The organism is Ensifer sp. ENS09 (assembly GCF_014852425.1).
Taxonomy (GTDB): domain Bacteria; phylum Pseudomonadota; class Alphaproteobacteria; order Rhizobiales; family Rhizobiaceae; genus Ensifer.
In genome coordinates this window covers 785,105-1,001,361 of sequence record NZ_JACVBP010000001.1, presented here as the reverse complement: position 1 = coordinate 1,001,361, position 216,257 = coordinate 785,105, and the positions used below count along the sequence as shown (strand labels likewise).

The following is a 216,257-nucleotide window of genomic DNA, read 5'->3' as shown; positions in this document are numbered from 1 at the left end:
TGGAAGTGACCGATCCGAACGACGTGTACCTGGCCTTGACCTCCTTTCCCCCTGGAGACCAAGCCGCAGACGATCAACTTTCTACCTTCAAGGAAGCGATCCACTCTGCCTTCGCTGAAGGCGGCGGCGTATTGAAAGTGCAGAAGGAAAGCGGCCTGTTTCTTGCCGTCAAAGACTAGACCTGCATTTCGATGGTCGGGTGGTTGATGCGGTAGCGTCTTGTTTTCACGCGCTTCCTGGCGGGAAAGTGCTCAAAAACTTTGCGGAGAAATCTTGCGATGGCCGCACCCATCTTGCGGCAAGACTGCTATAGGTTGCGCCTCAGTTCTCCCAAATGTGCGGCCAATGACATCTCCCACCAGTTTTCGCGAGCGCATCGTTCTCTATGCGCTTTTGACATCGCTGACCTCGATCAGCATCGACGCGCTGTTGCCGGGACTGCGCCAGATCGGCGCCGATGTCGGCGTCGCGCCGCCGCTTTCCACCCAGCATGTGATTTCACTGTTCATCCTCGGCATGGCGTTCGGCGAGCTTTTGCTCGGGCCGCTTTCCGATGCAATGGGGCGGAAGAGGGCGCTGGTCCTGGGTCTTGGCGTCTATGCGCTCGGAACGGTCATCGCCATGGTGGCGGGCTCGCTCGAAATGGTCATCTTCGGCCGGTTTCTTCAGGGCGTCGGCGTCTCCGGGCCGAAGATCGCGACGAGGGCGATGATCCGCGACCAGTTCGAGGGTGACGCCATGGCCCGCGTCATGTCGTTCATGTTCACGCTGTTCATTCTCGTGCCGATGCTGGCGCCGACATTGGCGCAGGGGATCATCACTGTGGCCGGCTGGCGCAGCATCTTTGCCGTCTATCTCGCGGCGGCGGGCGTTCTCGGCCTCTGGCTGGTGATGCGGCAGCCGGAAACATTGCCGGCCGACAAACGCATTCCCTTTCGCCCGCGGCTTCTCGTGTCGAACGGGCGGCGCATCCTGTCGCATCGGCGGGTAGCCTTGCTGATCGTTGCGACCGGGCTCGTCTTCGGCGCGCAGCTTCTCTATCTGAGCACGGCGGCTGACCTCTTCTTCGACGCCTACGGGATCGGCGAGACCTTTCCGCTCTACTTTGCCATGTTGGCGACGGGCATCGGGCTGGCCTCGTTCCTTAATGCCAAGCTCGTGCAGCGCTTCGGCGCGGAGGCGATGGCGCGCCGGGGTTTTGTGGGCCTGGCCGCCGCCGGCCTGGCGATGCTCGTGGCCTCGCTCTACTGGGGCGGGCGGCCGCCGCTTGCGGTGCTGCTGATGCTCGGCTTTGCCGCCTTCTTTGCGGTCGGCGTGCTGTTCGGCAATCTCAACGCCATGGCCATGCGTTCCCTGGGGCAGGTGGCAGGTCTCGGCGCGTCGCTGATCGCCTCCGGCTCCAGCCTCGTGGCGACCGTGTTTTCGGTCGCGGTGGGGGCCTTCTACGATGGCACGACGCTCAACCTTTCGGCCGGCTTCTTTCTCGCCGGCATCGGCGCGCTCGTTCTGGCCGAGCTGGCGCTAAGGGCCGATGCTTCGCCGGTGGAGGCCATCCGCTAGGGAGCGGCAAACGCTGCCAAGCCCTCGTGGTGGCATCAACGTCCCATGCCGTTGTGCCCGGCGCTTCGGATGCCGGTTAAAGTATCCCGCCAAGGCAGCTAAGGGCTAACCGTTATAGACGACGGAGATCTTGTTTCCGGCGGGATCGCGCATGTAGGCGGCGTACCAGTGCGGCCCATAATGCGGCCGCGGATTGGGGGCGCCCTCATCCGTTCCGCCATTGGCCATGCCCGCCTGGTAGAAGGCATCGACGTCCTGACGGGACTGGACCATGAAGCCGACCATCGAGCCATTTCCAGCGCTTGCCGGCTCGTTGTTGAAGGGCTTGCAGACCCATAAGACGGGACCATTGCCGGTTCCGCCTTCGGAATAGGCACGCCAGTCCGGAAATTCCGTGTGCGTCTTCCAGCCGATCGTCGCCAAGGCGGCATCGTAGAAGGCATTGGATCTGGCGGAATCCAAAGCACCGACGGTCAGATAAACGCTCATGATGTCCCCTTTTTTGAAGCGGTGAAGCCTGGAGAATTCATAGAGCGAATACGTGAACAAATCAAGAACAAATAATGCGGGCGACCATGGCGAGGATTGTCTCGCCGCAGGACGGGCGCCTGGTGCCAGCCCGATGCCGACAGGATGGCAAATCGTTTCAAGAGCCCGGCGCAAACGGCCGGGCTCCCGCCGGTTGGCTTATCGCTTAGCCCGCAAGTCGCGCTTTGCTCGCTTCGAGGAAGGTGGCGAGCGTCACCGGCGTTGCGCCGGTCAGCGCTGTGACATCTCTCGTCACCATGTCGATGTGGCCCCCGCGGGTGTTGGCGTCGAAGGAGACGACGATCGGGATCAGGAAGTCCGGCAGCCCGGCGCTCTTCAGGCCACCTGCAAGCGCCTCGTCGGAGATGTGCACGACATTGAGCGGCTTGCCGGTCGCCTTGGCGACGAGGGCGGCAATCTCGTCCGTCGAGCGCAGTTCGCCGCCAGTCAGCGTGTAGGTTTGGCTCTCGCCGGTGGAGGAAGCAAGGGCTGCGGCTGCGGCCTTGGCGGCATCGGCGCGGGCGATGTGGGCGAGGCGGCCTTCGCCCGACGAGGAATACCATTGCCCGGTCTCAAGCGCATGCGGCAGCGCCATGAACAGGTTCTCCATGTACCAGCCGTTGCGCAGGATGGTGTAGGGAATGCCTGTCGCCTTGATGGCGTTTTCGGTGCCGAGATGATCGGGTGCGAAGGGAATGACCGAGGTCTCCGGGCTCGGCATCGAGGTGTAGACGATGTGCTTGGCGCCGGCCTTCTTCGCGGCGGCGACGGCAGCAAGATGCTGCTTCAGTCGCTTGCCCGGCTGATCTAGCGCGTCGGTCGAGATGATCAGGATGCGGTCGGCGCCGGCGAAGGCCTGGTCGAGCGAAGCGGGTTCGTCGAAATCGGCGACGCGGGCCTGGACGCCCCTGGCGATGTAATCGGCGAGCTTGGCCGTGTCGCGGCTGGTGGCGATGATCCGGCTCGGTGCGACGCCGGACGCAAGCAACTGGTCGAGCACGAGCTTGCCGAGTTGGCCGGTTGCGCCGGTGACGAGCAATGTATCGGACATGGTCTTTACCTTTTCCTGTTTGGGCCGAGACGGAAAACGCGGGCGGAACGCCGCGGCGCAGGTCTCGCCGGCTCTTCATGCCGTCGCCTGGGAGATGCGTCGGCACATGGTCTCTTTTTGAGACTTGCTCTTATCCCGTAATCGCAGTAGGGCTGTAAAGGAGGCAGTTTTTTCTGCTGTGGTTACAAGAAGGGTACCGTCGATGAACAAGCCGACCGGGGACATGAAGGGCAAGCGCGTGGCGATCGTCTGCGGCGTGCCGATGGATATGGAAAACTGCCCGGTCCGCGACGTCATGGACAATATCGGCGGCAAGTGGAATTCGCTGATGATCCTGTCGCTCGCCGACGGCCCCTTGCGCTTCTCACAACTCCGCCGGCTGATCCCCGACATTTCCCAGCGCATGCTGACCCAGACGCTGCGCGACCTGCAGCGCGACGGCTACATCCACCGCACCGTCTACCCGACGCAGCCGCCGAGCGTCGAATATGCGCTGACCGATCTCGGCCGCTCGCTGCTCGGCCTGCTCAAGCATTTCGTCGATTGGTCGGTGGAAAACCACGGCGCCATCCGGGCCGCGCGCGAGGTCTATGACGCGGAGGGGTAGGGGCGATCGCTCTACTGTGCCTCGCTGGCGTGGGCGCGTTCGCGTGCCTGTGTCGCGCGCCTTGCTTATGTGTTTCCGACGATCGCTTGCGGGCTTGCGTCTCTCCTCGGGTTTAACCCGAGCACTAACCCTCTCTCCGCAGGCGGTGAGAGGGGACTTGTCCGCTGGTCCTGTTGGCGAACGGAGCCGCCGCGCTGGGGACGTCGAGGGTGTCGCTCGCTCACTTGCTGGGAGAAGGCGACCGACAGGCCACATGAGCGGCGGCCGTTCCTTTGCGGCATGACGCAACGTCGAGCGTCACGCGCGACGTCGTGTCCCGCTACCGTGACCTTGCTCTAGCACTTTGATTTTCCCTATAGTTTCGTCGATCATCCGCGTCACCTCGGGGAACCATGAAGACACTTCATATCGGCATAGCGGGCGCCGGCCCGGCGGGGCTGGCAGCGGCACTGATGCTGTCGCGGCGCGGCCATCGGGTGGACATCCTCGAACGTTTCGACGTGGCGTCGCCTGTCGGCTCCGGGTTGATGCTGCAGCCGACGGGGCTCACGGTCCTGAACACGCTCGGCCTGCTCGATCCTATTCTTGCGCTCGGCAGCCGGATCGACCGGCTCTATGGCGCCGATGCCAGATCCGGGCGCACCGTGCTCGACGTGCGCTATGACGCGCTTGCCGGTGGGCGCTTCGGGCTGGCAGTGCAGCGCGCGGCCCTGTTCAATACGATTCACGACGCCGTGGCCGCGGCCGGGCTGCCGGTCAAGACGGGTGTCACGCTGACCGATGTTCGCATGGCGGGCGGGAAGGCCGTGCTGCTGGATGCGCAGGGGCATGAGGCGGGCGCCTATGATCTGGTGATCGATGCGAGCGGCGCGCGCTCGGCGCTCGCTGCCGGTTCGACCGCCGCGCCCAAGGTGCGCGAGCTTGCCTATGGCGCCTTCTGGGCGACGCTCGACAGCGACGGTCTGAAGCATGATCCACATGCACTGGTGCAGCGCTACGACCGGGCGAAAGTTATGATCGGCATCCTGCCGGCGGGCCGCGCGCGGATGGGCGAGCGAGAGCGCGTCGCCTTCTTCTGGAGCCTCAGGGTAGCGGACGCGGAGGCGATACGGCAGGCCGGGCTCGACCGCTGGAAGGCGCGCATTCTCGACTACTGGCCGGATTGCGCGCCGTTGCTGCATCAGATCAGGGACTGGGAGCAGCTGACGCTCGCGCGCTATGCGCACCGCACGATGCGCCCGCCGGTCTGCGGCCGCATCGCCTTTGTCGGCGACAGCGCCCATTCGACGAGCCCGCAGCTCGGGCAGGGGGCGAACATGGCGCTGCTCGATGTCGCAGCACTTTCGCATGCGCTGGAGACGGCTGGCGATCTCGATACCGCACTTGCCAGCTATGCCGCCGCACGCCGCAACCACGTCACGCTGTTCCAGCTGCTGTCGCTTCTCTTCACGCCCTTCTACCAGTCGGACTCGACGGCTCTCGCCTGGCTGCGCGACCGGCTGGTGGCCACAGTCGCGCGCACCCCGCCGATGCAGGCGCTGCTCGCCTCGATCGTTTCCGGCACGCTGGTCGATCCGTTCAGGCTGGCGGGACTGGCCGAATGCGACTGGCAGGCAGTGGGGGGCGGCGCGGACGAGCGCGGCCAAGCGGCCGCCCCGGCGATTTCCACCTGAGACGGCCGCGAATCCTGTATCAAGGCGATCCGGATGGCGGATGGAGGGTTTGATGACGGACGGCGTGGCGGCCATTCTCGTGCATGTGGCCGATACGCAGGCGGGTCTTGCCTGGTATCAGCGCGCATTTCCTGACGCTGAACGCCGGTTTCTTGCCGCCTTTGATTTTGCCTATCTGCGGATCGGCGCGACCGATCTCGAGATCGTCCAGGCCGACGAGAAGGTGGCGAGCGGGGCTGCCGGTTCCGTCGTCTACTGGGCGGTCGCGGATCTCGATCGGGCCCTTGCCCATTTCGCAGCGCTCGGCGCGTTGCTCTATCGCGGGCCGCTGGCGATCCAGGAGCGGCTGTGGATGTGCCAGGTGCGCGACCCCTGGGGCAATTGCATCGGCCTTCGCGGGCCGCGCCCGGGAGAGGGCGGCATCGACAACGACGCGGCGCCCTGAAATGGCGACGCGGGTGGAGATCGTTGCCTATGATCCCAGCTGGCCGCAGCGCTACTCGGAGATCGCGCAGGAACTGCGGCGTGTCCTGGGTGCGCTGGTGATTGCCGTCGACCACATCGGCAGCACAGCCGTTCCCGACATGCCGGCAAAGGCCGTCATCGATATCGATGTCACCTTGAGGGGCCTGTCCGACATTGTGGCTGCCAGTGCCTTGCTCGTTTCGGCCGGCTATCAGGCGCGCGGCAACCGCTACGACGACGATGTCTGGGCCTTCATGCTGCATGGGAGAGAGCCGAAGCAGCGGATCTATCTCTGCCCGCCCGACAACGAGACCCATCGACGCCGCCTGGTCTTCCGCGACCATCTGCGCGGGCATGCGGACACCGCCTTGGCCTATGCGGCGCTGAAGGCCAGCCTCGCCGAGACCTACCGGTATGACGGGGATCGCTACACCACCGAGAAGACGAGCTTCGTCAATGCGATCGTCGAGCGCGAAGACCGGATGACGGGAGATCAGTTCGCCATGTCACAGACATCCATCACCTGCGAGATCCGCTACCGGCTGAAGCCGGGCGGCCTGGCGGAGTTCGAGGCCTATGCGCAGACCTGGATGACGCTGATCGAGCGGCACGGCGGGACGCACCACGGCTATTTCCTGCCGCGCGAAAAACCCGTAGGCGTCGGCGCCAGCTTTCCAGGGGTGGGCGAAGACGGAACCGGCGACATCGCTGTCGCGCTTTTCAGCTTTCGGGACGAGGCGGCGTATCTGCGCTATCGCAGCGACGTTGCCGCCGATCCGGATGGCATCGCCGCCAATGCGCGATATGCCGACGACCCGCCGTTCGTGAGCTATGAGCGCATCTTCCTGCAGCCGCTTGCGCGCAACCCTTAAATCATCTCCGGGCTTGAGCCGAACGAGTCATCCTCGGGTATAGCCTCCAAGGCCTGAGCGCCGCGCTCAAGCCGCTCGCGCCAGGCAGATACCTTCTAGCGCGAACGCAACCGCGGCTTCGGCGTGGATGGCGGTGGAATCGAAGCCCGGCAGCGGCAGGGCCTTAGGGTCGAGGGTCAGGCAGATCTCGGTGCAGCCGAGGATGACGGCGTCGGCGCCTTGCGCTTCAGCCTTGTCGATCAGTTCGATCAATGCTCGGCGGGACGAGCGCAGCACCTTGCCGGCGCAGAGTTCGTCGAAGATGACGTTGTGCACGAGCGTGCGGCCGTCCGCATCCGGCACCAGGATGTCGATGCCGTGGCTTCTCATGCGTTCGGCGTAAAAGCCGTGTTCCATGGTGTAGCGCGTGGCCAGCAGCAGCGGGCGGCGGCTGCCAGCCGCCTTCAGGCGCATGGCCGTCTCGTCGATGATGTTGATGAGCGGAATGTAGATCGCCGCCTGAACGGCATCGGCGATCAGGTGCATGGTGTTGGTGCAGATCAGCACGCAGTCCGCACCGGCCGCTTGAAGGCCGCGGGCGACATCGGCAAGGCGCTTGGCGGCGTCTTCCCAGCGGCCGGCCTTCTGCAGGTCGACGATCGACTGGAAATCGACGGAATGCAGCAGCACCTCGGCCGAATGCAGCCCGCCCAGTTGTTCGCGAACAGCCTCGTTGACCATGCGGTAGTAGACTGCCGAGCTTTCGAAGCTCATGCCGCCGATAAGACCGATCTTGCGCATAACCATTCCTCTCTGTCCGCTGTTGTCGCCGTCCGTTGCGGCCGTCGTTTGATGGGAGGAACTATGCCGTAGGGTCGGCGGCAATGGTTCGCTTTGATCGGATCGAAAACGGTGTTTCGCGCGATCTGTTTTTGCATGGATCAGTAAATGTGCAAATATGAGGCGCATGAATTTCAGATCATGGGAGGGATCGGCGTGCTCGACGATAGAGACAGGAAGCTGCTCGCGCTGCTGCAGCAGGATGCAAGCGTGGCTGTCGGCGAATTGGCGGAGCGGGTGAACCTATCGCTTTCGGCCTGTTCGCGCCGCATCCAGCGGCTGGAGGAGGCGGGTTACATCGCCAGGCGCATCGTCGTGCTCGACCGCGAGCGCATGGGCGTGCCGACCACCGTCTTTGCGCTGATCAAGACGGCGCATCACTCGGACGAATGGATCGAGACCTTCCGCCGCGCGATCAGCGATATCCCCGAAATCGTCGAGGCCCATCGTTTGACGGGAAATCATGACTATATCGTCAAGGTCGTGCTGCCGCGGGTCGAGCATTACGACGTGGTCTACAAGCAGATCGTGCGCAAGGTCGAACTCTTCGACGTCTCCGCCTCGATCTCGATGGAAATCTTAAAGAGCGGCACGGCGGTGCCGGTCGATTATGCGGTGTGAGGCGAAATGACGAAGGATGCAGTGGGCCAGGCGGTCGGCGGCGAGGTTGCCGATGCGCTGGTGATTGTCGATGTGCAGAGGGCCTTTATTTCCGGGCCGGAAGCCGTGCCCGGCCATGTCGACCTGCAGCGGGCCGTTGGCCTGCTTTTGCAGAATGCGCGCGCGGCCGGCGTGCCGGTGATCTTCCTGCAGAACGACGGGCCCAAGGGCGCCGTCGACGAACCGGGGACCGATGGCTGGCAGCTGTTCTTTCCCGCGAAGGCCGGGGAGGTTGTCGTGCGCAAGCGGAACGACGACGGCTTCGACGGCACTGACCTCGAAGACCAATTGAGGACCCGCAAGATCGAGACGATCGCGATCTGCGGCATGCTTTCGGAGATGTGCCTGGCGGCGACGGCCCGCACGGCGATGGCGAAGGACTTCACCGTGATCCTCGCCAACGATGCGCATGCGACCTACGACGTGCCGCCCGGTCCCGGCCGCTCGCCGATGGTGCCGGCGCGACTGGCCGCGCGCGCGGCGGAGTGGTCGCTCGGCGACGAGATCGTGCTGGTGGACGCGGCAGGGGATATCGCCTTCGCGGCCACGTAGGTTTCCTCTCACCGATTCATGCTGTCGGCCAATTGCAGGTCCGACAACGCGCGTGGCGCTGTAGGGCCGAAGCGCGCCTGATAGTCCGAAGGCGCGATGCCCTTGCGGCGCTGAAAGGCGCGGCGCAGGCGCTCGGCGTTGCCGAAGCCGAAGAGAAACGGCGCCTGCGCGACGGACACATCCCCACGCTCTATCGCCTCGCAGGCCGCATCGACCCGAAGTTCCTCGACGAACTGCGCCGGGCTTGCTCCCATCTCCTGGGTGAACAGGCGGGAGAAATTGCGCTCGCTCATGCGCGCCATCTCCGCAAGCCGCGGCACGGAGAGGTCGGCTGCCAGGTCGGCGCGGATCTCGGCCACCAGCGTGTCGAAGCGGTCGCTTCGGCTCGTCATCTGCTGGTGCAGGGCGGCGCTGAACTGGCGCTGGCCGCCTGTGCGCCTGACGTAAAGCACCAGGGAGCGCGCGAGCCGCAAGGCCTCGCTGCGGCCGAGGTCCTCTTCGACCATCGCCAGCGCCATGTCGATGCCGGCGGTGACGCCGGCTGAGGTCCAGATGCCGCGATCTTCCTCAAAGATCGAATCCTCCCGCACGTCGATCTCTGGGAAATCCTGCTGCAGTTGCGCGCAATCCTCCCAATGGGTCGTTGCCCGCCGCCCATTAAGATGGCCGCCGCGCGCCAGAATGAAGGCGCCGAGGCAGATGGAGCCGAGGCGACGGCATTGACCGGCCATGGCGGAAAGGAACGCCTGCAGTCCTTCCGAATTCGCCGCCTCCAGCGCGCTCTGCCCACCCGAGACGAGCAGGGTGTCGGGCGGGGTGCAATCGGCAAAGGGGCTTGTGTCGAGCGCAACGCCCGTATCCGTTGCGACCGGCCCGCCGCACTCGGAGACCAGGGTGATGCAATAGGCCCGGGAACCCGACGCTGTGCGGGCGTCGTTGAAGACCTGCAGCGGGCCGGTCACGTCGATCAGCTTGGTGCGGTCGAAGAGCACGATCGCGACGGTTCGCGCGGCTTTCTCGGGTTTGGCGTAAAACGAGGGCATATTGTCATTTATGCCAAAGGCCTTTCATGGGAGCAAGCGGGACCATTATCCGTCACCCTTGGAGCCGACCATGCTGGAACTCAGACCAAACTGCGAACTGTGCGACCGCGACCTGCCGCCGGCGTCTCTGGACGCGCGCATCTGCAGCTACGAATGCACCTATTGCGCAAGCTGCGCGGAAACGGTGCTTCACAATGTCTGCCCGACCTGCGGCGGCGGATTTGCGCCGAGACCGATCCGGCCCCTCCGGTCCTTTCGCCCGGAAAAGCGCCTTGGCCTCGGCTTTGACCCCGCCAGCGACGTTCGCCGTCATTCGCCGTTCACGGCGGAGGATATTCAGGCGCATGTGGCGCGGATCCGGCATCTCGCGCCGAACGAGCGCTGACCGGAGCGGCGGCTTTCCGCGCCGTTCTTGACTTTTTGCAAGGGTGACATGAGAGGGTTGCGCTTGTCCTTGGGCGCCACAACCCCAATGTTGTGGCATGTCCAATAGAAGGCCGGCTGGGAGCCAGCTGGGAAGAACATGCAGGACAGGCATCACGTGGTCGTCGTCGGCGGCGGGTTCGGCGGATTGCAGCTCGTCAAGGGGCTCGCCGGCGCGCCGGTCAGGATCACGCTCATCGACCGCCGCAACCATCATCTTTTCCAGCCCTTGCTCTACCAGGTCGCAACGACGCTGATCGCGACCTCCGAGATCGCCTGGCCGATCCGCAGCCTCTGGCGCGACCGGCCGGAGGTGACGACGCTGCTTGGCGAGGTGAGCGATGTCGACGAGGCCGGAAAGGCCGTGGTGCTCCGGGACGGAAAGCGGATCGCCTATGACACGCTGGTGCTGGCGACCGGGGCGACGCATGCCTATTTCGGCCATGACGAATGGGAACCCTTCGCGCCCGGCCTGAAGACGTTGGAGGACGCGACGACGATCCGCCGCCGGGTGCTGCTCGCCTTCGAGCGTGCCGAGCTGGAAGAGGATCCCGATCTTCGTGCAGCCCTCCTGACCTTCACCGTCATCGGTGCCGGCCCGACCGGTGTCGAGCTTGCCGGCATCATCGCCGAGATGGCGCACCGGACGCTTCCCGACGAATTCCGCCGCATCAACACCCGGCAGGCCCGCGTGATCCTGGTCGAAGCAGGGCCGCGCATTCTCGCCGCCTTCAGCGAGGATCTGTCTGCCTATGCGGTCAAGGAACTGGAACGCCTCGGCGTCGAGGTGCGCACCGGCACGCCTGTGACCTCCTGCACGGAGGAGGGCGTTGTCATCGGCGACCAATTCGTCGGCAGCCGCACCCTCGTCTGGGCCGCCGGGGTGCAGGCATCGCCCGCCGCCCGCTGGCTGGATATCGCGGCCGACCGCGCCGGCCGGGCAATCGTCGGCGCCGACCTGACGGCGCCCGGCCACCCCGACGTCTTCGTCATCGGCGATACGGCTGCCGTCACCTATGACGGCGGCAAGCCGGTGCCGGGCATTGCGCCCGCCGCCAAACAGCAGGGCGCCTATGCGGCCGACGTCATCCGCGCGCGGCTTTCAGGCGCCAAGCCTCCGGCTGATTTCCGCTATCGCCACCAGGGCAGCCTCGCCACCATCGGCCGGCGCGCCGCGATCATCGATTTCGGCCGTTTTAAGCTCAAGGGCGCGCTTGCCTGGTGGATCTGGGGCATCGCCCACATCTACTTCCTGATCGGCACCCGCAGCCGCTTCGCCGTCGCCTGGAGCTGGTTCTGGACCTACTTGAGCGGCCAGCACAGCGCCCGGCTGATCACCCAGAAGGAGACGCTGAAAGAGAAGGGTTGAACAATCTTAAAGCGCACTTTCTAGGTCGTGCTATGATGTCTATCTTCCCCTCGAATTTGCTGCGATTCGGGGGGGCATGTGACGAAATATCAGGCTTCGGGCTTTGCCCTTGCCCTCATGCTTGCCTGCGGCGCGCCGGCTGTTGAGGCTGCCCAATCTTGCCCACAGGTCAGCTATTCGGCGGAGCGTGCGCGCCTGAACAAGCTTCTCGCGGCAAACGCGTTTTCACGCGACGAAAGCACCTTCCTTCTGAAGGGCGCCGAGCGGCGGCTGACGGAACTGCCACAGGATCGCTTGAACGCACAGGGCGCGGAGTGCGGCATTCAAGCCGTGCGTGCGTTTGTGCTTGGCTGTGTGAACGAAACCCTGCCCGACGCCCTGAAATCCGTGCGCACACCGCGCGCGAAATCCGGACAGGCCTATTGGGGCAAGGCGAATGTCAGCCGTCGCGAAGCAGGGGTGATCGGCATGGTTCATGCCTGCAGAGCCGCCGCGATGGAGGCCTTTCTATCGGGGCCATGACGCCAGGAGTAGATTGCGAAACTGCCTTACTTCTGAACCTTGACGATCAGGATCATCGGCCGGTCGACCTCTTCCGCAAGCGCCGGAATCTCTTCGATCTGTGTTTCCGTCGGCCGCCATTCTTCGACGTGGCGGATGGCAAAGCCTGCGCCCATCAGCGTGTTCAGCGTCGTGCCGATCGTGCGGTGGTGCTTGATCACGCCCTTCGCCAGCCAGTTCGTCGTGCGCGGACCTTCGGCCGAGTAGTGGTCGACCGGCCAGGTGCGCTCGCCGTCGGCGATGCGCCAGCCGGGATTGAGCGAGGCCATGTAGATCGGGTGCTCGATGGTGAACACGAAGTGGGCGCCGGGGACCAGCGCCCGATGGATGGTCGCGACCAGCCGGCCGAAATCCTCGACATAGTGGAAGGCGAGCGAGCTGTAGGCAAAGTCGAAGCCCGCTTGCGGCAGGTCGAGCTGGTCGAGATCGGCGATCTTGTAGTCTATCGCCGGATCCGACGTGTCGGCCTTGGCGCGGGCGATCATTTTTTCGGAGAGGTCGAGCCCGAGCACATGGGCGGCGCCGGCCTCGCGGGCATGGCGCGAGAACCAGCCATAGCCGCAGCCGAGATCGACGACGCGGCTGCCGGAAAGATCCGGCAACAACCTACGGATGGCCGGCCATTCGGCGGCCCCTGCGAGCCCGTGCACAGAGCGCCCGAGCTGGCTGTAGCCTTCGAAAAATTCCGGCTTATCGTATATGTTCTGGGCCATCTCGGTCTCCTTCGGGGCAGCGGGCAAGGGGCGCGCGTGCATGAGGCGCGCGATAGGACGGGCGGGCATCTGCCGCCGTTCCCTCGGGAACAGCACGCCGTCGAGGATCCTGCTCGAAAGCTGCGTCATTTCAAAGCGCTAGCGCATCGAACTGATAGGTCGCGCAGCAACCCGGCGTCAAGTCACGGTTGCGCGCAAGCTTTTGTTTTTGTTTTCTAGCGGTGTGCTAATGTACGATTCTCCTGGTCCAGTCCGATATGCGGAGGCGTAATGTCCGAAGCCATCCATCCTGCTGCCATTCACCATCTTCCGGGCTTTATAACGGCACCCGGCCAGTCCGACTGGCTGCTCACGGCGGTTGCCGTGTTCCTGATCGTTTCGGTCTTCGCGCTCGGCACGATCTATCTCCGGCTGCACTCCCTGCCGGAGCTCATGGCGCACAAGACCAACAAGATCCAGCTCGAGCTGGTGGCGGTCCTGGCGCTCCTGTCGCTGCTCACCCACAACAACATCCTTTGGGGTGCAGCGTTGCTCCTGGCGCTGATCGATTTGCCGGATTTCTCTTCTCCGCTTTCCTCGATCTCCCGCTCGCTGGAGCGGATTGCCGGAAAGGTGGACCAACCGACCGTGCCGGAGGCGAGGGACGTGGAGGCCGAGCCGCTGCCACTGCCGCGCGCCTTGCCCGGCCACCCGTCACCCGATCAGCCATCGACGGAAGGGAAGGCATAAGCCATGTTCGAGTTCATCCTTTGCTCGATGCTGACCATCCTGCCCGACTATCTCTTCCGCCGTTACGGCCAGGGAAAACGCATCGGGCGCGAAATCACCATCTATTCCGTCTGGTTCGAACTGCGCTGGGGCATCACCGCCTGCATCGTGCTGACGATCTCGCTGATCACCCTGATCTTCTACTTCCATCCGTCGACCAAGAACGTCACCGCGGCGTTCCGCACCGTGGCGGTGCTGCCTGAGACCAACGGGCGTGTGACGGAAATTTACGCCACCCGCTTTGAGAAGGTGAAGGCCGGCCAGCCGCTGTTCAAACTCGATAGCTCGGAGGAGGAGGCGAAGGCCGAGGTCGCACGGCGACAGATCGCCGAAGTCGACGCCGAGACCACCGTTGCCCGCACCGAGCTTGTCGCTGCCGACGGCGTGATCGTCCAGGCACAGGCCGCACTGCAGCAGGCGCAGGACGAATACGACACGCAGGTCGAGCTCAACAAGCTCAACCCCAATGTCGTTGCCCGGCGCGAGATCGAACGCCGTCAGGTGGCGCTCGAAGGACGCAAGGGTGCCGTGACGGCTGCTCTTTCCGGCAAGCAGACGCTGGAGACGAAGCTTTCCTCGCTGCTGCCCTCGCAGAAGGCGAGCGCCGAAGCGGCGCTGAAACAGGCGGAGGTCGACATTACCAAGACGACCGTGCGTGCCGGCGTATCGGGCACGCTGCAGCAGTTCACGCTTAGGGTCGGCGAAATCGTCAATCCGCTGCTGAGGCCCGCTGGCGTGCTCGTCCCGGAAGATGCCGGGCGAGCGCGACTGGTCGCCGGCTTCGGCCAGATCGAGGCGCAGGTGATGAAGGTGGGCATGATCGGGGAGGCGACCTGCGTCGGCAAGCCGTTCACGATCATCCCGCTCGTCGTCACCGAGGTGCAGGACGTGATCGCCGCCGGCCAGGTGCGCGCCAGCGACCAGTTGATCGACATCGCGCAGATCTCGCAGCCGGGCACGCTGACCGTGGTGATGGAGCCGCTTTACCCCGGTGTGCTCGACGACGTGCCGCCGGGCAGCAGCTGCATCGCCAACGCCTATACCAGCAACCACGAGGAACTGGACAAGCCCGGGATCAGCACGCTGCAATGGGTCTATCTTCACGGCGTCGATGCGGTCGGCCTCGTGCATGCGGCGATCCTGCGCATCCAGGCGCTGATGCTGCCGGTGCAGACGCTGGTGCTCGGCGGGCACTAAGCGACAAGCCAGGCCGGCCGGGGTTTTCGATCCCGGCCGGTGCCTATCGCACGCAGATCTTGCCCTTCATGTAAGCCACGGCTTCTTTCAGCCTTGCCCGGTCGGTCTGCAAATTCCCACTTTTGTTCTTCTCCATCGGGCCGATCCTCCAGCGCCAAAGCCCGCGCGGGGCATCCTCGCTGTTGAACCGGTCGCATGCGCCGTCGAATTGTGACGCGAGGCACCGCATCTTCGCCCCGGCAAAGATCGTCACGGCTGCATCGTCGGTCTTGCTGGTCTCGACGGTTTCAAGGGCGGTGAAATCGACAGAGAACGTTCCCGCCCGAAAGATCGCCAGCGCACCCGTGTCCGAAAGCTCCGCCTTGAAGCTGCAAGCGCCCATGCGTGCGACGGCAATTCGCCCGATTTCGGCGCGCTGGGAGCCTTCCACCATGGCGATCGCCACGGTCAAAGGCTTTGCGGACGCGGAGAAGGTCGAGAGCCCGGGCGGTGCCGGGGCATGCCGATCCAATCCGAACAGGAGATAGGTTGCGACCTCCTCCTCGGACATGGTCTCGAAGGAACCGGCTGCGCTCGGGGAGGCCAGGAGCATCAGGGCGAGGGCTGTGCAAAACGGCTGATTTTCAAGAATGGCCTGCGGCAATCGTGACGGGAGCGACCGGTTCGGGGCGCTATCTTCCGTTGCGTCTGCATCTTGCAACGATTTCTGGAAAGTCCCGACAATGCCAGTCGGTCACGGACCCAGAAGGGGTCTCCAAAAATGATTGAGCCCCCGTGGGGACGGAGGCTCAAGCGCGCAATTAAATTAATAAAGCAACTGCACTGCAATATAACCGCAAGCATGCATACTCTTCCGGGGATTGCATACTTCCGGGGCGCAATCGCAAGTACAGTGTGGCAAAACCGGCCGCTGAAAGCAATGGAATTTAAGGGGATTTTAATAGTCAATTTGGGTTACGGGAAAATCCCCAACTTATTCACCCGATAGGGCCAGGATTTTCCTGACAATAGCCCGCAGGGGCAAAGGCGGGATCCCGACACATTCTTTTAGGCGTCATCACTCCCGATCGAAAGCGCCCAGGGCTCCCAGATTGCGTCGAGCACGGCGCCCTCGCGCCGATAGAAGCGCTTCGCATCGTCGTTGCTCGCAAGCACCGACCACTCGATGCGCGGCGCGCCGATCGCCGCCGCGTGGCGTTTCAGCGCCGCGATCAACGCCGCGCCGGCGCCCAGGGAACGTGCTGTTTCATCGACGAAAAGCTCCTTCAGCACGAGCGTCGGCTTCAGGTCGTAGGTCCAGGGGATGACGTAGTGCACGGCGATGCCGACAACGCGGCCGTCAAGTTCGGCGACCAGCACGCCAAAGCGCGGGTTGTCGCCAAGCCCGTGCGCGATCAGATCGCCCTCGGTCACGCGGAAATCGTCGATGTAGCCTTCGAACACCGCAAGGTCGCGCATCAGCCGCAGCACGCAGGCGACGTCATCTCGTTCGAATGGGCGGACGATAAGGGGTGACGCGGTCATCGCGATACCTCGTGCAAAAGGGTTAGCGGGCCGGCGCGGGTTATGGAGGCCCGGTGAAGGGGCGATCCTACCGCATCATCGGCTGCAATCGCGATCGATTTCAGGCTGAAACCGACCGCGATCCAGAATGCTGCAGCGCCGTGCATCCGGCAAGGCGTGCGGCGCTGCAAAGGGCCTTCGGCGGCGCCGGCTCAAGCGGCGAGCAGCGCCTGCGCTTCGCCGGGGGCAGCGCCAGTCGCAAAGGCGAGACCTTCGTCCTCCCAGCCGGTGATGCCGCCGATCATGAGCTTCACCGGCCGACCGAGGCGGGCGAGCTTGAGTGCGGCCTGGTCGGCGCCGTTGCAATGGGGACCGGCGCAGTAGACGACGAACAGGGTGTCTTGCGCCCATTCGGCCAGACGCTCGGCCGAAATCTGGCGGTGGGGCAGGTGGATCGCGCCCGGCACATGGCGGCGGGCATAGGCCGCATCCGAGCCGACGACGTGCAGCAGCACGAAATCCTGATCGCCGCTCTTCAGCGCCTGGGCGACGTCGGAGCAATCGGTCTCGACGCTCAGGCGCCCGGCGAAATGGGCAATGGCGATTTCAGGCGATGCGGCGGCGACTTCGGTGACGGTGCTCATCGGGCTCTCCTTGGGGTGTGCGTGTTGACGAGGAGATGTGTAGCAGCGCTCGATCGGGGCTGGCAGTTGGCAACATTGCCATATATGCTCAAGATCATGCCAAAGTCGTTTTCCGCTGCTGTGCCACTCACAAACCCGCTCGTCGTGGCGCTCGCCTATGACGGGCTCTGCACCTTCGAGTTCGGCGTCGCCGTCGAAATGTTCGGCCTGCCGCGGCCTGAAATGGGCGAGGGCTGGTACCGCTTTGCCGTCGCCTCGGTCGATCCGGGCGAGCTTCGGGCAACCGGCGGCGTGCGCTTCGTCGCCGACGGCGGTATCGAGCTTTTGAGGCAGGCCGGTACGATCATCGTGCCGGGCTGGCGCGGCGCCGACCAGCCGGTGCCGGAAGCGGTGTGCGCGGCGCTGCGCGATGCCCACGCCCGCGGCGCGCGCGTGCTTTCCATCTGCTCCGGCGTCTTCGTGCTGGCAGCGGCTGGGCTGCTTTCGGGCCTCCGGGCGACGACCCATTGGCGCTATACCGACAAGCTGAAGGCGCTTTACCCTGATATCGAGGTGGTGCCGGATGTACTTTATGTCGATGGCGGCCAGGTCTTGACCTCGGCGGGCAGTGCGGCCGGCATCGATCTCTGCCTGCATCTGATCCGTCGCGATTTCGGCAGCGAGGCGGCCAACCGCGTGGCGCGCCGGCTCGTCGTGCCGCCGCATCGCGATGGCGGCCAGGCGCAGTTCATCGAGCGGGCGGTGCCGGATGTGCACGAGAGCGCCAGGCTCGGGCCGCTGCTTGACCGGATGCGCGCGCGGCTCGGCGAGGATTTTTCGATTGCGGCGCTTGCCAAGGCCGCCGGCATGAGCGAGCGCACCTTCCTGCGCCGCTTCGAGGCGGCGACCGGCACGACGCCGGCGCGCTGGCTCTTGTCCGAGCGGCTGTCGCGCGCCCGGCAATTGCTGGAGGAAACGGCACTCGGCATGGAGCAGGTGGCCGAGGCATCGGGTTTCGGCTCGACCCAGACGCTGCGCCACCACTTCCGCCAGCAGCTTTCGACCACACCCGCCGCCTATCGCGCCGCCTTCGGGCGGATGCCGGGTCCTGCACTGGCTGCAGAGGTCGCGGCGGAGTAGCGCCGCCGCGCCTCGATTGCAGGCTTCAAGCCTCAGACAGGGCGGGCTCGCCGCCGTCCTTGCGGAAGAACGATCGGAAAAATACGGCGTCCGGCGCCGAAGCGACCACCCGGGCGATGATCGCGGTGGCGAGGATGGCGAAAACCAGCCGGCCGAAGAAGACGCTGGCGAAATCCGCGCCCAGTGCCACGACCACCAGCGTGTCCTCGATCAGGCTATGGGTGAAGCCCATGAAGACGCAGGCGAGGAAGACCTGGCGCGGCTCGACGTTGGCCTCGCGCGCCTCGCGGATCAGAAGCGCGCCGCCATAGGAAATGCCGAGCAGCACGCCGACGGCGGTGAAGGGGACCGTTTGCGACCGGATGCCGGCCAGACGGAAGAGCGGCGCCATGCCCCGGTTCAGCCAGCCGAGAATGCCGACAAGCTTCAGGATCTCGATCAGCCAGCTCAGCGAGAGCAGCACGACGAGCATGGTGGCAAGGGTCTTCAGCGTGCTCCACGCAAAACCGGTCCAGGTGGCCGTTTCGTTCGCCGGTATCCAGCTCGGCGCCAGCGGCGTCGAAAGCCAGCCGGTCAGCGCGAAGACCTGGTGCAGCAGCGCTGCGAAGACCAGGCCGCCGCCGATGCGGATCAAGGCGGTGGCGAGAAAGCTCGGGCCGGCCTTCTGGATGATGCGCTGCTCGATCGGGATCGCGTGCGCTACCAGGATCAGCGCCGAAAACACCGTCATGTCGGCGGTCGTCAGCTCCGACACCGGCACCAGCGTGAAGACGACCACCACGGCGCCCCAGATGCCGACGAGCAGGCCCGTCAGCCAGGCAAAGGCAAACTCCGGCGGCAGGCCGACGATCGTCATCAGCGGCTCGAAAACCGGCGCGACGGCGCGGATGACGCCGAGTTCCTGCAGCACATGGGTGGCGATGGTGACGGGAACGATGATGCGCACCAGATCCCAGTAGACTTCGAGCGTGGCGAGTGTCTTGCGGTAAAAAATGATCAGAACGGGCATGGCGGTCTCTCCTTGAATTTGTTGTCCAAGGACTAACGCGAGGCGCTTCGCAGTTGTGGTCAAAATATGCACTTTCGTGCAATAAAATTGCATTAGGCCGAAACGGGGATGAACATGGACAAGATCGACAGCAAGCTCTTGAGGCTCCTGCAGCAGGATGCGTCGCGCACCAATGCCGATCTCGCGGCCGAGGTCGGCCTGTCGCCTTCGAGCTGCCTGCGCCGCATCCGGCGGCTTCATGAGGCGGGTGTCATCGACCGCATCGTCGCGGTGCTTAACCCCACAAAGGCCGGTCGCACCATGAAGGCGATCATCACCGTCGAACTCGAGCGCCACGGCGAACAATATATCCGCCGCTTCCTCGACATGGCGACCAGGGAGCCGGCGGTGGTCCAGGCCTATAGCGTCAGCGGCGAGACCGACGCCATTTTGATGTTGCGGCTGAAAGACATGGACGAGCTTGACGCGCTGACCGAGCGGCTGTTTCGCGAGGAAACCAATGTCGCGCGTTATTACACCGCGTTTGTGATCCGCACCGGCAAGGAGACGACGGAGATACCGGTGTGAGGGGCGCCGAAAGGCAGTAGCGGCGACTGTCGGCGATAGGCTTGCCTGGCATGCGGTCGCGCCGGGGGAACAGTTTCCCCGGCGCTTCGGCTGTCGTCACTTGACCGCTGCGTTGCCGCCATCGGCAAAGAGCGCGGCGCCCGATACGAAGCTTGCCATCGGGCCGGACAGGAAGAGGGCGGCCTGGGCGATTTCTTCCGGTTGGGCGATGCGCTTCATCGCATGCAGGCTGGCCGCCCATTCCTTGTTCTCCTTGCTGCCGGCCGCCGGCGTGTCGACGCCGCCGGGCAGGAGCGCGTTGGCGCGGATGCCCTTGGCGCCATAGTCGGCGGTGATGCCCTTGACGAGGCCCATCAGGCCGGCCTTTGCCGCGCCATAGGCGGCCATTCCGGGAATGCCGACGCTGGTGCCGACGAAGGTGGAGGTGAAGACCAGCGAGCCGCCGTCGCGCTCAAGCATCGCCGGGATCTGGTGGCGGGCGCCGAGGAAGGCGGAGGTGAGATTGGTGGCAAGCGATTGCTGCCATTCCTCAAGCGTGATCTCGGCGACCGGCTTCATGACGTTGACGGCGCCGGCATTGTTGACGGCGATGTCGAGGCCGCCGAAATGCTTGAGCGCCGCTTCCACCAGCCGGATATGGGTGTCTTCCGCGGTGACATCGCCGCCAACTGCGATCGCTTCGCCACCGTCCTCGCGGATCGCTTCGACGACGGCGTCGAGCTGCTCTTCACCGCGAGCGTTGGCGACGATCTTCGCGCCCTCGGCGGCAAAGAGTCTCGCGACCGAGCGGCCGATGCCGGAGGACGCACCGGTGACGATCACGATCTTGTCTTGCAGCATGGTCATGGACTTTTCCCTTCTCTTGATTGAGGCGCCCTGACTACTGCCGGCGGGCAACAGCGCCCACCCGATTTCCGATCGGTGATTGTGTCGGCGCAGATTTTCAATCGCTCCTGCGGCATAGCCCGGGTCGACAAGGAGGCAGGGAAGGATGCTGAAGACCGACAGCGGCAGCTGCCATTGCGGCGCAGTGCGGATCGAAGCGGATCTGGACATCGGCGACATGAGATCTGACGTGTGCGGCTCGCGCACCCAGGCCGTTCTGATCGCGGACCTCGATGAGAGCGAAAACGCGCCGGGCCTTAGAGAGGACGTCACCGCCTCACGCCCTTGCAGAATTGTGCCAAAAAATCAGGGCGGCCTAAGTCGCCCTTTCTAGTGTCACTGATTGCGGTAGCCCTTGGCCTACGGTGTGTTCCTGCTCTTTGCGCCAAGGCCTCGCGAAACCCCTTCGGCTACTTCAATCTGGCCGGCGATCTTGACGGTAGACTGCTTTACGGCTGGCGCCGACGGCACAGCAGCAAGGACGGAAGTCGCGAAAGCGAACGATGCCAGGGCGTCAATCGAAGTACGTCCTATGCAACACGAGCGCGATGAGCATCGTTACAATCGTGATAACCGTGCGTTCAGCCCAGCGCACAGCTGTCGATTTCGAGGGATTGCCCGACACCAAGTTGCCCAAGATGTCTCCAAGGAACTGAAGCAAACCTTCCATTTCTTGCCCCGATGTCTGAACTTGCGCCCTCAGGAGAGGAAAGAGGTCGGAACATCAAGTCGAGAGCCGCCCGCCGACGACATCGTCGTTTTTTTGACGTTGATCGTCTTGCCTTCGCCATCGCGGTCAGCGGATCGACTGGCCGCCCGGTGTTCGTCATCTGTGACATCACGTCGAGGCGTTCGCCGGAGTAGCCAGACGTTAGGGCGCAGATGCTGCCGGCGTCCGGGCCATGGTCGATGCAGCCAACCAGAAGCCCGAGATCGCCAGAGTGCAGAGCGCGCATGCATGCGGCGCCTGCCAGCTTCGACCTGCTTAGTCCTTGTCCGGCGCAGTCGACATATCGCGCAAGACGGCCTCGGCCGCGACTTCGGCATTGCGTCTCGAGCCCGAGATGGTTCCGGATTTGACGATCTGCTTGCCATCGAGCAGCAACTGCCAGTTCCATGTGTTCAGGCCGCGTCCCTGGATGCGGAGTTTCAATCTATCGGGATCGTACTTCGTCACTTCTTGCTCCTTTGACGGACTTTGACAGATCAATGGCCAAACCAAAACTAAACGATGAGGTCAAGTGCTACATCGTTCAGGCTCCGGCATGCTTCGACAGCCCGTCCGTCGTCGCTAGGCTTAAAAAGGGTTTAGGGCTTGATGTCAGCCTGTCCAAGCGTCGCCGTCGTCTTCAGGGCGGCGAGCGTTTCGCGCAGAGCCCGGTCGAGCCGCTTGTCGCTTCGAAGCACCAGGGCGAAGCGGCGGAAGAGCGTTGGGGTGACGGGGCGCACCACCAGGCGTTCCCGGTCGCCGGGGCGAAGGGCGATTTCCGGGACCAGGGCCGAGCCGAGCCCGACGGCGACCATCTCCTTGATCGCGTCGACGCTGCCGAGCGCCATCACCGGCTTGACGGCCGTGCCTGAGGTCGCCAGCCATTCGTCGGTGATCCTTCGCGTGTTGGCGCCGGGCTCGTAGAGGATCAGCGGCCGTTCAGCCAGGATCGCGGGTGTGACGGTATCGGGCAGGGCGGTCCCAAGCGGCGCAATCGCCACGAAGTGCTCGTCGAAGAGCGGGGTGATGTCGAAGATGCGGCCGGAGACGGGCAGGCTGACGAGGCCGATGTCGATGACGTTTTCGTCGACCGCACGGACGATGTCGGCGCTGTTGCCCGTCGTCACGGTGATGTCTAGATCGGGAAAGCGGCGCTTGAGGTCGGCCAGGAGCGGCGGCAGCAGGAAGGCGCAAGGGGTGGCGCCGGTGCCGAGCCGGACGCGGCCGAGCACGCCCTTGGCGTGGCGGGCGACGGCCTCGATCGCCCGGCTGGTGGCGGCCTCGATGCTGCCGGCATGATCAAGCAGTTCCTCGCCGGCCGCACTCGGCCGCGCCCTGCGGCCGACCCGTTCGACCAGGCACACGCCGAGCTGTCTTTCAAGCACCCGCACCTGCAGGCTGACCGCCGGCTGGGTCAGGCCCAAGCGCTCGGCCGCGGCCGAAAAGCTGCCGAGTTCGGCGACCAGCGCGAAGGTCTTGAGATAGTCGAGATCAAGCGCACTCATGCCCGGGTTTCTCTTGTTGTCAAAGTTTCTCTTATGCGTGGAATAGGAATGCTAAGCTTCTTTTAGGAGATGTCGAGGGGCAGACTGTGTCCATGGTTGGAAACGAAACATGGATGATCGACATGATCCGGGAACTCGGTCTTTATCTCGTTGCCTCGCCGCGCTCGCGGTACTGGCAATTGCAACACCTGCGCGACCTCGACGCGGAACAGCTTGCCGATATCGGCCTGACGGAGGCGGAGGCGAAGCTTGGACGGCGCAAGGCCGCGCCGCTGCCGGTGCGCGAAGGGTCGATTGCCGTCCGGCATGCGGAAGCTGCGCGGGCCGGTGCGATGTAGCGGTTTCAGCCCGCGCACCGCCGCAAGCGGCGCGAGCGGTCGTCGCAGGAGCGTCTCGCCTCAAGCCGGCTACAGGTCCTAGCTTTCGATCGCAAGGCCTGGCCAAAGGGCGCGCCACCGTTCAACTTTGCGCTCGTAGATGGCGCGGGTGATCTGGCTCCTGTTGGCGCGCACGATCGGTGTGAGCAGGTCTTCAAGGCCGAAAGGAGCGCAGATCTCCAGTCCGTCCCGGGACGGGCGAAGGCCGATAGCGGTTGCAGTCGTCGGAAATGTCGCGATCGCGTCGCGCGTCGATCGATAGGGCCTGATCGGCGCGCCGAACTTTCCTTCGTACCAGAGGTGGACGCGCGCTTCGTTCTTGACGTCGATCCGCACGGGCAGGTCCACAAACAGGCCGTCGATCCGCTTCGCATGCGCGGCCTCCGCCTCTTCCGAGAGGTCGTCACCGTCGAAATAGACGATGTCGATATCGCCGATGCCGTGCGTCGGCGGGAGGGCGAAGGCATGGTTCCAGACAGTCTGCGCAACCGCGCCGGCTGCCAGCCATGCGTCGGGCAGGACAACCCGGTCCCAGCGATCCAGGATCGGAACCAATAGCGGGCTCTTCAGGATGATCGTCTGCAGGTCCGTCATGGCATCTGTATCCGCATGAGGCCCTGGAGCAGGGGCTCCGTCGGCGGTCGCGCGGCGCCCTCTGCGATCCATAGAGGCCCCCCGAAGCACTCGATCCGCCCGTCCGACACGACGATGCCGTCGCCGTCGTTGCAGGCAAGGATCGGTCGCGGCGTCGACAGGCTGTAGCGCAAGAGCGCGGGCAGGTAGCTGTCGTCGTCGCCGAGATGCGGGAAGAACTCGAAGGGCGTGAGACCGAGTGCAGCGCCGTCCTCGATGTCCTCGGGCCGTTCACCGATGAAGAGCGCGTCGGTCGCGATCGTCGGGGCCATGAGAATGGCGCCGGCGCTGACCCCGATGAGGATGCCGCCGGACCGTGCCCAGTCGCTGAGCTGCCCGAGCATGCCGCTCCGCTTCAGCCGTTGGAGAAAGCCGCCGGTGTGACCGCCTGCCAGGTGAATGGCGTCCGAGGCGAAGAGCGCCGCAATGTCGCCTGCCGAATGCGGTTCGCCCAGATCGAAGAACAGCGCGAGATCGAGACCCAGCCTGCCGTAATAGGCCTGCCCGGCGAGGAAGAAGTCGCGGTCCGGTTCCGGACCGGAGGCGACATAGGCGATGCGTTTTCCGGCGCCCTGTGCCGCCACCAACTCGACGAGCCTGAGATCGATCGCCGCGCAGGCGGGGACGATCTGGTCGCTGTAGAGGACGAGGTTGAGCATGTCTTTCCTGTCGCAACGAAGGGTACAGCCCGATTTTTCGGGCTAGCCCGCGATCGCCTTCACCCGGCGGCCGTAGCGCCAGATCCCGAGCCAGCTGAAATAGTTGACCAGAAGCGACAGGCACAGCCAGAGCAGAGGGGTGAGGTCGTCACCGCCTTCGAACTGGCCGGCAAATCGCACGACGCTGATCAGCGACAGCCCGCCGAGAAGGATGCTGAGCAGCCAGCTGTAGGGCCGCCAGAACCCGAAGGGGGGGACCTGCAGGTCAAAGGCGTAAGCGACAAGGCCGACCGCCGTTGCCAGCGCCATGACCAGGCTGATGCCGCCGAGGATCTTGATACCGTATGCCATCTCGTCCCACAGGCCCAGGAGCAGCGTCGCGCCTATGACCAGGCCGAAAGCAAGGCTGAGCACGTAGAAAATTGCAAATGCCTTCCACATCGCGAATCATCCTGTATCTGCGTTGGTGCCAGCTTCGGCGGTGATGGGCGCCTTGTCCATCGTTCGGCGGGTCAGGTCGTCGCAAGGCCAAGCGGCCTGCGTGTCGCCGCTAGGCCATGGCGGCCGGTTGCTGCGCTATGCTGCGGCCATAGCGCCAGACGCCCAGCCAGCCGAAATAGTTGAGAAGGAGCAGGAACAGCAAACCGAGGGAGGCCGACAGCAGGCCTTCGTCTCCGGGCTGGGGGCTGGTGACGAGATCCCAGGCCTTGGCCCCGGACGTGTAGAGGTACCAGCAGGCGAGAACCCAGCTGAATGGCCGCCAAAATGACAAGGGCGGGATCCTCAGGTCGAAGGCGTAGGCAAAGACGCTATCATGGCCGCAAATTCCACGGCCAGGCCCGCATAGAACAGGGCCCGGTCGGCGGACGACAGCTGCGAAGCGATTTCAGGGGGTAGCGTGACGAAAGCCAATGACAGCATGAAAACGAAAATCAGCCCGTAAAGAACGGCAAACGCCTTCCACCACGCGACACGTATCTCCCAACCAGAATGCTTCGTCCGTTCTCAGCAGGAACGGGGTTTTGCCGCAGGATCCACACCGGCCTGGAATAGATCCTGCAACGCTTGCCTCTAGCGCGCTTGCGCCGGCTGCTGCGCCATGCGCTGCCCATAGCGCCAGACGCCGAGCCAGCTGAAATAGTTGAGGGCGAGGATGAGGATCAGCCAGATCAGGTTCGTGACGCCAAGGTCGCTCCCAGCCGGGGCGGCGGAAAACATCTTTACAAACCGCAGGACGCTGAGCAGCGACACCAGCAACTGATAAACGCCGGCGAGCCAGCTCAATGGCCGCCAGAGCCCATAGGGTGGGACATTCAGCTTGAAGGCGTAGGCGACGAGCCCGACGGTGATCAGAAACACCATCACGAACATCACGCTGGCAAGGCCAAGACCGATGGTAGACGCCAGCATGGCCCGGGTCGCCACCAGATAGCCGCCGAACACCATGCCGAACGTCGCAAGCAGGCAGTAAACAACGGCAAAAGCCTTCCACATCGCGAATCATCCCCCCAAGCGTGTAGTGCCCGCCATCTTGGGTGGTGTTGCGGTCCTTGTCTACCGGTTGACGGGCAGGCCGTTGCTCTCGCCTAGTCCGCGCTCAGCGCCACCGCCGGCTGCAGCCGCGAGGCGTTGCGGGCAGGCAGGAAGCCGAAGACGAGGCCGGTCAGGAAGGCGCAGGCAAAGGCGAGCGCCACCGGGCCGAAGGTGAAGGAAACGGGCATGCCGAACTGGCCGGCGAGCGCGCCGGTGCCGAGCCCGAGCGCGACGCCGAGCGTGCCGCCGATCGCCGAGACGACCAGCGCCTCGATGATGAACTGCAGCAGGATATCGCGCTGGCGGGCGCCGGTCGCCATGCGCACGCCGATCTCGCGGGTGCGCTCGCTGACCGAGACGAGCATGATGTTCATGACGCCGATGCCGCCGACGAGCAACGAGATCGCGGCAACCGAGGCGAGGAACAGCTTCAGCGTGTTCGAGGTCTCGGTAAAGGCTTCGCGCACGGAGGACATGTTGGTGATCTGCGTGTCCTGACGCTTGTGGCGCTGGTCGAGCAGCGCCTGGATCGTCTGCTGGGTGATGTCGATCGCCGAGCCATCCTTCACCTGAACGGTGATGGTGCGGATGTTGCGTTGGCCGAAGAGGCGGATGCTGCCGGTCGAAAGCGGCACCAGCACCACGTCGTCCTGGTCGTTGCCGAAGGAGGTGGCGCCCATTTCCGCCATCACGCCGATCACCTGGAAGGGGATCTTGTTGACCAGCACATATTGGCCGACGGGGTTGTCGCCATCGGGGAAGAGCGTTTTCACCACCGTCTGGCCGAGCACAGCGACCGGCGCATAGGTCTCCATGTCGTTCTGGTTGATGAACTCGCCCTTGGCGATCTTCCAGGATTTGGCCGTCGTAAACTGCGGCACGGTGCCGTTGGCGGTCGTCTGATAGTCGACATTGCCGCGACGAAGGGTGACGGAACTCGTCATCTCCGGGACGGCGAAGGCGACGTTCGGCACTTCGAGGATCGCGTCCGCGTCAGCTGGTACCAGCGTCACGTTGCTTCCGCCGGCGCTGCCGCGGAAATTCGCCATGCTCGGGCGTACGACGAGCAGGTCCGAGCCCATTGACGAGATGCGGCTGAGGACGGAATCCTGCGCGCCGGTGCCGATGGCGAGCATCGCGACCACGGAGCCGACACCGATGACGATGCCGAGCAGGGTCAGGATGGTGCGGAAGAGATTGGCCCTCAACGCCCGGAACGCCATCTTGACCGCTTCGGTGACGTCGGCGATCGCGGCCGAGCCTTCGCTGACATGGCGGGCGAGGGCGGCAGCCCCCTCGGCGTTCACACGGGCCTTCTTGGCGCGGTCGGCGACGATGCGGCCGTCATGGATCTCGATCAGCCGGTCGGCCTGTTCGGCGACCTCGCGCGAGTGGGTGATGACGATGACCGTGTGGCCCTCACCGTTCATGTCGCGCAAGAGCGCCATCACGTCCGAGCCGCTCTGGCTGTCGAGCGCGCCGGTCGGCTCGTCGGCAAGGATCACCCGGCCGCCGTTCATCAGCGCGCGGGCGATGGAGACGCGCTGCTGCTGGCCGCCGGAAAGCTGGCTCGGCCGGTGGTCGAGGCGTTCGCCGAGCTTCAGCGCTTCCAAGAGCGCCTCGGCGCGGTCGTGCCGGTCGCGCGCCGACATGCCGGCATAGACGGCGGGCACCTCGACGTTTTCCTTGGCGCTTGCCGTCGGGATGAGGTTGTAGCTCTGGAAGACGAAGCCGAAGGTGCGGCGGCGAAGGGCGGCGAGCTCGTCGCTGTCGAGGGTCGCGACGCTCTCGCCGTCGATCAGGTAGTCGCCGCCGGTCGGCTGGTCGAGGCAGCCGAGAATGTTCATCAGCGTCGACTTGCCGGAGCCGGACTGGCCGACGATCGCCACGAACTCGCCGGCCTCGATATCGAGCGACAGGCCGTGCAGCACCTCGACGGCGAGGTCGCCGTTGAAATAGGTCTTGCTGACGTGCTTGAGCGAGATGAGCGGGGTCATGGCCAGTCTCTAAGCCCTGATCAGAACATCGGCGGCATGCGCATGCCGCGCTGGTTTCTGTTGTCGCGGGTGTTGCCGCTGCCGGTCGATCCGGTGCTGACGACGACTTTCTCGCCCTCTTCGAGGCCGCTCTTGATCTCGGCGCTAACGCGGTTGCGAATGCCGACTTCGACGTCGCGGGTTTCGAGCGCGCCCGAGGCGGTCACGACCGTCACCTGCGCCTTGCGCGGCTCGCTTCCGGTCCCGTTCCTTTGGCCGTCGCGCCGGCTGCCGCCCTGGCCGGTTGCATCTCCGGTACCCTTGGCCGGGTGGCTCAGGGCGCCGCTCGGAACGATCAGCACATCCTTGGCGGCGGCCTGCACGAAAAACACCTGGGCGCTCATCGACATCATCAGCTCACCCTCGGGATTGGGCACGTCGAAGAGTGCGTAATAGAGCACGACGTTGTTGGCAGTGTCGGGCATCGGCTGGATCTGGCGAAGCTTGCCGGCGAAGTGCTTGCCGGGCTGGCCGAGCAGGGTGAAATAGGCATCCATGCCGACCTTCAGTCGGGTAACATCGGCCTCCGATACCTGCGCCTTCACCGTCATGGTCGAAAGGTCGGCGATGGTGACGATGGTCGGCGTCGTCTGGTTGGCGTTCAGCGTCTGGCCGGCCTTGGCCGGGTTGGCGACAATGGTGCCCGAGATCGGGGCATAGATCTTGGTGTAACCGAGATCGACCTTGTCGCCGGCGAGCGTCGCCTGCTGCTTGCGGATCTGCGCCTCGATGGCGTTGACGTCGGCTTCGGCGGCGGCGAGATCGGCAATCGCCTGGTCGAGCGTGGACTGCGCCACGCTCCGGGTATCGACGAGGTTGCGCTGCCGCTCGATATTGGCCTGTTTCAAAACCAGCTGCGCCCTCTTGGAAATCAGCTGCGCCTGGAGGTTGGCTAGCTCCGCCTGGTCGATCTCGATGCGGTTTTCGATCGTGGCCGGATCGATCTCGGCGACGAGCTGATTTTGCGTGACCGTGTCGCCGATCGCCACATGCAGCGCCTTCAGCTGGCCGGAGACCTGAGCGCCGGCATCGACGGAATTGACCGCGTCCAGCGTGCCGACGGCGGTGACGCTGTTTTCGATGTCGGCGCGGGCCACCACCTCGGTCACCATTGCGGTCGAGGCCGGGTTTTCGCCGTAGCGCGTCCAGCCGTAATAGCCGGCGCCGGCGACGGCGAGGATGACCGGCAGCCACAGCCAGGACCGCGAGCGGCGCTTGCGCTTTACCGTCTTCACCGCACCCGGAATGAAGGTGACGTTGGGCGCCGCATCGTCGCGGGGCGTGGTATCGGCTCGCGCCGTCTTGACTGTCTTGTTCATCGCTTGCGCCTAACCGGCATCGCCGATGCCAAAAATGGACAGGTTCAAAATAGAAGCGAATGGACGCGGCGAAAAGCATTGAGATCATTATATTTTCGTAATCTTCGCCATCTGCAGGGCAGGACAAAGGCGCCCGCGGCTGCAGGCGCCCCCGTTTTCAAAGGGCAACGACGGGTCTATCAGCTCCGCGGCGCGGTGAGCGCGGCGACGTCGACGACTGCGCCGTGGTGGTCGGCAAGGCCGGCAAGTTCGGCCTCATGCAGGGCACGCGCTGAAATCGTGCCGCTTGCCGATGGCAGGTCGCGGGTGGTGCAGGCATCGGCGGCGATGGTGATGCCGTAGCCGAGATCCTTGGCGGCGCGGGCCGTCGAAGACACGCAATTGTGGGTCATGAAACCGGCGAAGATGACGGGTGTCCCGGCCGGGCCGATGATGTCGGCAAGGTTGGTGTCGGAGAAGCCATTGGGTCGGATCTTCTCGACGATGGCTTCGCCCGCGATTGGCGTCAGCGCATCGACGATGGCGCCGCGATGCGCCGTCCTGTCGAACATGCCTCCGGCGGCTCCCCTATGAGCGACATGGATGACCTTCGCGCCGGCGGCACGGGCGGCGACCAGCAGTTGGCGCGCCTTTTCGATCGCCGCTTCCGGCTCGACGAGGCGCACCGGGCCGGCCAGATATTCGTTCTGGTAGTCGATCAGGACCAGCGTCGCTTCGCCAAGCGGCGGCGGGGCGAGCGTGACGCCGGCAAGCGTGAAGAGGGTTGCAGCGGGGGCGGAATCGGACATCGGAAGGCTCCTTGTTTCAAGCGCGCGAGGGGCGAAATGGGTTCGTGAAGGCGGGTCGGTGGACGTCAGCCCTGGCCGGGCGTTGGCTCCGGGGCCATGGCCCCTGGGTTTGGTTCGTCGAAGCGGTCTGTCTATGGGCTTGATATTAGCGGCTGCGTCAGCGCAGAGTGATCCGAAGTTTTCGGAGGATGATCTGCATGAATGCAGGGGGATGGGCAGATCTCGAACTGCTCGATCATCTGGTGCGTGGCGCGACGCTCAGCCAGGCGGCGCGCTCGCTCGGCGTCGACCAGACGACGGTGTCGCGAAGGCTTGCGGCGCTGGAGCGCCGGATGGGGGCGGCACTGTTCGACCGCATCGATGGCCGGCTGACGCCGACGCCGGTGCTGGCCCCTGTTGTCGAGCGCCTCAGGACGATCTCTGAGGAGGCCTCGCTGTCGCTGGCGACCTTGTTGCGGACCACGGCGGAACTCAAAGGCCAGGTGCGGGTGACCAGTATCGGCTTCGTCCTCAGCGCCATCCTGGCGCCGGCGCTTGCCCGCCTCGAACAGCGCCATCCGGGCCTGACGCTCGATCTCGTTGCCGACAACCAGATGCTGAGCATCGAGCGGCGCGAGGCCGATATCGCCATCCGCATGGCGCGCACCGGCGAGGACAGCGTGCGGGTGAAAAGCCTCGGCACGCTGCGTTTCCGACTGTTCCGGCCCAAGGGCCAGGAGGCAGGGCCTTGCCCGGTCGTGCGCTACGGCTCGACACTGGCGCATGTGCCGGAAATGCAAGCGCTCGACCGGCTGCGCCCGGATGCCCGCGTGGCGCTGACGGCCGACAAGCTGGAGATCCTGATGGAGGCTGCCCTTTCGCTCGGCGCCGAACTGATGCTGCCGGACGTCTCGGGCTCACGCGACCCGCGCTTCGAGGCGGTGGACGAACCGGATGCCACCGCCGAGCGTCCGGTTTACCTGATGATGCACCCGGAGCGCGCACGGGTACCGAGCGTCGCGGCGGTTGCGGCTTTCATCGAGGAGACGATGCGGGGCTGGAAATGACGCATACGGCCAGGATTGCCAGCGGCGACCGCACGGTCTATTGAAGGCTTCACTCTAGAGGTCTACCATGAACATGGTTCTGAAAATTGCAGGACGGCGACGCTGAAGCTCTCAACGCTTCCGCGCACCCTTTCTCATGCAATTTCAGGAAATGACCCATGTCCGTCAAATCGGCAGCCCTTACCGCACTTGCCTCCGCCTATGAGCTGACTGGCATTGATGCCTCTCCCACCATCGTCCGTTCGACACGGCCCGAATTCGGCGATCTCCAATGCAACGACATGATGCGGCTGGCGAAATCCGCCGGGCGGAACCCGCGCTCGCTCGCGGCTGATGTCGCAAAGGCGGCCCGGAGCGCTGCTTTCGAGGACGTATCCGTCGCAGGCCCTGGCTTCATCAATTTTCGGCTGAGCGATGCGGCCGTCGCGGCGGAAGCGAGCGCGATGCTCGCCGATGCGACGCTTGCCGCCGAGAAGGCCGAGCCGCTGCGCACGGTCATCGACTTTGGCGGCCCCAATGTCGCCAAGGCGCTGCATGTCGGCCATCTCAGATCCTTCGTCATCGGGGAGAGCCTGCGGCGCATCCTCATGGAGGTCGGCCACGATGTCGTGTCCGACATCCATCTCGGCGACTGGGGCCTGCAGATGGGCAAGCTTCTGCTGGGTGCGGCTGAAGCCGCGGGATGGAAGGCCGGCGATCCCACGCCCTTCATCGATCCGCGCGCCTTCGATGCCATGACCGTCGATGCGCTCGGCAGTCTTTACAAGGCGGGCAATGCTGCCTGCGAGGACGAGACTGCGCTTGCGCATGCGCGGATGCTGACCACAAGATTGCAGGACGGCGATCCGCTTCTGACTGAGGCCTGGGCGCGGATGCGGGCGATTTCGCTCGCGTCGATTTCGGCTACCGCGGCGATGCTTGGCGCGCATTTCGACCTGATCAAGGGGGAGAGCGATGCGCATGCGGAAGTCGCCCCCATGCTCGACGATCTGACAGCCCGCGGGCTGGCGCGCGAGAGCGACGGTGCCCTCGTCATCGATGTCGCCGGTGACGGACTTACCGACAATGCGCCGCCCCTGCTTCTTCAAAAGAGCGACGGCGCGGCGCTTTACGGCACGACGGATCTGGCGACGCTGCGGCAGCGGGTGCGTGATATCGTTGCAAGGCAGATCGTCTATTGCACCGACGACCGGCAGGCGCTGCATATTGCCAGCGTGTTTGCGGCGGCGCGGGCGGCAGGCTATACCGATGGCGTCAGGTTGCGGCACGCGACCTTCGGCACCGTTCGCGGCCATGACGGCAAGCCCTTCAAGACCCGTGACGGCTCCGCGGCCTCGCTCGCCGACATGATCGATCTGGCGCTCGCCAAGTCGTCGGAAAAGGTTGCTGACAGTCAGGCGGCCGTGGGGCTCGGCGCGTTGAAGTTCGCCGACCTCTCGACGCCGCGAAACACGGGCTATGTTTTCGACATCGACCGGATGACCTCCTTTGAGGGGCGGACCGGGCCGTATCTTCAATACGCTTACGCGCGGATCGCATCGATCCTCGACAAGGCGGCGGAGGCGGGCATGGTTCCGGCCGAGCGGGTCTCGATCAGCCATCCCTCCGAGCGCGCCGTGCTGATCGAATGCCTCTGGTATCCGCATGCGCTTTCACAGGCGGCGCACCATCTCGAATCGTTCGAAATCGCCGATCGGGCCTACCAGGTGGCGGACGCCTTCAGCCGCTTCTACGCGGATTGCCCGGTGCTGAAGGCCGACGACCCGTCGGGACGGCTTGCCACCTGCAAGCTCGTCGCAAGGGTCATCGGCAAGTGTCTCGAGCTTCTCGGGATGGAGCCGGTGCGGCGCATGTAGGGTGTGGGTGGCCGACCTCGTCGGTCAGCCCGCCGAAAACTCCGCCAACAAAGCGTCGAGTGCCCCGGGTGCCGCGACATCCACACACCGGATGTTGGCGGTAAGGGCCGCCGCCAGCATCTCTCGGTTTTCCCGGAGCGAGCGCTCGATGAATGTCCCGATGATCGCGGCCTTCTCATAGAACGCTTCGTCACGGCGGGCTTCGTCCATCATCCGCCGGCGCAGGAAATCGTCGTCCGCATGGAGAAAAAGGGCGGTGACGCTGCCGGGTTCGAGTTCGGCCACATATTCCGGCCGCAGCGCCGCACCCTCCAGCACGAAGGGCTGCCCACGCTCCCGATGGCTGTCGACGATCTGGCGGATGCGCGGCCACATGTTTTCGTGGTGCACTTTCAGGAACCAGTGGATCGTCTCGTCGCTCAGGCTGGCATAGTACTCGGCGACTTCAGGGCGCAGTGAGGGCCAGGGCCGGCCGGGATGACGGCCGAGCGCGTCCGTCGAGATCAGCTCGCGGCCGAGCGAACGCGCCAGGGTTCCAGCGAATGTCGATTTTCCGACATGCGAGGTTCCGCCAATCAGGATACCGAGGGCTGGCTGCTGCATGCGTTGAACTCCGTAATAACTTGATTTGTCCGGCGCGTGGCACAGGCATTTGCAGCGGGCATGCTACGAGCTTTCCCGACCGTCATGAGGGGAGGCACAGGCTAAAGCAATTCGAAACAAGCCGCCGGTAAGCTGAACGAACTTTTCACTCGACGTGCCAGTGACTGAGTTTATCTACAGGATCCAAACGAGTTTGGCCCAATGAGAGACTATCTGTTTTGGGGGCTGCTTCTCCTCGGTACCTTCATCCAGATCAAGTGGAACCTCTGGGATACGAAAGCGCACCGTTGGGAGCTATCAGACGATAAAAACAGGGTTGGATTTGCATTGTTTTCGCTCGTTTTTATCGCTGCCGCGCTAGTCTTGGCTATATAGGGCGGCCTTTCCGTTCCGTCTCATGGTAGGAATCTCGGAAAGACCGAGACCCAGTTGGATTTTCCCGCATTCCCGCGAGGCGAGATGTTGCTGGCGATACGCGGCAGCGGCCGCGTTTTCATCCCCAAGCGGCGGCACCGTTGGCGTCTCTCCCTTGAGTCGTCCTGCCTATCGGCCCCGCCTTTCACCGTCACTGCCGAAATTTTGCCGCTTCTTGAGAATCGTCTTGACGCTTCTTTGAGGCTTCACTAGAAGAATGCGAACCGTACCGTACGGTACTGATTGGGGCGAGGCAGCGTGCAGATGACTGTAGCGATGAGGGAGGCGAATGCCGGGGAGGGGCTGACGGAACGTCAGGGCGCCGTTCTCGAGCAGGCATTGCGACTTCTCGTCGACGGCGGCGAAAAGGCGCTGACGACGGCCGGCATCGCGCGCGCGGCCAATTGCTCCAAGGAAAGCCTCTACAAGTGGTTCGGCGATCGCGACGGGCTGATCTCGGCGATGATCGGCTTTCAGGCGAGCAAGGTGCGCACGCAAGACGTTGCCGCCCGCGCGCTCGATGCCGAGAGCCTAAAGCGCCATCTGATCGTCTTTGCCAAGGATCTGCTGGAGGTTCTCGCCGGCGACGTGTCGCTGGCGCTCAATCGTCTCGCGATCGGTCAGGCGAGCCGCGACGGCTCCAAGCTCGGCCACATGCTGCAGGAGCGCGGACGCCGGCAGATCGGCCGCCGCGCGGCAGCACTGCTCGAAGCCGGCCGCAAGGCGGGGCTCTTGACGTTCGACGATGCCGAGGAGGCCTACGGCGCGCTCTATGGGCTGATCGTCTCCGACTGGCATCTGAAAATGCTGCTCGGCGAAGAAGCCGAGGAGATGAGACAAGGTTTTGGCCGCAAGGCGGAGCAGGCGGTTTCCGCCTTTCTCGCGCTTTACGGCACGAAAAGGTAACGGCGAGGGGAACCTCGCTTAAACGACTGACAAACAACGGGAAGGACCACAACAATGCGCGTCTATTACGATCGTGATGCCGATATCAACCTGATCAAGTCGAAGAAGGTCGCCATCGTCGGCTACGGCAGCCAGGGCCGCGCCCATGCGCTGAACCTGAAGGATTCCGGCGCCAAGGAAATCCGCATCGCGCTGAAGCCGGGCTCGGCAACGGCTGCCAAGGTCGAGGCCGACGGTCTCCAGGTTCTCTCGGTTGCGGAAGCCGCCAAGTGGGCCGACCTCATGATGATGGCGACGCCGGACGAACTGCAGGCCGAAATCTACAAGGCTGAAATCGCCGGCAACATCCGTGACGGCGCTGCGATCGCTTTCGCCCACGGCCTCAACGTTCACTTCGGCCTCATCGAGCCGAAGGCTTCGCTCGACGTCGTCATGATCGCGCCGAAGGGTCCGGGCCACACGGTTCGCGGCGAATACCAGAAGGGCGGCGGCGTTCCCTGCCTCGTTGCCGTTCACCAGGACGCTTCGGGCAACGCCCTTGACCTCGCGCTCTCCTACGCCTGCGGCGTCGGCGGCGGCCGTTCGGGCATCATCGAAACCAACTTCAAGGAAGAGTGCGAAACCGACCTCTTCGGCGAACAGGTCGTTCTGTGCGGCGGTCTCGTCGAGCTCATCCGCGCCGGCTTCGAAACGCTGGTCGAAGGCGGCTACGCTCCGGAAATGGCCTATTTCGAGTGCCTGCACGAAGTGAAGCTCATCGTCGACCTGATCTATGAAGGCGGCATCGCCAACATGAACTACTCGATCTCGAACACGGCCGAGTGGGGCGAATACGTCACGGGTCCGCGCATCATCACCGAAGAAACCAAGGCTGAGATGAAGCGCGTCCTCAAGGACATCCAGACCGGCAAGTTCACCTCCGAGTGGATGCAGGAATACAAGTCGGGTGCCGCCCGCTTCAAGGGCATCCGCCGCGTCAACGACAGCCACCAGATCGAGGAAGTCGGCGCCAAGCTGCGCGGCATGATGCCCTGGATCGGCAAGAACAAGCTGGTCGACAAGGCGAAGAACTAAGCCTTATCGAATGGTCGAATGAAGAGAGCCGGGGCAGTGCCCCGGCTCTTTTCGTTTGGCGACGGGCTCGGCGCGTGGACCTGCATGGCCACGGACGGGCTCGGCATAGATCAAAAGTTTAGTCTGTGCTAAACAACACTCGGCGTCGACGCCCATTGCGCGCGCAGTCTTTCGCATTCCCCATACGCTTCGTTCAAGCATGACCGGACCCGGAGGAAAGCCGATGAGTGACGATATCAAACTCACGCGTCGTGGCGTTTTGCTCGGCAGCACGGCGCTTGCCGCAACCGCAGGACTGAGCGCTTCGCCGGCATCGGCGGAGCTGAAGGAATACCCGCCGGGGCAGGCGTTCTCCGGCGTCATCGGGCGCACGTTCGACGTGTCGCAGCCGGCCTGGCCGGCACCCGTGCGGGCGCGGGAAGGGGCGGCGAACGTGCTTTTCATCGTCCTCGACGACACCGGCTTCGGCCAACTCGGCTGCTATGGCAGCCCGATCCGCACGCCCAACCTGGATGCGCTGGCCGCCGACGGCCTGCGCTACAGCAACATGCACACGACAGCGCTCTGCTCGCCGTCGCGCTCCTGCTTCCTCACCGGGCGAAACCACCATTCCAACGGCATGGCCTGCATCACCGAGGGATCGGAGGGCTTTCCGGGGGCGAACGGCCAGATCCCGTTCGAGAACGGCTTTCTCTCGGAAATCCTGCAGCAGAACGGTTACAATTGCTATGCTCTTGGAAAATGGCACCTGACGCCGGCCGAGCAGACCTCGGCTGCCGGGCCCTATGACCGCTGGCCGCTGGGGCGCGGCTTCGAGCGCTACTTCGGCTTCCTCGGCGGCGATACCCACCAGTATTATCCGGAGCTCGTGCGCGACAACAGCCAGACGGAACCGGACAAAACGCCGGAGGAGGGCTACCACCTGACGCCGGACCTGGTGGCGAGAGCCAAGGCGATGATCGCGGACTCGAAGCAGGTCGCGCCCAACAAGCCGTTCTTCATGTATTTCGCGCCGGGTGCCATGCACGCGCCGCATCACGTGCCGAAGGAATGGGCCGACAAGTACAAGGGCCAGTTCGACGACGGCTGGGATGCCTATCGCGAGAAGGTCTTCGCCAAACAGAAGGAGATCGGCATCATTCCGGCCAATACCGTGCTGTCGCGACACGATCCAGATGTGCAGGACTGGCAGAAGCTTTCGGCCGACGAGCGGCGGCTGTTTGCGCGGATGATGGAGGTGTTTGCCGGCTTTCTTGAGCATACCGACCATTACATCGGCGAACTGATCGCCTTCCTGAAGGACATGGGCGAATACGAGAACACGCTGATCATGGTGGTCTCGGACAATGGCGCCAGTGCCGAAGGCGGGCCGAACGGCTCGGTCAACGAGGGCAAGTTCTTCAACAACGTGCCCGACGACATCAAGCAGAACCTGGCCGCGATCGACGATCTCGGCGGGCCGAAATATTTCAACCACTACGCCTTCGGCTGGACACATGCCGGCAATACGCCTTTCCGGCGCTGGAAGCGCGAGACCTACCGCGGCGGGGTCTCCGATCCGTTCATGATCACCTGGCCGAAGGGCATCAAGGCAAAAGGCGAAATCCGCAGCCAGTACTGCCACGCGATCGACATGGTGCCGACCGTACTCGATGCGCTCGGCATCGATCCGCCGACGCAAATCCGCGGCGTCACCCAGTCGCCGATCCAGGGCTTCAGCCTCAAATCCTCGTTCGACGACGCCAATGCACCGTCGCTGCACATCACCCAGTATTTCGAAATGTTCGGCCACCGCTCGCTCTATCACGACGGATGGCGGGCAGTGTGCCCCTGGCCCGGAACATCTTTCACGGAATCGGGCCTGACATTCGGTGCCCCGATCTCCTACGACAAGCTGATCGAGCTCGATGCCAAGGGATGGGAACTTTACAACCTCAAGGAGGATTTTTCCGAGACGAAGAACCTCGCCGATACGGAGCGTGACCGGCTGATCGCGATGATCGGCATGTGGTATGTCGAGGCGGGTAAGTACAACGTGCTGCCGATCGACAGCCGTGGCACCGCGCGCTTCGCCGACGAGCGGCCGCAGATCTCCGCCCGCCGGAAAAAATACATCTACTACCCGGATACCCAGGTCGTGCCCGGCAGTGCGGCGCCCTATCTCGTCAATGTCGCCCATTCGATTTCGGTGGAGGCAAGCGTGCCGAAAGGCGGCGCCGAGGGCGTGCTTATCTCCATGGGCGGCGTCGATGGCGGCTTTTCGTTCTACGTGCAGGATGGCAAGCTGATCTATGGCTACAACTATGTCGCCGACCAGCGCTTCAAGGTGCAGTCGGATACGGCCATTCCCGAGGGCGACCACATCTTCAGCTTCGAATTCACGCCGACGGGCAAGGCCGACGTCGCCAAGGGCAAGGGCGTGCCGGCCAACATCAAGCTGTTCGTCGACGGCAAGCAGACGGGCACCGGTGACTTACCCGTGACGATCCCGATTTCGCTGGGGCTCGCTGCAGGCGTGTGCGTCGGCGCGGATTCCGGTTCGCCGACCATGGATACCGCCTACAGGGCGCCGTACCCGTTCACCGGCACTGTGAAGAAAGCACTGGTCGACGTCAGCGGCGAGGCGGTCGAGGATATGGCGGCGCGCATGAAGGTCTATCTGTCGCGGCAGTAAAGGTGTGAAGCTTGCTTCTGCCGGGATCTGCGGGTGCCGAAGTCGGGGTATCCGCCCCGGCTTCCGTCCTTTTCAGATCCCATCGATAGGGCCGCCCGATCAGAATTCCTGCCAGGCCTGCAGCCGCTCGACCGTTGTCGTCGCGCCGCCGCAGACGATCATGACGATGCGCTTGAAGCGTGCCAGCCGGTTGGCGTGGGCATAGGCGACGGCCAGGGCGGCGCCGCAGGCGGGCTCGACCAGCACGCGGTGGTCGTCGAGGAAGCGGATGCAGGCTTGGGCGGCCTCCGCGTCGCTGACGACGACGCTCTCGACAGGGCGCGTCTGGCTGAGTTCGAAGGCGTGCTGGCTCACCTGCCTTGCGCCGAGCGAAGTGGCGATGCCGCTGACGGCCTGAAGCGCCACCAGTTGCCGCGCCTCGATGGAAGCGGCGAGTGAGGCGGTTCCTTCGGTCTCGACGGCAAGGATCGGCACGTCGCCGAGCCCGTTGCGCTGAAGCCCCTCGGCAACGCCGGCAAAGAGCCCGCCGCCACCGACCGACAGCACCACCGCATCGAAGGCGAGGCCGGCTTTGACGGCCTCGTCGATCATGGTCGCATGACCGGTCCAAAGCAGCGGATCGTCGAAGGGATGGATGAAGGCGGAGTCCTCGTCGAGGGAGGCAAGGGCCTTGGCGTTGGCTTCATCCCAGGCGGCGCCATGCACGATGACGTCGGCGCCCTCCTGGCGGATCAGCGCCTTCGCCCTTTCCGTGGTCGTTTCCGGAACATAGACCGAAACCGGGATCGAAAGCTGGCGCCCGGCATAGGCGACCGCCATGCCGGCATTGCCGCCGGAGGAGGAGACGAAGCGCCGTTTGCCGGCGCGCGCGTGGTGTTCGCAGGCTGCACCGACGCCACGGATCTTGAACGAACCCGGCGGCTGCAGCGCCTCCATCTTCAGCCAGACGTCTCGCCCTGCGGCAAGGCCGAGCGGAAGGGATTGAATGAGCGGCGTTTCGATATGAAGTGGCATGGGGCGCCCCGTCCGTGCCTGTCTCCCTGGATCGTCCTCGATACAGGAGAAAGGCATGCAAAGAATCAAAGTGTTACAGCGATCTTTGCGTGACTGACAAGAGACGCGCGGCGCTGCGGGTGAGAGGTTGGCAGGCGGCCGGCGAAAAGCCGGAGCCCGCGAATCTGCCCGCAGTCTGCCTCCGGTCGCCGCGTCGACGCAACAATGGAAGCGTCCCGTGGCGGCGTGATGGCCGCGGCCGAAGACGGCGCAGCGCCGTCTACCAAAGAAGTCCGTTCAGGATCATCAGCACGACGAAGAGCAGGGAAAAGGCAAGCGATAGCCTGATGGCTACCGGCGCATAGTCATAGCGTCGGATCCTGCGTGCGAAGGTATGAAGCATGTGGTCGTCCGTCTTGATTGTTCGCATGAGCGACTGGCCGCGGCGGGCGGATCTCTTCCGTTTCGGAAGAACCGACCCTGGCGCCCTACGTTGCCGGGCGCTTGCGATTACACGCGTTGCGATTTTCGCGGCGGCTTGGATGGCGCCGCATCCACGGCCGGTTCGGCCGCGGCGCGCTCAAGGCGCTGTGCCTTGAGCTTTTCGGTCTTCCTGTCGCGCGCGAGTTTCTCGGCGGCGACGATCGCCCTTGCCGTGTGGTCGGTTGCTGCCGCCCTGTCACTTGCGGAGGTCTTGGCCGGCTTGGAATTGGCGCCCTGGTGTGGAGTCATGTTCTGTCTCCTTCAGGGGCCGGGTCTGCCGGCCCCGATCGTTAGCGTGTGCGCGCTGCTCGCTTGGGTGCGGGCAGCAGGCCTTCGCGCTGCAGCTTCTTGCGCGCCAGCTTGCGCTGGCGACGAATGGCTTCCGCCTTTTCGCGAGCGCGCTTTTCCGACGGCTTTTCGTAGCTCGTGCGCGCCTTGAATTCGCGGAACAGGCCTTCGCGCTGCATCTTCTTCTTCAGCACGCGCAATGCCTGGTCGACGTTATTGTCCCTGACGAGTACCTGCAAAACTTGTTCTCCTGTTGTTGGCCGACGCAAATTTGAGCGCCGACATGCCTATCTCCCGTATCGAGAAACGTGGGGTCCAAAGACGCAAAAAGGTCGGGGTGTTGTCCCGACCTCTTCCTGTCATTCAAGCGCCTTCCTGCCGGTATATCCGCGGTCAGAGAAGGGCGAATGACAAATTATGCCGACCTCAGATTGTCGGCCGAGCTCTTGCCCGTCTTGCGGTCGCTGACGACGTCGAAGGTAACCTTCTGACCTTCGGCGAGCGAGCGCATGCCGGCGCGTTCGACTGCGGAGATGTGAACGAACACATCAGTGCTGCCGTCATCCGGCTGAATGAAGCCGAAGCCCTTGGTGCCGTTGAACCATTTTACCGTGCCTGAAGCCATGGTGATTTCCTTTCAATCACTGCGTTTTCCAGGAAATATTTCTCTGGAATTGATCGATATTTGAGAGGAGATCTGGCCACGCGAAAGCGCGCTGTCAAAGGTCACAAGCAATATCCGACGAGCTGATATATAGACGATACGCCTCAAAACTCAATGAAGATATTGAATTATTCAGTTTGGGGCACCCGCGAAAACCTCGTCAAAGCCCTGAAACAGCGGGCTTTTCGTGCCTTCAATTTTCCCTCTATTCTATGTCATTGTCCCCGGAATAGCCGCAGAAATGCTGTCGATGCCGGCAGCGCGAAGCAGCGGCCACAGGTCGAAGATCGGGGCATCTTCATTGAGGAAAGTTGGCCTGGCCTTTGCGCCGTGTCACGCAATCGGGGCGGTTCGACGCGGCCAAAGATAAGGTGAGGCGGCGGTACGCATGTCTGTCGCGCACCGCCCCCGCTTTTCAGGTGAAGGTCTGCGGCGAGACCTGCAATGCGGCGGCGATGCGCTGCAGCTTGGCGGGATCGGTATCGGCGCCGAGCTCGATCTTGGATATTTCAATTTCCGTCAGGCCTGTGGTGACCGACAGATCGTCAACCGAATAACCGGCGGTTTCACGCGAAAGCTTGATAGCGGCTCCGATTTTGACGCGGGACAGAGATGCGCCTGGAGCCTTGGTTAGGTCTTTCTTAAAGGACATGAAGTGTCTCCTTCGTTGGTCCACCGGCAAAGAACGCTGCCGGTTGAAGGGGGCCCAAAACTGAAATGCGACTCGGGCAGATGAGTGCGAACCTAGGGCGTCGCTAATATAAGCGAGAAGTCCGCAGGCGCAAGTTTGCGCCCGAATTTTTGTAAAAACGCTATTTATATCAATATTTTACCCTGTGATTATCGGGTACCGGGCTGTCCGTTTCCGGGCAATCTGGCGTGCCGAGCTCGTGCGCCGATCGCCATCGAAACGGCCGCGAAAACTCACGCCAGGCGCGCCTCGATCAGGAACGGTCCGCGTCGCGACAGGGCTGCGGAAAAGAGCGCGGCGAAGGCTTCGCAGGAGGTGGCGACGGCGGCTTCGACGCCAAGGCCGCGGGCGAGCGACACCCAGTCGAGCGCGGGGTTGTCGAGGTTCAGCATCTGCCGCGCATTGGTGCCGATCTCCCCGACGCCGACATTGCGCATCTCGGCATGCAGGATGGCATAGGTGCGGTTGGAGAAGATGACGGTGACGATGTCGAGATTTTCGCGCGCCTGGGTCCACAAGCCTTGAATGTTGTACATGGCGCTGCCGTCGGCCTGCAGGCAGATCACTTTCCGATCGGGGCAGGCGATGGCCGCGCCGGTTGCAAGCGGAATGCCGTCGCCGATCGCGCCGCCGGTCTGCATGATGAGGTCGTGCGGTGCGGAGAAGGCGGACAGGGCAAAGAAGCGCCGCGCCGAGGTCACCCCTTCGTCGCAGACGATTGCGTCCTCCGGTACCTTGTGAGCGACGATGACGGCGATCGCGTCTTCGGTCAGCGTCCCCGAGGGCTCGCCGGTATCGGTGGGAGCGCCTGCCACCGGCAGCGGGGCGGTCGGGCTGACGCCGAGTTCGTCGCCAAGCGCCTCCAGCGTTGCCTTCAGGTCTTCGCCGTGGCGGGCAAGGGTCGCGACCGTGCAGCCGTCCGGCACCAGCCGGCCCGGCATGCCGGGATAGGCGAAGAAGGCGACCGGCTCCGGCGCGCCGACAAGGATGAGAACGCGGATGTCCTTGAGCGTGGCGAGCGCCATGTCGATCGGGTAGGGGATGCGCGCCGGCGCGACCCGTCCGCGGCCGCGCTGGGTGTGGGCGACCAGAACCTCGTTGAAAAGCTGGATGCCGCACGCAGTCGCGATCCGCCCGGCGACCGCAAGGCCATCGGCCTTCGCCGCATCGCCACTGACGACCATGGCGACCCCTTGAGGATTCGAACGTATCAGACGCGCCACTTCGCGCACGGTTTCGGCGCTGGCCGGGCGCGGGACTTCGATGATCGCCTTTTGTGGCGGGGTGGCAAGGACAAGCGTTCCCCAGGCGGCGTCAGCGGGCAGGATCATGGTGGCGACGCCCGGCGTCAGTGCGGCCTGAACGGCGGCGGCAACGGTGGGGCCGACATCGGCCGGATCCTTCACGCGCCGGACCCAGTTCGACATCGGCGCAGCCAAGCTTTCGATATCGGTCGTCAGCGGCGCATCGAGCGGAAGGTGATGGGAGGCGTGGTCGCCGACGATGTTGACGACAGGCGCCCTGGCGCGGCGAGCGTTGTGCAGGTTGGCAAGGCCGTTGGAAAGGCCAGGGCCGGTGTGCAGAAGGGTCGCCGCTGGGCGTCCGGTCATGCGCGCATAGCCGTCGGCAGCGCCGGTCACGAGGCCTTCGCTGAGGCCCAGGATGCAGCGCAGCTCCGGCTTGCGGTCGAGCGCCGCGACGAAGTGCATTTCCGAGGTGCCGGGATTGGCGAAGCAGACGTCGACGCCGTTTGCAAGCAGCGTATCGACAAGCACATCCGCGCCGGTGGTGCGAATTCCCTGGCCGCCTTCTCCCATGCGCGTGTCCCTCGATCACCCTCAAGGGCATGATAGCGGCAAGTTGCGCCGGTGCAACCGGGGCATGGCGAGCCGCCCGGCGCAGGACCAGTCGGCCAAACGTCGGCCGGCCAATGCAATTCGGTTAGCGCATGGCCGGTTTACCTGTCGGGTATCAGGTCCGCTGCCAGGCGAGGTGGGCGCCAAGCCCGATCAGCACCGTGCCACCGGCGCGCTGCATCAGGCGCTGCGCCCTGCCGGAGCGGCGCATCCGCGAGACGACGGCGCCGGCGAGGAACACGCAGACGATATCGGCCGAGGAAAACATCAGGTTGGCGAGGGCGCCGAGCAGCAGGAACTGCACCCAGATCGGGAAGGCGGCAGACGCATCGGTGAACTGCGGCAGGAAGGCGACGAAGAAGATCGCAGTCTTCGGGTTCAGCACTTCGACAGTGATGCTCTCGAAGAAGGCACGGCGCGCCGATTTCGCTTCAGTCAGGGGCAGGCGGCCGTCGCCCGTCGCCTTGGTGCGCATCAGCGTGAAGCCCAGCCAGACGAGATAGGCGGCCCCTGCAAGCTTTACCGCCAGATAGAGCGTCGGCACCGCATGAAACAGGATCGAAAGGCCGGCAGCGGCGGCAATGACGTGCACGTAGCAGCCGAGATGGATGCCGAGCGAAGCCATCAGCCCGGCGGAGCGGCCACGCGCCACGGTCTGCGCGGCGGCGTAGAGCATGGCCGGGCCCGGAATATAGGCGAAGATTGCCGTGGTGACGAAGAAGGTGAGGAGGATGTCGAGCGATGGCATGCGGTATACCTCGTCTGCTGCTGCGTGGCCCCTTGCGGGAGTCGTTGTAAGGGCTTGCGCGGGAAAGTTGAAGGAAAATCACATGTGCCTGGGCAGCCGGGTCGGACGCCGGCGGTCCGTCGTCAGACCGGTATCTCCTCCGCGACGAGGCGATCCTCGGGGCGGGCGCTGGCCGCAAGCCCGGCTGCGACGCCGGCGCGGTCCTCGGCACTCCGGTTCTGGCTCAGCTTGCGCTTGCCGTCGAGACGCTCGATCGGCAGCCTGAGGCCGATGATGCCGCGAAGCTGCGCCTTGACGAAAGCGGCGGGCGCGTCGCCGACCTGCCAGCGCTCGGCGCGTCCGGCCTCATGCCGGTTGGTCAGCCGCGTGACGATGTCGAGCAGCCGGTCCTCGTCGGTGAAGAACTCAGCCGCGCCATGGGCGTGCACCGCGACATAGTTCCAGGTGGGCACGACCTTGCCGTGTTCGCGCTTGGACGCGTACCAGGAGGGGGTGACATAGGCCTCCGGTCCCATGAAGGTCGCCATGGCCGCGCCGATCGCCGGCGTCGTTCCCTGCGGATTGGCGCGGGCGACGTGGCCGTAGAGCGTGCCGTTCGGCCCCTCGTCGCGGACAAGCAGCAGCGGCAGCGGGGTCGCAAGCAGCCCATCGGCCGTGGCGGTGACGAGGGTCGAGAGCGAAGCGGCCTCGATGATGTCGTGCAACACGCTCAGCGTTTCTTCCTTGAAGGCGGGCGGTGTGTACATGATCTCGCTCCTTGTGCTCGTCCCGTGATAGAGGCAAACTGGACGGACCAAAACATCCAGTTTCCGTATAAATGCGTGGGCCAGTTCGTGACGGTGAAGGACGAAGCGACGGTCGGGATCACCCGGCGGATCTATGAGGCGCTGAGGGCGCAGATCCTCGACGGCACCTATGGCGCCGGAGCGCTTTTGCCATCGACGCGGACGCTCGCCGCCGAGCTCGGCGTTTCGCGCACGACGGTGACGGCCGCCTACGAGCAGCTTCTGTCCGAGGGGTATCTGGAAAGCCGGCAGGGCGCGCGTTCGCGGGTTGCCTTGCTTGCGGCCCGGCAGGGGCCCGGCCCGGCGGGCACCCCCGGGCGGCTCCCAAGCCAGGGGTATCGTGAGCATCGGGCGGCGGTTGTTCGCCTGTCGCGACTGGGGGCAGCCCTTTGCGACGGGCCGACCTGGATGCCGCCGGCTTCTTCGAGGCTGATTGCCGATTTTCGCTATGGCGACCTGTCGGCCGCGGATTTTCCGCAGGAGGCGTGGCGGCAGGCGGTCAACGCCGCGCTCCGCCGGCGAAAGCCGCGACTTGCCTATGATCATCCCGCCGGCTCGTCTGCCCTGCGCACAGAGCTGCAGGCCTATCTCTGGCGGGCGCGCGGGCTCACTTGCGATCCGGATCAGATTATCGTCGTCAACGGCTCGCAGCAGGGGCTGGACCTTGCGGCGCGCGTGCTTGTCGATGCCGGCGACCGGGTGGCGATGGAGGATCCGGGCTATGTGATGGCGCGCCGGGTCTTTGCGGCTGCCGGCGCGCAGGTGGTTCCCGTCGCCGTCGACGCGGAGGGGCTGCGGACCGATATCCTCGAACAATCGGCGGATGTAAGGCTCGCCTATGTCACGCCCTCGCATCAGTTCCCGCTCGGCAGCGTGCTGTCGGCGCGGCGGCGGCAGGAGCTTCTGGCGTGGTCGAGGCGGACCGGAGCCTACGTGCTCGAAGACGATTATGATGGCGAGTATCGCTACGACATCCGGCCGATACCGCCGCTTCAGACCATGGCGCAGGCGGAAAACGTGCTTTATCTCGGCACGATTTCCAAGAGCCTGTCGCCGATGCTGCGGCTTGGCTATCTCGTCGTGCCGCCGGCGCTTGTCCCGGCCTTTGCCGCCGCCAAACAGCTGATAGACCGCCATTCGCCAAGCCTCGAGCAGGAGGCGCTGGCGGCGATGATTGCAGGCGGCGCCTATGAGCGCCACATCCGCCGGAGCCGGCGCAACAATGGCCGCCGGCGCGAGGCGCTGTTGGCGGCGCTCAAGGCGGAACTCGGCGACGCGGTGAGCATATCCGGTGCCGATGCCGGCCTGCATGTGGTCGTCTGGTTCGAGCAGCTGGAAAAGGCGCAGGAAGACGCGCTGATCGCGCGGGCACGGGCGGCTGGCGTCGGCCTTTATCCGGTTTCGCCGCTCTATGCGGCGGGTGAGGCCAGCCACCGGCCGGACCGGGCCGGCATCGTCATGGGCTATGCGAGCCTCGAGGCAGCGGAGATCGGCAAGGGGGTGGCGGCCGTTGCACAGGCGTTGCGGTCCTGGGACGACGGGAAGGCGGACGCGAAGCCGTCATAGGCTGGAGCGGGCGATGTGGAGCCCGTGAGGGTTGGCATCGCGGAGGTACGTTACGGTTAGCCGCTTGCGCCCGGCCAACGTCCCTTCATAGTGGCGGCCATTCCGCGTTGGCCCAGGCGATTTCCATGAAATCTCTTCGCATCCATCCCCACCTGCACGACGTTTTCGGTGAAGAGCAACCACTCGCCTATCTCGCCGCCATACTCCTGTTCGGAGCCGGCGTTGCCGCCGTCTTTACGCTGTCGGCGGGGTCGATGCTTGCCGATCTTGCCTGGTGGCGGGCGTCGCTGGCGCTTGTTCTCGTGCTCGACATCGCCGCCGGCTGCGTCGCCAATTTCACGCCGTCGACCAATGATTTCTACGCCGCCCGGCCGCGCAACCGCTGGGTCTTCATCGCCATCCATTTCCACATCGTTCTCGTCGCGCTGCTTCTTGGCAGCGGGATCGCGGCGGCGGCCATCGTCTGGGCCTATACGATCGCAGCGGCCGCGCTCGTCAACCGGCTGGCGGGGCGCAACGCGCAGACCTTCGTCGGCGGATTGCTGCTTGCGGTCGGCCTTACCGGCCTGCCGCTTCTGCCCGGTCTGACGCCGGCGATGACGGCGGTCTCGGGCCTCTTCATGCTCAAGGTGCTCTTCAGCTTCGCCGTTGACCACTACCGCACGGTCCCGGCCCACGATGGGCAGGTGTCCAAAAATGGGGGACGCGGCTGACGTCCTTGCCTTGCATGGCGGTCTTTACTAGCCTCCCGAAAGCAGGCTCAGGGGAGAGACTCGATGGCAGTTTCAGCGGCGGACGAGGCAGTGCGTATTCCGACATTCGACGACGTGCAGATGGCCCGAAACCGGATCGCCGGCGTCGCGCACCGCACGCCGGTCCTGACCTCGCGCACGGCGGACGCCGCCACCGGCGCCCGGCTGTTCTTCAAGGCGGAAAACTTCCAGCGCGGCGGCGCCTTCAAGTTCCGCGGCGCCTATAACGCCATTGCTGCACTCAGGGAAAAGGGATCGAGGCAGGGCGTCGTCGCCTTTTCCTCCGGCAACCATGCCCAGGCGATCGCCTATGCCGCGCGCCTGCAGGGTGTGGCAGCGACGATCGTCATGCCCGCCGATGCCCCCGACATGAAGGTGGCGGCCACGCGCGGTTATGGCGCCGACGTCGTCTTCTACGACCGCTACAAGGAAGACCGCTCGGCGATCAGCGCGAAGCTGGCGGCTGAGCGCGGCGCCGTGCTGATCCCACCCTTCGACCATCCCGATGTGATCGCGGGCCAGGGGACGGCAATTCTCGAACTGATCGAGGAGGTGGGCGAACTCGACCTGATCGTCACGCCGCTTGGCGGCGGCGGGCTGCTTGGCGGCACGGCACTCGCCGCCCGGGAGCGCTCGCCCGGCGCGACCATCGTCGGCGTCGAGCCCGAGGCCGGCAACGACGGCCAGCAGTCGCTGCGCCAGGGCCGGATCGTCGAAATCGCCATCCCGAAGTCGATCGCCGACGGCGCGCTGACCCCCAGCATCGGCGTCCAAAACTTTCCGATCATCCAGCGCGCGGTCGCCGACATCGTCACGGTGAGCGACGCACAGCTGGTCGAAACCATGCGTTTCTTCGGCGAGCGCATGAAGATCGTGGTCGAGCCGACCGGCTGCCTTGCGGCGGCCGCCGTGCTCGAAGGGGTGCTTGCCTGCGCCGGCAAGCGCGTCGGCATCGTCCTCAGCGGCGGCAATGTCGATCTGGCGACCTATGGGGCGCTGCTGCGGTAGATCCCCCGTGCATAGACGGCCGACGACCAACCAAGCGGTGTCATGGGCGGGGCGTTGCAATTGCCCGTCTTTCCGGTTGCCTTAAACGGCAAAAGTGGCAAACTGGGCGTCGCGCCAATTGCGACGGGCATCCGAACGGGCTTGCAACGGTTACTGTAACAATTTGATATTCCAATAAATATTTCCTCCTGCCATTTCAGGGCGGAGCGTGGAAATGGAAGAAACCGGAGACTTACAGCGGACCGGCCAACGCCCCGGCGGACGCGCCGCGTTGCCAAAAATCTAAGCGCTGCCACCGCTCCGGATGGGCGCGGTGCATACACAACTGGAGGGTATCGTGACGCTTGCAATCAATGACCTCGCACCGGACTTCGAGGTCGAGACGACCGACGGCACGATCCGGTTTCACGACTGGATCGGCGACTCCTGGGCGGTGCTGTTTTCGCACCCGAAGGACTTTACGCCCGTCTGCACCACGGAGCTCGGCTACATGGCGCGCATCAAGCCGGAATTCGACCGGCGCGGCGTCAAGATCATCGGCCTTTCGGTCGATCCGCTCGACCGCCATGCCGGCTGGGCAGCCGACATCGAGGAAACACAGGGCCACGCGCCGAACTTCCCGATGATCGCCGACGTCGACTACACCGTCTCGAAGCTCTATGGCATGCTGCCGGCGCCGGTTTCCGGCGATCCGACGAAGCGCACGCCCGCTGACAACCAGACGGTGCGCAACGTCTTCGTCGTCGGTCCGGACAAGAAGATCAAGCTGATCCTCATCTATCCGATGACGACGGGCCGCAACTTCGACGAGGTGCTGCGCGTCATCGACTCGCTGCAACTGACGGCCAAGCACAAGGTGGCGACGCCGGTGAACTGGCAGCAGGGCGACGACGTGATCATCGCAGGCTCGGTCAGCGACGAGGATGCCCGCAAGGTCTATCCCGAGGGCTGGAAGGCCCCGAAGCCCTATATCCGCATCGTGCCGCAGCCGAAGGGCTGAGGCGGGGATGAGGTTTCGCCAGGGCGCGGAAGCGCCTGCGCTGAAGGTTCGTCCTTCGTCGCTGGGGTGAGGGTTTCTTCGCACTCCGCGGTGAGGGGGCTATCATCTCGCGGCGAGGGGACTGTCCCTCATCCCGCGGTGAGGGGGACTACCCCTCATCCCGCGGTGAGGGGACTACCACTCATCCGCCTGCCGGCACCTTCTCCCCGCATGCGGGGAGAAGGGACGTTGCCGCGCCCTCCGGGTTTGCTTATCTTTGTCTGCGGGAAGCGGGTCGTTTGGATGGGGACCGTTCCCCCACCCACGGTGCTGTGGAGCCGTGAACCTCGCGCCGGAGGCCTGTTTCCTCTGCGACAGAATCCCTCCTTTATCTGAACACGCCCACGCCTATAGTGCCGCTGTTTGCGGTCGTAGCCGGAGCGCGCCGTACACTGACTGGATGACCCGCCCCATGACCGCAGCAAGCCGACCCGACCTGACAGACATTCACCGGGGTGACTGGGTGGATCGCCGGCTGCCGCGGGCGATGCGGCCATATACCCGTCTTGCGCGGCTCGACCGGCCGGTCGGTATCTGGCTGACGCTCTTTCCGTGCTGGGCGGCGCTTTTCCAGGCGGCGCACGGCCTTCCCGAAATCCGCGATATTCTGGTGTTCACGCTCGGCGCGCTTCTGATGCGCAGCGCCGGCTCCACCATCAATGACATGGCCGACCGCAATTTCGACGGGCATGTCGAGCGGACGCGGTTCCGTCCGCTTGCAAATGGCGAGATCGGCATGTCCCGCGCCGTTCTCTTCCTGATCGCCCAGCTTGCGCTCGCCGCCTCGCTGCTTGTGTTCCTGAGCCCCGCGACCCGCGTTCTTGCGGTGTGCGTCGTGCCGCTCGTGTTCCTCTACCCCTTCTGCAAGCGGTTCACCCACTGGCCGCAAGCGGTCCTGGGCGCTGCCTTCAACTGGGGCATGCTGATGGCCTGGTCGCAGGTTGCCGGACATGTTCCGGCGGGCGCCGTGCTGATGTGGGCCGGTGCCGTTGCGTGGCAGATCGGCTACGACACGGCCTACGCCTATGTCGATGTGCGCGACGACACGCGCCTCGGTCTCAAGTCCACGGCGATCCTGTTCGGGGCTCGCGGCAAGGCCTGTATCGCCCTGTTCTACGGCCTGACGCTCGCCGCCTGGTCTCTCGGCGGCTGGATGCTCGGCATGTCGAGCCTCTATGCCGTCGGCATGGTGGTGATCGCGGCCCATCTCGCGTGGCAGGCCTGGCGTTTCGACCTCGATCGCCCCGAGATCAGCTATCGCCTGTTCCTGGCGAATATCCTGACCGGCGTGCTTTTGGCTGCCGCCGCTTTCGCCGGAACGTTTTGACGGACGCCGAGCGTCCAGCTTGCCATAGGAAGTCGACGAGCGGGCCGGTGACGCATTGACGCCCGGCGCGCGCGCTCCATGTCATATCGAGACATCAAATCCAGGTGTTCAGCGCAGTCAAACGGGCAGGGGCAGGCCATGCAAAGGTTCTTCGTCAGCGTCGCCAAGGAATTCGAGGCCGATAGCGCCGAGGAGGCGGCCCTTCTGATGTACCAGTATCTGACCCGCGAGCCGGCGCCGCTTTCCTACGCCGTCACCGACGAGGCGAAGAACATCACCAGGCTCACGCTCGAGCGCGACAAGGCGGACGAATTCGCCAGCGTCGACCACACCGCCGATCCCGGCAACTGGTAACGTCTGCCGGCTGTAACGGCTGTGGGCGGAAGCCATCAAAGCGACATTTTCGGTTGCAAATCCTCCGGCGTTCGCGTCAACGCTGCGCCTGTTGGGCGCAGCTGTCGCCGCGCTTCGGGAGGAAGCCCACCTGTTCATTGCCCATCTGCCGGCCGGCTATCTGCTGAGCCGCCCCTTTACGCGTCGCAACCCGTTGCAGGCTCGCGCCATCTTCGGTGTCGGACTTCTCTGTTCCGTTCTGCCGGATTTCGATCTCGCCTATTTCTACCTGATCGACCAGCGCCGCACGCCGCATCACGACTACTGGTTGCACACGCCGATCTTCTGGCTGGCGCTGGCGGCGGCAATCGCGCTTCTTCTCATCGCCACCGGGCGGCGCAAGCAGCTCGTCCTTGTCAGGGTCGGGCTTTTGAACGTGCTCCTGCGTGATGGACTCGATCGCGGCCGATATTCGCTGGTTCTTTCCCTTCGCCGATCTCAGGGTGAACCTTGTGCATGTGCAGGCGGTCTACAAACCCTGGTACCAGAACTTCATCCTGCACTGGACCTTTGCGCTCGAAGTTTTGCTCTGGCTGCTTGCCGGCCATTTCGCTTTGCACGATTTGCGAGCGCGGCGCACGATCGGGGCCGAGGCCGCATGAGAGCAAAAGCAGGGCAATTCTAGGGGGCGCGAAAAGAATCGCTTAAGAAATTTATCATACGAATAGCTACAATTCGCATGTATCCCTTTTCGATTTGTTAGCTATAGGTCCCGCCCTCATGACTGGCCTGCCGTTTCTTTTTTCGTCCGATGCCAAAGCCATGCTCGATGCGATCAACCGGTCGCAGGCGATCATCGAATTCGATCTTTCCGGCACGATCCTGACCGCCAACGAGAATTTCTGCCGCGCGATGGGTTACGATCTCCACGAGATTGTCGGCCGGCATCACCGCATGTTCGTGCAGCCGCAGGAGGCGGCGTCCGCTGCCTATGCCGACTTTTGGGCACGCCTTGCCCGCGGCCAATACGACAGCCAGCAGTACCGGCGCATCGGCAAGGGCGGGCGGGAGATCTGGATCGAGGCCTCCTACAATCCGGTGTTCCGCGGCCGCAAGCCCTACAAGGTGGTGAAGTTCGCGACCGACATCACCGCGACGAAGGCAAAGAGCACCGACGACCAGGGCAAGATCGACGCCCTGTCGCGGGCCCAGGCGATCATCGAATTCACGCCTTCGGGCGAGATCATCACCGCCAACGAAAACTTCCTTTCGGCCATGGGCTACGCGCTTCCCGAGATCGTCGGCCGGCACCATTCGATGTTCTGCGAACCGGACGATGTCCATTCGCCCGCCTATGCCGGATTCTGGCGCGATCTTGCGGCCGGGCGCTTCGTCACCGACCAGTTCAAGCGCATCGGCAAGGGTGGCAAGACGGTCTTCATCCAGGCGTCCTACAACCCGATCCTCGACGATGCCGGCCGGGTGTCGAAGGTGGTGAAATTCGCCGTCGACGTTTCCGATCGCGTGCTTGCGGTCCAGGAGATCGGCGCCGGGCTCGGCCGCCTTGCCGAGTGCAACATCCGCATGACACTGGACGAGCCCTTCGTCGGCGAGCTCGAAATGCTCCGGCGCGACTTCAACACCTCGATCGGCATGTTCCAGGAGACGCTGTCGGCGGTGCTCAGCCAGACCCGCGACCTCAACAGCAACAGCCACGAGATGAAGGATGCGGCCGAGCATCTTTCCGACCGCACCCGCCAGCAGGCGGCAGCGCTGGAGCAGACCTCGGCGGCGCTGGAACAGGCGACGGCGACGGTGCGCACCTCGACCGAAAACACCCAGCAGACCCGCGAGTTGGTGCAGAATGCGCGGCAATCGGCGCACAGCTCTTCCGGCGTCGTGCGCGATGCGGTGACGGCGATGCAGCGCATCAAGGCGGCGTCCGAGGAGATCAGCCAGATCATCGGCGTGATCGACGAGATCGCTTTTCAGACCAACCTCTTGGCGCTCAATGCCGGGGTCGAGGCGGCGCGCGCCGGCGATGCCGGCAAGGGCTTCGCGGTCGTCGCCTCGGAGGTGCGCGAGCTTGCCCAGCGCTCGGCCAAGGCCGCCAAGGAGATCAAGGCGCTGATCCACAACTCGGTGGCCGAGGTCGCCGAAGGCGTGCGCCTCGTCGGCGATACCGGCAACGCTCTGAAGGAGATCGAGGACTTCGTCGCGGCGATCGACACGCGGATTGCGGCGATCGCGACGGCTGCGACCGAGCAGACGGCAGGCCTCGGCGAAATCAATGCCGCGGTCAACAACATCGACATCATGACGCAGAAGAATGCGGGCATGGTGGAGCGCACCGCCGACGTCAGCGTCCGGCTGGCCGAGGGCGCGCAGCGGCTGACGGAACTCGTCAACCGCTTCCAGCTCAACCGCCGTGCCGAGCGGCGCGAGGCGGGAACGGCAGCGGCTGCGGGCGGCATCGGCGATCGTCGCCGCGCGACCGACGCGCGCGCCGCCTGAGGCGACAAAGCGGGACGTGCGGGGCGATCACGCCCTGCCGTTCGCGGGCAGGCGGGCCGGGGGTGCGGCCCGCCTCATCCCTTTCACGGCAACCGTCCGTGCACGCGAGCTCGAACGCCACGATGAATTCCGACACTGTCGTCTCCAAAGTCGGGCGTGGCATTGCCGGGTGATTGACGATCGGCAGACGTGTCCGTGCAACGTGTGGTATCGCTGATACGTTGACGAAGCCCGCGGTTCTATGCATCCTGCCGGCCAACGAACGAAGATGCCGGATACGGCACGGGGAAGAGCAGGGCCAAAGGCCCAAGGCCCAAGGCATTGATAAGCTTCGCATTCGCCCACAGTGATCGCGCGTTTCGCAAGGTCGCCATGGCATTCTGAAGAACTACAGGGTCTCGTCATCAAGGGAAACCTGCAGAGTTGCGGCGCGCTTCGGCGTCACAAAAGCACGACATACGCATTCACGACGTCATTCGCATCGATTGCTCGAGGCCGGAGGGGATTGTGAAGGAAAAGTCGAGGTTTCTGCCAGCGGCGCTGGCTGCCATATTCGCCGCATCCGTGGCGCTGCCTGCCACTGCCGCCGATCTGGTGATCGCCATGCCCAACTGGCCGTCGGGCCAGGCGACGGCCAATATCCTGAAAGTGGGCATCGCCAAGAAGTTCGGGCTCGACGCCGAGGTCAAGGAACTCGGCACGCTCAATGCCTTCGTCGGTTTCGAAGCGGGCACCGTCGACATCCAGCCGGAAGTCTGGCGGCCGAACTTCGAAGACGTCGTGCGCAAATACGTGACTGACAAGAAGGTCGGCCAGCTGACCGAGCGCAGCGTGCCGGCCTGGCAGGGGCTTTGCGCCACGCCGGAAGCGGCAAAGACGATCAAGTCGGCCGCCGATCTCAGCGACCCGGAAAAGACGAAGATCCTCGACACCGACGGCGACGGCAAGGGCGAGATGTGGATCGGCGCCGCCACCTGGCTTTCGACCGGCATCGAGCGAGCGCGGGCGGCCGGCTACGGCTACGACAAGACGCTGACGCTGTTCGAGGCCGAAGAGGAGGTGGCGATGGCGGCCGTCGACGCGGCCGTCGCGACAGAGCGGCCGATGGTGTTCTACTGCTACGCGCCGCATCACGTCTTCGAACTGCACCAGATCGCACGGCTCGAAGAGCCGCCGCACGATGCCGCCAAGTGGAAGATCCTGCCGCCGAGCGATCCGCTCTGGGTGTCGAAATCCAGCGCTTCGACCGCCTGGCAGGCGGCGCGTTTCCAGATCGCCTATGCCACCGCCTTCGGCAAGAAGCACCCTGACGTGGCGAAGTTCCTGGAGAAGGTGGATTTCTCGCCGGAGGAAGTGACCAAGATGAGCTACGCGCTGGAGGTCGAGCGGCAGGCGCCGGCCGACTACGCCAAGAAATGGGCCGAAGACAACGCGGCGCGCATCGACGGGTGGGCCAAGCCATGAGCGGACGTTCTGACGACAATCGCCCTGCCGGTAAGGACCGGCCGATGTGGACGCGGCGCAGGTTCGGCATAGCGGTGCTTGCCGCTGCCCTGACGCTCGGGCCGCTTGCCGCCTGGGCGCAGACGCAGACGCAGATCTACGACGCCCGCACCAAGAAATGGGTCAACTACGACAAGAAGAAAGCGCGGCAGTATTTCGCTCGCAACAACCAGTTGCCGGAGGCCTTCCGCCGCCAGGTGGTGACCTTCCGCACGGCGGAACAGCCGGGCACGATCATCATCGACGGCAACCAGCATTTCCTCTATCTCGTCCAGCCCGGCGGGCAGGCGATCCGCTACGGCATCGGCGTCGGCCGCGAGGGCTTCGGCTGGGCCGGCATCGTGCGCGTCGGCCGCACGGCCGAATGGCCGACCTGGACGCCGCCAGCCGAAATGGTGGCGCGCGACCCGAATGCGGCGAAATGGGCGGCCGGCATGCCCGGCGGGCCGGACAATCCGCTCGGCGCCCGCGCGCTCTATCTCTACGAGGGCGACCAGGACACGATCTACCGCATCCACGGCACGGTCGAGCCCTGGACGATCGGGCTCGACGTTTCCTCCGGCTGTATCCGCATGAACAATGACGACGTCATCGACCTGCATTCGCGCATCGAGATCGGCGCCAAGGTGATCGTGCTCATGCAGGGGGCGGCGCTCTACAAGGGCGTTTGACCGCCGGGTCTCGCGCATCAGGGGCTGAGGTGGGCAGGCAGACGTTCAACGAAACAAGCGCCGAGCGCGTATCGACGGAATTTCGGGCGGCAGCGGGGGCAAAGCGGCGGCCGGTCGATTGCAGAACAGGAACAGGCTCGAGATCCGGCGGAAGATCCGGAAGGGGAGGACATGTGGTGAGCGAGGGGATATTGCGTTCGAAAGGCATTCTTCTGGCGGCTGCAGCGCTTGCCGTCATCAACGGCTGTCAGTCGCAACCGAAGCCCGAGGACATGGCGCGCACCAGCCTGCAGACGGCACCGGCCGACCTGCAGCTGCTCTGCGCCCATGCGGTTGCCGGCGCCGCCCAGGTCGATAGCAGCAAGGTCCTGCCGACCAGCTCACGGGCGCTGGATGCCGCCTCCTACAGCGTCGACCTCGACGCCGGCGGTCGCAAGTTCAACTGCGTCGTCGACACCGCCGGCAGCGTGAAATCGGTGACGCCGGTGTAGGTCCGCCATCCGGGACTTATTCACAGTTTAATTATTATATGCTAATATAAAGCCACGACGCGCGTCGTTCGTCACGGGAACCGTCTCCTTTGCATCGGTTCTGCTTTACGCGTTACCGAGAGTCCCTCCTGCGCATGCGGAGGTTGCTTTTGATGTCGGGATGAAGGGCAAGAACATGGAGGGGGCCATGGAACTCTCCGACGGCGACACGGCGCCGCCTGGCGCCGAAACAAAATCCGGTTCGCGGGCGCTCTTGGATCTATTGAAAGAATGGGGTGGGCTGGCAACGCTCGTCATCGCGCTTCTCTATACATTTCCATTCTCGCTCGTAGACAGATACTTCAATGCGCAGCGGGAAAGGGAACTTGGCGAGCACAATGCCGTCGCAGAGGTCAGGCGGGCAATGTCGGAAATGGCGGCGCTCCGCGCCGAGAAGGCCAGTCGGTTCGTACAATCCTCCGACCCCAGGTATCAAAATGAAATCAATTCGGCGTACGACATTCGGATCTACAATGTGATCTATACGCAAAAGGAGAATTTTAGGGCTTGGTCATCTAAGCTTCGTTCATCCGAATTATACTGGATTGGGAGCAGCCTTGCGCTTATCGGCGAGGTCGGTGAGGCGCAATATTATTATGACCTCGCAATATCTGCTGCGGAAAAAGAGAATATTCCGGGGACAATTCTGACTGTTCTGAGAGAAAAGGGAAACTCCCTGTTTCTCGATAGCCCCTATCAGGACGTGGAGAAGGCAAGGTCGGCTTACTTGGAAGCGATCAAGGTTGTAGCCGGGCAAACCTCCTATAACTCGAGATCTTTTTACGTCAGTCTTGTCTCCGAGCTTGTCAGCGGAGAACTCTTGTACGGCAGCTACGAGTGCGGTCGGTCCAATGTTGATACGACCAATTTCATGTTCGGGGCGTTGAATAGCGCCGGTGTTCCAGTCGGTGGTCTCTACAATCTGTTCAACCAGAACGTAGAGACCTCGAAACCAAGGGCGGCTCTTGCATCTGCCCCTTGCAACTATTCCATCCCCCGACACGCGTATTTTAAGTAGATAGCGGTGACTGCCGCTTTTCTGGGGACTCCCTAATCGCCTAGATTGAACAGCGTCGAGGGATCGGCAACGACGGGCGGCGCGTAGAACGTCAGGCGCGCCGCTTCCATCAGCAGCAGCGGCTGGTCCATCTCGACTGCAAGGCTGGTGATCCAGTCCTGGAAGTCGCGCACCCGATCGGCATAATCGGCCGAAAGGTCATGTGCCTCGGACGGGTCGGCGCCAAGGTCGAAGAGTTCGACCTTTTGCGGCAGCGTCGCCTTCCAGACGAGCTTCCAGTTGTCCCTTCGCACGGCGCCCCCCATGGGATCGACGTTGTAGACCACCTCGGTGCGCGGCGTCGGCTTGCCCTCGCTCAAGGAGGGCCACAGGTTGATGCCGTCGAGCGGCTGGTTCTTGTCGAGCGTCGCGCCGACGATCGCGGCCAGCGTCGGATACATGTCGACCACGTGGACCATGCCTGCGACCTTGCCGGGCTTGATCTTCTTCGGCCAGTTGGCAAGCGCCACCACGCGGGTGCCGCCCTCGTAGAGCGTGCCCTTGCCGTCGCGATAGTGGCCGTTGTCGGCCGGCAGTTCGCCGCTCACCTTGCTGTCGCCGGCAAAGAGCGAACTCGTCACGCCGCCATTGTCGCTGTGAAAGACGATCAGCGTGTTGTCGCGCATGCCGCGTTTTTCGAGCGACGCCAGCAGTTTGCCGATGCCGTCGTCGAGCACGGAGACCATCGCCGCATAGGCCCGGCGGTTCTTGTCCGCGATGTGCTTATAGCGGTCGAGTGCGTCGTCCGGCGCCTGGAAGGGCGTGTGCGGTGCGGTGAAGGCGAGATAGAGGAAGAGCGGGCTTGCGGGATCGTGGCTATCGACCACCCGGGCCGCCTCGTCGCCGATCAGCGTGTTGTCGAAGCCGGTCTCCTCGATCGGCCTGTTGCCCCTGTACCAGTCCTTCACCCCATGGGAAGAGTGCTTGAAGTGGTCGATCTCGCCGACCAGCGCACCGTAGAACGTGTCGAAGCCGCGTTGCTTCGGCCAATATTCCGGCTTGGCATGGCCGAGATGCCACTTGCCGACGAGCGCCGTCCGGTAGCCGGCGTCCTTCATCACCTGGGAAAGCAGATACTCGTCGAGCGCCAGTCCGTAGGAGCCGGGCGAGGGGATCACGCCCGTCTGCAGGCCATAGCGCAACGGGTAACGGCCGGTAAGGAAGGCGGCGCGCGTCGGCGTGCACATCGGCTGGGTGTAGAACTGGTCGAAGGTTACCCCGGTCGCCGCCAGCCGGTCGAGATTGGGCGTCCTGATGTCCGAACCGCGGAAGCCGACATCGCCCCAGCCGAGATCGTCGGCGATGATGTAGACGATGTTCGGCGCCGTCGTGCCGGCTGCTTGCGCCGCATCGGGGGCAAGAGCCACAAGGCCCGCCGGCATGCCGGCGGCAAGGGCAAGTGCCGCACCGCTCATGAGAACGTCGCGCCGGGTCGGGCCCGCTTCCGGATCCGCGCCAGCGCTCTTGCCGCCGCATGCGTTTGCACGGGCGTTATTCGCTTGCAGTTCAGACATGCGCACCCCCTGGAAATGCGACCCGGCCGGACGGCGGATCATTTTATTCGATATTGCTAATATCTGCATCTTCCGGTAGCGCCGTCAATTAACATTGTCGTGGTGGCGAAGGGGCGAAATGCCGCGTCTCGGACGGCCTATCGACGGCTGCATCAATGGGCTGTCGTGGCACTGAGGCCGATAATTTTCATGGGATTGAGCTTTGTGCAGTGCAAATAAATAATGCTGCGATGCAAATAGTATTTTGACCAATCGCATTGTTTGATCAGTATATTTTCCAAAAGTTCTTCCAAGTTTTGGAAATCTGTGCTCTCATAGGTTTAGTTGGAAGGAGGAAATGCTATGCCCTCGTTCTTCGAGCACTTTGCACTTTTCGACGCCGTGATCGGTGCGGCGATCTGCACGCTTCTGATCCTGAGTTACTTCAGCCGCGAGGCCTGAGGGGCGCGGTCGCGAAGGCGGGTTGATTGCCGACCCGGAGCGGTCGGAAAACGCCAGGCATGCGCGTCGCGCCAGCCGTCGTGGCGCCTCCGAACGGCGACAACTCCTGGCTCTTTTCATTTTCTATTTGCACAACTTTACGGCTGTGAAGGCGTTTGCTACCTGAGCCGCTCAGTCGAGGGGTAGCAGCATGGCAGTTTGGTACTATTTGACCGGACCGGATCAACTCGGTCCTGTCGATGACGACGATCTCCGAGCGCTTGTTCGGAATGGCAGGATCACGCAAGAAACCATTGTGTGGCGCGAAGGTCTGGAGGAACGGCAGGCGGCCGGATCCCATCCAGACCTTGTCGATGCCTTTGTGCCGCCACCCATCTCGGCGACCGCAGCCGAGGCGGATGCCGCCGAACCCATCGTCGAGGAACCAGCCGTTCAGCCCGGACTGATCCGCAATTCCCGGCCCTGGCCCCGGTTCTGGGCGCGCCTCATCGACAATTTTCTATTCACCCCGCTGCTCGGGTTCGGTATCGGGCTATGGGCCGTTTTGTACGCGCCGAGCATTTACCTGCAAATTGTCTCCATAAACGGCGTTCTTTTTGGCTTGATGTTGTTACCGCTGGTTGCCCTGATGCTGGCGCTCAGCATGATGATCACGGGGACGACGCCGGGCAAGGCGATCGCGGGTGTGCGCGTCCCGGTGCCTGCGGGTCGCAACCGTGCCCTGTTCTTCCTCGTAAGGGAGTTCAGGGTATGGGTTATCGGCCTCGGGCTGGGCATTCCGATCATCGCGCTCTTCACCCAGATCCGACAGCACCGCCGCGTCTCTCTTGGGCAACCCGCAAGCTACGACAGCGGGAACCCCGTCGTTGTCGCCGATCCCTCGCAGTTTCGGTTCGGGGTGACCCTGGTCGTGGCGGCCGCTCTCCTCATCGGTAGTTTCGCGCTGCAAGCGGAGGAGCGGGCCATGGAGAGCGATCTAAAGACCACTCAGAGCTGGTCCAACCCGATGACCCAGCGCGTGGCGACGATCGGGAGGTCCTGGAAGCCAGAGGAGCTTGAGACCAATAGCGGTCGGGTTTTCTACTTCGTTTCCGATGAGCTTCTCTCCGAGGCGCTTTTCGGGCACGAACAGTTGCCTTCGGATGGCATTGGAGCGGACCTCTATGCGGAGGCGCTCGAGAAAGTGCTCCGCGAGGAGGTCGATATCACCACCGGGTGGCAGCCCGTCACTATTTTTGACATGGCGGGCCTTCAGGCAGGCCTAAGGGCAACGGGTAAGGCAGTGAGCGCCGAGGACACGTCTGTTGAAGTGACGGTCGCCGTCAGCGGTCGCGATGCGTGGAGAACGCTGGTTTACACCCGCGGCAATTCCGCTGAGCAGGAGGCGGAGAAGAGACGGTTTGTCGACGCCATGTTTGCGACGACGAAGTAGCGGAGTTCGGCGACGAGGGCGGCTCTCTGAATGTGCTTCAGTCCGCGCGGTTCGCCGCGACATGCAGCCAGCGCGTCGGTTCGCCGTCATAGCCACCGCCATCGGCCTTGCTGATGGCAAACTCTGACCAGCCCGCTTGCTCGAAACAGGCGCGCAGCCACGGCTCCGACGGGTAGTTGAAGTAGCGGCCGAAGCGGTCGTGGCCTTCCTTGTCGCCGGCCTTGAAGCTCGCCTGCAGGAAGCCGCCTGGCTTCAGCGCCCGCAAGACGCGCGCCAGCACATCGCCAAGCTCTGCGCGCGGCACATGCAGGAGCGACGCTTCGGCCCAGATCCCATCGAAGCGGTCCTGCCAGTCGATCTCCTGAAACCTGACCACCTCGACTGTTCGACCAATCCGCGTTTGCGCCTCCGCCGCCAGTTCTGCCGAGCCGTCGCAAGCGGTGACATCGAAACCCTGTTCCAACAGCACAAGGCTGTCGTGCCCGCCACCGCAACCGAGATCGAGCACCGCAGCACCCGGAGGCAACCGGCCGATGAAGGTGGCGAGGCGTGCAGTCGGTGGCTGGCGCTCGCGCGCCGCATAGGCCGCGGCGTTGTGTCGATAGAAGGCGAGGGTGTCGTCTGGATCGCGATTTGCCATGGGGTTTCCTGCGTGGTCATCGGTGCGCGGCTACGGTTCGATGGTTTAGCGCAAAGGCGGGCAGCCGCCAGTGGTCTCGGGTATGCGCCTCGAAAAAAAAGCTTCGGCCACGATTGCGTCGGACCTGTGGGCACGGGAAGGGGATCTCTCGTGGAACCTACCAGACGCTCGACTCTTGGCGCATGGCGAGCGGCTGCAATGCCGGGCCTTCTGCATGCGGCAACGTCAGCGCTTTCAACGAGGACAATTGACGTGCGTCGGGGACGTGTCGGGCCCGGCAACCGCCATAGGTGTCGATCTGCCTTCGGGCAGGCCGGACTTTGCCTCACGGTCACGCGACAGGCAAAGCCCTCCCGCGGGTGCGCTGACCTGCGGAAGAGTCCGCCTGTAAGCGTGGTGGCCTATTGTTTCGTGTTCGACAGCTTGTCCATCACCTCGTCGAGGTTGAAGCTTGCCGGCTTCTGGCGGATCGGGAACTCCTTGAAGCTCTCCAGCCATTTCGCCACGATCGCCTGCGACGGCACCACGACGAAGGCCCGGTCGAAGAACCACTTCTCGTACTCGATCGATTCATCGCCACGTTCGAACGGATCGGCCCTGAGGTTGAACAGCTTGGGTGTACGCAAGGTGGTGAACTGATCCCTCCATACGCCGATGCCGGTGCTTTCTTGTGCCTTGAACACGACTTTCCAGTCCTGGAAGCGCACCGCGACCAGTTCGCCGTCGTCGTTCCAGTAGAGGAATTCGCGCCGTGGCCCGTCCTTCACCTCGCCGCGGAAGAAGGGCATGAGATTGTTGCCGTCGAGATGCACCTTGAAGGTCTTGCTGCCGGCCTGATAGCCGGTCTTGCATTTGTCGACGATATCGGGTTCGCCGGCGGCCGCGCAGAATGTCGGGATGAAATCGTAGTGCGAGAACATCTCGTTGTAGATGGTGTTCGGCTTGATCACACCCGGCCAGCGGATGCAGGTCGGCACGCGGTAGCCGCCTTCCCAGTTGGTGGCCTTCTCGCCGCGGAAGGGGGTGTTGCCGCCATCCGGCCAGGTCATCACCTCGGCCCCGTTGTCGGTGGTGTAGATGACAATGGTGTTTTCGACGAGACCGAGATCGTCGAGCTTCTTCAGCAGTTCTCCGACCATTCCGTCATGCTCGACCATGCCGTCCGCATAGATGCCCTTGCCGGTCTTGCCTTCGGACTCCGGTTTCAGGTGGGTGTTGACGTGCATGCGGGTGGAGTTGAAGTAGCAGAACCAGGGTTTCTGGGCGCCGTTCTGCCGGTCGATGAAATCGAGTGCGGCGGCCAGGAATTCGGCGTCCACCGTTTCCATGCGCTTCTTCGTCAGCGCGCCGGTGTCTTCGATCCGGCCATCGGCATAGGAATGGATGACGCCGCGCGGGCCGAAGCGCTTGGCGAATTCCGGGTTCTTCGGATAGTCGGGATTTTCCGGTTCTTCTTCGGCATTGAGGTGGTAGAGGTTGCCGAAGAACTCGTCGAAGCCGTGATTGGTCGGCAGGAACTCGTCCTTGTCGCCCAGATGATTCTTGCCGAACTGGCCGGTTGCGTAACCCTGCGCCTTCAGGAGTTCGGCGACGGTCGGATCCTCGGCCTGCAGGCCGAGATCGGCACCGGGCAGGCCGACTTTCGTCAGGCCGGTTCGGATCGGCGACTGGCCGGTGATGAAGGCCGCGCGGCCGGCCGTGCAGCTCTGCTCGCCATACCAGTCCGTAAAGAGCGCGCCCTCGTTGCCGATGCGGTCGATGTTGGGCGTGCGGTAGCCCATGAGGCCACGATGGTAGATGCTCGGATTGAACCAGCCGATATCGTCGCCCATGATCATCAGGATGTTGGGCTTGCCGCCGCCGCCCGTGGCCGGCGTGCTCGATTGCTGGGCGTGCACGGCGGGGGCCGAAACGGTGAGGGCGGCTGCGGCGAGCGCGCTGCCGCCGAGTAGGAGATCGCGCCGGCTGACGCTCAAGGATTGGTCGTTCTGGGGCAGGTCGGTCTTTCGGGAATGATCGGATACCGGATGCTTGCTCATGACATGTCGCTCCATATCGTCAGGGGTTCGAGACGCAACGAAACTCGGGCTATCGGGACTTGAGCTGATGAAAGACAATCGGTCGGCGCGACTCTGCGCCCGCTTCCGGCAAGCGGCAAGCATGTAACGGTTACGCTCTGATGGGCATCGCGCGGAGCCCGCTCGCGATTGCCGCGAACTGACGTAGCGTCAGCCATTCGACGTTAGGGTCAATGCGCTGAAAGGGGCGAAAATCGCACGAATTTAGGTCAATAATGTTGACATAAATATTCGGCCATGATCCTGTCGCTTCACCGTCTTCCGCAAGCAAGCGGGATCGCTTGAAGCGGAAAGGTGTTTTAGAACGAAAAGGCTAGAGCGTCCCTTGCGCGTTCGTGATAACGCATGGCGCTCTAAAACGCGTGGAGAAAGCGGAGAACCGCTTTCCGCAATAATCTTCTTGAGGAAACACCCCATGCTGGATTGGGAACATATCTTCGCGACGCGCTCTAGCCGTATGCGCGCTTCGGAAATCCGCGAACTGTTGAAGCTGCTCGATCGCCCCGACATCATCTCGTTTGCCGGTGGCATTCCCGATCCCGCGCTGTTTCCGGATGCGGAATTCAAGGACGCTTATGCGGAGATCTTTTCCGGTCCGGCCGTGAGTGCCGCGCTGCAGTATTCGGTCAGCGAAGGCTACAAGCCGCTGCGCGAATGGCTTGCCAAGCAGATGGCCGATCTCGGCATTCCCGCCGGCGCCGACAACATCTTCATCACGTCGGGCTCGCAGCAGGGCCTCGATTATCTCGGCAAGCTGTTCCTGTCGCCGAACGATACGGCGCTCGTCACCTGGCCGACCTATCTCGGCGCGCTGCAGGCGTTCAACGCCTACGAGCCGACCTACGACCAGCTGAACCCCAACGGCAACCGCACGCCGGAAGCCTACCGCCAGGCGGCAACCGATGCCGGCGGCCGTGTGAAGTTCGCCTATCTCTCGGCTGACTTCGCCAACCCGACCGGCGAGACCGTCGACCGCGCCGGGCGCGAGCGCGTGCTTCAGCTGGCCGAAGACCTCGATATCGCCGTCATCGAAGACGCTGCCTATCAGTCGCTGCGTTATGACGGCGAGCCGGTGCCGCCGATCCTCGCGCTCGAAATCGCCAAGAAGGGCGACATCAACAACACCCGCACGATCTATTGCGGCTCGTTCTCCAAGACGCTCGCTCCCGGCCTTCGCGTCGGCTGGGTCTGCGCGTCTGAGAAGGTCGTCCGCAAGCTGGTGCTCTTGAAGCAGGCCGCAGACCTTCATTCCTCGACCATCAACCAGATGGCGATCTGCACCGTTGCCGAGCGCGGCTTCGACCACCAGGTGGCCAAGATCCACCGGGTCTACAAGCAGCGCCGCAACGCTATGCTCGCAGCGCTTGAAAAGTACATGCCCGAGGGCGTGTCCTGGACGAAGCCGGAAGGCGGCATGTTCGTCTGGGTGACGCTGCCGAAGGGCATGGATGGCGCCGCACTGCTGGCAAAGTCGATCGAGACGGCCAAGGTCGCCTTCGTTCCCGGTCGTGCCTTCTTTGCCGATGGCTCGGGCGAGAACACGCTGCGCGTCTCCTTCTCCTGCGCCAACGACCAGATGATCGACGAGGGCATCCGCCGTCTCGGCGACCTTATCCGTGGCGAAGTCGCGGCGCTGGCCGCCTAAGGCTCTTCAGCTCTTCTTGATTTCGAGAAACGCGCTTGCTTCGCCGGCGCGTTTTTCTTTTGGCTGGTAAAACCTTCTTCTTTTAGTCAAGATGACGCATTGATCGAAGCGGGGCCTTCCGATAGACAGGACGGACATGACCGGGCACGCCCGGCCACGTAAGCGTTAACGTCACTCAACGCGTATGATCGAACGGCCAGAAGCGGCTTCGATCTGCGCGACTGTGTCCTGCGGATCGAGCTTTCAAGGCCCCCAAAGGATGCAAATGGACAATTTTCCCGCCTATTCCCATCTCCCGACGCCGCGTATCGAACGTGTTCGCCACGAGCTGAAGCGCCGATCGCTTGTCGTTTCCGCCATCGAGCGGGTCACGCCCGGCATGCTGCGGATCACGCTTTCCGGCGACGATCTCGGCGACTTCGTCAGTCTCGGGGCGGATGACCATATCAAGATCTTCGTGCCCGGCGCCGATGGCACGGTGGAGCACCGGGATTACACGCCGCGGCGCTACGACACCGACGCCTGCACGCTGGTGCTCGACTTCGCGCTGCACGAGGCGGGGCCGGTGACGGCCTGGGCGATGAATGCCGCGGTCGGCGATCATCTCGAAATCGGCGGGCCGCGGGGCTCGGCGGTCGTCTCGGGAGACTTCAAGCGCTGGCTGCTGATTGGCGACGAGACGGCGCTGCCGGCGATCGGCCGACGGATCGAGGAAATACCGGCGGGCCATCAGGTCACCAGCATCGCGGTCGTCACCGGGCCGCAGGAACGGCAGGATTTCCGCACCGAAGCGGCGCTTGAAACCCATTGGGCCTATCGCCCGCTCGACGCGGCACATGACCCGGCGGCGCTGCTTGCCGTGGTGCGCCAGGTTCCACTCGAGCCGGGCACCTTCGTCTGGATCGCGGCCGAAGCCGCGGTCACCCGGGCGATCCGCGCCCACTTCGTCGAGGAGCGCGGCCTGCCGCTCACCTGGCTGAAAGCCTCGGGCTACTGGGTGAAGGGCAAGGCCGACAGCACCGAGAAGTTCGAATAGACCATCCCGCGCTCCGGTGCCCTTGTCAGGGCATCGCGACGGGAACGCTCGGCCGGCGGATCGCAAGTTCCGCGCGCGTCTCCCGCGGTTGCCTCAGGCGCGCCTTTCCGAAGGGGCGCCTGCCGCACTGATGCCGATAGAGCAGGGCCGGCAGAACAAGGCCGGGAAAAACGCGCGGTTGCCCGGGTGCGCGGTTGCCTTGTCGCGGAGAGTCAGCTCATTTCGCTTGCTTGGGCGACGTCGATCCGATCCTGTGGAACGACGGCTGCCACCCGTGGTTCACTTCGAGGGCAGGGCAGGCTTGGACCTCATCGACGATCAAGCGCAATCCGATCAGCCGACGCCGCGCATGTATGCCTGGGCGCGCAATTCGGCTGCCTATCGGCTGGCGCGGCAGATGCTGACGGAAAAGCAACTCTTCGACGCCATCTCGCGCAAGGCGCGGGAGAAGTTCGAGGATATCAGCGTCAACCAGGTGGAGCTGCTGGCCGCTGCCGCCGTGACCTTTGCCTATGACAACGGCGCGCTCAACGACAAAGCTTACGCCGAGATCAAGACCCGCTCGGCCATGCGTGGCGGCAAGTCGAAGCGGGCGATCGCGCAGAAGCTGTCGGAAAAGGGCGTCGCGCGGGATGCCGTCGCTGCGGCGGTGGCGGAAGCCGACGATCTCTATGCGGCCGTCGTCTTGGCGCGAAAGCGCGCCTTCGGACCGTTCCGCAAGGCGGCGCTCGACGAAAAGCGCACGGCCAAGGAGCTTTCGGCCTTTGCTCGGGGCGGCTTCGGCTTCGAACTGGGCAAGCGGGTCTTTGCGATGTCGATCGACGAAGCCGAGGATATCCTGTTTTCGGGTCGCTCGCTCTGACCTTAAGGGTCAGTTCCTGCCGTCAGAGCCGCCAACGACCGCGCCCAAAAATAAACATATGAATGAGTCATTCATTTAATATGGCATCGACTCGTTTCGTCAATCTGGTCGCGGCACTCGGCACGGCTCTCGCCGATGCCCAGGTCAGCGCCTGCGAAAAGCTCGGCGTCGTTCCGAGCGACGCCGCTGCCCTGATCACGGTCGGTTATCACCAGGGAATGTCCGTCGGCGCGCTGGCGCCGATCATCGGCTTTACGCAATCGGCCGCCGTGCGCTCGGTCGATCGGCTGGTGGCCCAGGGGCTGATCGAGCGGGGGCGGGGCGAGGACAAGCGCCAAGTCGCGCTATCGCTCACGGCAGCCGGCATGGCCCTGCGCAGCGACATTCTTGATGCCCGCCGAAGGGCGGTCGAAAAGGCGGTCGCAGCACTCGATCCGTGGCAGCAGGTCGATCTAGAACCGATGGTGGAGAAAATGCTGGCGGCGCTAACCGCGGACCGCCACAGCGCCGACCATATCTGTCGGCTTTGCGACGAGACCGTCTGCACGCCGGAGACCTGTCCGGTCGAGCGCGTTGCGGTCGCCCGAGAGGCCGGGCCGTGACCGGGCACGGGCAGGAGGCGGTTGCCGGTAAGCTCGGGCTTGGGGCTGCGGTTGCCGCCATGGTGCTTTCCGCCGCCTGCTGGGGCTTTGCCACCGTCATGTCGAAGGGCGCGCTTTCGGCTTTTTCGCCGCCGTTGCTGGTCAGCCTGCAGCTCGGCGCCAGCGTCGCCTTTCTCTGGAGCGCCGTCGGCGTTTCCCGGCAAAGACTGCGCTTCGATCGCCATACGCGGCTGGCGGCGCTGAGCGGCGTGCTCGAACCGGGGCTCGCCTATGTCTTCGGCACCTTCGGCCTGCTTCTGACGACAGCCGGCAACGCCTCGCTGATCGCCACAACCGAACCGCTGCTGATCGCGCTGCTCGCCTGGCTCCTGTTTCGCGAGAAGGTCGGCCTGCCGACCCTGCTTGCGATCCTTGCGGCGATGGCCGGTGTTGCGATCGTCACGGGGGCGCACGGCGCCGAAAGCGGCTTCAGCCCGGCCGGCGATCTCCTCGTCATTCTCGGCACGGTGTTTGCGGCGCTCTACGTGGTGGTTAGCAGCCGGCTCGTCGCCAAGGTCGATCCGCTGGTGCTCGCGGCGCTGCAGCAGTCGGTCGGTCTCATCTTCGTGCTTGCCTTCCTGTTCGCCTGGGTCTCGCCTCAGGCGATCGGCAAGGACCTTGCTGCCGCGGAGGCGGGAATGCTGGCGCTGGCGCTAATATCCGGCATTGTCCAATACGCGCTTGCCTTCTGGCTTTACCTGATCGGTCTCAAGCGCCTGCCCGCGAGCACTGCCGCGCTGTTCCTGACCCTGACGCCGGTCTTCGGCATCGGCGGCGCGGCATTTTTCCTCGGCGAAGCGGTGACGCTGTGGCAGGCGATCGGCACGCTCGTCATCATCGCCTCGGTCGCCGTCGCATCGCAGGTCTCGCGCAGGTGACACCGATGCAAGCGCGGGGGTCACGGGGATCGACGGCGCAAGAGCGGCCGCGACTATCCGCGCTTCAGCGCCGGATCGTCCATCGCCGGATTGTAGAACAGCGACAGCGTCAGGCTGCGGGCGATGCGCTCGGCCGTGGCCATGAACCAGGCCTTGGCCTCGCCGTTCGGGGCGATGTCGTCGAGCGTCGTGGAAAAGAGATCCAGCCATTTCGGGAAGAGATCCGGCGTCATATTGGCGACGCCGACATGGGCCTGCACCGGCTTGCCGCCATAGGCGCCGTTGCGAAAGGCCACGGCCGACCAGAAGCTCTTCATCTTTTCCATATGCTCCGGCCAGCGGCCGGAAAGCCTGGCGTCGAAGACGGGGCCGAGCTCGGGATGGGCAAGCACCCGGGCATAGAAGGTCTCGACGAGACGGTCGATGAAGGCCGCATCGATGCCGATCGCCTTCATCTCGGCTTCCGCTCGCTCGCGGATCGCCGCGACATGGGCGGCGCGGCCCTGCAAGTCGTTGTCGTCCATCCCGATGTCCCTGTCTAAATAGCCGTGCGTCTGCGTGCTTGTATTTGGCGCCTTGCATATAGGCATGCGGGGGTGTCGCGCCAGAGGCGAAAGGGGCGGTTGCGGCAATCTGTCAGGGTGGCACCGGTCGAATTCTCCAAGGGCTGCTCGCCGGCTGCTCACCCCGGCCTTGCAACGGATTGCCTGCAGTGCGCGGCGCAGTAACGGTTGCGGAGCGGCACATCGTAACTGTTACGTACTTGGACACCCGCCCCCTCAAGCGCATCATTCGCCCGGTCCTCGACAGCAGTGCATTTCCGATCGCCTTAACAGGGAGAATACGATGAGCATGCGCGACGGTAACAAGGCCAATCCTGATATGGCCGAGAACGGGGTAACGGACGTCAGTCGCCGTGACCTGCTTTTGAGCGGAACGATCTTTGCGGCGGCATCGCTGGTTGCTTCCGGAGCTTCGGTGAGCCCGGCAAAGGCGCAGTCGTCCTCCACCGCCGCAAGCGGCAAGCCGCCGAACATCCTCGTCATCTTCGGCGACGATATCGGCATTCCGCAGATCAGCGCCTATACGATGGGCCTGATGGGCTATCGCACGCCCAATATCGACCGCATTGCCGCCGAGGGTGCAATCTTCACCGACAGCTACGGCCAGAACAGCTGCACGGCGGGACGCGCCTCGTTCATCCTCGGCCAGGAGCCGTTCCGCACCGGGCTCTTGACGATCGGCATGCCGGGCGACCCGCATGGCATCCAGGACTGGATGCCGACGATCGCCGATGTCCTGAAGACCAAGGGCTATTCGACCGGCCAGTTCGGCAAGAACCACCTCGGCGACCGTGACGAGCACCTGCCGACCGCCCACGGCTTCGACGAATTCTTCGGCAACCTCTACCACCTGAACGCCGAGGAGGAGCCGGAAGGCTACTTCTATCCGAAGGATCCGGAGTTCAAGAAGAAGTTCGGCCCGCGCGGCGTCATCAAGTCGAGCGCCGACGGCAAGATCGAGGACACCGGCGCGCTCAACACCAAGCGCATGGAAACGATCGACGAGGAGTTCCTGACAGCCGCCAAGGACTACATCGACCGGCAGGTCAAGGCCGACAAGCCGTTCTTCTGCTGGTTCAACTCGACCCGCATGCACGTCTTCACGCACCTGAAGCCGGACTCGATGGGCAAGACCGGCAAGGGCATCCATGCCGACGGCATGGTGGAACATGACGGTCATGTCGGCCAGCTCCTGAAGCAGCTCGACGATCTCGGCATCGCCGACAACACCATCGTGCTCTACACCACCGACAACGGTGCCGAACTGGCGCTGTGGCCGGATGGCGCGCAGACGATGTTCCACGGAGAAAAGGGCACGACCTGGGAAGGCGGCTTCCGCATTCCGATGATGGTGCGCTGGCCGGGTGTGGTGAAGCCGGGCACGCAGATCAACGACCCTGTGACGCTGATGGATTGGTTGCCGACATTCGCGACGGCTGCCGGCGTCGGCGACGTCAAGGAAGAGATGAAGAAAGGCTTCAAGGGCACCTCGAAGACCTTCAAGGTGCATCTCGACGGCTACGACTTGACCGATACCCTCAAAGGTGAGGCCAAGCAGCCGGCGCGCGAGACCGTCTACTACTTCGACCAGGGCGGCAACCTCAACGCGCTGCGCTGGAACGACTGGAAGCTGAGCTTTGCCCAGGCGAGCCACGGCAACATCGCCACCGCGCAGCGCGAGGTCACGAGCTGGGCGGTCATCGCCAACCTGCGCATGGATCCCTATGAACGCGGCATGGAGGACGGCGGCGGAGCGATCGAGTTCCTGGCCCGCAACATGTGGCTGCTGGTGCCGATACAGGCGAAGATCAAGGAGTTCTTCCAAGACTTCAACGATTATCCGTACCAGGCCGGAAGCACGCTGAACGCCAGCGGCATCAACTACGGCTGGCTGGCGCAGCAGGCCGCGATGAAGCGGCTCGGCGAGCTGGAAAGCCTTGCTCCACGCTGACGAGAAAAGCCCCGCCGCCGGCTTCAGCCGGCGGCGGGCCTCCTTGCGGATTGCTTGCGCCCGGCTTTCCAGCCAGGCGGAGCAATCTGGTCGCGCGGTCTTCCGGCCCGCGTTGGCCCAGTCTTTCCCAAGACAGTATTGCCGTCGGTGCGCCGTTTGACCCCATTCGTGCGCGCGGCTGAACCCGAGGGGTTTCATGGATTTTCTGGTATCGCTTGCTGAAATCAGTGTCATTGGTTTCGCCGCCGTTCTCCTTGTCGGCCAGCTCGCCGCCCATGAGATCGGCTATCGCTTAGGCGTGCGCAGCAAGGAGCGGGCCGGTGGCCAGATCGAGAATGTCGGCGTCGTCGTAGCCGGCATGCTGGGCCTGCTCGCCTTCGTGCTGGCGCTGACGCTTTCGTTCTCTACCACGCGCTTCACCGAGCGGCGGCAGGGCACGCTTGCCGAGGCCAATGCCATCGGTACCGCCTGGCTGCGCGCCAAGGCGATCGGCACGCCGGAGGCGCTCGATGTCGCCAAGATGCTTGAAGACTATACCAGGGCGCGCGAGGACTTCGTGCGCGCCGGGCGCAACGACGAAGCGCTCGCCAAGGCAAACGACGACACGTCGAAGCTGCAGCAGCAGATCTGGCGGCGGGTGACGACGATCATACAGCAGGATCCCGATCCGATCTCGGCATCGCTGATGGCGGCGGTCAACGACACCTTCGATGCAAGCACGGCGGAACGCTATGCGCTCGGCATCCGCCTGCCATCGCAGATCTTCTGGCTGCTGCTCGGCGTCATGATCCTGAGCATGGGCGCGCTCGGCTACCAGTTCGGCCTCAAGGGCCGGCCGGTGCGCATGCTGATCGTGCTTCTGACGCTCGTCTGGACGGCGATCATCGTCAACATCCTCGATCTCGCGTCGCCCCGTATCGGCAACTTTCGCACCGATATCTCGGTCTATCAGTGGACCCGGCAGGGCTTTTCAAGCGCACCGCAGTGAGAGTGCAAGCGCCCCAATCCGTTGCTTGCGCCGGCCGGCATCTCCCCCTAGTTTCCCGCGCAACCCTGGGGGAGTTGCACCATGCGAATTCGGTTGGCGGTCGGCCACGACCATCCGGCGCTCTGCGCGATCGACACGATCGCGGCGGAAGACCCGCAGCGACGCGCCGATATCGCCCGCTGGATCGAGACGGGCTGCTGCCATCTCATCGAGATCGATGGCGAGGTCGCCGCCTATGGCGTGCTGACCCGGCACTTCTTCGGCCACGCCTTTATCGAGATGCTGATGGTCGGCGCGTCCTGGCGCCGGCGTGGTCTGGGGGCCGCACTGATTGCGCATTTCCAGTCGATGTCGTCAGGCACGAAGCTCTTCAGTTCGACCAACATGTCGAACCACCCGATGCAGGACCTCTTGGTCAAGGCCGGGTTCCGGCCCAGCGGCTATATCGACAATCTCGACGAGAACGATCCGGAGATCGTGTTCTACAGCCCCTTAAGCCGGTCGTGATCTGAAATGGCCGGCAAGAGCCGACCGCCGAGCCTTCCCTACGCGACTTCCGTACAGACGCAATCGCTGAATTGGTCGACCGGATAGGCCATCGCCAGTGCCGCGTGGATCAGCGCCGCCTCGCCATCCGGCGCATCGATATTGGCGCAAATGTTGTTCGTGAAATTTTGTTGCCGGCCCGCAGCATCAGGCGGACCCAGGTGTTTTGGCGATCCCCCGTGCGCTTAGGTGGCAGGTTGGAGAACCTGGGTGTAGCGAACGGGAGATCGTGTCGGATTTTTACCGTAATTGCCTCAAGCGGCGGCGCCGAGTTCGGCGAGGTGGCCGGCGAGGTCGGTGCCGCGGCCGGCGGCATTGATCGTGTCGAAATATTCGTGCCAGCCGGACTGGGCGATGCCGACGACGAGGGCTTCGAGTGCGGTCGCATCCGGGCAGCGCCAGACGGCGAAGAAGGTCTGCGATGCCGCATGCAGCTTCGATTGGTCGACCTTGCCGAAGGTGATGAGCTCGACGCCGAGCGCCGACAGGCCCGGCATGGCGGAGCCGATCGCGGCCAGGAACTGCTGGCGCCCCTGGCGGGGAAGGGCGAGCCAAGCCGGCTTGGCGCTGTAAAGTTCGGTCAGGTAGTGAGGCATGGTCTGCTTTCTTGTTGTCAGTCTGAGGTTATGCAGTTCCGGGCGCTCTCAAGCGTTTCCGGAACTGGATTTCGTGGCGATGGACCGAAGCGCGCGGCGGCAGATGCGGGCTGTTGCAGGCCCCGCGCTTTCGGCGGGCCAGCGCGCGCAGAGCGCCTGGACCCACTCCGGCCGATCCTTGGCGGCATCATTCAGCCAGTTGCCGACTGAATCCTGCACATAAGGCGAGGGATCGGCACGCAACGGTTCGAGCACGGGCAGCGCACGTTCGGGCTCCTTCTTGAGCGCTTGGATATGGGCGCACCAGACGCCGCGCGGGCGGATGGATTCCGAGGCGAAACGGCGGACGCGTTCGGATGGATCCGGCGTCCATCCGGCCGCAAGCAGGGCGATCGCCTGATCCAGATTTGCGGTGAGATGCGGGCGAACCGAGATCCAGGCCCATTCGCGCACACCGAAATGGCTGTCGTCGGCGAGGGGCCGGATCGCGGCCAGCCGCTCGGCGAGGGACATGTCAGCCGCGGCCGCGACCATGAAACAGGCCCAGCCCCGCACCGTGTCCGAGGAATGATGCGCGAGCGTCTCGAAGGCGGAGGGACCGAGGCGATCCGCGATCAGCCTTGCCGCAAGCGGCATGCGCCGGGAGATGCCGGCCGGGGCGGCTGCTTTCATTTCGTCAAGGGCATCGCAGCCGATGCCGGGAATGATGCTCTCCATCAGCGCCGCAAAATCGACAGCCAGGCACTCGGTCAGGGTCGTCGCTTCCGCTCCGGCGTTCAGCTGCGCCAGGCGCTCGGCACCAATGGCGCTGACGCCGCGTTCGTTGGTCCTGCTCCCGCTCACGTCTTTATTTCCGGCGTGTTCCTGGGTTTGGCGCCGGCCTCGAGATTGCGCCAGATGCGCTGGAGCAGCGTGTGGAACGTCTGGTGTTCATCGGCGCTGAAGCCGGCAAAGAGCGAGGCGATCCAGCCGCTGTGTTCACCGAGCAGGTTGCCCGCAGTCTTGCGGCCGGTTTCGGTGAGCACGACCGCGATCTTCCTGCGGTCATTAAGGCCCGAGCGGCGCTCGACGAAGCCGTCGCGCTCCAGCCCGTCGATGAGCCCGGTGATGGTGGCGCGCGTCACGCCGGCGCGATCGGCAAGCTCGTGCGGCGACAGGCCCTCGGGTTGATCGTTGAGCAGGAAGAGAATAACGAACTTGCCTTCCGAAAGCCGGTGGGGTGCCAGTCTTGCGGCGCAGTCCCGGTCGATCGCGCCTGTGAGCGCCAGCAGTTCGAAGCAGGCGCGCATGTTGCCGGTTTCGGCGACTGCCCGACGCTCGGCTTCCTGCAGCAGGGCCCGGTGTTTTTGTTCCAGCATTGTCATAAGGCGACAGATAATAAGGTGCCTAACTGGAGTCAACGGCGTGTTGGCTATTGCCTGTGGATAGGCGGCAGACTTGCGCTAACGCCCGATCATCCGCTCCTGCATCTCCTCGCCGATGAAGCAATTGTAGCCCTCGCCGAACTGGATCGGGCGGACCGTTTCGGGTGACAGTCGGCTGACCTCCAGGCCGGAGATTTCTGTGACCAGCTTGCGCAGGATGGCGCGGGCGAACTCGCCGCTGTCCGTCACCTTGACGAGAAAGGCGCCGTCGCCGCCGATCACGCATTCGCGGTAGTAGGCGTCGAGGTCGGGGATTGCGGCAGAGTCCCGGGCGGCGTGGGTCTTCAGCATGATCGGCAGGCCGTCGATGGTGATGCCGCGGGCAACGGTGGAGTTGCGGGCGACGGGGGCGGGCACACCGGAATTGTTGGGACCGTCGCCGGAGATGTCGATGACGCGGCGGCTGCCCTCAAAGGGGCTGTAGTCGAACAGGCGGCGGGTGAAGGCCAGCGCGTTGGAGATCGAGGTGAAGGCGATGCGCCGGATCGGCTGGCGCCGCAGCAGCTCCGAATATTGCGCGGCGGTGCCGCGGCCGTCTATCAGCGTCCAGGGCGTGACCTGCGCCGCCGAGCCGCCCCATTCGACATAGGTGACGGCGATGCGGCCGAATGGGCCGGTCTCGATCGCCTCGATGAGGGCGGGCTCCAGAAAGGCGGCGACATAACCCTGCCGCTGCAGGCGCTGCTCGTCGAGCTCCATGGAATAGGAGACGTCGACGGCGAGCACCAGTTCGAGATCGACCCTCAGCGGCTCGGCGGAGGCGCTTCCGCAGACCAGGCAGGCGCAGACAAGAAGAACCGATCCGAGCTTCATGGCAGCCGATACCGAAGGCGAGCGTGATATCCATGCTACGCCCAAACCGGTTGCGTGCAATGCGGGGTAATGTCGATGGATCAACGCCGACCGGGCGCCCTGCGGTCAGGCAGCAGGCCGCCAATCTCTGGTCGGGTCAGCGGCGCAGCTTCTGCAAGAGCGGGTCCAGCGCTTCGATCAACGGTCCGGGTGACACCGGCTCGCCGCCGTCCTCCCAGACATCCTGAAACTCGGCGATTTCCAGCCCGACGACCTTGCTCTTGGCAAGAACCACGCAGGCCGCGTGCAGGTCATCGAGCGACAGGCCGTCCTCGTGCTGATAGTCGGTGGGCACCATGCCGGGGTTCAGCACGTCACAGTCGAGGTGGATGTAGACCGGCCGGCCGGCGACGGCCTCCGTCAGCCTTTGCGGCAGGTCGGCGCCGGGGCGGATATGCGGGATGCGCTTCGCCGCGATCAGTTCGGCTTCGAAAGGATCGAGGTCGCGCTGGCCGACGAGCACGATATTTTCGATTGCGAGCCCATCACCGAGGCCGGACTGCCAGAGGCCGCAGGGGCCTGAAAGCGCCAGCCCGCCGAGATAGCCGGTGCTGCTGGCCTCGGGCGTGTTCAGGTCGCCATGGGCATCGAACCAGACGATGACCGCATCGCCGTGGTGCCTGGCGACGGCGGGCAGCGTTGCCAGCGAGACGGCGCAACGGCTGGTCGCGGCCAGCGAGACCGATCCGTCGGCGTAGATCGTTTCGAACCGATCACGCATGCGCCGGAGCGTCGGCATCGCCGCTTCGAGCTCGACCGTCCAGTGGCCGTTCAGCGCCGGTTCCGGTTCACCGATCGTGACGGTTTCGAGGCCGAGCTTTCGGGCGAGATGGGCGGCAACGGACTTCGCGCCGGGAATGCCGAGGTCGTTGTGATCGCCGGCGCGACCCTGGAAGCAGGTGAGGGCAAGGGACATTGATGCGGGCTCCAACTCGCGTTTGCAGCGAACGAAGCACAGAGGCCGTCGATTTGGCAAGACGGGGAGCCGAACGGCGCAAAGCGGTTGCGTCCGTTCGGTTCCCGTCAGGCCACTGCGGGGCGCCGGCCAGTGCCGGTGGCTTAACCGAACACCAGCGAGCGGTGCAGTTGCGCGCCGGCCCAGGCGCCGTCGCCGACGGCGAGCGAGACGGAATGGGGAACGCGGCCGACGTCGCCGCAGGCATAGGCGCCGGAAATGGTGGTTTCCTTGGCGGCCGTGGCCCGGATCTGCAGGCCCATCGGGGTCTCCTCGATCTCGCAGCCGAAGCGTTCGGCGATGTCGCTTGCGGGCGTGGTGCGGGTGGCGACGAAGAGGCCTGCGAAGGGCAGGCGTCGGCCATCCGTCAGTATCACGTCGGCATGGCCTTCGAGCCGTGCGACCGTGGTTTCGTCGATGGTGACGCCGCGCCGGATGAGGTCGGCACGGCCTTCGGCATCGAGCGTGATCGCACCGTTGGTGAAGAAGGTGACCTTGCCCCATTCGGGCATGAGCTGGGCCTGGTGGATCGACATCGGGCTTGCGGCGATGACGGCGATCTCGCCCTGGTGCAACTCGTAGCCGTGGCAATAGGGGCAATGGAAGGCGCTCTTGCCCCAGCGTTCGGTCAGCCCCTCGATGTCAGGCAGACCGTCCTTGACGCCAGTGGCAAAGAGCAGGCGGCGGCCTTCGAAGGATGCGCCATCGGCTGTGGTGACAACGAAGGCATCCTGCTTGCCGCTCGCCGTCATGGCGCGGCCGTCGATCCAGGTGAGGGTGGGGTAGGCGAGCAATTGTTTGCGCGCGGTCGCGGCGATCTCGCCGGGGTCGATGCCGTCCTGGCCGAGGAAACCGTGGGAGTGGCTGGCGAAACGGTTGCGGCGAACGCCCTCGTCGATGATCGTCACGCGGCGGCGGGCGCGCAGAAGCTGAAGGGCGGCGGCCATGCCGGCATAGCTGCCGCCGATGATGATGACGTCCTGTTGCATGGGGATAGTCCTTTCGGTTGGGCGCAGGCGAGCCCACCGGTTCCTTCAACCAGTGTGTCGACCCGAGCTTTGGGCAATAGGGTTCCGGCCGGAAAACCGCTTACGCGGTTCCGGGGCGGTCGGATGTGTCGGGATCGATCACGTCAGGACGGATCGACCGGCTGCTTTCATTGTGATCGGAGCCGGTGCCGCCGCGCAAAGTCCTCTGCGAGGTCGGCAAGGGTTACGTGGGCGAAACGCTCGAGCAGCAGCGCTTCGGCCTCGGCAAAGGCGGTGTCGAGCGCAGCGTTGACCGCCTGCTCGACAAGGCATTCCGGCATTTCCTGCCGGTTGCCGATGGCAAAGATCGCGGGCTCGCCGAGCGTTTCGTGCAATTGCCGAAGCGTCACGGTCTTGAGATCGGCGGTGATCGCCCAGCCGCCGGCATGGCCGCGGGCGGAGGAAACGATGCCGGCATCGCGCAGGAAGCCCATGGTGCGGCGGACAACGACCGGATTGGTGCGCATGCACATGGCAAGCTCGTCCGAGGTCAAGGGTTCGCCGCGCTCGGCCATGTGCAGGAGCGCGTGCAGGACGGAGGAAAGGCGGCTGTCTTTTTTCATGTAACTTCAATTATTACGAATCGAGGTGTGACGCAAGGGGGCGTGGTGGGCGGTGGCTCGCTATTGCAAGTCACGGGGTGTGCGAGCCATCTCGCCTAGCGCGAGCGGCTTCTTCCCACAAGCCGGAAGGCGATACACCGGAACCGCGTATTGCGCCGCGCCGACGCAGCGCTGCTGGATCGCTGCGACACAGGGATGAGGCGATATCCACCGTCCTGACTAGGACGCCAGATGGATGGCACCGTAGGGATTGTATTTGAACTCGTCCTCGCCGTAGGCGTCGACGGGCAGCAATCTTGCGCCGCGGCGCTTGAGCACCTGATCGACGCCGTCGGTGACGACCTCGTCGGCAACGGTGTCGATCAACGCGCTCAGGGCCAGTTCGTCGTCGGAGAGGATCTTCGGCGCGTAGACTTCGGGTATGCCGACCAGGTGGAAGCCGACGCTGTAGAGATGTTCGTCCGTGCCGATCGGCCGCTTGGCAAAGGCGAGGCGGCAGGGGCGGGCAAGCGCAGCGCCCGTCTGGCCTTCCGCGTCCTGGGCCAGCGCTTTCCATCTCTCAACGCCGTGCGCGACGCCGGCGCTCTCGCCCTTGGCGGCGACGATGCCGTTATCGAGGGTGTGGGCGACCAGCCGAAGTGCGATGGCTGAATGTTTGACGGCATCCTCCGCCGTCATCGGCGGGCCGAGCACATAGATGACCGAGCGGTGGTCGCCGACGGCCTCTTCGTCCGCTTCGCTCCAGGCGGCCTTGTGGACGCGATCCCGGCAGACCTCGAAGGACATCGACATGCGATCGTCAGGCGCGTCCTCGGAAAAGGTGTCGTCGATCTCGAAGCCCGGCGCGAAACTCTCGATCGCCGACTGGATCACCTCGCGAAGTTCGGAGAAGGGGCGGTCTCCGCCGAGCAGGCAGAGCACGTGACGTGGCTTGACTTCGGAAAAACTCATGGCTGCTCCCCAGTTGTCTGGAGCGAAGCTGTCGCAGACACCACCGCAAGATGCAAGCGGTCAGTGGATAGCTTTCCTAAACGTGCGTTTGGCTCTGCCCCCGTGCGACGATGACGATGCCGGCGAGCGACACGACGAGGCCGGCGGCCATGGCCCAGGAGAGCGGCTCGCCGAACATGATAAAGGCCCAGATCATCGTCACGGGCGGGCTCAGATAAAGGATGGCGGTGACGCGGGCGGGCGAGGATTTTTTGAGCGCGAGATAATAGAGGCTCCAGGCGCCGAAAGTGGCGATGAAGACCAGCCAGAGAATGCCGCCGACGAAGCCCGGATCGAGAACCGGCAGCACGCTGCCCTCGTGCCAGGCAGGGAGCGCGAAGATGGCGGATGCCGAGAGGCACTGGATGCAGAGGCTCTGATGCACCGGTATGGCGCCCGCCGCACTACGCTTCTGCAGCAGTGTCGCCAGCGCCAGTGACAGGGTGCCGAGAACCGGCAGGCCATAGGCCCAGAGCGGCACGTTGCCGACATCGAGCGACCAGCCGGACGCGATCAGGACACCGGTGAGGCCGATGAAGGAGCCGAGCCACTGGCGGGCGGTCAAGGCCTGGCCGAGGACCGGCCAGGAGAGGATGGCGACGGCAAGCGGCAGCATGTCGGTGATCAGCGCCACCAGGCCGGTCGGCACGCCATGGGAGATCGCCAGCGCAAAGCCCGCGAGATAGCCGGACATGGCAAGCGCGCCGAAGAGCATCTGCGGTACGGCGTTCTTCATGCGGATCTTCGGCCCGATCGTCAGGGCGAAGGGCAGGAGGATGAGGCCGGAGACGAGGCTGCGCCAGAGAAGGATCAGGAAGAGCGGCGCATGATCGATGGCAAAGCGGATGCCGACGAAACCGGCGCTCCAGGAGATGACAAGTGCTGCCTCGAGCAGGATCAGGATCGAAACCGCCCACACCCGGTTTGGACGGCGGGAGGGCAGCGCGGCGACGTCGCTCATGGCAAGGGTCCGGCGTCAGCGGGTGGAAAGGGCCGCATCGACCGCGGCGGCGGATGACCTGGTTCGGCGGCGGCGGCCCGGTATCGGCAGGGTGAGAATGAAGAGCGAGCCGACGATGAGCCCGATGCCCGCCCAGCCCTCGGCCGGCAGGCGCTCGCCGACGATGACGACGGCAAGGACGGCGGCAATGACCGGCTCGAGCAGCGACAGGGTGGTCGCCATGGTGGCCGACACGCGGGCGAGGCCATAGGCAAAGAGCACGTAGGCCACCAGCACCGGCACCAGCGCCATGTAGATGCCGACGGCGATGTTGGTCGTGGAGGCAAGCAGCGGCGCGCCGGTGACGGCGAGAACCGGCAGCAGCAAGGTGCCGCCGACGCCGAAGATCGAGCCCATGGCGGCGCGCGGTGGAATGCCCGCCTGCATCAGCCGCCGTGCCACCCAGGAATAGAGGGCATAAAGCAGGCCGGAGACGAGGCCGAGCAGGATGCCGTAGAGCACAGCCGTCGGGTCGGCGGCACCGCGGCTGCCGTGGCTTTCCGAGAGGGTCAGAAGCACGGCGCCGGCAAGGCCGGCGGCAGCACCCAGCAGCCAGCGGGTGGTCAGCTTCTGACCGTCGAAGAAACGCTCGATCAGCGAGGCGGCGAGCGGCGCCGAGCCGATGGAAATGACGGTGCCGATGGCGACACCGGCCAGATGCATGGAGGAGTAGAAGGCGAGCGGATAGATCGCGACCGACAGCGAGCCGAGCAACAGCATCGGCCATTGCGCGGTGAGCTTTGCCCTGCTTTTCACGATCGAGCGCAGCGCCGTCAGCGCGAGCAGCAGGCCGCCAAGGCCCATGGCGACGGCGCCGATGCCGAGCGGGCTGACACCACTGGCAAAGGTGGCGGTGGTGCCGGTCGTGCCCCAGAGCGCGGAGGCGGTGAGTACGCAGGCAAAGCCGACGAGAGAAGCGGAATTTCGGGAGGTCATAGCTGGTCCATGATCGAGATGGCGATCCGGCGCGCGGTCTTCAGCCGGGCGTCATGACCGTCGAGCCCGGCGCGCGACATGGCGCCTTCGAGCAGGAAGGAGAGGTGCTCCGCCGTCTCGTCGATGGCGGCACCCGCGTCGGGCTTCATCTCGGCGAGATATTGTTTGAAGAGCGTTTCCACCTCGTCCTTCTGCGAGGCGACGATGTCGCGGGCGGGATCGCCGACCGAAAGCTCGGCTGCGGCATTCAGGAGCCCGCAGCCGCGGAAACCCCAGGAATAGGCCATTTCGGCGTGGTCGACATAGCTGTCGAAGATCGCCAATACAAGGTCTCTCGGCGTTGCCGCATGGGCCAGGCGCTCACGATAAAGGTCCTGCCATTCCCGGTGGCGCGCCTCGATATAGGCGTTCACCAGATCGGTCTTGGACGAGAAGTTGTTGTAAAGGCTCATCTTGGCGACGCCCGCATGGGCGGTGATCGCATCGATGCCGGTGGCACTGACTCCATCCCGATAGAAGAGTTCCGCTGCCGCCTTCAGCAGGCGCTCGCGCGCCGGTGCTTTCTCGCTCATGGCTTTCTCCACATTTCTAGGTAGACCGATCTACCTATTTGGGGGGATTGTCAAGTATCGCGCCAAGGGCGCGGGCGAGAGGGCGGGATAGTCGTTGCTGATCGCGCCTGCCGGATGGCCTGTTCCGGGCTCAGCGAAGGGGCGGAGGAGGAGGCCAAACCGGAGCGTTGATCCGGGGCCTTAAGTGGCTGCCGCTGCAACCGGCGCTCGCCACCCGACGTAACTGTTACGTACTTCCGGCACGGGGGCGCGAAGGGTCTACTCCGGCAAGGCTGGAACGATGCCGCCGGCAGGCCGAAACGCCGCGGAACGGGCCGATGCCAGAGGGTTTGGGGCGCTGTCCCAGCCCGATCCGATCCTGATCGTTGGAGACACAGATGACCCTTGCCTTGCGTGCCATCCTCCTCAGCAGCGCCGTTTTGCTGGCGGCTCCGGCTCTTGCCGACAGCTTCAAGATGACGACCGACATACCCGAGGAGATCCTGACACCGGGCAGCGTCGAGACGCGCATCGGCACGCTGACCTTCGACGACGGCGTGCCGACGGCGGAGACGGCGAGCAAGGTTTGGGACCAGCTCGATTTCAGCCGCGGCATCGAAGCGTTTCTCAATGGCATTCCCGGCGCCTCGATGGTGGCGATCCGCACCGGGCTTCGCGAAGTGGGGGCGGTCAACAGCACGATCGGCGTCTTCGAAACGCTGATGGATTCGAAATCGCTCTACCTGACGCCGAACACCGAGACGGTCTATTTCTGGAACTGGATGGACCTGAAGGACGGCCCCGTCGTCGTCGAAAGCCCGCCCGGCATTCTCGGCGTCGTCGACGATTTCTGGTTCCGCTACGTGACCGACCTCGGCAATGCCGGGCCCGACAAGGGCAAGGGCGGCAAATATCTCTTCGTGCCGCCGGGCTGGAAGGGCGAAAAGCCCGAGGGCTATTTCGTCTTCGAAAGCCCGACCTACGGCAACCTGCTCTTCGGCCGCGCCTTCATGAAGGACGGCGATCCGGCGCCGGGTGTCGCGAGCCTGAAGAAGAACCTGCGGGTCTATCCCTATGAGAAGAAGGATCAGCCGCCGGAGACCACCTTCATCAACCTCTCCGGCAAGGCGATGAACACGGTTCACGCCAACACCATGAAGTTCTTCGAGGAGGTCAACCAGATCATCCAGGAGGAACCGGCCGGCGCCTACGGGCCCGACATGACCGGCATTTATACGGCGATCGGCATGGAGAAGGGCAAGCCCTTCAAGCCCGATGGGCGCATGGAGAAGATCCTGACCGATGCGGTTGCCGTCGGCAACGCGACGGCGCGCGCCATCGATTTCCGCCCGCGCGATCCGGCTGTGCTGATCTATCCCGACCGCAAATGGACGACGCCCTTCATCGGCGGCAGCTACGAATGGCTGAAGGACGGCGGGCGCAATTTCGATGCGCGCACCCTGTTCTTCTATGCCGCGACGATCAACACGCCGGCGATGGCGGTCGCCATGCCCGGCATCGGCTCGCAATATGCGGCGACCAATTTCGACAGGTACGGCAAGCCCTTCGACGGCGCCAAGACCTACCGGCTGCACGTGCCCGCCAATGCGCCGGCCAAGGATTTCTGGTCGGTAGTGGTCTACGACACCCAGACACGCTCCATGCTGCAGACGGACCAGCAGTTTCCGAGCCTTTCCAGCGAAAAGAACCTGAAGCAGAATGCCGACGGCTCGACCGACATCATCTTCTCGCCGACGAAGCCGGCCGACAATCCGAACTGGATCCAGACGATCCCGGGCAAAAGCTGGTTCACCATCTTCCGGCTCTATGGCCCGCTGACGCCCTGGTTCGACCAGTCGTGGAAGCTCGAGGATTTCGTCGAGGTCAAGTGACCCGGCGCGCCAACCAGCAATAGGAGAAAACAGATGCTCCGCGTTTCGCTCACGGCCCTTGCGCTCGTTGCCGGAACCATCAGCCTTGCAGCCCAGGACCTTTCGCCCGAAAACCTCGAAAAGCGCGCGATCGAGCGTCGGGCGGTGGAGGCGGTCATCTGGGGGATGCCGGCGGTCAATGCCGACCTGATGCTGCAGGCGATGCTTTCGACGACGAAGGCCAAGGTCAACGAGATCGTCTACTGGTCGAAGCCGGTCAACTGGAAGAACCAGACGCTGACGCCCAACCCGGACTCGATCTACTTCATGTCGTTCTGGAACGTGAAGGACGGGCCCATCGTCATCGAGATCCCGCCGGCCGAAGGCGGGTCGATCGCCGGCAACATCGTCAACGCCTGGCAGATGCCGCTCGAAGATGCGGGGCCCGAAGGGGCGGACGAGGGCAAGGGCGGCAAGTACCTGATCCTGCCGCCTGATTATATGGGCGAGGTGCCGGAGGGCTACATTCCGCTGCGCTCCGATACCTTCACCGGTTTTGCGCTGCTGCGCTCCAACCTCAAGAGCCACGATGTGGCCGATGTCGAAAAGTCGGTCGCCTATGGCAAGAAGATCAAGATCTACCCGATGCCGGTGACCGACAACCCGCCGGCGACGGTTTTCACAGATGCCTATGACGTGCTCTTCGACAGCACCATCCGCTTCGACGCCAGCTTCTTCGACAATCTGAACCGGGTCGTCCAGACCGAGCCGTGGCTCGAGCGCGACCGGGTGATGATCGACCAGCTGAAGACGCTCGGCATCGAGAAGGGCAAGCCCTACCAGCCGAAGCCGGAGACCACGGCGATCTTCGACGCATCCGCCCGCGAGGCGCATGCGATCCTGTCGCAGCGCTACGACCAGGGCTTCCCGGTCATCAACGAGGGCATCCGCTGGTTCCCGGCGGCGATGGCCGACATGGTGAAGGCGGCGCAGGGCGGCTACGACGATCCTGATGCCTATCCGGTGGATGCCCGCGGCGTGACCTACACGCTCGGCTTTACCGGCATCAAGCGCATCGGCACGGCGCAGTTCTACCTGATGGCCAACAAGGACAAGGACGGCAATGCCTTTGACGGGGCGGCCAATTACAAGCTCGTCGTGCCGAAGGATGCGCCGGTCAAGCAATACTGGTCGGTGACGGTTTACGACCGCGAGACCCATGCGCTGGTGCGCAACCTGGACAAGGCCAGCGTCGCCTCGATCGGCAAGGGTGTCGCGAAAAACGCCGACGGCTCGGTGGATGTCTATTTCGGCGCCAAGGCGCCCGCTGGCAAGGAAGCCAATTGGGTTCCGGTCGATCCCAAGGGGAAATTCGAGCTGCTCTTCCGGCTCTACGGGCCGGAAAAGCCGCTGTTTGAGAAAAGCTGGAAGCTGCCCGACGTGGAGAAGATGCCGTAGCGCTTGCAAATGCCGTACTTGCAAAGTGACGGTGTTGACGCATTCCGGCGGAGCCATAGCTATGCATGCAGCCGCGGGCGGGAAGGAGCCACCATGTGCGGACGCGTCTATCTGAAGACCAATCTCGAGGGGCTGCTGCGCGCCTTTGGCTTTGCCGAGCGTGGCAGCATAGAGACGATCGCCAACCAGTTTCCGCGCTATAACGGTGCGCCGACGCTGATCTATCCGATCATCATCCGCGACGTGATCCGCGATCCCGATCTCTTCGGCCCGGTCTTCGTTTCGGCGCGCTGGGGGCTGATCCCGAGCTGGACGAAGGACCCGAAGGCGGGCAGGCCGCTGGTCAATGTGCGCTCCGACACGATCGCGACGAAATTCCGCTCGTCCTATCAGCGCCGCCGTTGCCTTGTGCCGATCGACGGCTTTTTCGAGTGGAAGGACATTCACGGCACCGGCAAGGACAAGCAGCCCTATGCGATCGCGATGAAGACGGGCGAACCCTTCTGCCTTGCCGGCATCTGGGAGAGCTGGCGCAACCCTGCAACCGACGAGGACATCCGCACCTTCGCTATCGTCACCACCGACGCCAACGCGCTGATGGCCGACATCCACGACCGCATGCCTGTCATCCTCCACCCCGACGATTACGAGCGCTGGCTCTCGCCTGAGCCGGAGGCGCCTGACCTGATGAAGCCGTTTCCGCCTGAAATGATGACCATGTGGAAGATCGGCAGCAAGGTCGGCTCGCCGAAGAACGATACGCCGGACATTCTGGATCCGGTGGATTGAGGGCGATACGGCGTCGCGAAGGGTGGCCTCAGCACTTTCATCGCCTTTCTCCTTTTTCCCGCTGGGGAAACGCGTTGACGCGATGATCGGAACGGGTGAGAAACGAGGGACCGAAACTTGAGGTAGCGTAATGTCGCGAAAGATTGCCGTCATCGTCTGCGTACTGATTGCCGGGATGTCTCTGGGAAGTTGCGCGCGGAACTCCTGCCGGGATTGGCCGGGAACCTGCATCATCCAGTGATGATGCGTGCCATCGCCGGAGCCGGAGTGGGAGGCATCTGTGAACGCCGGTTCGAACGACAGCGATCGGTAGCCACAAGTTTTGAAGGAAGGCCAGCTCTTGATCTATCTTCTGCGCCACGGCGAAACCGTCTGGAATACGCTCGGTCGCTTCCAGGGGCAGCTGGATTCGCCGCTGACGAGGCTTGGCGTCGCGCAGGCGGACGCCGTCGCCCACCTCTTGGGCGCCGAGATCGGTGAAGATGTGCAGTCGTTCGAGATGCATGTCAGCCCGCTCGGACGGACCCGCGAAACCGCTGAAAGGGTTCAGCGGGTGCTGCCGCTGGCGACCCGCGAGGATGCGCGGTTGATGGAGGTTTCGGTCGGCTGCTGGGATGGCATGACCAAGTTCGAGATCGACATGGAGTATCCGGGTCTGCTCGACGGCTCCGATGTCTTCGACTGGTATTTCCGCTCGCCGGACGGAGAGAGTTTTGATGCCGCCTGCGCACGGGCGAAAAGCTGGCTTGCGGATATCCGGCGGCCGACGGTCGCGATTTCCCATGGGCTGTTCGGCCGGCTGCTGCGCGGCGTCTATGCCGGCCTCTCCAGGCGGGAAATGCTGGAATTGCCGGTGCCGCAGGATGGGTTCTATCGTCTCAGTGATGGGGCGTTCAACCTCGTCACCGTATCGACCGGCCGGCAACTGGCGTCCGCCATCGGTTCCCGCAATAGCTGCGCCCCCCGGGGCGGCGATGCGTTGCCGGCCGTTCTCAGAGATCCCGCGCGAAAATCTGGCCGGTGAGATCCTTGCCGAAGCTGTGGTGTTGTTCTTCCTCGATCAGCGCGAAGCCGGCTTTTTCATAGATGTGGCGGGCGGCATCGAGGCCGGCATTGGTCCAGAGAACCATCCTGATGTAGCCGAGAAGACGGGCGTGGCGCATGCATTCCTCGACCAGCCGGCGGCCGATGCCGAGGCCTCGGGCGCTCGGCTCGACGTAGAGCAGGCGCAGCTTCGCCGTCGTCTCGTCATGGCGGACGAGAAACACCGAGCCGACGACCTTGCCGTCCTTTTCGGCGATCCAGCAGCGGTCCGACTTCGCATCGTAGTCGTGCATATATTTGACGACGATCTCGGCGACCAGCGCCTCGAACGCGGTGGTCCAGCCATATTCCTGCGAATAAAGCGCGCCCTGGCGGTGGATCACCCAGCCCATGTCGCCCGGCTGCGGATCGCGCAGGATGAAGCCCGGCGTGCGCTCGTCGGCAAGCAGGCTCTCGATCTCGCCCATGGCGCCCACCAGTTGCCGTTGTTCCGGCACCGAGAGTTTTTGCAGCATGGCGACCACTTCGCGCTGGGACGCATCCTCCAGCGGCTGGAAGATCGCGCGGCCCGCATCCGTCAGCGTGAGCTGCGTGACCCGGCCGTCGTCCGGCGAGCGGCTCTTTTCGATCAGCCCCTTCTTCTCGAAGCCGGCAATGACGCGGCTCAGATACCCCGCATCGAGGCCGAGTTCGCGGCAGAGGTCGCTCGCGGTCAGACCGGAGCGATGCGCCAGCTCATAGAGGATACGGACCTCCGTCAGCGAAAAGGCGCTGGCGAGAAGATGTTCGTGCAGCAGGCCCATCAGCCGGGTGTAAAAACGGTTGAAGCGCCGCACCGTCTGGGCGCGGTCGTCGATGTGCTGCGGAGACATGGGATGTCCTTATGAATTTGCTTTAATCAGGTAATTAGTTGCCTAAGGCAAGCATTGTCAAGCGGGATTGCACCAAAGCGTCCGAGCCCGGTGGCGCATATGGCGTTTGCCCGAGCGATTTCGGCTTCGTCGGGACCGCATTGACGTCTATGGTGTGACCATAAGGGCCGCGAAAGCCTTGCCTCGACACCTGGATCAAGTGATGACGAAAACCGTGATTTTGGGTCCGGAATACGACGAGCGCCTGCAGGCGACGGTCATGGACGTTATGCTGGCCCTTGGCGCTTCGATCGACGATCGAACTGGGGCGATCGCCGGTTCGCAGGAAATCGAGACTGTTCGAGCGCGGCTGGCAGGGCAGGAAGTAACCATCGAGGCCGAGACCTATGTCGGACTTTCGATCACGGGCGGCGAGAAGGCAGTCGATGACATAGCAGCGCGCGTGAGGTTAGCCGCGCGATCGGTGCCTACCTGATGCGGCTCGGAAGCGGCTCCAGTTACTGCGCGAGCAGCTTGCGCGCGTCCTCGACGGCCCGGTCGAGGCGCATGCGGCTCTTTCCTTGACCGATTTCGTGTCGATATCGGGCTAGCGGAGAAACGCGAAACGCAATGGCCGCCGAGATGCCGTCACGCGGGACTTCGAAACTTGCAACTAGCCGATCGTCGACAAGCAAAGTGTAGATGTCTTCGCCCTGTTCCGAGACGTGTTTGAGCACATGAACGACCGCGCCGCTTACGCCGTCCGCGGCCAAAAGCTCCACCAGATGGGCGTGCCGACTATTCTCGTCCGGCTGCAACAGAGGAGACTTATATCTGTCGCGAAGGGCGCGCGCGGGCACGGCTTTATTCCTTCAGCTCTGCTGGATCCGCTCCGTTCATGGAGGAAGAACAACCCATCAAATGGATACGCTCCACTCTTCGCTTGAGGGCGCCTGGTACGCGTCCCTGTGTTTCAGTCGCATCCCGTGATTGAGTTGCTGTTCTAGGCTGCAATCTTTCGGCGCACAACAGGCTGCCGCCCTTGGGCTTCGCGTTCCGCCTGTTGATTTGGGTAGGAGATCGTTTCGTGCTGCGATAATATCGGACCGGATATCTCCTTGGTCCGGAAGACCGGAACGGGCCGCTTTTCAACGTGTTGGCAAGCCCATGGAGCAGAGATTAGCTGCAGTGCTGGCGGCCGATATGGCCGGCTACTCCAGGCTGATGGAGGCCGATGAAGCAGGCACGCTTGCGCGGCTTCGCACCCATCGCATCGAGCTTATCGATCCCGCGATCGCCAAGAACAAGGGACGGCTGATCAAGACCACCGGCGACGGGCTGCTGGTGGAATTCCAGAGCGTGACCGATGCGGTCAAATGCGCGGTCGAGATCCAGCAGCGCATGAAGAGGCGGAACTCCGACGTGCCGGCGGACCGGCGGATCGAGTTTCGCATCGGGATCAATCTCGGCGACATCATCTTCGAGGACGACGATATCTTCGGCGACGGCGTCAACATCGCCGCGCGCGCCGAGCAACTGGCCGAAGTCGGCGGCATCTGCGTGACGGCGGCGGTGGCAACGCAGGTGGCCGACCGGCTGGAACTACCGATCGACGATCTCGGCGAGAAGACCTTGAAGAACATCAGCCGCCCGGTGCGCCTCTACCGCATCGGGCTCGAGAGCTTGGGGCTCACAGCTTCCATGGGGGACGGCGAGGCGAAGACGGGTGTTTGCAAACCGACGATCGTGGTGCTGCCCTTCGACAATATGAGCGGCGATCCGGACCAGGAGTTCTTCGCCGACGGGCTGACTGAGGATATCATCACCGAGCTTTCGCGACGGCACGAGCTCTTCGTGATCTCGCGCAACTCCTCCTTCGTTTACAAGAACCAGTCGGTGAACGTGCGCGAGGTGGCCGCCAGCCTCGGGGCGCAATATCTGGTGGAAGGCAGCGTGCGCAAGATCGGCGAGCGGGTGCGCGTCACCGTCCAGCTCATCGACGCGGTCAACGACGCGCACATCTGGGCCGACAAATACGACCGGCAGCTCGACGACATCTTCGCCATTCAGGACGAGGTGACGGCGGCGATCGCCGCGACCGTGCCCGGCCGGCTGGAGGCCGCCCAGCGCGACCAGCTTTCGCGCACCAAGCCGGCCAACATGGCGGCTTACGAATGTGCGCTCGCCGCCAAGGTGCTGCACCACCGCAGCAGCGCCGAGGACAACAGGCAGGCGCAGGCGCTGATCGACCGGGCCGTTTCGCTCGACCCCGGCTATGCCCATGCCCATGCCTGGCGCGCCTGCATCCTCGGGCAATCCTGGGTGTATGGCTGGTGTGCGGACAAGGAGGCGACCTGGGCCGAGGTCAATGCCGAGCTGGAACGGGCGCTTGCGCTCGACGACAACGACGCCGACGTGCATCGCATCCTTGCAGCCGTCAACGTCAACACCAACGCGCTGACGACGGCGCGCTATCACCAGGAGCGGGCGCTGTTCCTCAACCCCAATTACGACCTCGTCGTGGTGCAGCAGGGCGAACTCCTGACCTGGCTCGGCCGGCCGGAGGAGGGGGCGGAATGGATCCTGAAGGCGATGCGCCTCAACCCCCATCATCCCGAGCGCTTCTGGAGCCACCTCGGCAAGGCTCACTTTGCTGCGCGCCGATATGGCGAGGCGATCGAGGCCTTCATGCACCTGACCTCGATGGACGAAACCCAGCACGCCTTCGTCGCCGCCTGCCACGGCTGGCGCGGCGATGCGATCGCGGCGGGCGCGCATATCGCCAAGGTCAGGGCGCTGTGTCCATCGTTTGACGTCGAGGCGTTTCTGGCGACGATGCATTATGCGCAGGAGGCGGACACCGAGCACCTGCGCGAGGGGCTCAAGAAGGCGGGGGCGGGGTGACGGCCGGTCCGCGCGCGGTAAAACAAGGCAACAGGCAGCAGCGAGGACTTCGACACCTTCGGGAGAGGTGGTCATGGAAGCAGTTCGCGCAGAACGTCGGCTGGTCGCCATTCTTGCCGTCGACATCGTTGGCTATTCGCGATTGATCGAAGCCGACGAGGCGAGCACGCTGGCCGCCATCAAGACGTGGCGATCCGAAATATTCGATCCGCTTCTGAACGATTTTCACGGGCGCATCGTCAAGCTCATCGGCGACGGCGCGATCGTGGAATTCGGCTCCGTGGTCGACGCCGTCTCGTGTGCGGTCGCGTCGCAGAGCAAGCTCGCCGCCCGTCCGGTCGCTGCGGGGCAGCTTAGCCTCAACCGGATGTGGCTCAAGAGCGCCTCTGTCAAAAATCATGGCCATTGGCTGGGCGTTCGGCCGGGCGTTGGCTGCGCCGTCACATCATTCGCTGCCAAAGGTCATCAAGGCGGCCTGCATATGTCGTTGAACTTCGCCCTTACGTTGCGGGCGACGGCCGCTGGACAACCTGTCGTGCATACGCCAATGATTGCGGCATGGACGAGACGATCATTCGGGCGCACAAGCATAGCGCCAACCACCGCGCGGAACTCGAAGCAAGCCCATCCTGCGGCTGCTTCTATTGCTGCGAGATCTACCAGCCGGCCGAGATCACGGAATGGATCGACGACGACAGCACGGCGGTCTGCCCCCGCTGCGGCATCGATTCCGTCCTCGGCAGCGCCTCGGGCTTTCCCGTGACCGTCGAATTCCTGGCGCGGATGCGGCGCTATTGGTTTTAAGCGTCGGTCCATCTGCCCCGGGGCCGGGCCGGCCTCGTTCGAGGCGACGCTTGCCAGATACCCGCCGATCAAGGCCGGAACGCCGGATCCCTACAAACCCTAGGAATCTCGGCTAGCCTGGTCCGATCAGGATTCGGCCGCGTGGCAGACCGCCTCGATGTTGTGGCCGTCCGGATCGAAGACGAAGGCGGCGTAGTAGTTGGCGTGGTAGCGCGGGCGCAGGCCGGGGGCGCCGTTGTCCTTGCCGCCGGCCGCAAGGGCTGCGTGGTAGAAGGCGTCGACCTGCTGGCGGGTTTCGGCCACGAAGGCCAGGTGAAGGTGCGCCGGCGTTTCCTCGGTCTGGTAGAGGCAAAGCGACGACTTGTCGTCCGTGCTCATTTCGACACCATGGGCGCCGTGATCGACCACGGCGACGCCGAGCGGTTCGAGCGCCTTCAGGTAGAAGTCGAGGCTTGCCGGATAGTCGCGGACACCGAATTTGACGTGGTCGAACATCGCGTTCTCCTGTGCGGGTTTTGACGTGTGCTGGCGAGGCAGCGCTTCGCGGCCGGACTTGCGCTGATAGCGCGACGACCTGTTGTAGGCAACCGCGGCTGGCGGTCCCGACCCATCACAACGCATCGCCGATGTCGCTGCGCATCCGCTTGCGTGGCTGGCGTCTTTCGCGGCCTATGCGGTGCACACCTCCCGCACGCACGCCCTTAACCACCGGTGCGCCGGATCCGCATCCAGGCGGGGGTGCCAGAGCAGCGAGATGGTGATTTCGGGCAGGGCGACGGGCAGGGCAAAGGTGACGAGATCCTGGCGCAGCGTCCCCGTATAGCGTTCGGGCACGCTGGCGACGAGATCCGTGGCGCGGGCGAGCGCCAATGCCTCGGAGAAGCTGCCGACGGAGGCGGCGATCGGCCGGCTGAGGCCGGCCGCCTCAAGGGCGTCGTCGATCGGGCCGGTGTCGTTGCCGCGGCGCGAGACATGGATGTGGTGGGCTGCAGCGTAGCGGGCCGGCGTGATTTCGCCCGTGGTTAAGGGGTGCCCCGGGCGAACCACGCCGACGAAACGATCATGAAAGAGGGCTTGGGCGCGAAGCTCCGGGCCTGTGTTCTCACCGACAACGCCGGTTTCGAGGTCGATGCCGCCCTCGCGAAGCGGACTGCTTTCCCGGTCCAGTTTCTGCACGAAACGCAGGCGCACGCCGGGCGCCTCGCGTGCGACACGGGCAATCAGCGCTGCGCCGAAGTTTTCGACGAAACCCTCGCGGTTCCTGAGGGTGAAGGTGCGGGTAAGTGTCTTCAGGTCCAGGCTCTCGGCCGGGCGAAGGCAGGCTTCGGCCGCTTCGACGATGGGGCCGGTGAGCGCGCGCAGCTCCACCGCCCTCGGGGTCGGAACAAGGCCGCGGCCGGCGCGCACCAGCAGCGGGTCGCCGGTCGCCTCGCGCAGTCTTGCCAGCGCCCGGCTCATGGCTGAGGGGCTGAGCCGCAGGCGCCTTGCGGCGCGGGCGACGCTGCCTTCGGCAAGCAGCACATCGAGGGTCACGAGCAGGTTGAGATCCGGTCTGGTCATCACCCTTCATAGCACGAGTTCTTGTGAGGTGTGGCGTCAAACGCACGAATGAAGTGCAAATGCTGCGCCTTCCGCCATATGAGGCTGAGGTCTAATTTTTGGGAGAACCGAATTTGGAGGGTCTTCCGATGACGCCATGCCCGCCTTTGCCCGCTGCCCAATCCCTGATTTCCCGGTCTGACCGGAAGTCGTTGCCGCATATTTTGAATCATGAAAGCGCGCTACCGCCCTGTTTCCTTGCGATTTCCCGCGCTGCAAATGGACGACGCAAGGCTTCGCCCGTGGGAGGTGGCCGATGAGCGCTATCGGGCCTGCCAAGGCTTCCGGCGCGCCGGTTCGCTGGGTGATCGCCAGCCTGTCGCTGTCGATGCTGCTCTCCTCGCTTGGCACCAGCAGCGCCAATGTCGCGCTGCCGGCGCTGGCGGACGCCTTCGGTGTCTCGTTCCAGGCGGTGCAATGGGTGGTGCTTGCCTATCTGCTTGCCATCACCACGCTGATCGTCAGCGTCGGGCGGCTCGGCGATATCGTCGGCCGGCGGCGGCTGCTTGTTGCCGGCATCGCGCTCTTTACGACAGCCTCGGCTCTTTGCAGTCTGACGCCGGGCTTTGCGCTGCTGGTCGCCGCGCGGGCCGCGCAGGGCATCGGCGCTGCGATCATGATGGCGCTGACCATGGCCTTTGTCGGCGAGGCGGTGGCGAAGGAGAGGACCGGCAGCGCCATGGGTATGCTCGGCACCATGTCGGCCATCGGCACGGCGCTCGGGCCGTCGCTCGGCGGTGCGCTGCTCGCCGGCCTCGGCTGGCGGGCGATCTTCTTCGTCAATGTGCCGCTGGGGCTCGTGGCGCTCGTGCTTACCCATCGGTATCTGCCCGCAGACCGAAACCTCGATGGCGGGGAGCGCCCACGCTTCGATGTCGCCGGCACCTTGCTGCTCGCGCTTTCGCTCGGCGCCTATGCGCTGGCGATGACGGTGGGGCGGGGCAGCTTCGGGACGCTCAACGTCGCGCTGCTTTCTGTCGCTGCCGTGGGGCTTGCGCTGTTCCTGCTGGTCGAGACCAGGGTAGCCTCACCGCTGATCCGGCCGGCGATGTTGCGCGATCCGGTTTTGAGCCGAGGGCTCTCGACCAATGCGCTGGTCTCGACCGTGATGATGGCAACGCTTGTGGTCGGGCCGTTTTATCTGTCGCGCGGGCTCGGCCTCGATGCGGCGATGGTCGGGCTCGTGCTGTCGGTTGGGCCGGTCATCTCGGCCGTCGGGGGCGTTGTTGCCGGTCGCATCGTCGATCGCCTGGGCGCGGGCTCCGTGATTACGGTCGGGCTGGCGGCGATGGTTTCGGGCTGCGCCGCGCTCGTGCTGCTGCCGTGGCTCTTTGGCGTTGCCGGCTATGTTGCGGCGATCGCGGTTCTGACGCCCGGCTACCAGCTGTTCCAGGCGGCCAACAACACGGCGGTCATGGCGGATGTCAGCGCGGACCGGCGCGGCGTCGTTTCCGGCCTGCTCAACCTTTCGCGCAATCTCGGCCTCGTCACTGGCGCATCGGTCATGGGCGCGGTCTTCGCCGCAGCGGTTGCGGCAAGCGACATGGCCGGGGCCGCACCGGCGGCGGTCGCCCGGGGCATGCAGGTAACCTTTGCAGTCGCCGGGCTGTTGACCGTGGCTGCGCTGGCGATCGCCATTGCGGGCAGGGCGCTACGCGGAGTGCGCGCAGAACAGACCGCGGCCGCGGGGCCCGCGGGAGAGCGGTGATCCCGCCGGCTGGGCGAAATCGGCAACGGCGCCGCTCAGCGATCGAAACCCGGCAGATTGCGCCATTCGTCCGAGGTGAGGCTGTAGCTCTGGTGCAGGATCTCTTCGCCCCTTGAGCGGGAGGTCTTCCGCATGGCCTGCTGCGGGCGAAAGCCGAGCTTGAGCAGCACCTTGCCGGAGGCGGGATTGTCGGCCGCGTGGCCTGTTTTCAACCTCGCGAGCCCGAGTTTCTCGAAGGCGAAGGCCACCACCTTCTTTGCCGCCTCGAAGGCGTAGCCCTGGTCCCAGCTCGGCTTTTCCAGCCAATAGCCGAGTTCGCCTTGCTCACCGTCGATCCCGTCAAGATCGACCAGGCCGATCATGCGGGCATTGCGTTCGACGGCAAATCGAAAGGCCGTGCCGGCGATCCACTCCTGCGGGTGCACGGCGAACCAGCCGGTCATGTCTTCGAGATCGGGCGGGAACTGCGCCATGCGCAGCATGCGCGTGACATCCCAATCCGACTGGATCTCGAAGGCGCGCTCAGCGTCGGCCGGCGTTGTCGGGCGCAGGAGGAGGCGATCGGTCGCCAGCGTGACCGACGGGCGATTTCCGGTGTACGGTGGGCCTGGCGTCATCGTCGTTGGCCTCCCATCGATCTGGGCTGGTCGCCAGACCTTACCGCGTTCAGGCGGCCGGCAAGCGCTCGAGCCGGGCGCGAAGCGTTTCGAAATCCGGCACGAACCAGATGGATGTGCCCTTGTTCGCCTCGCGCACGAAATCGGTCAGCGCCTTGCTGGCTTCGAGCCGGGCGCTGATATCGCCGACAATGGCGAGCCGCATGCGGTAGTTGACGAATTTCTGGAACACTTCGCCGGCGACGCGGGTCGAGAGATCGAGAAAATCGGGGCCCAGCCGCTCCACCGGGACCGCCAGCAAGTCGGCCTCATGCGCCCAGCCGTCGCCGAGAAAATCATTGGCGTCGCCCGGGGCTGCAAGCAGGGGGCCATTGTCAGCGCAGTGCAGGACGCGCGCGGTTCCGATTTCGATCAGCTGTGTCATGCGCCAAGAAGTAGGCTGCAAAGCCCAGGGTTGCAAGGGCGGGCGTCTCTCGTCCTGCCGCCGGGGCTGGCTGCCTTTGCCGCGGGCAAGATAGCCGTTCAATTTGCAGGATCCGGTGGGCCTTGGTGATCGGGCGAGAAGCGATATTTTCCTATAAATATATCGGTCTGCATAAAAGCTGATTGGCGTCCGCAAGTTACGCCGAAGCGGCGCTTGAGAATTTGTGGCGAAGCCGGCGCCTGTTTCCTGTCAATTTGACACAGATCAAAGACCCCTTCTGTTTCGCATTTACTCTGAGGTCCGGTGAAAATCTGTCATCGGCCGGTCACGGGATTGATTTTTATTTCCGGTGGCGCATCTTACCTTGGATTGTGTTGGGGGACGCAGGAATGCCGGAAGTCGTTCAGGCACAGCCGGTCGAAAAGCCGCCGCGCTCGCGACGCGCGGAGCTGATCACCTTCTTCGTGCTCGCCTTCGGCATCTGGCCGATCGTCGCCGTCGGCATCGTCGGCGGCTATGGTTTCCTCGTCTGGATGCTGCAAATCATCTTCGGCCCACCGGGCCCGCCCGGGCATTGAGGCCGATCCATGAAGGTCGGACCTCTTTCACGCCGTGAACTTTTTACCGGCCGCGCTGCCGCAAAGCCGGTCCGTGTCCGTCCGCCGGGTGTTTCGGAGCTGAGCCTTGCCTCTTGCACCGGTTGCGGCGCCTGCGTGGAACGATGTCCCACCGCCATAATCCGTCTTTCGGACGGTCTTCCCTTCGTCGACTTTTCGGGTGGCGAATGCACCTTCTGTGGCGCCTGCGCGCAAGCCTGCCCGGAGCCTGTGTTCGAGGCGATGGACGTGCGGCGTTTTCCGCATGTCGCCGCTGTTACTGACAGCTGTCTCGCGCGCCGCCACGTTGCCTGCCAGTCCTGCGGCGAAAGCTGTCCGGAGCAGGCGATCCGTTTTCGCCCGCGCATCGGCGGGCCGTTCCTGCCTGAGATCAACGAGGCGAAATGCACCGGCTGCGGCGCCTGTATCAGCGGCTGCCCGGTGAGTGCGATTGCGGTGAAGGCATTGGAATTGGAGGTGGCTCATGTCTGAGGCCGCAACGGCAAAGGCGGGCACGCCCTATCACATCTCGAGCGCCGTGGTCGCCACGATGCCGCAGAGCACGGAAGCGATCCTGGCGACGCTCGCGGGAATGGAAAACGTCGAAATCCATGGCCATGGCGGCGGCAAGATCGTCGTCGTCATCGAAGGCAGAAGCACAGGTGCGCTCGGCGAACGGCTGACGCAGATCTCGCTGCTCGACGGGGTGATCTCGGCCAACATGGTTTTCGAGCATGTGGAAATGGAAGAGGAAGGGCAGGAGCCATGAGCGGAGAACTGACGCGGCGTGACATTCTGAAGGCCCATGCGGCCGGCATCGCCGCCGCCACGGCCGGCATTGCGCTGCCTGCCGCCGCACAGCCGGTGCCGGGCGGCGTCAACGCGCTGGAAATCAAATGGTCGAAGGCGCCCTGTCGCTTCTGCGGCACGGGCTGCGGCGTCATGGTCGGCGTGAAGGAAGGCCAGGTGGTCGCCACCCACGGCGACATGCAGGCGGAGGTCAACCGCGGCCTCAACTGCATCAAGGGCTACTTCCTCTCCAAGATCATGTACGGCAACGACCGGCTGACGACGCCGCTCCTGAGGAAGCGTGGCGGCGCCTACGCCAAGGACGGCGAGTTCGAGCCCGTCAGCTGGGACGAGGCCTTCAACGTCATGGCCGAGCAGGCAAAGAAGGTGCTGAAGGAGAAGGGGCCGACGGCGCTCGGCATGTTTGGCTCCGGCCAATGGACGATCTTCGAGGGCTATGCGGCGACCAAGCTGATGCGGGCGGGCTTCCGCTCCAACAACCTCGACCCCAACGCCCGCCACTGCATGGCGTCTGCCGCGGTCGCCTTCATGCGCACCTTCGGCATGGACGAGCCGATGGGCTGCTACGACGATTTCGAGAATGCCGATGCCTTCGTGCTCTGGGGCTCGAACATGGCGGAGATGCACCCGATCCTCTGGACCCGCGTCGCCGACCGGCGTCTCGGCCAGCCGCATGTGCGGGTGGCGGTGCTTTCGACCTTCACCCATCGCAGCATGGACCTGGCCGACATACCGATCGTTTTCAAGCCCGGTACCGACCTCGTCATTCTCAACTACATCGCCAACCACATCATCACGACCGGCAAGGTCAACGAGGACTTCGTCAACAAGCACACGAAGTTTGCGCGCGGGGTAACCGACATCGGCTATGGCCTGCGGCCCGACAATCCGGTCGAGGTCAATGCCGCCAACTCGAAGGACCCCGGCAAGACCGAGCCGATGGATTTCGAGGCGTTCAAGGAATTCGTTTCCGAATACACGCTGAAGAAGACCGCCGAGATGACCGGCGTCGATCCGGAGTTCCTGGAGCAGCTGGCCGAGCTTTATGCCGACCCGAGCCGCAAGGTGATGTCGCTCTGGACCATGGGCTTCAACCAGCATGTGCGTGGTGTGTGGGCCAACCAGATGGTCTACAATCTGCATCTTCTGACCGGAAAGATCTCCGAGCCCGGCAACAGCCCGTTCTCGCTGACCGGCCAGCCGTCCGCCTGCGGCACGGCGCGCGAGGTCGGTACCTTCGCCCATCGCCTGCCGGCCGACATGGTGGTGACCAATCCCGAGCACCGCAAGCATGCCGAAGAAATCTGGCGCATTCCGCACGGCATCATCCCGGAAAAGCCCGGCTATCACGCCGTGCAGCAGGACCGGATGCTGAAGGACGGCAAGCTCAATTTCTACTGGGTGCAGGTCAACAACAACGTCCAGGCAGGCCCGAACACCGCCAACGAGACCTGGCAGGGCTATCGCAACCCGGACAATTTCATCGTCGTGTCCGACGCCTATCCGACGATCACCGCGATGAGCGCCGACCTGATCCTGCCCGCCGCCATGTGGGTGGAGAAGGAAGGGGCCTACGGCAATGCCGAGCGGCGTACCCATGTCTGGCACCAGCTCGTGCAGGCGCGCGGCGACGCGCGCTCGGACCTCTGGCAGATGGTGGAGTTCTCCAAGCGCTTTACCACAGACGAGGTGTGGCCGAAGGAAATCCTCGACGCCAGCCCCGAATATCGCGGCAAGACGCTGTTCGAGGTTCTGTTCAAGAACGGCGAAGTCGATCGTTTCCCCATCACCGACGTCAGCGCCGAATACGACAACAACGAAGCCAAGGACTTCGGCTTCTACATTCAGAAGGGGCTGTTCGAGGAATATGCCACCTTCGGCCGCGGCCACGGCCACGACCTGGCGCCCTACGACACCTATCACGAGGTGCGCGGGCTGCGCTGGCCTGTCGTCAACGGCCAGGAGACGCGCTGGCGCTACCGCGAGGGCTTCGACCCCTATGTGAAGCCGGGCGAGGGCGTGAAGTTCTACGGCAACAAGGACGGCAAGGCGATCATCCTTGCGGTGCCCTACGAGCCGCCTGCCGAATCTCCTGACGACGAATACGATACCTGGCTGGTGACCGGTCGCGTGCTCGAACACTGGCACTCGGGCTCGATGACCATGCGGGTGCCGGAGCTCTACAAGGCGTTTCCGGGCGCGCGCGTCTTCATGAACGCGGAGGATGCCCGCAAGCGCGGCATCAACCAGGGCATGGAAGTGCGCATCGTCTCGCGGCGCGGCGAGATCCGCTCGCGCGTCGACATCCGCGGCCGCAACCGCATGCCGCCCGGCGTCGTCTTCGTACCCTGGTTCGACGCCAGCCAACTGATCAACAAGGTCACCCTCGACGCCACCGATCCCATCTCCAAACAGACGGATTTCAAAAAATGCGCGGTCAAGATTCTTCCCGTCACCCTCTAGGGTGGTCACGGCTGGTCCGGGCCGTGTCGCTTTTTCGTGCGGCAACTCCGGACGCAAAACCGCATCGCGCTCCTGCCGGATTTGACCGGCGCCGGCCCGCCTGGATGGCCCTTGCAGCCGGGCTGATGGTGTTCGTCACGACGGCGGCGGTCGCGCAGGTCGCGGAAAAGCTGGTGCCGCAGCTCGAAGGGCCGACGCCGCAGATGGCGACGGAGGCGGCGGCACCGCTGCCGAAATGGGTGGTCGACGACAAGCGCAAGATGCGCGCCTATCCCGACCAGCCGCCGGTGATTCCGCATTCGATCGAGGGCTATGAGCTTTCGGTCAATGCCAACCGGTGCCTGTCCTGTCACAAGCGCGAGTTCACCCAGGATTCGGGCGCGCCGATGATCAGCGTCACCCACTACATGACGCGCGACGGGCAGATGATCGCCGACGTTTCGCCGCGGCGCTACTTCTGCACCGCCTGCCACGTGCCGCAGGCCGACACCAGCCCGCTGGTGCCGAGCAATTTCAAGGACATGAGCGAACTGGGCTTCAAGCCGGCCGGAAGCGAGTGACGATATGATCGGTTGGATCAGGACAATCATCCTCTGGGCCTGGGGCATCATGAAGACGCCGGCGGGCACGCTGGGCCTCGGCTTCCTCACGCTCGGCGGCTTCGTCGGCGGCGTCATGTTCTGGGGCGCCTTCAACACGGCGCTGGAGCTCACCAACACCGAGAAGTTCTGCACCTCGTGTCACGAGATGCACGACAACGTCTACCAGGAACTGACGCGCACCATCCACTTCTCCAACCGCTCGGGCGTGCGCGCCACATGTCCGGACTGCCACGTGCCGCACCAGTGGACCGACAAGATCGCCCGCAAGATGCAGGCCTCGAAGGAGGTCTGGGGCAAGATCTTCGGCACGATCAACACCCGGTCGAAATTCCTCGAAAAGCGGCTGGAACTGGCGCAGCACGAATGGGCGCGCATGAAGGCCAACGACAGCCTGGAATGCCGCAACTGCCATTCCTCCGTCGCCATGGACCTGCAGAAGCAGACGCAGCGCGCGGCCGAGATCCATACCCGCTATCTGCTGTCGGGCAAGGCCACCTGTATCGACTGCCACAAGGGCATCGCCCACGAGCTGCCCAACATGGAAGGCATCGACCCCGGCTGGAAGATGCCGCCGGAACTGGAAGGCAAGAAGATGGCGGGCCAGACCCCGATCGACGATCTGCGGCAGGCGATGGCGGACCTGCATATGCAGGCGCAGTAGGCGAGCGGGGCCGAGGTTTTCGGCAAGACACCACAGCGCTAACAGAGGGCCATGCCGGCGCGGCGTGGCCCTTTTTCGTGACCGGCGCCAACATCGCCCGCTCATTCCTGTGCTTGTCACCAGCCGCGTCGCGTCGGCGGCGCGAGGGACTTTTCCCACCAGGCCGGACGTTCACGTGCCAGGACTGCATTTCCCGCCGTGCCGACGCACGGCTGCTGGATCTCTGTGACGAGCACGGAGATGAGGGTGGGTGCGGCTGGCGTCGTGCCAAGCCGCCAGATGAGGGTGGAAGGGGGTGGGGCTTGAGCCAATGGGACACATTCGGATCGGCGTCGATGGTCTCGTCGAACAGCGCATTTTTCTCTTCGTTTCCCCGCGCCAATCTATTTTCGGAAAATTTCGACACCGCTGTCGGCACCGTGATTTCCCGTTCGTCATTTAGGCAGGGAGGCAATCTGGCTTCCTTCATCGGAGCGGGATAGGAAAAAAATCCGCGCGGGTCTTTCGCCCGTAACCTGCTCTACCTATCTGGGTTTCACCACGCCGGCACCCCTGAGGTCACGAGGACCGGGACCGGTGTGACAGAGGAGAATCGACAATGCGCGTAGTGGTTTTTGTAAAGGCGACCGAGGACAGCGAAGCGGGCAACATGCCCTCGACCGAACTCCTGGAAGCCATGGGCAAGTACAACGAGGAACTGGTCAATGCCGGCATCATGCAGGCGGGCGAGGGGCTGCAGCCTTCGTCGCGGGGCGCCCGCGTCGCCTTTGACGGCGCCGACCGGATGGTCATCGACGGTCCGTTCGCCGAGACCAAGGAACTGGTCGCTGGCTTCTGGATCTGGACGGTCAAGGACATGGCCGAGGCGATCGCCTGGGTGAAGCGTTGCCCGAACCCGATGCCGGGTCCGAGCGAAATCGAAATCCGCCCGGTCTTCGAGATGGAAGATTTCGGCGACCTGGTAACGCCGGAGATCGCCGCCCAGGACGAGCGCCTGCGCGAAAAGATCGCCAACCAGTAAGGGCTCCTTGCTGAACCTTGGGGCGGCCTTGCACCTCTCCTCGGGTTTAACCCGAGGACTAACCCTCTCCCCGCAGGCGGGGAGAGGGGACGCGCCTTGATCGCGGGGTTCGAATGCCGTCGCAACGAGCGTCAAATGGCGTTTGGTTCAGGCAGGCCAACGAGACCAGAGCGAAAATGAGACCGGCGTGGAGATGCATCGCTTGTTGTCGAGGCGAGCGGGCTCCACGCGCGTCCTCCCCGCATGCAGGGAGAAGGTGGCCGACAGATCACCGGGCGGATCAGACAAGTCCCCACTGCAGGGGCGCAGCCGCTGATACCGTGCGGCTCCAAAGTGTTGCGCGGCGGGCGGGACGAACGGCCGGCGCGATGAACGGCTGCCGCAATGTCCGGATCGTGTCGACGTTGGCTGAAGGTCTGATCCGTTTCCCGTAGAGATTGTATTAACCGTGTTCGTTTACCTTATTTTCGGGGTTCGAACCGGAGTGGGGCAATGGTCAGGACGAGCAGTTTCGTCATTTTTCTTCTTTCAAGTGTTTCTATCGCGGCGGCTGCCGATATCGACGGGCCATTGGTGGGGCCGCAGGACGCCTATGAGGTGCCGGTGGAGCAGGCGTCGGGCGGCATCGTCGGCTACGTCGAGACGTCCTATGGCGCGGCCGTGGACTCGCCCGGCGATATCGATGCGGATGCATGGGACCTGCGCGGCGCGGTGAACTTCGACGCCGGCGCCGGCATGAACCTGCAGGTCGATCTCGGCTACACGCGCGCCTCCTTCGAGGATATCGACACCAACAGCTATGACGGCGCGCTGCACGGCTATTACCGCAACGATCTCTTTGCGGCCGGCGTGTTCGTGCAGGGCGCACGGCTCGACCCGGGTATCGGCGTCGACCTCAACGACTACATGGGTGGTGTCGAGGCGGCTTACTTCCTCGATACCTGGACGCTGCACGGCGCGCTCGGCTACGGCCAGGCGAGCGTCGAAGACTTCGAGGACATCGATGCCGACCATTACATGGGTTCGCTCGGCGCCCGCATCTACGCGACCGACAACCTGCGCTTCGACGTCGACGGCTCGCTGCATCGCATCAGCGAAAACGATCTGGATTACGACCTGCGCAGCGTGAAGCTGACGGCCAACTACCGGCTGGACGCTTTCCCGGTCACGCTCTTTGCCGGCTACAAATACACCAACGAAGAGCTTTCGGGGCTGAGCGCCTCGGTTTCCGGCGACACCAGCACCCTCTTCGGTGGCCTGCGCTTCTCCTACGGTTCGACGACGCTCAAGGAAGAAGAGCGCCTCGGCCCGGTCTGGTCCAGCATCGTCTGGCCTTCTGATCGGCCAGATACAACCATCAGGAAAGAATAAAGGCACCGCGCGTCTGAAAAGACGCGCGGTGTTCTATGTCATCGCAGGCTCCTCAGATAATCGGCCCGATCGAACGGGTTCGTGCCCAACCGGGGCCGGGCGGGTTGTGTGCCTGCGATCGGGGCGTAGTGGTCGAACGCGCTTTCAAGCACGCCTTCGCCGCTGGCAAGCCCCGGCAACTGCCGCTGGACGCCCTGGACGTTGGCCGATGCCATCGTCCCCGAGAGCCGGGCGACGCCACCCTCGATCACCGCATCCGTCGTCGATGCGCCTGATTTCGCGAGCAGCGTGTGGATGGCCGTCAGCACGGACGCGGGCGCTTCGAGGCGGAAGCTGTCGATCGGCTCGCAGACGACCGTGCAGGCCGAAGACAGCGCCTCGGCGAGCACCAGCGGCGTCAGCCGGCGAAAATCGACGGCGGTGCTCGCCGGCGATGTCTGCCGCGCCGCCGTCATGGCGACGTGGCAATCGATCACCTGCCAGCCGAAGAGACCCGCCTTCAGCGTCTCGGCAACGGCTTCTTCTACCGCCCGGTAGAAGCTTGCCGGCATCTGGCCGACATCCACCTCCAGGGCAAAACTGTTGCCCGTTGCCGGCGGCCGCGGTTCGATCCTGAGGCCGACGGTTGCGAGAAAGGGGTTCGGCTCGCGGAAGAGGATCTCGATGCCGGTTCCGCTGCCAAGGGGGCGTTCGACGCAGATAACCGTGCTTTCCTCGAAATGTGCCGCAAGGTCGAAGTCGGCCGACAGGGTCGCCTCGATCACCTCCTTCTGCACCTCGCCATAGAGCGAAACGAACATCTCGCTGGCGTCGTCGCTGGTGCGCAGGTTGATGAACGGGTCCTGTTCGGCCAGTTGCTGGAGCGCAAGCCAGAGCGCCGTGTTGTCCGACGGGCGCACCGGCCGCACCAGGGTTTCGAGCGTCGGCGGCGCGAAGTGAAACGCCCCGGCAGCACTGCCGCCGACGCCGACCCAATCGCCGATGCGGGCTTGGGCAAGACCGCCGATCTTGGCGATGCGGCCGGCTGTCACCTGCTCGACCTTCTGCAGATTGCCCTGGTCGAAGAGCTGGATGCTGGTGACCTTTGCCGCGCCGCCGGGCAGGGCGAGATAGTCGCGCGTGGCGACGGTGCCCGAGGTCAGGTTGAGAAAGGCGAGCTTTTCACCGCCCCAGCCGCGCTCGATCTTGAAGATCCGCCCTTCGACCGGTGCATCCGGGGCGGGCGCCTTCGCCGGCAACAGCGTCTCAATCGCGGTGATCAGGCCCGGCACGCCGACGCCGGTCATGGCGATGCCGCAATAGGCTGGGTGCAGAAGGCCTTCGGCAAGCTGCGTCGCCAAGGCCTTCCGCAGCCGCTCGACAGTCAGACGCTCCGGTGCCAGCACATAATCGTCGAGCAAGGCTTCATCATTGGCGGCAAGCGCCTCCGAAAGTGCCGAAAAATGCGGTTCCTGCGCAAAGTCGACCGGCTCGGCTCTCGCCTGCCGGCTGCCGGCCTCGACCGCCGCCGACATGCTGACGGGGCGGACCGAGAGTTGGCTGGCGATCTCTTCGACCACTTCGGCGGGACGCGCCCCGAGGCGATCGATCTTGTTGACGAAGAACAGGAAGGGGATGCCGAGACGGCGTAGCGCCCGCACCAGCACGCGGGTCTGCGCCTGTACGCCTTCCACGGCCGAGACGACCACGACGGCGGCATCGAGCGACTGCAGCACCCGCTCGACCTCGGCGATGAAGTCCGGATGCCCGGGGGTGTCGATGAGGTTTACGACCAGATCGCCAAGCTTGAACGACACGACGGAAGCGGCGATGGTGATGCCCCGTTGCCGCTCGAGTTCCAGGCTGTCGGTCTGGGTGTTGCCGCCGTCGACGCTGCCGAGCTTGTCGATCGCGCCGGTGTCAAAAAGCAGTCTCTCCGTAAGGCTAGTCTTTCCTGCATCCACATGGGCGAGGATGCCCAGATTCAATGTGCGCATAGTCCATCAGCTTCTCAAAATTTCGGAAATGGTTCTTTTGAGACGGGACTCGGCGCATTGGGGCCTCCAGACGGACTGACTGCTGATGGCGCAACCCGCGGCATGCGAGGAGCGCGTGTGAAATCTAAGGACGCAACGTCAAGGGCGTCAAGCGCCGCCCGACAACTCTGAGCCGGTGTTGCAGATTTGCTGGATGCGGGCGGGCGCTCAAGCGCGGCGTCTTCACCGGAGCGCGCGATGAATGTTGCGAGCACAATGTCTGGTCGTATTTATTAGTGTGTGCTAACCTCCCGACGCCAAGGGAAAAAGGGGGAGGCGAACATGGATATGACGCGTCGTGCCGTCGTTTTGGGCGGTGCCGGTCTGCTGACATCGGTTTCATTTCTGCACGCAAATGCGCTGGAATCGCCGTTGATCGATCCGGTCGAAGGGGTGGATGAATTCTGGCTGGCGGTGGAGGCCTATATCTACGGCTATCCGCTGGTGACGACGGAACTGACCCGGCGGATCTTCACCAATGTGGCAAAGCCCGAAGGCAGCCGGGGCCCGATGGGCAACATCATCAAGGTGCGTCAATATCCCGATGCGTCGTTCAAGGATGTGACGGCGCCGAATGCCGATACGCTTTATACGACCGCTTTCGTCGACGTGGGCAAGGAGCCATGGGTGCTGTCGATCCCCGACATGAAGGATCGCTATTTCCTCTTTCCGATGCTCGACGGCTGGACGACGGTGTTTCAGGTGCCGGGCAAGCGCACGACCGGCGGCGGGGCGCAGGCCTATGCCATTACCGGGCCGGGCTGGCAGGGAAGCCTTCCCGACGGCGTGACCGAATACAAATCCTCAACCGGCATCGTCTGGATCCTCGGCCGCATCTATTGCGACGGCACGCCGGAGGATTATGCGGCGGTGCATGCGCTGCAGGACGAATGCAAGCTCTGCCCGCTCAGTGCCTATGGCAAGGACTGGACGCCGCCGGCCGGCAAGGTCGATCCGGCGATCGACATGAAGACGGCGGTGCGCGAGCAGGTCAACCGCATGGATGCGGTCGAATATTTCACCCTGCTTTGCGAGCTGATGAAGACCAATCCGCCGACGGCGGCCGATGGCGAAGCGGTCGCCAAGTTTGCCGAGATCGGCATCGTACCGGGCCAGGATTTCGACAAGAGCAAGCTCGACGCCGCCTTCGTCTCGCGCATTCCTCCCATGGCGTTCCACCGCACCATGCTGCATTTCAAGTTCAGCGATGGCGACGTGCAGAACATCAACGGTTGGGGCTTTACCACCAAAACAGGCATTTACGGCACGAACTATCTGCAGCGCGCGCTGATTACGGCGATCGGGCTCGGCGCCAATCGTCCGCAGGACGCGATCTACCCGACCTCGCTGAAATCCAAGGACGGGCTCATCGCCCGCGCCTATCACGGGTCGAACAAATACGTCATCACCTTCCCGAAGGGGCAATTGCCGCCGGTGCGCGGCTTCTGGTCGATCACCATGTACGACGACAAGTACTTCTTCGTCGACAATCCGCTGAACCGCTATTCGATCAGCGCCCGCGTGAGCCCCAAGGAGAACCCGGATGGTTCGACGGAGATCTACATCCAGAATGAATCACCCGGCAAGGACAAGGAAAACAACTGGCTGCCGGCGCCGAAGGATAAGTTCATCCTGATGATGCGGCTTTACTGGCCGGACGACAGCCCGCCCTCCATTCTCGACGGATCCTGGGTGATCCCGGCGGTCAAGAAGGCGGGATGACAGCAGCGATCGGTCCTGCGTCTTCGTTTGAAGGCGCAGGGTGTCGCGATCAGGCCGGCTCAGCGCTTCGGCAGCACGAGGTCGCCGACCGTATAGATGTGAAACTCGCTGCGCGAGACTTCGTCCAGCGCGCGGAACTTCTCTGCGAACACCGGATCGGAGAAGAACTCGTCGACATTTCCGGTGCCCTGGATCGCCTCGACATTGACGACGGTTTCGCCGTCCGTGCTCTTCGACAGCGTGCTCCAGAGAAAACCTTCCTTCCGTTCGGCAACGTAATGCACGACGTCCTGGATGACGGCGAAGGCTTCTTCCTGTTTGCCTGGATGGGCGTGAATGACGTTGACGACGAAGGTCGTCGGAGCGGGGGATGCCGAGAATGTGGGGGTAGGGATCGTTGTCATGCTTCTCTCCATTTGAACGTCGCAGCGCATCGGCCGCGACTGCATCTGGATATCGGCAGAGAAATAGCGGATAAACGAGCGCGTATTCTCATTACTTCGGAAAATAATTCCGCAATTGGCGCGCGATGGACAAGCTCGGAACGCTCAGCATTTTCATTCAGGTGGCAGAGGCCGGCAGTTTCGTGGCCGCCGGCCATCGCCTCGGGCTTTCGGGCTCGGCCGTCGGCAAGGCGATCGCGCGGCTCGAAGATGAGATGGGCGTGCGCCTCTTCAACCGGTCGACGAGAAGCATGGCGCTGACCGAGGACGGAAGCTTCTTTCTTGATACCTGCCGGCGCATCCAGTCCGAGTTCGAAACCGCCCAGGCGCAACTGTCGCGCTCTCATGCGACGCCGCGCGGGCAGTTGCGCGTCAGCCTGCCACTCGCCGGCATGCTGCTGATGCCGACCATTTCGGACTTCATGCGCGCCTATCCGCTGATCAATCTCGACCTCGATTTCACTGATCGGCTGGTCGACGTGATCGAGGAGGGTTTTGACGCGGTCATCCGCACCGGCGACGTCAAGGATACGCGCCTGATGAGCCGCAAGCTCGGGACCTTCCGGCACCGGATCGTCGCGTCGCCGGACTATCTCGCAGCCAATGGCCGGCCGGAGGTGCCGGAGGATCTGCTCGGGCATCGTTGCCTGCATCATCGTTATGCCAATTCCGGCCGCCTCGAACCCTGGCCGCTTCATCGTGAAGGGCGAGAGGTGAAGCTCGATCTGCCAGTGACGACGGTTGCAAGCACGCTCGACCCGCTGATCTTTCTTGCGGAGCGCGCCTTCGGTATCACCTGCCTGCCGCCCTTTGCCGTCTCGGCGGAACTGGCGGAAGGCAAGCTGGTCTCGCTGCTCGATGATTACCTTCGCGAAACCGGCACATTCCGCGTGCTCTGGCCGACCAATCGCTATCTCTCGCCAAAGGTGCGCGCCTTCGTCGATTTCATGGCGGCGAACCTCTTTGCCGGGTGACGGTCGGGCGGCGCGGGCGGTCGTTCCCGTGCCAATCCAGTCGTTGCTAAAGTGCGGCAAATGTCCGAAGCTTCGCTGACGCCCTCGGGTCATGCGAGCCAGAGCAACCATGAGAGACGCCTCTTCCATTCAGCCTGCCGCGAGCCATGATGCCCGCATCTGCCGGGGATGCTGGGACCAGATGCATGTGCCGATCCCGATCCGCGGACCCCTGGCGCTGCCGTTCCGCGCCTTCGGCATCACCCGCAGCAAGATGAACCCGAACATCTGCACGATCTGCGAGCGCTCCTTCCGTTACGTGAAGAAGCAGAGTCACGTTGCGGCAAGCGCCACGATCCTCTTTGCCGATATCCGCGGCTTCACCCATCTTTCGGAGCGGATCGAACGGGTCAGGCTCAGCGAGATCGTCAGCCTGTTTCAGGGTCGCTGCGCTGAAGCCATCTGGGCGCATGACGGTATCGTCAACAAAACCATGGGCGACGGGCTTATGGCGATCTTCAATTTTCCGATCCTGCGCAAGGACCATGCGGAAGCCGCTATCCGGGCCGCGCTCGACATACAGCGGCATTGCGCCGATGCCCTCGGCCGCCTCGATCTCGTTGGCCTCGGCGACCAGCCGCTCGGGGTCGGTGTCGGCATTCACACCGGCGAGGTCGAGATCGGTGAGTTCTCGACGTTCCGCAGCGATTTCACCGCGATCGGCGGTACGGTCAATCTGGCGTCGCGGCTCGAGTCCCAGGCGGAGGCTGGGGAGATTGTCGTCTCGGCCGAAACGGCGGCCGAGGCCCGGACGCTGACGTCGGGCGCCGGAACGCGGCTGCTCGTTCTGAAAGGTATCGAGCAGCCAGTGGAGGCGAAGGTGCTCGCGACGCACTGACCGGCCACGAAGCCACCGCTGATCTTTCCAACCGGTGCGCTAAGGCTTCGTCAGTGGAAGTTTGCCTGATAGCTGGTTGCGATCAGGGAGACATGCGCGTCGAGAGGCGCGCGTAACTCGAAAGCCCGTGGATGGCGTGAGAAATCATAGAGGCGGACCAGGCACCATTCCTCGCGTCGTCTCTCGGCTACCTCAAGTTCGTTGCGGGAGATATGGAATGGCGTTCGTTCCCAGCCGTTGGTGGTCTTTACCTCGATCAAGCGCACGCGCCCGTCCGGCGTGAAGCTTGCGATGTCATAACCCGCGCCATCGCCGTCTTCCTGCGCCACCCACCGAACCTCGCGGGCCAAATCCTGGCGACCACTTTGTCGTAGCTGGATGCGTTCATGAAGGAGGACGCGCTCTTCTCCAGCGCGGCCAAGGGCGCGATTGCGTTCGTCTCGTCCAGCTACGTCGAAACGCCGGGCAACGGCCTGCATTTGCGTCAATTCGGTGGGTGGTGGCGCATTGTGCAGAGTGGGTGCGACGCCAATAAAGAGTGCGGGCGGCTCCGCCATGGCGGACGCCAGATCAGCGCCAAGGAGGCTATCCCATTGCGGGTGGCGGGCTAGCCATCGCGATATCGCTTCGGCCAACGACATCTGGAAATTGAACCTCGGCTGATAACCGCTGAGAATGGGAAGGCCAAAACCCTTTGCGGCTGCCGAAATGTTGCAATGTTTGAATTCGATCGAACCACGCGTTCTTCCAAGCGCGCCCTGCAGAACGCGGTTTTGCAGGGCCTTGTTGTAGGGGCGACCGGAAAGCTCGTCGCTGAGCATGGAAAAATAGGACGCGACGATCGCGTCATTTTCCGTATCTGTCCAATCGTTTACGCTCATGCGCGCCAGGCTATGCAGCGCGCTTCTGCCTGTCATCCGATGAAATCACATTGCGCCTTGTTCTTCGCCTTCATCCCCCGAAATCGAGCGCTTCAATCCACGGCTGAACTTGGCTACGCCCACATGTCGCGCACGCAGCGGCCGTCCGGCGCCAGGTCCTCGAAGGTATCGAAGCCGTCGAAATGGTCGATCGGGAGATGGGCGACCTGCTCGAGCGCGGCCAGCCTGACGTTGACGGCGATGCGTCGGCGGCCCTGTGGGTCGAGCGTGAGGCTGCGCCAGGCAACGACGCCGGCGCAGGTCGGGCAGAAGAGGATTTCGAGCGTCGGGTCCTTCTCGTCAGCCCGCGTGTACGCGCTGAGATCGCCGCTGACCGCGATGCGCTCGCCTTCGTAATCATAGGCCCAGAGCGTGCCGTAGCGGTGGCAGAGTGTGCAGTTGCAGGCGGTGATCGGGCCGGGATCGCCCTTCAATGTCCACTTTCCGTTGCCGCAATGGCATGAGCCGTCGAGCATGGGCCGCTCCTGCTGTTGTTCCGGGGCGGCATAGTGCCCCGTTGGCGGGGTGTCCGCAATCGGTGCCGGACCTCAACCTTACTCGATCGCCAAGGCAGCGTCGATGAAGGGCGCCTTCAAGGCGAGATACTCGCCGATGCCATGCTGGTTCGTGGCTTCCAGGTGCAGCTTCAACGCTTGATAACGGGCACAGAGATCCGGATCCTGCCGAAGGAGATCGCGAAAGCGCAGCATTCTTGCAATCTGCCAATGTCCTGATCGGCAGACATGGACCTTGTGAGTTCGAACGCCATTGACGTCGCGCCGGTAGAAGTGGTGGTCCTGCGAAAGGTCCGTGTCGGATCGCGCGACTTAGTTGCGGTCGAGCCGCATGACCTTTTCTTCGCCAAGCACCATGCCGGTCTCGCGGAAGCCGAAGCGGTGGTAGAGGGCGTGGGCGCGGGCGTTTTGCGGGTAGACGCCGAGATAGATGTCGCCGCATTCGGGGATCTTGGCCATGTGCTCGAGCAGGGCCGCGAGCGCCTTGGCGCCATAGCCCTTGCCCTGGTGGCCGGCGTCGATCATCAGCCGGTAGATCCAGTGGTTGCCGTCATCGGGATCGAGCGCATACATGGCGAAGCCCACCGGGGCGCCTTCGGCCATCACGGCAAAGCCGACGCATTCGGGGCGTTCGGCGAGTTCTTCGAGAGATTCGGCGTTGCTGGCGATGAAATCCATCTGGTTTTCGTGAACGTCGAGCCTTCGGATGACATCGGCATCGACGGTATCGACGGGCAGGAGTGTAATCGTCATTCGGTCCTCATGGTCGACGCTTGGCCTTGCGCGGCGGTCTCTGTTCAATCCCGTCTGCAGTCGCCTTCTCCCCGCGGGGCGAGCGGGGAGAAGGGACCTTGCAGCATGCCCGGCGTCCACATCCTGCGCCTGGGGCGCGAGCGGTTCCCTCTGCGGGGCGGGCAGGGAAACCAAAGGGTAGGCGGAGCCGGGCCGCTGCCGTTCCCTCTCCCGATCAGCGGGCGAGGGAGTTGGGGGCAAGGAACCGGAGGCACGGGAACACGCGTCCAGCTTGGCTAAGCGTCAATAACAATTTGATTATACGTTTTCAGTTTCTGCCGTACCGGCCCGGCCGCTGCAGGCGCCGAAATCCGGAAAGCGAGCCCTTCTCCAACGGGTGCATTGCCGCAACATTGCGGTGGCAAGAAAGGATCGGCCTTCCTGTCGGCCGCTCAGGTCTCTTCCACGATCTTCGGGTCGGCCTTGCCCGTCCATTCCAGGGTGATGGTGCGGCCCTGGCGGACGTTCTGGATGACGGAGGGGCGGAAGACGGCGAGGCACTCGCCCTCGGGGTCGCGCGCCGACGGATAGATCAGGCCGTTGCCGCCTTCGGCAAGAATGGTGGCGGCAAGCGCCTGGCCGGCGGGGTAGGCGACGGCGGTATCGGGCGAAAGATAGGCGGCATCCTTTTCGCCGCGCACGTCATGGAAGCGGCAGGTGAAGCCGGCGATCAGCTCGCGGTAGCGGCCGATATCGTGGAAGCTGCCGGCTTCGCTGAGCGCCCGGGTGCGGTGATAGACGATTTCCGCTTGGCAGGTCTGAAGCGCGCGCGGGCCGAAGGCGCAGTACCAGGCGCCGCGCTCCTCGCCGTTGAAGCGGTTGCCCGGCGGGCGGGCATGGCAGAAGGCGGCATTGATCAGCGACCAGCCGTAGCCGAAGGTCTCGTTCAGGAGTTCGGCCGGATCGACGCCGACGGGCAGGGCGAGCGGGCTCTGCCGCGCCGAGGTCATCGCCTCCAGCCGGTTGAGGATCTCGATCTCGTCGTCATCGTCGGCGAGCGGCTTGACCGCGGGCTCGTCGATATAGGCGGTCGAGATCAGCCGGACGGTTGCCGGCTCGTTGAAGTCGATTTCCGGCAGCGCGATCATAGGCCGCCGCGCAACCCGTCGAGATAGCGCCTGACCTTCATCATCACGGGGATGCCGCCCTCGATCATCACGTCGACCGGCGAACGGCCGGAAAACAGCGGGCCGGTGTTGACCGCCTTCGGCCATTGATAGGTGAGCGGCCCGTTGAAGAACAGCCGCAGGCCCTTGAATATGCCGACGATCAGGCTTGCGCGCATCTTCTTGTCCTGATCGAGCTTGCCCTTGAAGTCGCCCGCCTTCATGCGGTTCCAGGTGGCGATCGGCACGTCGAAGAGCTGGGCCGCCTCCCGGTTGGTGAGGTTCCAGAGGTCGCAGGCCTTCACCACCGCCTTGACGATGACAGCCTCTTCCTGCCGGGCAGCTTGCCGGTCGGGCGCGAATGCCGGTTGTGCGAGGGCCATGAATGTCTCCTATGCGGTGACCGTGTGTATCATATGATATAAATTGATCGTGAGCGCGAGAAAGTCAAGGGTTGAGGCGGTGGCTGGCTTGGGATCTGCCATCACGTCAATTCGATTTTACTCCCTTGAAGGCGATCGCTAGGCTTTCGGGCACAGTTGATGGGAGAGAGAGTCATGAAGCGCGCACTTGCAGCAATCGCATTCGCACTCGCCTGTTCCGGCACCGCCTTTGCGCAGGACACCAGCATGAGCTTCTTCGTCACCAGCGTTAACCCCGGAAAAGGCGGCGACCTCGGCGGCCTGCAAGGCGCGGATGCCTATTGCGACACACTGGCCAAGGCGGCGGGGTCCACGGGCAAGGGCTGGAAAGCCTATCTTTCCACGGATGCGGAGAACGCCAAGGACCGGATTGGCACCGGACCGTGGTACAACGCCAAGGGCGAGAAGATCGCCGATGACGTCGCATCGCTTCACAGCGACAGCAACAACCTGACCAAGCAGACGGCGCTCAACGAAAAGGGCGAAGTGATCAACGGGCGCGGCGACACGCCCAACCGCCACGATATCCTGACGGGCTCGAAGGCCGACGGCACCGCGGCGACCGAGACCTGCGGCAACTGGACGATGGGTGGCGCCGACGGTTCGGCGATCGTGGGCCACAGCGACCGCACCGGATTGAACGATTCCGCCGAGGCCAAATCCTGGAATTCTTCGCACGCGACGCGGGGCGGCTGCACGGTCGAGGCCTTCAAGGGCACCGGCGGCGAGGGGCTGTTCTACTGCTTTGCCGTGAAGTAGGGCGCCCTCAGTTTGCAGCTGTCCATGTCTGGCCGGTGTCTTTGTTCCATGCCTCCGAGCGACCGCGTCCTGGTGGCTCTTGCCGCTTGACCTCTGCCCAGCTCCTCGCCATCGGCTCTTGAAATCAATCCAGCCCGTCAATTCAGGCCGGCGCGGGCCAGTCCCTCGACGAGGCGCGCCCGGTCCTCGGCGCGAACGAAAGACGATGTTACGGCGACCGCGTCGCGGGAGATGTCGGGAACGAGCGACTTCAGCCGTGCGAGCAGGTCCGTGGCAGCTTCCTGGTTGTCGAGCAACCCGGCACAGGCCGTGCCGATGATCAGCGGAACCACGTGGCCGGAGCGCAAGCGATGCGCCTCTCGGGCATAGTGGAGTCCAAGTTCGTAATTCGCGCCCTGGAAGTGGGCCATGGCGTAGTAGAACTGAAAGTCGCCGAGAAAAGCCTCGCGCGGGCTCAGTCTGAGGGCGTGGTCGATGCAAGGAATGGCGTCGGCTGCGCGGCCTCCGTTGGCATGCGCAAGGCCCAGCTGGCCGTGCGCAAAGGCGGAGTTGGGGTTGATCGCGACAGCCTGGCTGATCGCTGCCATCGCCAGCGCATTGTCACGCGTCGCAAAGGCGATCATCGCCTGCGCAAGGTAGGTCCACGGCTCCTTGTCATCAGCGGCAATGGCCTGCTGGACGAAATCCCTGCCAAGGGCGAGCGCGTAGCCCATGTCCTCCCACCCCTGGAAGGCGCGCCACATGGTAATCCAGCCTTTCATGGCAAGCGCCTGCGCATAGCCGGGAGCCAGTGTGATTGCCCGATCGAGCAGCGGCAGCATCTTCCCGCTGCTCTCCTCGGACAGTTGCGAACACAGGAACACTGCCCGCACGACGCATTCCCAGGCATCGAGGCCATGATGCGGCTTGGGGCTTTCGCGCGCATGCTCTGCCGCCAGCAGTTCCGGCCCGATGCGGCCGACGACGCTTGCGGTGATTTCGTCCTGGATCGCGAAGATGTCACCGAGATCGCCGTCGTATCTCTCGGCCCATAGATGGACTTCCGAGGCGGCATCGATGAGCTGCGCGCTCACCCTCATCCGGTTGCCGGACTTGCGCACACTCCCCTCGAGAACATAGCGGATGCCGAGTTCGCGTCCGATGGCGCGTACATCCACGGGCTTTCCCTTGTAGGTGAACATCGTGTTGCGGGCGATCACGAAGAAGCCCTTGAGCTTGGAGAGCGCTGTCGTGATGTCCTCGGTCAGCCCATCGCTGAAGAAGTCCTGCTCCGGGTCGGCGCTCATGGCGCTGAACGGCAGCACGGCGATGGACGGCCGATCAGGAAGGGCGGGCCTCGGCGGCGGCGCCCGTGCGGCCGCTTTTTCCAGTAGGGGGCGATACAGCCGCACCGGCCGGTCCATATTCTTGAGCGCGCGTTCGCCGAGATACTCGTAGTCGCAGTCAAGCTTCCCCTGGAGGTGATCGTAGGCCGTGCCGGAAATGCAGATGCCGCCGGGATCAGCCACGGTCTGGAGGCGGGCGGCGATGTTGACGCCATCGCCGTAGAGATCGCCATCGACCTCGTGGATCACATCCGCGAGGTTGACGCCGATCCGGAAAATGATGCGCCGCTCCGCCGGGATATCGGTCTGGTCCTTGGCAACGCGTTTCTGGATGGCGACCGCACACGCGACGGCATCGACGACCGAGCCGAACTCCACAAGCGCACCGTCGCCCATCAGCTTGACGATCCGGCCCTGATGCTCGGCGAGCAGCGGATCGATCAGCTCCCGGCGCAGAGACTTGAGGGCCGACAACGTCCCGGCCTCGTCCTGTTCGACGAGGCGGGAATAGCCGACCACGTCAGCGGCCAGGATCGCGGCCAGCCGCCGCTCCGCTCTTGCAGGTGCCATGGCTGTCTCCCCCTCAGGAGATCCGCCGCATGAAGCCCAGGCGATTGACGGGATGCACCATCCGGCTGCCCGACACCGCGACCGTGCCGGCTGATAATACCACTCAGACGGCTCTGTGGCGACGCTTCACGAGTGCCGCCTTCGATGGCGCTTGCATCCACGATGCCGACGAAGCGCTGGCGAGGCGGGTAGGCGCCGGCTTCTACACATACGGCCCGAGCAGCGACAGGTCCGCTTCGCCGAGCCGGTCCTTGGCGGTCCAGAGCTGGTGCCAGTAGGGATAGATGACCGGTGGCAGGCTGACGGCGTCGAGCAGTTCGCGTTCCTCATCGGAGAGCTTCAGGCCGGCAGCAGCCAGGTTGTCGGCGAACTGGGCCTCGGTGCGGCCGCCGATGATGACGGATGTCACGCCCCTGCGGCCGATCAGCCAGGCGAGCGCCACCTGCGCCGGCGACACGCCGCGCTCGGCGGCGATGGCCACGAGCATGTCGACGATCTTCCATAGCCGCTCCTCGTCGCGGATCGGCGGCTCTTTCCAGCCGGCGAGCTGGCGGGTGCCCTCGGGCGTTTCGTTCCGCCGGTGCTTGCCGGAGAGCAGGCCGCCGGCAAGCGGGCTCCAGACGAGGACGCCTAACCCCTGGTCGATCGCGATCGGCATCAGCTCGTATTCGGCCTCGCGCGCCTCGAGCGTGTAGTGGATCTGCTGGCTGACGAAGCGCTGCCGGCCTTCAAGCGCGCTGACGCCGAGCGCCTTCATGATGTGCCAGCCGGAAAAATTGGAGCAGCCGATATAGCGGACCTTGCCGCTGCGAACGAGGCTGTCGAGCGCCTCCATCGTTTCTTCGAGCGGTGTGAGGCCGTCCCATTCATGCACCTGATAGAGATCGATGACGTCGGTGTTCAGCCGCTTCAGGCTCGCCTCGCAGGCGGCGATCAGGTGCTGGCGCGAGAGGCCGCCGTCGTTGGGGCCGGGGCCCATGGAAAAACGCGCCTTGGTTGCAACCAGCACGCCGTTCTTCCGTTTGCCGCCGAGCACCTCGCCGATGATCTCCTCGCAGGCGCCGGTCGAATAGATGTCGGCGGTGTCGATCAGGTTGACGCCGGCATCGAGGCAGAGGTCGACGTAACGGCGCGCCTCCTTCAGCCCGACATTGCCGACCTCGGCGAACTTGCCGCGGCCGCCGATGGTCATCGTGCCCATGGTGATCACAGAGATTTTCAGGCCGGAGCGGCCGAGCAGCCGGTATTCCATGGTCTCTGATCCTTTGCTGGTGCGCGGAGCGGGAGGAGAAGCCTTCGCCCGCGATGAAAGCCGAAGGCGATGGGGGCGGTCAAGAGGTGGCCAAGAGGCGGGTCACGGGAGGGCGAGCGAGGGGCGATCACATGGGCGATCACAAGGGCGAACAAGGGCGATCGCATGGGCGCGGCGTCCGTGTGCGGGCAGGGTGTGTAGACCGGCAACACGCCGCAATCGGATGTTGCGGTTCTTTCGGCTCCGGTTTCTTAGGGCTGGCTTGGGGACGGCAAAATGTTATCGTTTGGTCGAGAGATTAAGGGGAATCACTCGATGAGCGTTGTAAGGCGTCTGCTGTCCGCATCGGCGATCGTTGCCGGTCTGGGCTGTGTTGTTGCACCTTTGACGGCGAATGCGGCCGAAAACGGCGCCGGGTTCTATCTGCTGGGCGCGCGAGGCCCGATGGCCGGCCTGCTGGCGCCGCCCGGAACCTATGTCCAGAACGACACCTATTTCTATTTCGGCGAACTCAAGGGCAACAAGCAGCTTCCGCTCGGCGGCGAGATCGTCGGCGAAGTCGATGCCAAGATCGTTGCCGATTTCCTGACAGGCCTCTGGGTGCTGCCCGAGGAGGTGCTTGGCGGCAATCTCGGCTTCACCGCGATCGTGCCGTTCGGCGGGCCGAATGTCGACGCCACGCTGTCGGCGCCGCGTGCAGGCCGCTCGGCCTCCGTCAGCGACTCGATCTTCACCGTCGGCGACCCGGTGCTGGGCGCGACGCTCGGCTGGCACAACGGCGATTTCCACTGGACGGCGAACGCCAGCGTCAACGTGCCGATCGGCGACTACCAGAAGGGGGAGCTTGCCAATCTCTCGTTCAACCGCTGGGCCGGTGACTTCACCCTTGCCGGCACCTGGTTCAACCCGGAGACCGGCCTCGATCTCTCGGGCGCTGCGGGCTTCACCTTCAACGGCGAGAACCCGGCGACCGACTATAGGACAGGTACCGAATTCCACGCGGAATGGGCGGTGACGCAGCACTTCAATCCGCAGTTCTCCGCCGGTCTTGCCGGCTATTTCTACCAGCAGGTAACGGGCGACAGCGGCGCCGGCGCAAGGCTCGGTTCCTTCAAGGGCCGCATCGCTGCGATCGGCGGCACCGTTGGCTACAATTTCAAGATGGCCGAAACACCGGTCTCGCTGACACTCAAGGTCTTCCAGGAGTTCGGCGCCAAAAACCGGCCGGAGGGTACCGCCGGCTTCGTCACCATCGCCTTCCCGATCGGCACGCCGCCGGCGCAGGTGAAATAGGCCCGAAGCGGCCTCCCGCTCGTCCGCCGGGCGCCGCTTTCGACCGGCGGGACGAGGGCAATGCATGATTACCGTCCGGGGCGAAAACTTTCGCCCGCGGCAGTGTTCGCGCGTGGCGACGTTGCTTTATCTCCCGAACGGCGCATACTGCCGCCATCGCTGGGCAGTGATACGGGCCCCGGCGGCTCGAAGATCATTGCGCTTTCGCCCCAGCCCAGGAGGTCGCGCGATGTATTCCACCGCCAGCGCACAGGCGCTTCTCCCACACGACATGAACAGAATAGAGCAGGTTTTCGCAGAGATCCTGCGCGAGCGCGGACTTTCGCGCGACTGCGCGATGGCGGAGGCAATCGCAAGACGCATCTTCAGTTGCTACCAGCGAGGCACCCGCGAGAGCGGTGCCCTCAAATACATGATCGGTTTAGACCTGCGGTCGGCGACGCAAAAGGATGCCGGCACGCCCGTCCATGGCAGCCAGGAGGTTTCAATGCAGGAGATTGCACGCGAACCGGACAGTCAGATCGGCCCTGACGATCTTGACATGTTGCAGCGCACCTTCGACCGCGTCTGCATCTGGTGCAGCATCCCGCGCTACGGCAAGCGCGCCGACCGGCTGGCCCGCCACATCACCGGCCAGTTCCGACGCGGTGTTTCCGACGAGCGGGTGCTGTTTGAAAACGCCATGTGGCTCGAGCAGCAGGCCGATCCAAGGCGGTACCGCGCCGACAACTAAAGCCGGCATCACCTAAAGCGCGCCGCGATCTTTTAAACGCGCGACGCGCTTCAAGTCCTCGATTTGGCGAATGTCGTTATCGTAAGACCGCTACGCGCTTTTGCACGACACGCTCTAGATCTCGAAAAACCGCTCCGGCATCAGCTTCCGGTAGGGGAACATGTGGAAATAGGGTCGCGCCTCGGCGAGCACGCGGCGCACGGACGCGCGTTCAAGCAGCCGCTCGAAATAGGCTGAAAGATGCGGATGCGACCCGTCGAAGGGCTCGACGATGCCGCCGTAAAAGAGCGCCGGCGTGGCGGCGCAATCGGCAAGGCTGAAGGCATCGCCGGCGGCGAAAGCATGCGTGGCGAAGTGCTTGTCGGCCATGCCATAGGCCAGAGCGAGTGCCGCGCGGGCATCGGCAACGCCGCGGGTGTCGTTTTCGCCCTCGGCCCGCAGCGTATCGGTGACGATCTTCTGCATCGGCACATGGATGTAATTGTCGAAGAAGCGATCCCAGAGCCGGACTTTCAGTGCCGTGTCGGGATCATCGGGGATCAGCCGCTGGCGGCCCGGATAGTGGCGGTCGAGATAGTCGATGATGATCGACGTCTCCGGCATCACCACGTCGCGGGCGCTGTCGGTCAAGACCGGCATCTTGCCGACCGGCCAGAGCGCTGCGAAGCGGGTCGCTTCTTCCGGGTCGAGCAGGTCGACCAGGCTGCTTTTGAACGGGGTCTCGTTTTCATAAAGCGCGATCAGCACCTTTTGGCAGAAGGAAGCGAGCGGGTGCTGGTAAAGCGTGAGGGACATGCGCGTAGTCTCCAATGCGGAAGGGACGCTTGCGGATCGGTCGTCAGGTCTTTACGGGCCTGTTTATTGCAAAACCGGTTCTGTTTTGCAATCGGTTTTCGAGGTGTGAGGACCAAAAGATCTGGGGGCGCAGCGGTGAACGGCGGCAGCCGCGCCGGGGCGCGCCGATTTTTTGGAGCCGCCATGCTGATCGATTCCAAGCGGTTAGCGCCGGAAACGGGGGCAGAAGCGCAGAGACTTGCCGCCATCGTGCCCGGCTACCATTGAAAGCGCAAAAGTTGCCCTAGAATTAATAGAACAAGGGCGTCGCAACGCTCGGCGCCCGTCGTCATCGCGACAGGGGAGGATTGCCGATGCGCTGCTTCACGGTACTAGGGCCCTCGCAGACCGGAAAAACCACGCTGGTAGACAAGCTGGCCGGTCTGGAGGGGGCCTCTCGAAAAGCCGCTTCACCCTATGGATTGAACCTAACGGAATTCGAATTTGGCAATGAGCCCTGGTGTGCGCTTGACGCACCCGGCGGCACCGAGGCGCTGGGCCATGCGCAGCATGCGCTGATCGCCAGCGACGCCTGCGTGCTGTGCGTTTCGCCGGTGCCGGAGGAGGCGGTGCTGGCCGCGCCCTATCTGAAGGCGATCGAAGCGTCGGGCACGCCCTGCATTCTCTTCATTAACCGCATGGACGAGCCGCAGGGGCGATTGCGCGATGTGATAGCAGCGCTTCAGGATTACTCCGGCCACATGCTGCTCCTGCGCCAGGTACCCATCCGCGAGGGCGATAAGATCGTCGGCACCTGCGACCTGATCTCCGAGCGCGCCTGGCGATACCGCGAGGGGCAGACCTCGGCATTGATCGAAATCCCCGACACGGTGATGGATCGGGAAAAGGAGGCGCGGGCCGAGCTGCTCGAACATTTCTCGGAATTCGACGACTGGCTGCTGGAAGAACTGATCGAGGACCGGGCGCCGGCCAACGACACGATCTACGCGATCTCGACGCGGCTGTTGAAGGAAAACCGCATCATCCCGGTGCTGGTGGGAGCTGCAAGCCACGCCAACGGCATTCTCCGGCTGATGAAGGCGCTGCGCCATGAAGCGCCTCAGGTCGACGCGCTGCGAAAGCGACTGGCCGAGGCCGGCCCGATCGCCGAGAACGCACTTTCAGCCGTCAGCTTCCACGCCTATCACAAGGCAAATGTCGGCAAGACCGTGCTGGTCCGGGCGCTGACCGCAGGCATCAAGCAGGGCGCGACGCTCGGCGGCGGCAGCCTCGGCTCGCTGCAGGACCCGGCGACCGGCAAGCCGCTGCCCAACGCCACGCCGGAGGCGGGCGCGATCTTTGCCGCCGTCAAGGCCGACCACCTGCCGGTGCCGGCGCTGCTCGCCGCCAACACAAGTGCCGAGGCGCCGGACTGGACGGCGCCGCCGACGCCAATGCTGGTGCGCATCTTGGTGCCCGACAGCGAACGCGACGAGACCAAGCTTTCGGGCACGCTCGCCAAGCTCGCCGAGACCGACCGCGCGCTTGCGGTCATGCAGGAAGAAGGCAGCGGTGCGCAGCTCGTCTGCGTGCAGGGGCCGATGCACCTGCGCGATCTCTGCAAGACGCTTGCCGACGTCTTCCATGTCGGCGTTACCGACCGGCCGCCGAGCCCGACCTATCGCGAGACCGTGCTGAAACCGTCTGATGTGCACTACCGCCACCGCAAGCAGACCGGTGGGGCCGGGCAGTTTGCCGACGTCAAGCTCAGCGTGCACCCGAACGAGCGCGGCGCCGGTTTCTCCTTTGCCGAGACGGTGAAGGGCGGGGCGGTGCCGCGCAACTTCATCCCGGCGATCGAGGCGGGCGCGCGCGAAGCGATGGAGAAGGGACCGCTCGGCTTTCAGGTGATCGATGTCGGCGTGACGCTCACCGACGGCCAGCACCATGCGGTCGACAGCAACGACTTCGCTTTCCGCGCAGCCGCCAAGATGGGCGTGCGCCAGGCGCTGTCGCAGGCGTCCGCGGTTCTGATGCAGCCGGTCATCCGCGTCGAGATCCACATCCCGTCGATCTATTCCGGCAGCCTGGTGCCGATCGTCTCCACCTACAAGGGCCAGGTGCTCGGCTTCGACCGTGACGAGACCGCCAAGGGCTGGGACATCTTTCGCGCCCTGGTGCCGGGATCGGCCCTCGACGATCTCGCCCGGACACTAAGGGCGGCGACGCAAGGGATCGGCTACTTCTCAAAAAGCTTCGACCATTTCGAGGAGCTCTACGGCAAGGAGGCGGATGCGGTGATCCACGCGCATGGGGCGCCGCAGGCGGGGTAAGGCGTATCGTCTGATGCTCGTGTCGGTCTGTCAGACTATCGTGGCAGCCGCAGAACTTATCGACGGGCATAATCCGCTTAACGCTCTGCATGGTGCTCTGAGGACTTCATTGCGAGCGCGATGAGGAATGTCTCTCCAATGCTCAGGCAGTACGGCTCGTTCTAAGTGGCCCTATTGAGAGAATTGCGTGGTTAAAACAGGAGAACAAGCAGCTTAGCTTGGCTGTTCAACAACTTCTTGCAACGCGAGCCTGAATAGCGCCTCGGATAGAAGGGCTTACTTTAATATGCGTCCTTGCCGCCTCCCGCCGATTGCCGCTCGCGCTCCTCGATCTCGGCGATCAGCCAGTTGAGGAAGGCCTTCGTTACCGGCTTCGTGCGCAACAGGTCCTCCTGGCAGACGAACTGGTAGGTTTCGGCCGGCTCGTAGAAATGGTCGTGGGCGAGGCGGATCTGGCCGGATTTGAACTCGTGTTCGGCCATGGTGCGGTCGATCAGCGCCACGCCCTGGCCCTCCTTCACCGCTTCGAGGATGATGTGCTGGTCGTCGAAGATCAGGTCCTGGCGGCTGCGCGGCAGCGCCAGGCCCGAAGAGGCGATCCAGCTTTGCCATTCCTGAAGGCCGCGATAATGCAGCCGGTTGCCGGACAGCAGCGCCTGCCTGTCTTCCTGCCAAAGGTCGCGGCCGCAGACGGGCACCAGGCGTTCGCGCAGCAGCTTGCGGGTGAAGCGTCCAGCAGGCGGCTGCAGGCAATAGGCGATGCTGACATCGGCCGGGCCGGTGCCGGCGGTGATGGTTTCGAGGTGGGAGAGGTGGATCTGCACACCAGGATTGGCGGTGAGGAACTCCGAGATGCGCGGCGCGATCACCTTCATCGAGAAGAACGGCCCGACCCGGACGCGCAGGATCTTGTCGCTCGTGCGTGGGCGGATGTGCTGGACGACGCCTTCGAGATCGTCGAAGGCGCGCTGGCAGGAGGCGTAGAGCAGCCCGCCCTCCGGCGTCAGTTCGACACCGTGCTGTTTCCTCACGAAAACCCGAAGGCCGAGATTGAACTCGAGGTTGCGGATCTGGTGGCTGATCGCGCCCTGGCCGATGCAGAGCTCGTCGGCCGCCGCCGTCAGGCTGCCGTTGCGCGCGGCCGCCTCGAAGGCGCGCAGGGATTTGAGGCTCGGCAGATCACGCATCCGCTTCTCCGGGGTCTGGGTCGCCGGCAGCCTAGCATGAATTTTTTCGATGTCTGGAATGATTTCTTTCACATTGCGAAGGGCGGCTGTCTTCGCGCATTGTCGAAGCATAATAAAGCAAAACGAAAACTGAAATCGGCCGAAAACACAGGTAGTTCCGCGCATAGGGGCAGGTCGGGTGCGACCCGAATGCCGCTGCGGCTGAGGCTGCCTGCTCGGTCGAAGGGAAGGACAGAGGGAACGAGATGATAAAGAAGTTCATGACCATGTCTGCGCTTGCGGCGCTGCTTGCGGCCGGCACAGCCAAGGCCGAGACGCTGGCGATCGGCACCGAGGGCGACTACGCGCCGTTCAACTATGTGACCGCCGCCGGCGAGATCAAAGGCTTCGACTACGATATCGGCCAGGCCGTCTGTGCCGAGATCAAGGCGGACTGCGTCTGGAGCACCAACGAATGGGCGGGCATCATTCCCGCACTTCAGGCCAAGAAGTTCGACGTGATGATCGCCTCGATGGCGATCAACCCGGATCGCAAGACGCAGGTCGACTTCACCACCCCTTACTATTTCAACGCCATGCGCTTCGTCGCCCGCAAGGATCTCGGCCTCAAGGACATCTCGCCCGCGGCGCTGAAGGGCAAGGTGATCGGCACGCAGTCGGGCTCGGTCGCGGTCGAAGCGCTGCAGCAGTTCTTTCCGGATAGCGAAGTGAAGCTCTATCCGACGATGAGCGAAGTGTTTCTCGACATGGAAAACGGCCGGCTGGACCTGATCCTCGAAGGGCAGATGGCCTTTACCGAGTGGCTGGCCAAGGAAGAAAGCGGCTGCTGCGCCTTTGTCGGCGAAAGCTTCGTGCTCGACACGGCCGAGGGCAACGCCATGGCGGTGCGCAAGGGCGACGCGGCGCTGCTCGCCAAGCTCAATGCCGGCCTGAAGACGATCATGGAAAACGGCACCTACGACAAGATCCGCAAGCAGTATTTCGACTTCGACATCATGGCGAAGCCGAAGACCACGAGTGAGTATTTCCGCTGAGGGTGACGCGCGCCCGCTGAGGTCGGCGGCCGTGCCGGTTGAGATTTGTGGTTCTGCCCCGCATCCGGCCTGCCGGCCACCTTCGCCCCACTTGGCGGGAGAAGGAGGGTGCGGCAGCCGCTCGCTCCACTCTCGGCGGTGTCGCTGTGCCTCCATCGGAAGGCATGCCTCGGGTGAAGGGGGGCCGCTGAACGCGTTCCCACTGCTCGCCTGCGGGGGAGAGGGTTCGTCCTCGGGTTCGACCCGGGAAGAGGGCAACTTCCTCGAAAGATGCGTGAGGGGCGTCTCTTCCAAGGTTCCGTGAGTGGCCACCCCCAAGTCCAACTCCACCCAGACTTCGCCTGTCGCGTTCTGCGTTCGACGCATCGCGCGGCCGGCGGACAGGCGCGGCGCCGGGGTTTCGCGTTTTCCCCGGCGCCCGTCTTCTTCTTCTCCAATCCGCAAATGAAAGTGCATGCGATGAGCTTCAGGGTCGCCGTTCTCGAATTCAACCAGGAAACCAATACGTTTTCGAAGCTCAAGACCGGGTTTCGCGATTTCGAGGCGTGCCACTATTTCGTCGGGGCCGAGATCGAGAGCCATTGCCGCGGCACCAATTCGGAGATTGGCGGCTTCATCGACTGCTGCGATCGCTATGGCTGGCAGCCGGTCTATACGGTGGCGGCGCGGGCCGAGCCCGGCGGCAGGATCGAGGAGGCGATGCGGCAACGCTTCGTCGCCGATCTCCAAGGCGCGCTTGAAGGCGAAAGGCTCGACGGCGTCTTCATCGTCTTCCACGGCGCCATGTGCACGGAAACGGCCGACGATGCGCAGATCCAGTTGCTGGAGGTAGTGCGCGGCATCGTCGGGCCGGAGCTTCCGATCGCCGCGACCTTCGACCTGCACGCCAATTCGGCGCCCGAGATGGCCGACCTGCTCGATATCGCGGTCTCCTTCCGCACCTATCCGCATGTCGACATGGCCGAATGCGCCCACAAGGCCGGCGCGCTCTTGAACCGCGCCATGCGCGGCGAAATCCGCCCGGCGCTCGCCATCCGGCAGCCGCCGATGCTGAACGGCTGCAATGACGGGCGCACGACCCATGCCTGCGCCATGACCGAGCTGCTCGAGATTGCCGACGGGATCGCCGCGCGCGACGGCATGCTCGCGACCTCGATCAATGCCGGCTTCTACGATGCCGATATCTTCAACACCGGCCCCTCGGCTGTCATCTGCTACGACCGCAACCGGGTTTCGCCCGAAGACGCTGAAGCCGAGGCCCAGCGTCTCTGCCGCGAGATCTGGGACCGGCGCGAGCATCAGGACGTGCAGCTGCCGCTCGACGCCTTGCCCGGCATCGTTTCGGCGCATCTTTCGAAAGATGCGAACGCGCCGTTGGTGATCGCCGATTTCTCCGACAATCCCGGCTGCGGTGCCTACAGCGATTCCACCTGCGTGCTCGCCCGGCTGCTGGCGATCGGCGTCGAGAGGGCGGCTTTCGGCGCGCTCTGCGATCCGGAAGTCGTGGCCGAGCTGATCACTGCCGGCATCTGCGCGACGCGAGAGGTGACGCTCGGCTGCAAGATCGACCCGGACGTCGGCGGTGGGCCGATCAAGGTCAAGGGCAGGGTGGAGGCGATCTCGGACGGCAGGATCGTCTTCGAGGGGCCGATGTTCCAGGGCCTGCCGGCGACGATGGGGCCGAGCGTGCGCTTTCACGTCGAAGGCATCGACATCCTCATCTGCAGCGAACGGCAGCAGATGCTCGATCGCAACCTCTTCCGCGCCGTCGGCATCGAGCCATCCGATTACGCCATCGTCGTCGTCAAGTCGCAGCAGCATTTCCGCGCCGCCTTCGGCCCGATCGCCTCCGAGATCGTCGAGATCGACGGCACTGGCCTCAGCAGCGCCAATATCGGCGCGCGGAAATTCCAGCGCGTGCGGCGGCCGGTCTATCCGCTGGATCACGGCGACCTCGCCTGAGGCGGGCTGCCGTTCACTGGTCAAGGTTCATGGCTGCGCCCTCGAAAGGGGCAGTCGTATGGCGCGGTAACTGTTACGTACTCCCGCAGTGCCCGGCTTTGCGGCTAGCGTCCCTGTCATGAAGGGAGCGCAACTTAATGAGCTTCATCGATCTTTTCGCCTGGATCGTGCTGATCGTGCTTGTGGTGAGCACGGTCGCGGTTCTCATATTTCTCGCCATGCTGCCGGGCTCGATTGCGAGACGCCGCAACCATCCCTGGAGCGAGGCCGTCAATGTCGCGGGCTGGGTGACGCTGTTCCTCGGCTTCGCGCTCTGGCCGATCGCGCTCGTCTGGGCCTATGTGGACGTGCCGCGTCCGACCGGGGCGCCTCCGGGCGCTGTCCCCGCCGGCGACGTCCATCCGAGCGAGGCGCGCCAGCCATGATCGTCTTTCTCTTCAATGTCTACCTGGCGATCCTATTCCTCCTGGTGAAGCTTAGGATCGTTACCTTCAATCTCTTCTGGAAGATTTCGCCGGCGATCGTGTTCCTGCTGCTGCTCGTCGGCCTGTTCATTCCGATGAACTGGGGCGCGCCGCAGGGCGAGGCGCTGGTGGTGCGCAATTCGGTCGCGATCGTGCCCGATGTCTCAGGCGAGGTGCTGGAGGTGCCGGTCGTTTCCAACGCCCCGCTCAAGGCCGGCGACGTGCTCTTCCGCATCGATCCCGTGCCCTACCAGGCGAAGGTGGACGCGCTGCAGGCCCAGCTGTCGCTGCAGGAGCTCCGGCTTTCGCAGATGACGAAGCTGCAGTCGCGCGATGCGGCGACCGAATTCGACGTCCAGCAGCGCCAGGCGGAGGTCGACAATCTGAAGGCGCAGATCAGCAGCGCCGAATGGGACCTCGGCAAGACGACCGTGCGGGCGCCGGCCGATGGCTACGTGACCAACCTTGCGCTGCGCAAGGGCGCGCGCGTGACGACGCTGCCGCTGTCGCCGGCCATGGCCTTCATCGACACGTCGGAAACGATCATCGGGGTCGAGATCAACCAGATCGACGCGCGCTACATCAAGCCCGGACAGATGGTGGAGGCGACCTTCAAGTTCGCGCCCGGCGAGACCTACACCGGCACGGTCGAAAGCGTGCTACAGGCGATCGCCTCCGGGCAGGCGCGGGTGTCCGGCACGGCGGTGACGCCGGAGGCGCTTTCGGCCGCGCCGTTCATCGTGCGGGTGAAGCTCGACGACCAGGCTTTCGCCGCACGGCTGCCGGCCGGTGCCACCGGGGACGCGGCGATCTTTACCGAGCGGGTGAAGGCTGCGCACGTGATCCGCCGGGTGCTCTTGCGCCAGATCGCGATCACCAACTACGTCAATCCGTTCTGACCCCCGTTCTGATCCTTTGTCGTCCGCAGGTTTTTTGCGCGTGGTTGTTCGGTGGCCGTTTGGGACGTAGCATGGCGTCCGCAAACCGGCATCAGGACGGCGACAGATCATGACACTTTCCGCAATCCAGACGCCACAGGTTCTGTTGACGAGCGCCGGACGGGCGTGGAAGGGGCTTGCCGCGGATTTCATCCATATTCCGCGCGGGCTGGTGCATGTGCCCGGCGGTGACATGCATCGGCTGGGCATGCATTTCGGGCCGCCGGTCAACGCCGATTGCCGCTGCGGCGGGCGGCGCATGCGACGGGTGCAGAAGCCGGGCGATATCGATATCGTGCCGGCGGGCGTCGACGGTTCCTGGGAGGACGATGCGGACTGTCGGATCCTCAGGCTGAGTTTCTCGCGCGCGCTGCTCGATGGCGTGGCGGCGGATCTCGGGCGGGAGAGCGTCGAGCTGCTGCCGCAGATGCAGGTCCGCGATGCCCGGCTCGAGGCGATCGGCTGGGCGATCAAGGCGGATCTCGAAGCAGAGACGCCGTCCGATCCGCTCTATGTCGACCTTCTCGCCAATGCGCTGGCCGTGCGGCTGATCGAAAGCGCGACCGGCGGCGCGCGGGCGCAAGGGCGCAGCGAACCCAAGCTCTCGGCGCGGCAGTTGCGGGTGCTGACCGAGTACATCGAGACCCATCTGGACCAGCGGCTTCATCTGGCCGATCTCGCCGCGGTCGCGGGCTTGAGCGCCACGCGGCTGAAAATCCTCTTTCGCAACAGCACCGGCCTGCCGGTGCATCAATATGTCATCCGTCGCCGTGTGGAATTTGCCCGCGCGCTGATGACCACGACGAACCTGCCGGCGAGCGAGATCGCGGTCGCCGCGGGCTTTTCCCATCAAAGCCATATGGCCTCGACCATGCGCCGGCTGCTCGGCGAGACGCCGGGCGCAATCATGCGGCGCTCCGGCGAAATCTGACCGAAGCTGCAAAATCCTGGCTGAATCTGTGCGACCGGGTTCCGCCTGATCCCTAGTCCTTGCCCGTCTTCAGCAAGGAAAAAAGATCATGTTCGTCATTCTCGGAGCGGCCGGAAAGGTCGGGACATCAACGGCGTCGGCCCTGCGTGCGGAGGGGCTGCCGGTGCGGGCAGTGCTGCGCGATCCGGCAAAGGCCGGTCCATTGCAGGCGATCGGCTGCGACGTCGCCTTTGCCGATTTGCGTGATACGGCAACGCTGGGGGCGGCGATGGCGGAAGCCGAGGCCGTACAGATCATCCTGCCGCCGCCGCTCAAGGCCGAAGATGCCAGAGCGGAAATGCGTTCGCTCACCGAGAGCATGGTGGGAGCGCTGGCGCAGGCGCGGCCGAAACGCGTGCTGGCGATCTCCGACTATGGCGCCCATGTGCCCGAGGATATCGGCATGCCCACCGTCTTCCGTCTCTTCGAGGAGCGGCTTCGCCGGCTCGACATGCCCAAGATCTTCCTGCGCTCGGCCGAGCATATGGAAGGCTGGGCGCGCAGCATCCCGGCGGCGATCGCGACCGGTGCCCTTCCGAGCCTGCATCATCCGGTGGAGCGGAGCTTTGCCGCCGTTTCGACCGGAGACGTGGGGCGCATGGCTGCGGACCTGCTCCGCCGCCCGGTCGCGGAAACGGTGGAGCAGATCGTGCATGTCGAGGGACCGCGCCGCTATAGCGCCAGCGACGTGGCCGCGGCCCTGGGCCCGTTGCTCGGGCGTACGATCATGGCGCAAGCGGTGCCGCGCGGCGCGTGGCAGGCGGCGCTGGAGCGGGCCTTGAGCGCAAGCACCGCCCGGCTTCTGGTCGATCTCTACGACGCCCATAACAAGGGCGGGCTGATCGACGTCGAGCCGGGCGGCGAGGTTCGTTATGGAACGACCGGATTGGTCGAGGCCCTGCGGCCCTTCGCGCCGGCCTGATGGGTTTCAAGGTTTCGTACCGACGCAATTCCGGTCGGAAAACCGCTGTGCACTTTTCCTGGAATTGCTTAGCCGGCAATCGGCAGCGGCGCCTCCGGGTTGACGAGGCCGGCTGCGCGCAGGTCCCGCCAGAAGTCGGCCGGAACGGCCTCGTTGAGGGCGGCGCGGTCTTCGGCGATGCGGGAAGGCTGGCTGGCGCCGGGGATGACGGCGGCGACCGCGGGGTTGGCGAGCGAGAACTGCAGGCCGGCCGCCTTCATCGAGATGCCATGACGGTCGGCGATCGCCTTGATGCGCGCAACCTTGTCGAGGATGGCGGGCGTCGCCGGGGCATATTCGAAGTTCGGGCCGCCGACGAGCGCGCCGGAGCTATAGGGGCCGCCGACGACGATGCCGAGGCCGCGCTTGGTGACTTCGGGCATGACGCGCTGCAGCGCCCGGTCATGGTCAAGCAGGGTGTAGCGGCCGGCAAGCAGGAAGCCATCGGGGCGGGGGCCTTCGAGCGCCACCAGCAGTTCGATCGGCTCGACCCGGTTGACGCCGAGCCCCCAAGCCTTGATCACGCCCTCGTCGCGCAACTTGTCGAGCGCCTTGAAGGCGCCCTTGCGCGCGGTCTCGAAGACGTCGAGCCATTCGTCGCCGTAGAAATCCTGGGCGACGTCGTGGACGAAGGCGATCTCGATCCGGTCGGTCTTCAGGCGCTTGAGGCTGTCTTCGATCGAGCGCAGCGTCGCGTCATGGGTGTAGTCGTTGACGATCTTGTTGGGGCGGCCGTAGCGGAAGACGTCGCCCTTCTCGCCGAGGTCGCGGGCGCTGACATCCTCGATCTCGTCGAGGATCACCCGGCCGACCTTGGTGCTGATGACGTATTCGTCACGCGGGCGTCCGGCGAGCGCCTCGCCCATGCGGATCTCGGCAAGGCCGGCGCCGTAGAAGGGGGCGTTGTCGAAATAGCGGATGCCGTCGTTCCAGGCGGCCTCGACGGTCGCAAGCGCTTCCTGTTCGGGGATTTCGCGGAACATGTTGCCGAGCGGAGCTGCGCCGAAGCCGAGCTTGCCGGGCAGAATATCCTTGAGTGTCATGTGTCCTGTCCTTTGCTGTTGAATGGCAGGGGTTGATGTGCGGTGCTGCGATCGGTGAGGCATCGCTGTCGGGCAGAGAGATAGGTCGGGCTGTGGATCGGCATTAGGCAGGCGGATTTCGCAGGAATTGAGAAACGAATTCACAGATGGCTGGCTGGAAACCGCATCGGCGGCTATCGATCGCCGGTCGCCGGCTTTCGCCGCGATCGCCGATTATTGTTGTTTCCGCTGTCGGCAAACGCCGCCTTCATTCGTCTTCATGAAGTGTAACAGGGAGCGACGCCGCATGAAGCTTTATTTCAGCCGAAACCCCAATCCGCGTCTGGCCGTGGCAACAGTGCGGTTTCTGAAGGCCGAGGTCGCCTTCGAATTTGCCGAGCCGCTGGCGCCGGGGCAGGCGGACCGCTATCGGCCGCTCAATCCCAACCTGCTTCTGCCGATCCTGGAGCGTCCCGGCCGGGCGCTCTGGGAGGCGGATGCGATCGCCTGCTTTCTATCCCGAACGCTCGGTTCCAATTTCTGGCGAAGGGATGACGACGAGCCGGAGATGATCCGCTGGATCAGCTGGGGCAAGGAGAACTTCGTGAAGGCCTGCGACATGGTGCATTGGGAGCGTGGCACCAAGCTGCGCTACGGCATCGGCCCTTGCGAAGAGGCGATGGTGGAGGAGGGGTTGAGGGCCTTCCACAGGGCGGCGCGATTGTTGGAGGAGGAGCTTTCCGGCCGCGCCTGGCTGCTGGGCGATAGCATTTCCTATGCCGATTTCCGCATGGCGACGTTCCTGCCCTACAACGACGCGGCGCGGCTGCCGGTCGCGGACTATCCGGCGCTTGCGCGCTGGGCCGGGCGGCTGGACGAGATCGAGGTCTGGCACGATCCTTTCGGCGGGCTCGTCGCGCCCGAGATGCCGCCGCTTCCGGCTTGATAGGCGGCTCGTCGGGCGGCCTGCGCGGGGCGCTTTCGGCGGCAGTCGCGGGTGGTTTCGAAGCGGGCGCTTCCCGGCCTGGCGGCAGGTCTCCGGACGCTGGATTTCGTCTGCGATCCCAGTATGATGGGTCTGCAACCTTCCTTCCGGTCGGCCGCCATCCCGCGCGGTCGACCCTGCCGAAAACTCCCGATCATGCCGTTATCCGTCGTTTCCGCCGCGGCGCTGTCGCCGCCCTATACTGCCGAAGATCTGGTCCGGATGGATCGTTTTCGCGAGGGGCTCGATTCCGCTGCGCGCGAACTGCTGGAAACGCATCTCGCCTTGCCGCGGGAAGTGCACTACGTGGCGGATCTGCGGCGCTGGATGCTCAGCCAGATGACGATGGCCATGCATTTCGAGCATCTGCAGGATAGGGCTTGCCTGCCGATTTCACCGGGCAATCTCGCCCGCACCATGAGCGCGATCGCAAGCCGCAACACGGTGCATGCCTTTCTCCTGGAAATGCGGAGATACCGCTTTGTCGAACCGCTGGAGCGTGGAGACGGCCGCCAGCGCGCTGTTCGCGCGACGGAGATGAGCGAGGCGCTCATCCGGCGCTACTTCGATATTCATCTACGCGCGCTCGATCTCATCGATGGCGGCGACCGCTATGCGCTGTCGCGGCAGCAGCCCGGTCTCTTGCATGGCGCGCAGCCCCGTTTCGCGCGCCTGCTGCTGGCGCGTCGCGACTGGCACAAGCCGCCACCAAGCATCGCCAAGTTCGTCCGTTCGGATTCCGGAAGCAGCGTGCTGCACGACCTGATCAAGAATGCGCCAGCGCTGGCTGGCGAAAGTGCTGCGCCGATCTGGATCGGAAAAGTGTCTCCCAATGCCCTGTCGAGCCGGTACCGCATTTCCAGAACCCATACGGCGCGGCTCTTTGGCCTGGCGCGCGAGGCGGGGCTGATCGGCTGGGCGAAGACGAGCAATCGCGGCGCGTGCTGGATTTCGACGGCGCTGGTGCACGACTACCGCTATTGGCAGGCCATCAAGCTGTCGGCCGTTTCGATCGCCTTTGCCGAAGCCTGTCGCACAAGCGGTGTATTGGAGGCCGCCTGAAGGCGCATGCGGCGGGGGTCCGCTGAGGCTCCCCGCCGGGCGTTCATTACTCGTGGATCGTGTAGGAACCCATTTCGCAGAGGTCCTGCGTGTCGGTCGTCGTGTCGAGATCGTCGCCCTGGAACTCGAAGCGCATGTCGTACCGGCAGACGCTGCGGCCGTCGGCAATGGTGATTTCCATCTCTTCGCCGGGGCCAAGAGCCTGCCGGCCGAAGATGTCGTCTTCCCAGTTGTCGACGCCGGTCGGAGAGGCGTAGAAATTGTTCAGGACAGAATTGGTCCCGTTCTTCAGCGTGAAGACGAGGTCCTCGGCTTTTGCTGTCGTCGATAGGCACATGACAACTGCCGACGCCAGAAGGGCGAAGTTAAACTTTTTCATGTTTTCAACCTGTTGGAATATGTTATTGCGAGAACTCGCGACAAATTCTTTAGCTGAACTCAACGCCAAGCTGAAGATTGCTGCCGTTCCATCTTTGGGTCTATCTGGACCCGCTTGACCGGGCTTTCGGGTGCCGCAGCCGGTCGGAAGTCGGTCTTGGCCGTCGCTGCCAATCGGCCCGAATGGGCGTCGAAACGGCCGTTACCTATTCCCAGTCGAATCCCGAAAGGTGTTTCGCCTTTTTTAGGAAGACGAGATTTGTCCTCCTTCGGTTACCTTTTTGCTTGTCCCGCTGGAGACGGGGCAATCGCACAAGGTATGGAGGAGATACCCTTGGCAAGCATTGCAGAGGAAAATGCACTACCGGAAAATCCCGAAGACGAACGGCTGAGTGTCGGTGCCAATCTGGCCTACGGGCTGCAGCACGTCTTGACCATGTATGGCGGCATCGTCGCCGTTCCGTTGATCCTCGGCCAGGCGGCCGGGTTGAATTCCGCCGATGTCGGCCTGCTCGTTACCGCCTCGCTTTTTGCCGGCGGGCTTGCGACCATCCTGCAGACGATCGGCGTGCCGTTCTTCGGCAGCCGCCTGCCGTTGGTGCAGGGCGTTTCGTTCTCCGGCGTTGCGACGATGATCGCGATTTCGGGCAATGGCGGCATTCCGGCGGTTCTGGGCGCGGTGATCGTGGCTTCGCTGATCGGTCTTCTGATCACGCCGGTGTTTTCGCGCATCACCCGTTTCTTTCCGCCGCTGGTGACCGGCATCGTGATCACCACCATCGGTCTTACGCTGATGCCGGTTGCGGCCTTCTGGGCCATGGGCGGAAACAAGGCGGCGCCGGACTTCGGCAGCACCGCCAATATCCAGCTTGCAGCGGTGACGCTGATCATCGTGCTGCTGTTGAGCAAGCTCGGCAATGCGTCGATTTCGCGGCTTTCGATCCTGCTTTCTATCGTCATCGGCACGGGCATCGCCTATGTGGCCGGCATGACCGATTTTTCGCAGGTTGCCAACGGTCCGGTCTTCGCACTGCCGAAGGTCTTCCATTTCGGCTACCCGACCTTCGAGCTTGCCGCAATCATCTCGATGCTGATCGTCATCATGGTGACGCTGGTCGAAACCTCGGCCGATATTCTCGCCGTCGGTGAGATCGTCGAGACCAAGGTGGATTCGCGCCGGCTCGGCGACGGCCTTCGCGCCGACATGCTGTCGAGCATTCTCGCGCCGATCGTCGGTTCCTTCACCCAGAGCGCCTTTGCCCAGAATGTCGGCCTCGTGGCGGTGACGGGCGTAAAGAGCCGCTACGTGGTGGCGACCGGCGGCATGTTCCTGGTGACCCTCGGCCTCTTGCCGGTCATGGGGCGGATCGTTGCTTCCGTTCCGACCTCGGTTCTCGGCGGCGCCGGCATCGTGCTCTTCGGCACGGTTGCAGCCAGCGGCATCCGCACGCTGTCCAAGGTCGAGTACAACAACAACATGAACCTGGTGATCGTTGCGACCTCGATCGGCTTCGGCATGATCCCGATCGCAGCGCCCGGTTTCTACGAGCACTTCCCGACCTGGGTCGCGACGATCTTCCATTCGGGCATCTCGTCGGCGGCGGTCATGGCAATCCTGCTCAACCTCCTGTTCAACCACTTCACCGTGGGCAATTCCGACCAGCAATCGGTGTTCGTGGCGGCAACGGAGCGCACGATCCGCTACCAGGACATTGCCCGCCTGCATGACGGCGACTACTTCCTCAACGGCAAGCTCTACGACGCCAAGGGCGTGGAGGTGCCGCTGATCGAGGCGCACTGAACGGGCGCGATCTCTAAGCATGCCCAATCCCGGCGGGAGGTCGCTTCAGACTTCTCCCGGGATTTGTTCTGAAATATGCAATCCCGCACGGAAAACCGCTTCGCACTTTTCCTAGGATTGCTTTGAAATACCGCCATTCCGGGCAGGGGACCGTTTCCTGTTTTTCCTGGCGTTGCTTTGAACCCCAACGAAAGGACACTGGGAATGACACAGCAGACCGACAACTACGCGCTCCTCGATGCGCTGCTCGGCACGATGGAGAAGGGCATCATTCCGGCGACGGAAGCAGGCGTTGCCGCCGGCAACAAGATCTTCGGCGCCGCGCTGATGCGCAAATCCGATCTTTCGACCGTGCTCGTGGAAACCAACAACGAAACGGAAAACCCGCTCTGGCACGGCGAAGTTCACACGCTGAAGCGCTTCTACGAGATCGAGGGAACGGAGCGCCCGGACAGCCGCGACCTCATTTTCCTCTCCACGCACGAGCCGTGCTCGATGTGCCTTTCGGCGATCACCTGGGCGGGCTTCGACAACTTCTTCTACTTCTTCAGCCACGAGGATTCGCGCGACAGTTTCTCCATCCCGCATGACCTGAAGATCCTGAAGGAGGTCTTCACGCTGGAGCCCGGCGGCTACAACCGGACGAATGCGTTCTGGAAGGGCCAGTCGATCCACGCGCTGATCGACGCTCTGCCCGAGCCGCAGCGGAGCGGCCTGAAGGCCCGCGCCGAGGCGATCCGGGCGAAATACGACGAACTCTCCTCCGCCTATCAGGACAGCAAGGACGGCAACGCCATCCCGCTGAACTGAGGCAAGAAAAGCCTTCACCTGAACCGGGCCATTTCATTCTCTCGTCAGGGCGTGAAATGGCCTATTTCTTTGAAAGAATATGCATTCCTCCTTATGAAGGCAGGTGCTAGGGTCGCCGGCGTACAGTCGCGTTTCGGGGGAACTGCGTGAACTGGTCCAGGCCTCTCAGGGTGCATCTCAGCGTGCTCGTGGTCGCGCTGCTCGTCTTAACGGCAACGCCGATCATCTGGATGGCCTTCAGCCAGGGGCGGCAGGCGGCGATCCTTGCCGGCGAGAAGCACATGCGCGAGATGAGCCTGCGGCTGATCGAGGGCTACAGGAATGCGCTCGAAGGCGGCCACGAGGCGGTGGCGCTTGCGTCCACCGTGCCGCAACTGGCCGTCGCGCCACCCGGCGACCTGGAGCCAAAGGAGCAATTCTTCCTGGAGGTGCTCAGAAGCGTTTCCAACGCGACGAGCATCTATGCCGGCTATCCCGACGGCTCCTATCTGCAGGTGATCAATGCGGAGCGAGACTATGTGCGCCAGGCGCTCGAAGCGCCTGTGGGCACGGCCTTTGCGGTCCGCGTGCTGGCCCATGGGCAGGACGCGGGCACAGTCTCGACGCTTCGCTTCCTCGATGCTGGGGCCAAGCAGATCGGGGAACGTCCGTTCGAGCGCACGAATTTCGACCCGCGTCAGACCCCCTGGTATCAGGCGGCCCTTCGAACCGGCGGTCCGGTTTCCGTCGGGCCCTATGTCACGGGCACGCTCAAGGTGCCGACCCTGGCGCTGGCAGCGCCGCTGAAGGGGACTCGCGGCATTGTGGTCGGCACCAACATTCACCTGCAGACCGTCAGCCGCCTGCTCGATGCGCGCGAGATCTCGCCGCGGGCCCGGTCCTATGTCATCGGCAGCGACAACAACCTCGTCGCCCATTCCGATCCCGCGGTCATGAGCATGATCCTCGGGGCCTGGTCGGGCGGGCGCGGGGCCGATATGCACAGCCTCGATCCGAGCCTCGACGTCGTCGCCGGGCTGCGCAAGGACTCCGTCTATGCGGGTGGCGGGCTTACTGAGGCCGAGTTTGCCGGCGAGCGCTATCTGGTGCAGATCGCGCCGGTCAGCGTTGCCGGCCAGTTCAAGGGCAGCTCGGTCGCGATCGTCGTGCCGCTGCAGGACCTGGTGGCGCAGGCAAACCGGCTGCTGGTGCGCAACCTGATGATTGCCGGGGGCCTGCTGGTGGCGGGTGTCATCGGCTCGCTGATGCTGTCACGGGTGATCAGCCGCAAGCTCTATCACCTTGCCGACGAGGCGCGGCGGATCGGCGACCTGAACTTTGCCGGCAACGACGCTCCGCATTCCTGGATCACCGAGATCAACACGCTTGGCGGCGCGCTTTCCGCCAGCCGGCGCGCCATCGTCCAGTTTGCGCTTTACGTTCCGCGCGAGGTGGTCCGCCGGATCATCGACCCCGAGGGCGGCGCGGCGGTTCGCGGCAGGCGACAGGAGGTGACCGCGCTTTTCACCGACGTGCGCGATTTTACCACCATCTCCGAACAGCATTCGCCCGAGGAGGTCGTCGATATCCTTTCGGCCTATTTCGAGATGCTGAACGCGGTGGCCGAGCAGTACCACGGAACGGTGATCCAGTATCTCGGCGACAGCATTTTCGTCATCTGGAACGCGCCGGTTGCCGATCCGCAGCACATCGAGAATGGCTGTCATTGCGCGCTGGCGATGAAGGCGGCGGTCGATCGCCTCAACGAGACCAACCGCAAAGGCGGTCGTCCGGAACTGTTAACGCGTTTTGGCGTGCATACGGGGCCGGCGGTCGTCGGCAGCTTCGGTGCGATTGCGCGCCAGCAATACACGGCCATGGGCGACACGATCAATGTCGCTTCGCGGCTCGAAGGGCTGAACAAGGAGTACAACACCTCGATCCTGGTGAGCGGGGCGGTGCATGCAGCCGTTGCCGATCTCTTCGACTTCCGCGCGATGGGCATGGTGCATGTGAAGGGGCGCTCGGGCGGCATCGATCTCTGGGAACTGGCCGGCACGCGCGGATAGTCTCCACCACGGCGGTCGTCGAGACTGGTTCGTTGGCGGATCAGCGATCCGCGAGCAGCCCGGTCGCCATGGCGCGGAAGGCGTCGATCGCTTTCGGCAAAACCGTCTTCGGCTCGTCGCTGGCGGCAACCCAGAGGGCGGCGTTGAGCGCGGCACCGCTCAAGAGCCGCGCGGCCGCTTCCGCATCGACCGGTTTCAATACGCCCTTGTCCAGCAGATGCTCCACCGACCGCTTCGTCGCCAACAGGCAGCTGTTCTGGCTCGGCCATTTCGACGGATCGCCGAGCACGGCCGGGCCATCGAGCAGCACAATGCGCTGCACCTCGGGATCGAGCGCCATCTCGATATAGGCGGCCCCTTCGGCAAGCATCGCCTGCCAGTGGTCGCCGGCTGCGGCACCGGCGCCGATCTCCTTGGCGCGGGCGGCCATCTCGCCGTCGATCTGGGTGACGACCGCGGCCAGCAGCCCGCGCTTGTCGCCGAAATTGTGATAGAGCGCGCCGCGCGTCAGCCCGACATCGGCGGTCAGTTCATCCATCGAGGCGGCGGCATAGCCCTTTTCCGCGAAGGCCTTTCGGCCCGCCGAAATCAGCTTCGCGCGGTTTTCCTCCATCGTTTCCTGGCGGCTTCTGGCCATCATCGCCCTCAATTTCAGATACGGTGCGTATATGGATTTGACATACGTGTCGTATTTCGCTATTTCAGATACGTTCCGTATATCAAATTGGAAGGCATTTGTGAAGGAGGGCCCGGCATCCGGCTCGTCCTCGTTTGTGCCGATCCCGTAAACCAGAAAGGCAAGTCCCATGACGTTACGCGACGCAATCTTTCCCGCCGGCCGGCATGCGCTCTACGAGCAGCACCGTTACTCCGCAGCTATCCGTTCCGGCGATCTGCTGTTCGTTTCCGGCCAGGTCGGCAGCCGTGAGGACGGCACGCCGGAGCCGGACTTCGCCCGCCAGGTGGAGCGCGCCTTCGACAATCTCGAAGCGACGCTGAAGGCGGCCGGCGCCACTTTCGACGACATCGTCGACGTGACGAGCTTCCACACCGATCCGGAGAACCAGTTCGAAGCGATCCTGGCGGTCAAGGACCGCGTCTTTTCCGAAAAGCCCTATCCGAACTGGACCGCCATAGGCGTCAACTGGCTCGCCGGCTTCGATTTCGAGATCAAGGTGATCGCGCGGATACCCGAAGCGGGTGGTGCCGAGCGGGGGCGGGCGGCTTAGCGCCTGTTGGGCATTTGGAGCCTTGGAGGGACGTCGCGTTCGATGCGGCGCCCTCCGGCACCGCACGCCATGTCAAACAGACCGATCGCTCCTTGGGTGCCGATCCGCGGGCCTCTAGCGAGGGCCAGCGCTCCGACAATTGAAACGCGAGGCGACAGGTCGCGACAGCTTGCGCCTAATGCAGATGCGCCAGCTTGTCCGGATTGCGCACCACGTAGATCGCCGCGACCTTGCCATCCTTGATCTCCAGCGCCGTCGTCTGCAGCTCGCCGTCGGCCTCGCGGGTGACGAAGCCGGGCAGGCCGTTGATGAAGCCGGCGCGTATCAGCGTCGAGCCGTGCTTGGCAAAGAGGGCGGCCAGTTGCTCGTGCACCTTCATCACCGCATCAAAGCCGAGGATCGGCTGCATTGCGGCCGGGCGTTTGCCGCCGCCGTCGGCATGCACGCTGACATCGGCTGCGAGCATGGCGCCGAGCGTCTTCATGTCGCCGTGGCGGGAGGCTGCAAAGAAGGCGTTGGCAAGTTCGAGGCCGCGCTGCTGCTCGATCTCAAAGCGGGGGCGTTCCGCGCGCACATGGGTGCGGGCGCGGGCTGCAAGCTGGCGGCAGGCGGCGGCATCGCGCTCGATCGTCACTGCCACCTCGTCAAAACTCTGGCCGAAGACGTCGTGCAGCAGGAAGGCGGCGCGCTCCAAGGGCGAGAGCCGTTCGAGCGCCAGCATCAGGGGCAGGGTGACGTCGTCCTCCGGCTCTTCCTCGACGACGGGTTCGGGAAGCCAGGGGCCGACATAGGTCTCGCGCTTGAGGCGCGCGGATTTCAACTGGTCGAGGCAGAGCCGCGTGACGGTGCGGCGCAGGAAGGCTTCCGGCTCGCGCACGGAGGTGCGGTCGGCCCCCATCCAGCGGATGAAGGCCTCCTGCACCATGTCCTCCGCATCGGCGACCGAGCCGAGCATGCGGTAGGCGACGCGGACGAGTCTTGGACGCAGCGGATCGAAGACCGCCGCTGCGTCCTCATGGGCGCTCACCGCCATCAGGCGGCAGCCTGCGCGGCGGCCTTGGCGGCTGCCGGGTCGACCCAGAGGCCGAAGCCGACGGCGAGACGGTTCCAGCCGTTGATGACGTTGATCATCAGCGTAAGTTTCACCTGTTCCTCCTCGGTGAAATGGTCCTTCAGCGCCTGATAGGCCGCATCGTGGCCGTGGCCCTCGGACAGGCGAGTCAGCGCTTCGGTCCAGCCTAGCGCGGCGCGCTCGCGATCGGAATAGCAGGGTGCTTCGCGCCAGGCGGAAAGCAGGTAGATGCGCTGTTCCGTCTCGCCCTTTTCGCGAGCTTCCTGGGTGTGCATGTTGATGCAGTTGGCGCAGCCGTTGATCTGCGAGGCGCGGATTTTCACGAGTTCGATGATGGTGGTGTCAAGGCTCGCGGCAACGGCCATCGAGACGCTGGTCCAGCTCTTCATCAGTTGCGGGGCAGCGGCGAAAAGGTCGATCTTGGCATTCATGGTTCCGTTTCCTTTCGTTGGGTTCCGATACCATGACGAGCGAGCAACGGCTGGTGTGACATGGCCGCGAATTTTTCTGAAAAAAAACGTCGGTGCGCATCGTTTCGGTGGGGCCGGCCTGTGCCGCACCGCACTAACCCCTATGGATGACTATGACGCCTTCGGTCGATATGTGAGTGTAGCTTGGGGGATTCTTTATTGCAGGTGGTGGTGCCGAGTGCTTCGGGAGGTACTCAATGGCAGACGAATTCAATGCCGCACTCGATATTCCGTATGTCTTCGAGATCAGCATTAACGACTTTGCGGCGCTGTGGCGGAAGCTGGAGAGGCGAAGCTTTGCGCTGAAGGCGCTTTTGCCTAACTGGTATGGCCAGCTCCAGGGAGAATTCGGAGCGACCTTCGGCGCGCTCGATGCCTATGTCGGCCACGGCAGTGCGGTCATTCCCCGAAACGGCATGGAAAAGGCCGCTGTCGAGGCAGTAATCGCGACAATGCTGATGGGCCGGCTCGGCATGGCCATTCGCGAACTGGCCGTCGAGGCGGGGCAGGCCGCGACCCAAGAGGGCGCTCCCATCAAGGGCCGGCTTCACTATGGCAAGGACAACCGGATTATCGGTGTGGACAACGAGTATCTGCGCCGGGTGCTCGATCCGGCCGAGGACTATGAGGCCGACGGCTGCGTCTTCGAGGTGCTGGGCTACTCGCCGAGCAGTCCCTTTTCCATGACGTCGCGGATCGCCTCGATGATGCTGTTCTTCAACCGCGGCATGGCGCCCTTGAGCGGGAAGCCTGTCGATTACAACGTCATCCTGAAGACGATGCACGCCTTCATCGCTGCGGAGAACCTCGGCTATGTCATGACCTTCGAGCACCGCAACACCAATGACGACCTGTCGATCTTCACCACCAACGAATTCAACAAGCTGACCATCCAGTCGGCGGAGGGCGACCTTCGCCTCATTCAGAAATACCTGAAGGCCATCGGCTTCTATTTTGGCGATGTCGACAATGCACTCGGACCGGAGTTCGAGGTCGCTGCCCGAAATTTCGCGCGCGTCTACAGGCTGGACCACTATGCGCACTACAGTGACCGCGATTTCCTGTACACACTGGCCAATGCCTATGTGCTCCACCGCAGCCAGATATCGACGGGCGCGCGCTAAAGCTCATCGCGTGAAGCTCTTGTTTTTATGCACGTCGTCGCCGCAAAACCGCTGCGCACATTTGCGCGACCTGCATCGGGACCCACAGATCGCGCGTCCCCCGGTTCTGTCACACCCCTGTAAAAGGGTGGCCCTATCCCTCGGCGCCAGTTTCAACACGAGGGTGTATCCATGAAATCGTTTGTCTCCGTCCTTGCCGGCGCCGTTGTCGCAGGCCTGCTTTCGACCGCGGCCTATGCCGAGAGCCTGGTGCTCTATACCAGCCAGCCGAACGAGGATGCGCAGGCGACGGTCGACGCGTTCCAGGCCGCCAATCCCGGCATCGAGGTGGAATGGGTGCGCGAGGGCACGACCAAGATCATGGCCAAGCTGATGGCCGAGATCGAGGCCGGCAATCCGGTCGCCGACGTGCTGCTGATCGCCGACACCGTGACCATGCAGCGGCTGAAGGAAGCAGGCCATCTCGCCGACTACAAGTCGCCGGAAGCGGCAAACTACGACGCGGCGCTCTATGATGCGGACGGCGCCTATTACTCGACCAAGATGATCACCACCGGGATCGTCTACAATACCTCTGCCGCCATGAAGCCTGAGGGCTGGCAGGATCTCGCGAAGCCGGGGGCCAAGGGCCTCGTCACCATGCCGAGCCCGCTGACCTCGGGTGCCGCTCTCATCCACGCGCAGACCCTGACCGGCATCGATGGTCTCGGCTGGGACTATTACAAGGCGCTCGCCGCAAACGGCGCCACGGCTGCCGGCGGCAATGGCGGCGTCTTGAAGGCGGTTGCGACCGGCGAGAAGGCCTATGGCATGCTCGTCGATTTCATGGCGATCCGCGAGAAGGCCAAGGGCGCGCCGGTGGAATTCGTCTTCCCGGCCGAGGGCGTGTCTGCCGTGACCGAACCCGTCGGCATCCTGAAGACCGCCAAGAACGTCGAGGCGGCGAAGAAGTTCGTCGACTTCCTGCTGTCCGAGGAAGGCCAGAAGACGGCGGTCAAGATGGGCTATATTCCGGCCCGCAACGGCGTGGCGCTGCCTGCGGGCTATCCGGCGCGCGAGACGATCAAGGTGCTGCCGGTCAATGCGGCCGAGGCCGTGAAGAATTCCGATGCGGACCTCAAAGCCTTCTCCGGCATCTTCGGCACGAACTGATCGGTTCAATGCTGAAACGTAACGATGCGCGCAGCCGGCCCCGCTGGCTGCGCTTTCCCATTCAAGGCCGGACGATGGGCGCGCCCAAGCGGCGGGCAGGGGCGAGCCCCGCTGCCGAGCCGCGCTGGCTGGCGCCCTTCGTTCTCGCCTGCCTGTTTCTTCTCTGCCTGCTGCCGCTCTTCAGCCTGGCGAAGGCCGGTTTTTCCGGGCTCGTCTCCGGCCGGTCGATTGGCGTGCTCACGGAGCCCGCGACCTTTGCGGCGATCCGCAACACGCTGATTACGGCGACCGGCGGCATGGTTGTCTCCGTCGTCATCGGCGCGCTTTTTGCCTTCGTGGTGGCGCTGACGGATGTGCGCGGCAAGCTTACGCTCAGCTTCGCCTTCATGCTGCCGATGATGATCCCGCCGCAGGTGACGGCCCTTGCCTGGGTGGAGATGACCGGGCCGGCGAGCCCGCTGTTAAAGACGCTCGGGATTGCGCCGCCGCTCGGCAGCCCGCAGCCGCTCTATTCGCTGGCTGGCATTTCGCTGCTGCTCGGCGTGCAGCATGCGCCGCTCGTCTTCCTGGCGCTGAAAGCGGGCCTATCGGCCTCGCCGCGCGACGGGGTGGAGGCGGCACGGCTTGCCGGGGCCACGCCGCTTCGCGTCTTTCGCGACATCGTCTCGCCGCTGTCGCTGCCGGGGTTGATTGCAGGTGCTGCGATCGCCTTCGTGTCCGGCGTCGGCAATTTCGGCATTCCGGCGATCCTTGGCATTCCCGCGGGCATCGAGGTGCTGCCGACCCTGATCTATACGCGGCTTGCAAGCTTCGGCGCCGGCACCTTCGGCGAGATCGCGCTGCTCTCCAGCCTCATCGCCGTCATTGCCGCCGCCGGGTTGATCCTTCAGCAGAAGGCGCTTGTCGGCCGGGACTACCGCATCATCGGCCTTTCCGGGGCGAATGCCGCCTTTTCGCTCGGCCGCTTCCGCCCGGTCGTCGAGCTGGTCCTCGTGGCGATCCTGCTTCTCGTGCTGGTCGCACCGCTCGCCGCTCTTGTCGCGAGCTCGCTGGTGCCGGCCTATGGCGTGCCGCTCAATCTTCAGACGGTGTCACTGCGCGCTTACGAAGAAATTCTCTTCCGCCAGTCGATGACGCTGAAGGCGCTTGGCAATTCGATGTTCCTTGCAGCAACGGCCGCATTCGGCCTGCTCGCCGTCTCGGTGCCCGCGGCCTATCTCATGACGCGGCGCAAGGGGTGGCTTGCCAATACGCTCGGCATCCTGATCGAGATCCCCTATGCACTGCCGGGCATCGTGCTTGCGGTCGCATTCATCCTCACCTTTGCCGCACCTCTGCCGATCCTCAAGGTTTCGCTCTACGGCACCATCTGGATCATCCTGGTTGCCTACTTCTCCTCGTTCCTCGCCGTCAGCCTCAAGCCGGTGATGAGTGCTTTCCTGCAGATGGATCCTTCGCTGGAGGAGGCGGCGCGCCTTGCGGGTGCCGGTTTCTTCAGGCGGATGCGAGATGTGATCCTGCCCTTGGTGGCGCCGGCGGCGGGGGCTGCGATCATCCTCGTCTTCCTGATCGCCGCCAACGAGCTGACGGTCTCGGCGCTGCTCTGGTCGGCCGGCACCCAGACGCTTGGCGTTGCCATCTTCAATCTCGACGACAGCGGCTCGTCGGACCTGGCCGCAGCCCTTTCGGTGCTGGTGGTCGTCATGGTCGTCTTGCTGATGGCAGCGCTCGAGGCGCTTGCAAACCACCTTCCGAAAGGCGTGCTGCCGTGGCGCAACTGATCCTCAATCACCTCACCAAGGATTTCGGCGGCGGCCGGCCGGCGGTTTCGGATGTGTCGCTGACGGTGCGGGAGGGCGGCTTCCTGGCGCTGCTCGGGCCGTCCGGCTGCGGCAAGACGACGGTGCTCAGGATGATTGCCGGCTTCGAGCAGCCGAGCGACGGCTCGATCGATTTCGGTGAAAGGCGGCTTTCGGATGCCGCGCGGGCGCTGCCGCCGGAGCGGCGCAACATGGCGATGGTGTTCCAGTCCTATGCGCTCTGGCCGCACATGACGGTGGCCGAAAATGTCGGCTATCCGCTGAAGGTGCGGGGCATTTCGGGCTCGGCGTGGCAACGGAGCGTCGCCGATGCTCTGGCGCTGGTGAAACTGACGGACTATGCCGACCGCCGACCCGCAGCCCTTTCCGGCGGTCAGCGCCAGCGTGTGGCGCTTGCCCGCTGCCTGGTGACTTCGCCCGACGTGGTGCTGCTCGACGAACCGCTTGCCAATCTCGACCAGCATTTGCGCAAGTCGATGGAGGAGACCTTCCGCATCTTCCACGAGCGCTCGGGTGCGACGATGATCTATGTGACGCACGATCAGGCGGAAGCGATGGCGCTTGCGACCGATGTCGCCGTGATGTCCGAGGGGCGGCTGATGCAGATGGCGCCGCCGGCCGAGATCTACGCAAGACCCGAAGGCGCCGTCGTCGGCGGCCTCATCGGCCGGGGCTCGGTGCTCAAGCTCGCCGTGCCGGAGGGCGCGCCACGGGCGCTCGAATGGTCGCTGCTGCGTTCAGCGCTTGCTGGCGTCGGCATGGAAGGTGCTGGCGATGGCGCCGTTCGTGACGTCCTCGTGCGCCCGGAACATGTGCGCCACGACGGCGAGGGCATGGCGCTTCGCGTCGTCTCCTGCGTCTTCGAGGGCGAGCGTTTTGCCCTGACCTTGGCTTTGCCGGATGGCCAGTCGTTGAAAGCCTTTGGCGACAGGGCGATCATGCCGGGAGACACGGCGCGGTTCGTGATGAGCCAGGGGTGGCGGCTCTAGGTCGGGTTGGCGTCACTCGCAATCGGGCTTGTCGAGTTCGACCTCGAACTGGCGCGGGCCGACAACGCCCGGCTTTGCCGGCAGGCCGACGATCCTTGCGATGACCGTGCATTTGCCGGCGACGACGGCATAACGGTCGCGGCCCTGGCTGATGACCTTGTCGATCGGGTGTTTGGGAACGGCGACGGCGACCGCGTTGATGACCGCGTTCAGCTCGCGGGCCCGCTGAAAATTCGGCGCAAGGGCGGCCGTGGCCTGACCGGTGGCAAGGACGAGGACGAGGCAGGCGACGGCGGATCGGGCGAACATGGCAAGCTCCTGTTTTCAAGTGAAGGAAGCATGACGCCCTGACCGCTTCAAGTGCATGGGCTCGGTCGCCTGTGACGTCTGAAGGGATTCCGCCATTTCCCGCGCCAGCCCACAAAATTCATCGTGTCTTGAAATAAACCGTTGAGTTAAATGAAACCGGTTGCTATAAACAATCAGTATCCCGCTTAAAGGCGGTTCAGGAGGAACGGGGCGGTCGCCTCATCGACAGGAGGATAGGATGAAGCTTTATCAGGGCATGGGACCGAATTCGTATCGCGTGCGCATCTTCATGGCGGAGAAGGGGATTTCGCTGCCGATGGTGGATGTCGATTTCGCCAAGGGTGAGCACAAGGCGCCGGAGTTCCTGGCGGTCAATTCGCTCGGCCAGATCCCGGTGCTGGAGCTCGACGACGGCACGATTATTACCGAGAGCGTCGCGATCTGCCGCTATCTCGAAGAGACGAAGCGCGAGCCGCAGCTCTTCGGCCATGATGCCGTCAGCCGCGCCAAGATCGAGATGTGGAACCGTCGCGCCGAACTGGTCATCCTCGGCACCGTCGGCAATGTGGCGCTGCATTCGGATGCCTTCTTTGCCGAGCGGCTGACGCAGTTTCCGGCCTTTGCCGAGACCGAGCGGGTGGCGGTGCCGAAGAAATGGGGCTGGCTCGACGACGAGCTTTCCGACGGTCGGCCGTATCTGGCCGGCGATCAGTTCTCGATCGCCGACATCACCGCCGGCGTTACCGCCTGGCTCTGCGACGTCTTCGGCATGGAGATCCCGGGCTCGGCGAAAAACGTCCAGGGCTGGCTGGAGCGGGTGCGCGCGCGGCCGAGCTTTGAAGCCTAGGGGCAAAGCGCAGGGACGGCGATCGGCCCCGCATCCCCCTGCCGGAACCTTCTCGCCGTTTTGACGGGGACAGGGAACTTGCGGCAGCCGCTCGCTCGCCCGTCAATCTCAGCGGAAAGAGGCTCGATCAGCCAATCGCGGCAGTCGTCTTTGCTGCCGCGCGTCCCTGTTTGGGAGCCGGCCGTCGACCGCGTCTCCTCTCTCCGCGCAGCGTTGAGAGGGTCAGGTCGAGGGGCGGATGTGGCGTAAAGATTTGATTGTTTGTATGTTTTCGCCATTCTGCGGCGGAAGTCCGGCCGCCTCTGCGCCCCCGCTAAAATTCATATGTGGATAGGCGCGTCGCCCTTTTTGCTTGCCTTCTCCATGGCTTTTTTCAATTCCTAAAATACAAGCTGCCCGATTCGCCGCTGCCGGGCGCCCGCAAGGCGCTGGCTCTAGGAGACAAGCCATGACCGATTTCAAGAAGCCCACGATCACCGAAATGCGCCCGAAGATCACCGTGATCGGGGTCGGCGGCGGTGGCGGCAACGCCATCAACAACATGATCAACGAAGGGCTTCAGGGCGTCGATTTCGTGGTCGCCAACACCGACGCGCAGGCGCTCGCCATGTCGAAGTCGTCGCGCATCATCCAGCTCGGCGCTGCCGTCACCGAAGGTCTCGGCGCCGGCTCGCTGCCGGATGTCGGCCGGGCGGCGGCGGAAGAATCGATCGACGAGATCATGGATCACCTCGGCGGCACGCATATGTGCTTCGTCACCGCCGGCATGGGCGGCGGCACCGGCACGGGCGCAGCCCCGGTGATTGCGGCGGCCGCGCGCAAGGCGGGCATCCTCACGGTCGGCGTCGTCACCAAGCCCTTCAGCTTCGAGGGCAAGCGCCGCATGGAAACGGCCGAGCAGGGCATCGAGCGCCTGCGCGAGGCGGCTGACACCGTCATCGTCATTCCCAACCAGAACCTTTTCCGCATCGCAGACGCCAAGACCACCTTTGCCGATGCCTTCGTGATCGCCGACCGGGTGCTTTATTCCGGCGTCGGCTGCATCACCGACCTGATCGTCAAGGAAGGCCTGATCAACCTCGACTTCGCCGACGTGAAGTCGGTGATGAAGGGTATGGGCCGCGCCATGATGGGCACCGGCGAGGCGACCGGCGAGGGTCGGGCACTCAAGGCGGCTGAAGCGGCGATCGCCAACCCGCTGCTCGACGAAGTGTCGATGCGCGGCGCGCGCGGCGTGCTGATCTCGATTTCCGGCGGCATGGACATGACGCTGTTCGAAGTCGACGAAGCGGCGACCCGCATTCGCGAAGAGGTCTATGACGAGGCCGACATCGTCGTCGGCTCGATCTTCGACCGCTCGCTCGACGGCACCTTCCGCGTTTCCGTCGTCGCGACCGGCCTCGATGGCGCACGCTCAGCCGCCAACCCGGCAGGGGCCGCCGTCGGCCAGCCGGCGTCAGAGCCTGTACCGACCCGCACGCTGCAATAGCATACGCATCCGTCGCCTGCTTCAAGGACCCTCCCGATGTGATGACGTCATATTGGGAGGGTTCTTGCGTTTGGAGGCTTGAATGCGCGACGAGACTGGAGACACCGGGGAGGCGGAAAAGCACCCGCCAGCGGCCGCGGGCCGCGCGGCGAGGGCGGTGATGGTGGCCGAGGCAGTGCTTGCGGAACGCTTTCCGCAGGCAATCTTTGCGATCGTTGCGGGCTCGATCCTGCGCGGTGAGGCTACGGAAAGCTCGGATATCGACCTGGTGGTGCTGCACGAGGCCCTGCCGGCCGCCTGGCGGGAAAGCTTTCATTTCGACGGCTTTCCGGTCGAAGCCTTCGTGCACGATTTCGAGACGCTCAACTGGTTTGCCGACCAGGATATGGCGGGCGGCTGCCCGGTGCTTACGGCCATGGTGGCGGGCGGTGTTGCGATCGGGCCTGAGCGGGCGCGTGCCGAAGCACTCCAGGCCGAGGCGCGACACCGCCTGGAACAAGGGCCGGCGCCGCTGACACCGGAAATCCGCGACGGACTGCGCTACCAGATCACCGACCTGGTGGACGACCTGCGCGATCCACGCCCGGCCGCCGAGATCCGCGCCATTGCCGCCGAACTGATGCGGCCGCTCGCCGATCTGATGTTGCTCGGCCGTGGGCGCTGGTCTGGGCGCGGCAAATGGCTGCCGCGGCTGCTCCTGCGGGCCGACGCGGCCCTTGCCGAGCGTTTCGACGCTGCTGTCCGCAACGCCGGTGCAGGACAGGCGGCCGATTTGATCCGGCTGGCGGAAGATGAGCTGGCGCCGCATGGCGGGCCGCTGTTTGCCGGGGATCGGCGGACAGCGCCGGCGGGTGCACGGCGTCCTGGGAGTCTCGTGGAGTGAATGCGCGGCCGGGACGTTCTCAGGCGAGCGCTGACGGAACTGACCGCCACGAAGTGCTGGATGAGCCAGCAGCGACGGGGGGCGTGCAGAGGCGAGACATTTGGCCTTCACTCGCTGTGCGGAGGGCGCGGCTCCCGGCGTTCTGCTTCCTCGATCACCGAGAATGGAAGTTCCTCGTACATTGAGCGGTTGAACTCGGCGAAGGTCAGCCTGCCATCGACGAACACTTTGAAGTAGCGCCGGCAGACGTCCTCCGCCATTTCCTCGCGACTGGAATAGGGCGTTCCCTCCAGCGCATCGTCCTTGAGGTCGGGCAGGTACTCCGACACGCAGGCCTCGACATATTGCGGTTGCGCGCCCGGGCGCTTGCGCAGCGCCGACAGGGTCCACTCATATTTGGAATAGCTCATGTATTGCTCGGTTCGCGGCGCGAACAGGACGATTGCGACGATGCACAGGAGAGCGACGGACATGCTGCCGGCGACGAGACGAAGGTTCATTTATTCAATCGTATAAATTGTTGCCCATGCCTATGTAAGACAACTTTAGCGGTTAGCAAGATGCGCGCTTTCGCCTCGGGTGGTTTCACGAAATGTTCCTCCCCCAAATGGGGGAGGAGGCTAGGAGAAAACCACTTTCGTGCTCGGACCGTTCTCCGATCGTTCGGTGTCTATTAGAGGTTGCGAAATTGGGCGCTACCAATTGCATCGCTCGGCCGAAGCGGGGTGGGACGGGCAGGGAGGGATGTGGCGGCGACGTGTCTATGTCTGTCCGCCTGCGGGGCAGCGGCCAAAGACGTTGGGATGGAAACGGTAGCTGTTTGCGGGCGGCGGCGGACCGCGACCGATGTCCTTCGCGCCGACTGGACAAGGCGATCCTCGTGATGGCACTTCGAGTGCGGGTGCCGCCTTCAGTCAGATATGGGGATGGCGGGCGGCACCGGGCCGAAGCATCGTTCCGCTTCCAGCGCGATCAAAGAGGGAACCTTCGATCAAAGGGGGAACCTTAAAGTGCGGCCAGCTGTTCGGCCGTTGCAACGATCTGCGTGTTGCCGAGCGAATGGTCGGCATATTTGAACACCAGGATGCTCATCACTGAGGCGACAAGGGCTACCAGGATGATGCGCATGGCGTTGCTCCGACTTCCTTCTTGCCCGGCCTTGATCCTTCGTTGCGCCGGGCGTTGCTCGACCCGGAAGCCTTCAGCTTTCCGGTCAAAGGCCTTTCGGCCTTTCGTTGAACCTGTTCTAGCAAATGGCCGGAGCCGACCATTGTTCCCGCGGGGACAGCGAGAAGGTGCGGGCGCATGCAGCTTTGCGGTGTGCTGCGGGCTGGTCCTTTTGAGAAACGGAAGGGCGCCGGGCGCAGCCATGCGCCTTCGGACGCCTGAGGCGCGCCTGCGTATCCGCTCGGTTTCTTCTGCACGCTCGTGTCGGATTGGGGGATGGACGTCGGACGGCCCTAGAGGCCGAGGAGCCAGAAGAGGATGCCGAAGAGCACGATGAATGCGCCGACGGCGAGCAGGAAGCGGGCCATGCCGGTGTTGGTATCCTTCGTGCCGACGAGACAGTACCAGAGGTGATCGCTATCCATTCCTGACACTCCATCGAAAGGCGCTCCAGTCGCGCCCGCGTGGCCCACCATACACGCAAAGGTCGTCGCGGCGCGTGGACTGATTGCGGGTCCTTGTCGCCGGATCGCGGTTGGCCGAGATGATGTCTTGGCGGCGGACGTTGTTGCGTCCAGGCTGCGAGAGCAGGGTGGGCGCTTTCGTCTCGCCACAGCACCGGCCTGTCCCCACCGCTGCCGCCAGCGTATGCCTGCCTATCCCTCCGCGTCCGCCGTTTCGGCCGCCACCGGCTTTCGCGCCAGTGCCAGGTTGGCGGCGGCCGCCTCCGCCTCGGCTGCACCGGCGGCGCCGGAGCGCACGGTGACGGCGTTGGAGGCGAGGTCGAGGCCGGCTTCGCGCAGCGCCGGCAGCAGGCGCTTCATCGATTCGCGTTGCAGGATGCTGGGGTTGCCGGGGCGGGCGGTGAACTTGAGGCGCACGACGAGCGAGTTTTCGGTGACGTCCTGGATGCCCTGCATCTTCAGGGGCACGAGGAATTCGCCGCCGATCTCGGGGTCTTCGAGCATGGCAAGGCCGACCTTCTTGATGGTCTTGCGGATTTTCTCGGGGTCGGCATCGCGCTCGAATTTCAGCTCGAACTTCACCGTGCTCCAGTCACGGCTGAAATTGGTGACCGCCTGCAGTTGGCCATAGGGGATCGTATGGATCTGGCCGTTCTGGTGACGCAGCCGAAGTGAGCGCAGCGAGATGCGCTCGACCGTGCCCTTGAGCTTGCCGGTATCGACATATTCGCCGACGCGGAAGGCATCGTCGGCGATGAAGAAGATGCCGGAGACGACATCCTTCACCAGCGTCTGCGAGCCGAAGGAGAGGGCAAGGCCGAGCACGCCGAAGCCGGCGATCAGCGGCGCGATGTTGATACCGAGCGCGGAGAGGATGACGAGGCTGGTGACGGCAAAGATGCCGCCGAAGATGAGGTTGCGCACGAGCGGCAGGATGGTCGAGAGGCGGCTTGTCTGCTGGACCACCGTGTCGTCTTCGCTATCGCCGGGCAAAGCGAGGCGGGCGGTGGGCGCGAAGGCTTCGAAGCTGCGCCAGAGGAAGCTGCAGATCACCCAGGCGGCGACGACCGCAAGGCTGATGCGCTCGAGAACGACGATCCAGCCGACGGCAGCGGCGGTGTCGTGCTGGACCATGACCGAGCGCCAGAGTTCGATGATGATATGCAGGCCGATCAACCAGGTGGCGCCGGCAAGCGCCGTCTGGATGCTGCCGGAGATCGCCGCGTGCAGCCTCGATGAGGCGGGCGTGCGACGGCGCTCGGCGGCGACGCCTACCAGCGAATGGATGCCGAAGGCGAGGATCGGAAGAGCGAGCAGGATGATCTGCGTCATGCCGCCGGCAAAGCTCCAGGCCGCGCTGTTGGGGCTGCCGGCGACGATCACGCTCATCAGCCAGAGCACGATGGCGCTCAAGGCATAGAACTCCGGCACGCCGAAGGCGATAGCGCGACGCACGGGGCCGGGGTTTTCGCCGGCAAAGAGCGCGCGGATATCGCTCGCGCCGGCGATGAACCAGTGGAGCTTGACGAGCGTCAGGATCGTGACGCCGATCAGCAGCCAGCCGTCGGTGGCGGCAACGTCGAGCCCGCGTTGGTGGGCAAAGCGCAGGCTGGCGCCGACCACGGCGCCGAACGCGCCATAGGCGAACAGCATGTTGGCGTGAAAGCGCGGGTGGGCGATGTCGAGCAGGCGGATCTCGGGCCGCGTCGGGGCAAAGAGGAAGCGCGCGCCAACGGCATAGGCGGCGGACGCGACGGCAATGGTGATCAGCGCATGGGCAAGCTCGGCCGAGGCGGTGCCGCGCGCCAGGAGCAGATGGGCAAATCCGTGGGCGACGGCGGCGAAGATCACGAGATAGGCGATGTCGAAGCCGAGCCGGATGATCGAGGCGCGCATGCGGTGCAAGAGGTCCACCACCTCGAAGGAGGCGCCGAACAGGCGATGGATGACGAGGCGGCAGGCAAAGGCGGCGGCAAGCCCGGCGGCAACGGCAAGTGCGGCCACTGCCGCGACCGAGGCCACCGACCAGCCTTCGGCGCGAATGCCTGCCGCAACGTCAGCCATGACCCCGGCGATGCCGGACATGCCGGCAACGCCCATTTGCAAGCCGTTGATAAATCGTGCGGAAAGCGTGTCCAGACTGTCTTCCGGGGCAGCGGCCGGCGTGGCTGCGGCATTCTCTGTGTTTGCGGGGGCTTGAGCGTCGGCCGCGTTCTGCGTGGCCGCTGGCGTTGCTGTGTCGGCCGGGGCAGGTGTCGCCGCATCACCCGGCGTTGCGGCTGCGGGCGCTGCCTTGCCGGCACCCTCCCGCCACTCGACGGTCACCGGCCCGCCAGCCTTGGCGGCAGCCCGCAGGATCGCCTCGATTTCGGCAGGGCTTTGGCCGGGCGTCAGGATGACGGTGACCGGCGGCGGCGTCGTCTGCGCGAGGGTGGGCAGGGCAACTGCCAGAAGGAGCACGAGGCCTGCCAGGAGGCGACGGACGAGAAACGGGATATGCGCCATGAAGTTCATCCACTGAGATCGGTTGTCCGCCATGCGGCCCCATGCATCACATTATATAACGTTCTAAAATTCCAATCGAATTTTGTAGGGCAGGGACGCGGCGGTAACGGACGTGCCTTGCTGCCCTTGAGAGGCAATCGCGCCAGCCGCTGACCCTCACCCTCTCCCCGCAGGCGAGGAGAGGGGATGCGTCGAAGATGTGGCAGGCGTGGTTGATATCGGAGAGGCCCGCCGGGAGCCGCTCTGCAGTCATCGCCCCGCTTTGCTCGCTTGCTTTGAGACGAGGCGCGCGGGTGCCGCGTGTCCCTTCTCCCCGCAGGCGGGGAGAAGGTGCCGGCATGCGGATGAGGGGCGACGTCGCCGTCCGGATGAGAGCGCGACCCTCGCCGCGCGATACGGTCACTTCGTCGTGTAGCCGCCGTTGACGAGGATCGTCTGGCCGGTCATCCACCAGCCGTCGGAGACAAGGAAGCGGATATAGGGGACGATGTCCTCGATGTCGGTGAGGCCGGTCTTGGAGAAGGCCGAGAGGGCTGAGGCGGTCTTGTGATAGGCGACGGCGTCGGCGCCTTCGGCCGGATAGAAGAAAGGCGTGTCCATCGGGCCGGGTCCGATTGCCGTGACCGAGATGCCGCGCGCGCCGAATTCCTTGGCGGCGGCCCGGGTGAAATGCTCGACCGGCGCCTTGGTGCCGGCATAGGCCGCATAGAAGGGCGTGAAGGCGCCGAGCAGCGAGGTGACGAGGGTGCAGACCTTGCCGTTGTCGCTGACATGCCTGCCGGCCTCGCGCAGGAAGAAGAAGGCGGACTTGGAATTGACCGCGCTCATCTCGTCATATTCGGCCTCGGTGATCTCGACGAAGGGCTTCTTCAGGACCTTGCCGACGGTGTTGACGGCGATGTCGATGCCGCCGAGCGCCGCCTTGGCATCGGCAAAGAGCTTTTCGACATTGGCGGCGCTGGTGAGATCGCCGGCAAAGGCGTGGGCGACCGCGCCGGTCGCCTTGATCGCGGCCACGGTCTCGTCGGCTGCCGCCTTCGTCGCCGCGCTGTTGTAATGGATCGCGACGCCACGGGCGCCGTTTTCGGCGAAATCGCGCGCCAAGAGGCCGCCGAGGTTCTTCGCGCCGCCGGCGATGAGGACGGTTTTGCCGTTGATGCTGTGGTCTGCCATGGGTTTCTCCTTTTGTCGGCCGCTTGCTGCGGCCGGTTTGCGGCGAGCGGGGATGCTGTCGTCAACACGCGGTCCCGTGACTGCTCCGGTGCTGACGGCCGGCAGCGGGCCTGTTGATCGTCACGAACGCCGCACGCCGCGTTTCGAAATAGCGCGGGCCGTGCCGCCGCCAACGTGAGGGCGGACTGCGACGCGCATCGCAAGGGAGAGAATATCGTCGGCGTCGCTGGCATAAAGCGTCCGTCCATGACATGACTTGTCAGAAATGACGAACAATGGATGCAACTGGCATGGACAGGATCGAGCTTTTCCGCATTTTCACCCGCGTCGTCGAAAGCGCCAGTTTTACCCGCGCGGCCGATACGCTCGGCCTGCCGCGCTCCTCGGTGTCTGCGGCGGTGCAGACGCTCGAAACCAGGCTCGGAACGCGGCTGTTGCATCGCACGACCCGCAAGGTTGCGCCGACCCAGGATGGCGCCGCCTTCTACGAGCGCTGCCTGCGGCTGATTTCCGATATGGACGAGGCGGAGAACCTGTTTCGCCGCAGCGCTTCCGGCCCGACCGGGCGGCTGCGCGTCGACCTGCCGAGCCGCATCGGTCGGCTGATCGTGGCGCCGGCGCTGCCGGAGTTCCTCGCGCGCTACCCCGGCATCGACATCGATCTCGGCATGACCGACCGGGCGGTGCACCTGATCGAGGAAAGCGTCGACTGTGCGCTGCGTGTCGGGCCGCTTGCCGATTCCGGCCTGATCGCCCGGCCGTTCGGCACGCTCAGGCTGATCAATGTCGCAAGCCCCGACTATCTCACCCGCCACGGCACGCCGAAAATACCCGCCGATCTCGCCGAACATTTCGCGGTCAACTATGCGTCTCCCTCGAGCGGCCGGGTGGAGGACTGGGAGTGGATCGAGGCGGGAGAGGCGCGCACGGTTTCCGTGGCCGGCCGGGTCAGCGTCAACAGCGCCGAAGGCAGCATCGCCTGCTGCCTCGCCGGCCTCGGCCTCATCCAGATCCCGGCCTTCGATGTGATCGACCACATCCACGAAGGGCGGCTTGTCGCGGTGATGCCGGACCACAACGCTGCCCCGATGCCGATGGCGCTGCTCTATCCGCACCGCCAGCATCTGTCGCGCCGGCTCACGGTGTTTGCGGATTGGCTGGAGGGGCTGATGCGGGGTGTGGTTGCGGCGTGAGGGGGCTGGACCCGCTTTGTTGCGAAAGACGGCCTTGCTTGTGCGCGCTAGCTGATCGCCTGGTGGCAGCGGTGGCCGTTCCACGGCAGAGACTCTGATCCGCCTGCATTCCACTTCCCGACGAATTCGGAGAAATCCGGAGTGAAGGTGACGAACAACTGGCCGTAGCCGTATTTGTCGCGCCACATGAAGCTTCGGGTGAGATCGCTGCTGTCGCCATCGTCGCCGGTTTCGGCAAGCTCGCCGCCGACGGACTGGCCCTGATCGGAAAACACGTATTTGCCGACGACCGTGCCATCGGCGGCGGTTTCGAAATGCGTCTCGGCATCCGAGAGCACGCCTGCGGAGGAGAGCTGGCCGCAATAGGTGCCCGAGGGCGCGGTGCTCGTCTCGCCGGCCATCGCCGCAGAGGCGGATGCGGTCGCAAGCAGCAATGCGGCGGTGAAGGAAAGGTTTGCTGTCAACGCGGCACCTTTGGCGTTTCGGGACTTCGCGGTCCTTCCGCGATCGCCGGGCAGCGGCGAGTCGCGACGGTTGGCGCCATGGGCGGTCATTCAGGAGGCAAAATCAAGATGCTCATGCGTCCAGCGCCGGCGCCGTGCTGACGCTGCCGTCGCCGAACAGGCGGCCCTTCTCGGCGACGAGGAAACAGGTGAGCACGCAGGCGCCGAAGAGGCAGAGGCTCGCCATCAAGCGCAGCGACAGCAGTGCTGCAAAGTCCGCCATGGCGGGCGAGGCGAGCGCGCAGGCGATATAGACGGCAAGGCCGATGAGAATGGGCGGGCGGCGGCCGAAGCGATCGGAGAGCGGCCCGAACAGCACCTGCGGAAGGCCGAAGCCGATCAGGAAGACGGTGAGGACGAGGGAGCGGTCGTTCGGATCGCTGACCTGAGAGGCAGCGCCGATCTCCGGCAAGGCCGGCAGCATGATATCGAGCGCCAGCGCCTCGATGGCCATCAGCGCGGCCACGAGCGCGACGAACTCCCTTCGGGAAAGGCCCTTGCGTTCCACCTTGCGCCCCCGAGCCGCAGGGGCGGCACTATACTCGGTCTTGTGAGCGGCGTCGAAACGGTGCGTGTTACGTCCCCGGTGTCGGCGAGTTATCAGCCTTGCGCCTGGAGCAGCCACTGGCGGACCTCGTGCGGGCGCGAAGGTCGAACCCGGTCGCTGCCGCGCCACTCCAGTTGAGGCCGGCCATGCGCTTGTCCCCGTCCGGCTTGCCGACCAGCGATGGACAAAGACGTGCAGCGGCCAGCGATCGGCTGGCACCGATCGGAGCGGTATGGGGGCGCCGCATCCCGCTCCGAGGCATGTGGTGAGGTCAGCTTGCGTCGAAGCCTGCGTGGTAGCGGATGCGGCCGGAGGGCACCGGGCCTGCGAACGCCTGGGCCATGAAGTACTCGGCCGGGACGCCTTCGAGGTACAAGCCGGCGTGGTGCTCGAAGCCGAAGCGCTGGTAGTAGTCTGGCTCGCCGAGGACGACGCAGCCGTTCGCGCCGGTGCCGGCCAGGCGCGCGAGGCCTTCGCGGATCAGCCTGCCGCCGGTGCCGCCCTTCTGGCGGTCAGGCCTGACGGAGACCGGGCCGAGGCCGTACCAGTCCATATCGTGTCCGTCCTCTCCGTCGATCGTGACCGGGGAGAAAGCGACATGGCCGATGATCTCGCCCTGGTCGAGGGCGACCAGCGAGAGCGTCAAGGCGCCGGCGTCACGCAGGGCGTCGATGATTTGGGCCTCGGTCCGGCTGCTATAGGCCATCGGCGCGAAAGCTGCCTTGGTGATCTGTCGAATGGTGGGGATATCGCTCGCTTGTTCGGAGCGGATGTCGATGATTGTCATGGTAAAACCTGTTCTTGAAACCGTAGTCGCGTGCCATCGACTGCGAACGACGGATATCGTTCGCCGGTGGCGCGGTTTCGCGTCTCGACCGATCGAGACGCTCAGTGGGTGAGAACAAGCTCCAGCATCGACAATTCCTCTGCTCAGTTCAGGCGAGCATCTTGGTGTAGAGCCAGGCCTTTGTAGCGGTCAACGGGCGGGCGGTGGGCCGCTGTGCCCGGCCTTCATTGCTCGGCCCGTTGCCTGCGTCCTAGTTTTCCTGAACCGAAACGCCGTCCTGGCCGATCTTGATCTCGACGCCCGGCTTCGTCTCTTCCTGGTAGACATAGATGCCGAGGCCGACGACGGCGACGGCAAGCAGGGCGATGACGAGATAGAGGCCGTTTCGGTTCATGCGGAGCTCCTTTTTCGGTGGTTCGTCTGGGAAATAGGAGCTTCTCAAGGAAAGACAATGGGATAGCGGCGAAGATGCGCGCAGAGGGCGATGCGGCCTGGGAGGACGACCTGACCTACTATGCTGGCTTCCTTGACCGCGCAGGGAGCCCCAACGCGTACACAGCGCCCTCCATTCCCAAGGCGTACAAAGGTTGATTTGCCTGCACTGGTTGATTTTCGCTAATTGAGGCAAATAGATTGAACGACGCGAACGACTGAATGCGGATGGTGGCCGGAATGATGGTGCTTGGAAATTTCTACCGAAAAACCTTCGACATGGACCATTCGGATACGAGCGCCGCAGCGTTCTTTTCCCGGGTGATCAAGCTCGTGCTCTCTTTCTGGGCGGCCGAGTTTTTCATGACCGGCGGGCTCTGGGTGGTGCTGGGCGTCAATCCTGTCGACTACGCGCCGATCAAGCTGGTCGTGTCGCTGGTATGCGTGCTGATCACGCTGATGATTTCCCACATCGTGGCGATGATGCGGGCGAAAAACATCGCGGCCCAGGTTTTCGTGTCGGCGGTCCTGTCCATTCTGGCATCGACGGTCGCAACCACCGTCGACTATCACCTGTTCACCTATGTGAAGCCCGCCATCGGCATCGACTATACGATCGAGAACTTCTGCTACACGCTGTTTTACGGCATCTCGCTGTTCTTCGGCTGGTCCTGCTTTTTCATCGCCTACATGTACAACCTGAAGGTCCGCGCGCAGGAGCGCCGGCTGGCGATCACGCGCGAAGAGGCGCTGACCGCGAAGATGCAGGCGCTCTACTACCAGATCAACCCGCACTTCCTGTTCAACACGCTGAACTCGATCGTCGGCCTGATCGAGGAGGGCGCGTCGTCGCAGGCGAGCCGGGTCGTGATGTCGCTGTCGTCGTTTCTGCGAAAGACGCTCGAGATGGACCCGCTGCGGGACCTGGCGCTTTCGGAAGAACTGGCGCTGCAATCGGAGTATCTGGCGATCGAGAAGGAGCGCTTCTCCGATCGCATCAGCGTCACGCTCGACATTCCGCAAGAGTTGAGGACGGCGCTGGTGCCGAGCCTGATCCTGCAGCCGCTCGTCGAGAATGCCGTGAAGCATGGGCTCGGGTGCTCTTCCGGCGATCTGAAGATCACGATCAGCGCATCGCAGGCGGAAAACCGGCTGCAGCTTTCGGTCGACAACGTGTCGGATGCCGGCGAGGTCTTACCGATGGTCAAACGGTCCGGGCTCGGCGTGGGGCTCGCCAACGTCGAAGAGCGCGTCAAGGCGCGCTTCCCCGAAGGCGGTTCGCTCATCGCCGGACCGGTCTCCCCGGCGCATTTCCGCGTGACCGTGACCATGCCTTTGAGAGCACCCGTTGCCGACCGGCTTGCCGATGCTGCCATCGACACCGCGCCGGTCGTGACGGCCTGAGCGAGGCGACGATGGTCGGCGCGCGCCCGTTGAGGCGCGCGACGGGGCAACAGGGGCGGCTCGCGCTCAGACGGAGCGCGTCAGGCCGCCATCCACCTTCAGGTTCTGGCCGGTGATGTAGGCGGCACCATCAGAGGCGAGGAAGGCGACGGTGGCGGCGATCTCGGCGCTGGTGCCGTAGCGCTTCATCGGCACGGCATCGCGGCGCTCTTCGGTCGCCGGCAGGCTGTCGATCCAGCCGGGCAGAACGTTGTTCATGCGCACGTTGTCGGCCGCATAGGTGTCGGCGAAGATCTTGGTGTAGGAGGCAAGACCGGCGCGAAAGACGGCCGAGGTCGGGAACATCGGCGACGGCTCGAAGGCCCAGGCGGTGGAGATGTTGATGATCGCGCCCGCCTTCTGCTTCTGCATGATCGGCGTGACGAGGCGGACCGGGCGGATGACGTTCATCAGGTAGACGTCGAGGCCGGTGTGCCACTGCTCGTCGGTGATTTCGAGGATCTGGGCGCGCGGGCCATGGCCGGCGCTGTTGACCAGCACGTCGATCCGGCCCCATTTTTCCACGGCCGCATCGACAAGACGCTTCAGGTCGTCGTTCGACTGGTTGGAGCCGGTGATACCGATGCCGCCGAGCTCGGCGGCGAGCGCCTCGCCCTTGCCGGAGGAGGAGAGGATCGCAACCTTGTAGCCGTCGGCGGCCAGGCGCCTGGCGCTCTCGGCGCCCATGCCTGAGCCGCCGGCGGTGATTACGGCCACTTTTTCTACTGCCATTTTATCAATCTCCTCATCCGTATTCGTGGAATGCCGCTTTCGCGGGTGCTGCCATTGAAATACCATCTCCTTCATGCAACCGCGAAACAGTTTCGCTTTCATATGGCAGTAGAAAAACTATTCGATGAGTGACGCACCGGGAAAGCTCCCTTCGCTGAATGGGGTGAAAGTCTTCGAGGTGGCGGCGCGCCACCTGAACTTTCGCCTCGCCGCCGAGGAACTGGGCGTGACGCAAGGCGCAGTTGCCCAGCAGATCCGCGGGCTCGAGGCGGAGCTTGGGGTGAAGCTCTTCGAGCGGCTGCCGCGTGCGCTGGCGCTGACCGGCGAGGGGCGCGCCTATATCGCCGATGTCAGGCGGGCGCTCGAAATCATCGCGCGGGCGACCGACGGGCTGAAACCCCAGCCGGTGCGGCTGACGATCAGCACCACGCCGTCCTTCGCGTCACGCTGGCTGATCCCGCGCCTGCCGGATTTCACCGCAAGGCATCCGGATCTCGACCTGCATATTCTGGCGACCGACCGCATGTCGAGCTTCCAGGCCGATGGCGTCGATCTCGCCGTGCGCTACGGGCGGCCACCCTTCGGGCCGGGGCTGGCGGTGGAACTGCTGTTCGAGCAGGAGATCGTCGCGGTCTGCAGCCCGATGCTGCTTGCCGGGCGGCCGGCACCGCAGACAGCCGAGGAACTGGCCGGTTATACGCTGCTGCACGACGCCCATAATTTCTGGCCGGAATTTATCGAGCGGCATTTCGGCGGCAGCCGGCAGGCCTCGTTCAAAGGCATCAGCTTCAACCAGACCTCGCACGCGATCGAGGCGGCGACGGCCGGCCAGGGCATCGTGCTCGCCAACCGCGATTTCGTTGCGCGCGATCTCGCCGAAGGGCGGCTCATCCGCCTGTTCGAGGCATCGATGACCGGGCCTTCGGACTTCTATCTGGTCTGGCCGCGCTACCGAAAGTCGCTCAGCCTGCAGACCGTGATCGCCTGGCTCAGCGATGAGGCGAAAAAGGAGCGGGGAGGCTCGGCGGACGCGAACCTTGCAGATGGAGCGCAGAGCGCGAGCTCTTGATCCGCGATCAGGGACGCAGGGCCGTGTCGAGCCGGTAGAGCAGGGCGTGAAACGCGCCCTTGCTGGGCTTTCGTCCCGGCAACTTGCAGACGATGCGCCGGATTTCCGGTGATGCGAGCGCGATCAGCTGCCGGAGTTCCATTTCGGTGGCGGCTGCCTCGTCATCCACGCCAAGCGAGAGCGCCTGGATGGCGTAGGCTGCGGGTCCGAGCAGATGGTTGATCTGGTGCGGCGTTTCGATCGGGTGGGTATAGGGTGCACCGGCCGCGGCAATGGCGGCGCGGGCGGCGGCCTTGGCGGCGGGATCGTCAACCGCGCGCGCCGCTGCCTGGGCGGCCCAGGCGGCCTTGCGCAAGACGGCCGTGCGCGGACCGCCCTCGGCAAAGGCGGCAGCCGCGGCGATCGCCTCGCGCGGTCGCGGATCACCCGGCACGACGGCCTCGAAGACCGGCAGCGCGCGTGCGGCGCAGAGGATTGCCCAACGCGTAATCTGGCGCAGGTCGTCTTCGCTCAGGAGCGGTGGAGCGTTATCCTGGTGCATGGTTGAGGTCCCTCGTATGGCAGACCGACACGCGGCACCCCGTCTGACGTGGAAGCCTCGGGCGTTCGAAATCCCGTCGCCGTTAGCCGTGGCAGAACTTGCAGTGATCCGCAACAGACCTATTGTGCGCCTGCCGCACCGGGCCATGGGATGAAGCGAAAATGATGCCTGCCGAATTCGAGACTCCCAAATACGCGCAGATCGAGAAGGAGCGGCGCTTTCTCGTCGATCGCTGCCCGGATCTGTCGCAGCACGACTATCGGGCGATCGAGGACCTCTACGTGACCGGGAGCCGGCTCCGGGCTCGTGCCATCACCTTCAGCGATGCCCGCCCGCCCGAGTTCAAGTTCTGCAAGAAATACCCGTCGGACAGCACCACATCTCAGCCGATCGTCAACATCTATCTGACTGCCGAAGAGTATGAACTGCTGTCGCAACTGCCCGGAAACAGGGTTCGCAAGCGCCGCTACCGCCGCGAGTTCGAGGGGATGGTCTACAGCATCGACGTCTTTGAAGGCGCGCTTTCCGGGCTGATCCTGTCGGAGGTCGAGGCCGGTTCGGGCGAAACGCTGATGGCCCTGGCTCCGCCGCCCTGGAGCTGCCTGGAAATCACTGACGACGCCTTCTTTCGCGGGGGCACCCTCGCAGGCATCGGTGCCGTTGAGCTTCAGGCGAAGATCTCGTCGCTGAGACGCTGATTGGCCGAATGTTTGCCGACGCCCGTCACGGCTGGGCGACATCTCTGAACGTCGTCGCACCTTCCCGAATCCGGTAGGTTCGGTTGACGCTGGCAATCACGAGACTAATTTCCGTAAAGCCACGGGCGTATCGTAAAGAGAGCCAATCGTTGTCAGTATGGGTTACGACGGCCAACCCATCGCGTTCAGCGCTCCCAGCCCTGCGTAAACGGAAAGCGTTCCGCCCAGAGGGTGGCCAGCCTCGGGTCGGCATCGACGCGGCGGATGACGTCTGCGAGCTTCGGGGCGACCTCGTAGAAGCGGCGGCGGCCGGGAGACCAGCGCGAGGCGGTGGCGACATAGAGGTCGAGGACCGACAGTTCGTCGCCGAGAAGATATTTTCCCGGTTGCAGCTCCGCGCCCATTCGCTGCCAGCAGTGGGCGACGCGGTCGAACACGCGCGCCCTGACAGTGGCGTGGTCCTCTTCCCGTTCGGCGATGCGGGACGGGTCGTCGGCGATCCAATAGAGGGCGTAGATGGCGGCGGATACGAAGATCATCCACCGGAGAAAAGCCGGTCGCCTTGCGTCGCTCACGGCCGGGGCCAGGCGGCCCTCGGGGTGGGCGTCGGCGAGCCAGATCAGGATCGCGGCACTTTCGGTCATCAGTTCGCCGTTCGGGAGCACGAGCGCCGGAACCTGGCGCAGGGGATTGATGCGGGCCAGCCTGTCCGCCTCCTGCTTTCCGTCCCAGGGCGCGTGATCCTCGACGCGATAGGGTACGCCGAGCAGGCTGAGGGCCGCCTCGATCGGCACGGAGCCGGAGCCTGACGCTCCATAGACGACAAAGGGTTCGGCCAACTGCTCTTCTCCTCCTGGTCGTGCCGCGACGAATCCGGCCGAAGCCTGGTCGCCCTGCGTCGAAACTGGGGGCGGGGCGGGTATTCCGCATTGCAGTCGCATAGATCCCCGCTTTCGCGATACAATCAAGGCCCTGAGGTGCAATTGGACGTTTCGCCGCAAATCCCGGTTGCAGCGGGCAGGCAGACCGTTTCCGTTTTTCGCGGCAAGGGGCTCCGGTTCCATCTGCCGGAGCGATGGTTCGTCCGCATGCCGACCTTTTGACCGTGCCCGGTTGCAGTTGGCGCGGTTCCAGGCTGAAGCAGGACACGAGGATTGATCCGATGTCGCCAGTCACCGCCGCGTCTCCGACGCTCGATCGCGACCTTCTGCTGAAGACGGCACGGGAGCGTCTGCTGCGCTCGGAATGGTCGCGGGAGCTGTTGCGATCGTTTCAAGGCGGCGCGCTGCAATCCGCCCTTAGGCATGCGGTCAGTGCGTCACCCTACTATCGCGAAACCATTGGCGACCGCTTGGCGCAGGGGGCCGCACTCAAGGATCTGCCCGTGCTGACGAAGCGGGCGCTTATGGAGAATTTCGACCGGATCGTTACCGACCCGAGGCTGAGCCGGCAACTGGTCGAGGGGCATCTCAGCGGACAGTCTTCCGGCTCGCTTCTGCTTGGTGAATACAGAGCCGTTGCCACGGGCGGCACGACCGGCGAGCGTGGGGTCGCGGTCTTCGATCCCGCAGCCTGGCTATCGGCCATCGCCAACATGGTGCGTTTCCAGGCGATCGTCGGCATCGACGAGACGACGCGCAGTGTTGCCATATTCGCCTCGTCGCCGGTCCATATTTCCTACCATATCGGCGTGGAGCTTCGGGCGTTGAGGCCCCCGGCGCCCCGGTTCAACGTGCTGATGCCCATCGAGGAGATCGTGGAGGGCCTCAACCTGAACCAGCCCGAGGTGATCTCGACCTATCCGTCCTTCGTGCGTGTCCTGGTGGGCGAGCAGCAGGCGGGGCGGCTGAGGATCAGGCCGCGGCTTTTCCGAACCAGCGCCGAGACGTTGACGGAGGAGGTGCGCGAGCTTGCGGCCGAAACCTGGCAGACGGCCATCGCCGACAGCTATGTCTGCACCGAGGCGGGACCCATGGGCCACGAATGCTTGCTTGGCGACGGGCTGCATCTCGCCGAAGACAGCTTCGTCTTCGAGGTGGTGGACGGAGACGACCGCCCGGTACCCGACGGCGTGGAGGGCGCGAAGCTGCTGGTGACGACCCTTGCCAATCGCGCGCTGCCGCTGGTGCGCTACGAGATCTCCGACATCGTGGCGATGGCGACCGAGCCGTGCCGCTGCGGCCTGCCGTTCTGGCGGATTGGGTCGATTGCCGGGCGGAGGGAAGAGACGCTGCGGCTGCCCAGGCGTGGTGGCGGAACGGTCAATGTGCACGCCCACCGGCTTCGCTCGCCGCTGACGGGTGCGGCCGGGGTGCGGCAATTCCAGTTCGTGCAACTGTCTGGTGGTCTGGAAATCGCGATCGCCGTGTTTGAAGGCGCCGATGCGGCCGCCGTCCACGCTGCCGTCGAACTGGGCGTGCGTGCGGCACTCGAGGCGGTCGAAGCCGAACCCGCGGAGTTCCGTGTGCGGGTGGTGGATGCGATCGCGCGTTCGGGCGGCGGCGCGAAGCAAAAGCTGGTGGTCTCCGGCGGCGACTAGGAGAGGGCAGGATGCACGCGTGGTGCAATCGCGGCCCGGCTTCGGCCACGCGGCAGCAGGTGGACATTCCGGTGGCCGGCGGGTGGGCAAGCGGCTTATAGTGTTGATAGGCCGGTCCGGGGCCGATATGAAGCTGGCCTCTTGCCCGCGATACGGAGTTTTGAAGATTGAGCGTTGCCTTCACCAAGGAAGAAAGTGCCGAAACCGCCGCCGAGACGCTGCTGCCGGACCGGGCGATTTCGCCGCATCCGAACCTGGTGACGGAGGCCGGGCTGAACGCGCTGGAGGGGCAGCTTCAGGGGGCGCGCGCGGCCTATGAGGCGGCGGCCGCGGTGGACGACGTGAATGAAAAGCGGCGCCAGCAGGCGGGACCGCTGCGCGATCTGCGGTATCTCAACGAGCGGCTGCGCACCGCGCAGCTGATGCCGGAACCTGCCTCGAACGAGATTGTCGCCTTCGGCAGCACGGTGACCTTCAGCCGTGACGACGGGCGGGTGCAGAAGTACCGGATCGTCGGCGAGGACGAGGCAGATCCCAAGGCGGGGTCGATCTCCTATGTGGCGCCGGTGGCGCGCATTCTGATGGGCAAGGCGGTGGGCGATCTCGTCACTGTCGGCGACCAGGAGCTCGAGGTCGTGGCGATTTCCTGATCCCTGACGTGCCGGCGTGATGACGCCGGTTTGCAGCTATAATAATCGTATCCGATTTAATAGTGCAAACTTGACATTCCGTCGTTCGTCGGTATTTATGTCGCGTCCGATCTAATTTGGCGGTGCCGGATGATCGGAAGCGCCTGCCGGAGGCAGGCGGTCAAGAGGGTTGCTCGGGTTCGTCGGTACGGAGAATGGACATGCACAACACTGGTGACGCTGCGCCCGTTCGCGCCTATCGCGAGTTTTCCCGCGTGCTTGATCCCGATGTCTACGTGCCGCTGCCGGACGACTGGCTGATCGGCATCACCGACGTCGTGAATTCCACCGGCGCGATCCGGGCCGGGCGCTATGAGGACGTCAACTATGTCGGCGCCTCGGCGATTGCCGCCATCGGCAACGCGCGCGGCGATTTCGACTTTCCCTTCGTGTTTCGCGGCGATGGCGCGGCCTTTGCGTTGGCGCCGGGCGGGGAGGCCATGGCGCGTTCGGCGCTGCGGCAGCTCGCGGCCTTGGCAAGGGACCGGTTTAACCTCGATTTGCGTGTCGGCCTGCTGACGGTCCGGGACATCAGGGACCATGGCCAGGATGTGCGGATCGCCCGCTATGCCGCGTCGGAGCATGCGACCTATGCGATGTTTGCCGGCGGCGGGCTCAAATGGGCGGAGCGGCAGCTGAAGCAGGGGCGCTACCTGCTGTCGCCGGAAAGCCACGGCAGCGAGCCGGATCTGACCGGCCTTGCCTGCGAATGGCGGCCGTTTCCAAGCCGGCAGGGGCAGATCCTGTCGCTGCTGGCAGAACCCGCCGACGACGTCACGCCCGAGCGCTTTGCCGCCGTTGCGCGCGCGGTGATCTCCGTCTTTGATCAGGCACCGCGGCAGTCGCACCCTTTGCCGGAGGAAATGGGCGTGCCGAAGGACGCGCGGGTGCGGGTTGCGCCCGAGCGCTGGGCGGGTGTCGCTGCCAGTTCTGATTTTCGCAAATATGACGACGGACTGCGCCTGACGGTGGATTGCACTGCGGAGCAGATCGACCGCATCGAGGCGATCCTTGCGGCGGCCAAGGCGCGCGGCGAGGTCATCTTCGGGCTGCATCGGCAGAGCCACGCGCTGATGACCTGCCTTGTGCCGTCGGCGCGGCCGGATGCGCACCTGCATTTTCTCGACGGCATGGATGGCGGCTACGCCAAGGCTGCGGAAATGATGGCGCCGCGTGAATGCTTGAGCGCCTGATCGTGCCAAGCGGCAAGGGCGGCGCGCCGCCCTCCAGTGCAATGCTGAAATCCGCCGATCAGGGCGCCGACCTTTTTATGCGAACGATAATCGCGGTGGCGGCGGGCGGGCGTTTCGGCGACCTTTGCTATTTCCTGTTTCCGGCCTGGCCGGCGTTCAGCAGGTTGTCGCGCAGCTTTGCCACCGACTGCTGCACCGTCGCAAAGTCGTCGCCGAGGCCGATCGCGTCGGTCAGCGCAGCACCCGGGTCGGCATCCACCAGCGCCTGGCCGGCCGGCGTCAGCGTCAGCCGCACCTGGCGTTCGTCCGTGGGATCGCGGCGACGCTGAAGGTAACCGTCAGCCTCGAGCTTCTTCAGGATCGGCGTCAGCGTGTTCGATTCCAGAAAGAGCTTTTCGCCAAGCGTGCTCACCGTCTGGTCGTCTTCCTCCGACAGAGCCACCAGGGTGACGTATTGGGTATAGGTCAGGCCGAGTTTGTCCAGCAGGGGCTTATAGGCACGGCCGAAGGCAAGATTTGCCGAGTAAATGGCAAAGCACAGGAAGTTCGAGAGCTTCTTGCCGCGCTTGGGCGATGCAGTGCCGGGGTCCTTGGCAGTCTTGGACGTGGACATGGGAATCTTTTTTCCTTTTCGTTGTCTGCACTTAATATAAATCGCATCCGATTAAATCGCAATGGTGTTGACGGCATCCCGTGGTTCAATTATAAACATCGCATCCGATTAAAGCGGATCCGATAAAAAATCAAACAGAGAGGAAATGACATGACCGAGAAGCTCCTTTTCACCGGCAAGACCCACAACACCAGCGGCCGCGACGGCGGCACCATCAGCCAAGACGGCACTTTGGAACTCAAGCTCACCCAGCCGCATCCGGCGGCGGAAAACCTGTTCGGCGCCGCCTGGTCGGCCTGTTACCTGGGCGCGATCGAGCTCGCAGCGCTGCAGCGCAAGGTGAAGCTCCCGGCCGGGCCGCAGGTCGATACCGAGATCGATCTCAACGTCAACGACGGCTCCTATTTCCTGCGTGCCCGCCTGAACGTTCGCCTGGATGGTCTCGACCGCGACGTTGCGCACGACATCATCCACGCCGCCCATGATATCTGCCCTTACTCCAAGGCGGTGCGCGGCAACATCGACGTCGAGACCAATCTCCTCTGATTTCCGCTTAAAAAAACCTATTGATATCATCGGGATGTGCCTGAGCTGGTCACCAGCCGCGGCGCATCCCGATTTCGTTTCAGCAGCGCTCGTTCCTCTACGCATGGCGTCCGGCGGCGGTGGCGGAGGGATTTTCCCGACGGGACCTCACAAGAATGTAATTTGGCCGATCGTCCGCCTTGTTGGTATTTTCGCTCCTTCGCATGTACAGGGGAGCGGCCCTGAGGGGCCGATGGTCGCATGCCTTACAACCTCACGGTCAATGGAAAGAGCTATGCCGTCGATGTGGACGGCGATATCCCTCTGCTCTGGGTCCTGCGCGACACGATAGGGCTTACCGGAACCAAATTCGGCTGCGGCATCGCCATGTGCGGCGCCTGCACGGTGCATGTCGACGGGCAGGCGGCGCGCTCCTGCGTGATGCCGGTGTCCGAGGCGGCGGAGAAATCGATCACCACGATCGAGGCGATCGGCGACACGCCCGAGGGCAAACGGGTGCAGCAGGCCTGGCTCGACATCGACGTGGTGCAGTGCGGCTACTGTCAATCCGGGCAGATCATGTCGGCGACCGCGCTCATTGCCGCCAATCCCACGCCGACCGACGACGACATCGATGCGGTCATGGCCGGAAACATCTGTCGTTGCGGCACCTATCCGCGCATTCGTGCAGCCATCAAGCTTGCGGCGCGGGGGTGATGCCATGTCCATCTTCGACAGAACGAACCTTTCCTTATCGCGCCGCCAGCTTCTGATCGGCGCATCGCTGACCGGTGCGGGGCTGGTGATCAGCTTCAGGCCGCAGGCGGCCGTCGCAGCGGGCGAGCCCTTTTCGCCGAACGCCTTCATCCGCATTCCCCAGGAAGGCAAGATCACCTTCGTCATGCCCTCGGTGGAAATGGGGCAGGGCATCTATACGGCGGTCGCGATGATGCTTGCCGAAGAGCTGGAGGTCGGGCTCGACCAGGTGGTGCTGGAACATGCGCCGGCCGACCCCAAGCAATATGCCAATCCGCTGCTGGGCGACCAGATCACCGGCGGTTCCTTTGCGATCCGCGGTGTCTACGAGCAGATGCGCAAGGCGGGTGCTGCGGCCCGCATCATGCTCATCGGTGCTGCGGCGCGCGACTGGGGCGTTTCGCCCGACGCCTGCAAGGCCGAGGCGGGACATGTGGTCGAGACCGCCGGCAGCCGGCGCGCCGCCTATGGCAGCCTGATTGCGGCTGCGGCCTCTGAAGTCGTGCCGCAGGAGGTGCCGCTGAAGCCGGCGTCCAGCTACCGGGTGATCGGCAAGCCGGTGCATCGTCTCGACAGCCCGGAGAAGGTGAACGGCACGGCGAAATTCGGCATCGATGCCCGCCCGGATGGCGTCTCCTATGCGGCGATCGCGATCTGTCCGCACTTCAACGGCAAGCTGCGCTCAGTCGACGAGGCCCCGGCCATGGCGATCAAGGGCGTCAGTCAGGTGGTCCGCATCGAGGAGGCCGTCGCGGTCGTCGCCAACAATACCGGCGCTGCGCGGAAGGGGCTCGCGGCCCTTTCGATCGAATGGGATCCGGGGCCGAGCGCCTCGGTTTCGCAAGCCGAACTCGAGCACCTCATGGATGCGGCGATCGACGGCAAAGCCCTGCCGCATGTCAGCGAAGGCGATGTCGCCAAGGCCGAGGCCGAGCATGGGCCGGTGCACGAATTCGTCTACCGCATGCCGATCCTGACCCATTCCGCCATGGAGCCGATGAATTGCACCGTGCATGTGCGCCCCGATGGCTGCGAGGTCTGGGTGGGAACGCAGATCATGAGCCGGGCACGGCAGGCGGCGGCCGACGTGACCGGCCTGCCGGTCGAAAAGGTGGTGGTGCACAACCACTTGCTCGGCGGCGGCTTTGGCCGCAGGCTCGATGTCGACGGCGTGATCCTCGCGACGAAGATCGCCAAGCAGGTGAAGGGCCCGGTGAAAGTGACCTGGAGCCGGGAGGAGGACATCCGTCACGACTGCTATCGTTACCTCAACTACAGCAAGGTGACGGCGACGCTCGGGGCCGACGGCATGCCGGTCTCCTGGCGGCACCGGGTCATCGGCCCGTCGGTCATGGCGCGCTGGTTCCCGGGCTTTACCAAGGACGGTGTCGACCTCGACCAGATGGCGGGGGCCGAAACGCCCTATGCGATCGAAAACAGGCAGACCGATTTTGCCCGCCAAGAGGCGCCGGATGGCATGCTCACCGGCAACTGGCGTGGTGTCGGCGCCACCCGCAACATTCCCCCGGTCGAATGCGGAATCGACGAACTGGCGGAACTGGCGGGCATCGATCCGCTCGAATACCGGCGGCGGCTGCTGCAGCACAAGCCGCGGCTGCTCGGCGCGCTCGACCTTGCAGCCGAGAAGGCCGGCTGGTCGACCCCGCTTGCCAAGGGCAGGGGGCGGGGTATCGCGGTTGCCGAGGATTTCGGCAGCTTCGCGGCGATGGTCGCCGAAGTCAGCCTCGACGGGAACGGCAGGTTCAAGACCGAGCGTATCGTCTGCGCGGTCGATTGCGGCCAGGTGATCAACCCGGACACGGTCGAAGCACAGATCCAGAGCGGCGTCGTCTACGGCCTGAGTGCGGCACTTTACGGGCGCATCACCGTCGAAAACGGCGCGGTGGTCGAAGGGAATTTCGACGATGCGCCTGTCCTGCGCATTCACGAGACGCCGCCGATCGAGGTGCATATCGTGCCGAGCGCCGAGGCTCCCGGCGGCATCGGCGAAGTGGGCACGCCCGGCGTGGCGCCGGCGCTTCTGAACGCGATCTTCATGGCGACCGGCAAGCGGCTCAGAACCCTCCCGATCGACCAGGGCGACCTGAGGAGGGTGTGACCATGAACAGGCCCGCCCTTGCTCTCTCGCTTGCATCCGCGCTCGTGGCGGCAGGTCTCATCGCCACTTTCGAGCCGGTCAGCGGTTTTGCCGAAACCGCCAGCGGCGGCGCCTTGAAAGGCGCGGCCGACTTTGCCTCGATCACCGATGCGCGCCAGCGCTCGAAGGCGATCTTTGCCGAGGCGAGCCGGGTGCTCACCCATCCGCGCTGCATCAACTGCCACCCGGCAACGCGCAGCCCGACGCAGGGCGAGGACATGCACCCGCATGTGCCTCTGATGATCGTCGCCGACAGTTCGATGGGGCCGGCCGGCCTTGCCTGCAGCACCTGCCACGGCGCGGTGAACCGGGCGATCGTCGGCAGCCGGCTGAAGTCCATCCCCGGCAACGCCCATTGGCAGCTGGCGCCCGAAAGCATGGCCTGGCAGGGCCTCACCGTTCGCGAGATCTGCGAACAGGTGAAGGACACCGAGCGTAACGGCAACCGCTCCCATGCCGATCTCATCAAGCACATGGGCGAGGATCACCTGGTCGGCTGGGCCTGGCATCCGGGTGAGGGCCGCAGTGCGCCGCCCGGTTCGCAACCGGAGTTCGCCGCGCTGATCACCGCCTGGGTGGAGACCGGCGCGGAATGTCCAGACTGAGCGAAGGCAGATGTGGGGACTGAGTGCGGCACCGGTCCTCCTTGACAAGGCAGCCGGACTGTTCGACCTTCAGCACCATGACCTGCCGCCTCGCAAAACTGACGACTGTGAAAAAAGCCCCGTATCCGGGGCTGACGGTCGTTGCGCGCAGAGCATAGCAAGCACAAGGATCAGATCGACCCCGCCGGTTCGGACGGGGTTTTCGCTTGCGCTCTCCGTCTCCGGTTTCTTCAAGGAGATGGAATTTCATGGAAAGCACAGCTTCAACACGATCGCCGGGCCTTGGCGGCCTCTGGCTGCCGCTGATCACGCCGTTTCGCGACGGTGAACTGGACGAGCGCTCGCTCCGCCGGTTGGTCGTCCACTATGCGGCGGAGCCGATCGACGGCTTCATTCTCGGCGCGACCACGGGCGAGGGCATGGCGCTCGACGAGGCGGAGTGCGAGCGGGTGGTTGCGATCACCAACGAGACCCTGGCTGCAGCGGGGCGGCGCATCCCCGTCTATTTCGGGCTTTCCGGTAGCGATACGCGGAAGTCGGTGAAGGCGCTGGAGCGGACGGCGACCTGGGGCGCCGATGGCTATCTGATTGCCTGCCCCTATTACACCCGGCCGTCGCAGCGCGGTCTTTATGCGCATTTCTCGGCGCTTGCCGACGTCACGGACCGGCCGATCCTGATCTACAACATTCCCTACCGGACGGGCGTCAACCTCGGCAACGAGACGATGCTGCAACTGGCGGAGCGGAGAAACATCGTTGGCGTCAAGGATTGTTCGGCGGATGCGATGCAATCCTTCGATCTGTTGCGTCACAAGCCCAGCGATTTCGCCGTGCTGACCGGTGAAGATCCGCTGTTCTACACGGCGCTGACGCAAGGGGCGGAAGGCGGGATCACGGCGTCCGCCCATGTGCAGACCGCAGCCTTTGCCGACATCCGCAACAGGCTCCTTGCCGGTGACCAGGCGGGAGCACTTTCCGCCTGGCAGCGCCTTGCCGATCTGCCGCGGCTGCTCTTTGCCGAGCCGAGCCCCGGGCCGATCAAGCATTGGCTGTGGCGCGCGGGTCTGATCGACAGTGCGGAGATGCGCCTGCCGATGGTGCCGGTCAGCGATGATCTGGCGCTGAGGATCGAAAGGGCGATGGCGGCGCAGGACGGCCGGCGCTGAGCCTGTGACGGTTTCTCAAGGCGGGGCGGTCGGTAAAGGGAAGATCGCCCTGCTGCTTAGCCGTTTGCATCGTATTTTAACAGTTACGTACTTTCGCCGAACGGCTTGTTTCGGCAGGATAGCGGTCCTTATGCGCGGTGTCCGATGGCGCTGCGCGGACCGTGCTGCCGGGCATTGAAATGCCGCAGTTGAGGAAAAAAACAGAGAACCATTCTTGCGAGCGATCCGTGCCCTGAACCGTCACGGGTGAGGGCGAAAGCCGGTTTCCCGGCGCGAGGACCAAGCCGGGCGAGATGGACGGTGTGCCAAAAACGGGGCGCCTGTGCGGGTGCCCGTCCCAAAGCTGATTGATCAGGACGCCTGGAGACGATGATGAAGACATCCGGCAGCAATCTTGAAGTCACTCGACGCGACATGATGAAAGGCGGGATCGGCGCAGCCTCGCTGGCCGCGATCGGCGCCGGAGCGGCCGTTCCGGCGGCGCTGACGGCCGCCTCGGTCGCGACCTCGGCCACGCCCGCCGCGGCACAACAGGCGCTCGGGCCGGGTGCGCCGACATTGCCGGTCACCGGCGTCGCCATGCATCCGGGCTATGCCCGCACGATCGCGCAGATGGCCTATGTCTGGGGCTGGCCGATCGTCAACATGCTGAACCGCCGGGCCAAGATCACCCAGGCGCCCTATGCGGGTCTGCTCGGTGGCCTTTCGCCGGTGGCCCCGCGCGGCCAGGTGGGCATGCTGCACGACTATATCGAGCCGTCGGAAACCTTCGTCACATGCCCCAACCAGGATGTGGTCTACGGCCTTGGCTTCTTCGAACTCGACGACGAGCCCGTCGTTGCGCAGGTGCCCGACTTCGGCGACCGCTTCTGGGTCTATGCGCTTTACGATGCCCGCACCGACCAGTTCGGCCAGCTTGGCAAGCCCTATGGCACACGCGCCGGTTTCTACCTCCTGGTCGGTCCCGACTGGGACGGGCTGAAGCCCGCCGGCATCACCGACATCATCCGCTCGCCGACATCGCTTGCCAGCGCCATTCCACGCATCTTCCAGACCGATGTCAGCGACGACAACCAGGCCATCCAGCCGTTGATCAACCAGGTGGTCTTCTATCCGCTGAAGGAATTCACCGGCGAAGCGAAAACCATCAATTGGGCGAAGCTGACCGACATTCCGGCGCCGCCCCTGAATGGCGGCGCGACCGACGGCGAAACCAAATGGGTGACGCCGGAGACGTTCTTCGACCAGTTCGGCGACGCCATCGCCGCGGTCGATCCGCTGCCGGGGGAGGAGGCGCTTTTTGCCCAGTTCCGCCTGTTGCTCGACGCGGCCGAGCGGGATCCCGAGCTTCGAGGCATGCTCGTCGACACGGCGATCGAGACGGAGGAGAAGGTCATCCGCCCCTTCTTCGAATGGCAGCGCAACGGGCTTCCGGCCGGCAATGGCTGGAACCGCTCGGTCAACAATGGACAATGGGGCATCGACTACTTCAACCGGACCGGCACCGCCAGGTCGAACATGTTCAACAACCGGCCGAACGAGACGCAGTATTTCTATACTGATTTCGACGGCGCCGGCGACCAGCTGACCGGCGTGAAGCTCTACGAAATCACCTTTGCCGCCGGCGAGGAGCCGCCGGTGCACGGCTTCTGGTCGCTGACCCTTTATAACGACAAGCACCTCTTCCACACCAACGACTTCAAGCGCTACTCGCTGGGCACCAAGAGCGACAAGCTGAAGCACAATGAGGATGGCTCGCTGACGCTCTATGTCAGCGCCGAGCGCCCCGGCGGGGAGAAGGACAGCAACTGGCTGCCAGCGCCGCACGGGATCTTCTCGCTCTATATTCGCGCCTATTGGGGCAAGGACGAAATCCTCGACGGCTCCTGGCAGCCGCCGAAAATCACGGTTTCGGCCTGACGTCGGCACGGCAGGCCCTGGCGGAAGCGGCGCCGGGGTGAACCCGCTCCGGCAATCCCTTGCGCTCTCTGGCTCCGTTTCGCGATTTCGTGTGTAGTTGAACGGCAAAGATCGTGATTCGGAATGGAGACTGTCGATGCATCCACGTGTCGTTTCGGCGGGATTGGTTGCCGCGCTGCTCGCCGCGCCCCATGCCTTTGCGCAGGATTCCAGCGCCGACCTCGCCAAGAAGCTCTCGAACCCGGTCGCCTCGCTGATCAGCGTGCCCTTCCAGTTCAACTACGACCGCGGCTACGGCCCCGATGACGGCAACAAGGTGACGCTGAACATCCAGCCGGTCATCCCGATTTCGCTCAACGACGATTGGACGGTCATCTCCCGCACCATCCTGCCCGTCGTCTGGCAGAACGACATTGCCGGCGACAGTGGCCACCAGTTCGGCCTCGGCGATACGCTGCAGAGCTTCTTCTTCTCGCCCAAGGAGCCGACATCCGGCGGCCTTATCTGGGGCGCGGGGCCGGCGTTCCTGCTGCCGACGGCGACGGACGATCTGCTCGGCGGCGAAAAATGGGGCGTCGGGCCGACGGCCGTGCTGCTCAAGCAGGAAAACCACTGGACCTATGGCGTGCTCGCCAACCACATCTGGTCGGTTGCCGGCGACCACAACCGAGACGACGTGAGCTCGACCTTCCTGCAGCCGTTCCTGTCCTACACCACACCGGATGCCTGGACCTTCGCGCTCAACACGGAAAGCACCTACGACTGGAAAAACGACCAGTGGAGCGTGCCGATCAATTTTTCCGTGTCGAAGCTCACCAAATTCGGCGAGCAGCCGGTGAGCCTTCAGCTTGGCGCGCGCTATTGGGCGGCTTCGCCCGACAACGGCCCGAACGGCTGGGGCGTGCGGGCCGGCATCACCTTTCTCTTTCCCGAGTGACACCGACCGGCTGGCAGGCGCTCAGCGCCAGAAACGCTTGACGTCGATCACATCGTCGAGCGCGGCCTGTGCGCGGTCGATGAGCCTGTCCTTGTTCGCCTCTACGACGAGCGTTCCGGCGTCCGGGTGGTCCTCAAGGCCGATATCGCTCAGCACGTGCGGCGACGAGACCAGGTCGTTGAGCGTGCCGAGTTCATCCTGCAGCGCGGCCATGGCCGTGGTGAAGCGCTTGTGGCGCCTGGCGCCGCGCTTGTCGTCGAACAGCGTCGCGAAGAATTCGGCGGCATAACGCAGCTTCTTGGCGTCCTTGCGGGCCTCGTGCCGTTCCTCGTCGTTGACCTTGGCGAGCGCACGACCATGCTTCTTCAGCTTCCGGCGCTCGCGGTCGAGCACCGCCTCGGCGAAATCGGTCACCGGACGATCATGAAGTTCGGCGGGCGGTGACGAGAGATAGGCGCCACAATGCAGCCATTCGTAGAGGTCGAGCATCAGGGCGCGGCCGCGGCCGTCGTCGAGCGCTTCGAACACTTCGCGATAGCGGGCGGCGCGGGCAGTCTTCAGCCGGTCGACAAGTTCCGGCTGCGATGCGCGTGCCAGGAGAACGTCGACGTCGCGGGCTTTGCCGAAGGCGCCTGCCAGCCACTTCAGCTCGCCTTTCAGGCGCGTGCTCTCTTCGTCCTGAAGCAGATCCCTGTAGAGCGAGAAGGCTGAACGCAGGCGCCGAAGGGCAACGCGGGCCTGGTGCAGCGCCTCCGGGTTTTGGCGCACGCGCAGCACGTCCTCGTTCAGGCGGTGGTGGCGAAGACAGGAGAGGGCGACCGTGCGAAAACTCTTTGCCACCCGCATCTCGCGGTCGAGCTCGACCGGCTCGGCCTTGAAGACCATCTGCTCGGCATCGATGAGACGGAATCCGCGCTCGGCCTTGGACATGACGCCGAAGCGGATGGGAACGATCGCCTCGATGCGGCGGGCAAGCGTGAAGAGCGCCTCGGGCGCGCCGTCCTTGAGTTCGAGTTCGATCTCGCCGATCGTGGTCTGGCGGGTGCCCGCGGTGATCCGGCCGCGGTCGAGCACGACCTCGATGTCGGCGCCATCCTGCTTCACCTTCCAGGTGGTGCGTTCGACATCGACGGCAAAATGCGCCTGCAGATCGCCCGGCTCAAGGTCGAACTGGGCGGCAAGCGGCGTGGTGTGGTCGACCACCGGTTCGTCATCGTTCAGCGGCTGCTCCCATTCCGGCCGGGCAAAGACCGAGGCGCTCGCGCCCGTGGCCTTGATCGTCTGGGTGCGGGCAGAGCCGACCGTGCGGATGCGCAGGGTGAAGCCCGACTGGAACAGGTCGCGGGCACGCGTGTCGAAATAGACCGACCGCTGGCTTTCGACGCTTGCCGGCTCACCCAGAAGTCCGGATTCGGTAAAGCGATCGAGATCTTCAGGGAGAAGATCGAGCTTGATTTCGATTTCCGTGTTCAACCCCATCCTCCAACAAGTGCGATAGACAACGCGATAATGCCATATGAGCACATTGGTTCGTGTTCTGAATGACATGGATCATATTTGCGTGGCGGTCCGACGCGATAGGTCGCGTTCGAAGCGGGAGGCCGCTGAGGTGTACGGGATTTCAATGGATTCCGGACGGAAAACCGTTTCACACTTTCCTGGAATTGCTTTTTGAGATGACGCAATCCCGGACGGAAAACCGTTTCACACTTTTCCTGGAATTGCTTTTGAGATGACGCAATTCCGGACGGAAAACCGCTTCGCACTTTTCCTGGAATTGCTTTAAGCTCCCGGCATTTCATGCCACGGAATTGATAAATGTCGCTTCGCCTTGCCACCTTCAATATCGAAAACCTTTTGAGCCGCTTCGACTTTTCCGGATTTCGCAACCAGCTGAAACAGGACCGGGTGCTGCGGCTCTTCGACGTGAAGACGGAAGCCGAGTACCAGCGGTTGGAGGAGGCGCGCACGATTGCGCATACGGACGATACGCGGCAGATGTCGGCGCTGGCGATCGCCGATTGCGATGCGGATATCCTCTGCCTGCAGGAAGCCGACAACATGGCCTCGCTGCAGGCCTTCGAATACAACTACCTCTTCCGCATGGTCGGCAACGGCTATCGCCAGAAGTACCTGATCGAAGGCAATGATTCGCGCGGGATCGATGTGGCCGTGCTGATGCGCGAGGAGACGCGCGACGGCCAGCCGATCGAGTGCCTGGAGGTCAAAAGCCATGCGGGGCTGACCTATGAGGACCTCGACCTCTTCAACGACCAGATCGCCCATACCAACCGGCCGGCCGACCGGATCTTCAAGCGCGACTGCCTGGAGCTCGATCTTCGCATCGGCGGGCGACCGCTGACGCTTTATGTGGTGCATTTCAAATCGATGGGGCCGGCGCGCGAAGGGCTCGACGGCCGGCAGGCGACGATGCCGCTGCGCGTCGCCGAAGCCTCGGCCGTGCGCCACATCATCGAAAGCCGCTTTGGCCGCGGGCACACGGCAGACAAGATGTTTGCGATCTGCGGCGACATGAACGACTACCAGGAGAAGGTGAACATCCTCGGCGACCGGCGCACGGGCTACCAGTTCGTTCCGCATGAGGAGGAGACGAGTTCGCTCGACGTTTTCACTCATGATGGCTTCGCCGAAAACCCGATGCTGCGCCGGCCGGTGATGGACCGCTGGACGCTGTTTCACAGCCGCGGGCCGCAGGAGCGGCATCTCTGCCAGCTCGACTATATCTGGCTGTCGCCGGCGCTTGCCAAGCGCAACGCACACCAGGTGCCCGAGGTCATTCGCGGCGGCCAGCCGTTCCGCACGATTTTTCCGCCGGAGCTGGAGGTGGAGCGTTATCCGCGCACCGGCTGGGACAGGCCGAAGGCGTCCGACCATTGCCCCGTGGCCATCACCCTGGATGTGTGAACATGAGCGTCCTTGAGAGCAACACGGCTGAGTGGCCAGCCGAAGGCGCCATCATCCCGATCGATGCGGTCGATGTCCGCGTTGCCGGTGCGGCCCATCCGTTTCACCTGGAGGAGGTGGAGCGCGCGCAGGAGAACTGGCAACGGGAGATCGCTGCCAATCCGCATCTCTTCGATGGGCGCATGGTGCTGCTGAGGGCGCTTCGCATCGACGACGGCCGGTTGCGGGGCGAGGGGCATGTGGTGCCCTATTCGACCTTTCTCTGGTGGCGGAAGACGCGGGCAAAGGGTGCCTTTCATCTCTTCGCCATGCCGGCGATCCTTTCTTCCGACGGTGCGCTGATTCTGGTGCGCATGGGCGGGCATACCGCCAATCCCGGCCGGGTCTACAGCCCCTCCGGTTCGCTGGAGCCCGAGGATATCGTCGATGGCGGCTGCGACATCGACGGCAATATCCGCCGCGAGGCGATGGAAGAAACCGGCATCGACCTTTCGCTCGCGACGGTGGAGCCCGGTTATCACCTGCTGCATATGGACCGCGCCGTGACGCTCATCCGCGTCTATCGCTATCCGGAGAAGGCGGCAGCGCTGGTTGCGCGCGTTGCCGCGCATATCGCCGTCGATCCCGAACCGGAGATCGACGAGGCGATCGCGGTTTTTGGCCCGGACCCCGTGGCGCACAACTATCCGCCCTTCATCCCGCCGATCCTCGACTGGCTGTTCCGGCGTGAGAAGCCGCTCTGATTTTGAGTCAACAGGGCGTCGTATCCGCTTGTATTCGCGTGCTTTAGCGCGGTTTTCCTGATGGCTGCGCGACGGCGGATGGGCGCCGGCTGAGTCCGGGCGGGCTTTTGGCCGCTTGGACGGCGAGGCATGCTGCGGGAGTGGGAGCTAAAGAAAACGTGATCCGCGTCGAGTTGTGTACCGGTGCTTTTAAGTCTTGCCGCCCGCGTCCCGACGCTGCAAAGTTCGGGCATATTCGCAAGGGGACATGAATGGCGCTCAGCTACGCGATCTACGACGTCTTCACCGACAGGCGACTGGAGGGCAATCCGCTGGCGGTGGTTTTCGGTGCCGATTGGCTGGAGGACGGGGCGATGCAGGCGATCGCGCAGGAATTCAACCTGTCCGAGACGGTGTTCATTCGCAGGCCCGGTGGTGCCGCACATACGGCGAAGCTGCGGATCTTCACGCCCAGTCAGGAGCTGCCCTTTGCCGGCCATCCGACCGTCGGCGCGGCTGTGGCGATCGCCGAGGCGCAGCACGGCGCGATCGAAGAGGGCATCGACCTCGTCCAGGTACTGGAGGAAAAGGTGGGGCCGGTGCGCTGTGCCGTGCGGCTCAAGGCCGGGCAGGCGAGCTTTGCCGAATTCGACCTGCCGCGCAAATCCGTCAGGCTCGACGCACGCTTCGACCGACAGGCGATCGCAGATGCACTGAGCCTGAAGCTCTCGCAGATCGGCTTCGAGAATCACGTGCCCTCGTTCTGGAGCGCGGGCGCACCCTTCGTCATGGTGCCGGTGCATGATGTTGCGGCCGCTTCGTCGATCGAGTTCGATTCGCTGCGCTGGGAGCAATTGACGCCGATGGCCGAGGGTCGGCTTGCCGCGGCTTACGTCTATTGTCGCGGCGGCGTGAACCACACGGCGCGCTTCCATGCTCGCAAGTTCGGGCCCGGTGCCGGCAACCTTGAGGATCCGGCGACCGGCTCGGCCGTCGCGGCCCTTTCCGGCGCGATCCATTATTTCGACCAGTTCGTCGACGGACATCATCCGGTGCTCGTCGAGCAGGGCGTGGAAATGGGGCGGCCGTCCTTCATCCACCTGCATCTCGACATTGCGGGCGGCGAGATCAGCAATGCCCGTATCGGTGGCCATGCAGTGAAGATCGCAGCCGGCGAACTCTACGTCTGAGGCATAGATGCATGCTTTGGAAAATTGAGCTTAATCAGCGCTTTAAGAGAAGTTTTGGTGGGTGATCACGGGCTCGAACCGTGGACCCGCTGATTAAGAGTCAGCTGCTCTACCAACTGAGCTAATCACCCATCCATGGCGTCGCTTTAGCGCACGACCTCATCACACTCAAGAGGGTAATTGCATCTCGCGATGAGAAACTCACAGCCGTTTCCGCCGGAGCGGTCGGAAACGGCCAGAGTCTTGCCTTCAATCGTTCCCGGGCTCAGCGCACGTCGATGAAGTTGCCCCTGAGGTCGAAGCGGCAATTGAAGAAGGTGGCGCCGCGGCTGCCATCGTAGTTGCCCTGCACCCAATAATAGCGGCCGCTTCGGAAGGCCATGTTGACGGTGATGCGATTGGGGCGCACGCCGAAGGCGGCGGAGGCTTCGCCCTGGCAGAAGCGCGGCATCATCCTTGCGTCGACACGATCCGGCTGTTGCGTGTCGTCATATTGCGGCGGCCGCTCCGGGCGTGGCCGTGTGTTTCCGCCGGCCGACGTGACGCGGCAGACGCCATTGCCGGCGCCCCGGCGGGTGTAGCTAATCGAGGGCGAACCATCGCGGTTGACGCTGATCGAGACCGTGGTTCGTCCCTGGCTCGCCTCGTAGTAGTCGTTGCTGAACCGCCTCAGGCGTGCTTCGCTGCCGTTGATGTAGACGGGACCGCCCCGATCGGCGTGGACCTCGATGCGGCCGGGGCAGGTGGCGTTGAAGAACGGCACGTCTGCTTTCGCCTCCGTGGCAACGCCGGCAAGGATACCGATGAGCATTCCTGTGGCGATCGTACTGCGCATGGGGATAACCTCTCCAATCATCGCTCGTTTCGTCTGCCCCGCTTCGTTGCAGTATGCCGAGCATGCGGCTCGCGTCAAACGGGTCTTTCGTCGCGTTTCCCCTTTGGCCTGTACCTGCAGGGCGCGCGGAGGTGGTCGTAACGCGCCTGGCGGAGGCAGGGCAAGTTCTCCACAGGGGGTGCGCTAGCCCCATGAAATTTTTCAAAAGATTTTCACAAAGGCGCTGGACAACCAAACCGAACGCCTTTATACGCCCCCTCACGACAGCAGCGGGACACACCGCAGCGGTCGCGGATGGGTGATTAGCTCAGTTGGTAGAGCAGCTGACTCTTAATCAGCGGGTCCACGGTTCGAGCCCGTGATCACCCACCAAAACTTCTCCTAAAGCGCTGATTAGATTAGAATTCCTACACTCTTGACGATCGCGTGCGCTCGGGTTCCGGGGCAAATGTCGCCGCGCGTTTTCCGTTCTCAAAACAAGCCGGTTCGATCTTGCGAGCCCAGTGCAGAGCGCGCCCTGCTGGCCCGCGGGGCGGGCGGCGGGTGGGATCGCGAGGACAGGACTGTGCCAGCGTGATCGGCCTTTCGCCAAGCAAGCGACGATACTGCTGTTGCCGCGCTCAACGTCTCGCTCGACACGTGCGACGGCTGGGCCGCCGTCGCTGCCATATCTTGCAAGTCGCGTGAATCACTTGGCCGGAAAATAGCGCAGGGTTCCGGCGAGCCGGGGGCCGGTCGAGCCCTTGGTGTCCATCGGATGATTGATGCCGTCGTTGACCGGCAATTCTTCAAAATCAAAGGGGCTCACACCCTCCAGGCAGGCTGCGTTGACGCCGTAGAAATCGGGGTTGGAGCGCGGCTTGTGAAAGGTGTAGATGCCGCATTTCGAGCAAAAGAAGTGCTCTGCTGCATGTGTGTTGAACTGATACCTGGTCAGGGCCTCGCCGCCCGAAAGCACGGTCACCCCGTCCTTGGCCGCCGAGACGGCAACTGCGCCCTTCAGCTGGCAGTAGGAGCAGGTGCAGCGGCGGGCCGTATGAAGACCATTCTTTAGCCGAACATTGAAGCGAACCGTCTTGCAGTGGCAGGCGCCGTTGAGGTCCTGAGCGTCGAAATTCATGGAAAACATCCGTCTGGTCTGAGCCGAATTGATGCCTGTTCCATACGGGCTGGATCAAGGATCCTCAAGTGCTGGCCGCAAGGCAGCGTATCGGAGGCTTACCGGTCGGCGCGACAACCTTGAGGCCACTTGTGCGGCCGGACCGTCAGCGCCGTCAGGCTTCCGTTGCCGCCATGCTTTCGAGGTCCGCAGGCCCAGTCAATCGACGGTGCAGTTGGGATAGAGTCCGTTGATGACGGTCACACCCGAACCGGGGGCGGTCGCAAGGCTCATGAAGCCCGCTGCAGCGACCCGGCTGGCCGCAGCATTGCTGGTCGGCGACACCAGGACCGTCTTTGCTATTGCCCAGTGACCGGCCGGATTGTTGTCGAACGTCGCCGTCCACGGAAACGCAAGCGGTTGGTCAACACGCGCCGCATTGACGTGGATATCGGCGTCACCGATCTGCGCTGTCGCGCCGAGTGCCGGGTTCGCCAGACGCACCTGTTGCCGTCATGCAACAGGTGCGTCACCAATCCTGCGCCTGCAGATTGTCCTCTTGCCGGGGAAGTAAACTCGTGTAATTTTCGCCAAATCGGAACTCAAACTAGAGGAGGCATACGATGAAGATCAATTTTGTGCAGATGCTTGCCTCTGGTGGAGTGGCATGCTCGTCACGACGACCACGCCGCAATGCTATGGGTTACTTTGGCGCATAAGCGTCGCCCACGTTCCGCCTTTTCGTATTTTCCATTTTGACTTGATGTGACCGGTTCCCGGAACGTATTTCCGTGTCCGCGCGCATCTATAATCTAGAGGGCCCGACCGCTTTGCGCGGCGGGAAACAATCATGCCCGAATTGCACTTGAACGCCGCTGGCACCTTGCCGGCGATCATGGACGACTTGTTTCGAACGTTCGGCTTCCGCCGTACGGTCGGTGCTTTCCTCCGTGCCGTCTGGAGGCGTCAGCGGACGCTCAACCAGATCAGCCACCTCTCCGACCGCATGCTGCGCGACATCGGCGCGGAAGCGGAAGAAGGCATGAAGAAGCCGGAAATCGCCGACATCTCGCTCTGGCAGATGCCGGTCGGCTACCCGGTGATGATCAAACACAATTGAGGCCCGCTTCGGCGGGCCTTTTTTCCCGCAGCAACCGGCGGCCGATGAACGTCGGGTCCAAGCACAATCGGCTCACTGGGGGACTGGCGCGGCGAGCTTGGCCGCGCAGTCATGCTTGATCATTGCCGCGGCAAGGTTCTCCCGCCCCTTGCCGGTCGCCTTGGCCTTTGCTGCGGCCATGTCCCGGCACCAGCCTGCATCGAGAACCTCTTCCGGAATGTGCGGGATGCAGGACGAGAGAAGCAGCAGCGAACAGAGGAAGACGACGCGCATTCAGGGCTCCACGGGTGGTGCTGAATTCATAGCATTGGCAAGCCAGAAGGGAACAGGGTGGTTAACCGGCCAACAGGTTAGCCCGACGGGGGCCGGCCGCACGGCAGCCCCTGACCAATCAGACTTGGCGGGCTAGCGGCCTATGTTTCGGGAAGGCAAATGACTTTCTGCGAGATCGGGCTGACGTGTGGCCACTGCCTCCCGCCGGCGGCATGGGCGGGTTTTCCCTGATTATATCGACGAGCGTGCTTGCCCGCTTTGCTCAATTAGCTATGACGGTAACAACGTCGGGACATCCGGCATCTGAAACCGCGGGTGGAAGTGCAGCAGCGATGACGGGCACCACGAATATTATTGACGCGCGCGCGTGCAGCGACGAGGCCCTGCAGGCGATCGGCTCCGACGTGCTGATCGTCGGATCGGGGGCCGCGGCCTGCGCCATGGCGACGCGGCTTCTGGCGGCAGGGTTGAAGGTCACGTTGCTAGAAACCGGCGACAACCTCGTCAACTCCGACAGCTCGCCCTTCTTCGAGATCGCCAACCAGGAACCGTTCGGGCTTTCATTCCAGATCGGCGGGGCGACCAACCTCTGGTCCGGGCGCGTCGCGCCGCTTGAAGACGTCGACCTGACGTCGGGCAACGACTGGCCGCTGGAGCGGGCGGAACTCGACGGCTACTACCAGCAGGCGATCGAGCTGCTGCAACTGAAGCCGATCGACGATATCGACCGGGTGCCCGCCTACGACGGCGGCGCGGCGCCTTGGCGGGATTTCGTCTCCGACCCGGCGGTCTCGGTCAAGCGGTTCCAGTGGAGCCGCCCGGCCTTCAACGGGCAGGACTATCTGAAGACGCTTGCGGGCAAGAACCCTGATCTCACCATCGTCTATAATTGCCGGGTGCTGCAGGTGATCCCGACCGCCGCCGGGGATCGCGTCGGCGCAGTGCGGGCGGCGATCGGCGAGGGGCGGACCGTGGAGCTTTCCGCCCCGGAATTCGTGCTTTGCGCCGGCGGGCTTGAAAACCCGCGCATCATGCTGAACAGCCGCCAGGGCGGGTTTCTGGCAAACGACAATATCGGCCGCTTCTTTTCGACCCATCCGAAGGCGAATGTCGGGCGCATTCATCTGTTCAAGACGGTGAAGACGGCGGGGCCATTGTTCAGCGACCACAAGAGCGGTAGCAGCTCGCTGCGCTTTGGTGTCGGCGTGCGCAAGGATCGGACGAGAGACCAGCTGAACCACTATGTTCAGTTTTCGCCACGGTTTGAATCGATCGGGCTCAAGCTTCTCGAACATGCGCAGCACGTGGTGGCTGCCGGCGAGGGTGGCGATCGCCCGCAATCGACCTTGCGTCGTCGCCTGACCTCGGCGCTGGCGGTTGTCGGCCAGGTCGCCTTCAACGTCATCGGCAAGATGGGGTTGCTCGGGCCGGGCGGTTCGATCCTGGTCGTGCGCGGTTTCTTCGACCAGCATCCCAATGCCGAGCACAGGGTCGAGCTGAGCGAGGCGCGCGATCCCCATGGGCTGCCGAAGGGCGTCGTGCGCTGGTCGCTGACGGAGGAGGACCAGGCGTCGATCCGCGAATTTCTCGACGAGCTCTCGGGGCTGCTGCTGCGTCACAATATCGGCAAGCTGATCCCGACGCTTCCGCCGGTGGGCAAGCCCTGGGACATCACCGGCATCCATTCCCATTTCATGGGCACGACGCGCATGGGCCGCTCGGCCGACATGTCCGTCATCGATCGCGATGGCCGGGTGCACGGCGTCGACAACCTCTATGCGGCGGGCGCCTCGGTCTTCACATCCTACGGCTACGCCAATCCAGTACTGACAGTCATGGCGCTTGCAATGCTTACCGCCGATAAGATATGCCAGCGCCACAAAACAAAGGCGGGTAATCCATGACGGAAATGACTTCCCCGGAACTCAGCGGCAAGGAACAGCGGGCGAAACGCACGCGCTGGCAAAAGCTCTCGCGTAAGAACTACTTCGGGGGGAAGCTTTCGACGAAGAACCTGGTGCGGCTATGCCAGGAAAATGCTTCGAACAAGCGCACGATCATCGTTCACACCGAAGACGTTGACTATACTGAGTTTTTCCCGAACTCGTTCCTGGTCTCGAAGTCCGATCGCAAGAAGGCCGATCTCGTCGTCGACACGCATTACCATCTCGATGCGATCGAGAGCGAAAGCTACGATATCGTGCTCTGTACCGGCCTGCTCGAGCATGTTCCCGATCCGCAGCGGCTGATCGACGACATGCGCCGGATTTTGAAGCCGAACGGCAAGCTGATCATCTCCGCCTCGGCGGTGTTCTCCTTCCATGAGGGGCCCGAGAACTATTTCCACTTCACGCCCTTCTCCTTCAAGATGCTGTTCAAGGACTGGAGCGAGATCGAAGACCTGCGCGGCTCGAGCATGCCGTTCGAGACGATCGGCATTCTGATGCAGCGCATCCTTCTGCAGTGCGACGTGTTTCCGCTGGCGCGGCCGTTCATCGAACTCATGGCGCGCTCGGCCCGGTTCTTCGACGTCTTCATTACTCAGCAGTACGATACGACGTGGAAATACACCGACGATCACAAGATCGATTCGATGATGCCTTCCAATATTCAAGCCGTGGTGAGGAAATAGCGCCGATGTCTCTGGATTCGCTTTCAATACAAGAGTTTAACGGCTGCCGTTTCTTTTGTGCGGGCAACAACAAGATCGAGCGCGAGTTGAAGAAGGGGCGCAATTTCTTCGGTGAGTACCACTACGACTTTACCAATTTCGCCGTCGTCAAAAGTTTGGTCGCGCACGGTCACGTCTGTCTCGACATCGGGGCCAATATCGGCGTCTATTCAAACGTGTTTGCGCATCTTTCCGGCGATGCAAGCAATGTGCATGCGTTCGAGCCAGTCAGGCATATCCGCCACAAGTTGCTCGCCAACTCCAAGCTCAACGGTCATTCGGGCCTCAACGTCAACGACATCGCGCTCGGAGACACCGAAACCAACATGACAATGTTTCAGATTAAGCAGGGTCACATCCGCGGTGGAGTGAGTTCACTGCTGCAGAACGACACCTACAAGCAGCTAGGCGCCGAAAATTACGATGAGGTCGAGGTCGTGGTCACGTTGCTCGACAACTACGTGCAAAATCGTAATCTGGGCGCGGTTGACTTCGTAAAGATTGACGTCGAAGGCTTTGAAATGAATGTGCTTCGCGGTGGCCGTAAGACTGTCGAGCGCTACCGGCCCTTCGTGCTTCTGGAGCTGGATTTCGAGCGCCACGGCGCGGCAATTGGCAATGAGATGAAGGACTACTTCTTCTCGCTTGGCTACCAGGCCTTCGAGCCAGAGACGACCAAGACGAGCCCCTTCACTCACCGAAAACTGTCCTTTGTCCCCTATGATTTCAGCGACAGCCCACGCCGGCGCAATATCCTCCTAGTGCCCTGAGCGTTCGCCACGCCCCCTAGACGGTTCGTCAGGGCAATCCCCCACGGGCGGAGCCCGTGGGGGATTGCGTTTTCGGCGCCGGGCGCTATCGGGCGATTACGGGCTCGTCGCAGGCTGCGTCGTCGACGGCTGCGTGGTTGTTGCAGGCGGTGTCGCTGACTGGTCTGTCGTTGCGGGCTGCTGGGTCGTCGCTGGCTGCTCGGTGGTTGCTGGCTGTGTCGTCGTCGTTGCCGGTGCTGTTTCGGTTGCCTGCTGGTTCGCCCCCGGTTTGAGGAACATCACTGCAAGTACAATGAGCACGACCACAACCACGATACCGATGATGGTGTTTCGATTCATCAAGGCTTCTCCTCAGGTTAAGTGCCTTGAAGCTGTAAATGGAGCGGTTGGTCGAATTATCAACAGGCCGGTTCGCGGGTCGGTTGAAAAAGACATGCCGAGCGTGGCGCGGAGAGGCTGGGACCGCCCCCGGCACATGCATCCGCAACTGGTGTGTGGGGGTCGGCGAGGTGGTTTTACCCCAAAGACAGCCGGCTAAATGAAGCTGCAAGCGCGAGCCAACAAACGCGCTTTAACGGCCTTCGTCGGCCGCCTTCGGGACCGCGGTAATGAAGCCGAGCCGCAGCAATTGCTTCGATCCATCGAACTTCAGCGAGGATTCGGAGAAGAGTTGCAGCGCGCCGGTGCTCGACAGCGCATCCGTCATCTTGGCGTAGGCCGCCGAGCCGTCGAAATATTGCCCATCGGCCACCGCGTCGTTTATGACCTTCTGGTAGTCGGCAAAGAACTTGAAGTGGAGCAACGTGCCGAGAATAGATGAGAAGTTGCGCTGGTAGGGGAGCGGCTGGTGGATGCTGGGGCCGAAGCGACAGTCCTCGTCCCAAAAGATCAGCGGATACTTGATCAGCTCGAGGTCCGATTCGAATTCGCGGTGGCGGGCGCCGCCCTTGATGGTGATCGCCCGCTTGGTCGTCGTCAGGGTGTAGCCGCGGCTGTCGAAGTGATCGGCGACCTCCCAAGGGGCGCTGGTCTTCAGCTGGTCGATGTCGGCGGCCCCGAGATCGACGGGGTACATGTCCAGCATCGGCGCCGGCAGGCGCGAGATCTTCAGGCCCTCGAGCGCGTGGATGACGGACCAGAGCGTGCGGTTTTCGCAATCGTCATAGATCAGGAACTCGTCGGAATCGACGTTCACATACCAGCGCTCGCCGCCATAAAGCGCAAAAAGCGATTCTCTCCAGGCGCGTCCGCGCCGGGCATCCTTGTAACGGACCGAGGATGCCCACAGATCGACATCCGGCTGACAGAGCAGGAACTCGCGCGTGCCGTCGCTGGAGGCATCGTCGACACAGATGAAGCGGGTGATACCGAGCGACCGGTAATGGGCGAGAAAGCCCGGCATCAGCTTGGCGTCGTTGCGGGTCAAAAAGATCAGCGGCAGGTCATCGGGATAGAGCGACGTCTGCCCCTGGGGGCTAACGCAGCGCAGATCGACCGCATGGTTCATCCTGCGCTCACGCCGCTCGACCTTGGTCGTTTCGTACCAGGTCGCGATGCGATCGAAGAAGCTTCGATCCGTGATCGACTCGGCATCGGAACGATTCTGGAAGGGATAAGCGATATCGGTCATGCTCATTCCGACATTTGTCATAAATAATATAATCCCGGACTAAATCAAAAGCACAGACGTGGCAATCCATACGATTGCACGGATATGGGGATCGGGAAGGTGCCTTTCCATCGGCCCGCACACGTTGAGCGGGCCGTGGCGCCATAGTCTCTGCGGGTGCAGGAAGCCCTTCGCCGGCGATACCCGACGGCATCGAGCCCGGGCCTGCGGATGGCGTTTCGTTGTTTTTCCTCGAAACTTTTCGCCCGCTGCCCTGTTTCTCCTTCATCCACGTTCGCGCTGAAGCGCCAGGAGTGGAGGAGGCAGACATGACAAACTTGATGAGCAAGCTATTGATGGCGGCCCTGGTGGCCGCGGGATCGGTCACCGCAATGCCGGCCGTTTCGCCGGCGCAATCGCTCGACCTCTATATCGGGCGCGACCGGGATTATTACGGCGACGACTTCCGCCGCGAGCGGCGCTATGACGACGAAGATTACGTGCGCCCGCGTGGCTGCAGCTCCGGCCAGGCGTTGCGCCGGGCCTATCGCGCCGGGTTGCGTGATCCGGAAATCGCCGCGACGAGCCGCAACCGGATCGTCGTCGAAGGCGAAACCCGACGTGGCCAATATGCACGGATCTATCTGGCCAACCGCAGCGGCTGTCCGCGGATCGGGTAACGGGTGGGCGGTCGCATCACGATCGCCTTCGTTCTCTCGTCTAGGCTGACGCCGGCAATCGCTCGGCGTCGGCGTCCGCGGCAGGTTCGATGTTTTGTCGGTTTCCTTGCGGCCGGCCGCGGTGATAGACCACGCCGCATGACCGCATCTTCCGATTTCAGCGCCATCCCAATTGCCGAGCGCGCCTGCGGCACCTGCACGCTCTGCTGCCGGCTGCCGGATATCGACGCGCTAGAGAAGCCGGCCAATGCCTGGTGTCGGCACTGCACGGGTACGGGGTGCCGGACCTACGAGGATCGGCCGCAGCTTTGCCGCGACTTTCTCTGTCTTTGGCGCACGGACGAGACGCTCGGCGAGGCGTGGGATCCGGCGCACGCGCATATGATGATCTATCGCCAGGGGCCGCAGGTGACGGTTCTCGTCGATCCGGATCATCCGGACGCCTGGAGGCGCACGCCCTATGCGGAGGTGCTGCAGGGCTGGGCGCGCGAGGGTGAGGGCGGGCAATATGTCATCGTCTTTGTCGGCGACGCGGTGTTCAAAGTGGAGTGAGGTGAGGGGCGAATGAGCGGGGATAACGACCCGGCGGCCCCGCGAAAAGAAAGAGCCCCGCACGAGGGCGGGGCAAGCAGGCACCCAAAATGGCTCGGGGTGCGGGGAAGCGCAGTCCAGAAAGAACGTACTGCGCGGTACGGAAGCTAACGTGCATCCGCCGGCGCGGGAAAGGCCGGATTCGCCGATTCTGGTACGGTTGCCAAAATAAAGTGGCCCGGCCGGGTGGCGGGCAGGCCAGCCCTGCGGTCGCTCTACTGTACGGTTTTCAAGGCGATCGATTGACTTTGTCGGTCAGCGCTTCATTTCCGATTGGAGGAAATGACGGAGACGATCATGTCAAAAGCAATGCTGACGCTCCTGTGCCTGGCGGCGCTTACGCTTTCGGCTTGCGCCAACACGGCGCGCGGCTTTCGGCAGGACGGTGTCGAAACCGGCCACGCGCTGGATGATGCGACCCACCGCGTGCTGAAATCGACATCGAAGTGACGCGAGACGAGGCGCCCGGGGCTGCGGCGGCCTATCTACCGCGATGGGGCGGTGCTGGCGCGCGCGGGACTTTCAGCGCTGCTGAAGATCACCACGGCAAATAGCAGCACGCCAAGGAAGGCGACGATCGACGCGACGGCGACGATGGGCTCGATCTCCGGCCTGCCTGTCGTCATCAGGTAGAGCGATGGCACGAGCACCGCGACGCCTGACGTGTAGACATAATACTGGACGAGGGCCAGACGCCGCTCGGCCTTGGCCGGGTTGAGCGCGTAATAGATGCCGAAGATCGCCATCGTCACCCAGCCGAGCAGGTTCGTATGGGCGTGGGCCGGTGTTGCCGCATGGTCCTGGCTGATCGCCATGTGTAGGCCCATGCAGAGGCCGATGATCAGAAAGATGATTGCGGTCTTGAAATAGAGTTGCGCAAGCCGTGGCATGGATTCTCCTCCGCGATGCCTTGTTTATTTATTAGCATGTTCGCAAATGAATGGAGATTGCCAATATTGGGCGCGTGAGGGCGTTCCGGCGGGCGGAGGTCACGCGGGCCGGGCGGTGGCGGCGGCGAGGGCGGCGCGCTTGCGTGTCGCCATGCCATCGAAGGTGGCAAGCCCCTGGCGCTGCAGGTAGGCCGAAATCGCCGCCTCGATACCGCGATCGTTGCCGCCTTCGGTTTCCCAGAAGGCTTCAATGGCCGCAAAGAGGGCGGATCTGTCGAGCGTGACGGTCATCGCAGGCTGGTTCCGAACTGCTGGCGGTGGTTGAGGGTGCCGTGGGCGGTTTGGCTGAACGGTGCGCGCCGGACACCGAAATCGGCGCACCACCGTTCCCAGGCCTGCGACGTTCGCACGAAGGCGGGCAGTCTGTGTTCCTGCTCGGGGCTCTGGTCGAAACCGTTCAGCCAGGCATCGGCGACGCTCTCGGTGACGTCTTCGCCATGAAGTGCGTCGAGATCGAAGCGGATCAACCGCTCCACATGCTCGCCGTCATGTACATGGAGCCAATCGGCTGCCGTTTTGTAGGTGGTGCCCGTCGTGTCGGTCTCGTCGAAGAAGGTGCCGGCACCGAGCGTCATCATGGCGAGAATGATCTCTCGGCGCTGGAGAAAGGGCGCAGCGCTCATCGCCGTTGCGGCGCCCACGGAGATCGCATCCGACATCGTTCACCTCGTCTGTTCGAGGTGCACGCTGGAACACCCTTCGCGGGTTTCCTGTCGGCCCCTCCGGCTGTGTTTCCGTGCTGAATATAGGAAAAATCCTATCAAAAAGTCAATAGGAAAAACACTGCCGGCAGGAAGCGCCTCACGCAAGTTGTCGATGACGGGCCGTTTGTTCTTGTTTTGTTCGGAGGATTGCGCCACTGTGGGGCCGCCATTCCAGGTGGCGGGAAAGGAGCATGGGATGATCACCTACTTCGTCGTTCAGAGCTTCACGCTGGGGAGCCGCGGCGCATTTCTCGCCGACGACCCGGTGCAGGCGACCGGGCCCGAGCATGCGCAACGGCTGGCCGAAAGGCTGTCGGCGACCAAGGTGGGGGTGATCGCCTTCAGCCGCTCGGGCGACCTGGCGACCGGTGAGTTCGAGGATGCCAGGGTGCTCTTTACGATCGGCGACCTGCCCACGGAGATCGAGGAGGCGATGGCGGCATGACGGCTGTCGCCGGGCAGGGGGGGCGTAGCGGTCACATCCGTGAGCGGTCGAAGAAGGCGCTCACCGCTTGGGAGCCACTCAACGTTTATTGGTTACGAGCTGGGCGCGGCGTGGTAATGTCGTCGCGCAATGTTGGGAGGCGTGAAATGATGTCCGTCGACAGTCGTGCAAGCGGCGAGCCGTCTACCGGTCAATATTGGTCTTCGCCCATTCCGGTTGACGAGGCCGAGTTGAGCCCCACTCTCCTGCGACAGATCAATTTTTGCGACGACAGGCGCGGATTTCGGGCCTATTTCGTGCAGGTTTTTGCCGATCCTGCCGGGCCTCCAGAGGCCATGTTCGAGCTTGCGTACAATCGCAGGAGCAAGCGCGCCTGCGCCATTTTCGAGGCGGTTCGGGCGGCTGACCTTGGTGGTTCCGGTGATAGGGTCGTCGCTGCGGCCGATCCGATCTGGGTGGTCGCAAACAGCCCTCGGACAGCGGTTGATGCTGCTTTTCAGGCCTTGGTCGATCGGTGTTCCGACTAAGGCAACTCGCATATTTGTGCTGTTTGCGGCGGCGATGGGCGAGAAATCAAAGACTTGAAGCGCGACGAGGGGGCTGGAAGATTGCGGCGTGCCTTAACGGGCGGCTGCTCGGCGATCCCGACCGGATTGCCGCTCAATCTCTTTAAAATCCTGTGATTGTTTGTGGTGCTCGCCCCGTTTACCGCGCGCTGTATTTGCCGACGACCCGGTGGCAGAAGGACCATTCGACCCGGCTTTCGGTGAACTCCAGGAAGGGGTTGTATTGCCTCAGCGTCCATTCGCGGTCGTTGAACGAGACGAGGCGCTTGATGATCGCCTCGGCATCGTTGGCAGGCGGCACATGGTAGAGCACCACGTCCTTGTCGCGGGCCGGCGGCAGATGCGGGTGGACGAGCGCCATGTCGCCCGGCTCATAGGCCGGGATCATCGAGCTACCGGTCAGGTAAATGCCATAGGCGCCCTTGACGCCCTCGAGCACGGACGGGCGCTTGACATATTCGACCGCATCGAAGGTGACGATCACATGGCCGTCGCCGCCTTGTGCGGCCGCAAAGATAGGCAGATCGCGATGGCCGACGAGCTGCTCGCCGGGCACGATCTGCGGCGCAAAACCCGGCGCGCGTCTGGGCGCGGCCTCGCCGGCGGTCGCAGCGCCCTGGATCAGCTCGACGATCGCGCGGGCGTCGCGCTCGCGCAGTTCCCGCGGCGTCTCCCGCTCCACGAACTGCTGGATATAGGCATGGTTCTTCCCGATCGCGATCGACAGATCCTTGTAGGTCGTCTTCTTCGCGTCGACTGCTTCCCGGATGAGGTGGCGCAATTCGTCCATGACACTGGCATCCCAGATTCCGTTTCTGTCGTCCAATAGGAATTTTCCTCTTGATGACAATAAGAAATCCTACTATGAATAGGATGTCAACGGAAATGAGCAGCAGAAACCGCTGCAGTATCCGTCATGGCGCCACCGGGGCCGGCGAACGGCATGGGGCGGATCATCGATCCCTTTCCAGCCGATGCCGACCAGGGCGCATGCAGTATCGATCGCCGCACTCTGTGCGGTGGTCCAGGCGAGAGGTTGTCGTTTCCTCCCCGGCGACCTCTCGCTTTTCCAATCGATGCCGGCGCGCCGGCGCAGAGTTTGCCACGCGGGCCGATGATGGTCCGCGGTCGGTGACGTGCGCCCCGTCGGCATCGGGCACCCGGAGCGCGAATCGTGCGCTGGGTGCTCCAAGGTCGCGGGCTCCGGCCGTTGACGTGCCCCTCCTTGGGCGGTGGCGTCTCGGCACCGGGAGGTGCCGGAACTGAAGGACGACCGGTTGCTGCCTGACGGTGGGCAGCCGGTGGGTGACGGGAAGAACAATCGGAAGCGGGCGCGCGGCAGGCGCGACGAATGGCCGTGCCAATGGGTACGGCCAAATGGGGAAGGCATGGGAAACGGCATGGCTGACGATGATGTGACAGGGAAGGCGCCGGGAGGGCGCGGGGTTTCGCCGATGCGTGGAACTCGGGCGCGGCTGGCGAGCAGGGACGCCGGTTCCAAGGCTAGCCTTCGTCGCCGCAGCGAGGTGTCGAGCCCTGTTTCCCGTCAGGCGCGGCGCCTTCATTCCTGCCCGCCGGCGAGGGGTTGAGCAAATGCGCATTACCGCAATCGTCGAAGCCCTGGTTCAATCGGGCGCGTCGCCCGAGATGATCCTTTCTGCCGTGCGCGCTGCCGAAGCGGGGCACGTCTCCGAGATCGAGCGTCGCCGGGCAGGTGACCGCGAAAGGCAGCAGCGCCGCCGGGCGCGCGTGACGTCACGCGATGTCACGGTGACGGCGAACGGTACCCTCTCTGATAAAGAAAGCTCCCCCGTACCCCCTAAAGAAACTAACTCTCCCGACCCGAATCCGGGTGGGGATGCCGACCGGCCGGTCGGGGCCGCAGCCGTGCCGGACGCGAGAGGCTCGCGGCCCAAGGGGAACGTCCGGGCGACGCGGCTGCCCGAAGATTTCGAGCCCGACTGGGGCTTTGCCGCCGGGCTCGGTTTCGGCCGGGCCGAGGCGGGCGTCGAGTTCGACAAGTTCCGCGACTACTGGCGCGCCAAATCCGGACGCGATGCGACCAAGCTCGACTGGGTTGCGACCTGGCGAAACTGGATGCGCAACGCCGGCGGCCGCGGCTTGCGCGGCGGCGGGCAGACCCGTCGCGGCCATCACCCCCAGGCGCCGCCACAGGAAACCGCCTTTGCCCGCCATCAGCGGGAATGCAGGCAGACAATCGAAAACCAACTGAACGGAAACGAGACCAATGACCTATTCAGAAATGATGATTTCGCCGGCGGAGGCCCGGCTTTCGACCTTGGGCCGGGAGATTACCGCGCTCACTGAGCGGCTGGCCTGTGTCAGCGAGGCGGCGGTGCTGCGCAGCCTCGACGCGATGCAGACGGCCGGCATGACCATACCCCCGACGATCGAGCCGAGGAAGATCGTTGCGGTCTACCACTATGCGCTTTCCGGCGTGCCGGCCTCGGGGCTTTCGGCGGCGACGCAGAAGCTGATCCGCGGCGACTATGCCGCCAATCCGAACGTACTTCTGGGCACGATCCCCAAGCCGCCGGTGCTGGCAGCGCTCGCCAAGGCGGAAGCGCTGGGCCTCCGGGCGGATCTTGCCCGCAAGCGCGAGATGGTTGCGGCGCTGACGCCACGCCCGGCAGACGGTCAGCGATCGCCGGCAAGCCGCATCCGGGTGCGGGCGCTGGTCGAAGGCTTCCGTCAGGCGCATGCGGCAGCCAAGGCCGGGCGGGACGGCGTTTCCACCGACGGGCGGGCGCAAGGTGCGAACATATCGGCCGATAGGGGCGCGGTTGATGGGCGTCCCGCTCATGCCGCCGCGCACACCCCGGCCGTGGCAAACGCCTTTCGCGGTTTGGCCGCGGCGGGCGTCGAGCACGCAAATCTCAATCCAGCCATTTCGAGGGAGGCTTTCCATGCGGTCTGAAGGCATTGAATTTACGACAGGACAGGTAGCGGAAGGGGTGGCGGACACGATGCCCTTCGGGGCGGACGACGCGGGGAGCGTAGCGGCAAAGCGGGCGACGCTCGACGATCTCGTCGGCATCGTCGCCGTTCAGGTGCGGGCGCAGGCAAGCCGGATCCAGGAGTTGGAGCTGGCGCTTGCCGATGCCGAAGCGCGCATCCTCTCGCAGGCGCGGCTGATCTGCGGCGCGACGGCGGCGGCAAACAGCGACCTGTTCAACCGGCGGCCGGTGCGGGCGATCATCGAGGAGGTGCTTGTCGCCTATCCGGGGATCAGCTTCGAGGAGATCATCGGCGTCGCCCGCGAGCGGCGGCTGGTCGAGCCGCGGCACCGCTGCATGACCGCCGTTTACGACGAGCGGCCGGATCTTTCGCTGCCGGCGCTCGGGCGGATCTTTCGGCGCGACCACACCTCTGTGCTGCACGCCGTCAACAAGCGCGAGCCCGGCAAGGAGCGGCGGCGCGGACGGGCGCAGCGTCCGGGCCATTTGCCCGCGAATGCCGGTGCCGACGGGATCGGCGCGCCGGCACTTTGATTTCCAGACGAGTTTCATCCCGCCCGCAGTCGCAGACAGGTGCAGCGGGCGAGGGCACATGCAGATTGCAAAAGGAGAAGAGACGATGACATCCAAGGCAGAGCGCATCCGCATCAAGCGCGCCAGCCGGGCGGGCCGGCCGCGCAAGGCCAATGTGGCGCGCTATCCGGGCGGCCAGATCAAGCATGGCGAAAGCGAGCGCGAGGTCTGCTCCGTGGCGCTGGAGGCGCGCCGGCGCATGCATTTTTCCGGCAGACGCGACGCCGATATTGCCAGCCCCTTTGCCGGCTACACGCTCGGCCGCATGTTCCTCGACGGCAAGCTGACGGCGCACGAGCGCGAGGCGGGAGACGAATACAGCCGGCAGATGGCGCGCTACTACAGCCTCACGGGCATTCCTTTCCCGAGCGTGCGGGCGCAGTCGCTGTTCGACGTCAAGGGCTTTACCGGCGAGACCAGCGCCGAGCGCGCCCGCGGCGCCCGCCAGGCGGCGAACCGGATGATGGAGCTGGAAGGCGTGCTCTTGAAACTGCCGGACGGGCCGCAGGTGAAGACCACTGTCTTCAACGTCTGCATCATGGACTACGAGATGCTGCGCACCATGCCGGAACCGCAGCTCGCCTGGCTGAAGCGCGGGCTGATGGAGCTGCACTGGCAGCTGGGGCTTTCGCGGGAGAAGGAAGGGGCGTGAACGCGAGCGGCGCGGATCGGCCGCTGCCAGTGGCGCGGTTTCAAGCCGGCTCGCGCTTCGCCGCGCCGCTTGCCGCGATGGCGGGTTCGAATGCCTTCGCGTCAGCGCGGCTGCGCACCGCGACGAGCGTCGCATGTTCGGCTGAACACGCGACGCTCGAACCGGCCTGAGGGGGCGGGCGGACGCGACCGGAGCCGTGTGGATGGGGCGCGCGCCGGTCTCTCAGGCAAGGTAACGATTATCCCCGGAAGGCTCTTCCCTCGGTCGTGGCGGCCACCTCCGGTTCGTAGGAAAACATCATGCAGGTGAGCGCTGAACGTTTCGCCGCTCGCAATTGCCGTGTCGCTTTAGACTTTTGACCACGGATGGGCTGGCACTGGTGTAAGAGCGATGATGAGGAAGGTCGGTGCGATTTCGCCCCGAGCTTTTTCGTTGACCGCATGCCAGACTTTCGCGTCATTGATGCGGCCGATTGCTTCGTTAGCGGTCGCCAGCCGCCTGCGCCCGGGAATCCAGGCCACGAAGGGTTTGCCTCATCTTGGCCTTGAATAGACCTCAATTGACGCGCATCCTGATTAAATCGATTTAAGCCTGCTTGGCTTCTCGCGGCGTCAGAACCTCGACCCGCCATTTCCCCCTTAGATCGCCGCGTCGTAGCGCTGCCGCACGCAGCGGTATCAAACGAGATCGCGTGCCGGCGACTGCCGGTATCGGGAGGAGATGTCATGTTCGACCGAACGATTCACCGGACAATCCATTTCGACCGACCGTTCAGATTGCCGGGCGTCGATGAGACGATCGTCGCCGGCGCCTACGAAATCGATGACGACGAGGTGCCGATCGAAGGGCTTTCCTGGCTCGCCTACCGCCGTGTTGCCACCTTCATCAAGTTGCCCGCGACAGTCGAGAACCACTACCGCATGCGGTTGATACAAATCGAACCAGACGAGTTGGCGCGTTTGGTCGCGCTCAGCGGCGCCGAGATATCAGATGCGCCCGGACAGTGAGGATAGAACCATGTCCCAACATCGCTATCCCGTCGGGCTGTCCGTTCGCCTGCGAGACCGTCATAATCTCTCACCGAGAACCGCTGAAACCTATCGCATCACCGCAAAGATGCCGCTACGCGACAACGCCCCTCAATATCGAATTCGCAACGATGAACTCGGACAGGAGCGGGTCAGCGCTGAAAGCAATCTGGAACCGATCGACTGGGGAATGACCCGCAGCCACTGAGGAATGCCATGCGCTATGTCGAAACATTGAAGCGACTATTCCGGGTTAAACCTGAAATCCGTCACCGTGGTCTTGTGCTGACGGTCGCAAAGCCGGCCAGTCAAAAGGCACGCGACAGGCCGCAGGAACGTCATGACAGCTCCGGCATATTGAAGCGCAGCCGGGATACGCAGGAGCGCCACCGGCTTTTGTAGAGCAACGGATCTGCGTCAAGATAAGGAGATAGACGCCAATGAAACCGCTCCATCGCACACATCAGATTGGCCTCGCGCTTTGGCTGCGAAACGGTGGGGCAACCGGCAACACGGGCGAACTCGATCAATATGGCAGGCGTGTGGAACGTGACGGGTCCTGGACGGGAGCGCGGTTGTATATCGGCTCCTGGACTATGGCCAGCCTCGACCAGCAATTTGGCCTCCGCTGTGCTTCTCAACGCACCCCAGCGGGCCTGAAGAAGGCGAGGTAAACGCCCGTGTCTGACGCGAATGGAAATGTCTTGATGAGCGTCGCGGAAATCGAGCTGCTGCGGTGTGTGTTCGAGGCGACCTGCGCGGAGCACCAGATACCGCGGGAGGGAAGCTGCGCCGAACATCTTGCCCGGTTTCTTATGTTCGAGTTCAATTTGTCTACCTCAACCGAAAGCTCTCTCGTGGCAGCCGTCGATGAGGTCTATCTCCGACGCGCACCGCCCCACGAGGAAAGCTAAGCAACGCGCAGCCGGCCGAATAACATCGCCTATCCTACCCTACGAGGCTCCTCGCAACCTTCCGTTCGCGCAGGATGCGAGCGTCGAGTTCCTTCAGCCGGTGCGTGAGGGCGGGATCGCCGGGCAGGAGGGCAAGAGCCTTCGCCAGCATATTGCGTGCGGTGACGAGATCGCCGTCGCCGATGTGGCGATTGGCGCGGTGATAAAGGAAGTTGACCCGCTCCTTTGGCGCAAAACGGTCGCCGAAGCGGGCGTCGAGCGCGTCGGACCAGGCGGGATGCCGGGCCATGGCGGCGACGGCGATCTGGTAGGGGCGCATTGGCGCGTTGACGCGGGCGGTGCGGGAAAGCGCCCGCAGGGCCGGGTGATCTTCGGTACGGCAGGCGGCGATCAGCGAAAGGGCACGCTCGGTGCCGGTAAAGGCACGGACGGTGCCGTGGCCGGTCATGTGCACCGGCACGAGATGCGTTTCGGGCTGCAGGAAGGCGATGCGCTCGGCGTGGCGGCGATCGATCGCGTGGAAGGGATCGTAGAAGATGTAGGCGCGGCCGGCCACCTGGTCGGGCGAAATGCCCATGTTGCCGTGCAGTTCGGGCGAAAAATGCCTGATGAAGCGATTGTCGTAGGGAACGGACTTCGGATCGATCGAGACCTGCGGGCAAAAGGCGATGGCCGTGGTGGCATTGAAGCGCCGGCGATAGCGAAGCGCCGCATAACCACCCTGCGAATGGCCGTACAGAATGCGCTCGGGCGCTGCCTTCAGGATGGGGGCTGCGGCCTCGACCGCCTTGACCACGCTTGCCGCAGGAAACCAGTTGGGCCGCCGGCTGATGAAGCCGAGCGCCGAGATGTCCGCCTTCTCGCAGAAGCGCTGGCCCCAGTAACGGCTGCCGTTTGCCTGGATCTCCATCTCGTTGAAGGTGACGAGCAGGTAGGGCGATGCGCCTTCGCGGTGAATGACCTCGAGGTTTTCGTCCGAATAGATAAGCACGGCTTCTCCGGAATTATTTCAGAATTTGTATTAGTATAATTCAGATCTATAGGGTTAATTATTTCTGTCTTCTGGCATTGCTATAGTAATTCTAGAATATGTCTGATTTCCAGCGCTAAAAGATGATTGCGCCTCGCAGGCCTTGTAACGCCTTGCAGCCGTGGTGCTTGCCTCAAGTTCCCCACGGCGGACCGTCCGAATAGCTACAACTGATTAGCCGTGGTTTTCGTCTTGTGATTGCATGTAAACGAGCGCTCATATACCTTCAAGGAGGCCGGATTTCGCTGCAAATTTGGAGGGGGTTATGAAACCAGCCTGGTGCTTCTTCATCGTTGCTGCAGCGATTGGCTATTCAACGCCCGGCATAGCGCAAGAACAGTGTCCGCCAAATTACACGCGGGGCGAATTCTTCGCCGAGTCATGCCGCGGCAACATACATGATAATCACGGCCAGAGCGGATTTGTGTTTACGACGTCTTCCATCCGAAGAAACAATACTGCCGGAAACGTGGATGTATACGAAAGCTGCGTCAAGAATGACTCCGGGCGCGCGCTGGCCCTGAGCTGGTATGCTGCGGGAATGGACGACGTGATGGTTCCCGACGGTTGTGCCTTCCGGAAACAGCGGCCCGCAAACTATCCGAAGCCAGGAGCGCAGAGGCCCGACTTCGTGACGACTTGCATTCGATACGGAAACAGGTGGCAACATCAGGAGGACGCAAACTATCTTCCGACGCCCAGGCAGATGACGAACGGCTTTCCGGACGCGAGTTGTGCCGGTCTGGTTCGGCAGGGAGGCAATGGTAATCCACCCGAGAGCGGGCCGGGATATTCCGAATTTCTGCGGCGTGTGGTCGAATTCTTCTGGAGGAGCTTCACCGTTCTCGATGCCGACCGGTCCGAGCAGTCGCAGAAACTGGTCGCCTTCGTCATCGATACGCGGTTCACGCTGGCGAGCGAGGCCAGGACCTACAGCTACAAGATCGATTTCCATCTGGAGGAGCTTGATCCGGGCGCCTTCGAACTTGTCTCCGGGTTCGAACTGTTCCCGCCATCCGTGCTTTCCAGGCAGTTCGAGCAGCAGGGCTGGAACGAGGAACTGGCGCGAATCCGCCCAAACGAGCGCAAGACATTCGCAATGACGCTTCCCTACAACGCCGAGCTGGATCTTGGAGAGGATGCGGTGACGCTGCGGAGCCTGGGTGAGGATGGGACCAAGCGGGCGCTCTTCGTGCCCGTGCTGGAATAAGGGGGCGATGATGGAGCGGCTTCATTTCCTGACAATCCTGCCCGGTCCACTGGTCGTGTGGCTGTCCTCTTACACCGAACTCCTGAAACCCCTTTTGTTTGACGGCTGGAGTGGTCAGGCGATCGCTATGTCTTGCGCGGCCGGCGCGGGGCTGGTGCTGATCTACTGCTTTTTTCTCGGATCCCCGCCGGATAAGACGAGATCGTGGGTCTCCGCCGGGATTTTCGTCGTACTTTTTCTCGTCGCTCTCGTCGCGCTTCGCTGGACAAACCAGATGGTCGACGCGCAGATCGATGGCGACGCGATCCGCCTATGGCGCGATACCTATCTTTTTGCGGTCAGCATGGGCGTGCTTTTGACGTTCCAGTTGATGGTGGCGGCGATCCTGACGGCTCTGTTGGTCAAGAAAGCGGTTCCCTGAGGGCGGCCGGTTTCATGTCCCGCGACGTGCCCGACGCGCTTCGTGCCTCCTGCGCGGTATGGCCTGCATCCACCACAGCGTTTCGCAAGGTTCTGGTTCAAACCCGCTCGAGGAAGGTGAGCACGCGCTTGGTCAAAAGCGCCGTTGCCGCCGCGTCATAGGAGGGCAATGAACTGTCGGCGAAGTAGTGCTGGTCGCCGGGGTAGAGGAAAAGTTCGGCATCGCTGACCTTCTCGACGATCTCGCGGGCGGCGTCGATGTCGCCTTCGCCGACGAAGATCGGGTCGTTGTCCATGCCATGGATCTGCACCGGTACGCCTTCCGGCCAGGGACCGAAGGCCCATTGGCCGCTGATCGGGATGCAGGAGTAAAACAGCAGGGCGCCGCCCGCGCCGGGGCGGGTCTGGGCGAGTTTCTGCGCCGCCAGGACGCCGAAGGAGAAGCCGGCATAGACGAGGTTTTCCGGAAGGGCATCCGCAAGGCGCACGCCGCGCTCGCGCATCTCGTCAAAGCCGACCGCCTCGATATGGGCAACTCCCTCCTCGATGCTCGCAAATGTTCGCCCCTCGAAGAGATCGGGCAGGTGGACGACGTGGCCGGCTGCGCGCAGGTCGTCGGCAAAGGCGTGCATGCCGGGTGTCAGCCCCTGGGCGTGGTGGAATACGAGGACCTCGGCCATCGGCAGTTTCTCCTTCAAATCTGTGTTCGCGCATCACTTGTACTTCGTCCGGATGAATTCAAGCGGCAAGGTTGCCGGAGAGGAAAATTTTCCTTCCGTAACGATGGCGCGTGTCTCGACCTCTTCTTGCCATGTTCGCTCGCTTGGTTGCGCAGGATGCACCACGATTCTGGAGGGAAAAGGATCATGACAGGTAAGTTGCGCATTGCCGTGCTGTTCGGTGGCCGGTCGGCGGAGCATGAGGTTTCGCTGATGTCGGCGCGCAACGCGGTGGCGGCGCTCGATCGCACGCGCTACGAGATCGTGCCGATCGGGATCGCCAGGGACGGCCGCTGGATGCTGGTCGATCTCGAAGACGGGGAGTTGCCGAAGGCAATCCCGGCATCGGGAACACAGGTGGCGTTGATCCCGGGCGGGCGGGGGCGGGCGGTGACCATTGGTGCCGACGGCAGCCAAGGGCTGCTGCCCGCGATCGACCTGATCTTTCCGGTTCTGCATGGCCCCTTCGGCGAAGACGGGACCGTGCAGGGCTATGCGGAAACGGCCGACGTCGCCTATGTCGGCTGCGGTGTCGCGGCTTCGGCGGTCGCCATGGACAAGGCGCTCACCAAGCGGCTGCTGGTGGCTGAAGGCATTGCCGTTGCGCGGGCGATCGGCCTGCATGCGGGCGAGGCCTATTCGAGCGAAACCATCCTCGAAAGCCTGGGACTTCCGGTTTTCGTCAAGCCGGCACGGCAGGGATCTTCCGTCGGCGTCAGCCGCGTCGACAGCCCGGACGCGCTACAGGCGGCGCTCGACGAGGCGTTTCGGCACGACGACAAGGTGCTGATCGAAGAGTTCGTCCAGGCACGCGAGATCGAATGCTCCGTGCTGGAGGATGCCGAAGGACGGCTCACCGTGTCGCGGCCAGGCGAAATCATTCCGGCCGCCAGCCACGGCTTCTACAGCTATGACGCCAAATACGTCGATGCCGGCGGCGCGGTCGTCGAGGCGCCCGCCAAACTCTCCGATGACGTGATCGCCGAGGCCAAGGACATGGCGGCGCGGGCTTTCCGCGCGCTTGCCTGCGCCGGCATGGCGCGGGTGGACTTCTTCCTGCGCGTCGATGGCAGCCTCATGATCAACGAGATCAACACCATTCCCGGCTTCACCAATATCAGCATGTACGCCAAGGCGCTGGCGGCAGACGGCATCGCCTATGGCCAGGTGGTGGAGACGCTGATTGCCCATGCGCTGAAGCTGCGCGGAAAGGCGGATGCGCCGGCGTGAGCGGATGACGGCGCGCGCCCCGGGTATGGCGGGCCTCCCCGGGGACAGCTTTTCGGCCCCGGAGGGTGCGGCTGCGTCAATACAGAAAAACAACCTATGAGTTGCGTTGCATATTAGGATTGTCGCATTCATTGTGGGTTCACGTCGCCCCGGCCAAAACTCGCACCTGTTACAAACGGACAGGTGATGAAATGAAGAAGATTGGCATCGTCGTGCTTGCGGCGATAACGGCTCTTTCGGGCATCACGCCGGCAAACGCCCTGCCGGCTGTTGCGATCGAGCGGGTGCAGAAGAGCGACGTCGAGCTGGTGCGCGACCGCGGCTGGCATGGCGACCGGGACTACCGGCGCTATCCGCGCGGCTGGCGCGACGACTATCGCCCGAGATACCGGCCCGGCTACCGGGAAGGCTGGCATGGCGGCGACCGCTATGGCTACTACCGGGGTTACCGCGGCTATCGCTCCGAGCGTTATGGCTATCGCCGCCACAATGACGGCTGGTGGTATCCGCTTGCCGCCTTTGGCGCAGGGGTCGTGATCGGTGGCGCAATTGCCGCTCCGCCGGCGCGCCGCTACGAGACCGGCGTCAACCCGCGCCATGCCGACTGGTGCTATTCGCGCTATCGCTCCTACCGCGCCTGGGACAATTCGTTCCAGCCCTATGGCGGCCCGCGCCAGCAGTGCTACTCGCCCTATTTCTGAGGCGAGCGTGTTTCAACGGAGGCCCGCCGGTTTCTGACCGGCGGGCCTCTTCTTGTCTTCAGGCGTTCAAATCGGCTGAGGAACGCGGCCATGCATGGGGGGGGAGGCAGCCGCTATCGACTGCTGCGCGGCATCTCCTCGTCGAAGCGGGTCTTCTCGCGCCCCGGATCATCCTCAAGGATCTTCTCTTCGCGGTCGTCAGGCAGGGCATCGTCCGGATCGACATTGGCTTCGTCGCGGCTCGGAACGGGCGGCACGCGACCCTGGTCGGTTGGCGTCGGGTCGTCACCCGCGGGAATCTGGTCGACGGGGAGGGGCGGGATCTTGCCTATTGGCATGATCGTCGGTTCGGCCGGTTGCGCGACCTCTTCCGCTGGCTGCCTGAGATCACGCGTTTCCGGGTTCGCCTTGCTCATTCTCGCATCTCCTCAGTTGGTCCTGTCGAAGGAGTAAGGCGAGGGGACGGGAAAGGTTCCGATGGGGCGGGTTAAGAGCGAGCAAGGGGAGGAAGACAACCTCCATTGCACGGTCGAGCCGCGAAGGAGTTCGTGTGAGTCATGAGGCGCGCTACCGCTTTCTGGATACCTCGACTTTGGACGATAGCGGCCTCACGAGAGGCTCCCTGACCTGTCTCGCCCACTTCTGGTTTGCGGGAGAGTTCGGCCGCAGCATCAAGCGGTGACGCGGGCGACGATGCCGGCGATCAACAGGCGGGCGAGGGTTTTCATGGAAGGGACCTTGCAAGAACGCGCAGGTTATGCGCGTAAATGATTCTCGCAAGGATTGCAAAAGCGGCATCGCTGGCTCTGCGCTAGCAGGCGTCGAGCAGCTAAGCGCCGCAGGTGTCGCTTCGGGGCGAAGTGGTCTTGTGGGAGCCTCGCGCGTTAGAACTTCAATCGCGCGTCGTCATGTTCGGGAGGGCGGTGCGCGTCCTTGCGACGAAAACCGTAGGCGAGCGCGAGCCCCAGGATTGCGGAGCCGACGACGATGGCGGCGAGTGCGAAGAAATTCTCCATGGCATTTTCCTCCCAAGGGGAAGCTTAACACAGAATGCGCGCAAACAAATGGCGCGGCAGCGAGAATGCGCGTCATGGTTACTCAACGCATGTCGGCCCAACTTGTTCAATCCGAATGGCGCTGTTGCGCGGTGCGTTCGGCGGAGGCTTTGCACGGGAGCGACACTGCGCGGGCAAGCGACTTGGACCAAGGTCGAGCCGGGCCAGCTTTGCGTTTTCCGGGCATCAGCGCCTCAATAGCCGCCAGCGCCGCCGCCGCCCTGGCTCATGCCCTGGGCGCCCTGCATGCCCTGGTAGCTGGGGCTTGGAGCATGCGCACTGGTGCGGCCCGCCTGGTCGGTGGTGCAGCCGGCAGCCACGAGAAGCGCCGCGCAGAGGGCAGCGATCAGGTATCGTCGTGACATGGGAACCTCCCGTGGTCGCGAGAGCGGCGTTTGCGCCGCCTCATCGAAACGGATCGTCATGCAGCCGCGAGGTCCGAGACCCTTTGGCGATGGACCCACGGCGCAAGCGGCTTTGCATGGTGGTTGTGATTATATCACCAATCGAGCGCAAGGGCCTTTAGAGGCACGGGGCAGACACTTTCGGGCAACTGAAAAAATCGAACAAAACGGAAACAAATTTTGGCAAAGGGGCTTGCCAAGCGACCGGAAGCGGGCTAAGGATATTACAGGCTGGCCGTTTCGTCATTGAAGCGGCCTTTTTGATTCCGGCGAGTCGGGTGCGATCTTGTGCCTGTGCGCTGATGGCGATGTTCAAAAAGTCAAATCCGCGCCGGCTGCGACATGTGACCGTGTGCGGGCGGCGGCTGGTACGGCACCGGGACGCGCAATTTTTAGGGTTCGCACTTAGGTTTTCGTCTTTGGCGCCCGCATGCTGGTGTCGCAAAACGCTGCGCACTTTTACGCGAAGAACCTTAGGCTTCCCGCTTGGCGATCTTGCCGGAGACGGCGGCGCCGGCCTCATATCGGGGGCGGGGCTGGCCGATGCTGCGCAGCCAGCGCGAGGCTTCCTTCGGATCGCGTTCGACGCCAAGGCCTCTCTGATAGATGGTCACGAGGCGGGCCTGGGCAGCCGGATGACCCTGGCGGGCGGCCTGGCGATTCCAATGAAGCGAAGCGGCATAGTGTTCCGCGCCGCCATCGTTGAAATAGATTTCGGCGAGTTTTGCCTGGGCGTCGACATTTCCTGACGTCGCCAGTTCAAGCAACCTGGGCGAGATATTCGTTGCGGACGGCCGCGGGGTGAAAATGGTCTTCAACTTGCTGAACGTGTTGCGGATCATCTGGCACCTGTTGCATTCATTGCATGGTTCCCGCGGCTGGACTGCTAGGCCGAAAAAACTACTCAAAATCTTGAACTAATTTGGCTTTTTCCTGGCCACTGCCGGTAAAGCAGGGGCGCCTGCGATGCATTGCGCCAGAAGCACCCGATGGGGAGCAACCCGGTGAGCGGCATTGATGACCGAATGCAACCTGAAGTCAAGGTTGCAAGCGTGACATCCGGCGTGACACACGCATTTTTCTGTGATCGGCTGTCACGCCTGCTGTGTGCGAGGCGGGGGCGCTGCGATCGAAGTGCCGCCCGTCAATCCCGCTTCATCTGACGCTCGAGCCGCTCTATGAGCGCCAGTTTTTGTTCGTCGGTCAACTTGTTCAGGACCCACCGGTAATAGGGATCGACGAGTTCCAATTGTTGCGGATCGCCTCGGGCATTGAGATAGGAGAGCGACGCCCAATAGGCCGCTTCCGGCAGATCAGCCTTCACGACGGTACCGCCTACATAGGCTGCGGCGACCATCAATTGTGCGCCGCGGTGATTTTGTCGGGCAGCGCTATACCACCAGCGAAACGCTTTCTCCGGGTCGCGCTCCACGCCGAGCCCCTCGTGATAGATCGTGGCCAGCCGGCCCTGAGCGCCGATGTGTCCCCCCTGGGCCGCGAGCCCGTTCCATTGGAAACTGGCGGCATAATGTTCCTCGCGGTCGCCAAAGTAATGTTCGCCGAGCGCGGCCTGGGCATCGACATCACCCGCTTGGGCAAGCTCGAACAGCCGCGGCGACACGATGGTGTTACCCGCAGACATCGGCGTTTCCGACTTGGCCGCCAAGACCTTCGCAGATGTCGGCTCGCCGACTTCGGCCAGGGGCGGAGCCGACCTTTCGAACATGCCATGCAGTTTCGTCCACAAACGCCGAATCACCTGTGATCGCCTCCCAATACCGCTACCGGAACGGTGGGCGGTATTGATGGCAGAATGCAACTTTTGGTCAAGCGGTGGCCGACCCAACTTGCGCAGGAGGAGCATTTTCCTCGTGCCCAGGAGCAAATCCCCATGACAGTGAAACCCGCCAAGGACCCGAAAACCGGGCGCTTTCTGCCGCGCGCCGATCGGGTAGGCGCCATCCCGCGGCCGCGCGCCCGCAAGGCGGTGCGCAACAAGCTTGGCGAGCTCTTTCTCGAAGACATGCTTTCGGCCTGGGAGGCCAGAGGTGCGGCTGCGATCCACGCGCTGATCGAGAAGAACCCGAATGATTTCCTGAAGACGATAGCGGCGTTGATGCCGAAGGACGTGACCATCAATGCCAACCAGATCGGCGAGATGACGGATGAGCAACTTCTCGAGCGGATCCGCAAGCTCGACCAGACCATCAAGCCTTTCCTCGCTTCTCAGGGAGCGGATGGAACTGGCGATGGAGATCGGGCGGCGGCAGAACACGAATAGGCTTTCCTACTATCAGCCCTATGCAAAGCAGACGGAATTTCACGCGGCGGGTGCAACCTTTCGCGAGCGGCTGTTCATGGCCGGCAACCAGCTCGGCAAGACGCTGGCGGGCGCTGCCGAGGCAGCAATGCACCTGACCGGAGACTATCCTCATTGGTGGGCGGGCCGACGGTTCGACCGGCCGATCACGATGATCGGCGGCTCGGAATCGCACGAGCTGACGCGCGATGGCGTGCAGCGGCTGCTCGTCGGCCCGCCAATGAGCGAGGAGGAATGGGGCACCGGCTATCTGCCGAAATCGGCGCTTGCAGGCTGGACCCGACGCTCCAGCGCTTCCGGCGCGCTCGACAGCGTGACGGTGCGCCATGCGAGCGGCGGCATCTCGACGCTGCTTCTCAAAGCCTATGAGCAGGGGCGAGCGAAGTGGCAGGCGAACACGGTCGACTATGTCTGGTTCGACGAGGAGCCGCCGGAGGATGTCTATTTCGAGGGCATCACCCGCACCAATGCGACCGGCGGCTCGGTTGCCGTGACGTTTACGCCTCTCAAAGGCATGAGCTCGGTCGTCAGCCGCTATCTGCTCGAACCTTCGGAGGACCGGACGGTGGTGACCATGACGATCGACGATGCCGAGCATTATACGCCGGAAGAACGGGCGAAGATCGTCGCGAGCTATCCGGCGCATGAGAAGGAAGCGCGCACAAAGGGGGTGCCGACGCTCGGCTCGGGCCGGATCTTCCCGGTGACGGAGGAGCAGATCCGGGTCGAGCCTTTCGAGATCCCGAGACACTGGGTGCAGATTGGTGGGCTCGATTTCGGCTGGGACCATCCGTTCGCAGCGGTGCTCTGTGCCTGGGACCGGGACGCCGATGTCTTCTACGTGACCCGGTGTTATCGCGAGCGCGAGGCGACGCCGATCATCCATGCGGCCGCACTGAAGCCTTGGGGGCCCTGGCTGCCCTGGGCCTGGCCGCATGACGGCCTGCAGCACGACAAGGGCTCGGGCGAACAGCTGGCGGCGCAATATCGGTTGCAGGGGCTCGCGATGCTGCCCGAACGCGCGACCTTCGACGACGGCACCAACGGTGTCGAGGCAGGGATCTCCGACATGCTGCAACGCATGCAAACCGGACGCTTCAAGGTTTTTTCGACCTGCGGCGATTGGTTCGAGGAGTTCAGGCTCTACCACCGCAAGGACGGCCGGATCGTCAAGGAACGCGACGACGTGATTTCGGGCAGCCGCTACGCGCTGATGATGAAACGCCATGCCCGGGTGAAGGCCGACAGCGCCGCCTGGGCCTTTACCGATCGGAAGGTTCTCTAGATGGCTGCGATGACGAAAACGGAACTGACTGAGATGGTGAGCCAGCTCGTCAGGGATTGCGAGGACTATCGCGACCAGCTTTCGGCGGTGCGGGTTCGGGCGATGGAATATTATGACGGGGTGATGGCCGACGTGCCGGCGGAGGCGAACCGCTCCAAGGTGGTTTCGCGCGATGTGCGGGCGGCGGTGAAGAAGGTGCTGCCTTCGCTCATCCGCACCGTGCTCGGCAATGACAAGGTGGTGGAATACCAGCCGGTCAACCAGGGCGACGAGGCGGGGGCCGAGCAGGCGACCGACTATATCAACTACATCGTCTTTCCCGAAAGCGACGGCTATGACGCGGTGCAGGATGCCGCGCACGACGCGCTGAAGCTCGGCAACGGCGTTATCCGCTGGTGGTACGAGAAGAAAAAGAGCGTCGACGTTTCGACCCATAGCGGGCTCGACGAGGCGGCGCTGGTGCAGCTGATCGCCGACGATACGGTGGAGGTGCTGGAACAGGCGCAGTCGGTCGAAAAGATCGAGCTGCCGACCGGGCCTGTGGAGCAGCCGGTCTTTACCGTCAAGATCCGCCGCACCGCCGAGCGTGGGGCAACAAGGCTTGCCGCCGTGCCGCTCGAAGAATTCCTCGTGCATCCGGACGCGATCTCGATCGACGACAGCCCGATCGCCGGCATCAAGCGGCGGATGCGCCGCTCGGATCTCATCGCCATGGGCTATGACCGTGATCTGGTGGAAGGCTTTGCCATTGCCGGGGATGCAGATGGCGAGGACGAAGAGTTCGCGCGCAGGCGCGGCATCTTCGGCGACGGCGAGGAGACCGCGACGGCGCTGCAGGAGGTCGACTACTACGAGCTCTATGTGAAGGTGGATGCCGACGACGACGGCATTGCGGAACTGCGCCGCCTGGTCTTTGCCGGCGGCACCGGGGCCGACAATCTGCTTGAGGATGCGGAATGGGACGAAGTGCCCTTTGCCGATCTCATCACCGAGCGGCGGCCGCACCAGCGCGAAGGCAATGCGATCACCGACGACATGGCGGAGATCCAGCGGGTGAAGACCGTGCTCCTGCGCCAGACGCTCGACAATCTCTACTGGCAGAACAACCAGCAGCCGATCGTGCAGGAGGGGGTGATCCAGAACCCGGAGTCGGTGTTGAACCCGAAATTCGGCCAGCCGATCCGCGTCGGCCAGGGCGTCGATGTGCGCGGCGCCGTCGGCTATACGGCGGTGCCGTTCGTGGCGCGCGAATCCTTTTCCATGCTCGGCTATCTCGACCAGGAGGCGACCGACCGCACCGGGATTTCCGACGCTTCGACCGGCATGGCGCCGGACGCGCTGCAGAACATGACGGCGAAGGCGACGGCACTCGTCGAGCAGGCGGGCATCGGCCAAACGGAGCTGATGGTGCGCACCTTTGCGCAAGGGCTGAGACGTGTGTTCAAGGGGCTCCTTGGCCTCACCATCAAGCACCAGGACCGGCCGCGGGCGGTGCGCCTGCGCGGCAAATGGGTGAGCTTCGACCCGCGCCACTGGAACGCCGGCATGGATGCGACCGTCAATACCGGGCTTGGCGCCGGCACCCGCGAGCGCGACATGCTGATGATCCAGATGATCCAGCAATTGCAGGAAAAACTGCTGACGACGCTCGGGCCCGACAACCCTTATGTCTCGCCCGACAACCTCTACAACGGCATTGCCAAGACGGTGGAGGCGGCGGGGCTGAAATCGCCCGACCTCTACTTCACCAAGCCGACGCCCGAGGACATCCAGAAGCGGATGCAGGCGGCCCAGCCGCAGCAGCAGCCCGATGTCGGCATGCAGCAACGGCAGATGCAGATGCAGCTGGCGAACGAGAAAGCACGCATGGACGGCGAAAACGCCAGGCGGAAGCTCGAGATGGAGCGCGAGCTGAAGCTTGCCGAGATCCAGCAGAACGGCGCGCTCAAGCGCTACCAGATCGATGCGGAACTGAACCTGAAACGTCAACAGAACGTGGCCGAAATGGCCGGTGGAACGGCGCTGACTGCTGCGCATATTGGAGGGATGCCGGGATGATTAGAAACACCAGACGCGGCTTCAACACCTTCGGTCTTACCCCGGACGACGACACCTACGAGACTGGCCAAAGGTCGACTACGGCGCTGGAGTTGCGCGATTTCGGTGAAGAGGCGAACAGCCGATTGCCGAACTGGGGCAAGGAGCGTGGGCGCGATAAAGGCATCGAGGTGGCGGACACCTATGTAATCTCAAACACCAACCCTGAGAACAAGGTTCCCGGTTGGGGGGACGAAGGACACAGCGGTATCGTCATTCTCAATCGCAAAGGAGATCCGTGGGCGAACTACATTTATGATCCAGCCGGACACTATCCTGACAAGGAGATGGGAGAGGGCCGGGTGTTGACCGGACCAGGCGTGTCGTTGGACAAATATGTGAACTTCCAGAAGACGGGCGGGAAGGACGTCGTCGTTCGCAGGTATGAAACGACGCCCGAAGAAGAACAGGAGATTATGAGCCGCGCAGAGCGCATAGGCGGCAATCCTTTGCCCTGGGATTGGTTTCCTGTCGCTATTGGCGGATGCACCGCGGGCGTATCACAGGCAATCGATGGTATTGGCCCGTTCGGGCCAGTTGAGAAAACCGCGTTCCCGAGCCGGCTGAATGACGCTCTGGAACGAGCGAAAAGATACAAAGATAAATTTTAATGCGGATGTTCAACGGCTTGAATCGGTTACCTGCAATAGAAAGGCCATATTGCACGTAAAGGTAGCGACGAACGGCTTGTCGAGCGGGTTTCGCTGTTGGAGGGAAGGGCATGATGCAGTACGCCGCGATGAATGCAGTTCGAGTTTTTCTGGCGTACACGGTCACGGCGGTTTTCTGCTGGTTCTTCTATCCGCGCTTCTTCAGTTTTCAGGCGGTTGCGTTCGTTTTTGCCTTCTATGCCTTCTCCTTCATCCATCTCCCGAGCATCGGTGTCCTTAAGAGGATATTGCTGATCACTTTGACGGTCGCAGGACTGCTCGCGCTTTACCTCGCAAGCGTCACGGTCTACGTTTACCTGAGCACCGGCCATTTGCCCCCCAACCTCGACGAGGGCGCACTCATCTTCGCTATTGCATTGTTCGGGCCACATTATGTGGTGTTCCTGGTAAGCTATCTGTGCCTCGAACTCCCGCTGAAAACCTGGGCTGCCTTGATTGATCAACACCGATCAGAACCAAGGTAGATGGGCTAGGCCGTGCGCGAAGGAGACCTTGTGCGTCTTGCAAGACGCGTGGCACTATCGCGACGCTCGAGCCAATCCTTACGTCTCGCCAGACAACCTCTAAAACGGCATCGCCAAGACGGTGGCGGCGGCGGGGCTGAAATCGCCCGCCTTTACTTCACCAAGTCGACGCCCGAGGAAATCCAGCGGCGGATGCAGGAGGCCCAGCCTGCGGGAACTTGACATTCGATGAAAACCTAGGAGTATTTTCCTTGGTGGTCGTCGGAGGGCGCGTGGAATGAAGCAGGTTAAGCCGGCACCTTCAGTGAAGGGTGAGAGTTGGACCGCTGAGCGCCCCCGGCGCAGGGACACTGTCGTGATCGAGGACGATGGCCCTTTCAATCCTTGGCCAAAGTGGGCTTGGCAACCGGAGAAAAGCGAGCAGATCGAATCCTTCATGCGCCAATGTGCGGCACTTCGAGAGGTCGATCCCGAGGGTGATGAACGTTGGCACGCCGAATCCGAGCATTTTGCATCGTGGCGCAACGCTTTTGAGCAACAGGAACGATGGTGGGACGCGGACCTGCGGCTTCGTGAAAAGAGATACGGGCGAAGGCCCGCTATCGGGGAGGGGGACGCTCCCAGATGGGACCGGTGGTTACGTCTCGGTATGAAGCTCGACGAGGCAACGTGTGGTCAGTATTGGCTCTGCCGCATCAAGGCGGAGTTGGCGCGGGCGGACTTGCATGCCACCGATCCTGATGCGAGCGACCGGGGGGCGGCGCGCAACTGGCTTGCACAATGCCAGTGGTTTGAAAAGTTCCTCACCGAATGCTGGAGCGCAGAATGCGAACGGGTCGAGCTTGACGGGGGGGATAGCTGCAGACAGCCGGATAGCTCCGATCTTCGTCGGTGGAATGCAGAAAGGCGACTGGTAAGAATGTTAGAGCTGCGCTGGCGCAATCCGAAAAATAAGCGAGGATAGGGCAGGGTCGGGATTGGCTCCAGCAGCCCGACGCCAGCAGCCGATCGTGCACGAAGGCGTGATCCGGAATCGGTGACCCGGTTGGGGGACGAAGGACACAGCGGTCCTGCACACTCTTACGGAGCAACTGCGTGATCTCGAATGCCTTTGCGAAGCCAAAGCCGAAGTGATACGCGCTCACCGCCACGCCGCCGACTCGGCTGTCTCCAACCCGGCGGATGCGAAAAGCTGGCTCGAACTTTGCGAACGTTACCAAAGTATCGTCGATCAGTGTTGGCAGGCCGAATGCGAACGTCGAGATCGCGATGCCCGAGCTGGAATGCTCCGTCCACCTAGCTGAATCTTTGCCGGACTGCAGCCGGACAACCGGGGGCGACTGTTATCAATCCGAAAAGGCGATAGTTTGATGGACAAGGCTATTGAGGCGATGCTGGACGCGTTCATTGCCGCAGACCGGCCCAGCATGCTCCTGGCGAACGAAATTGAGGTCGCACTGGATGATGCCTACCCGGATGAAGGCGGCGAATTTCTTTACGATGCCGAGGCGATCCGGGCCAAACTGGTGCGCGAAAGGGACTATTTATCCGCGCTGGCCAATTGAGAAATGAACCGGCCGAAGACTGGGGCGCTCGCATGGTCAATCCGAACACGATGAAGACGATGGCGCCGGAAACGGCCGCGCGCATTCGGTCTTATGTCAATGAGCATCCCGAGCTTCGGGACATTATTCAGTTCAATGGCAAGATGCTTAGCCGGTGCGGGCTTTGCAGGCGAAGCGGGACCAGGTTGAACGTTGAGACGGGGCTTCGTGCTATAGGAGGCGCTTCCGGCTCTTTGGCCAGAGAGAAGCGAGACGACGCGAATGGCGGCACCCTCAAGGACCTGCTAAGAGCAGGCATTCCATAGGAGGGGTGTGAATGTTTCTGATCGATCGTGAACTCGAGGCGCTCACTGCCTTTCGGCGTGACCTGCACCGGCGGCCGGAGGTGTCTGGCGAGGAGCGGCAGACGGCGGAGACGATCGCTGCGGCGCTGGCCGAGACGAGGCCCGATGCTATCATGACGGGCCTTGGCGGGCATGGGGTAGCGGCGATCTATGAGGCCAGAGAGCCGGGGCCGACGGTCATGGTGCGCGCCGAGCTCGACGGGCTGCCGATCGAGGAGATCTCGGAGATCGCACATCGCTCGGAGATCAACGGCAAGGGCCATCTTTGTGGCCACGACGGACACATGACGATCCTGATGGCGCTTGCCAGGGGATTGGGGCGGGAACGGCCGGCAAAGGGTCGGGCGATCCTGATGTTCCAGCCGGCGGAGGAGAACGGTGCCGGGGCGGCGGCCGTGCTTGCCGATCCGAAATTTGCCGGCATCAAGCCGGATCTGGTCTTCTCGCTGCACAATTTTCCGGGCCTCGGTTTCGGCCATGCGGCGCTTCGGTCAGGGCCGGTCAATTGCGCCTCGCGCGGCATGCGGATTTCGCTGTCCGGCAAGACGGCGCATGCCTCGACGCCGGAAGACGGCATCGCACCGACCTTTGCTGTCGCGTCGCTGCTTTCCGGGCTGACGGCGCTCGGCAACAACGGGCCGCTCGACGAAAATTATACGCTTGTCACGGTGACCCATGCCCGCCTTGGCGAGGCAGCTTTCGGCATCAGCCCCGGCTATGCCGAGATCTGGGCGACGCTGCGCACACTGACCGACGCGCGCATGGCCGATCTCGTGGCCCGCGCCGAGGCGCTGGTTGCCGAGCAGGCGGGCGCTGCGAGGCTGAAGGTCACGATCGGCTATGAGGACGTGTTTCACCAGTGCAGCAACGCGGAGGTCGCCGTCGCCGCGCTCGAGCGCGCCATGGACGAGGAGGGCGTGAGCCACGACACGGGCGAGGGCGTGCTACCGATGAAGGGGTCGGAGGATTTCGGGCTCTTCGGACGTGTGGCGCCATCAGCGATGTTCTTCCTCGGCGCCGGCGAGAACCACGCCCGGCTGCACAATCCGGACTATGACTTTCCCGACGATCTGATCGGCATCGGCGCCAGCGTGTTCATGCGGGCGATCCGCAACGAACTGGGGTGAGGGTAGGCGGCGGAAGGCCGCTTGCACGATCGCCGCGGTGACGGCACTCTCTGGCAATTAACAACGGACCGCCGTTTTGTGCGGCGTCCGGATTTGCCTTCCGGGGGAGCAGGAGATGAGGCATTTCAGCTTTCGCGTCGCGCTTTGCCTGGTAATTGCCATGGCGGGGCTGGCGACCGCTCATGCGGCGGATAAGCCGGCTGTGGATGCCGTTCCTGAACCGCAGCAGACCGAGAATGCAAGCCTTGAGGCTTTCATCAAGGCCAATCCGGATTGCCTTGAATTCACCGATCAGTGCTCGCACTGCGCGGTCGTCAATGGCGTTGCCCAATGCTCGACGGCGGAGATCGCCTGCATCAGCCAAGAGAACCGATGCACGAAGCGGGCGAGCAAATAGAGCGCGACGATTAGGCCTTTTTGCGGGAGCGCAGGGGATCGGGTCCCGGAAGTCGCTTACCTGTCGGTATTGCGACGGAGCGCCCAAGAGATGCTTGCGAAGCCGTGAGGGCGCCACAAACGTTTGAGGCCGGCTCTGGTTTCCTGCCTATTCCTCTACGAAACGAGGCGCGATTGGCGAATGTCGCACGAAGTCCGCTCTTCCAGCGGCCGGACCTGTTATCGACGTCTCCAGGTTCTGTACCCAAACGTTAGGCACGCATCAAGCGCAGGGCCGAGGGGCACCACCACAGCAAGACCGGCAGCGACCTTTACCCAGAACGACGAGTCCGGAAGAGCTTGATCAATCCATTTTGAAACCAGCAGCACAAACGCGATGCCGACTGCGGCACGGAAGACTTCGAACGTCTTGGACTTTTCGGACATCGGATGACCTCGGCGATATGAGCACGTTTGACAATTGCACGCTGAGGGCGAGTTGTCGGTGCCTGCGATTAGCTGTCCGAC

General features: G+C 63.9%; 234 protein-coding genes, 2 tRNA genes and 3 pseudogenes (1 of these 239 cut by a window edge). 136 read left to right on the top strand and 103 right to left on the bottom strand.

Translation table 11 applies throughout. The features are described from left to right. Both IB267_RS05070 and IB267_RS05065 read left to right on the top strand, forming a co-directional pair. Positions 1-179, top strand: partial view of a class I SAM-dependent methyltransferase gene (locus IB267_RS05070; RefSeq protein WP_192446670.1) — the end only. The gene continues 616 nt to the left of window position 1, outside the view; the window shows 179 of its 795 coding nt (coding positions 617-795); the start codon falls outside the window, past its left edge; its stop codon occupies positions 177-179. A gap of 166 nt (positions 180-345) precedes the next feature. Then, positions 346-1,560: a multidrug effflux MFS transporter gene (locus IB267_RS05065; protein ID WP_192446669.1), complete on the top strand. Its 1,215-nt coding sequence runs from the start codon at positions 346-348 to the stop codon at positions 1,558-1,560. A gap of 105 nt (positions 1,561-1,665) precedes the next feature. On the opposite strand, the gene IB267_RS05060 is transcribed toward IB267_RS05065, so the two are convergent. Both IB267_RS05060 and IB267_RS05055 read right to left on the bottom strand, forming a co-directional pair. Continuing rightward, entirely contained in the window at positions 1,666-2,049 is a 384-nt protein-coding gene (locus IB267_RS05060) for a VOC family protein (RefSeq protein WP_192446668.1), read from the bottom strand. Between the two features lie 205 nt (positions 2,050-2,254). Beyond that, the gene (locus tag IB267_RS05055; RefSeq protein ID WP_192446667.1) at positions 2,255-3,139 is read right to left on the bottom strand and encodes an NmrA family NAD(P)-binding protein; all 885 of its coding nucleotides are present in this window, start codon (positions 3,137-3,139) and stop codon (positions 2,255-2,257) included. Positions 3,140-3,341: 202 nt separating this feature from the next. On the opposite strand from IB267_RS05055, the gene IB267_RS05050 reads away from it, so the two are divergent. The 4 genes from IB267_RS05050 to IB267_RS33865 all read left to right on the top strand — a co-directional run bounded on the left by IB267_RS05050 (position 3,342) and on the right by IB267_RS33865 (position 6,756). Continuing rightward, the gene (locus IB267_RS05050) at positions 3,342-3,746 is read left to right on the top strand and encodes a helix-turn-helix domain-containing protein (RefSeq protein ID WP_060605391.1); all 405 of its coding nucleotides are present in this window, start codon (positions 3,342-3,344) and stop codon (positions 3,744-3,746) included. Between the two features lie 392 nt (positions 3,747-4,138). Then, complete coding sequence (locus IB267_RS05045; RefSeq protein WP_192446666.1) at positions 4,139-5,419, top strand: NAD(P)/FAD-dependent oxidoreductase; 1,281 nt, start codon at positions 4,139-4,141, stop codon at positions 5,417-5,419. A 52-nt stretch (positions 5,420-5,471) separates the two neighbouring features. After that, a complete protein-coding gene (locus tag IB267_RS05040; protein WP_192446665.1) occupies positions 5,472-5,864 on the top strand; it encodes a glyoxalase/bleomycin resistance/dioxygenase family protein in 393 nt (130 codons plus the stop codon). A gap of 1 nt (position 5,865) precedes the next feature. Further along, the gene (locus IB267_RS33865) at positions 5,866-6,756 is read left to right on the top strand and encodes a GrpB family protein (protein WP_192446664.1); all 891 of its coding nucleotides are present in this window, start codon (positions 5,866-5,868) and stop codon (positions 6,754-6,756) included. Positions 6,757-6,822: 66 nt separating this feature from the next. Here IB267_RS33865 and IB267_RS05030 read toward each other — a convergent pair whose 3' ends face one another. Then, positions 6,823-7,542, bottom strand: a complete 720-nt coding sequence (locus IB267_RS05030) for an aspartate/glutamate racemase family protein (RefSeq protein ID WP_192446663.1) — start codon at positions 7,540-7,542, stop codon at positions 6,823-6,825. Between the two features lie 189 nt (positions 7,543-7,731). Here IB267_RS05030 and IB267_RS05025 point away from each other — a divergent pair, with 189 nt between their 5' ends. Continuing rightward, the gene (locus IB267_RS05025; protein WP_043622517.1) at positions 7,732-8,196 is read left to right on the top strand and encodes an Lrp/AsnC family transcriptional regulator; all 465 of its coding nucleotides are present in this window, start codon (positions 7,732-7,734) and stop codon (positions 8,194-8,196) included. A gap of 21 nt (positions 8,197-8,217) precedes the next feature. After that, positions 8,218-8,787, top strand: coding sequence for an isochorismatase family protein (locus tag IB267_RS05020; RefSeq protein WP_371742496.1), 570 nt, complete (start codon positions 8,218-8,220; stop codon positions 8,785-8,787). An 8-nt stretch (positions 8,788-8,795) separates the two neighbouring features. Here the strand turns inward: IB267_RS05020 and IB267_RS05015 are convergent, their stop codons facing one another. Continuing rightward, positions 8,796-9,830 carry a GlxA family transcriptional regulator gene (locus IB267_RS05015; RefSeq protein WP_192446661.1) on the bottom strand — a complete coding sequence of 345 codons (1,035 nt, stop codon included), beginning with the start codon at positions 9,828-9,830 and terminating at the stop codon, positions 8,796-8,798. Positions 9,831-9,900: 70 nt separating this feature from the next. Between IB267_RS05015 and IB267_RS05010 the strand changes: the two genes are divergently transcribed. The 3 genes from IB267_RS05010 to IB267_RS05000 all read left to right on the top strand — a co-directional run bounded on the left by IB267_RS05010 (position 9,901) and on the right by IB267_RS05000 (position 12,144). Then, a complete protein-coding gene (locus IB267_RS05010; RefSeq protein WP_192446660.1) occupies positions 9,901-10,215 on the top strand; it encodes a DUF1272 domain-containing protein in 315 nt (104 codons plus the stop codon). Between the two features lie 138 nt (positions 10,216-10,353). Next, a complete protein-coding gene (locus tag IB267_RS05005) occupies positions 10,354-11,622 on the top strand; it encodes an NAD(P)/FAD-dependent oxidoreductase (protein WP_192446659.1) in 1,269 nt (422 codons plus the stop codon). A 117-nt stretch (positions 11,623-11,739) separates the two neighbouring features. Then, positions 11,740-12,144 (top strand): hypothetical protein, encoded by a 405-nt coding sequence (locus IB267_RS05000; RefSeq protein WP_192446658.1) that lies wholly within the window; start codon positions 11,740-11,742, stop codon positions 12,142-12,144. A gap of 26 nt (positions 12,145-12,170) precedes the next feature. Here IB267_RS05000 and IB267_RS04995 read toward each other — a convergent pair whose 3' ends face one another. Beyond that, on the bottom strand, positions 12,171-12,896 hold the full coding sequence (locus tag IB267_RS04995; protein ID WP_192446657.1) for a bifunctional 2-polyprenyl-6-hydroxyphenol methylase/3-demethylubiquinol 3-O-methyltransferase UbiG: 726 nt from the start codon (positions 12,894-12,896) through the stop codon (positions 12,171-12,173). A gap of 270 nt (positions 12,897-13,166) precedes the next feature. Between IB267_RS04995 and IB267_RS04990 the strand changes: the two genes are divergently transcribed. Continuing rightward, positions 13,167-13,625: a hypothetical protein gene (locus IB267_RS04990; protein ID WP_192446656.1), complete on the top strand. Its 459-nt coding sequence runs from the start codon at positions 13,167-13,169 to the stop codon at positions 13,623-13,625. A 3-nt stretch (positions 13,626-13,628) separates the two neighbouring features. Further along, positions 13,629-14,861, top strand: a complete 1,233-nt coding sequence (locus IB267_RS04985) for an HlyD family secretion protein (protein WP_192446655.1) — start codon at positions 13,629-13,631, stop codon at positions 14,859-14,861. 43 nt (positions 14,862-14,904) lie between these two features. Here the strand turns inward: IB267_RS04985 and IB267_RS04980 are convergent, their stop codons facing one another. From IB267_RS04980 to IB267_RS04970, 3 genes are all read right to left on the bottom strand, one after another. After that, a complete protein-coding gene (locus IB267_RS04980) occupies positions 14,905-15,306 on the bottom strand; it encodes a hypothetical protein (protein ID WP_192446654.1) in 402 nt (133 codons plus the stop codon). A 602-nt stretch (positions 15,307-15,908) separates the two neighbouring features. Then, positions 15,909-16,385 (bottom strand): GNAT family N-acetyltransferase, encoded by a 477-nt coding sequence (locus IB267_RS04975; protein WP_192446653.1) that lies wholly within the window; start codon positions 16,383-16,385, stop codon positions 15,909-15,911. 191 nt (positions 16,386-16,576) lie between these two features. Then, positions 16,577-17,008 (bottom strand): rhodanese-like domain-containing protein, encoded by a 432-nt coding sequence (locus tag IB267_RS04970; protein ID WP_192446652.1) that lies wholly within the window; start codon positions 17,006-17,008, stop codon positions 16,577-16,579. Positions 17,009-17,092: 84 nt separating this feature from the next. Here IB267_RS04970 and ftrA point away from each other — a divergent pair, with 84 nt between their 5' ends. Then, a complete protein-coding gene (gene ftrA, locus IB267_RS04965) occupies positions 17,093-18,127 on the top strand; it encodes a transcriptional regulator FtrA (protein ID WP_192446651.1) in 1,035 nt (344 codons plus the stop codon). Between the two features lie 25 nt (positions 18,128-18,152). Here ftrA and IB267_RS04960 read toward each other — a convergent pair whose 3' ends face one another. After that, on the bottom strand, positions 18,153-19,136 hold the full coding sequence (locus IB267_RS04960; protein WP_192446650.1) for a nucleoside recognition protein: 984 nt from the start codon (positions 19,134-19,136) through the stop codon (positions 18,153-18,155). A gap of 114 nt (positions 19,137-19,250) precedes the next feature. On the opposite strand from IB267_RS04960, the gene IB267_RS04955 reads away from it, so the two are divergent. After that, a complete protein-coding gene (locus tag IB267_RS04955; RefSeq protein ID WP_192446649.1) occupies positions 19,251-19,703 on the top strand; it encodes an Lrp/AsnC family transcriptional regulator in 453 nt (150 codons plus the stop codon). Positions 19,704-19,799: 96 nt separating this feature from the next. Here IB267_RS04955 and IB267_RS04950 read toward each other — a convergent pair whose 3' ends face one another. Beyond that, a complete protein-coding gene (locus IB267_RS04950; RefSeq protein ID WP_192446648.1) occupies positions 19,800-20,549 on the bottom strand; it encodes an SDR family oxidoreductase in 750 nt (249 codons plus the stop codon). A 145-nt stretch (positions 20,550-20,694) separates the two neighbouring features. Here IB267_RS04950 and IB267_RS04945 point away from each other — a divergent pair, with 145 nt between their 5' ends. Continuing rightward, positions 20,695-20,922, top strand: coding sequence for a hypothetical protein (locus IB267_RS04945; RefSeq protein ID WP_192446647.1), 228 nt, complete (start codon positions 20,695-20,697; stop codon positions 20,920-20,922). A 651-nt stretch (positions 20,923-21,573) separates the two neighbouring features. On the opposite strand, the gene IB267_RS04940 is transcribed toward IB267_RS04945, so the two are convergent. Beyond that, positions 21,574-21,765, bottom strand: a complete 192-nt coding sequence (locus IB267_RS04940) for a hypothetical protein (RefSeq protein WP_156134222.1) — start codon at positions 21,763-21,765, stop codon at positions 21,574-21,576. A 32-nt stretch (positions 21,766-21,797) separates the two neighbouring features. On the opposite strand from IB267_RS04940, the pseudogene IB267_RS33860 reads away from it, so the two are divergent. Then, positions 21,798-21,914: pseudogene (locus IB267_RS33860) on the top strand (DUF2280 domain-containing protein); the annotation flags it as partial. Here the strand turns inward: IB267_RS33860 and IB267_RS04930 are convergent. After that, positions 21,897-22,802, bottom strand: a complete 906-nt coding sequence (locus IB267_RS04930) for a LysR family transcriptional regulator (RefSeq protein ID WP_192446646.1) — start codon at positions 22,800-22,802, stop codon at positions 21,897-21,899. The pseudogene IB267_RS33860 and the gene IB267_RS04930 sit on opposite strands and share 18 nt — an antisense overlap. 113 nt (positions 22,803-22,915) lie before the next feature. Between IB267_RS04930 and IB267_RS04925 the strand changes: the two genes are divergently transcribed. Further along, positions 22,916-23,140 carry a DUF1127 domain-containing protein gene (locus IB267_RS04925; RefSeq protein ID WP_192446645.1) on the top strand — a complete coding sequence of 75 codons (225 nt, stop codon included), beginning with the start codon at positions 22,916-22,918 and terminating at the stop codon, positions 23,138-23,140. Positions 23,141-23,218: 78 nt separating this feature from the next. Here the strand turns inward: IB267_RS04925 and IB267_RS04920 are convergent, their stop codons facing one another. From IB267_RS04920 to IB267_RS04885, 8 genes are all read right to left on the bottom strand, one after another. Further along, positions 23,219-23,773 (bottom strand): nucleotidyltransferase family protein, encoded by a 555-nt coding sequence (locus tag IB267_RS04920; protein ID WP_192446644.1) that lies wholly within the window; start codon positions 23,771-23,773, stop codon positions 23,219-23,221. Then, positions 23,770-24,471, bottom strand: a complete 702-nt coding sequence (locus tag IB267_RS04915; protein ID WP_192446643.1) for a Type 1 glutamine amidotransferase-like domain-containing protein — start codon at positions 24,469-24,471, stop codon at positions 23,770-23,772. The genes IB267_RS04920 and IB267_RS04915 overlap by 4 nt, the downstream gene beginning before the upstream one ends. A gap of 42 nt (positions 24,472-24,513) precedes the next feature. Beyond that, positions 24,514-24,912 (bottom strand): hypothetical protein, encoded by a 399-nt coding sequence (locus IB267_RS04910; protein WP_192446642.1) that lies wholly within the window; start codon positions 24,910-24,912, stop codon positions 24,514-24,516. A 109-nt stretch (positions 24,913-25,021) separates the two neighbouring features. Then, on the bottom strand, positions 25,022-25,243 hold the full coding sequence (locus tag IB267_RS04905) for a hypothetical protein (protein WP_192446641.1): 222 nt from the start codon (positions 25,241-25,243) through the stop codon (positions 25,022-25,024). Positions 25,244-25,542: 299 nt separating this feature from the next. Next, complete coding sequence (locus tag IB267_RS04900) at positions 25,543-25,965, bottom strand: hypothetical protein (protein WP_192446640.1); 423 nt, start codon at positions 25,963-25,965, stop codon at positions 25,543-25,545. Positions 25,966-26,057: 92 nt separating this feature from the next. Beyond that, on the bottom strand, positions 26,058-28,001 hold the full coding sequence (locus IB267_RS04895; RefSeq protein ID WP_192446639.1) for a MacB family efflux pump subunit: 1,944 nt from the start codon (positions 27,999-28,001) through the stop codon (positions 26,058-26,060). Between the two features lie 20 nt (positions 28,002-28,021). Further along, entirely contained in the window at positions 28,022-29,359 is a 1,338-nt protein-coding gene (locus tag IB267_RS04890) for an efflux RND transporter periplasmic adaptor subunit (RefSeq protein WP_192446638.1), read from the bottom strand. 179 nt (positions 29,360-29,538) lie between these two features. Further along, positions 29,539-30,147, bottom strand: a complete 609-nt coding sequence (locus IB267_RS04885; RefSeq protein WP_192446637.1) for a cysteine hydrolase family protein — start codon at positions 30,145-30,147, stop codon at positions 29,539-29,541. A 197-nt stretch (positions 30,148-30,344) separates the two neighbouring features. Between IB267_RS04885 and IB267_RS04880 the strand changes: the two genes are divergently transcribed. Together IB267_RS04880 and argS are read left to right on the top strand one after the other, a co-directional pair. Further along, complete coding sequence (locus tag IB267_RS04880) at positions 30,345-31,193, top strand: LysR family transcriptional regulator (RefSeq protein WP_192446636.1); 849 nt, start codon at positions 30,345-30,347, stop codon at positions 31,191-31,193. A gap of 158 nt (positions 31,194-31,351) precedes the next feature. Further along, entirely contained in the window at positions 31,352-33,049 is a 1,698-nt protein-coding gene (gene argS, locus IB267_RS04875) for an arginine--tRNA ligase (RefSeq protein WP_192446635.1), read from the top strand. Positions 33,050-33,073: 24 nt separating this feature from the next. On the opposite strand, the gene IB267_RS04870 is transcribed toward argS, so the two are convergent. Next, complete coding sequence (locus IB267_RS04870; RefSeq protein WP_192446634.1) at positions 33,074-33,652, bottom strand: hypothetical protein; 579 nt, start codon at positions 33,650-33,652, stop codon at positions 33,074-33,076. A 672-nt stretch (positions 33,653-34,324) separates the two neighbouring features. On the opposite strand from IB267_RS04870, the gene IB267_RS04865 reads away from it, so the two are divergent. From IB267_RS04865 to IB267_RS04855, 3 genes are all read left to right on the top strand, one after another. Continuing rightward, the gene (locus tag IB267_RS04865) at positions 34,325-34,972 is read left to right on the top strand and encodes a TetR/AcrR family transcriptional regulator C-terminal domain-containing protein (protein WP_192446633.1); all 648 of its coding nucleotides are present in this window, start codon (positions 34,325-34,327) and stop codon (positions 34,970-34,972) included. A gap of 54 nt (positions 34,973-35,026) precedes the next feature. Continuing rightward, on the top strand, positions 35,027-36,046 hold the full coding sequence (ilvC, locus tag IB267_RS04860; protein WP_192446632.1) for a ketol-acid reductoisomerase: 1,020 nt from the start codon (positions 35,027-35,029) through the stop codon (positions 36,044-36,046). A gap of 223 nt (positions 36,047-36,269) precedes the next feature. After that, positions 36,270-38,720 (top strand): arylsulfatase, encoded by a 2,451-nt coding sequence (locus tag IB267_RS04855; protein WP_192446631.1) that lies wholly within the window; start codon positions 36,270-36,272, stop codon positions 38,718-38,720. Between the two features lie 99 nt (positions 38,721-38,819). Here the strand turns inward: IB267_RS04855 and IB267_RS04850 are convergent, their stop codons facing one another. From IB267_RS04850 to IB267_RS04815, 9 genes are all read right to left on the bottom strand, one after another. After that, complete coding sequence (locus tag IB267_RS04850; RefSeq protein WP_192446630.1) at positions 38,820-39,734, bottom strand: pyridoxal-phosphate dependent enzyme; 915 nt, start codon at positions 39,732-39,734, stop codon at positions 38,820-38,822. A gap of 259 nt (positions 39,735-39,993) precedes the next feature. Next, the gene (locus IB267_RS33685) at positions 39,994-40,116 is read right to left on the bottom strand and encodes a hypothetical protein (RefSeq protein ID WP_256364274.1); all 123 of its coding nucleotides are present in this window, start codon (positions 40,114-40,116) and stop codon (positions 39,994-39,996) included. Positions 40,117-40,223: 107 nt separating this feature from the next. Continuing rightward, positions 40,224-40,445, bottom strand: a complete 222-nt coding sequence (locus IB267_RS04845) for a hypothetical protein (protein WP_043612665.1) — start codon at positions 40,443-40,445, stop codon at positions 40,224-40,226. A 41-nt stretch (positions 40,446-40,486) separates the two neighbouring features. Next, entirely contained in the window at positions 40,487-40,723 is a 237-nt protein-coding gene (gene rpsU, locus IB267_RS04840) for a 30S ribosomal protein S21 (protein WP_043612663.1), read from the bottom strand. Between the two features lie 176 nt (positions 40,724-40,899). After that, positions 40,900-41,109, bottom strand: a complete 210-nt coding sequence (locus tag IB267_RS04835) for a cold-shock protein (RefSeq protein WP_043612661.1) — start codon at positions 41,107-41,109, stop codon at positions 40,900-40,902. 454 nt (positions 41,110-41,563) lie between these two features. Beyond that, positions 41,564-41,800 carry a helix-turn-helix domain-containing protein gene (locus tag IB267_RS04830; protein ID WP_043612659.1) on the bottom strand — a complete coding sequence of 79 codons (237 nt, stop codon included), beginning with the start codon at positions 41,798-41,800 and terminating at the stop codon, positions 41,564-41,566. Positions 41,801-42,072: 272 nt separating this feature from the next. Next, positions 42,073-43,656 carry an acetolactate synthase large subunit gene (locus tag IB267_RS04825; RefSeq protein WP_192446629.1) on the bottom strand — a complete coding sequence of 528 codons (1,584 nt, stop codon included), beginning with the start codon at positions 43,654-43,656 and terminating at the stop codon, positions 42,073-42,075. Between the two features lie 154 nt (positions 43,657-43,810). Beyond that, entirely contained in the window at positions 43,811-44,443 is a 633-nt protein-coding gene (locus IB267_RS04820; RefSeq protein WP_192446628.1) for a LysE family translocator, read from the bottom strand. Positions 44,444-44,565: 122 nt separating this feature from the next. Further along, complete coding sequence (locus IB267_RS04815) at positions 44,566-45,189, bottom strand: FMN-binding negative transcriptional regulator (protein WP_192446627.1); 624 nt, start codon at positions 45,187-45,189, stop codon at positions 44,566-44,568. An 87-nt stretch (positions 45,190-45,276) separates the two neighbouring features. Here IB267_RS04815 and IB267_RS04810 point away from each other — a divergent pair, with 87 nt between their 5' ends. The 6 genes from IB267_RS04810 (at position 45,277) to IB267_RS04785 (ending at position 51,274) form a co-directional block, all read left to right on the top strand. Continuing rightward, positions 45,277-46,794 (top strand): PLP-dependent aminotransferase family protein, encoded by a 1,518-nt coding sequence (locus IB267_RS04810; protein WP_192446626.1) that lies wholly within the window; start codon positions 45,277-45,279, stop codon positions 46,792-46,794. Positions 46,795-46,919: 125 nt separating this feature from the next. Continuing rightward, complete coding sequence (locus tag IB267_RS04805; RefSeq protein ID WP_192446625.1) at positions 46,920-47,507, top strand: hypothetical protein; 588 nt, start codon at positions 46,920-46,922, stop codon at positions 47,505-47,507. A 63-nt stretch (positions 47,508-47,570) separates the two neighbouring features. Next, positions 47,571-48,554: a threo-3-hydroxy-L-aspartate ammonia-lyase gene (locus IB267_RS04800; RefSeq protein ID WP_192446624.1), complete on the top strand. Its 984-nt coding sequence runs from the start codon at positions 47,571-47,573 to the stop codon at positions 48,552-48,554. 337 nt (positions 48,555-48,891) lie between these two features. Continuing rightward, a complete protein-coding gene (locus IB267_RS04795; RefSeq protein ID WP_192446623.1) occupies positions 48,892-49,554 on the top strand; it encodes a peroxiredoxin in 663 nt (220 codons plus the stop codon). Positions 49,555-50,005: 451 nt separating this feature from the next. Beyond that, positions 50,006-50,920: a 4-hydroxybenzoate octaprenyltransferase gene (gene ubiA, locus IB267_RS04790; RefSeq protein ID WP_192446622.1), complete on the top strand. Its 915-nt coding sequence runs from the start codon at positions 50,006-50,008 to the stop codon at positions 50,918-50,920. A gap of 138 nt (positions 50,921-51,058) precedes the next feature. Further along, positions 51,059-51,274, top strand: coding sequence for a hypothetical protein (locus tag IB267_RS04785; protein ID WP_034792977.1), 216 nt, complete (start codon positions 51,059-51,061; stop codon positions 51,272-51,274). A 76-nt stretch (positions 51,275-51,350) separates the two neighbouring features. Here the strand turns inward: IB267_RS04785 and IB267_RS33230 are convergent, their stop codons facing one another. Continuing rightward, positions 51,351-51,587 carry a hypothetical protein gene (locus tag IB267_RS33230; RefSeq protein WP_246810546.1) on the bottom strand — a complete coding sequence of 79 codons (237 nt, stop codon included), beginning with the start codon at positions 51,585-51,587 and terminating at the stop codon, positions 51,351-51,353. Positions 51,588-51,699: 112 nt separating this feature from the next. On the opposite strand from IB267_RS33230, the gene IB267_RS33225 reads away from it, so the two are divergent. The 6 genes from IB267_RS33225 (at position 51,700) to IB267_RS04755 (ending at position 57,489) form a co-directional block, all read left to right on the top strand. Further along, positions 51,700-51,915 carry a hypothetical protein gene (locus tag IB267_RS33225; RefSeq protein ID WP_246810545.1) on the top strand — a complete coding sequence of 72 codons (216 nt, stop codon included), beginning with the start codon at positions 51,700-51,702 and terminating at the stop codon, positions 51,913-51,915. Positions 51,916-52,033: 118 nt separating this feature from the next. Continuing rightward, complete coding sequence (locus tag IB267_RS04775; RefSeq protein ID WP_192446621.1) at positions 52,034-53,767, top strand: PAS domain-containing methyl-accepting chemotaxis protein; 1,734 nt, start codon at positions 52,034-52,036, stop codon at positions 53,765-53,767. A 528-nt stretch (positions 53,768-54,295) separates the two neighbouring features. Continuing rightward, positions 54,296-55,231, top strand: coding sequence for a glycine betaine ABC transporter substrate-binding protein (locus tag IB267_RS04770; protein WP_256436929.1), 936 nt, complete (start codon positions 54,296-54,298; stop codon positions 55,229-55,231). Positions 55,232-55,275: 44 nt separating this feature from the next. Beyond that, positions 55,276-55,941 carry a L,D-transpeptidase gene (locus tag IB267_RS04765; protein WP_192447181.1) on the top strand — a complete coding sequence of 222 codons (666 nt, stop codon included), beginning with the start codon at positions 55,276-55,278 and terminating at the stop codon, positions 55,939-55,941. A gap of 188 nt (positions 55,942-56,129) precedes the next feature. Next, positions 56,130-56,432, top strand: a complete 303-nt coding sequence (locus IB267_RS04760; RefSeq protein ID WP_371742515.1) for a hypothetical protein — start codon at positions 56,130-56,132, stop codon at positions 56,430-56,432. 160 nt (positions 56,433-56,592) lie between these two features. Further along, on the top strand, positions 56,593-57,489 hold the full coding sequence (locus IB267_RS04755; protein ID WP_192446620.1) for a hypothetical protein: 897 nt from the start codon (positions 56,593-56,595) through the stop codon (positions 57,487-57,489). 32 nt (positions 57,490-57,521) lie between these two features. Here IB267_RS04755 and IB267_RS04750 read toward each other — a convergent pair whose 3' ends face one another. Further along, entirely contained in the window at positions 57,522-59,042 is a 1,521-nt protein-coding gene (locus IB267_RS04750; protein WP_192446619.1) for an arylsulfatase, read from the bottom strand. Between the two features lie 631 nt (positions 59,043-59,673). Between IB267_RS04750 and IB267_RS04745 the strand changes: the two genes are divergently transcribed. Then, positions 59,674-60,915 (top strand): RDD family protein, encoded by a 1,242-nt coding sequence (locus IB267_RS04745; RefSeq protein ID WP_192446618.1) that lies wholly within the window; start codon positions 59,674-59,676, stop codon positions 60,913-60,915. 37 nt (positions 60,916-60,952) lie between these two features. Here IB267_RS04745 and IB267_RS04740 read toward each other — a convergent pair whose 3' ends face one another. Together IB267_RS04740 and IB267_RS04735 are read right to left on the bottom strand one after the other, a co-directional pair. Then, positions 60,953-61,555, bottom strand: coding sequence for a bifunctional 2-polyprenyl-6-hydroxyphenol methylase/3-demethylubiquinol 3-O-methyltransferase UbiG (locus tag IB267_RS04740; protein WP_192446617.1), 603 nt, complete (start codon positions 61,553-61,555; stop codon positions 60,953-60,955). Between the two features lie 401 nt (positions 61,556-61,956). After that, positions 61,957-63,594, bottom strand: coding sequence for an arylsulfatase (locus IB267_RS04735; RefSeq protein ID WP_192446616.1), 1,638 nt, complete (start codon positions 63,592-63,594; stop codon positions 61,957-61,959). A gap of 454 nt (positions 63,595-64,048) precedes the next feature. Here IB267_RS04735 and IB267_RS04730 point away from each other — a divergent pair, with 454 nt between their 5' ends. The 5 genes from IB267_RS04730 (at position 64,049) to IB267_RS04710 (ending at position 68,695) form a co-directional block, all read left to right on the top strand. Further along, positions 64,049-65,278 (top strand): PLP-dependent aminotransferase family protein, encoded by a 1,230-nt coding sequence (locus IB267_RS04730; RefSeq protein WP_192446615.1) that lies wholly within the window; start codon positions 64,049-64,051, stop codon positions 65,276-65,278. Between the two features lie 265 nt (positions 65,279-65,543). Next, the gene (locus IB267_RS04725; RefSeq protein ID WP_192446614.1) at positions 65,544-66,314 is read left to right on the top strand and encodes a siderophore-interacting protein; all 771 of its coding nucleotides are present in this window, start codon (positions 65,544-65,546) and stop codon (positions 66,312-66,314) included. Between the two features lie 301 nt (positions 66,315-66,615). Next, complete coding sequence (gene recX / locus IB267_RS04720) at positions 66,616-67,176, top strand: recombination regulator RecX (RefSeq protein WP_043616341.1); 561 nt, start codon at positions 66,616-66,618, stop codon at positions 67,174-67,176. Positions 67,177-67,256: 80 nt separating this feature from the next. Continuing rightward, the gene (locus IB267_RS04715) at positions 67,257-67,778 is read left to right on the top strand and encodes a MarR family winged helix-turn-helix transcriptional regulator (RefSeq protein ID WP_192446612.1); all 522 of its coding nucleotides are present in this window, start codon (positions 67,257-67,259) and stop codon (positions 67,776-67,778) included. After that, complete coding sequence (locus IB267_RS04710) at positions 67,775-68,695, top strand: DMT family transporter (protein WP_205238432.1); 921 nt, start codon at positions 67,775-67,777, stop codon at positions 68,693-68,695. Before IB267_RS04715 ends, IB267_RS04710 begins: the two co-directional genes overlap by 4 nt. Before the next feature lie 53 nt (positions 68,696-68,748). On the opposite strand, the gene IB267_RS04705 is transcribed toward IB267_RS04710, so the two are convergent. Next, positions 68,749-69,219: a group III truncated hemoglobin gene (locus IB267_RS04705; protein WP_192446611.1), complete on the bottom strand. Its 471-nt coding sequence runs from the start codon at positions 69,217-69,219 to the stop codon at positions 68,749-68,751. Positions 69,220-69,547: 328 nt separating this feature from the next. Here IB267_RS04705 and IB267_RS04700 point away from each other — a divergent pair, with 328 nt between their 5' ends. From IB267_RS04700 to IB267_RS04690, 3 genes are all read left to right on the top strand, one after another. Further along, complete coding sequence (locus IB267_RS04700; RefSeq protein WP_246765041.1) at positions 69,548-71,209, top strand: arylsulfatase; 1,662 nt, start codon at positions 69,548-69,550, stop codon at positions 71,207-71,209. Between the two features lie 196 nt (positions 71,210-71,405). After that, positions 71,406-72,197, top strand: a complete 792-nt coding sequence (locus tag IB267_RS04695; protein ID WP_192446610.1) for a hypothetical protein — start codon at positions 71,406-71,408, stop codon at positions 72,195-72,197. Positions 72,198-72,278: 81 nt separating this feature from the next. Continuing rightward, the gene (locus IB267_RS04690; RefSeq protein ID WP_192446609.1) at positions 72,279-72,704 is read left to right on the top strand and encodes a GNAT family N-acetyltransferase; all 426 of its coding nucleotides are present in this window, start codon (positions 72,279-72,281) and stop codon (positions 72,702-72,704) included. Between the two features lie 293 nt (positions 72,705-72,997). On the opposite strand, the gene IB267_RS04685 is transcribed toward IB267_RS04690, so the two are convergent. The 11 genes from IB267_RS04685 to IB267_RS04635 form a co-directional block, all read right to left on the bottom strand. Then, positions 72,998-73,339 carry a DUF6616 family protein gene (locus IB267_RS04685; RefSeq protein ID WP_192446608.1) on the bottom strand — a complete coding sequence of 114 codons (342 nt, stop codon included), beginning with the start codon at positions 73,337-73,339 and terminating at the stop codon, positions 72,998-73,000. 48 nt (positions 73,340-73,387) lie between these two features. After that, complete coding sequence (locus IB267_RS04680) at positions 73,388-74,182, bottom strand: DNA alkylation repair protein (RefSeq protein WP_192446607.1); 795 nt, start codon at positions 74,180-74,182, stop codon at positions 73,388-73,390. Next, on the bottom strand, positions 74,179-74,703 hold the full coding sequence (locus tag IB267_RS04675) for a MarR family winged helix-turn-helix transcriptional regulator (RefSeq protein ID WP_192446606.1): 525 nt from the start codon (positions 74,701-74,703) through the stop codon (positions 74,179-74,181). The genes IB267_RS04680 and IB267_RS04675 overlap by 4 nt, the downstream gene beginning before the upstream one ends. 78 nt (positions 74,704-74,781) lie before the next feature. Further along, a complete protein-coding gene (locus IB267_RS04670; protein ID WP_192446605.1) occupies positions 74,782-75,576 on the bottom strand; it encodes a DUF1194 domain-containing protein in 795 nt (264 codons plus the stop codon). 136 nt (positions 75,577-75,712) lie between these two features. Continuing rightward, positions 75,713-76,531 carry an arginase family protein gene (locus IB267_RS04665; protein ID WP_192446604.1) on the bottom strand — a complete coding sequence of 273 codons (819 nt, stop codon included), beginning with the start codon at positions 76,529-76,531 and terminating at the stop codon, positions 75,713-75,715. A 143-nt stretch (positions 76,532-76,674) separates the two neighbouring features. Next, positions 76,675-77,559, bottom strand: a complete 885-nt coding sequence (locus tag IB267_RS04660; RefSeq protein ID WP_192446603.1) for an NAD(P)/FAD-dependent oxidoreductase — start codon at positions 77,557-77,559, stop codon at positions 76,675-76,677. Positions 77,560-77,726: 167 nt separating this feature from the next. Further along, positions 77,727-78,161 carry an Rrf2 family transcriptional regulator gene (locus tag IB267_RS04655; RefSeq protein ID WP_043616306.1) on the bottom strand — a complete coding sequence of 145 codons (435 nt, stop codon included), beginning with the start codon at positions 78,159-78,161 and terminating at the stop codon, positions 77,727-77,729. A 219-nt stretch (positions 78,162-78,380) separates the two neighbouring features. Beyond that, complete coding sequence (locus IB267_RS04650) at positions 78,381-79,112, bottom strand: hypothetical protein (protein ID WP_192446602.1); 732 nt, start codon at positions 79,110-79,112, stop codon at positions 78,381-78,383. 76 nt (positions 79,113-79,188) lie between these two features. Then, positions 79,189-80,112, bottom strand: a complete 924-nt coding sequence (locus IB267_RS04645) for a DMT family transporter (protein ID WP_192446601.1) — start codon at positions 80,110-80,112, stop codon at positions 79,189-79,191. A gap of 15 nt (positions 80,113-80,127) precedes the next feature. Continuing rightward, positions 80,128-81,087 carry a DMT family transporter gene (locus IB267_RS04640; protein ID WP_192446600.1) on the bottom strand — a complete coding sequence of 320 codons (960 nt, stop codon included), beginning with the start codon at positions 81,085-81,087 and terminating at the stop codon, positions 80,128-80,130. After that, a complete protein-coding gene (locus IB267_RS04635; protein ID WP_192446599.1) occupies positions 81,084-81,659 on the bottom strand; it encodes a TetR/AcrR family transcriptional regulator in 576 nt (191 codons plus the stop codon). The genes IB267_RS04640 and IB267_RS04635 overlap by 4 nt, the downstream gene beginning before the upstream one ends. A 377-nt stretch (positions 81,660-82,036) precedes the next feature. Here IB267_RS04635 and IB267_RS04630 point away from each other — a divergent pair, with 377 nt between their 5' ends. The 4 genes from IB267_RS04630 (at position 82,037) to IB267_RS04615 (ending at position 86,780) form a co-directional block, all read left to right on the top strand. After that, positions 82,037-83,530: a DUF1254 domain-containing protein gene (locus IB267_RS04630; protein ID WP_192446598.1), complete on the top strand. Its 1,494-nt coding sequence runs from the start codon at positions 82,037-82,039 to the stop codon at positions 83,528-83,530. A gap of 33 nt (positions 83,531-83,563) precedes the next feature. Then, positions 83,564-84,967 (top strand): DUF1254 domain-containing protein, encoded by a 1,404-nt coding sequence (locus IB267_RS04625; RefSeq protein ID WP_192446597.1) that lies wholly within the window; start codon positions 83,564-83,566, stop codon positions 84,965-84,967. A gap of 93 nt (positions 84,968-85,060) precedes the next feature. Further along, positions 85,061-85,756 (top strand): SOS response-associated peptidase, encoded by a 696-nt coding sequence (locus IB267_RS04620; protein ID WP_192446596.1) that lies wholly within the window; start codon positions 85,061-85,063, stop codon positions 85,754-85,756. Between the two features lie 340 nt (positions 85,757-86,096). Then, positions 86,097-86,780 carry a histidine phosphatase family protein gene (locus IB267_RS04615; RefSeq protein WP_192446595.1) on the top strand — a complete coding sequence of 228 codons (684 nt, stop codon included), beginning with the start codon at positions 86,097-86,099 and terminating at the stop codon, positions 86,778-86,780. On the opposite strand, the gene IB267_RS04610 is transcribed toward IB267_RS04615, so the two are convergent. Continuing rightward, entirely contained in the window at positions 86,749-87,672 is a 924-nt protein-coding gene (locus IB267_RS04610; RefSeq protein ID WP_192446594.1) for a bifunctional helix-turn-helix transcriptional regulator/GNAT family N-acetyltransferase, read from the bottom strand. The two genes, IB267_RS04615 and IB267_RS04610, sit on opposite strands and share 32 nt — an antisense overlap. A gap of 202 nt (positions 87,673-87,874) precedes the next feature. Here IB267_RS04610 and IB267_RS04605 point away from each other — a divergent pair, with 202 nt between their 5' ends. Beyond that, positions 87,875-88,147, top strand: coding sequence for a hypothetical protein (locus IB267_RS04605; RefSeq protein ID WP_192446593.1), 273 nt, complete (start codon positions 87,875-87,877; stop codon positions 88,145-88,147). A gap of 22 nt (positions 88,148-88,169) precedes the next feature. Here IB267_RS04605 and IB267_RS04600 read toward each other — a convergent pair whose 3' ends face one another. Further along, entirely contained in the window at positions 88,170-88,511 is a 342-nt protein-coding gene (locus IB267_RS04600; RefSeq protein WP_192446592.1) for a hypothetical protein, read from the bottom strand. Positions 88,512-88,818: 307 nt separating this feature from the next. Between IB267_RS04600 and IB267_RS04595 the strand changes: the two genes are divergently transcribed. The 3 genes and pseudogenes from IB267_RS04595 to IB267_RS04585 all read left to right on the top strand — a co-directional run bounded on the left by IB267_RS04595 (position 88,819) and on the right by IB267_RS04585 (position 91,359). Continuing rightward, on the top strand, positions 88,819-90,555 hold the full coding sequence (locus IB267_RS04595; protein ID WP_192446591.1) for an adenylate/guanylate cyclase domain-containing protein: 1,737 nt from the start codon (positions 88,819-88,821) through the stop codon (positions 90,553-90,555). 73 nt (positions 90,556-90,628) lie between these two features. Further along, a pseudogene (locus IB267_RS33220) lies at positions 90,629-90,895 on the top strand (guanylyl cyclase); the annotation flags it as partial. A gap of 218 nt (positions 90,896-91,113) precedes the next feature. Next, positions 91,114-91,359, top strand: a complete 246-nt coding sequence (locus tag IB267_RS04585) for a cytoplasmic protein (RefSeq protein WP_192446589.1) — start codon at positions 91,114-91,116, stop codon at positions 91,357-91,359. Positions 91,360-91,485: 126 nt separating this feature from the next. Here the strand turns inward: IB267_RS04585 and IB267_RS04580 are convergent, their stop codons facing one another. Together IB267_RS04580 and IB267_RS04575 are read right to left on the bottom strand one after the other, a co-directional pair. After that, positions 91,486-91,854: a VOC family protein gene (locus IB267_RS04580; protein WP_192446588.1), complete on the bottom strand. Its 369-nt coding sequence runs from the start codon at positions 91,852-91,854 to the stop codon at positions 91,486-91,488. A 174-nt stretch (positions 91,855-92,028) separates the two neighbouring features. After that, positions 92,029-92,919, bottom strand: coding sequence for a LysR family transcriptional regulator (locus tag IB267_RS04575; protein ID WP_192446587.1), 891 nt, complete (start codon positions 92,917-92,919; stop codon positions 92,029-92,031). Between the two features lie 295 nt (positions 92,920-93,214). On the opposite strand from IB267_RS04575, the gene IB267_RS04570 reads away from it, so the two are divergent. Beyond that, positions 93,215-94,666, top strand: coding sequence for an MFS transporter (locus tag IB267_RS04570; protein WP_192446586.1), 1,452 nt, complete (start codon positions 93,215-93,217; stop codon positions 94,664-94,666). Positions 94,667-94,701: 35 nt separating this feature from the next. Here the strand turns inward: IB267_RS04570 and IB267_RS04565 are convergent, their stop codons facing one another. Both IB267_RS04565 and IB267_RS04560 read right to left on the bottom strand, forming a co-directional pair. After that, a complete protein-coding gene (locus tag IB267_RS04565) occupies positions 94,702-95,283 on the bottom strand; it encodes a GNAT family N-acetyltransferase (protein WP_192446585.1) in 582 nt (193 codons plus the stop codon). Between the two features lie 49 nt (positions 95,284-95,332). Continuing rightward, positions 95,333-95,707 carry a DUF4180 domain-containing protein gene (locus IB267_RS04560; RefSeq protein WP_192446584.1) on the bottom strand — a complete coding sequence of 125 codons (375 nt, stop codon included), beginning with the start codon at positions 95,705-95,707 and terminating at the stop codon, positions 95,333-95,335. A 389-nt stretch (positions 95,708-96,096) separates the two neighbouring features. On the opposite strand from IB267_RS04560, the gene napE reads away from it, so the two are divergent. The 8 genes from napE to IB267_RS04520 all read left to right on the top strand — a co-directional run bounded on the left by napE (position 96,097) and on the right by IB267_RS04520 (position 103,231). Beyond that, the gene (napE, locus tag IB267_RS04555; protein ID WP_192446583.1) at positions 96,097-96,285 is read left to right on the top strand and encodes a periplasmic nitrate reductase, NapE protein; all 189 of its coding nucleotides are present in this window, start codon (positions 96,097-96,099) and stop codon (positions 96,283-96,285) included. Positions 96,286-96,294: 9 nt separating this feature from the next. After that, a complete protein-coding gene (napF, locus tag IB267_RS04550) occupies positions 96,295-96,795 on the top strand; it encodes a ferredoxin-type protein NapF (RefSeq protein WP_192446582.1) in 501 nt (166 codons plus the stop codon). Continuing rightward, positions 96,788-97,072 carry a chaperone NapD gene (locus IB267_RS04545; protein ID WP_192446581.1) on the top strand — a complete coding sequence of 95 codons (285 nt, stop codon included), beginning with the start codon at positions 96,788-96,790 and terminating at the stop codon, positions 97,070-97,072. The genes napF and IB267_RS04545 overlap by 8 nt, the downstream gene beginning before the upstream one ends. Continuing rightward, on the top strand, positions 97,069-99,576 hold the full coding sequence (gene napA, locus IB267_RS04540; protein WP_192446580.1) for a periplasmic nitrate reductase subunit alpha: 2,508 nt from the start codon (positions 97,069-97,071) through the stop codon (positions 99,574-99,576). Before IB267_RS04545 ends, napA begins: the two co-directional genes overlap by 4 nt. Before the next feature lie 104 nt (positions 99,577-99,680). Continuing rightward, positions 99,681-100,136, top strand: a complete 456-nt coding sequence (locus tag IB267_RS04535) for a nitrate reductase cytochrome c-type subunit (RefSeq protein ID WP_192446579.1) — start codon at positions 99,681-99,683, stop codon at positions 100,134-100,136. Between the two features lie 4 nt (positions 100,137-100,140). Then, entirely contained in the window at positions 100,141-100,839 is a 699-nt protein-coding gene (locus IB267_RS04530) for a NapC/NirT family cytochrome c (protein ID WP_043620248.1), read from the top strand. A gap of 598 nt (positions 100,840-101,437) precedes the next feature. Continuing rightward, the gene (locus IB267_RS04525) at positions 101,438-101,860 is read left to right on the top strand and encodes a YciI family protein (protein ID WP_192446578.1); all 423 of its coding nucleotides are present in this window, start codon (positions 101,438-101,440) and stop codon (positions 101,858-101,860) included. Positions 101,861-102,352: 492 nt separating this feature from the next. Beyond that, the gene (locus IB267_RS04520; protein ID WP_192446577.1) at positions 102,353-103,231 is read left to right on the top strand and encodes a hypothetical protein; all 879 of its coding nucleotides are present in this window, start codon (positions 102,353-102,355) and stop codon (positions 103,229-103,231) included. 38 nt (positions 103,232-103,269) lie between these two features. Here the strand turns inward: IB267_RS04520 and IB267_RS04515 are convergent, their stop codons facing one another. Continuing rightward, on the bottom strand, positions 103,270-105,207 hold the full coding sequence (locus tag IB267_RS04515; RefSeq protein WP_192446576.1) for a translation factor GTPase family protein: 1,938 nt from the start codon (positions 105,205-105,207) through the stop codon (positions 103,270-103,272). A 321-nt stretch (positions 105,208-105,528) separates the two neighbouring features. Between IB267_RS04515 and IB267_RS04510 the strand changes: the two genes are divergently transcribed. Then, positions 105,529-106,968 carry a DUF1254 domain-containing protein gene (locus IB267_RS04510; RefSeq protein WP_192446575.1) on the top strand — a complete coding sequence of 480 codons (1,440 nt, stop codon included), beginning with the start codon at positions 105,529-105,531 and terminating at the stop codon, positions 106,966-106,968. 59 nt (positions 106,969-107,027) lie between these two features. On the opposite strand, the gene IB267_RS04505 is transcribed toward IB267_RS04510, so the two are convergent. Continuing rightward, on the bottom strand, positions 107,028-107,372 hold the full coding sequence (locus IB267_RS04505; RefSeq protein ID WP_192446574.1) for an antibiotic biosynthesis monooxygenase: 345 nt from the start codon (positions 107,370-107,372) through the stop codon (positions 107,028-107,030). A 125-nt stretch (positions 107,373-107,497) separates the two neighbouring features. On the opposite strand from IB267_RS04505, the gene IB267_RS04500 reads away from it, so the two are divergent. Both IB267_RS04500 and IB267_RS04495 read left to right on the top strand, forming a co-directional pair. Then, the gene (locus tag IB267_RS04500) at positions 107,498-108,385 is read left to right on the top strand and encodes a LysR family transcriptional regulator (protein ID WP_192446573.1); all 888 of its coding nucleotides are present in this window, start codon (positions 107,498-107,500) and stop codon (positions 108,383-108,385) included. Positions 108,386-108,494: 109 nt separating this feature from the next. Further along, the gene (locus IB267_RS04495; protein WP_192446572.1) at positions 108,495-109,262 is read left to right on the top strand and encodes an adenylate/guanylate cyclase domain-containing protein; all 768 of its coding nucleotides are present in this window, start codon (positions 108,495-108,497) and stop codon (positions 109,260-109,262) included. 50 nt (positions 109,263-109,312) lie between these two features. Here IB267_RS04495 and IB267_RS04490 read toward each other — a convergent pair whose 3' ends face one another. The 6 genes and pseudogenes from IB267_RS04490 to IB267_RS33215 all read right to left on the bottom strand — a co-directional run bounded on the left by IB267_RS04490 (position 109,313) and on the right by IB267_RS33215 (position 112,978). Further along, a complete protein-coding gene (locus tag IB267_RS04490) occupies positions 109,313-110,179 on the bottom strand; it encodes a DUF3883 domain-containing protein (protein ID WP_246810544.1) in 867 nt (288 codons plus the stop codon). 77 nt (positions 110,180-110,256) lie between these two features. Then, positions 110,257-110,658 (bottom strand): GFA family protein, encoded by a 402-nt coding sequence (locus IB267_RS04485; protein ID WP_192446571.1) that lies wholly within the window; start codon positions 110,656-110,658, stop codon positions 110,257-110,259. Positions 110,659-110,736: 78 nt separating this feature from the next. After that, a pseudogene (locus tag IB267_RS04480) lies at positions 110,737-110,970 on the bottom strand (GrpB family protein); the annotation flags it as partial. 39 nt (positions 110,971-111,009) lie between these two features. After that, positions 111,010-111,450, bottom strand: a complete 441-nt coding sequence (locus tag IB267_RS04475; protein ID WP_192446570.1) for a GNAT family N-acetyltransferase — start codon at positions 111,448-111,450, stop codon at positions 111,010-111,012. 431 nt (positions 111,451-111,881) lie between these two features. Beyond that, the gene (locus IB267_RS04470; protein WP_192446569.1) at positions 111,882-112,577 is read right to left on the bottom strand and encodes an RES family NAD+ phosphorylase; all 696 of its coding nucleotides are present in this window, start codon (positions 112,575-112,577) and stop codon (positions 111,882-111,884) included. Beyond that, positions 112,574-112,978: an antitoxin Xre-like helix-turn-helix domain-containing protein gene (locus IB267_RS33215; protein ID WP_192446568.1), complete on the bottom strand. Its 405-nt coding sequence runs from the start codon at positions 112,976-112,978 to the stop codon at positions 112,574-112,576. Before IB267_RS33215 ends, IB267_RS04470 begins: the two co-directional genes overlap by 4 nt. Before the next feature lie 174 nt (positions 112,979-113,152). Between IB267_RS33215 and IB267_RS04460 the strand changes: the two genes are divergently transcribed. Next, positions 113,153-113,776, top strand: a complete 624-nt coding sequence (locus tag IB267_RS04460) for a hypothetical protein (RefSeq protein WP_192446567.1) — start codon at positions 113,153-113,155, stop codon at positions 113,774-113,776. A 137-nt stretch (positions 113,777-113,913) separates the two neighbouring features. Here IB267_RS04460 and IB267_RS04455 read toward each other — a convergent pair whose 3' ends face one another. Both IB267_RS04455 and IB267_RS04450 read right to left on the bottom strand, forming a co-directional pair. After that, on the bottom strand, positions 113,914-115,671 hold the full coding sequence (locus IB267_RS04455) for an adenylate/guanylate cyclase domain-containing protein (protein ID WP_192446566.1): 1,758 nt from the start codon (positions 115,669-115,671) through the stop codon (positions 113,914-113,916). Positions 115,672-115,873: 202 nt separating this feature from the next. After that, positions 115,874-116,923 (bottom strand): aldo/keto reductase, encoded by a 1,050-nt coding sequence (locus IB267_RS04450; RefSeq protein WP_192446565.1) that lies wholly within the window; start codon positions 116,921-116,923, stop codon positions 115,874-115,876. A gap of 315 nt (positions 116,924-117,238) precedes the next feature. Between IB267_RS04450 and IB267_RS04445 the strand changes: the two genes are divergently transcribed. Continuing rightward, on the top strand, positions 117,239-118,216 hold the full coding sequence (locus tag IB267_RS04445) for a transporter (RefSeq protein WP_192446564.1): 978 nt from the start codon (positions 117,239-117,241) through the stop codon (positions 118,214-118,216). A gap of 229 nt (positions 118,217-118,445) precedes the next feature. Next, complete coding sequence (locus tag IB267_RS04440) at positions 118,446-118,949, top strand: hypothetical protein (RefSeq protein ID WP_192446563.1); 504 nt, start codon at positions 118,446-118,448, stop codon at positions 118,947-118,949. 114 nt (positions 118,950-119,063) lie between these two features. Here IB267_RS04440 and IB267_RS04435 read toward each other — a convergent pair whose 3' ends face one another. Beyond that, positions 119,064-119,744 (bottom strand): glutathione S-transferase family protein, encoded by a 681-nt coding sequence (locus IB267_RS04435; RefSeq protein WP_192446562.1) that lies wholly within the window; start codon positions 119,742-119,744, stop codon positions 119,064-119,066. A gap of 353 nt (positions 119,745-120,097) precedes the next feature. Between IB267_RS04435 and IB267_RS04430 the strand changes: the two genes are divergently transcribed. Beyond that, positions 120,098-122,056 (top strand): elongation factor G, encoded by a 1,959-nt coding sequence (locus IB267_RS04430; RefSeq protein WP_192446561.1) that lies wholly within the window; start codon positions 120,098-120,100, stop codon positions 122,054-122,056. A 281-nt stretch (positions 122,057-122,337) separates the two neighbouring features. Here the strand turns inward: IB267_RS04430 and IB267_RS04425 are convergent, their stop codons facing one another. Then, positions 122,338-123,243: a LysR family transcriptional regulator gene (locus IB267_RS04425; RefSeq protein WP_192446560.1), complete on the bottom strand. Its 906-nt coding sequence runs from the start codon at positions 123,241-123,243 to the stop codon at positions 122,338-122,340. A gap of 260 nt (positions 123,244-123,503) precedes the next feature. On the opposite strand from IB267_RS04425, the gene IB267_RS04420 reads away from it, so the two are divergent. From IB267_RS04420 to IB267_RS04395, 6 genes are all read left to right on the top strand, one after another. Continuing rightward, positions 123,504-124,277, top strand: a complete 774-nt coding sequence (locus IB267_RS04420) for a transporter substrate-binding domain-containing protein (protein ID WP_246810543.1) — start codon at positions 123,504-123,506, stop codon at positions 124,275-124,277. 459 nt (positions 124,278-124,736) lie between these two features. Then, positions 124,737-126,239 (top strand): M81 family metallopeptidase, encoded by a 1,503-nt coding sequence (locus tag IB267_RS04415; protein ID WP_192446558.1) that lies wholly within the window; start codon positions 124,737-124,739, stop codon positions 126,237-126,239. 137 nt (positions 126,240-126,376) lie between these two features. Beyond that, positions 126,377-126,664: a DUF3302 domain-containing protein gene (locus tag IB267_RS04410; RefSeq protein WP_192446557.1), complete on the top strand. Its 288-nt coding sequence runs from the start codon at positions 126,377-126,379 to the stop codon at positions 126,662-126,664. After that, a complete protein-coding gene (locus tag IB267_RS04405) occupies positions 126,661-127,602 on the top strand; it encodes an HlyD family secretion protein (protein ID WP_192446556.1) in 942 nt (313 codons plus the stop codon). The genes IB267_RS04410 and IB267_RS04405 overlap by 4 nt, the downstream gene beginning before the upstream one ends. 109 nt (positions 127,603-127,711) lie before the next feature. Next, complete coding sequence (locus tag IB267_RS04400; RefSeq protein WP_192446555.1) at positions 127,712-128,572, top strand: AraC family transcriptional regulator; 861 nt, start codon at positions 127,712-127,714, stop codon at positions 128,570-128,572. Between the two features lie 88 nt (positions 128,573-128,660). Beyond that, positions 128,661-129,533, top strand: coding sequence for an NAD(P)H-binding protein (locus tag IB267_RS04395; RefSeq protein ID WP_192446554.1), 873 nt, complete (start codon positions 128,661-128,663; stop codon positions 129,531-129,533). Between the two features lie 68 nt (positions 129,534-129,601). Here IB267_RS04395 and IB267_RS04390 read toward each other — a convergent pair whose 3' ends face one another. Then, entirely contained in the window at positions 129,602-130,615 is a 1,014-nt protein-coding gene (locus tag IB267_RS04390) for an aldo/keto reductase (RefSeq protein WP_192446553.1), read from the bottom strand. 286 nt (positions 130,616-130,901) lie between these two features. Between IB267_RS04390 and IB267_RS04385 the strand changes: the two genes are divergently transcribed. Both IB267_RS04385 and IB267_RS04380 read left to right on the top strand, forming a co-directional pair. After that, positions 130,902-131,540: a glutathione S-transferase family protein gene (locus tag IB267_RS04385; protein WP_192446552.1), complete on the top strand. Its 639-nt coding sequence runs from the start codon at positions 130,902-130,904 to the stop codon at positions 131,538-131,540. Positions 131,541-131,735: 195 nt separating this feature from the next. After that, entirely contained in the window at positions 131,736-132,641 is a 906-nt protein-coding gene (locus IB267_RS04380; RefSeq protein ID WP_192446551.1) for a hypothetical protein, read from the top strand. Between the two features lie 46 nt (positions 132,642-132,687). Here IB267_RS04380 and IB267_RS04375 read toward each other — a convergent pair whose 3' ends face one another. Next, the gene (locus IB267_RS04375) at positions 132,688-132,978 is read right to left on the bottom strand and encodes a hypothetical protein (RefSeq protein WP_371258892.1); all 291 of its coding nucleotides are present in this window, start codon (positions 132,976-132,978) and stop codon (positions 132,688-132,690) included. A gap of 375 nt (positions 132,979-133,353) precedes the next feature. On the opposite strand from IB267_RS04375, the gene IB267_RS04370 reads away from it, so the two are divergent. The 3 genes from IB267_RS04370 to IB267_RS04360 all read left to right on the top strand — a co-directional run bounded on the left by IB267_RS04370 (position 133,354) and on the right by IB267_RS04360 (position 137,678). Next, positions 133,354-134,820 carry a nucleobase:cation symporter-2 family protein gene (locus IB267_RS04370; protein ID WP_043619576.1) on the top strand — a complete coding sequence of 489 codons (1,467 nt, stop codon included), beginning with the start codon at positions 133,354-133,356 and terminating at the stop codon, positions 134,818-134,820. Positions 134,821-135,024: 204 nt separating this feature from the next. Next, a complete protein-coding gene (locus tag IB267_RS04365; RefSeq protein ID WP_192446550.1) occupies positions 135,025-135,630 on the top strand; it encodes a deaminase in 606 nt (201 codons plus the stop codon). Positions 135,631-135,776: 146 nt separating this feature from the next. Beyond that, positions 135,777-137,678 carry an adenylate/guanylate cyclase domain-containing protein gene (locus IB267_RS04360; protein ID WP_192446549.1) on the top strand — a complete coding sequence of 634 codons (1,902 nt, stop codon included), beginning with the start codon at positions 135,777-135,779 and terminating at the stop codon, positions 137,676-137,678. Positions 137,679-137,718: 40 nt separating this feature from the next. Here the strand turns inward: IB267_RS04360 and IB267_RS04355 are convergent, their stop codons facing one another. After that, the gene (locus IB267_RS04355) at positions 137,719-138,315 is read right to left on the bottom strand and encodes a TetR/AcrR family transcriptional regulator (protein WP_192447176.1); all 597 of its coding nucleotides are present in this window, start codon (positions 138,313-138,315) and stop codon (positions 137,719-137,721) included. A 169-nt stretch (positions 138,316-138,484) separates the two neighbouring features. Here IB267_RS04355 and IB267_RS04350 point away from each other — a divergent pair, with 169 nt between their 5' ends. Next, positions 138,485-138,907 carry a RidA family protein gene (locus IB267_RS04350; protein WP_192446548.1) on the top strand — a complete coding sequence of 141 codons (423 nt, stop codon included), beginning with the start codon at positions 138,485-138,487 and terminating at the stop codon, positions 138,905-138,907. 175 nt (positions 138,908-139,082) lie between these two features. Here IB267_RS04350 and IB267_RS04345 read toward each other — a convergent pair whose 3' ends face one another. Further along, positions 139,083-139,940 (bottom strand): sigma-70 family RNA polymerase sigma factor, encoded by an 858-nt coding sequence (locus IB267_RS04345; protein ID WP_192446547.1) that lies wholly within the window; start codon positions 139,938-139,940, stop codon positions 139,083-139,085. After that, positions 139,940-140,410, bottom strand: coding sequence for a carboxymuconolactone decarboxylase family protein (locus IB267_RS04340; RefSeq protein WP_192446546.1), 471 nt, complete (start codon positions 140,408-140,410; stop codon positions 139,940-139,942). Before IB267_RS04340 ends, IB267_RS04345 begins: the two co-directional genes overlap by 1 nt. 236 nt (positions 140,411-140,646) lie before the next feature. Between IB267_RS04340 and IB267_RS04335 the strand changes: the two genes are divergently transcribed. The 4 genes from IB267_RS04335 (at position 140,647) to IB267_RS04320 (ending at position 145,534) form a co-directional block, all read left to right on the top strand. Then, the gene (locus IB267_RS04335; RefSeq protein ID WP_192446545.1) at positions 140,647-141,573 is read left to right on the top strand and encodes a peptidoglycan-binding domain-containing protein; all 927 of its coding nucleotides are present in this window, start codon (positions 140,647-140,649) and stop codon (positions 141,571-141,573) included. A 171-nt stretch (positions 141,574-141,744) separates the two neighbouring features. Next, positions 141,745-142,725 carry an ABC transporter substrate-binding protein gene (locus tag IB267_RS04330; protein ID WP_192446544.1) on the top strand — a complete coding sequence of 327 codons (981 nt, stop codon included), beginning with the start codon at positions 141,745-141,747 and terminating at the stop codon, positions 142,723-142,725. A 74-nt stretch (positions 142,726-142,799) separates the two neighbouring features. Then, complete coding sequence (locus tag IB267_RS04325; RefSeq protein WP_192447175.1) at positions 142,800-144,506, top strand: iron ABC transporter permease; 1,707 nt, start codon at positions 142,800-142,802, stop codon at positions 144,504-144,506. Beyond that, complete coding sequence (locus IB267_RS04320) at positions 144,494-145,534, top strand: ABC transporter ATP-binding protein (protein WP_192446543.1); 1,041 nt, start codon at positions 144,494-144,496, stop codon at positions 145,532-145,534. Before IB267_RS04325 ends, IB267_RS04320 begins: the two co-directional genes overlap by 13 nt. Before the next feature lie 12 nt (positions 145,535-145,546). Here the strand turns inward: IB267_RS04320 and IB267_RS04315 are convergent, their stop codons facing one another. After that, positions 145,547-145,843: a hypothetical protein gene (locus IB267_RS04315; protein ID WP_192446542.1), complete on the bottom strand. Its 297-nt coding sequence runs from the start codon at positions 145,841-145,843 to the stop codon at positions 145,547-145,549. A 238-nt stretch (positions 145,844-146,081) separates the two neighbouring features. Between IB267_RS04315 and IB267_RS04310 the strand changes: the two genes are divergently transcribed. From IB267_RS04310 to IB267_RS04300, 3 genes are all read left to right on the top strand, one after another. Continuing rightward, on the top strand, positions 146,082-146,690 hold the full coding sequence (locus IB267_RS04310) for a glutathione S-transferase family protein (protein ID WP_192446541.1): 609 nt from the start codon (positions 146,082-146,084) through the stop codon (positions 146,688-146,690). Positions 146,691-147,138: 448 nt separating this feature from the next. After that, entirely contained in the window at positions 147,139-148,179 is a 1,041-nt protein-coding gene (gene ftsZ, locus IB267_RS04305; protein ID WP_192446540.1) for a cell division protein FtsZ, read from the top strand. Positions 148,180-148,261: 82 nt separating this feature from the next. Next, positions 148,262-149,062, top strand: a complete 801-nt coding sequence (locus tag IB267_RS04300) for a nucleotidyltransferase domain-containing protein (protein WP_371742494.1) — start codon at positions 148,262-148,264, stop codon at positions 149,060-149,062. Positions 149,063-149,169: 107 nt separating this feature from the next. Here the strand turns inward: IB267_RS04300 and IB267_RS04295 are convergent, their stop codons facing one another. From IB267_RS04295 to IB267_RS04285, 5 genes are all read right to left on the bottom strand, one after another. Then, on the bottom strand, positions 149,170-149,562 hold the full coding sequence (locus tag IB267_RS04295; RefSeq protein ID WP_192446539.1) for a hypothetical protein: 393 nt from the start codon (positions 149,560-149,562) through the stop codon (positions 149,170-149,172). A gap of 505 nt (positions 149,563-150,067) precedes the next feature. Then, on the bottom strand, positions 150,068-150,190 hold the full coding sequence (locus tag IB267_RS33680; protein WP_255380501.1) for a hypothetical protein: 123 nt from the start codon (positions 150,188-150,190) through the stop codon (positions 150,068-150,070). 332 nt (positions 150,191-150,522) lie between these two features. Further along, the gene (locus IB267_RS33675) at positions 150,523-150,654 is read right to left on the bottom strand and encodes a hypothetical protein (RefSeq protein ID WP_256436922.1); all 132 of its coding nucleotides are present in this window, start codon (positions 150,652-150,654) and stop codon (positions 150,523-150,525) included. Positions 150,655-150,885: 231 nt separating this feature from the next. After that, positions 150,886-153,198 (bottom strand): mechanosensitive ion channel family protein, encoded by a 2,313-nt coding sequence (locus IB267_RS04290; RefSeq protein WP_192446538.1) that lies wholly within the window; start codon positions 153,196-153,198, stop codon positions 150,886-150,888. A 399-nt stretch (positions 153,199-153,597) separates the two neighbouring features. Next, positions 153,598-154,371 (bottom strand): SDR family oxidoreductase, encoded by a 774-nt coding sequence (locus IB267_RS04285; RefSeq protein ID WP_192446537.1) that lies wholly within the window; start codon positions 154,369-154,371, stop codon positions 153,598-153,600. A gap of 290 nt (positions 154,372-154,661) precedes the next feature. Here IB267_RS04285 and IB267_RS04280 point away from each other — a divergent pair, with 290 nt between their 5' ends. Continuing rightward, positions 154,662-155,564, top strand: coding sequence for a LysR family transcriptional regulator (locus tag IB267_RS04280; RefSeq protein ID WP_192446536.1), 903 nt, complete (start codon positions 154,662-154,664; stop codon positions 155,562-155,564). Between the two features lie 47 nt (positions 155,565-155,611). Here IB267_RS04280 and IB267_RS04275 read toward each other — a convergent pair whose 3' ends face one another. From IB267_RS04275 to IB267_RS04260, 4 genes are all read right to left on the bottom strand, one after another. Continuing rightward, positions 155,612-156,028 (bottom strand): hypothetical protein, encoded by a 417-nt coding sequence (locus IB267_RS04275; RefSeq protein ID WP_246810542.1) that lies wholly within the window; start codon positions 156,026-156,028, stop codon positions 155,612-155,614. A gap of 112 nt (positions 156,029-156,140) precedes the next feature. Continuing rightward, positions 156,141-156,575: an MFS transporter gene (locus IB267_RS04270; RefSeq protein WP_192446535.1), complete on the bottom strand. Its 435-nt coding sequence runs from the start codon at positions 156,573-156,575 to the stop codon at positions 156,141-156,143. 310 nt (positions 156,576-156,885) lie between these two features. Continuing rightward, positions 156,886-157,401: a GNAT family N-acetyltransferase gene (locus IB267_RS04265; RefSeq protein ID WP_192446534.1), complete on the bottom strand. Its 516-nt coding sequence runs from the start codon at positions 157,399-157,401 to the stop codon at positions 156,886-156,888. A 250-nt stretch (positions 157,402-157,651) separates the two neighbouring features. After that, on the bottom strand, positions 157,652-157,795 hold the full coding sequence (locus IB267_RS04260) for a hypothetical protein (protein WP_034793319.1): 144 nt from the start codon (positions 157,793-157,795) through the stop codon (positions 157,652-157,654). 278 nt (positions 157,796-158,073) lie between these two features. Here IB267_RS04260 and IB267_RS04255 point away from each other — a divergent pair, with 278 nt between their 5' ends. Then, positions 158,074-159,237 carry a sensor histidine kinase gene (locus IB267_RS04255; RefSeq protein ID WP_192446533.1) on the top strand — a complete coding sequence of 388 codons (1,164 nt, stop codon included), beginning with the start codon at positions 158,074-158,076 and terminating at the stop codon, positions 159,235-159,237. Positions 159,238-159,303: 66 nt separating this feature from the next. On the opposite strand, the gene IB267_RS04250 is transcribed toward IB267_RS04255, so the two are convergent. Next, positions 159,304-160,008, bottom strand: a complete 705-nt coding sequence (locus IB267_RS04250; RefSeq protein WP_192446532.1) for an SDR family oxidoreductase — start codon at positions 160,006-160,008, stop codon at positions 159,304-159,306. Positions 160,009-160,132: 124 nt separating this feature from the next. Here IB267_RS04250 and gcvA point away from each other — a divergent pair, with 124 nt between their 5' ends. Next, the gene (gene gcvA / locus IB267_RS04245; RefSeq protein ID WP_192446531.1) at positions 160,133-161,077 is read left to right on the top strand and encodes a transcriptional regulator GcvA; all 945 of its coding nucleotides are present in this window, start codon (positions 160,133-160,135) and stop codon (positions 161,075-161,077) included. A gap of 7 nt (positions 161,078-161,084) precedes the next feature. On the opposite strand, the gene IB267_RS04240 is transcribed toward gcvA, so the two are convergent. Then, positions 161,085-161,618, bottom strand: a complete 534-nt coding sequence (locus IB267_RS04240) for a putative immunity protein (protein WP_192446530.1) — start codon at positions 161,616-161,618, stop codon at positions 161,085-161,087. A gap of 161 nt (positions 161,619-161,779) precedes the next feature. Here IB267_RS04240 and IB267_RS04235 point away from each other — a divergent pair, with 161 nt between their 5' ends. Beyond that, a complete protein-coding gene (locus tag IB267_RS04235; protein WP_192446529.1) occupies positions 161,780-162,316 on the top strand; it encodes a hypothetical protein in 537 nt (178 codons plus the stop codon). Between the two features lie 185 nt (positions 162,317-162,501). Here IB267_RS04235 and IB267_RS04230 read toward each other — a convergent pair whose 3' ends face one another. Next, complete coding sequence (locus IB267_RS04230; RefSeq protein WP_192446528.1) at positions 162,502-163,155, bottom strand: glutathione S-transferase family protein; 654 nt, start codon at positions 163,153-163,155, stop codon at positions 162,502-162,504. Between the two features lie 323 nt (positions 163,156-163,478). Here IB267_RS04230 and IB267_RS04225 point away from each other — a divergent pair, with 323 nt between their 5' ends. From IB267_RS04225 to IB267_RS04215, 3 genes are all read left to right on the top strand, one after another. Next, on the top strand, positions 163,479-164,855 hold the full coding sequence (locus tag IB267_RS04225) for a phenylacetate--CoA ligase family protein (RefSeq protein WP_246810541.1): 1,377 nt from the start codon (positions 163,479-163,481) through the stop codon (positions 164,853-164,855). Between the two features lie 167 nt (positions 164,856-165,022). Next, a complete protein-coding gene (gene greA / locus IB267_RS04220) occupies positions 165,023-165,505 on the top strand; it encodes a transcription elongation factor GreA (protein WP_192446527.1) in 483 nt (160 codons plus the stop codon). A 200-nt stretch (positions 165,506-165,705) separates the two neighbouring features. Beyond that, complete coding sequence (locus IB267_RS04215; RefSeq protein WP_192446526.1) at positions 165,706-166,737, top strand: DUF3095 family protein; 1,032 nt, start codon at positions 165,706-165,708, stop codon at positions 166,735-166,737. Positions 166,738-166,864: 127 nt separating this feature from the next. On the opposite strand, the gene IB267_RS04210 is transcribed toward IB267_RS04215, so the two are convergent. Next, a complete protein-coding gene (locus IB267_RS04210) occupies positions 166,865-167,350 on the bottom strand; it encodes a MarR family winged helix-turn-helix transcriptional regulator (protein ID WP_192446525.1) in 486 nt (161 codons plus the stop codon). Between the two features lie 150 nt (positions 167,351-167,500). Between IB267_RS04210 and IB267_RS04205 the strand changes: the two genes are divergently transcribed. The 7 genes from IB267_RS04205 to IB267_RS04175 all read left to right on the top strand — a co-directional run bounded on the left by IB267_RS04205 (position 167,501) and on the right by IB267_RS04175 (position 175,417). Next, positions 167,501-167,896 (top strand): Ohr family peroxiredoxin, encoded by a 396-nt coding sequence (locus IB267_RS04205; RefSeq protein WP_034793353.1) that lies wholly within the window; start codon positions 167,501-167,503, stop codon positions 167,894-167,896. Between the two features lie 240 nt (positions 167,897-168,136). Continuing rightward, complete coding sequence (locus IB267_RS04200; RefSeq protein ID WP_089043588.1) at positions 168,137-168,592, top strand: (2Fe-2S)-binding protein; 456 nt, start codon at positions 168,137-168,139, stop codon at positions 168,590-168,592. A 4-nt stretch (positions 168,593-168,596) separates the two neighbouring features. Then, the gene (locus IB267_RS04195) at positions 168,597-170,750 is read left to right on the top strand and encodes a molybdopterin cofactor-binding domain-containing protein (protein WP_113189608.1); all 2,154 of its coding nucleotides are present in this window, start codon (positions 168,597-168,599) and stop codon (positions 170,748-170,750) included. Positions 170,751-170,752: 2 nt separating this feature from the next. After that, the gene (locus IB267_RS04190) at positions 170,753-171,394 is read left to right on the top strand and encodes an Isoquinoline 1-oxidoreductase subunit (protein ID WP_192446524.1); all 642 of its coding nucleotides are present in this window, start codon (positions 170,753-170,755) and stop codon (positions 171,392-171,394) included. A 248-nt stretch (positions 171,395-171,642) separates the two neighbouring features. Next, positions 171,643-172,560 carry a 4-hydroxy-tetrahydrodipicolinate synthase gene (gene dapA, locus IB267_RS04185; RefSeq protein WP_192446523.1) on the top strand — a complete coding sequence of 306 codons (918 nt, stop codon included), beginning with the start codon at positions 171,643-171,645 and terminating at the stop codon, positions 172,558-172,560. Positions 172,561-172,932: 372 nt separating this feature from the next. Next, positions 172,933-174,480 carry a DUF1254 domain-containing protein gene (locus tag IB267_RS04180; protein WP_192447171.1) on the top strand — a complete coding sequence of 516 codons (1,548 nt, stop codon included), beginning with the start codon at positions 172,933-172,935 and terminating at the stop codon, positions 174,478-174,480. 136 nt (positions 174,481-174,616) lie between these two features. Beyond that, positions 174,617-175,417, top strand: coding sequence for a transporter (locus tag IB267_RS04175; RefSeq protein WP_192446522.1), 801 nt, complete (start codon positions 174,617-174,619; stop codon positions 175,415-175,417). Between the two features lie 21 nt (positions 175,418-175,438). Here the strand turns inward: IB267_RS04175 and IB267_RS04170 are convergent, their stop codons facing one another. Then, positions 175,439-176,896 carry a CYTH and CHAD domain-containing protein gene (locus IB267_RS04170; protein ID WP_246810539.1) on the bottom strand — a complete coding sequence of 486 codons (1,458 nt, stop codon included), beginning with the start codon at positions 176,894-176,896 and terminating at the stop codon, positions 175,439-175,441. A gap of 339 nt (positions 176,897-177,235) precedes the next feature. On the opposite strand from IB267_RS04170, the gene IB267_RS04165 reads away from it, so the two are divergent. The 3 genes from IB267_RS04165 to IB267_RS04155 all read left to right on the top strand — a co-directional run bounded on the left by IB267_RS04165 (position 177,236) and on the right by IB267_RS04155 (position 180,254). Further along, positions 177,236-178,342 (top strand): endonuclease/exonuclease/phosphatase family protein, encoded by a 1,107-nt coding sequence (locus IB267_RS04165; protein ID WP_192446520.1) that lies wholly within the window; start codon positions 177,236-177,238, stop codon positions 178,340-178,342. Between the two features lie 2 nt (positions 178,343-178,344). Then, entirely contained in the window at positions 178,345-179,085 is a 741-nt protein-coding gene (locus IB267_RS04160; protein WP_192446519.1) for an NUDIX hydrolase, read from the top strand. Positions 179,086-179,336: 251 nt separating this feature from the next. After that, positions 179,337-180,254 carry a PhzF family phenazine biosynthesis protein gene (locus IB267_RS04155; RefSeq protein WP_192446518.1) on the top strand — a complete coding sequence of 306 codons (918 nt, stop codon included), beginning with the start codon at positions 179,337-179,339 and terminating at the stop codon, positions 180,252-180,254. Positions 180,255-180,309: 55 nt separating this feature from the next. Here IB267_RS04155 and IB267_RS04150 read toward each other — a convergent pair. Together IB267_RS04150 and IB267_RS33100 are read right to left on the bottom strand one after the other, a co-directional pair. Next, positions 180,310-180,385 (bottom strand) — tRNA-Lys (locus tag IB267_RS04150). A gap of 134 nt (positions 180,386-180,519) precedes the next feature. After that, positions 180,520-181,089 carry a hypothetical protein gene (locus tag IB267_RS33100; RefSeq protein ID WP_210335741.1) on the bottom strand — a complete coding sequence of 190 codons (570 nt, stop codon included), beginning with the start codon at positions 181,087-181,089 and terminating at the stop codon, positions 180,520-180,522. A 296-nt stretch (positions 181,090-181,385) separates the two neighbouring features. Here IB267_RS33100 and IB267_RS04140 point away from each other — a divergent pair. After that, positions 181,386-181,461, top strand: a tRNA-Lys gene (locus IB267_RS04140). A 316-nt stretch (positions 181,462-181,777) separates the two neighbouring features. Here the strand turns inward: IB267_RS04140 and IB267_RS04135 are convergent. Both IB267_RS04135 and IB267_RS04130 read right to left on the bottom strand, forming a co-directional pair. Further along, a complete protein-coding gene (locus tag IB267_RS04135; RefSeq protein ID WP_043626258.1) occupies positions 181,778-182,209 on the bottom strand; it encodes a GFA family protein in 432 nt (143 codons plus the stop codon). Between the two features lie 198 nt (positions 182,210-182,407). After that, on the bottom strand, positions 182,408-182,692 hold the full coding sequence (locus IB267_RS04130) for a hypothetical protein (protein WP_192446517.1): 285 nt from the start codon (positions 182,690-182,692) through the stop codon (positions 182,408-182,410). Between the two features lie 346 nt (positions 182,693-183,038). On the opposite strand from IB267_RS04130, the gene IB267_RS04125 reads away from it, so the two are divergent. Continuing rightward, positions 183,039-183,308 carry a DUF1127 domain-containing protein gene (locus IB267_RS04125; protein ID WP_192446516.1) on the top strand — a complete coding sequence of 90 codons (270 nt, stop codon included), beginning with the start codon at positions 183,039-183,041 and terminating at the stop codon, positions 183,306-183,308. Positions 183,309-183,380: 72 nt separating this feature from the next. Here the strand turns inward: IB267_RS04125 and IB267_RS04120 are convergent, their stop codons facing one another. Beyond that, the gene (locus IB267_RS04120) at positions 183,381-183,581 is read right to left on the bottom strand and encodes a hypothetical protein (protein WP_192446515.1); all 201 of its coding nucleotides are present in this window, start codon (positions 183,579-183,581) and stop codon (positions 183,381-183,383) included. Positions 183,582-183,913: 332 nt separating this feature from the next. Between IB267_RS04120 and IB267_RS04115 the strand changes: the two genes are divergently transcribed. From IB267_RS04115 to IB267_RS04105, 3 genes are read left to right on the top strand one after another with little or no spacing between them, the layout of a single operon-like run. Beyond that, complete coding sequence (locus IB267_RS04115) at positions 183,914-185,485, top strand: GMC oxidoreductase (protein WP_192446514.1); 1,572 nt, start codon at positions 183,914-183,916, stop codon at positions 185,483-185,485. After that, on the top strand, positions 185,482-186,213 hold the full coding sequence (locus tag IB267_RS04110) for a class I SAM-dependent methyltransferase (protein ID WP_051659275.1): 732 nt from the start codon (positions 185,482-185,484) through the stop codon (positions 186,211-186,213). Before IB267_RS04115 ends, IB267_RS04110 begins: the two co-directional genes overlap by 4 nt. A 5-nt stretch (positions 186,214-186,218) precedes the next feature. Further along, complete coding sequence (locus IB267_RS04105; protein ID WP_192446513.1) at positions 186,219-187,022, top strand: FkbM family methyltransferase; 804 nt, start codon at positions 186,219-186,221, stop codon at positions 187,020-187,022. A 96-nt stretch (positions 187,023-187,118) separates the two neighbouring features. Here the strand turns inward: IB267_RS04105 and IB267_RS04100 are convergent, their stop codons facing one another. Both IB267_RS04100 and IB267_RS04095 read right to left on the bottom strand, forming a co-directional pair. Next, positions 187,119-187,361 carry a dynamin gene (locus IB267_RS04100; RefSeq protein WP_192446512.1) on the bottom strand — a complete coding sequence of 81 codons (243 nt, stop codon included), beginning with the start codon at positions 187,359-187,361 and terminating at the stop codon, positions 187,119-187,121. A 232-nt stretch (positions 187,362-187,593) separates the two neighbouring features. Continuing rightward, a complete protein-coding gene (locus tag IB267_RS04095; RefSeq protein ID WP_192447170.1) occupies positions 187,594-188,577 on the bottom strand; it encodes a glycosyltransferase family 2 protein in 984 nt (327 codons plus the stop codon). Between the two features lie 383 nt (positions 188,578-188,960). On the opposite strand from IB267_RS04095, the gene IB267_RS04090 reads away from it, so the two are divergent. From IB267_RS04090 to IB267_RS04080, 3 genes are all read left to right on the top strand, one after another. Next, a complete protein-coding gene (locus IB267_RS04090; RefSeq protein ID WP_192446511.1) occupies positions 188,961-189,311 on the top strand; it encodes a hypothetical protein in 351 nt (116 codons plus the stop codon). A gap of 138 nt (positions 189,312-189,449) precedes the next feature. Beyond that, the gene (locus IB267_RS04085) at positions 189,450-189,863 is read left to right on the top strand and encodes a hypothetical protein (protein ID WP_192446510.1); all 414 of its coding nucleotides are present in this window, start codon (positions 189,450-189,452) and stop codon (positions 189,861-189,863) included. 336 nt (positions 189,864-190,199) lie between these two features. After that, positions 190,200-190,352 (top strand): entericidin, encoded by a 153-nt coding sequence (locus IB267_RS04080; RefSeq protein ID WP_192446509.1) that lies wholly within the window; start codon positions 190,200-190,202, stop codon positions 190,350-190,352. Positions 190,353-190,387: 35 nt separating this feature from the next. Here the strand turns inward: IB267_RS04080 and IB267_RS04075 are convergent, their stop codons facing one another. From IB267_RS04075 to IB267_RS04065, 3 genes are all read right to left on the bottom strand, one after another. After that, positions 190,388-190,792: a hypothetical protein gene (locus tag IB267_RS04075; protein ID WP_192446508.1), complete on the bottom strand. Its 405-nt coding sequence runs from the start codon at positions 190,790-190,792 to the stop codon at positions 190,388-190,390. Between the two features lie 99 nt (positions 190,793-190,891). Continuing rightward, entirely contained in the window at positions 190,892-191,083 is a 192-nt protein-coding gene (locus tag IB267_RS04070) for a hypothetical protein (RefSeq protein ID WP_192446507.1), read from the bottom strand. Continuing rightward, entirely contained in the window at positions 191,080-191,511 is a 432-nt protein-coding gene (locus IB267_RS04065) for a hypothetical protein (RefSeq protein ID WP_192446506.1), read from the bottom strand. Before IB267_RS04065 ends, IB267_RS04070 begins: the two co-directional genes overlap by 4 nt. A 241-nt stretch (positions 191,512-191,752) precedes the next feature. On the opposite strand from IB267_RS04065, the gene IB267_RS04060 reads away from it, so the two are divergent. Together IB267_RS04060 and IB267_RS04055 are read left to right on the top strand one after the other, a co-directional pair. Further along, complete coding sequence (locus IB267_RS04060; RefSeq protein ID WP_192446505.1) at positions 191,753-192,001, top strand: hypothetical protein; 249 nt, start codon at positions 191,753-191,755, stop codon at positions 191,999-192,001. A gap of 146 nt (positions 192,002-192,147) precedes the next feature. Next, a complete protein-coding gene (locus IB267_RS04055; protein ID WP_192446504.1) occupies positions 192,148-192,528 on the top strand; it encodes a hypothetical protein in 381 nt (126 codons plus the stop codon). A 178-nt stretch (positions 192,529-192,706) separates the two neighbouring features. On the opposite strand, the gene IB267_RS04050 is transcribed toward IB267_RS04055, so the two are convergent. After that, positions 192,707-193,357 (bottom strand): S24 family peptidase, encoded by a 651-nt coding sequence (locus IB267_RS04050; RefSeq protein WP_205238517.1) that lies wholly within the window; start codon positions 193,355-193,357, stop codon positions 192,707-192,709. A gap of 803 nt (positions 193,358-194,160) precedes the next feature. On the opposite strand from IB267_RS04050, the gene IB267_RS04045 reads away from it, so the two are divergent. From IB267_RS04045 to IB267_RS04025, 5 genes are all read left to right on the top strand, one after another. Beyond that, positions 194,161-194,895 (top strand): hypothetical protein, encoded by a 735-nt coding sequence (locus IB267_RS04045; protein ID WP_192447223.1) that lies wholly within the window; start codon positions 194,161-194,163, stop codon positions 194,893-194,895. Further along, complete coding sequence (locus tag IB267_RS04040; protein WP_192446503.1) at positions 194,816-195,505, top strand: hypothetical protein; 690 nt, start codon at positions 194,816-194,818, stop codon at positions 195,503-195,505. The genes IB267_RS04045 and IB267_RS04040 overlap by 80 nt, the downstream gene beginning before the upstream one ends. Continuing rightward, positions 195,495-196,079: a helix-turn-helix domain-containing protein gene (locus IB267_RS04035; RefSeq protein WP_192446502.1), complete on the top strand. Its 585-nt coding sequence runs from the start codon at positions 195,495-195,497 to the stop codon at positions 196,077-196,079. The genes IB267_RS04040 and IB267_RS04035 overlap by 11 nt, the downstream gene beginning before the upstream one ends. Before the next feature lie 85 nt (positions 196,080-196,164). Further along, positions 196,165-196,770: a hypothetical protein gene (locus IB267_RS04030; protein ID WP_192446501.1), complete on the top strand. Its 606-nt coding sequence runs from the start codon at positions 196,165-196,167 to the stop codon at positions 196,768-196,770. Next, positions 196,767-196,940: a hypothetical protein gene (locus tag IB267_RS04025; protein WP_192446500.1), complete on the top strand. Its 174-nt coding sequence runs from the start codon at positions 196,767-196,769 to the stop codon at positions 196,938-196,940. The genes IB267_RS04030 and IB267_RS04025 overlap by 4 nt, the downstream gene beginning before the upstream one ends. Before the next feature lie 177 nt (positions 196,941-197,117). Here the strand turns inward: IB267_RS04025 and IB267_RS04020 are convergent, their stop codons facing one another. After that, a complete protein-coding gene (locus IB267_RS04020) occupies positions 197,118-197,291 on the bottom strand; it encodes a hypothetical protein (RefSeq protein ID WP_192446499.1) in 174 nt (57 codons plus the stop codon). 204 nt (positions 197,292-197,495) lie between these two features. On the opposite strand from IB267_RS04020, the gene IB267_RS04015 reads away from it, so the two are divergent. The 4 genes from IB267_RS04015 to IB267_RS04000 all read left to right on the top strand — a co-directional run bounded on the left by IB267_RS04015 (position 197,496) and on the right by IB267_RS04000 (position 198,712). After that, positions 197,496-197,777, top strand: coding sequence for a hypothetical protein (locus IB267_RS04015; protein WP_034793452.1), 282 nt, complete (start codon positions 197,496-197,498; stop codon positions 197,775-197,777). Between the two features lie 10 nt (positions 197,778-197,787). Next, on the top strand, positions 197,788-198,006 hold the full coding sequence (locus IB267_RS04010) for a hypothetical protein (protein ID WP_034793455.1): 219 nt from the start codon (positions 197,788-197,790) through the stop codon (positions 198,004-198,006). An 8-nt stretch (positions 198,007-198,014) separates the two neighbouring features. Then, a complete protein-coding gene (locus IB267_RS04005; protein ID WP_162741365.1) occupies positions 198,015-198,200 on the top strand; it encodes a hypothetical protein in 186 nt (61 codons plus the stop codon). Positions 198,201-198,505: 305 nt separating this feature from the next. Further along, on the top strand, positions 198,506-198,712 hold the full coding sequence (locus tag IB267_RS04000) for a hypothetical protein (protein ID WP_192446498.1): 207 nt from the start codon (positions 198,506-198,508) through the stop codon (positions 198,710-198,712). A 34-nt stretch (positions 198,713-198,746) separates the two neighbouring features. On the opposite strand, the gene IB267_RS03995 is transcribed toward IB267_RS04000, so the two are convergent. Continuing rightward, on the bottom strand, positions 198,747-199,703 hold the full coding sequence (locus tag IB267_RS03995) for a hypothetical protein (protein ID WP_192446497.1): 957 nt from the start codon (positions 199,701-199,703) through the stop codon (positions 198,747-198,749). Positions 199,704-200,007: 304 nt separating this feature from the next. On the opposite strand from IB267_RS03995, the gene IB267_RS03990 reads away from it, so the two are divergent. Then, a complete protein-coding gene (locus IB267_RS03990; protein WP_192446496.1) occupies positions 200,008-200,952 on the top strand; it encodes a hypothetical protein in 945 nt (314 codons plus the stop codon). 7 nt (positions 200,953-200,959) lie between these two features. After that, a complete protein-coding gene (locus tag IB267_RS03985; protein WP_192446495.1) occupies positions 200,960-201,373 on the top strand; it encodes a hypothetical protein in 414 nt (137 codons plus the stop codon). 97 nt (positions 201,374-201,470) lie between these two features. Here IB267_RS03985 and IB267_RS03980 read toward each other — a convergent pair whose 3' ends face one another. Beyond that, positions 201,471-202,052 (bottom strand): dienelactone hydrolase family protein, encoded by a 582-nt coding sequence (locus IB267_RS03980; protein ID WP_192446494.1) that lies wholly within the window; start codon positions 202,050-202,052, stop codon positions 201,471-201,473. 186 nt (positions 202,053-202,238) lie between these two features. Between IB267_RS03980 and IB267_RS03975 the strand changes: the two genes are divergently transcribed. After that, entirely contained in the window at positions 202,239-203,321 is a 1,083-nt protein-coding gene (locus IB267_RS03975; protein WP_192446493.1) for a D-alanine--D-alanine ligase family protein, read from the top strand. Positions 203,322-203,512: 191 nt separating this feature from the next. Beyond that, positions 203,513-204,022: a BA14K family protein gene (locus tag IB267_RS03970; RefSeq protein WP_043619224.1), complete on the top strand. Its 510-nt coding sequence runs from the start codon at positions 203,513-203,515 to the stop codon at positions 204,020-204,022. A gap of 113 nt (positions 204,023-204,135) precedes the next feature. Here IB267_RS03970 and IB267_RS03965 read toward each other — a convergent pair whose 3' ends face one another. The 5 genes from IB267_RS03965 to IB267_RS03950 form a co-directional block, all read right to left on the bottom strand. Further along, complete coding sequence (locus tag IB267_RS03965; RefSeq protein WP_192446492.1) at positions 204,136-204,438, bottom strand: hypothetical protein; 303 nt, start codon at positions 204,436-204,438, stop codon at positions 204,136-204,138. A 468-nt stretch (positions 204,439-204,906) separates the two neighbouring features. After that, complete coding sequence (locus IB267_RS33670) at positions 204,907-205,038, bottom strand: hypothetical protein (protein WP_255380915.1); 132 nt, start codon at positions 205,036-205,038, stop codon at positions 204,907-204,909. A gap of 233 nt (positions 205,039-205,271) precedes the next feature. Beyond that, positions 205,272-205,442, bottom strand: a complete 171-nt coding sequence (locus IB267_RS03960; protein ID WP_192446491.1) for a hypothetical protein — start codon at positions 205,440-205,442, stop codon at positions 205,272-205,274. Positions 205,443-205,954: 512 nt separating this feature from the next. Then, positions 205,955-206,323: a tetratricopeptide repeat protein gene (locus tag IB267_RS03955; protein WP_192446490.1), complete on the bottom strand. Its 369-nt coding sequence runs from the start codon at positions 206,321-206,323 to the stop codon at positions 205,955-205,957. 302 nt (positions 206,324-206,625) lie between these two features. Further along, on the bottom strand, positions 206,626-207,345 hold the full coding sequence (locus tag IB267_RS03950) for a tetratricopeptide repeat protein (protein WP_192446489.1): 720 nt from the start codon (positions 207,343-207,345) through the stop codon (positions 206,626-206,628). Positions 207,346-207,372: 27 nt separating this feature from the next. Here IB267_RS03950 and IB267_RS03945 point away from each other — a divergent pair, with 27 nt between their 5' ends. The 9 genes from IB267_RS03945 to IB267_RS03905 all read left to right on the top strand — a co-directional run bounded on the left by IB267_RS03945 (position 207,373) and on the right by IB267_RS03905 (position 215,751). Further along, positions 207,373-207,762 (top strand): hypothetical protein, encoded by a 390-nt coding sequence (locus IB267_RS03945; RefSeq protein ID WP_192446488.1) that lies wholly within the window; start codon positions 207,373-207,375, stop codon positions 207,760-207,762. Then, complete coding sequence (locus IB267_RS03940; protein WP_192446487.1) at positions 207,647-209,086, top strand: terminase large subunit domain-containing protein; 1,440 nt, start codon at positions 207,647-207,649, stop codon at positions 209,084-209,086. The genes IB267_RS03945 and IB267_RS03940 overlap by 116 nt, the downstream gene beginning before the upstream one ends. Continuing rightward, positions 209,087-211,144 (top strand): phage portal protein, encoded by a 2,058-nt coding sequence (locus IB267_RS03935; RefSeq protein WP_192446486.1) that lies wholly within the window; start codon positions 209,087-209,089, stop codon positions 211,142-211,144. After that, on the top strand, positions 211,141-211,794 hold the full coding sequence (locus IB267_RS03930) for a hypothetical protein (protein ID WP_246764993.1): 654 nt from the start codon (positions 211,141-211,143) through the stop codon (positions 211,792-211,794). The genes IB267_RS03935 and IB267_RS03930 overlap by 4 nt, the downstream gene beginning before the upstream one ends. A gap of 110 nt (positions 211,795-211,904) precedes the next feature. Further along, entirely contained in the window at positions 211,905-212,318 is a 414-nt protein-coding gene (locus IB267_RS03925) for a hypothetical protein (RefSeq protein WP_192446485.1), read from the top strand. Between the two features lie 355 nt (positions 212,319-212,673). Next, positions 212,674-213,282 (top strand): hypothetical protein, encoded by a 609-nt coding sequence (locus tag IB267_RS03920; protein ID WP_192446484.1) that lies wholly within the window; start codon positions 212,674-212,676, stop codon positions 213,280-213,282. 406 nt (positions 213,283-213,688) lie between these two features. Next, positions 213,689-213,883 (top strand): hypothetical protein, encoded by a 195-nt coding sequence (locus IB267_RS03915; protein ID WP_192446483.1) that lies wholly within the window; start codon positions 213,689-213,691, stop codon positions 213,881-213,883. 316 nt (positions 213,884-214,199) lie between these two features. Next, on the top strand, positions 214,200-215,354 hold the full coding sequence (locus tag IB267_RS03910) for an amidohydrolase (protein ID WP_192446482.1): 1,155 nt from the start codon (positions 214,200-214,202) through the stop codon (positions 215,352-215,354). 160 nt (positions 215,355-215,514) lie between these two features. Continuing rightward, the gene (locus IB267_RS03905; RefSeq protein ID WP_246810538.1) at positions 215,515-215,751 is read left to right on the top strand and encodes a hypothetical protein; all 237 of its coding nucleotides are present in this window, start codon (positions 215,515-215,517) and stop codon (positions 215,749-215,751) included. Positions 215,752-216,257: the final 506 nt, after the last annotated feature.

Excerpts from the sequence above, each read along its gene's own strand:
- IB267_RS05065 (WP_192446669.1), top strand. The coding sequence starts at position 346 with ATGACATCTCCCACCAGTTTTCGCGAGCGCATCGTTCTCTATGCGCTT.
- IB267_RS05060 (WP_192446668.1), bottom strand. The coding sequence starts at position 2,049 with ATGAGCGTTTATCTGACCGTCGGTGCTTTGGATTCCGCCAGATCCAAT.
- IB267_RS05055 (WP_192446667.1), bottom strand. The coding sequence starts at position 3,139 with ATGTCCGATACATTGCTCGTCACCGGCGCAACCGGCCAACTCGGCAAG.
- IB267_RS05050 (WP_060605391.1), top strand. The coding sequence starts at position 3,342 with ATGAACAAGCCGACCGGGGACATGAAGGGCAAGCGCGTGGCGATCGTC.
- IB267_RS05045 (WP_192446666.1), top strand. The coding sequence starts at position 4,139 with ATGAAGACACTTCATATCGGCATAGCGGGCGCCGGCCCGGCGGGGCTG.
- IB267_RS05040 (WP_192446665.1), top strand. The coding sequence starts at position 5,472 with ATGACGGACGGCGTGGCGGCCATTCTCGTGCATGTGGCCGATACGCAG.
- IB267_RS33865 (WP_192446664.1), top strand. The coding sequence starts at position 5,866 with ATGGCGACGCGGGTGGAGATCGTTGCCTATGATCCCAGCTGGCCGCAG.
- IB267_RS05030 (WP_192446663.1), bottom strand. The coding sequence starts at position 7,542 with ATGGTTATGCGCAAGATCGGTCTTATCGGCGGCATGAGCTTCGAAAGC.
- IB267_RS05015 (WP_192446661.1), bottom strand. The coding sequence starts at position 9,830 with ATGCCCTCGTTTTACGCCAAACCCGAGAAAGCCGCGCGAACCGTCGCG.
- IB267_RS05010 (WP_192446660.1), top strand. The coding sequence starts at position 9,901 with ATGCTGGAACTCAGACCAAACTGCGAACTGTGCGACCGCGACCTGCCG.
- IB267_RS05005 (WP_192446659.1), top strand. The coding sequence starts at position 10,354 with ATGCAGGACAGGCATCACGTGGTCGTCGTCGGCGGCGGGTTCGGCGGA.
- IB267_RS05000 (WP_192446658.1), top strand. The coding sequence starts at position 11,740 with ATGCTTGCCTGCGGCGCGCCGGCTGTTGAGGCTGCCCAATCTTGCCCA.
- IB267_RS04995 (WP_192446657.1), bottom strand. The coding sequence starts at position 12,896 with ATGGCCCAGAACATATACGATAAGCCGGAATTTTTCGAAGGCTACAGC.
- IB267_RS04990 (WP_192446656.1), top strand. The coding sequence starts at position 13,167 with ATGTCCGAAGCCATCCATCCTGCTGCCATTCACCATCTTCCGGGCTTT.
- IB267_RS04985 (WP_192446655.1), top strand. The coding sequence starts at position 13,629 with ATGTTCGAGTTCATCCTTTGCTCGATGCTGACCATCCTGCCCGACTAT.
- IB267_RS04975 (WP_192446653.1), bottom strand. The coding sequence starts at position 16,385 with ATGACCGCGTCACCCCTTATCGTCCGCCCATTCGAACGAGATGACGTC.
- IB267_RS04970 (WP_192446652.1), bottom strand. The coding sequence starts at position 17,008 with ATGAGCACCGTCACCGAAGTCGCCGCCGCATCGCCTGAAATCGCCATT.
- ftrA (WP_192446651.1), top strand. The coding sequence starts at position 17,093 with ATGCTCAAGATCATGCCAAAGTCGTTTTCCGCTGCTGTGCCACTCACA.
- IB267_RS04960 (WP_192446650.1), bottom strand. The coding sequence starts at position 19,136 with ATGCCCGTTCTGATCATTTTTTACCGCAAGACACTCGCCACGCTCGAA.
- IB267_RS04955 (WP_192446649.1), top strand. The coding sequence starts at position 19,251 with ATGGACAAGATCGACAGCAAGCTCTTGAGGCTCCTGCAGCAGGATGCG.
- IB267_RS04950 (WP_192446648.1), bottom strand. The coding sequence starts at position 20,549 with ATGACCATGCTGCAAGACAAGATCGTGATCGTCACCGGTGCGTCCTCC.
- IB267_RS04945 (WP_192446647.1), top strand. The coding sequence starts at position 20,695 with ATGCTGAAGACCGACAGCGGCAGCTGCCATTGCGGCGCAGTGCGGATC.
- IB267_RS04930 (WP_192446646.1), bottom strand. The coding sequence starts at position 22,802 with ATGAGTGCGCTTGATCTCGACTATCTCAAGACCTTCGCGCTGGTCGCC.
- IB267_RS04925 (WP_192446645.1), top strand. The coding sequence starts at position 22,916 with ATGATCGACATGATCCGGGAACTCGGTCTTTATCTCGTTGCCTCGCCG.
- IB267_RS04920 (WP_192446644.1), bottom strand. The coding sequence starts at position 23,773 with ATGACGGACCTGCAGACGATCATCCTGAAGAGCCCGCTATTGGTTCCG.
- IB267_RS04915 (WP_192446643.1), bottom strand. The coding sequence starts at position 24,471 with ATGCTCAACCTCGTCCTCTACAGCGACCAGATCGTCCCCGCCTGCGCG.
- IB267_RS04910 (WP_192446642.1), bottom strand. The coding sequence starts at position 24,912 with ATGTGGAAGGCATTTGCAATTTTCTACGTGCTCAGCCTTGCTTTCGGC.
- IB267_RS04900 (WP_192446640.1), bottom strand. The coding sequence starts at position 25,965 with ATGTGGAAGGCTTTTGCCGTTGTTTACTGCCTGCTTGCGACGTTCGGC.
- IB267_RS04895 (WP_192446639.1), bottom strand. The coding sequence starts at position 28,001 with ATGACCCCGCTCATCTCGCTCAAGCACGTCAGCAAGACCTATTTCAAC.
- IB267_RS04890 (WP_192446638.1), bottom strand. The coding sequence starts at position 29,359 with ATGAACAAGACAGTCAAGACGGCGCGAGCCGATACCACGCCCCGCGAC.
- IB267_RS04885 (WP_192446637.1), bottom strand. The coding sequence starts at position 30,147 with ATGTCCGATTCCGCCCCCGCTGCAACCCTCTTCACGCTTGCCGGCGTC.
- IB267_RS04880 (WP_192446636.1), top strand. The coding sequence starts at position 30,345 with ATGAATGCAGGGGGATGGGCAGATCTCGAACTGCTCGATCATCTGGTG.
- argS (WP_192446635.1), top strand. The coding sequence starts at position 31,352 with ATGTCCGTCAAATCGGCAGCCCTTACCGCACTTGCCTCCGCCTATGAG.
- IB267_RS04870 (WP_192446634.1), bottom strand. The coding sequence starts at position 33,652 with ATGCAGCAGCCAGCCCTCGGTATCCTGATTGGCGGAACCTCGCATGTC.
- ilvC (WP_192446632.1), top strand. The coding sequence starts at position 35,027 with ATGCGCGTCTATTACGATCGTGATGCCGATATCAACCTGATCAAGTCG.
- IB267_RS04855 (WP_192446631.1), top strand. The coding sequence starts at position 36,270 with ATGAGTGACGATATCAAACTCACGCGTCGTGGCGTTTTGCTCGGCAGC.
- IB267_RS04850 (WP_192446630.1), bottom strand. The coding sequence starts at position 39,734 with ATGCCACTTCATATCGAAACGCCGCTCATTCAATCCCTTCCGCTCGGC.
- IB267_RS33685 (WP_256364274.1), bottom strand. The coding sequence starts at position 40,116 with ATGCTTCATACCTTCGCACGCAGGATCCGACGCTATGACTATGCGCCG.
- IB267_RS04845 (WP_043612665.1), bottom strand. The coding sequence starts at position 40,445 with ATGACTCCACACCAGGGCGCCAATTCCAAGCCGGCCAAGACCTCCGCA.
- IB267_RS04835 (WP_043612661.1), bottom strand. The coding sequence starts at position 41,109 with ATGGCTTCAGGCACGGTAAAATGGTTCAACGGCACCAAGGGCTTCGGC.
- IB267_RS04830 (WP_043612659.1), bottom strand. The coding sequence starts at position 41,800 with ATGTCCTTTAAGAAAGACCTAACCAAGGCTCCAGGCGCATCTCTGTCC.
- IB267_RS04825 (WP_192446629.1), bottom strand. The coding sequence starts at position 43,656 with ATGGGAGAAGGCGGCCAGGGAATTCGCACCACCGGCGCGGATGTGCTT.
- IB267_RS04820 (WP_192446628.1), bottom strand. The coding sequence starts at position 44,443 with ATGCCATCGCTCGACATCCTCCTCACCTTCTTCGTCACCACGGCAATC.
- IB267_RS04815 (WP_192446627.1), bottom strand. The coding sequence starts at position 45,189 with ATGTACACACCGCCCGCCTTCAAGGAAGAAACGCTGAGCGTGTTGCAC.
- IB267_RS04805 (WP_192446625.1), top strand. The coding sequence starts at position 46,920 with ATGAAATCTCTTCGCATCCATCCCCACCTGCACGACGTTTTCGGTGAA.
- IB267_RS04800 (WP_192446624.1), top strand. The coding sequence starts at position 47,571 with ATGGCAGTTTCAGCGGCGGACGAGGCAGTGCGTATTCCGACATTCGAC.
- ubiA (WP_192446622.1), top strand. The coding sequence starts at position 50,006 with ATGACCGCAGCAAGCCGACCCGACCTGACAGACATTCACCGGGGTGAC.
- IB267_RS04785 (WP_034792977.1), top strand. The coding sequence starts at position 51,059 with ATGCAAAGGTTCTTCGTCAGCGTCGCCAAGGAATTCGAGGCCGATAGC.
- IB267_RS04775 (WP_192446621.1), top strand. The coding sequence starts at position 52,034 with ATGACTGGCCTGCCGTTTCTTTTTTCGTCCGATGCCAAAGCCATGCTC.
- IB267_RS04765 (WP_192447181.1), top strand. The coding sequence starts at position 55,276 with ATGTGGACGCGGCGCAGGTTCGGCATAGCGGTGCTTGCCGCTGCCCTG.
- IB267_RS04755 (WP_192446620.1), top strand. The coding sequence starts at position 56,593 with ATGAAGGGCAAGAACATGGAGGGGGCCATGGAACTCTCCGACGGCGAC.
- IB267_RS04750 (WP_192446619.1), bottom strand. The coding sequence starts at position 59,042 with ATGTCTGAACTGCAAGCGAATAACGCCCGTGCAAACGCATGCGGCGGC.
- IB267_RS04745 (WP_192446618.1), top strand. The coding sequence starts at position 59,674 with ATGGCAGTTTGGTACTATTTGACCGGACCGGATCAACTCGGTCCTGTC.
- IB267_RS04740 (WP_192446617.1), bottom strand. The coding sequence starts at position 61,555 with ATGGCAAATCGCGATCCAGACGACACCCTCGCCTTCTATCGACACAAC.
- IB267_RS04735 (WP_192446616.1), bottom strand. The coding sequence starts at position 63,594 with ATGAGCAAGCATCCGGTATCCGATCATTCCCGAAAGACCGACCTGCCC.
- IB267_RS04730 (WP_192446615.1), top strand. The coding sequence starts at position 64,049 with ATGCTGGATTGGGAACATATCTTCGCGACGCGCTCTAGCCGTATGCGC.
- IB267_RS04725 (WP_192446614.1), top strand. The coding sequence starts at position 65,544 with ATGGACAATTTTCCCGCCTATTCCCATCTCCCGACGCCGCGTATCGAA.
- IB267_RS04715 (WP_192446612.1), top strand. The coding sequence starts at position 67,257 with ATGGCATCGACTCGTTTCGTCAATCTGGTCGCGGCACTCGGCACGGCT.
- IB267_RS04705 (WP_192446611.1), bottom strand. The coding sequence starts at position 69,219 with ATGGACGACAACGACTTGCAGGGCCGCGCCGCCCATGTCGCGGCGATC.
- IB267_RS04700 (WP_246765041.1), top strand. The coding sequence starts at position 69,548 with ATGCGCGACGGTAACAAGGCCAATCCTGATATGGCCGAGAACGGGGTA.
- IB267_RS04695 (WP_192446610.1), top strand. The coding sequence starts at position 71,406 with ATGGATTTTCTGGTATCGCTTGCTGAAATCAGTGTCATTGGTTTCGCC.
- IB267_RS04690 (WP_192446609.1), top strand. The coding sequence starts at position 72,279 with ATGCGAATTCGGTTGGCGGTCGGCCACGACCATCCGGCGCTCTGCGCG.
- IB267_RS04685 (WP_192446608.1), bottom strand. The coding sequence starts at position 73,339 with ATGCCTCACTACCTGACCGAACTTTACAGCGCCAAGCCGGCTTGGCTC.
- IB267_RS04675 (WP_192446606.1), bottom strand. The coding sequence starts at position 74,703 with ATGACAATGCTGGAACAAAAACACCGGGCCCTGCTGCAGGAAGCCGAG.
- IB267_RS04670 (WP_192446605.1), bottom strand. The coding sequence starts at position 75,576 with ATGAAGCTCGGATCGGTTCTTCTTGTCTGCGCCTGCCTGGTCTGCGGA.
- IB267_RS04665 (WP_192446604.1), bottom strand. The coding sequence starts at position 76,531 with ATGTCCCTTGCCCTCACCTGCTTCCAGGGTCGCGCCGGCGATCACAAC.
- IB267_RS04660 (WP_192446603.1), bottom strand. The coding sequence starts at position 77,559 with ATGCAACAGGACGTCATCATCATCGGCGGCAGCTATGCCGGCATGGCC.
- IB267_RS04655 (WP_043616306.1), bottom strand. The coding sequence starts at position 78,161 with ATGAAAAAAGACAGCCGCCTTTCCTCCGTCCTGCACGCGCTCCTGCAC.
- IB267_RS04650 (WP_192446602.1), bottom strand. The coding sequence starts at position 79,112 with ATGAGTTTTTCCGAAGTCAAGCCACGTCACGTGCTCTGCCTGCTCGGC.
- IB267_RS04645 (WP_192446601.1), bottom strand. The coding sequence starts at position 80,112 with ATGAGCGACGTCGCCGCGCTGCCCTCCCGCCGTCCAAACCGGGTGTGG.
- IB267_RS04640 (WP_192446600.1), bottom strand. The coding sequence starts at position 81,087 with ATGACCTCCCGAAATTCCGCTTCTCTCGTCGGCTTTGCCTGCGTACTC.
- IB267_RS04635 (WP_192446599.1), bottom strand. The coding sequence starts at position 81,659 with ATGAGCGAGAAAGCACCGGCGCGCGAGCGCCTGCTGAAGGCGGCAGCG.
- IB267_RS04630 (WP_192446598.1), top strand. The coding sequence starts at position 82,037 with ATGACCCTTGCCTTGCGTGCCATCCTCCTCAGCAGCGCCGTTTTGCTG.
- IB267_RS04625 (WP_192446597.1), top strand. The coding sequence starts at position 83,564 with ATGCTCCGCGTTTCGCTCACGGCCCTTGCGCTCGTTGCCGGAACCATC.
- IB267_RS04620 (WP_192446596.1), top strand. The coding sequence starts at position 85,061 with ATGTGCGGACGCGTCTATCTGAAGACCAATCTCGAGGGGCTGCTGCGC.
- IB267_RS04610 (WP_192446594.1), bottom strand. The coding sequence starts at position 87,672 with ATGTCTCCGCAGCACATCGACGACCGCGCCCAGACGGTGCGGCGCTTC.
- IB267_RS04605 (WP_192446593.1), top strand. The coding sequence starts at position 87,875 with ATGACGAAAACCGTGATTTTGGGTCCGGAATACGACGAGCGCCTGCAG.
- IB267_RS04595 (WP_192446591.1), top strand. The coding sequence starts at position 88,819 with ATGGAGCAGAGATTAGCTGCAGTGCTGGCGGCCGATATGGCCGGCTAC.
- IB267_RS04585 (WP_192446589.1), top strand. The coding sequence starts at position 91,114 with ATGGACGAGACGATCATTCGGGCGCACAAGCATAGCGCCAACCACCGC.
- IB267_RS04580 (WP_192446588.1), bottom strand. The coding sequence starts at position 91,854 with ATGTTCGACCACGTCAAATTCGGTGTCCGCGACTATCCGGCAAGCCTC.
- IB267_RS04575 (WP_192446587.1), bottom strand. The coding sequence starts at position 92,919 with ATGACCAGACCGGATCTCAACCTGCTCGTGACCCTCGATGTGCTGCTT.
- IB267_RS04570 (WP_192446586.1), top strand. The coding sequence starts at position 93,215 with ATGAGCGCTATCGGGCCTGCCAAGGCTTCCGGCGCGCCGGTTCGCTGG.
- IB267_RS04565 (WP_192446585.1), bottom strand. The coding sequence starts at position 95,283 with ATGACGCCAGGCCCACCGTACACCGGAAATCGCCCGTCGGTCACGCTG.
- IB267_RS04560 (WP_192446584.1), bottom strand. The coding sequence starts at position 95,707 with ATGACACAGCTGATCGAAATCGGAACCGCGCGCGTCCTGCACTGCGCT.
- napE (WP_192446583.1), top strand. The coding sequence starts at position 96,097 with ATGCCGGAAGTCGTTCAGGCACAGCCGGTCGAAAAGCCGCCGCGCTCG.
- napF (WP_192446582.1), top strand. The coding sequence starts at position 96,295 with ATGAAGGTCGGACCTCTTTCACGCCGTGAACTTTTTACCGGCCGCGCT.
- IB267_RS04545 (WP_192446581.1), top strand. The coding sequence starts at position 96,788 with ATGTCTGAGGCCGCAACGGCAAAGGCGGGCACGCCCTATCACATCTCG.
- napA (WP_192446580.1), top strand. The coding sequence starts at position 97,069 with ATGAGCGGAGAACTGACGCGGCGTGACATTCTGAAGGCCCATGCGGCC.
- IB267_RS04535 (WP_192446579.1), top strand. The coding sequence starts at position 99,681 with ATGGCCCTTGCAGCCGGGCTGATGGTGTTCGTCACGACGGCGGCGGTC.
- IB267_RS04530 (WP_043620248.1), top strand. The coding sequence starts at position 100,141 with ATGATCGGTTGGATCAGGACAATCATCCTCTGGGCCTGGGGCATCATG.
- IB267_RS04525 (WP_192446578.1), top strand. The coding sequence starts at position 101,438 with ATGCGCGTAGTGGTTTTTGTAAAGGCGACCGAGGACAGCGAAGCGGGC.
- IB267_RS04520 (WP_192446577.1), top strand. The coding sequence starts at position 102,353 with ATGGTCAGGACGAGCAGTTTCGTCATTTTTCTTCTTTCAAGTGTTTCT.
- IB267_RS04515 (WP_192446576.1), bottom strand. The coding sequence starts at position 105,207 with ATGCGCACATTGAATCTGGGCATCCTCGCCCATGTGGATGCAGGAAAG.
- IB267_RS04510 (WP_192446575.1), top strand. The coding sequence starts at position 105,529 with ATGGATATGACGCGTCGTGCCGTCGTTTTGGGCGGTGCCGGTCTGCTG.
- IB267_RS04505 (WP_192446574.1), bottom strand. The coding sequence starts at position 107,372 with ATGACAACGATCCCTACCCCCACATTCTCGGCATCCCCCGCTCCGACG.
- IB267_RS04500 (WP_192446573.1), top strand. The coding sequence starts at position 107,498 with ATGGACAAGCTCGGAACGCTCAGCATTTTCATTCAGGTGGCAGAGGCC.
- IB267_RS04495 (WP_192446572.1), top strand. The coding sequence starts at position 108,495 with ATGAGAGACGCCTCTTCCATTCAGCCTGCCGCGAGCCATGATGCCCGC.
- IB267_RS04490 (WP_246810544.1), bottom strand. The coding sequence starts at position 110,179 with ATGACAGGCAGAAGCGCGCTGCATAGCCTGGCGCGCATGAGCGTAAAC.
- IB267_RS04485 (WP_192446571.1), bottom strand. The coding sequence starts at position 110,658 with ATGCTCGACGGCTCATGCCATTGCGGCAACGGAAAGTGGACATTGAAG.
- IB267_RS04475 (WP_192446570.1), bottom strand. The coding sequence starts at position 111,450 with ATGACGATTACACTCCTGCCCGTCGATACCGTCGATGCCGATGTCATC.
- IB267_RS04470 (WP_192446569.1), bottom strand. The coding sequence starts at position 112,577 with ATGATCGCGCTGCCGGAAATCGACTTCAACGAGCCGGCAACCGTCCGG.
- IB267_RS33215 (WP_192446568.1), bottom strand. The coding sequence starts at position 112,978 with ATGGCCCTCGCACAACCGGCATTCGCGCCCGACCGGCAAGCTGCCCGG.
- IB267_RS04460 (WP_192446567.1), top strand. The coding sequence starts at position 113,153 with ATGAAGCGCGCACTTGCAGCAATCGCATTCGCACTCGCCTGTTCCGGC.
- IB267_RS04455 (WP_192446566.1), bottom strand. The coding sequence starts at position 115,671 with ATGGCACCTGCAAGAGCGGAGCGGCGGCTGGCCGCGATCCTGGCCGCT.
- IB267_RS04450 (WP_192446565.1), bottom strand. The coding sequence starts at position 116,923 with ATGGAATACCGGCTGCTCGGCCGCTCCGGCCTGAAAATCTCTGTGATC.
- IB267_RS04445 (WP_192446564.1), top strand. The coding sequence starts at position 117,239 with ATGAGCGTTGTAAGGCGTCTGCTGTCCGCATCGGCGATCGTTGCCGGT.
- IB267_RS04440 (WP_192446563.1), top strand. The coding sequence starts at position 118,446 with ATGTATTCCACCGCCAGCGCACAGGCGCTTCTCCCACACGACATGAAC.
- IB267_RS04435 (WP_192446562.1), bottom strand. The coding sequence starts at position 119,744 with ATGTCCCTCACGCTTTACCAGCACCCGCTCGCTTCCTTCTGCCAAAAG.
- IB267_RS04430 (WP_192446561.1), top strand. The coding sequence starts at position 120,098 with ATGCGCTGCTTCACGGTACTAGGGCCCTCGCAGACCGGAAAAACCACG.
- IB267_RS04425 (WP_192446560.1), bottom strand. The coding sequence starts at position 123,243 with ATGCGTGATCTGCCGAGCCTCAAATCCCTGCGCGCCTTCGAGGCGGCC.
- IB267_RS04420 (WP_246810543.1), top strand. The coding sequence starts at position 123,504 with ATGACCATGTCTGCGCTTGCGGCGCTGCTTGCGGCCGGCACAGCCAAG.
- IB267_RS04415 (WP_192446558.1), top strand. The coding sequence starts at position 124,737 with ATGAGCTTCAGGGTCGCCGTTCTCGAATTCAACCAGGAAACCAATACG.
- IB267_RS04410 (WP_192446557.1), top strand. The coding sequence starts at position 126,377 with ATGAGCTTCATCGATCTTTTCGCCTGGATCGTGCTGATCGTGCTTGTG.
- IB267_RS04405 (WP_192446556.1), top strand. The coding sequence starts at position 126,661 with ATGATCGTCTTTCTCTTCAATGTCTACCTGGCGATCCTATTCCTCCTG.
- IB267_RS04400 (WP_192446555.1), top strand. The coding sequence starts at position 127,712 with ATGACACTTTCCGCAATCCAGACGCCACAGGTTCTGTTGACGAGCGCC.
- IB267_RS04395 (WP_192446554.1), top strand. The coding sequence starts at position 128,661 with ATGTTCGTCATTCTCGGAGCGGCCGGAAAGGTCGGGACATCAACGGCG.
- IB267_RS04390 (WP_192446553.1), bottom strand. The coding sequence starts at position 130,615 with ATGACACTCAAGGATATTCTGCCCGGCAAGCTCGGCTTCGGCGCAGCT.
- IB267_RS04385 (WP_192446552.1), top strand. The coding sequence starts at position 130,902 with ATGAAGCTTTATTTCAGCCGAAACCCCAATCCGCGTCTGGCCGTGGCA.
- IB267_RS04380 (WP_192446551.1), top strand. The coding sequence starts at position 131,736 with ATGCCGTTATCCGTCGTTTCCGCCGCGGCGCTGTCGCCGCCCTATACT.
- IB267_RS04375 (WP_371258892.1), bottom strand. The coding sequence starts at position 132,978 with ATGTGCCTATCGACGACAGCAAAAGCCGAGGACCTCGTCTTCACGCTG.
- IB267_RS04365 (WP_192446550.1), top strand. The coding sequence starts at position 135,025 with ATGACACAGCAGACCGACAACTACGCGCTCCTCGATGCGCTGCTCGGC.
- IB267_RS04355 (WP_192447176.1), bottom strand. The coding sequence starts at position 138,315 with ATGGCCAGAAGCCGCCAGGAAACGATGGAGGAAAACCGCGCGAAGCTG.
- IB267_RS04350 (WP_192446548.1), top strand. The coding sequence starts at position 138,485 with ATGACGTTACGCGACGCAATCTTTCCCGCCGGCCGGCATGCGCTCTAC.
- IB267_RS04345 (WP_192446547.1), bottom strand. The coding sequence starts at position 139,940 with ATGGCGGTGAGCGCCCATGAGGACGCAGCGGCGGTCTTCGATCCGCTG.
- IB267_RS04340 (WP_192446546.1), bottom strand. The coding sequence starts at position 140,410 with ATGAATGCCAAGATCGACCTTTTCGCCGCTGCCCCGCAACTGATGAAG.
- IB267_RS04335 (WP_192446545.1), top strand. The coding sequence starts at position 140,647 with ATGGCAGACGAATTCAATGCCGCACTCGATATTCCGTATGTCTTCGAG.
- IB267_RS04330 (WP_192446544.1), top strand. The coding sequence starts at position 141,745 with ATGAAATCGTTTGTCTCCGTCCTTGCCGGCGCCGTTGTCGCAGGCCTG.
- IB267_RS04325 (WP_192447175.1), top strand. The coding sequence starts at position 142,800 with ATGGGCGCGCCCAAGCGGCGGGCAGGGGCGAGCCCCGCTGCCGAGCCG.
- IB267_RS04315 (WP_192446542.1), bottom strand. The coding sequence starts at position 145,843 with ATGTTCGCCCGATCCGCCGTCGCCTGCCTCGTCCTCGTCCTTGCCACC.
- IB267_RS04310 (WP_192446541.1), top strand. The coding sequence starts at position 146,082 with ATGAAGCTTTATCAGGGCATGGGACCGAATTCGTATCGCGTGCGCATC.
- ftsZ (WP_192446540.1), top strand. The coding sequence starts at position 147,139 with ATGACCGATTTCAAGAAGCCCACGATCACCGAAATGCGCCCGAAGATC.
- IB267_RS04300 (WP_371742494.1), top strand. The coding sequence starts at position 148,262 with ATGCGCGACGAGACTGGAGACACCGGGGAGGCGGAAAAGCACCCGCCA.
- IB267_RS04295 (WP_192446539.1), bottom strand. The coding sequence starts at position 149,562 with ATGAACCTTCGTCTCGTCGCCGGCAGCATGTCCGTCGCTCTCCTGTGC.
- IB267_RS33680 (WP_255380501.1), bottom strand. The coding sequence starts at position 150,190 with ATGCGCATCATCCTGGTAGCCCTTGTCGCCTCAGTGATGAGCATCCTG.
- IB267_RS33675 (WP_256436922.1), bottom strand. The coding sequence starts at position 150,654 with ATGGATAGCGATCACCTCTGGTACTGTCTCGTCGGCACGAAGGATACC.
- IB267_RS04290 (WP_192446538.1), bottom strand. The coding sequence starts at position 153,198 with ATGGCGCATATCCCGTTTCTCGTCCGTCGCCTCCTGGCAGGCCTCGTG.
- IB267_RS04285 (WP_192446537.1), bottom strand. The coding sequence starts at position 154,371 with ATGGCAGACCACAGCATCAACGGCAAAACCGTCCTCATCGCCGGCGGC.
- IB267_RS04280 (WP_192446536.1), top strand. The coding sequence starts at position 154,662 with ATGGACAGGATCGAGCTTTTCCGCATTTTCACCCGCGTCGTCGAAAGC.
- IB267_RS04265 (WP_192446534.1), bottom strand. The coding sequence starts at position 157,401 with ATGACAATCATCGACATCCGCTCCGAACAAGCGAGCGATATCCCCACC.
- IB267_RS04260 (WP_034793319.1), bottom strand. The coding sequence starts at position 157,795 with ATGAACCGAAACGGCCTCTATCTCGTCATCGCCCTGCTTGCCGTCGCC.
- IB267_RS04255 (WP_192446533.1), top strand. The coding sequence starts at position 158,074 with ATGATGGTGCTTGGAAATTTCTACCGAAAAACCTTCGACATGGACCAT.
- IB267_RS04250 (WP_192446532.1), bottom strand. The coding sequence starts at position 160,008 with ATGGCAGTAGAAAAAGTGGCCGTAATCACCGCCGGCGGCTCAGGCATG.
- gcvA (WP_192446531.1), top strand. The coding sequence starts at position 160,133 with ATGAGTGACGCACCGGGAAAGCTCCCTTCGCTGAATGGGGTGAAAGTC.
- IB267_RS04240 (WP_192446530.1), bottom strand. The coding sequence starts at position 161,618 with ATGCACCAGGATAACGCTCCACCGCTCCTGAGCGAAGACGACCTGCGC.
- IB267_RS04235 (WP_192446529.1), top strand. The coding sequence starts at position 161,780 with ATGATGCCTGCCGAATTCGAGACTCCCAAATACGCGCAGATCGAGAAG.
- IB267_RS04225 (WP_246810541.1), top strand. The coding sequence starts at position 163,479 with ATGTCGCCAGTCACCGCCGCGTCTCCGACGCTCGATCGCGACCTTCTG.
- IB267_RS04215 (WP_192446526.1), top strand. The coding sequence starts at position 165,706 with ATGCACAACACTGGTGACGCTGCGCCCGTTCGCGCCTATCGCGAGTTT.
- IB267_RS04210 (WP_192446525.1), bottom strand. The coding sequence starts at position 167,350 with ATGTCCACGTCCAAGACTGCCAAGGACCCCGGCACTGCATCGCCCAAG.
- IB267_RS04205 (WP_034793353.1), top strand. The coding sequence starts at position 167,501 with ATGACCGAGAAGCTCCTTTTCACCGGCAAGACCCACAACACCAGCGGC.
- IB267_RS04200 (WP_089043588.1), top strand. The coding sequence starts at position 168,137 with ATGCCTTACAACCTCACGGTCAATGGAAAGAGCTATGCCGTCGATGTG.
- IB267_RS04195 (WP_113189608.1), top strand. The coding sequence starts at position 168,597 with ATGTCCATCTTCGACAGAACGAACCTTTCCTTATCGCGCCGCCAGCTT.
- IB267_RS04190 (WP_192446524.1), top strand. The coding sequence starts at position 170,753 with ATGAACAGGCCCGCCCTTGCTCTCTCGCTTGCATCCGCGCTCGTGGCG.
- dapA (WP_192446523.1), top strand. The coding sequence starts at position 171,643 with ATGGAAAGCACAGCTTCAACACGATCGCCGGGCCTTGGCGGCCTCTGG.
- IB267_RS04180 (WP_192447171.1), top strand. The coding sequence starts at position 172,933 with ATGAAGACATCCGGCAGCAATCTTGAAGTCACTCGACGCGACATGATG.
- IB267_RS04175 (WP_192446522.1), top strand. The coding sequence starts at position 174,617 with ATGCATCCACGTGTCGTTTCGGCGGGATTGGTTGCCGCGCTGCTCGCC.
- IB267_RS04170 (WP_246810539.1), bottom strand. The coding sequence starts at position 176,896 with ATGGGGTTGAACACGGAAATCGAAATCAAGCTCGATCTTCTCCCTGAA.
- IB267_RS04165 (WP_192446520.1), top strand. The coding sequence starts at position 177,236 with ATGTCGCTTCGCCTTGCCACCTTCAATATCGAAAACCTTTTGAGCCGC.
- IB267_RS04160 (WP_192446519.1), top strand. The coding sequence starts at position 178,345 with ATGAGCGTCCTTGAGAGCAACACGGCTGAGTGGCCAGCCGAAGGCGCC.
- IB267_RS04155 (WP_192446518.1), top strand. The coding sequence starts at position 179,337 with ATGGCGCTCAGCTACGCGATCTACGACGTCTTCACCGACAGGCGACTG.
- IB267_RS33100 (WP_210335741.1), bottom strand. The coding sequence starts at position 181,089 with ATGCGCAGTACGATCGCCACAGGAATGCTCATCGGTATCCTTGCCGGC.
- IB267_RS04135 (WP_043626258.1), bottom strand. The coding sequence starts at position 182,209 with ATGAATTTCGACGCTCAGGACCTCAACGGCGCCTGCCACTGCAAGACG.
- IB267_RS04125 (WP_192446516.1), top strand. The coding sequence starts at position 183,039 with ATGCCCGAATTGCACTTGAACGCCGCTGGCACCTTGCCGGCGATCATG.
- IB267_RS04120 (WP_192446515.1), bottom strand. The coding sequence starts at position 183,581 with ATGCGCGTCGTCTTCCTCTGTTCGCTGCTGCTTCTCTCGTCCTGCATC.
- IB267_RS04115 (WP_192446514.1), top strand. The coding sequence starts at position 183,914 with ATGACGGGCACCACGAATATTATTGACGCGCGCGCGTGCAGCGACGAG.
- IB267_RS04110 (WP_051659275.1), top strand. The coding sequence starts at position 185,482 with ATGACGGAAATGACTTCCCCGGAACTCAGCGGCAAGGAACAGCGGGCG.
- IB267_RS04105 (WP_192446513.1), top strand. The coding sequence starts at position 186,219 with ATGTCTCTGGATTCGCTTTCAATACAAGAGTTTAACGGCTGCCGTTTC.
- IB267_RS04100 (WP_192446512.1), bottom strand. The coding sequence starts at position 187,361 with ATGAATCGAAACACCATCATCGGTATCGTGGTTGTGGTCGTGCTCATT.
- IB267_RS04090 (WP_192446511.1), top strand. The coding sequence starts at position 188,961 with ATGACAAACTTGATGAGCAAGCTATTGATGGCGGCCCTGGTGGCCGCG.
- IB267_RS04085 (WP_192446510.1), top strand. The coding sequence starts at position 189,450 with ATGACCGCATCTTCCGATTTCAGCGCCATCCCAATTGCCGAGCGCGCC.
- IB267_RS04080 (WP_192446509.1), top strand. The coding sequence starts at position 190,200 with ATGTCAAAAGCAATGCTGACGCTCCTGTGCCTGGCGGCGCTTACGCTT.
- IB267_RS04075 (WP_192446508.1), bottom strand. The coding sequence starts at position 190,792 with ATGCCACGGCTTGCGCAACTCTATTTCAAGACCGCAATCATCTTTCTG.
- IB267_RS04070 (WP_192446507.1), bottom strand. The coding sequence starts at position 191,083 with ATGACCGTCACGCTCGACAGATCCGCCCTCTTTGCGGCCATTGAAGCC.
- IB267_RS04065 (WP_192446506.1), bottom strand. The coding sequence starts at position 191,511 with ATGTCGGATGCGATCTCCGTGGGCGCCGCAACGGCGATGAGCGCTGCG.
- IB267_RS04060 (WP_192446505.1), top strand. The coding sequence starts at position 191,753 with ATGATCACCTACTTCGTCGTTCAGAGCTTCACGCTGGGGAGCCGCGGC.
- IB267_RS04055 (WP_192446504.1), top strand. The coding sequence starts at position 192,148 with ATGATGTCCGTCGACAGTCGTGCAAGCGGCGAGCCGTCTACCGGTCAA.
- IB267_RS04050 (WP_205238517.1), bottom strand. The coding sequence starts at position 193,357 with ATGGACGAATTGCGCCACCTCATCCGGGAAGCAGTCGACGCGAAGAAG.
- IB267_RS04045 (WP_192447223.1), top strand. The coding sequence starts at position 194,161 with ATGCGCATTACCGCAATCGTCGAAGCCCTGGTTCAATCGGGCGCGTCG.
- IB267_RS04040 (WP_192446503.1), top strand. The coding sequence starts at position 194,816 with ATGACCTATTCAGAAATGATGATTTCGCCGGCGGAGGCCCGGCTTTCG.
- IB267_RS04035 (WP_192446502.1), top strand. The coding sequence starts at position 195,495 with ATGCGGTCTGAAGGCATTGAATTTACGACAGGACAGGTAGCGGAAGGG.
- IB267_RS04030 (WP_192446501.1), top strand. The coding sequence starts at position 196,165 with ATGACATCCAAGGCAGAGCGCATCCGCATCAAGCGCGCCAGCCGGGCG.
- IB267_RS04015 (WP_034793452.1), top strand. The coding sequence starts at position 197,496 with ATGTTCGACCGAACGATTCACCGGACAATCCATTTCGACCGACCGTTC.
- IB267_RS04010 (WP_034793455.1), top strand. The coding sequence starts at position 197,788 with ATGTCCCAACATCGCTATCCCGTCGGGCTGTCCGTTCGCCTGCGAGAC.
- IB267_RS04005 (WP_162741365.1), top strand. The coding sequence starts at position 198,015 with ATGCGCTATGTCGAAACATTGAAGCGACTATTCCGGGTTAAACCTGAA.
- IB267_RS04000 (WP_192446498.1), top strand. The coding sequence starts at position 198,506 with ATGAGCGTCGCGGAAATCGAGCTGCTGCGGTGTGTGTTCGAGGCGACC.
- IB267_RS03990 (WP_192446496.1), top strand. The coding sequence starts at position 200,008 with ATGAAACCAGCCTGGTGCTTCTTCATCGTTGCTGCAGCGATTGGCTAT.
- IB267_RS03985 (WP_192446495.1), top strand. The coding sequence starts at position 200,960 with ATGATGGAGCGGCTTCATTTCCTGACAATCCTGCCCGGTCCACTGGTC.
- IB267_RS03980 (WP_192446494.1), bottom strand. The coding sequence starts at position 202,052 with ATGGCCGAGGTCCTCGTATTCCACCACGCCCAGGGGCTGACACCCGGC.
- IB267_RS03975 (WP_192446493.1), top strand. The coding sequence starts at position 202,239 with ATGACAGGTAAGTTGCGCATTGCCGTGCTGTTCGGTGGCCGGTCGGCG.
- IB267_RS03970 (WP_043619224.1), top strand. The coding sequence starts at position 203,513 with ATGAAGAAGATTGGCATCGTCGTGCTTGCGGCGATAACGGCTCTTTCG.
- IB267_RS03965 (WP_192446492.1), bottom strand. The coding sequence starts at position 204,438 with ATGAGCAAGGCGAACCCGGAAACGCGTGATCTCAGGCAGCCAGCGGAA.
- IB267_RS33670 (WP_255380915.1), bottom strand. The coding sequence starts at position 205,038 with ATGGAGAATTTCTTCGCACTCGCCGCCATCGTCGTCGGCTCCGCAATC.
- IB267_RS03960 (WP_192446491.1), bottom strand. The coding sequence starts at position 205,442 with ATGTCACGACGATACCTGATCGCTGCCCTCTGCGCGGCGCTTCTCGTG.
- IB267_RS03955 (WP_192446490.1), bottom strand. The coding sequence starts at position 206,323 with ATGATCCGCAACACGTTCAGCAAGTTGAAGACCATTTTCACCCCGCGG.
- IB267_RS03950 (WP_192446489.1), bottom strand. The coding sequence starts at position 207,345 with ATGCTCCTCCTGCGCAAGTTGGGTCGGCCACCGCTTGACCAAAAGTTG.
- IB267_RS03945 (WP_192446488.1), top strand. The coding sequence starts at position 207,373 with ATGACAGTGAAACCCGCCAAGGACCCGAAAACCGGGCGCTTTCTGCCG.
- IB267_RS03940 (WP_192446487.1), top strand. The coding sequence starts at position 207,647 with ATGAGCAACTTCTCGAGCGGATCCGCAAGCTCGACCAGACCATCAAGC.
- IB267_RS03935 (WP_192446486.1), top strand. The coding sequence starts at position 209,087 with ATGGCTGCGATGACGAAAACGGAACTGACTGAGATGGTGAGCCAGCTC.
- IB267_RS03930 (WP_246764993.1), top strand. The coding sequence starts at position 211,141 with ATGATTAGAAACACCAGACGCGGCTTCAACACCTTCGGTCTTACCCCG.
- IB267_RS03925 (WP_192446485.1), top strand. The coding sequence starts at position 211,905 with ATGATGCAGTACGCCGCGATGAATGCAGTTCGAGTTTTTCTGGCGTAC.
- IB267_RS03915 (WP_192446483.1), top strand. The coding sequence starts at position 213,689 with ATGGACAAGGCTATTGAGGCGATGCTGGACGCGTTCATTGCCGCAGAC.
- IB267_RS03910 (WP_192446482.1), top strand. The coding sequence starts at position 214,200 with ATGTTTCTGATCGATCGTGAACTCGAGGCGCTCACTGCCTTTCGGCGT.
- IB267_RS03905 (WP_246810538.1), top strand. The coding sequence starts at position 215,515 with ATGGCGGGGCTGGCGACCGCTCATGCGGCGGATAAGCCGGCTGTGGAT.